Source organism: Nonomuraea sp. NPDC048826 (assembly GCF_043198225.1).
Classification (GTDB): Bacteria; Actinomycetota; Actinomycetes; order Streptosporangiales; family Streptosporangiaceae; genus Nonomuraea.
On the sequence record NZ_JBICUQ010000004.1, the window covers coordinates 57,439 to 283,125 of the forward strand.

General features: G+C 72.2%; 206 protein-coding genes, 1 tRNA gene, 1 pseudogene and 1 riboswitch (1 of these 209 only partly in view). Of the genes and pseudogenes, 109 read left to right on the forward strand and 99 right to left on the reverse strand.

Annotated elements, in window-relative coordinates; all coding sequences use genetic code 11:
* The first annotated feature begins 124 nt into the window (after positions 1 to 124).
* Both ACGFI7_RS14770 and ACGFI7_RS14775 read left to right on the forward strand, forming a co-directional pair.
* Positions 125 to 628, forward strand: a complete 504-nt coding sequence (locus ACGFI7_RS14770) for a SigE family RNA polymerase sigma factor (protein ID WP_393404048.1) — start codon at positions 125 to 127, stop codon at positions 626 to 628.
* Positions 625 to 1,890 (forward strand): hypothetical protein, encoded by a 1,266-nt coding sequence (locus ACGFI7_RS14775; protein ID WP_393404051.1) that lies wholly within the window; start codon positions 625 to 627, stop codon positions 1,888 to 1,890. The genes ACGFI7_RS14770 and ACGFI7_RS14775 overlap by 4 nt, the downstream gene beginning before the upstream one ends.
* On the opposite strand, the gene ACGFI7_RS14780 is transcribed toward ACGFI7_RS14775, so the two are convergent.
* The 3 genes from ACGFI7_RS14780 to ACGFI7_RS14790 form a co-directional block, all read right to left on the reverse strand.
* Positions 1,883 to 2,716, reverse strand: coding sequence for a siderophore-interacting protein (locus tag ACGFI7_RS14780; protein WP_393404054.1), 834 nt, complete (start codon positions 2,714 to 2,716; stop codon positions 1,883 to 1,885). The two genes, ACGFI7_RS14775 and ACGFI7_RS14780, sit on opposite strands and share 8 nt — an antisense overlap.
* Before the next feature lie 137 nt (positions 2,717 to 2,853).
* Complete coding sequence (locus tag ACGFI7_RS14785) at positions 2,854 to 3,828, reverse strand: alpha/beta hydrolase (protein ID WP_393404057.1); 975 nt, start codon at positions 3,826 to 3,828, stop codon at positions 2,854 to 2,856.
* Between the two features lie 247 nt (positions 3,829 to 4,075).
* Positions 4,076 to 4,534 (reverse strand): hypothetical protein, encoded by a 459-nt coding sequence (locus ACGFI7_RS14790; RefSeq protein WP_393404060.1) that lies wholly within the window; start codon positions 4,532 to 4,534, stop codon positions 4,076 to 4,078.
* A 145-nt stretch (positions 4,535 to 4,679) separates the two neighbouring features.
* Between ACGFI7_RS14790 and ACGFI7_RS14795 the strand changes: the two genes are divergently transcribed.
* Positions 4,680 to 5,228, forward strand: a complete 549-nt coding sequence (locus ACGFI7_RS14795) for an MFS transporter (RefSeq protein WP_393404063.1) — start codon at positions 4,680 to 4,682, stop codon at positions 5,226 to 5,228.
* Positions 5,229 to 5,272: 44 nt separating this feature from the next.
* Positions 5,273 to 5,977: a YcnI family protein gene (locus tag ACGFI7_RS14800; RefSeq protein WP_393404066.1), complete on the forward strand. Its 705-nt coding sequence runs from the start codon at positions 5,273 to 5,275 to the stop codon at positions 5,975 to 5,977.
* Between the two features lie 55 nt (positions 5,978 to 6,032).
* Here the strand turns inward: ACGFI7_RS14800 and ACGFI7_RS14805 are convergent, their stop codons facing one another.
* From ACGFI7_RS14805 to ACGFI7_RS14815, 3 genes are read right to left on the reverse strand one after another with little or no spacing between them, the layout of a single operon-like run.
* Positions 6,033 to 6,995, reverse strand: coding sequence for an ABC transporter permease (locus ACGFI7_RS14805; protein WP_393404069.1), 963 nt, complete (start codon positions 6,993 to 6,995; stop codon positions 6,033 to 6,035).
* Entirely contained in the window at positions 6,982 to 7,953 is a 972-nt protein-coding gene (locus ACGFI7_RS14810; protein ID WP_393404072.1) for an ATP-binding cassette domain-containing protein, read from the reverse strand. The genes ACGFI7_RS14805 and ACGFI7_RS14810 overlap by 14 nt, the downstream gene beginning before the upstream one ends.
* 8 nt (positions 7,954 to 7,961) lie before the next feature.
* Positions 7,962 to 9,122, reverse strand: a complete 1,161-nt coding sequence (locus ACGFI7_RS14815; protein WP_393404075.1) for an outer membrane lipoprotein carrier protein LolA — start codon at positions 9,120 to 9,122, stop codon at positions 7,962 to 7,964.
* A 127-nt stretch (positions 9,123 to 9,249) separates the two neighbouring features.
* Between ACGFI7_RS14815 and ACGFI7_RS14820 the strand changes: the two genes are divergently transcribed.
* A complete protein-coding gene (locus ACGFI7_RS14820; RefSeq protein ID WP_393404078.1) occupies positions 9,250 to 9,924 on the forward strand; it encodes a response regulator transcription factor in 675 nt (224 codons plus the stop codon).
* Between the two features lie 52 nt (positions 9,925 to 9,976).
* Positions 9,977 to 11,317 (forward strand): sensor histidine kinase, encoded by a 1,341-nt coding sequence (locus tag ACGFI7_RS14825; protein ID WP_393404080.1) that lies wholly within the window; start codon positions 9,977 to 9,979, stop codon positions 11,315 to 11,317.
* A 221-nt stretch (positions 11,318 to 11,538) separates the two neighbouring features.
* Here ACGFI7_RS14825 and ACGFI7_RS14830 read toward each other — a convergent pair whose 3' ends face one another.
* Positions 11,539 to 12,408: a LysR family transcriptional regulator gene (locus ACGFI7_RS14830; protein ID WP_393404082.1), complete on the reverse strand. Its 870-nt coding sequence runs from the start codon at positions 12,406 to 12,408 to the stop codon at positions 11,539 to 11,541.
* Between the two features lie 714 nt (positions 12,409 to 13,122).
* On the opposite strand from ACGFI7_RS14830, the gene ACGFI7_RS14835 reads away from it, so the two are divergent.
* Positions 13,123 to 14,142 carry a neutral zinc metallopeptidase gene (locus ACGFI7_RS14835; protein WP_393404084.1) on the forward strand — a complete coding sequence of 340 codons (1,020 nt, stop codon included), beginning with the start codon at positions 13,123 to 13,125 and terminating at the stop codon, positions 14,140 to 14,142.
* A gap of 540 nt (positions 14,143 to 14,682) precedes the next feature.
* Positions 14,683 to 16,080 (forward strand): LCP family protein, encoded by a 1,398-nt coding sequence (locus tag ACGFI7_RS14840; protein WP_393404086.1) that lies wholly within the window; start codon positions 14,683 to 14,685, stop codon positions 16,078 to 16,080.
* 37 nt (positions 16,081 to 16,117) lie between these two features.
* On the opposite strand, the gene ACGFI7_RS14845 is transcribed toward ACGFI7_RS14840, so the two are convergent.
* Both ACGFI7_RS14845 and ACGFI7_RS14850 read right to left on the reverse strand, forming a co-directional pair.
* The gene (locus ACGFI7_RS14845; protein ID WP_393404088.1) at positions 16,118 to 16,810 is read right to left on the reverse strand and encodes a glycoside hydrolase family 25 protein; all 693 of its coding nucleotides are present in this window, start codon (positions 16,808 to 16,810) and stop codon (positions 16,118 to 16,120) included.
* Between the two features lie 215 nt (positions 16,811 to 17,025).
* Positions 17,026 to 19,062: a spermidine synthase gene (locus tag ACGFI7_RS14850; protein ID WP_393404091.1), complete on the reverse strand. Its 2,037-nt coding sequence runs from the start codon at positions 19,060 to 19,062 to the stop codon at positions 17,026 to 17,028.
* 232 nt (positions 19,063 to 19,294) lie between these two features.
* Here ACGFI7_RS14850 and ACGFI7_RS14855 point away from each other — a divergent pair, with 232 nt between their 5' ends.
* On the forward strand, positions 19,295 to 20,602 hold the full coding sequence (locus ACGFI7_RS14855) for a S8 family serine peptidase (RefSeq protein WP_393404093.1): 1,308 nt from the start codon (positions 19,295 to 19,297) through the stop codon (positions 20,600 to 20,602).
* Between the two features lie 6 nt (positions 20,603 to 20,608).
* Here ACGFI7_RS14855 and ACGFI7_RS14860 read toward each other — a convergent pair whose 3' ends face one another.
* Complete coding sequence (locus ACGFI7_RS14860) at positions 20,609 to 21,334, reverse strand: ABC transporter permease (protein ID WP_393404095.1); 726 nt, start codon at positions 21,332 to 21,334, stop codon at positions 20,609 to 20,611.
* The gene (locus ACGFI7_RS14865) at positions 21,334 to 22,071 is read right to left on the reverse strand and encodes an ABC transporter ATP-binding protein (protein WP_393404097.1); all 738 of its coding nucleotides are present in this window, start codon (positions 22,069 to 22,071) and stop codon (positions 21,334 to 21,336) included. Before ACGFI7_RS14865 ends, ACGFI7_RS14860 begins: the two co-directional genes overlap by 1 nt.
* Before the next feature lie 66 nt (positions 22,072 to 22,137).
* On the opposite strand from ACGFI7_RS14865, the gene ACGFI7_RS14870 reads away from it, so the two are divergent.
* A complete protein-coding gene (locus ACGFI7_RS14870; protein ID WP_393404099.1) occupies positions 22,138 to 22,773 on the forward strand; it encodes a TetR/AcrR family transcriptional regulator in 636 nt (211 codons plus the stop codon).
* On the opposite strand, the gene ACGFI7_RS14875 is transcribed toward ACGFI7_RS14870, so the two are convergent.
* The gene (locus ACGFI7_RS14875) at positions 22,770 to 23,078 is read right to left on the reverse strand and encodes a DUF4190 domain-containing protein (RefSeq protein WP_393404101.1); all 309 of its coding nucleotides are present in this window, start codon (positions 23,076 to 23,078) and stop codon (positions 22,770 to 22,772) included. The two genes, ACGFI7_RS14870 and ACGFI7_RS14875, sit on opposite strands and share 4 nt — an antisense overlap.
* An 86-nt stretch (positions 23,079 to 23,164) precedes the next feature.
* Between ACGFI7_RS14875 and ACGFI7_RS14880 the strand changes: the two genes are divergently transcribed.
* Both ACGFI7_RS14880 and ACGFI7_RS14885 read left to right on the forward strand, forming a co-directional pair.
* Positions 23,165 to 23,623, forward strand: coding sequence for a nitroreductase/quinone reductase family protein (locus ACGFI7_RS14880; RefSeq protein WP_393404104.1), 459 nt, complete (start codon positions 23,165 to 23,167; stop codon positions 23,621 to 23,623).
* 57 nt (positions 23,624 to 23,680) lie between these two features.
* Positions 23,681 to 24,499: an ion transporter gene (locus ACGFI7_RS14885; protein ID WP_393404106.1), complete on the forward strand. Its 819-nt coding sequence runs from the start codon at positions 23,681 to 23,683 to the stop codon at positions 24,497 to 24,499.
* Between the two features lie 24 nt (positions 24,500 to 24,523).
* Here the strand turns inward: ACGFI7_RS14885 and rpsD are convergent, their stop codons facing one another.
* Positions 24,524 to 25,138, reverse strand: coding sequence for a 30S ribosomal protein S4 (gene rpsD / locus ACGFI7_RS14890; protein WP_393405659.1), 615 nt, complete (start codon positions 25,136 to 25,138; stop codon positions 24,524 to 24,526).
* Between the two features lie 67 nt (positions 25,139 to 25,205).
* Between rpsD and ACGFI7_RS14895 the strand changes: the two genes are divergently transcribed.
* Complete coding sequence (locus tag ACGFI7_RS14895; RefSeq protein ID WP_393404109.1) at positions 25,206 to 25,940, forward strand: DUF2470 domain-containing protein; 735 nt, start codon at positions 25,206 to 25,208, stop codon at positions 25,938 to 25,940.
* Between the two features lie 57 nt (positions 25,941 to 25,997).
* A complete protein-coding gene (locus ACGFI7_RS14900; protein ID WP_393404112.1) occupies positions 25,998 to 26,564 on the forward strand; it encodes a hypothetical protein in 567 nt (188 codons plus the stop codon).
* 19 nt (positions 26,565 to 26,583) lie between these two features.
* Here ACGFI7_RS14900 and ACGFI7_RS14905 read toward each other — a convergent pair whose 3' ends face one another.
* Positions 26,584 to 27,768 carry an ROK family protein gene (locus ACGFI7_RS14905; protein ID WP_393404115.1) on the reverse strand — a complete coding sequence of 395 codons (1,185 nt, stop codon included), beginning with the start codon at positions 27,766 to 27,768 and terminating at the stop codon, positions 26,584 to 26,586.
* Positions 27,769 to 27,910: 142 nt separating this feature from the next.
* Here ACGFI7_RS14905 and zwf point away from each other — a divergent pair, with 142 nt between their 5' ends.
* From zwf to eda, 4 genes are all read left to right on the forward strand, one after another.
* Entirely contained in the window at positions 27,911 to 29,380 is a 1,470-nt protein-coding gene (gene zwf, locus ACGFI7_RS14910) for a glucose-6-phosphate dehydrogenase (RefSeq protein ID WP_393404118.1), read from the forward strand.
* A 5-nt stretch (positions 29,381 to 29,385) separates the two neighbouring features.
* Positions 29,386 to 31,326, forward strand: a complete 1,941-nt coding sequence (gene edd, locus ACGFI7_RS14915) for a phosphogluconate dehydratase (protein WP_393405661.1) — start codon at positions 29,386 to 29,388, stop codon at positions 31,324 to 31,326.
* Between the two features lie 73 nt (positions 31,327 to 31,399).
* The gene (gene glk / locus ACGFI7_RS14920; protein ID WP_393404120.1) at positions 31,400 to 32,356 is read left to right on the forward strand and encodes a glucokinase; all 957 of its coding nucleotides are present in this window, start codon (positions 31,400 to 31,402) and stop codon (positions 32,354 to 32,356) included.
* Positions 32,357 to 32,536: 180 nt separating this feature from the next.
* Positions 32,537 to 33,148: a bifunctional 4-hydroxy-2-oxoglutarate aldolase/2-dehydro-3-deoxy-phosphogluconate aldolase gene (eda, locus tag ACGFI7_RS14925; protein ID WP_393404122.1), complete on the forward strand. Its 612-nt coding sequence runs from the start codon at positions 32,537 to 32,539 to the stop codon at positions 33,146 to 33,148.
* A gap of 1 nt (position 33,149) precedes the next feature.
* Here the strand turns inward: eda and ACGFI7_RS14930 are convergent, their stop codons facing one another.
* Positions 33,150 to 33,731, reverse strand: coding sequence for a hypothetical protein (locus ACGFI7_RS14930; protein ID WP_393404124.1), 582 nt, complete (start codon positions 33,729 to 33,731; stop codon positions 33,150 to 33,152).
* A 34-nt stretch (positions 33,732 to 33,765) separates the two neighbouring features.
* Between ACGFI7_RS14930 and ACGFI7_RS14935 the strand changes: the two genes are divergently transcribed.
* Both ACGFI7_RS14935 and ACGFI7_RS14940 read left to right on the forward strand, forming a co-directional pair.
* Positions 33,766 to 35,502: a helix-turn-helix domain-containing protein gene (locus ACGFI7_RS14935; RefSeq protein WP_393404127.1), complete on the forward strand. Its 1,737-nt coding sequence runs from the start codon at positions 33,766 to 33,768 to the stop codon at positions 35,500 to 35,502.
* Between the two features lie 204 nt (positions 35,503 to 35,706).
* Positions 35,707 to 36,702 (forward strand): alpha/beta hydrolase, encoded by a 996-nt coding sequence (locus ACGFI7_RS14940; protein ID WP_393404129.1) that lies wholly within the window; start codon positions 35,707 to 35,709, stop codon positions 36,700 to 36,702.
* Positions 36,703 to 36,723: 21 nt separating this feature from the next.
* Here the strand turns inward: ACGFI7_RS14940 and ACGFI7_RS14945 are convergent, their stop codons facing one another.
* Entirely contained in the window at positions 36,724 to 36,945 is a 222-nt protein-coding gene (locus ACGFI7_RS14945) for a DUF5708 family protein (protein WP_393404132.1), read from the reverse strand.
* A 381-nt stretch (positions 36,946 to 37,326) separates the two neighbouring features.
* Between ACGFI7_RS14945 and ACGFI7_RS14950 the strand changes: the two genes are divergently transcribed.
* Positions 37,327 to 37,674, forward strand: coding sequence for a hypothetical protein (locus ACGFI7_RS14950; protein ID WP_393404134.1), 348 nt, complete (start codon positions 37,327 to 37,329; stop codon positions 37,672 to 37,674).
* Between the two features lie 67 nt (positions 37,675 to 37,741).
* On the opposite strand, the gene ACGFI7_RS14955 is transcribed toward ACGFI7_RS14950, so the two are convergent.
* Entirely contained in the window at positions 37,742 to 38,290 is a 549-nt protein-coding gene (locus ACGFI7_RS14955) for a hypothetical protein (RefSeq protein ID WP_393404137.1), read from the reverse strand.
* A 219-nt stretch (positions 38,291 to 38,509) separates the two neighbouring features.
* Here ACGFI7_RS14955 and ACGFI7_RS14960 point away from each other — a divergent pair, with 219 nt between their 5' ends.
* Entirely contained in the window at positions 38,510 to 39,586 is a 1,077-nt protein-coding gene (locus ACGFI7_RS14960; RefSeq protein WP_393404139.1) for a hypothetical protein, read from the forward strand.
* A gap of 42 nt (positions 39,587 to 39,628) precedes the next feature.
* Positions 39,629 to 39,907, forward strand: coding sequence for a hypothetical protein (locus ACGFI7_RS14965; RefSeq protein ID WP_393404142.1), 279 nt, complete (start codon positions 39,629 to 39,631; stop codon positions 39,905 to 39,907).
* A gap of 8 nt (positions 39,908 to 39,915) precedes the next feature.
* On the opposite strand, the gene ACGFI7_RS14970 is transcribed toward ACGFI7_RS14965, so the two are convergent.
* Complete coding sequence (locus tag ACGFI7_RS14970) at positions 39,916 to 41,478, reverse strand: hypothetical protein (protein WP_393404145.1); 1,563 nt, start codon at positions 41,476 to 41,478, stop codon at positions 39,916 to 39,918.
* 84 nt (positions 41,479 to 41,562) lie between these two features.
* On the opposite strand from ACGFI7_RS14970, the gene ACGFI7_RS14975 reads away from it, so the two are divergent.
* From ACGFI7_RS14975 to ACGFI7_RS14995, 5 genes are all read left to right on the forward strand, one after another.
* Complete coding sequence (locus ACGFI7_RS14975; protein ID WP_393404148.1) at positions 41,563 to 42,744, forward strand: cytochrome P450; 1,182 nt, start codon at positions 41,563 to 41,565, stop codon at positions 42,742 to 42,744.
* Complete coding sequence (locus tag ACGFI7_RS14980; protein ID WP_393404151.1) at positions 42,741 to 42,929, forward strand: ferredoxin; 189 nt, start codon at positions 42,741 to 42,743, stop codon at positions 42,927 to 42,929. The genes ACGFI7_RS14975 and ACGFI7_RS14980 overlap by 4 nt, the downstream gene beginning before the upstream one ends.
* A gap of 59 nt (positions 42,930 to 42,988) precedes the next feature.
* Positions 42,989 to 44,116, forward strand: coding sequence for an NAD(P)/FAD-dependent oxidoreductase (locus ACGFI7_RS14985; RefSeq protein WP_393404154.1), 1,128 nt, complete (start codon positions 42,989 to 42,991; stop codon positions 44,114 to 44,116).
* 11 nt (positions 44,117 to 44,127) lie between these two features.
* Positions 44,128 to 45,048 (forward strand): LysR family transcriptional regulator, encoded by a 921-nt coding sequence (locus tag ACGFI7_RS14990; RefSeq protein WP_393404157.1) that lies wholly within the window; start codon positions 44,128 to 44,130, stop codon positions 45,046 to 45,048.
* Positions 45,049 to 45,118: 70 nt separating this feature from the next.
* The gene (locus tag ACGFI7_RS14995; RefSeq protein WP_393404159.1) at positions 45,119 to 45,514 is read left to right on the forward strand and encodes a RidA family protein; all 396 of its coding nucleotides are present in this window, start codon (positions 45,119 to 45,121) and stop codon (positions 45,512 to 45,514) included.
* Here ACGFI7_RS14995 and ACGFI7_RS15000 read toward each other — a convergent pair.
* From ACGFI7_RS15000 to ACGFI7_RS15015, 4 genes are all read right to left on the reverse strand, one after another.
* The gene (locus ACGFI7_RS15000) at positions 45,511 to 46,503 is read right to left on the reverse strand and encodes a DUF5937 family protein (RefSeq protein ID WP_393404161.1); all 993 of its coding nucleotides are present in this window, start codon (positions 46,501 to 46,503) and stop codon (positions 45,511 to 45,513) included. The genes ACGFI7_RS14995 and ACGFI7_RS15000 overlap by 4 nt on opposite strands.
* 33 nt (positions 46,504 to 46,536) lie before the next feature.
* Entirely contained in the window at positions 46,537 to 47,634 is a 1,098-nt protein-coding gene (locus ACGFI7_RS15005; protein ID WP_393404164.1) for an ABC transporter substrate-binding protein, read from the reverse strand.
* Complete coding sequence (locus ACGFI7_RS15010) at positions 47,631 to 48,164, reverse strand: SigE family RNA polymerase sigma factor (RefSeq protein ID WP_393404167.1); 534 nt, start codon at positions 48,162 to 48,164, stop codon at positions 47,631 to 47,633. Before ACGFI7_RS15010 ends, ACGFI7_RS15005 begins: the two co-directional genes overlap by 4 nt.
* A 79-nt stretch (positions 48,165 to 48,243) precedes the next feature.
* Positions 48,244 to 49,152, reverse strand: a complete 909-nt coding sequence (locus ACGFI7_RS15015; protein WP_393404169.1) for a LysR family transcriptional regulator — start codon at positions 49,150 to 49,152, stop codon at positions 48,244 to 48,246.
* Between the two features lie 85 nt (positions 49,153 to 49,237).
* Between ACGFI7_RS15015 and ACGFI7_RS15020 the strand changes: the two genes are divergently transcribed.
* The 5 genes from ACGFI7_RS15020 (at position 49,238) to ACGFI7_RS15040 (ending at position 55,946) form a co-directional block, all read left to right on the forward strand.
* Entirely contained in the window at positions 49,238 to 50,098 is an 861-nt protein-coding gene (locus ACGFI7_RS15020; RefSeq protein WP_393404172.1) for an FAD binding domain-containing protein, read from the forward strand.
* 1 nt (position 50,099) lies between these two features.
* On the forward strand, positions 50,100 to 50,567 hold the full coding sequence (locus tag ACGFI7_RS15025; RefSeq protein ID WP_393404174.1) for a (2Fe-2S)-binding protein: 468 nt from the start codon (positions 50,100 to 50,102) through the stop codon (positions 50,565 to 50,567).
* Entirely contained in the window at positions 50,564 to 52,912 is a 2,349-nt protein-coding gene (locus ACGFI7_RS15030) for an aerobic carbon-monoxide dehydrogenase large subunit (RefSeq protein ID WP_393404176.1), read from the forward strand. Before ACGFI7_RS15025 ends, ACGFI7_RS15030 begins: the two co-directional genes overlap by 4 nt.
* Positions 52,909 to 53,685: an XdhC family protein gene (locus ACGFI7_RS15035; protein WP_393404178.1), complete on the forward strand. Its 777-nt coding sequence runs from the start codon at positions 52,909 to 52,911 to the stop codon at positions 53,683 to 53,685. Before ACGFI7_RS15030 ends, ACGFI7_RS15035 begins: the two co-directional genes overlap by 4 nt.
* A gap of 128 nt (positions 53,686 to 53,813) precedes the next feature.
* A complete protein-coding gene (locus ACGFI7_RS15040; RefSeq protein WP_393404181.1) occupies positions 53,814 to 55,946 on the forward strand; it encodes a protein kinase in 2,133 nt (710 codons plus the stop codon).
* A 27-nt stretch (positions 55,947 to 55,973) separates the two neighbouring features.
* On the opposite strand, the gene ACGFI7_RS15045 is transcribed toward ACGFI7_RS15040, so the two are convergent.
* The 3 genes from ACGFI7_RS15045 to ACGFI7_RS15055 are packed head-to-tail and all read right to left on the reverse strand — an operon-like array spanning position 55,974 to position 59,341.
* Positions 55,974 to 56,840, reverse strand: a complete 867-nt coding sequence (locus tag ACGFI7_RS15045; protein WP_393404184.1) for a carbohydrate kinase family protein — start codon at positions 56,838 to 56,840, stop codon at positions 55,974 to 55,976.
* A 9-nt stretch (positions 56,841 to 56,849) separates the two neighbouring features.
* Entirely contained in the window at positions 56,850 to 57,875 is a 1,026-nt protein-coding gene (locus tag ACGFI7_RS15050) for a LacI family DNA-binding transcriptional regulator (protein WP_393404187.1), read from the reverse strand.
* Positions 57,872 to 59,341: an alpha-amylase family glycosyl hydrolase gene (locus tag ACGFI7_RS15055; RefSeq protein ID WP_393404189.1), complete on the reverse strand. Its 1,470-nt coding sequence runs from the start codon at positions 59,339 to 59,341 to the stop codon at positions 57,872 to 57,874. Before ACGFI7_RS15055 ends, ACGFI7_RS15050 begins: the two co-directional genes overlap by 4 nt.
* Before the next feature lie 231 nt (positions 59,342 to 59,572).
* Between ACGFI7_RS15055 and ACGFI7_RS15060 the strand changes: the two genes are divergently transcribed.
* Complete coding sequence (locus ACGFI7_RS15060) at positions 59,573 to 60,856, forward strand: ABC transporter ATP-binding protein (protein WP_393404192.1); 1,284 nt, start codon at positions 59,573 to 59,575, stop codon at positions 60,854 to 60,856.
* Between the two features lie 100 nt (positions 60,857 to 60,956).
* On the opposite strand, the gene ACGFI7_RS15065 is transcribed toward ACGFI7_RS15060, so the two are convergent.
* From ACGFI7_RS15065 to ACGFI7_RS15080, 4 genes are all read right to left on the reverse strand, one after another.
* Positions 60,957 to 62,171 carry a hypothetical protein gene (locus ACGFI7_RS15065; protein ID WP_393404194.1) on the reverse strand — a complete coding sequence of 405 codons (1,215 nt, stop codon included), beginning with the start codon at positions 62,169 to 62,171 and terminating at the stop codon, positions 60,957 to 60,959.
* A 503-nt stretch (positions 62,172 to 62,674) separates the two neighbouring features.
* Positions 62,675 to 63,889 (reverse strand): acyltransferase family protein, encoded by a 1,215-nt coding sequence (locus ACGFI7_RS15070; RefSeq protein WP_393404195.1) that lies wholly within the window; start codon positions 63,887 to 63,889, stop codon positions 62,675 to 62,677.
* A gap of 209 nt (positions 63,890 to 64,098) precedes the next feature.
* On the reverse strand, positions 64,099 to 65,139 hold the full coding sequence (locus tag ACGFI7_RS15075; protein ID WP_393404198.1) for a cation diffusion facilitator family transporter: 1,041 nt from the start codon (positions 65,137 to 65,139) through the stop codon (positions 64,099 to 64,101).
* A gap of 50 nt (positions 65,140 to 65,189) precedes the next feature.
* Positions 65,190 to 65,792: an amino acid-binding protein gene (locus ACGFI7_RS15080; RefSeq protein ID WP_393404200.1), complete on the reverse strand. Its 603-nt coding sequence runs from the start codon at positions 65,790 to 65,792 to the stop codon at positions 65,190 to 65,192.
* A gap of 349 nt (positions 65,793 to 66,141) precedes the next feature.
* On the opposite strand from ACGFI7_RS15080, the gene ACGFI7_RS15085 reads away from it, so the two are divergent.
* Positions 66,142 to 66,699, forward strand: a complete 558-nt coding sequence (locus ACGFI7_RS15085; protein WP_393404202.1) for a hypothetical protein — start codon at positions 66,142 to 66,144, stop codon at positions 66,697 to 66,699.
* Between the two features lie 5 nt (positions 66,700 to 66,704).
* On the opposite strand, the gene ACGFI7_RS15090 is transcribed toward ACGFI7_RS15085, so the two are convergent.
* From ACGFI7_RS15090 to ACGFI7_RS15110, 5 genes are read right to left on the reverse strand one after another with little or no spacing between them, the layout of a single operon-like run.
* A complete protein-coding gene (locus ACGFI7_RS15090; RefSeq protein WP_393404204.1) occupies positions 66,705 to 67,964 on the reverse strand; it encodes a right-handed parallel beta-helix repeat-containing protein in 1,260 nt (419 codons plus the stop codon).
* 56 nt (positions 67,965 to 68,020) lie between these two features.
* Entirely contained in the window at positions 68,021 to 69,799 is a 1,779-nt protein-coding gene (locus tag ACGFI7_RS15095) for a glycoside hydrolase family 13 protein (RefSeq protein ID WP_393404206.1), read from the reverse strand.
* Positions 69,800 to 69,802: 3 nt separating this feature from the next.
* Positions 69,803 to 70,642 (reverse strand): sugar ABC transporter permease, encoded by an 840-nt coding sequence (locus ACGFI7_RS15100; RefSeq protein WP_393404208.1) that lies wholly within the window; start codon positions 70,640 to 70,642, stop codon positions 69,803 to 69,805.
* Entirely contained in the window at positions 70,639 to 72,207 is a 1,569-nt protein-coding gene (locus tag ACGFI7_RS15105) for an ABC transporter permease subunit (protein ID WP_393404210.1), read from the reverse strand. The genes ACGFI7_RS15100 and ACGFI7_RS15105 overlap by 4 nt, the downstream gene beginning before the upstream one ends.
* 4 nt (positions 72,208 to 72,211) lie before the next feature.
* A complete protein-coding gene (locus tag ACGFI7_RS15110; protein WP_393404213.1) occupies positions 72,212 to 73,471 on the reverse strand; it encodes an extracellular solute-binding protein in 1,260 nt (419 codons plus the stop codon).
* Positions 73,472 to 73,801: 330 nt separating this feature from the next.
* Between ACGFI7_RS15110 and ACGFI7_RS15115 the strand changes: the two genes are divergently transcribed.
* The 4 genes from ACGFI7_RS15115 (at position 73,802) to ACGFI7_RS15130 (ending at position 79,537) form a co-directional block, all read left to right on the forward strand.
* Positions 73,802 to 75,148, forward strand: coding sequence for a sensor histidine kinase (locus tag ACGFI7_RS15115; RefSeq protein WP_393404215.1), 1,347 nt, complete (start codon positions 73,802 to 73,804; stop codon positions 75,146 to 75,148).
* Between the two features lie 98 nt (positions 75,149 to 75,246).
* On the forward strand, positions 75,247 to 77,289 hold the full coding sequence (locus ACGFI7_RS15120; protein ID WP_393404218.1) for an N-acetylneuraminate synthase family protein: 2,043 nt from the start codon (positions 75,247 to 75,249) through the stop codon (positions 77,287 to 77,289).
* Between the two features lie 8 nt (positions 77,290 to 77,297).
* A complete protein-coding gene (locus ACGFI7_RS15125) occupies positions 77,298 to 78,278 on the forward strand; it encodes a glycosyltransferase family 2 protein (protein ID WP_393404220.1) in 981 nt (326 codons plus the stop codon).
* Positions 78,275 to 79,537 carry a polysialyltransferase family glycosyltransferase gene (locus ACGFI7_RS15130; RefSeq protein ID WP_393404222.1) on the forward strand — a complete coding sequence of 421 codons (1,263 nt, stop codon included), beginning with the start codon at positions 78,275 to 78,277 and terminating at the stop codon, positions 79,535 to 79,537. Before ACGFI7_RS15125 ends, ACGFI7_RS15130 begins: the two co-directional genes overlap by 4 nt.
* Positions 79,538 to 79,549: 12 nt before the next feature.
* On the opposite strand, the gene ACGFI7_RS15135 is transcribed toward ACGFI7_RS15130, so the two are convergent.
* Both ACGFI7_RS15135 and ACGFI7_RS15140 read right to left on the reverse strand, forming a co-directional pair.
* Positions 79,550 to 80,710: a DUF6716 putative glycosyltransferase gene (locus ACGFI7_RS15135; RefSeq protein WP_393404224.1), complete on the reverse strand. Its 1,161-nt coding sequence runs from the start codon at positions 80,708 to 80,710 to the stop codon at positions 79,550 to 79,552.
* Entirely contained in the window at positions 80,707 to 81,651 is a 945-nt protein-coding gene (locus ACGFI7_RS15140; RefSeq protein WP_393404227.1) for a hypothetical protein, read from the reverse strand. Before ACGFI7_RS15140 ends, ACGFI7_RS15135 begins: the two co-directional genes overlap by 4 nt.
* A gap of 97 nt (positions 81,652 to 81,748) precedes the next feature.
* Here ACGFI7_RS15140 and ACGFI7_RS15145 point away from each other — a divergent pair, with 97 nt between their 5' ends.
* The 11 genes from ACGFI7_RS15145 to ACGFI7_RS15195 all read left to right on the forward strand — a co-directional run bounded on the left by ACGFI7_RS15145 (position 81,749) and on the right by ACGFI7_RS15195 (position 94,041).
* Entirely contained in the window at positions 81,749 to 82,564 is an 816-nt protein-coding gene (locus ACGFI7_RS15145) for an aldo/keto reductase (protein ID WP_393404229.1), read from the forward strand.
* 47 nt (positions 82,565 to 82,611) lie between these two features.
* The gene (locus ACGFI7_RS15150; protein ID WP_393404231.1) at positions 82,612 to 83,568 is read left to right on the forward strand and encodes a Gfo/Idh/MocA family protein; all 957 of its coding nucleotides are present in this window, start codon (positions 82,612 to 82,614) and stop codon (positions 83,566 to 83,568) included.
* A 114-nt stretch (positions 83,569 to 83,682) separates the two neighbouring features.
* A riboswitch (cyclic di-AMP (ydaO/yuaA leader) is annotated at positions 83,683 to 83,820 on the forward strand.
* A 13-nt stretch (positions 83,821 to 83,833) separates the two neighbouring features.
* On the forward strand, positions 83,834 to 84,670 hold the full coding sequence (locus ACGFI7_RS15155) for a CHAP domain-containing protein (protein ID WP_393404234.1): 837 nt from the start codon (positions 83,834 to 83,836) through the stop codon (positions 84,668 to 84,670).
* An 89-nt stretch (positions 84,671 to 84,759) separates the two neighbouring features.
* Positions 84,760 to 85,200: a YciI family protein gene (locus ACGFI7_RS15160; RefSeq protein WP_393404237.1), complete on the forward strand. Its 441-nt coding sequence runs from the start codon at positions 84,760 to 84,762 to the stop codon at positions 85,198 to 85,200.
* A 651-nt stretch (positions 85,201 to 85,851) separates the two neighbouring features.
* Complete coding sequence (locus ACGFI7_RS15165; protein WP_393404240.1) at positions 85,852 to 87,090, forward strand: RNA polymerase sigma factor; 1,239 nt, start codon at positions 85,852 to 85,854, stop codon at positions 87,088 to 87,090.
* Positions 87,091 to 87,379: 289 nt separating this feature from the next.
* On the forward strand, positions 87,380 to 88,708 hold the full coding sequence (locus tag ACGFI7_RS15170) for an ABC transporter substrate-binding protein (protein WP_393404243.1): 1,329 nt from the start codon (positions 87,380 to 87,382) through the stop codon (positions 88,706 to 88,708).
* 70 nt (positions 88,709 to 88,778) lie between these two features.
* Positions 88,779 to 89,735: a carbohydrate ABC transporter permease gene (locus ACGFI7_RS15175; RefSeq protein ID WP_393404246.1), complete on the forward strand. Its 957-nt coding sequence runs from the start codon at positions 88,779 to 88,781 to the stop codon at positions 89,733 to 89,735.
* Complete coding sequence (locus ACGFI7_RS15180; RefSeq protein ID WP_393404249.1) at positions 89,732 to 90,580, forward strand: carbohydrate ABC transporter permease; 849 nt, start codon at positions 89,732 to 89,734, stop codon at positions 90,578 to 90,580. Before ACGFI7_RS15175 ends, ACGFI7_RS15180 begins: the two co-directional genes overlap by 4 nt.
* Positions 90,577 to 91,986, forward strand: coding sequence for a GH1 family beta-glucosidase (locus tag ACGFI7_RS15185; protein WP_393404252.1), 1,410 nt, complete (start codon positions 90,577 to 90,579; stop codon positions 91,984 to 91,986). Before ACGFI7_RS15180 ends, ACGFI7_RS15185 begins: the two co-directional genes overlap by 4 nt.
* Positions 91,967 to 92,965, forward strand: a complete 999-nt coding sequence (locus ACGFI7_RS15190; RefSeq protein ID WP_393404255.1) for a LacI family DNA-binding transcriptional regulator — start codon at positions 91,967 to 91,969, stop codon at positions 92,963 to 92,965. The genes ACGFI7_RS15185 and ACGFI7_RS15190 overlap by 20 nt, the downstream gene beginning before the upstream one ends.
* A gap of 50 nt (positions 92,966 to 93,015) precedes the next feature.
* Positions 93,016 to 94,041: a phosphotransferase family protein gene (locus ACGFI7_RS15195; RefSeq protein WP_393404258.1), complete on the forward strand. Its 1,026-nt coding sequence runs from the start codon at positions 93,016 to 93,018 to the stop codon at positions 94,039 to 94,041.
* Here the strand turns inward: ACGFI7_RS15195 and ACGFI7_RS15200 are convergent.
* Both ACGFI7_RS15200 and ACGFI7_RS15205 read right to left on the reverse strand, forming a co-directional pair.
* Positions 93,985 to 96,243, reverse strand: a complete 2,259-nt coding sequence (locus tag ACGFI7_RS15200; protein WP_393404261.1) for a M64 family metallopeptidase — start codon at positions 96,241 to 96,243, stop codon at positions 93,985 to 93,987. The genes ACGFI7_RS15195 and ACGFI7_RS15200 overlap by 57 nt on opposite strands.
* A 97-nt stretch (positions 96,244 to 96,340) precedes the next feature.
* Entirely contained in the window at positions 96,341 to 97,372 is a 1,032-nt protein-coding gene (locus ACGFI7_RS15205; protein ID WP_393404264.1) for an anti-sigma factor domain-containing protein, read from the reverse strand.
* A gap of 154 nt (positions 97,373 to 97,526) precedes the next feature.
* Between ACGFI7_RS15205 and ACGFI7_RS15210 the strand changes: the two genes are divergently transcribed.
* Complete coding sequence (locus ACGFI7_RS15210) at positions 97,527 to 98,861, forward strand: class II 3-deoxy-7-phosphoheptulonate synthase (RefSeq protein WP_393405663.1); 1,335 nt, start codon at positions 97,527 to 97,529, stop codon at positions 98,859 to 98,861.
* An 89-nt stretch (positions 98,862 to 98,950) separates the two neighbouring features.
* A complete protein-coding gene (locus ACGFI7_RS15215) occupies positions 98,951 to 99,721 on the forward strand; it encodes an SAM-dependent methyltransferase (RefSeq protein ID WP_393404267.1) in 771 nt (256 codons plus the stop codon).
* Between the two features lie 54 nt (positions 99,722 to 99,775).
* Here the strand turns inward: ACGFI7_RS15215 and trxA are convergent, their stop codons facing one another.
* The gene (gene trxA / locus ACGFI7_RS15220; protein WP_393404270.1) at positions 99,776 to 100,150 is read right to left on the reverse strand and encodes a thioredoxin; all 375 of its coding nucleotides are present in this window, start codon (positions 100,148 to 100,150) and stop codon (positions 99,776 to 99,778) included.
* Positions 100,151 to 100,274: 124 nt separating this feature from the next.
* Positions 100,275 to 101,966 carry an ExeM/NucH family extracellular endonuclease gene (locus ACGFI7_RS15225; RefSeq protein WP_393404272.1) on the reverse strand — a complete coding sequence of 564 codons (1,692 nt, stop codon included), beginning with the start codon at positions 101,964 to 101,966 and terminating at the stop codon, positions 100,275 to 100,277.
* A 106-nt stretch (positions 101,967 to 102,072) separates the two neighbouring features.
* Here ACGFI7_RS15225 and ACGFI7_RS15230 point away from each other — a divergent pair, with 106 nt between their 5' ends.
* On the forward strand, positions 102,073 to 103,122 hold the full coding sequence (locus ACGFI7_RS15230) for a pentapeptide repeat-containing protein (protein ID WP_393404274.1): 1,050 nt from the start codon (positions 102,073 to 102,075) through the stop codon (positions 103,120 to 103,122).
* A 59-nt stretch (positions 103,123 to 103,181) separates the two neighbouring features.
* Complete coding sequence (locus tag ACGFI7_RS15235; RefSeq protein ID WP_393404275.1) at positions 103,182 to 103,841, forward strand: permease prefix domain 1-containing protein; 660 nt, start codon at positions 103,182 to 103,184, stop codon at positions 103,839 to 103,841.
* On the opposite strand, the gene ACGFI7_RS15240 is transcribed toward ACGFI7_RS15235, so the two are convergent.
* Positions 103,825 to 104,169 (reverse strand): PadR family transcriptional regulator, encoded by a 345-nt coding sequence (locus tag ACGFI7_RS15240; protein ID WP_393404278.1) that lies wholly within the window; start codon positions 104,167 to 104,169, stop codon positions 103,825 to 103,827. The two genes, ACGFI7_RS15235 and ACGFI7_RS15240, sit on opposite strands and share 17 nt — an antisense overlap.
* A 103-nt stretch (positions 104,170 to 104,272) precedes the next feature.
* Between ACGFI7_RS15240 and ACGFI7_RS15245 the strand changes: the two genes are divergently transcribed.
* The 8 genes from ACGFI7_RS15245 to ACGFI7_RS15280 all read left to right on the forward strand — a co-directional run bounded on the left by ACGFI7_RS15245 (position 104,273) and on the right by ACGFI7_RS15280 (position 112,299).
* Complete coding sequence (locus tag ACGFI7_RS15245; protein ID WP_393404280.1) at positions 104,273 to 105,439, forward strand: cytochrome ubiquinol oxidase subunit I; 1,167 nt, start codon at positions 104,273 to 104,275, stop codon at positions 105,437 to 105,439.
* Positions 105,440 to 105,449: 10 nt separating this feature from the next.
* Positions 105,450 to 106,214, forward strand: coding sequence for a cytochrome d ubiquinol oxidase subunit II (locus ACGFI7_RS15250; protein ID WP_393404282.1), 765 nt, complete (start codon positions 105,450 to 105,452; stop codon positions 106,212 to 106,214).
* 7 nt (positions 106,215 to 106,221) lie between these two features.
* Entirely contained in the window at positions 106,222 to 107,982 is a 1,761-nt protein-coding gene (cydD, locus tag ACGFI7_RS15255) for a thiol reductant ABC exporter subunit CydD (protein WP_393404285.1), read from the forward strand.
* A gap of 5 nt (positions 107,983 to 107,987) precedes the next feature.
* Positions 107,988 to 109,658 carry a thiol reductant ABC exporter subunit CydC gene (cydC, locus tag ACGFI7_RS15260; protein ID WP_393404287.1) on the forward strand — a complete coding sequence of 557 codons (1,671 nt, stop codon included), beginning with the start codon at positions 107,988 to 107,990 and terminating at the stop codon, positions 109,656 to 109,658.
* 86 nt (positions 109,659 to 109,744) lie between these two features.
* Entirely contained in the window at positions 109,745 to 110,368 is a 624-nt protein-coding gene (locus ACGFI7_RS15265; RefSeq protein WP_393404290.1) for a hypothetical protein, read from the forward strand.
* Complete coding sequence (locus tag ACGFI7_RS15270; RefSeq protein ID WP_393404293.1) at positions 110,365 to 110,685, forward strand: winged helix-turn-helix domain-containing protein; 321 nt, start codon at positions 110,365 to 110,367, stop codon at positions 110,683 to 110,685. Before ACGFI7_RS15265 ends, ACGFI7_RS15270 begins: the two co-directional genes overlap by 4 nt.
* Complete coding sequence (locus tag ACGFI7_RS15275) at positions 110,682 to 111,566, forward strand: ABC transporter ATP-binding protein (RefSeq protein ID WP_393404295.1); 885 nt, start codon at positions 110,682 to 110,684, stop codon at positions 111,564 to 111,566. The genes ACGFI7_RS15270 and ACGFI7_RS15275 overlap by 4 nt, the downstream gene beginning before the upstream one ends.
* Positions 111,559 to 112,299: an ABC transporter permease gene (locus tag ACGFI7_RS15280; protein ID WP_393404298.1), complete on the forward strand. Its 741-nt coding sequence runs from the start codon at positions 111,559 to 111,561 to the stop codon at positions 112,297 to 112,299. The genes ACGFI7_RS15275 and ACGFI7_RS15280 overlap by 8 nt, the downstream gene beginning before the upstream one ends.
* Before the next feature lie 77 nt (positions 112,300 to 112,376).
* On the opposite strand, the gene ACGFI7_RS15285 is transcribed toward ACGFI7_RS15280, so the two are convergent.
* The 8 genes from ACGFI7_RS15285 to lon form a co-directional block, all read right to left on the reverse strand.
* On the reverse strand, positions 112,377 to 113,600 hold the full coding sequence (locus tag ACGFI7_RS15285; protein WP_393404301.1) for a S1C family serine protease: 1,224 nt from the start codon (positions 113,598 to 113,600) through the stop codon (positions 112,377 to 112,379).
* A 140-nt stretch (positions 113,601 to 113,740) separates the two neighbouring features.
* A complete protein-coding gene (locus tag ACGFI7_RS15290) occupies positions 113,741 to 115,267 on the reverse strand; it encodes an AMP-binding protein (protein ID WP_393404304.1) in 1,527 nt (508 codons plus the stop codon).
* A gap of 94 nt (positions 115,268 to 115,361) precedes the next feature.
* Complete coding sequence (locus tag ACGFI7_RS15295; protein ID WP_393404306.1) at positions 115,362 to 115,940, reverse strand: hypothetical protein; 579 nt, start codon at positions 115,938 to 115,940, stop codon at positions 115,362 to 115,364.
* Between the two features lie 116 nt (positions 115,941 to 116,056).
* Positions 116,057 to 116,869: a MetQ/NlpA family ABC transporter substrate-binding protein gene (locus ACGFI7_RS15300; protein ID WP_393404308.1), complete on the reverse strand. Its 813-nt coding sequence runs from the start codon at positions 116,867 to 116,869 to the stop codon at positions 116,057 to 116,059.
* Between the two features lie 11 nt (positions 116,870 to 116,880).
* On the reverse strand, positions 116,881 to 117,537 hold the full coding sequence (locus ACGFI7_RS15305) for a methionine ABC transporter permease (RefSeq protein WP_393404310.1): 657 nt from the start codon (positions 117,535 to 117,537) through the stop codon (positions 116,881 to 116,883).
* Positions 117,534 to 118,484 (reverse strand): methionine ABC transporter ATP-binding protein, encoded by a 951-nt coding sequence (locus ACGFI7_RS15310; RefSeq protein WP_393404313.1) that lies wholly within the window; start codon positions 118,482 to 118,484, stop codon positions 117,534 to 117,536. The genes ACGFI7_RS15305 and ACGFI7_RS15310 overlap by 4 nt, the downstream gene beginning before the upstream one ends.
* Positions 118,485 to 118,770: 286 nt before the next feature.
* Complete coding sequence (locus tag ACGFI7_RS15315) at positions 118,771 to 119,052, reverse strand: hypothetical protein (protein WP_393404316.1); 282 nt, start codon at positions 119,050 to 119,052, stop codon at positions 118,771 to 118,773.
* A 191-nt stretch (positions 119,053 to 119,243) separates the two neighbouring features.
* Positions 119,244 to 121,604, reverse strand: coding sequence for an endopeptidase La (lon, locus tag ACGFI7_RS15320; RefSeq protein ID WP_393404319.1), 2,361 nt, complete (start codon positions 121,602 to 121,604; stop codon positions 119,244 to 119,246).
* A 174-nt stretch (positions 121,605 to 121,778) separates the two neighbouring features.
* On the opposite strand from lon, the gene ACGFI7_RS15325 reads away from it, so the two are divergent.
* The 4 genes from ACGFI7_RS15325 (at position 121,779) to ACGFI7_RS15340 (ending at position 126,439) form a co-directional block, all read left to right on the forward strand.
* Complete coding sequence (locus ACGFI7_RS15325; protein WP_393404322.1) at positions 121,779 to 123,029, forward strand: sensor histidine kinase; 1,251 nt, start codon at positions 121,779 to 121,781, stop codon at positions 123,027 to 123,029.
* Positions 123,026 to 123,682: a response regulator gene (locus tag ACGFI7_RS15330; RefSeq protein WP_393404324.1), complete on the forward strand. Its 657-nt coding sequence runs from the start codon at positions 123,026 to 123,028 to the stop codon at positions 123,680 to 123,682. The genes ACGFI7_RS15325 and ACGFI7_RS15330 overlap by 4 nt, the downstream gene beginning before the upstream one ends.
* A gap of 296 nt (positions 123,683 to 123,978) precedes the next feature.
* Entirely contained in the window at positions 123,979 to 125,337 is a 1,359-nt protein-coding gene (locus ACGFI7_RS15335) for a phenylacetate--CoA ligase family protein (protein ID WP_393404326.1), read from the forward strand.
* A gap of 349 nt (positions 125,338 to 125,686) precedes the next feature.
* Positions 125,687 to 126,439 (forward strand): alpha/beta hydrolase, encoded by a 753-nt coding sequence (locus ACGFI7_RS15340; protein WP_393404329.1) that lies wholly within the window; start codon positions 125,687 to 125,689, stop codon positions 126,437 to 126,439.
* Positions 126,440 to 126,659: 220 nt separating this feature from the next.
* Here ACGFI7_RS15340 and ACGFI7_RS15345 read toward each other — a convergent pair whose 3' ends face one another.
* The 3 genes from ACGFI7_RS15345 to ACGFI7_RS15355 form a co-directional block, all read right to left on the reverse strand.
* Positions 126,660 to 127,808, reverse strand: a complete 1,149-nt coding sequence (locus tag ACGFI7_RS15345) for a hypothetical protein (protein WP_393404331.1) — start codon at positions 127,806 to 127,808, stop codon at positions 126,660 to 126,662.
* A gap of 375 nt (positions 127,809 to 128,183) precedes the next feature.
* Complete coding sequence (locus ACGFI7_RS15350; RefSeq protein ID WP_393404333.1) at positions 128,184 to 128,810, reverse strand: DUF4180 domain-containing protein; 627 nt, start codon at positions 128,808 to 128,810, stop codon at positions 128,184 to 128,186.
* A gap of 365 nt (positions 128,811 to 129,175) precedes the next feature.
* Complete coding sequence (locus ACGFI7_RS15355; RefSeq protein ID WP_393404336.1) at positions 129,176 to 129,577, reverse strand: helix-turn-helix domain-containing protein; 402 nt, start codon at positions 129,575 to 129,577, stop codon at positions 129,176 to 129,178.
* A 374-nt stretch (positions 129,578 to 129,951) separates the two neighbouring features.
* Here ACGFI7_RS15355 and ACGFI7_RS15360 point away from each other — a divergent pair, with 374 nt between their 5' ends.
* On the forward strand, positions 129,952 to 131,349 hold the full coding sequence (locus ACGFI7_RS15360) for an MFS transporter (RefSeq protein ID WP_393404338.1): 1,398 nt from the start codon (positions 129,952 to 129,954) through the stop codon (positions 131,347 to 131,349).
* Here the strand turns inward: ACGFI7_RS15360 and ACGFI7_RS15365 are convergent.
* Complete coding sequence (locus tag ACGFI7_RS15365; protein WP_393404340.1) at positions 131,331 to 132,560, reverse strand: cytochrome P450; 1,230 nt, start codon at positions 132,558 to 132,560, stop codon at positions 131,331 to 131,333. The two genes, ACGFI7_RS15360 and ACGFI7_RS15365, sit on opposite strands and share 19 nt — an antisense overlap.
* A 66-nt stretch (positions 132,561 to 132,626) precedes the next feature.
* Between ACGFI7_RS15365 and ACGFI7_RS15370 the strand changes: the two genes are divergently transcribed.
* Positions 132,627 to 133,979, forward strand: a complete 1,353-nt coding sequence (locus tag ACGFI7_RS15370) for a hypothetical protein (RefSeq protein ID WP_393404343.1) — start codon at positions 132,627 to 132,629, stop codon at positions 133,977 to 133,979.
* A gap of 13 nt (positions 133,980 to 133,992) precedes the next feature.
* On the opposite strand, the gene ACGFI7_RS15375 is transcribed toward ACGFI7_RS15370, so the two are convergent.
* The 7 genes from ACGFI7_RS15375 to ACGFI7_RS15405 all read right to left on the reverse strand — a co-directional run bounded on the left by ACGFI7_RS15375 (position 133,993) and on the right by ACGFI7_RS15405 (position 141,278).
* Positions 133,993 to 135,501 carry an alkaline phosphatase D family protein gene (locus tag ACGFI7_RS15375; RefSeq protein WP_393404345.1) on the reverse strand — a complete coding sequence of 503 codons (1,509 nt, stop codon included), beginning with the start codon at positions 135,499 to 135,501 and terminating at the stop codon, positions 133,993 to 133,995.
* Between the two features lie 124 nt (positions 135,502 to 135,625).
* Positions 135,626 to 137,077, reverse strand: a complete 1,452-nt coding sequence (locus tag ACGFI7_RS15380; RefSeq protein ID WP_393404348.1) for a sensor histidine kinase — start codon at positions 137,075 to 137,077, stop codon at positions 135,626 to 135,628.
* A complete protein-coding gene (locus ACGFI7_RS15385; RefSeq protein ID WP_393404351.1) occupies positions 137,074 to 137,760 on the reverse strand; it encodes a response regulator transcription factor in 687 nt (228 codons plus the stop codon). Before ACGFI7_RS15385 ends, ACGFI7_RS15380 begins: the two co-directional genes overlap by 4 nt.
* Positions 137,757 to 138,221, reverse strand: a complete 465-nt coding sequence (locus ACGFI7_RS15390) for a hypothetical protein (RefSeq protein ID WP_393404354.1) — start codon at positions 138,219 to 138,221, stop codon at positions 137,757 to 137,759. The genes ACGFI7_RS15385 and ACGFI7_RS15390 overlap by 4 nt, the downstream gene beginning before the upstream one ends.
* An 11-nt stretch (positions 138,222 to 138,232) precedes the next feature.
* Complete coding sequence (locus ACGFI7_RS15395; RefSeq protein WP_393404357.1) at positions 138,233 to 139,465, reverse strand: ABC transporter permease; 1,233 nt, start codon at positions 139,463 to 139,465, stop codon at positions 138,233 to 138,235.
* Positions 139,462 to 140,214, reverse strand: a complete 753-nt coding sequence (locus ACGFI7_RS15400; RefSeq protein ID WP_393404359.1) for an ABC transporter ATP-binding protein — start codon at positions 140,212 to 140,214, stop codon at positions 139,462 to 139,464. Before ACGFI7_RS15400 ends, ACGFI7_RS15395 begins: the two co-directional genes overlap by 4 nt.
* The gene (locus ACGFI7_RS15405) at positions 140,211 to 141,278 is read right to left on the reverse strand and encodes an efflux RND transporter periplasmic adaptor subunit (protein WP_393404362.1); all 1,068 of its coding nucleotides are present in this window, start codon (positions 141,276 to 141,278) and stop codon (positions 140,211 to 140,213) included. The genes ACGFI7_RS15400 and ACGFI7_RS15405 overlap by 4 nt, the downstream gene beginning before the upstream one ends.
* 154 nt (positions 141,279 to 141,432) lie before the next feature.
* On the opposite strand from ACGFI7_RS15405, the gene ACGFI7_RS15410 reads away from it, so the two are divergent.
* Positions 141,433 to 142,932 carry an efflux RND transporter periplasmic adaptor subunit gene (locus tag ACGFI7_RS15410; RefSeq protein ID WP_393404365.1) on the forward strand — a complete coding sequence of 500 codons (1,500 nt, stop codon included), beginning with the start codon at positions 141,433 to 141,435 and terminating at the stop codon, positions 142,930 to 142,932.
* A gap of 30 nt (positions 142,933 to 142,962) precedes the next feature.
* Here ACGFI7_RS15410 and ACGFI7_RS15415 read toward each other — a convergent pair whose 3' ends face one another.
* Both ACGFI7_RS15415 and ACGFI7_RS15420 read right to left on the reverse strand, forming a co-directional pair.
* Positions 142,963 to 143,556 carry an HAD family hydrolase gene (locus tag ACGFI7_RS15415; protein ID WP_393404368.1) on the reverse strand — a complete coding sequence of 198 codons (594 nt, stop codon included), beginning with the start codon at positions 143,554 to 143,556 and terminating at the stop codon, positions 142,963 to 142,965.
* Positions 143,553 to 144,368: a hypothetical protein gene (locus tag ACGFI7_RS15420; RefSeq protein ID WP_393404371.1), complete on the reverse strand. Its 816-nt coding sequence runs from the start codon at positions 144,366 to 144,368 to the stop codon at positions 143,553 to 143,555. The genes ACGFI7_RS15415 and ACGFI7_RS15420 overlap by 4 nt, the downstream gene beginning before the upstream one ends.
* 177 nt (positions 144,369 to 144,545) lie before the next feature.
* Here ACGFI7_RS15420 and arfB point away from each other — a divergent pair, with 177 nt between their 5' ends.
* Positions 144,546 to 144,953: an alternative ribosome rescue aminoacyl-tRNA hydrolase ArfB gene (gene arfB, locus ACGFI7_RS15425; RefSeq protein WP_393404374.1), complete on the forward strand. Its 408-nt coding sequence runs from the start codon at positions 144,546 to 144,548 to the stop codon at positions 144,951 to 144,953.
* Positions 144,954 to 144,956: 3 nt separating this feature from the next.
* On the opposite strand, the gene ACGFI7_RS15430 is transcribed toward arfB, so the two are convergent.
* From ACGFI7_RS15430 to ACGFI7_RS15440, 3 genes are all read right to left on the reverse strand, one after another.
* The gene (locus ACGFI7_RS15430; protein WP_393404377.1) at positions 144,957 to 145,490 is read right to left on the reverse strand and encodes an NADPH-dependent FMN reductase; all 534 of its coding nucleotides are present in this window, start codon (positions 145,488 to 145,490) and stop codon (positions 144,957 to 144,959) included.
* Between the two features lie 82 nt (positions 145,491 to 145,572).
* Positions 145,573 to 147,552, reverse strand: coding sequence for an ABC1 kinase family protein (locus tag ACGFI7_RS15435; protein WP_393404380.1), 1,980 nt, complete (start codon positions 147,550 to 147,552; stop codon positions 145,573 to 145,575).
* Between the two features lie 23 nt (positions 147,553 to 147,575).
* Entirely contained in the window at positions 147,576 to 148,499 is a 924-nt protein-coding gene (locus tag ACGFI7_RS15440; protein ID WP_393404383.1) for an acyl-ACP desaturase, read from the reverse strand.
* Between the two features lie 73 nt (positions 148,500 to 148,572).
* On the opposite strand from ACGFI7_RS15440, the gene ACGFI7_RS15445 reads away from it, so the two are divergent.
* Entirely contained in the window at positions 148,573 to 149,040 is a 468-nt protein-coding gene (locus ACGFI7_RS15445; RefSeq protein ID WP_393404386.1) for an NUDIX domain-containing protein, read from the forward strand.
* Here ACGFI7_RS15445 and ACGFI7_RS15450 read toward each other — a convergent pair.
* Both ACGFI7_RS15450 and ACGFI7_RS15455 read right to left on the reverse strand, forming a co-directional pair.
* On the reverse strand, positions 149,003 to 149,626 hold the full coding sequence (locus ACGFI7_RS15450; protein WP_393404389.1) for a hypothetical protein: 624 nt from the start codon (positions 149,624 to 149,626) through the stop codon (positions 149,003 to 149,005). The genes ACGFI7_RS15445 and ACGFI7_RS15450 overlap by 38 nt on opposite strands.
* A gap of 26 nt (positions 149,627 to 149,652) precedes the next feature.
* Complete coding sequence (locus tag ACGFI7_RS15455) at positions 149,653 to 150,408, reverse strand: HAD-IIA family hydrolase (RefSeq protein ID WP_393405665.1); 756 nt, start codon at positions 150,406 to 150,408, stop codon at positions 149,653 to 149,655.
* Positions 150,409 to 150,509: 101 nt separating this feature from the next.
* Here ACGFI7_RS15455 and ACGFI7_RS15460 point away from each other — a divergent pair, with 101 nt between their 5' ends.
* The 8 genes from ACGFI7_RS15460 to ACGFI7_RS15495 all read left to right on the forward strand — a co-directional run bounded on the left by ACGFI7_RS15460 (position 150,510) and on the right by ACGFI7_RS15495 (position 159,485).
* Positions 150,510 to 151,718, forward strand: a complete 1,209-nt coding sequence (locus tag ACGFI7_RS15460) for a M20 family metallopeptidase (RefSeq protein ID WP_393404392.1) — start codon at positions 150,510 to 150,512, stop codon at positions 151,716 to 151,718.
* A 34-nt stretch (positions 151,719 to 151,752) separates the two neighbouring features.
* A complete protein-coding gene (locus ACGFI7_RS15465; protein ID WP_393405667.1) occupies positions 151,753 to 152,676 on the forward strand; it encodes a zinc-binding alcohol dehydrogenase family protein in 924 nt (307 codons plus the stop codon).
* Positions 152,677 to 152,837: 161 nt separating this feature from the next.
* Positions 152,838 to 154,658, forward strand: a complete 1,821-nt coding sequence (locus ACGFI7_RS15470; RefSeq protein ID WP_393404395.1) for an ABC transporter substrate-binding protein — start codon at positions 152,838 to 152,840, stop codon at positions 154,656 to 154,658.
* 2 nt (positions 154,659 to 154,660) lie between these two features.
* A complete protein-coding gene (locus tag ACGFI7_RS15475; protein ID WP_393404396.1) occupies positions 154,661 to 155,671 on the forward strand; it encodes an ABC transporter permease in 1,011 nt (336 codons plus the stop codon).
* A complete protein-coding gene (locus ACGFI7_RS15480) occupies positions 155,668 to 156,570 on the forward strand; it encodes an ABC transporter permease (protein ID WP_393404398.1) in 903 nt (300 codons plus the stop codon). The genes ACGFI7_RS15475 and ACGFI7_RS15480 overlap by 4 nt, the downstream gene beginning before the upstream one ends.
* Positions 156,571 to 156,572: 2 nt before the next feature.
* Positions 156,573 to 157,559, forward strand: coding sequence for an ABC transporter ATP-binding protein (locus ACGFI7_RS15485; protein ID WP_393404401.1), 987 nt, complete (start codon positions 156,573 to 156,575; stop codon positions 157,557 to 157,559).
* Complete coding sequence (locus ACGFI7_RS15490) at positions 157,556 to 158,566, forward strand: ABC transporter ATP-binding protein (RefSeq protein ID WP_393404404.1); 1,011 nt, start codon at positions 157,556 to 157,558, stop codon at positions 158,564 to 158,566. The genes ACGFI7_RS15485 and ACGFI7_RS15490 overlap by 4 nt, the downstream gene beginning before the upstream one ends.
* Position 158,567: 1 nt before the next feature.
* On the forward strand, positions 158,568 to 159,485 hold the full coding sequence (locus ACGFI7_RS15495) for a GNAT family N-acetyltransferase (RefSeq protein WP_393404406.1): 918 nt from the start codon (positions 158,568 to 158,570) through the stop codon (positions 159,483 to 159,485).
* Between the two features lie 2 nt (positions 159,486 to 159,487).
* Here ACGFI7_RS15495 and ACGFI7_RS15500 read toward each other — a convergent pair whose 3' ends face one another.
* On the reverse strand, positions 159,488 to 160,600 hold the full coding sequence (locus ACGFI7_RS15500; protein WP_393404409.1) for an exo-beta-N-acetylmuramidase NamZ domain-containing protein: 1,113 nt from the start codon (positions 160,598 to 160,600) through the stop codon (positions 159,488 to 159,490).
* Positions 160,601 to 160,658: 58 nt separating this feature from the next.
* On the opposite strand from ACGFI7_RS15500, the gene murQ reads away from it, so the two are divergent.
* Both murQ and ACGFI7_RS15510 read left to right on the forward strand, forming a co-directional pair.
* Positions 160,659 to 161,558 carry an N-acetylmuramic acid 6-phosphate etherase gene (gene murQ, locus ACGFI7_RS15505; protein WP_393404411.1) on the forward strand — a complete coding sequence of 300 codons (900 nt, stop codon included), beginning with the start codon at positions 160,659 to 160,661 and terminating at the stop codon, positions 161,556 to 161,558.
* 62 nt (positions 161,559 to 161,620) lie between these two features.
* A complete protein-coding gene (locus tag ACGFI7_RS15510) occupies positions 161,621 to 162,685 on the forward strand; it encodes a serine hydrolase domain-containing protein (protein ID WP_393404414.1) in 1,065 nt (354 codons plus the stop codon).
* Positions 162,686 to 162,694: 9 nt separating this feature from the next.
* Here ACGFI7_RS15510 and ACGFI7_RS15515 read toward each other — a convergent pair whose 3' ends face one another.
* Positions 162,695 to 163,573, reverse strand: coding sequence for a TIGR03619 family F420-dependent LLM class oxidoreductase (locus ACGFI7_RS15515; RefSeq protein WP_393404416.1), 879 nt, complete (start codon positions 163,571 to 163,573; stop codon positions 162,695 to 162,697).
* Positions 163,574 to 163,714: 141 nt separating this feature from the next.
* Between ACGFI7_RS15515 and ACGFI7_RS15520 the strand changes: the two genes are divergently transcribed.
* Complete coding sequence (locus ACGFI7_RS15520; RefSeq protein WP_393404419.1) at positions 163,715 to 164,566, forward strand: phosphotransferase family protein; 852 nt, start codon at positions 163,715 to 163,717, stop codon at positions 164,564 to 164,566.
* Between the two features lie 55 nt (positions 164,567 to 164,621).
* Positions 164,622 to 164,882, forward strand: a complete 261-nt coding sequence (locus ACGFI7_RS15525) for a zf-TFIIB domain-containing protein (protein WP_393404422.1) — start codon at positions 164,622 to 164,624, stop codon at positions 164,880 to 164,882.
* 60 nt (positions 164,883 to 164,942) lie between these two features.
* Here ACGFI7_RS15525 and ACGFI7_RS15530 read toward each other — a convergent pair whose 3' ends face one another.
* Together ACGFI7_RS15530 and ACGFI7_RS15535 are read right to left on the reverse strand one after the other, a co-directional pair.
* Entirely contained in the window at positions 164,943 to 165,920 is a 978-nt protein-coding gene (locus ACGFI7_RS15530) for a hypothetical protein (protein WP_393404424.1), read from the reverse strand.
* A gap of 37 nt (positions 165,921 to 165,957) precedes the next feature.
* Positions 165,958 to 166,488, reverse strand: a complete 531-nt coding sequence (locus tag ACGFI7_RS15535) for a CGNR zinc finger domain-containing protein (protein WP_393404426.1) — start codon at positions 166,486 to 166,488, stop codon at positions 165,958 to 165,960.
* A 247-nt stretch (positions 166,489 to 166,735) separates the two neighbouring features.
* Between ACGFI7_RS15535 and ACGFI7_RS15540 the strand changes: the two genes are divergently transcribed.
* Positions 166,736 to 168,502 (forward strand): AMP-dependent synthetase/ligase, encoded by a 1,767-nt coding sequence (locus ACGFI7_RS15540; RefSeq protein WP_393404429.1) that lies wholly within the window; start codon positions 166,736 to 166,738, stop codon positions 168,500 to 168,502.
* 42 nt (positions 168,503 to 168,544) lie between these two features.
* Here ACGFI7_RS15540 and meaB read toward each other — a convergent pair whose 3' ends face one another.
* The 5 genes from meaB to mtnA form a co-directional block, all read right to left on the reverse strand.
* Positions 168,545 to 169,504: a methylmalonyl Co-A mutase-associated GTPase MeaB gene (meaB, locus tag ACGFI7_RS15545; protein WP_393404431.1), complete on the reverse strand. Its 960-nt coding sequence runs from the start codon at positions 169,502 to 169,504 to the stop codon at positions 168,545 to 168,547.
* A gap of 109 nt (positions 169,505 to 169,613) precedes the next feature.
* Entirely contained in the window at positions 169,614 to 171,758 is a 2,145-nt protein-coding gene (scpA, locus tag ACGFI7_RS15550) for a methylmalonyl-CoA mutase (protein WP_393404434.1), read from the reverse strand.
* Positions 171,755 to 173,488 (reverse strand): methylmalonyl-CoA mutase family protein, encoded by a 1,734-nt coding sequence (locus tag ACGFI7_RS15555; protein WP_393404436.1) that lies wholly within the window; start codon positions 173,486 to 173,488, stop codon positions 171,755 to 171,757. Before ACGFI7_RS15555 ends, scpA begins: the two co-directional genes overlap by 4 nt.
* A 53-nt stretch (positions 173,489 to 173,541) precedes the next feature.
* Positions 173,542 to 175,413: a peptidoglycan-binding protein gene (locus tag ACGFI7_RS15560; RefSeq protein ID WP_393404439.1), complete on the reverse strand. Its 1,872-nt coding sequence runs from the start codon at positions 175,411 to 175,413 to the stop codon at positions 173,542 to 173,544.
* A 78-nt stretch (positions 175,414 to 175,491) separates the two neighbouring features.
* Positions 175,492 to 176,430 (reverse strand): S-methyl-5-thioribose-1-phosphate isomerase, encoded by a 939-nt coding sequence (gene mtnA, locus ACGFI7_RS15565; protein ID WP_393404442.1) that lies wholly within the window; start codon positions 176,428 to 176,430, stop codon positions 175,492 to 175,494.
* A 92-nt stretch (positions 176,431 to 176,522) separates the two neighbouring features.
* Between mtnA and ACGFI7_RS15570 the strand changes: the two genes are divergently transcribed.
* Complete coding sequence (locus tag ACGFI7_RS15570; RefSeq protein ID WP_393404444.1) at positions 176,523 to 178,175, forward strand: serine/threonine-protein kinase; 1,653 nt, start codon at positions 176,523 to 176,525, stop codon at positions 178,173 to 178,175.
* A 41-nt stretch (positions 178,176 to 178,216) separates the two neighbouring features.
* Positions 178,217 to 179,329 (forward strand): DUF5925 domain-containing protein, encoded by a 1,113-nt coding sequence (locus tag ACGFI7_RS15575; RefSeq protein ID WP_393404447.1) that lies wholly within the window; start codon positions 178,217 to 178,219, stop codon positions 179,327 to 179,329.
* A gap of 53 nt (positions 179,330 to 179,382) precedes the next feature.
* Here the strand turns inward: ACGFI7_RS15575 and ACGFI7_RS15580 are convergent, their stop codons facing one another.
* Positions 179,383 to 180,714, reverse strand: a complete 1,332-nt coding sequence (locus tag ACGFI7_RS15580) for an SWIM zinc finger family protein (protein ID WP_393404450.1) — start codon at positions 180,712 to 180,714, stop codon at positions 179,383 to 179,385.
* Between the two features lie 54 nt (positions 180,715 to 180,768).
* Here ACGFI7_RS15580 and ACGFI7_RS15585 point away from each other — a divergent pair, with 54 nt between their 5' ends.
* Genes ACGFI7_RS15585 through ACGFI7_RS15600 form a run of 4 tightly spaced genes read left to right on the forward strand, consistent with a single transcriptional unit; the run spans position 180,769 to position 185,610 of the window.
* Complete coding sequence (locus ACGFI7_RS15585; protein ID WP_393404453.1) at positions 180,769 to 181,839, forward strand: C39 family peptidase; 1,071 nt, start codon at positions 180,769 to 180,771, stop codon at positions 181,837 to 181,839.
* 3 nt (positions 181,840 to 181,842) lie between these two features.
* The gene (locus ACGFI7_RS15590; protein WP_393404456.1) at positions 181,843 to 183,708 is read left to right on the forward strand and encodes a S9 family peptidase; all 1,866 of its coding nucleotides are present in this window, start codon (positions 181,843 to 181,845) and stop codon (positions 183,706 to 183,708) included.
* Entirely contained in the window at positions 183,705 to 184,985 is a 1,281-nt protein-coding gene (locus ACGFI7_RS15595; protein ID WP_393404459.1) for a M20/M25/M40 family metallo-hydrolase, read from the forward strand. The genes ACGFI7_RS15590 and ACGFI7_RS15595 overlap by 4 nt, the downstream gene beginning before the upstream one ends.
* 43 nt (positions 184,986 to 185,028) lie before the next feature.
* The gene (locus tag ACGFI7_RS15600; RefSeq protein ID WP_393404462.1) at positions 185,029 to 185,610 is read left to right on the forward strand and encodes a TIGR03086 family metal-binding protein; all 582 of its coding nucleotides are present in this window, start codon (positions 185,029 to 185,031) and stop codon (positions 185,608 to 185,610) included.
* Positions 185,611 to 185,616: 6 nt separating this feature from the next.
* On the opposite strand, the gene ACGFI7_RS15605 is transcribed toward ACGFI7_RS15600, so the two are convergent.
* From ACGFI7_RS15605 to ACGFI7_RS15630, 6 genes are all read right to left on the reverse strand, one after another.
* Complete coding sequence (locus ACGFI7_RS15605) at positions 185,617 to 186,579, reverse strand: ABC transporter permease (protein ID WP_393404465.1); 963 nt, start codon at positions 186,577 to 186,579, stop codon at positions 185,617 to 185,619.
* Complete coding sequence (locus ACGFI7_RS15610; RefSeq protein ID WP_393404467.1) at positions 186,576 to 187,421, reverse strand: ABC transporter ATP-binding protein; 846 nt, start codon at positions 187,419 to 187,421, stop codon at positions 186,576 to 186,578. The genes ACGFI7_RS15605 and ACGFI7_RS15610 overlap by 4 nt, the downstream gene beginning before the upstream one ends.
* On the reverse strand, positions 187,418 to 187,810 hold the full coding sequence (locus ACGFI7_RS15615) for a GntR family transcriptional regulator (RefSeq protein WP_393404470.1): 393 nt from the start codon (positions 187,808 to 187,810) through the stop codon (positions 187,418 to 187,420). The genes ACGFI7_RS15610 and ACGFI7_RS15615 overlap by 4 nt, the downstream gene beginning before the upstream one ends.
* Positions 187,811 to 187,863: 53 nt before the next feature.
* On the reverse strand, positions 187,864 to 188,604 hold the full coding sequence (locus tag ACGFI7_RS15620; RefSeq protein ID WP_393404472.1) for a DUF427 domain-containing protein: 741 nt from the start codon (positions 188,602 to 188,604) through the stop codon (positions 187,864 to 187,866).
* Between the two features lie 97 nt (positions 188,605 to 188,701).
* Complete coding sequence (locus tag ACGFI7_RS15625) at positions 188,702 to 189,289, reverse strand: hypothetical protein (RefSeq protein WP_393404475.1); 588 nt, start codon at positions 189,287 to 189,289, stop codon at positions 188,702 to 188,704.
* 138 nt (positions 189,290 to 189,427) lie between these two features.
* Positions 189,428 to 189,952 carry an adenylyltransferase/cytidyltransferase family protein gene (locus tag ACGFI7_RS15630; protein WP_393404478.1) on the reverse strand — a complete coding sequence of 175 codons (525 nt, stop codon included), beginning with the start codon at positions 189,950 to 189,952 and terminating at the stop codon, positions 189,428 to 189,430.
* A 101-nt stretch (positions 189,953 to 190,053) separates the two neighbouring features.
* On the opposite strand from ACGFI7_RS15630, the gene ACGFI7_RS15635 reads away from it, so the two are divergent.
* Positions 190,054 to 190,506, forward strand: a complete 453-nt coding sequence (locus ACGFI7_RS15635; protein ID WP_393404481.1) for an ATP-binding protein — start codon at positions 190,054 to 190,056, stop codon at positions 190,504 to 190,506.
* Here the strand turns inward: ACGFI7_RS15635 and ACGFI7_RS15640 are convergent.
* Positions 190,503 to 191,492: a response regulator transcription factor gene (locus ACGFI7_RS15640; protein WP_393404484.1), complete on the reverse strand. Its 990-nt coding sequence runs from the start codon at positions 191,490 to 191,492 to the stop codon at positions 190,503 to 190,505. The genes ACGFI7_RS15635 and ACGFI7_RS15640 overlap by 4 nt on opposite strands.
* Before the next feature lie 167 nt (positions 191,493 to 191,659).
* On the opposite strand from ACGFI7_RS15640, the gene thrS reads away from it, so the two are divergent.
* From thrS to ACGFI7_RS15660, 4 genes and pseudogenes are all read left to right on the forward strand, one after another.
* A complete protein-coding gene (thrS, locus tag ACGFI7_RS15645) occupies positions 191,660 to 192,880 on the forward strand; it encodes a threonine--tRNA ligase (RefSeq protein WP_393405669.1) in 1,221 nt (406 codons plus the stop codon).
* Between the two features lie 65 nt (positions 192,881 to 192,945).
* Positions 192,946 to 195,294: a TRAP transporter fused permease subunit gene (locus ACGFI7_RS15650; protein WP_393404487.1), complete on the forward strand. Its 2,349-nt coding sequence runs from the start codon at positions 192,946 to 192,948 to the stop codon at positions 195,292 to 195,294.
* A complete protein-coding gene (locus ACGFI7_RS15655) occupies positions 195,291 to 196,247 on the forward strand; it encodes a TAXI family TRAP transporter solute-binding subunit (protein WP_393404490.1) in 957 nt (318 codons plus the stop codon). The genes ACGFI7_RS15650 and ACGFI7_RS15655 overlap by 4 nt, the downstream gene beginning before the upstream one ends.
* Before the next feature lie 98 nt (positions 196,248 to 196,345).
* Positions 196,346 to 196,603: pseudogene (locus ACGFI7_RS15660) on the forward strand (DUF1850 domain-containing protein); the annotation flags it as partial.
* Between the two features lie 101 nt (positions 196,604 to 196,704).
* Here ACGFI7_RS15660 and ACGFI7_RS15665 read toward each other — a convergent pair.
* Together ACGFI7_RS15665 and ACGFI7_RS15670 are read right to left on the reverse strand one after the other, a co-directional pair.
* Positions 196,705 to 197,673, reverse strand: a complete 969-nt coding sequence (locus ACGFI7_RS15665) for a magnesium transporter CorA family protein (protein ID WP_393404493.1) — start codon at positions 197,671 to 197,673, stop codon at positions 196,705 to 196,707.
* The gene (locus tag ACGFI7_RS15670) at positions 197,674 to 198,387 is read right to left on the reverse strand and encodes a DUF72 domain-containing protein (protein WP_393404496.1); all 714 of its coding nucleotides are present in this window, start codon (positions 198,385 to 198,387) and stop codon (positions 197,674 to 197,676) included.
* 185 nt (positions 198,388 to 198,572) lie between these two features.
* Between ACGFI7_RS15670 and ACGFI7_RS15675 the strand changes: the two genes are divergently transcribed.
* Positions 198,573 to 199,949: a YibE/F family protein gene (locus ACGFI7_RS15675; RefSeq protein WP_393404499.1), complete on the forward strand. Its 1,377-nt coding sequence runs from the start codon at positions 198,573 to 198,575 to the stop codon at positions 199,947 to 199,949.
* Between the two features lie 12 nt (positions 199,950 to 199,961).
* Here the strand turns inward: ACGFI7_RS15675 and ACGFI7_RS15680 are convergent, their stop codons facing one another.
* Positions 199,962 to 200,552: a TetR/AcrR family transcriptional regulator gene (locus ACGFI7_RS15680; protein WP_393404502.1), complete on the reverse strand. Its 591-nt coding sequence runs from the start codon at positions 200,550 to 200,552 to the stop codon at positions 199,962 to 199,964.
* Positions 200,553 to 200,654: 102 nt separating this feature from the next.
* On the opposite strand from ACGFI7_RS15680, the gene ACGFI7_RS15685 reads away from it, so the two are divergent.
* Positions 200,655 to 201,032: a DUF4267 domain-containing protein gene (locus ACGFI7_RS15685; protein ID WP_393404505.1), complete on the forward strand. Its 378-nt coding sequence runs from the start codon at positions 200,655 to 200,657 to the stop codon at positions 201,030 to 201,032.
* Positions 201,033 to 201,056: 24 nt separating this feature from the next.
* Here ACGFI7_RS15685 and ACGFI7_RS15690 read toward each other — a convergent pair whose 3' ends face one another.
* Complete coding sequence (locus ACGFI7_RS15690; protein WP_393404508.1) at positions 201,057 to 201,917, reverse strand: NAD(+)/NADH kinase; 861 nt, start codon at positions 201,915 to 201,917, stop codon at positions 201,057 to 201,059.
* A 15-nt stretch (positions 201,918 to 201,932) separates the two neighbouring features.
* Positions 201,933 to 204,422 carry a P-loop NTPase fold protein gene (locus ACGFI7_RS15695; RefSeq protein WP_393404511.1) on the reverse strand — a complete coding sequence of 830 codons (2,490 nt, stop codon included), beginning with the start codon at positions 204,420 to 204,422 and terminating at the stop codon, positions 201,933 to 201,935.
* A 177-nt stretch (positions 204,423 to 204,599) separates the two neighbouring features.
* On the opposite strand from ACGFI7_RS15695, the gene ACGFI7_RS15700 reads away from it, so the two are divergent.
* The 5 genes from ACGFI7_RS15700 (at position 204,600) to ACGFI7_RS15720 (ending at position 206,914) form a co-directional block, all read left to right on the forward strand.
* Positions 204,600 to 204,673 (forward strand) — tRNA-Pro (locus ACGFI7_RS15700).
* Positions 204,674 to 204,730: 57 nt separating this feature from the next.
* Positions 204,731 to 205,168 (forward strand): hypothetical protein, encoded by a 438-nt coding sequence (locus ACGFI7_RS15705; RefSeq protein ID WP_393404514.1) that lies wholly within the window; start codon positions 204,731 to 204,733, stop codon positions 205,166 to 205,168.
* 56 nt (positions 205,169 to 205,224) lie between these two features.
* Positions 205,225 to 205,770 (forward strand): hypothetical protein, encoded by a 546-nt coding sequence (locus ACGFI7_RS15710; protein ID WP_393404516.1) that lies wholly within the window; start codon positions 205,225 to 205,227, stop codon positions 205,768 to 205,770.
* A gap of 4 nt (positions 205,771 to 205,774) precedes the next feature.
* A complete protein-coding gene (locus tag ACGFI7_RS15715) occupies positions 205,775 to 206,710 on the forward strand; it encodes a hypothetical protein (RefSeq protein ID WP_393404519.1) in 936 nt (311 codons plus the stop codon).
* A gap of 9 nt (positions 206,711 to 206,719) precedes the next feature.
* On the forward strand, positions 206,720 to 206,914 hold the full coding sequence (locus ACGFI7_RS15720) for a hypothetical protein (RefSeq protein ID WP_148032544.1): 195 nt from the start codon (positions 206,720 to 206,722) through the stop codon (positions 206,912 to 206,914).
* A 4-nt stretch (positions 206,915 to 206,918) separates the two neighbouring features.
* On the opposite strand, the gene ACGFI7_RS15725 is transcribed toward ACGFI7_RS15720, so the two are convergent.
* From ACGFI7_RS15725 to ACGFI7_RS15735, 3 genes are read right to left on the reverse strand one after another with little or no spacing between them, the layout of a single operon-like run.
* Positions 206,919 to 208,226, reverse strand: a complete 1,308-nt coding sequence (locus ACGFI7_RS15725; RefSeq protein WP_393404522.1) for an NAD(P)/FAD-dependent oxidoreductase — start codon at positions 208,224 to 208,226, stop codon at positions 206,919 to 206,921.
* Positions 208,227 to 208,229: 3 nt separating this feature from the next.
* Complete coding sequence (locus ACGFI7_RS15730; RefSeq protein WP_393404525.1) at positions 208,230 to 208,643, reverse strand: ATP-binding protein; 414 nt, start codon at positions 208,641 to 208,643, stop codon at positions 208,230 to 208,232.
* A gap of 17 nt (positions 208,644 to 208,660) precedes the next feature.
* A complete protein-coding gene (locus ACGFI7_RS15735; RefSeq protein WP_393404528.1) occupies positions 208,661 to 209,434 on the reverse strand; it encodes a SigB/SigF/SigG family RNA polymerase sigma factor in 774 nt (257 codons plus the stop codon).
* Positions 209,435 to 209,605: 171 nt separating this feature from the next.
* Here ACGFI7_RS15735 and ACGFI7_RS15740 point away from each other — a divergent pair, with 171 nt between their 5' ends.
* Positions 209,606 to 209,968, forward strand: a complete 363-nt coding sequence (locus ACGFI7_RS15740; protein WP_393404531.1) for an STAS domain-containing protein — start codon at positions 209,606 to 209,608, stop codon at positions 209,966 to 209,968.
* A 15-nt stretch (positions 209,969 to 209,983) separates the two neighbouring features.
* Here ACGFI7_RS15740 and ACGFI7_RS15745 read toward each other — a convergent pair whose 3' ends face one another.
* A complete protein-coding gene (locus ACGFI7_RS15745; protein WP_393404534.1) occupies positions 209,984 to 210,703 on the reverse strand; it encodes an ANTAR domain-containing response regulator in 720 nt (239 codons plus the stop codon).
* A gap of 64 nt (positions 210,704 to 210,767) precedes the next feature.
* Here ACGFI7_RS15745 and ACGFI7_RS15750 point away from each other — a divergent pair, with 64 nt between their 5' ends.
* The 3 genes from ACGFI7_RS15750 to ACGFI7_RS15760 all read left to right on the forward strand — a co-directional run bounded on the left by ACGFI7_RS15750 (position 210,768) and on the right by ACGFI7_RS15760 (position 214,426).
* Positions 210,768 to 212,594, forward strand: coding sequence for a SpoIIE family protein phosphatase (locus tag ACGFI7_RS15750; protein WP_393405671.1), 1,827 nt, complete (start codon positions 210,768 to 210,770; stop codon positions 212,592 to 212,594).
* A 106-nt stretch (positions 212,595 to 212,700) separates the two neighbouring features.
* On the forward strand, positions 212,701 to 213,804 hold the full coding sequence (locus ACGFI7_RS15755; RefSeq protein ID WP_393404537.1) for a glycosyltransferase: 1,104 nt from the start codon (positions 212,701 to 212,703) through the stop codon (positions 213,802 to 213,804).
* A 28-nt stretch (positions 213,805 to 213,832) separates the two neighbouring features.
* A complete protein-coding gene (locus ACGFI7_RS15760; protein ID WP_393404540.1) occupies positions 213,833 to 214,426 on the forward strand; it encodes an FMN-binding negative transcriptional regulator in 594 nt (197 codons plus the stop codon).
* A gap of 9 nt (positions 214,427 to 214,435) precedes the next feature.
* Here the strand turns inward: ACGFI7_RS15760 and ACGFI7_RS15765 are convergent, their stop codons facing one another.
* A complete protein-coding gene (locus ACGFI7_RS15765) occupies positions 214,436 to 215,488 on the reverse strand; it encodes a PucR family transcriptional regulator (RefSeq protein ID WP_393404543.1) in 1,053 nt (350 codons plus the stop codon).
* A 75-nt stretch (positions 215,489 to 215,563) separates the two neighbouring features.
* Between ACGFI7_RS15765 and ACGFI7_RS15770 the strand changes: the two genes are divergently transcribed.
* On the forward strand, positions 215,564 to 216,481 hold the full coding sequence (locus ACGFI7_RS15770) for a proline dehydrogenase family protein (RefSeq protein ID WP_393404546.1): 918 nt from the start codon (positions 215,564 to 215,566) through the stop codon (positions 216,479 to 216,481).
* A 2-nt stretch (positions 216,482 to 216,483) separates the two neighbouring features.
* On the forward strand, positions 216,484 to 218,109 hold the full coding sequence (pruA, locus tag ACGFI7_RS15775; protein WP_393404549.1) for an L-glutamate gamma-semialdehyde dehydrogenase: 1,626 nt from the start codon (positions 216,484 to 216,486) through the stop codon (positions 218,107 to 218,109).
* 45 nt (positions 218,110 to 218,154) lie between these two features.
* Here the strand turns inward: pruA and ACGFI7_RS15780 are convergent, their stop codons facing one another.
* The 5 genes from ACGFI7_RS15780 to ACGFI7_RS15800 all read right to left on the reverse strand — a co-directional run bounded on the left by ACGFI7_RS15780 (position 218,155) and on the right by ACGFI7_RS15800 (position 225,238).
* Positions 218,155 to 219,501 (reverse strand): mannitol dehydrogenase family protein, encoded by a 1,347-nt coding sequence (locus ACGFI7_RS15780; RefSeq protein WP_393404552.1) that lies wholly within the window; start codon positions 219,499 to 219,501, stop codon positions 218,155 to 218,157.
* A gap of 27 nt (positions 219,502 to 219,528) precedes the next feature.
* A complete protein-coding gene (locus ACGFI7_RS15785; RefSeq protein WP_393404555.1) occupies positions 219,529 to 222,756 on the reverse strand; it encodes an HAD-IA family hydrolase in 3,228 nt (1,075 codons plus the stop codon).
* Positions 222,757 to 222,858: 102 nt separating this feature from the next.
* Positions 222,859 to 223,755, reverse strand: coding sequence for a siderophore-interacting protein (locus ACGFI7_RS15790; protein WP_393404558.1), 897 nt, complete (start codon positions 223,753 to 223,755; stop codon positions 222,859 to 222,861).
* A 78-nt stretch (positions 223,756 to 223,833) separates the two neighbouring features.
* On the reverse strand, positions 223,834 to 224,559 hold the full coding sequence (locus ACGFI7_RS15795; RefSeq protein WP_393404561.1) for a DUF4142 domain-containing protein: 726 nt from the start codon (positions 224,557 to 224,559) through the stop codon (positions 223,834 to 223,836).
* A gap of 67 nt (positions 224,560 to 224,626) precedes the next feature.
* Positions 224,627 to 225,238, reverse strand: a complete 612-nt coding sequence (locus ACGFI7_RS15800; protein ID WP_393404563.1) for a winged helix-turn-helix domain-containing protein — start codon at positions 225,236 to 225,238, stop codon at positions 224,627 to 224,629.
* 31 nt (positions 225,239 to 225,269) lie between these two features.
* On the opposite strand from ACGFI7_RS15800, the gene ACGFI7_RS15805 reads away from it, so the two are divergent.
* Positions 225,270 to 225,687, forward strand: partial view of an MFS transporter gene (locus ACGFI7_RS15805; RefSeq protein ID WP_393404566.1) — the 5' end (the start) only. 866 nt of this gene lie beyond the right edge of the window; the window shows 418 of its 1,284 coding nt (coding positions 1-418); the start codon lies at positions 225,270 to 225,272; its stop codon lies beyond the right edge, outside the window.

The window sequence follows — 225,687 nt, forward strand, 5'->3', positions numbered from 1 at the left end:
CGGCGAACGGCCGCGCCAGACCTTCCCCGGCCTGGCGCGGCCGGCCCATGTCCGGGGCCGTGCAACAGATTCCGCGCTCTCCTCCTCTGTGAGGTGAACGGGAAACGACGGAAGGCTGGGGCAGGTGGATGGAGACGCCCGATTCGCGGAGTTCGTGGCCGCGCGGGGTGAGGCGCTGATGCGCTACGGCTACGTGCTCGCGGGCAATCCGCACGACGCCGCCGACCTGGTGCAGGAGGCGCTGCTCAAGGTGCGGGCGGCCTGGCCGAGGCTGCGCTCGAAGGACAATCCCGAGAGCTACGCGCGCACCACGATGGCGCGGCTGCACATCGCGGCCTGGCGGCGCGGCAGGCGCGAGCAGCTGGCGTGGGAGCCGCCCGACCAGGAGCACCACGACGCGCTGCCCAGCGGCGACGAGCAGGACATGTGGCTGGCGCTGGCCGTGCTGCCCCGCAAGCAGCGGGCCGTGCTGGTGCTGCGCTACTACGAGCAGCTCGACGACGCCGAGATCGCCCGGGTGCTCGGCGTCTCCCGCGGCACCGTGCGCAGTCAGGCGTCCCGGGCGCTCGACAAGCTGCGCGCCGCCGTACCCGCCGAGTGGAGCAGGGTCCAGGAGGAAGCACGATGAATCGGACATCCGAGGTGGAGGACGCCCTGCGCCGGACGCTGCGGCACGCCGCGGACCAGGCGCCGGAGCTGCTCTCCGGGGCGGTCTCGTCCCAGGTGGAGCTCCGCTACCGGCGGCGCAGGAACCGCACGCGGGCCCTGCTCGCCGCGGCGGCGGTCCTGGTGATCGCGGGCGGGGCCGCGGGCGGCCTGCGCGCCGCCGGCCAGGTCGCCGACCGGGCCGCGACCGCGCCGGACACGACAGCGGCGGACGCGACGGCGACCGCGCTCACGTCGGCCGAGCCGTCACCCGCGCCCACCTACGCCCCCAGGCCGGGGCCGGTCGAGTCGGTGTGGCCGCAGGCGCTGCGCGAGGTCCCCGCCAAGACACCCGAGGGCCGGGCGATCGAGCCGCTCCTGCTCCTGGACGACCGAACCATGCTGGTGTCCACCTCGGCCTCCTTCGAGAAGGCCGACGCCCTGTACGCCTACGACCTGGACGACCTGAGCCTGCGCAAGATCGCTGACGTGGTGACGCCGGCCGGGACCACGCTGTTCGCCTCCGGCTTCGACGTCGCCGAAGGGCACATCGCCTGGTGGACGCAGCTCGGGGACGGCACCGCGCAGATCTGGGCCGTCCCGCTGGACGGCGGGACGGCCGAGATCATCGGGAGCCTCCGCAGCCGGCCGGACAGCGGCCTGGACAAGGTGGAGATCGTCGGCGACCGGGTCGCATTCTCGGTCAGCACGGGCGGCGTGTACACCGTCCCGCTGAAGGGCGGCGCGGTCGAGGCGGTCGAGGACGGGGCCGGCATGCACCTGCTGTCCTGGCCGTGGATCGGCGCGCCCGGCCCGTACGGGGCCGGGCCGGCGCCCTTCTCCCTGATCCGCGACGTCGAGACCGGCGCGACCGACCAGGCCGTCATCCGGCACGGGGAGGAGCTGACCGCCTGCGGCGTGACCCTCTGCGTCGGCTCGTACGAAGGCGCGGGCTTCTACCGGTCGCGCGACGGGTCGGGCCAGAAGGAACTGCCCGGCGGCGTGGAAAGGCAGCCGCCCGCGGGCGACCGCTTCCATGTGAGCGTGATCCGCTACGGCGAGCGCTCGGTCGGGGTGGTGCTGGTCGACCTGAAGACAGGCGCCTCGGCGGACCTCGGGATCAAGCCGAAGTTCCAGGGCGGGGGCATGAGCATCCAGGGCGCCGGGTTCGACGCGGACGGCCGGGGCGTCATCTACCGGATCGGCGACACGCTGCGCGTGATCGACGTGACGAAGATCACGTGAGGACGGCGGCCTCCTCGGCCTCGACCTGCTTGTTCCAGTCCTTCTTGACCGCGCGCCAGGCCTCGTCGTCCGCCCCGGCCCGCCAGTAGCCGGAGATCGACAGGTGCTCCATCGGGATGCCCAGACCGACCCGCAGGTGGCGGCGGAGCTGCTTGACGAACCCGGCCTCGCCGTGCACGAACGCCTGCACCCGGCCGGCCGGGACGTCGAAGGCGCGCACCGCCTCCACCAGGGCCTCCCCCACCGGGCGGTCGCGCCGGTAGAGCCAGACCACCTCGACGTCGCCGGGCGTGGGCAGCTTGATCTCCTCCTCGGGCCCGGCGACCTCGATGAACGCGAACCCACGCGCCCCTTCGGGCAACGCCTCCAGGGAGGCGGCGATGGCGGGCAGCGCGCTCTCGTCACCGGCGAACAGATGCCAGTCGGCCTCGGGGGCGGGCGCGTAGCCACCGCCGGGGCCGAGCATCAGCAGCTCGTCACCCGGCCGGGCACCGGCCGCCCACGGGCCGGCCAGGCCCTCGTCGCCGTGATAGACGAAGTCGAGGGTCAGCTCGCGGGTGTCGGGGTCCCAGGCGCGCACCGTGTAGGTGCGCAGCCGCGGCCAGTACTCGCGCGGCATGGTCTCCCGGACGTGCTTGACGCTGAAAGGCTCGGGGTAGTCGACCCCCTCGTGCGGGAAGACGAGCTTCACGTAGTGGTCGGTGTAACCGGAGGTGGCGAAGTCCCGGAGCCCGTCGCCCCCGACGATGACGCGGATCATGTGCGGCGCGATGCGCTCGGTGCGCAGCACAACGCCCCGGTGATGATCCCTCGGCTTATCGGACATGCGGACAGCTCCTTGCTTAGGTGTGGCTAACCTACACTCTGCTCCTCATGCGGCGTCAGCGCGATGTGAATGAATCACGTTTGTCCCCTGCCCCCCACCCGGCGGTCGATTCACCCGGGCAGGGCGCCAAGACGGGGTCAGGCCGCGGCCTCGTCCTCCGCCGCCACCACTTCCAGGCCCGCCACGGCCGCCAGGAACGTGGACATGTGCCGGAACGCCAGCCGTGCCTCCGGCAGCACGTCCGCGAGCAACGGGAACACGTGCGGCATCCGCGGCCACTCCTCGTACGTCACGGGGACCCCGTGCTGCCTGGCCCGCTCCGCGACGCGACGGGCCTCGTCCCTGAGCACCTCGGTCGACCCGGTGACGATCATCAGCGGCGGCAGCCCGGTGAAGTCGCCCAGCACCGGCGAGACCAGCGGATCACGCGGATCCAGCCCGTCGGTCCAGCGGCGGGCCAGCCAGCGCACCCGCCCGGCCGGCAACATCGGGTCCTGCCAGCGGTTCGCGCGCCGGGGGAAGTCCGTCAGATCGGTCCACGGCGACAGGCACACGCCCGCCGACGGCAGCGGCAGATCGCGGTCGCGCAGCGCCAGCAGTGTCGCCAGGGTCAGATGCCCGCCTGCCGAGTCGCCCGCGATGATCATATCTTCCGGCTCGTACCCCTGGTCGAGCAGGCACGCGTAGGCGTCCAGGGAGTCGCTCAGCGAGTCGGCCAGCTTGTGCACCGGGCCTTGGCGGTAGTCCAGAGCCAGGACAGGGCGGTTCGCCACCGCGGAAAGACGCCAGGTGATGGGGCGGTGCGTACGCGGGGAGCACGAGAAGTAGCCGCCCCCGTGCAGGTAGAGGACCACCTTGCCCTCGTCCAGGTCCGCGCCCCCGCGCACCCATTCCCCGCCGCACGACGAGAACGCCGTGGGCACCACCGACACGTGGTCCGGCGTCCGCACCGGGAGCAGCCTGACCAGGTCGCCGAGCTGGGAGGCGGCCGACAGGGCCAGGGCATGGCGCAGGAACAGGTGGGAGGCGGGCTTGAAGGTGTGACGCATGAGACCGGTCAGGGCGCGCGCCTGCCAGCTGAGCGGATATTCGGGAGCGACATCCCTGTCCAAGTGCATATCGGGCCCTCCGGCATGTTGATTCCCTGCCAGAACATCGCTCTACCCGTGAGTAAGGATCTCATCGCCTTTACGGACATTTCGGCTGTGTTACCGCAACCACCACCATGCCCGCCGGTCCTCGGGCGTAGTGGCTCCTTTGCCGACAGCGGCCCGCTCGATGGCCGAACCTGGACCTTCGCGGCATCCCGGCCGGACGCCTTTACAAAGTAGATCGCAAAGGCGTCCAGGCCGCCGGACGTCAGTAGTAGCTGCCCTCCTGGGGCTGCTGCTCGTAGTCCTCGTCGTCCTCGTCGTAGCGGCGCGCCCAGCGCGAGGGCATCAGCACCGGGATGAACAGCGCGACCCCGAGCAGCGCGAACACGCCGCTCCCGAGCAGGGTCTTGGCGCCGGCGACGGCATCGCGGACGATCTGGTTCACCGACGGCCCGTCTGGCAGCAGGGTCAGCGCCCGGTTCTTGTCGAGGGCGTACACGACGGTCCAGGCCAGCAGCACCAGCGACGGGATGAACGTCGCGACGGGCGAGATCCTCCCGGCCACCACGAGCCCGACGACGAGTCCGACGGCGGCCATGGAGCCCAGCGCGATCCACAGCGACTGGCCGCCCTGCGGGGCGGCCTGGCTGCTCGCCATCGCCTGCTGCGCGGCCCAGCCCCCACCTCCCAGGATGGCCGCGGTCACCACAAGCCCAATGAGCAAACCACCTAAGTGCCGCAACGTTCTCACCTCATGTCGACGTGGCTGGCACGACCTTAGCGACAAATGCCATGAATGACCTGTCAATGCACGGCTTCCCGCTTGAGGCCTCACAGGTTGTCCTGCCCATGGCACGATGGGCACACGCATGCGAGCACACCTGCCTCTCCGCCTCATCAGGACGACGGCCTTCGCCGCCGTCTGCGTGCTCCTCGCGGCTCTCGCCCACTGGCTGGGCGGCGGGGCGCGGCCCGAGCCGTGGGCCCTGACCGCCGGAGGCGGCGCGGTGTTCGTGCTCGCCGCGGCGCTGGGCGGCCGCGAACGTTCACCGGCTGTGGTCGGCTGCCTGCTGGCCACCGCCCAACTGGGGCTGCACGAGCTGTTCGGCGGCGCCGACACCGGCTACGTCACCGGGTATGTGATGTCGCACCCGCACGGTCAGGGGCTCGGCGAGGCGCTCGGCATGCTGGTGGCCCACCTGACGGCCACGCTTCTCACCGGGTGGTGGCTGGCGCGCGGCGAGGCCGCGCTCTGGGCGCTGCTGCGCCGCCTGGTCCGCCGTCTCCTGCTCCCCCGGCCCGTCCCGCCGCCGCCGGCGGCCCGGCCGCTCGCCCCCGTCGTACGGGCCCGCCGCGTGCCGGCGGACCCGGCCTTCCGTCACAGCCTGGCCAGACGCGGTCCTCCACTTCCCGCCTGACCCGCTGACATCCCATCCCCCCGATCACCAAGTGGAGTTCCGCCATGTCCTTCGTCAGGCGCGCGGCGACCGTGCTCGCCGCCACCACCGCAGTCACCGCCGCACTCACCGCCGCGCTGGCCCTGCCCGCGCTGGCCCACGTCACCGTCAACCCCGGCACCGCCGAGGCGGGCGGGTTCACCAAGGTCGCCTTCCGGGTGCCCAACGAGCGCGACGACGCCAAGACCACCAAGGTCGAGGTGACCTTCCCCACGGACCACCCGCTGGCCTTCGTCTCGGTCAAGCCGGTGCCCGGCTGGACCGTCAAGGTCACCGAGGGCAAACTGCCCAAGCCCGTCACCACCGAGTTCGGCGAGCTCACCGAGGCCGTCACCACCGTCGTCTGGTCGGGCGGCGAGATCGGCCGCGGCCAGTTCCAGGAGTTCGAGGTGTCGATGGGACGGCTGCCCGAGGGAGTCGACCGGCTGGTGTTCCCGACCAGGCAGACCTACTCCAGCGGCGAGGTCGTCTCGTGGTCGGACGCCCCGGCGGCCGGCGGCGCCGAGCCCGAGCACCCGGCCCCGGTGCTCAAGCTGACCCCTGCGGCCGGCGCCACCCCGTCGGCCTCCCCCGTCGCGGCCTCGGCCGGGCCGGTCTCCGGGGCGACCGCCCCGTCCGACGGCACCGCCCGCCTGCTGGGCGTGACCGGCCTGGCCGTCGGCGCGCTCGGCGTGGTGATCGCCGTCCTGGCGCTCCGCCGCTCCTCCTGACAACCGTCCGCGCCCCGTACGAGTCGTACGGGGCGCGAGCCGGACCCGGCGGGGGCTAGGACGTGATGTCCTTGCCGGAGAAGCGGGCCCAGGCGATCGTGAGGGCCATCGCGATGTAGCCGCCGAACGTCAGCACGCCCTCCATCAGCGCCCCCGTGTCGATCGGGCTGCGCAGCACCGCGTCGAAGCCGGCGAACCTGGTCGGCAGCAGGTAGGGAGCGATCGCGTCGAGCGCGGGGATCGCCCGCAGCACCTGGCAGGCGATGACCAGCACCACCGTGCCCGCGATCGCGCCGATGGGCGCCTCGGTGAACGCCGAGACCGCCAGCGCCACCGCCGACAGCGCCGCCATGCCCAGACCGACGTAGCCGACGGCGATGGCCATGCGCAGCAGCCCCTCGGCCATGGAGATGGTGGTGCCCGACAGCAGCGTCACGTCCCCCAGGGGGAACAACACCAGCCCGGTCACCAGCGCCGACAGCGCCACGACCGCGGTGGCGGCGTACGCGTACACGACCGCGTTCAGGAACTTGACGGCCAGCAGCCGGGTGCGTCCGGCGGGCGCGGCGAGCAGATAGCGCAGCGTGCCGCCGGACGCCTCGCCCGCGAGCGCGTCGCCGGCCACGACGCTGACCGTGATCGGCAACATCAGCACCACCAGCGCCGACAGGGCGACGAAGGTCAGCATGAGGCTGTTGCCGGTCACCGAGGCGATCATGCCGCCGAGTTCCTCGTCCCCCGTGAACAGGCGCAGGGACACGCCGATGACGACGGGCACCACCGCGACCACGGCCAGCATGGCCAGGTTGCGCGGCCGGCGGAAGGTGAGGCCCAGCTCGGAGGCGAGCAGCCGCCAGAACGCCCCTGCCCGGCGGCCGGCCGCCGGCGCGGCCTCGGCGGGCGGCGCGGCCTCGGCGGGCGGCGCGGACGGAAGGCGTTCGGTCGTGCTCAGGGTCTCGGTCACGGACACCAGCCCGGGCGTGCGACGGGGGTGCGTGCCGGTGTCAGCCGTCGACATCGAATCCCTCTCCTGTCAGTCCGACGAACACGTCCTCCAGGCTCGGCCGCAGGACGGCGAGCCCGCGCACGGCCACGCCCTCGCCCACCAGGGCGGCGTTGACCCGCTCGGGAGCGTGCCCGCCGAGTTCGGCGGTCACGGCGCCGGCGGCGGCGCGCACGTCGGCCAGCCCCAGCTCGGTGAGCACCCGCGCCGCGTCGGCGACGTCGGGCGTCTCGACGCTGACGCGGACGGCCCGGCCGCCGCTCAGCGAGGCGATCGTGCCGTCGGCGACGAGGCGGCCGGTGCGCATGATGGCGGCGTGCGTGCACATCTGCTCGACCTCGGCCAGCAGGTGGGAGGAGACGAACACGGTGGTGCCGCCGGCGGCGATCTCCTTGACCAGCGCGCGCACCTCGCGGGTGCCCTGCGGGTCGAGCCCGTTGGTGGGCTCGTCGAGGACGAGCAGCTCACGCGGCCCGAGCAGGGCGGCGGCGATGGCCAGCCGCTGGCGCATGCCGAGCGAGTAGTTGCGGTAGCGCTTGCCCGCGGCGGCGGTGAGCCCGACGCGTTCCAGCGCCTCGGCCGCCCGCCGCCGGGCCGTCGCCCCCGAGGCGGTGGGATCGGCGGCGTCGAACCGGCGCAGGTTGGCCTCCCCCGTCAGGTACGGGTAGAAGGCCGGGCCCTCGACCAGCGCGCCCACCTTCGGCAGGGCCTGCGCGAGCGGCAGGCCGAGCAGGGAGCAGTTGCCGTCGGTGGGCGTGATCAGCCCGAGCAGCATCCGGATCGTGGTGGTCTTGCCGGAGCCGTTCGGCCCCAGGAACCCGTAGACGGACCCGCGCGGGACGGTCAGATCGAGGCCGTCGACGGCCACCTGGCCGCCGCGGAAGCGCTTGGTCAGCCTGGACGTGACGATGGCGGCGTCGGTGCGGGGGCCGGCGGGCGGGGCCGCCCCGATGGACGACCCCGCTTGCCGCATGGCGGTCGTCACTGGACGCCCGCCGCCTTCACGATCTCCTCCGGCGTGACCGCGCCGATCAGCAGACGGCCGTCGTCGGTCAGCAGCACGGTGACGAGCTTCGTCTTGATCAGCTTGCCGGAGCCCCAGGCGCCGCTGACCGGCGTGGCGGACTTCAGCACGCTGTCGAGGAGCGCCCGCGTCCCGGCGTCGTCACCGGCGTCACCGGCGTCACCGGCGTCACCGGCGTCGCCCTTGCCGGCCTCGGCCTGCCCGGTCAGGCTGTCGGCGGGCAGCACCGCGACCGCGGTCCAGCCCTCGCCGCGCACCTTGACGTCCGCGGCGGTCTGCTCGGCCCCGTCGACGGGCTCCCGGTTCACGTCGGACGGCCCGAACGTCTTCTCCTCCACCTTGGCCCCGGGGGGCGGGGTGAAGACGAAGTTCTCCTCGGCCGGCGCGCTGAGGGTCAGCTGGGTGAACCCGACCTGGAAGGCCGGCTCGGCCGAGCCCTTGGCGAACACCTGGACCTGCAGCGGCATGAAGAGCTCGCCGTCGAGCGCCACCCGCACCTCCTGGACCAGGGACGCCGGGTCCTTGGGAGAGAGCACGAGCTGGTAGGCCGGGCGGCCCGCGACCTCGGCGGTGTTGCTCACCGAGATCGTGGTCGACTCGTCCACCTGCTCCAGGAACCGCTGCGCCACCTGGTCCGGGGTCATGACGGACGGGGTGGGCGTGGGCAGCTCCTCGCGGGGGTGATCGCCGCCCTCGTGCTTGATGCTGATGGCCGCGTTGTCGTCGCTGTTCCAGTACCAGACCTGGTCGCCGTTGACGATGACGTTGGTCTCGTTGAACTGGGTGGGCAGGGCCAGCCGCATCTTGTTCTCGTCGCCGTACCAGAGCTTCACCTCGTGGGAGCCGGACAGCAGGGACAGCGGCGAGCCCTCGCCCCCGCTGGGCAGGGCCGGCAGGCCGAGGGACGCCGTCTGCTGGACGGTGCCCGACATGGGTGGCATGCCCTCGCTCTTCTCGGTGGCCCGGGTGGCGTCGGCCAGGAGTTGCTGGGCCGACCGCTCGGGCAGCACGGGATCGCCGCTCACCGCCGCGATGACCGGTCCGGCGCCGATAGCCCCGCCGATGACCGCCGCCGCCGCGATCGGCACTCCCCATCTCACGAACGTGCCTCTACGCATGTCACTCCTTAACGGTATGTCGATACACGCAGCCTGCGTGATGCATCCTTAGGCGAACCTGAGACGGGCTGAGATCTCTCTCAGCGTTCTCAGCGGGCTCTCAGCACGAAGACGGGAGAATCGGCCCATGCGGGTACTGGTCGTCGAGGACGAGCGCCGGATGGCGGCCGCGCTCCAGCGCGGGCTGCAGGCGGAGGGGTTCGCCGTCGACCTCGCCCACGACGGTGAGGAGGGGCTGCACCAAGCCAGGCACGGCGACTACGACGTGGTCGTGCTCGACATCATGCTGCCCAGGCTGTCCGGCTACAACGTGTGCAAGCAGTTGCGCGCCGAGGAGAACTGGGTGCCGATCCTCATGCTGTCGGCCAAGGACGGCGAGTACGACATGGCCGACGGCCTCGATCTGGGCGCCGACGACTACTTGACCAAGCCGTTCTCGTACGTGGTGCTGGTGGCCAGGCTGCGGGCGCTGCTGCGGCGCGACGCCGGCAGGCGGCCCGCCGTGCTGGCGGCCGGCGACCTGTCGCTGGACCCGGCGCGGCGGCGGGTGCGGCGCGGCGAGACCGACGTCGAGCTGACGCCGCGTGAGTTCGCGCTGCTGGAGTACCTGTTGCGCAGGCGCGACGAGGTGGTGTCCAAGTCGGAGATCCTGGAGCACGTGTGGGACACCTTCGACACCGACCCGAACGTGGTCGAGGTGTACGTGGGCTATCTGCGGCGCAAGGTCGACGCCCCCTTCGGCAGGAACGCCCTGCAGACCGTGCGCGGCGCGGGTTACCGGCTGGCCGGCGACGGTGGCTGAGTCCCCGCCCCCGTCCGCGTCCCCCTCCGCGTCCCCCTCCGCGTCCCCCTCCGTGCGCCCGTCCGCCTGGTGGCGGCGTCAGGGGCTGCGGTTCCGGCTGACGGTGGTGGCCGTGGCGGTGCTCGCGGTGGCGCTGGCGTTCTCGGCGTCGGTGCTGCTCTCGGTGCTGGACCGGACGCTGCTCGACACCGTCGACGAGTCGGTGATGCGGCAGGCGCACACCGTGCGGGTGCAAGCCGACACGCGCACCCTGACCACTCCGATCACCACCCACGACGGCACGATCGTGCAGGTCATCGACGCCGAAGGGCGGATCACGCACGTCACCTACGGCGCCGACCGGCTGGTGCCGCTGCTCGACGCGCGGGCCCGGGCGCGGGCCCTGGAGCTGGGGGAGGCCACGTCGCTCGACGGTCAGCCGTACGCGATCCCGGCGCAGCTGCGGGTGGTGGTGCTGAGCGCCGACCGCGGGCAGACGGTGATCGCGGCCCGGTCGGTGTCGGAGATCCAGACGAGCGTCCGCACGGCCGGGCGGGTGCTGTGGGTGGGCACGCCGCTCCTGGTCCTGCTGCTCGCCGGCGCCAGCTGGATGATCATCGGGCGTACGCTCCGGCCCATCACGGCGCTGCGCCGGGGCGCGGCCGAGATCACGCACACCGCCCGGTCGCGCCGGCTGCCGGTGCCGGAGTCGCGCGACGAGGTGCACTCGCTGGCCACCACGCTCAACGACATGCTGGCCCGGCTGGAGGAGGCCGAGAAGCGGCAGCGGGCGCTGGTCTCCGACGCGGCGCACGAGCTGCGCAGCCCGCTCGCCAGCATCCGGCTCCAGCTGGAGGTGGCGCTCGGGCACCCCGAGGGGCAGGACTGGCCGGAGACGGCCGAGGGCGTGCTGGAGGACACCCTGCGGCTGTCCCGGCTGGCCGAGGACCTGCTGGCGCTGGCCCGGCTGGACGAGCGCGGCGGCGTCCCGGCCCGGCGCGAGCCCGTCGACCTGGACGAGGTCGTGCGGCGCACGGCCGATCGGTACGCCGAGGTGCGGCTGACCGCCTGCGACCCGGTGGAGGTGCGCGGCGACGCCATGGACCTGAGCCGGGTGCTGACCAACCTGATCGACAACGCGGTACGGCACACCGCGTCGAAGGTCGAGGTCGCGCTGACCGCCGACGGGATCCTCACCGTCACCGACGACGGCCCGGGCATCCCGGAGGCGGATAGGGAGCGGGTGTTCAACCGGTTCACCCGGCTCGACTCCGGCCGCAGCCGCGACGAAGGCGGTGCGGGGCTGGGGCTGGCCATCGTCAGGGAGACGGTCCGCGCCCATGGCGGGACCGTCCATCTGGAAGACGCCTCCCCCGGCCTCCGCGCCGTGGTGTCCCTGCCGCCGTCCCCGTGACGCGCGCACGGCGTCGCCACGGGTTCACCCCCAAAGGTGTTCCGGCCCGGAAGCCGGAGGATCGCCGCCCGTCGGTGCGCCGTCGGGCGCATGGCTCAGCGCCTGGCGGGCTTGTCGGCCGACCGGTGTGGCGGTGGGACTGAACGGCGCCCGCGACGTGTCCGCCAAGAACCAAGAACACGCCTGCCGGCACCGGCGAGGTGGTGAGAGATCCGACCGCGCTAGGCGGTGGTGCCCCTCTCGGCGGTCGCCAGGAAGTCCTGGGCGATCAGCGGGAGGCGGCGGCGCGTGTGCACGACGGCGATCACACGCCTGACCGCGGGCTCCAGCGAACGGACCACGAGGCCCGCCCTGGCGGCCTGTTCGGCCATCCCGCGGTACCACAACAGCGACGCCTGACCGGCGCGGACCGCGTTCAGCCAGCCGTTGCGCTCGTCGGTTTCGAGGACGACGACGGGGCTGACCGCGAACTTGCCGAACATCGCGTCGAGCTCCCTGCGCCGGACGCTGCCGCGCGCGGGAAGGGCCAGGCGCATGCCGTGGAGCCTGGCCATCGGAACGGGGTTGGGGAGTTCGAGCCCGGGCGGGGAGATCAGCACGATCTCCTGGCGCTCGAGCGGGTGGGTTATCAGGTCGCCGGGGACGGGCAGATCGGTCAGACCGAGGTCGGCCCGCTGGTCCCGGATGGCGCTGACGACGGCCTCGCGGCCCTCGCAGCGGACGATGTGCACGCGGACGCCCGGGTGCTCGGAGGCGTAGGCGGGCAACAGCCGCCCCGCCAGACCGGGCTCCAGGCTGGGGGTGGAGGCGATGCGGAGTTCCGCTTCACCGGCGCCGCCGTGGTTGGCGAGGCCTTCTATCTCGCGGACGGCGTCGAGCGCCTCCCGAGCCAGCTTCACCACGCGGCGACCCTGCGAGGTCACCACTACCCCCCGCCCCGAGCGCGCGAAGAGCGTCATTCCGAGCTCTCGTTCCAGATCGCGGATCGCACGCGAAAGCGCAGGCTGTGCGATGTAAAGCGATCTTGCCGCGTCAGTCATGGTGCGGTGCTCCGCAGTCGCGACCACATAGCGGAGCTGCTGGAGGTTCATGGCAAAGAACGCTAGGACAACGGCACGTTCGGGGTCCGGAACATGACTGAGATCACCTCGAATGATTTCGGACCGTAACCGAGTACGGCTACATCCGTGACGGGTGGGAAATCAGTATGCTTCTGCCCCATATTCGGCAAAGGCACGATGTGTGACAGGAGAGGTCACGCATCTCGGACAACCGAGTAAAGGGGCGACACGGTGACAGGGAACGGGCAGTATCCTCCCCCGCCACAGGGGCCAGGACAGCCCCAGAGGCCACCCTCGCTACCGTGGCCGCCGCCCGGCCACCGCCGGCCACAGCCTCAGGGCTCCCCATACCCGGGTCAAGGCGGCCCCAACCCTGGCGGACCGTATCCGGGCCAGAATGTACCTCCGCCCGGCCAAGGCCCGTACCCGGGGCAGGGCCCGTACCCGGGTCAAGGACCACCCCCGGGTCAGGGTCCGTACCCGGGGCAAGGTCCGTTACCGGGGCAGGGGCCGTATCCCGGCCAGGGGCCTCATCCCGGGCAGGGCGGCGGCTATCCGCAGGGACCGTATCCCCCGCCCGGCGGGCAGTACCCGCCGCCCGGCGGCTCGTATCCCCCGCCCGGTGGTCCGCCTCCCGGCGGTCCGCCGCCTGGTGGTCCGTGGCCGCCCCAGCCGCCTCAGCCGCCTCAGCCGCCCTTCCCGCCGCACGGGCAGTGGCACCACCGGCCGCGCCGCAAGTCCGGGATGGGTGTGGCCGGCGTGCTCGGGCTGGTGTTCGGGTCGATCGCGGCGCTGTTCGTGCTGGTGGTGGTCGGGGCGGCGGTCATCGGCGGGTCGTCAGGCCGGGACACCTCGACGCCGCTGGCGTACTCGACGCCCTCGCCGTACTCCGAGCCGACCCGGTCGCGGGCCGACGAGTCGGACCCGCCCACCCCCGACGACACGCCGACCGTGAACCCCAGCCCGCGGCCCACCGAGGACGACGAGCCGGACGACGAGCCGGATGTCGACCCGCCCGAGCAGGTCACGGTCAACCGCAGCCTGAAGAACAACTCCGTCTACCGGGCCGGCGCCCTGCCGAGGTACACCTGCCGGGCCGGCAACGTGAACCTCCGCAGCCACAGTCAGGTCAAGTCGCTGATCCTCAAGACCGGCAAGTGCATGGACCGGGCCTGGGGCGAGATCCTGCGCAAGCAGAACATCCCGTTCACCCCGCCCGACTACGCCATCGTGGCCACCAAGGGCAGGGGCGTCTGCGGCGACTATCCCCCGGCGGGGAGCAACGTGCCGTACTACTGCCCGCGCAACCGGACGATCTACGTCTCCACCTCCGGCGTGGCCGTCGGCAACAGCAGCTCCGCCGGGTACGGCCAGATCATCAACTGGCACGGCGGGGTGACCAGCGCGATGGCCCACGAGTACGGGCACCACGTGCAGAACCTGACCGGGCTGATCGACTCCTGGTGGGAGCGGACGCTGGAGACGTCGAGCCAGAGCTCCAAGCTGGGGCTGAGCCGGCGCATGGAGTTGCAGGCGACCTGTTTCGCCGGGATGTGGATGCGCTCGGTCGCGGCGTCCTACCCGGTGAGCACGAGCAACAGGCAGCGGCTGTTCTGGCTCTGGAGCAACCTGGGCGACCATCCCGGGCGGGTGCGCGACCACGGGTCGCCGGCGAACAACCACCGGTGGTTCCGCCAGGGCTGGGAGAAGAACCAGGCCTACCAGTGCAACACCTGGGTGGTGCCGGCCTCGGCCACCTCTTAAGACAGATGGGGTTCATCTCAAGTTGGGCAATGTCTTTGATGTCCATATATGGCGACTAGAATCCTGGCAATCTTGTGCCATCGGGGGGCAAACCCAGCGGGTTATGCCTGGTAGCCGTGTGAAGGAGCCGGAGTGACCAGACGCGATGGGGTGGATGCCGCGCCCGGAGGCAGGAAGCGGCGCCCCTCTCGCCGACCTCGGCCCTCGTCCGCGAACCCGTCCGACCCCCCGGCCGAAACCGCCGCACCGCGTCCGAAACCGGGCGCGGACGGCGGCGACCCCAGGGGCGCCGGCCCGCGAGCAAGCCAGGCGCGCGGGGGGAGGCGTTCCGGGGGCGGCGAACAGGCGGCCCGGCCGGGCGCGCAAGCCCCGCGCGGGGGCGGGATCCCGGGGCAGCCAGGGGGCGGAAACGCGGGGAAGCCCGGAGGCGGCGGGTTCGCGGCGAAGCTCTCCAGGATCGGCGGCGGGAACGCCGCACCGCGCTTCGCGCGCCCTCTCACGCTCGCGTCCCTCCTCGGCTGGACCCTGCTGTCGATCTTCGTGCCGGGCGCCGCGCACCTGCGGGCCGGGCACCGCCGCACCGGCTTCATCCTCGTCGGCATCTTCGCCGCGACGCTGCTCGGCGTGCTGGCGTTCGTGCTGGCCAACCTGGGCAACGTGGGGATCTTCACCCGCGACAGCGTGATGATGACGGTGGTCGTCATGGCCTCGCTGGGCGCGCTGAGCTGGTTCGCGCTCGCGGTCTCCTCGTACGTCACCCTCGGCCCGAACCGGCTCGACCACCAGGGCCAGATCATCTCCGGCATCGTGGTGGGCCTGCTGTGCGTGGTGGTGATGGCGCCGTTCGCGTTCTCGGCCACGTCCGTCTACGCGCTGTGGGACGCCAAGAACCACGTCTTCCAGCGCGCGGAGGACAACCCCGAGGTGGCGCCGATCAAGGAGGAGGACCCGTGGAACGGCAAGGAACGGGTCAACTTCCTGCTGATCGGCGGTGACGCCGCGGGCAACCGCACCGGTGTCCGCACCGACAGCATGAACGTGGCCAGCGTGCACATCCCGACCGGCACCACGGTGCTGTTCAGCCTGCCGCGCAACCTCCAGCACGTGCGCTTCCCGCCGTCGTCCCCGCTGCGCAAGCACTTCCCGAACGGCTTCATGGCCGAGCTGGCCAACGGCGGCCTGCTGAACGAGGTGTGGCAGTACGCCAACGACCACCCGGAGCAGGCCGGCGGCAAGAACAAGGGCCCGCGCGCGCTGATGGACGCGATCAGCTACACGCTCAACCTCGACATCGACTACTACGTGCTGATGAACATGTACGGCTTCGCCGACCTGGTGGACGCGATCGGCGGGCTGACCATCCACGTCGAGCGGGACATCAAGTGGGGCGGCCTGTACGGCACCGCGGGGACGATCAGGGCGGGCACCAGGAGGCTCTCGGGCGAGGAGGCGCTCTGGTACGGCCGGTCCCGGGTGGGCAGCGACGACTTCTCCCGGATGGGCCGTCAGCGCTGCGTCATCGGGGCGTTCGCGCAGCAGGCGACCCCGCAGAAGATCCTGGCGAACTTCAACAGCATCACCTCGGCGACCAAGCGGCTGGCGCACACGAACATCCCGCAGGAGCTGGTGGAGCCGCTGGTGGAGCTGGCGCTCAAGGTCAAGGACGCCAAGATCAGCAGTCTGCAGTTCGTGCCGCCGAAGTTCTGGCCGGGCAGCCCCGACTGGGTGAAGATCCGGCGGGCGTCGGCCAAGGCGATCCAGGACTCGCTCAAGCCGCGCCGGGCGACGGCCGCCACCCAGGCCGCGCCGACGGGATCCGGGGCGCCGACGGCGTCCGCGTCACCGACCCGGGTGCGGGCGGCCAAGCCGACCGAGACGCCGACGCGGAACACGCAGGGGAACGACAGCGCCCAGTCACTCGAGGAGCTGTGCGGCTGATCCTCGGGGGACCGGGCGCGTCCGTCGCCTGGCGTCGTCAGCGGCGGCCGAGGGCGCGCAGCTGGTCGACGCTCAGCGCGGAGACGTTCTGGTCGACCGGCGAGTCGGAGTACTGGTGGATGGCCCAGCTCTTCCAGTCGGCCGGCGGGGTGACCTGACCCTTGGGCTTGTCGTAGTGGGCGACCCAGAGCGGGTACTCGCTCAGGCCCTTGCCGTACTGGTCGGCGAAGGCGTAGCCGCTGTAGAAGATCGGCGTGACGCCGGTCTTGGCCTTGACCCGCTCCATGAACGTCCTGGCCCACTTGTTGACGTGCTCGGCCGACTGGCCGTCGTCGGTCTCCAGGTCGAGGGCGAGCAGGTCGCCCTTCTTGGCGGGCTGGCCGCCGACCACCGACAGGAAGAAGTCGGCCTCGGCGACGGGGTCGTTCTTCGGGTGCCCGAAGTGGTAGGCGCCGCGCACGACCTTGTGCTTGTCCAGTTCCTTCCAGTGGCGGGCGAAGGTCTGGTCCTTGAAGTCGACGCCTTCGGTGGCCTTGACGATGCCGAAGTCGGCGCCGCTGGCAGCCCAGTCGTGCGTGGGCTGGTAGTTGGAGACGTCCTGGCCGTACGGGAGCTCGGCGGGCTTGGCGGCGGCCTGGGCCGGGGCGGCGAAGGCGGGAGCCGCCACCGTGGTGGCGACGGCCAGCGCGGCGGTCGCGCCGAACTTACGCAGGGTGCGGGACATCGACATGGGTGTTCCTCCAGAGTGCGCGCACGTCAAGTGATCATGCGTGCGCGTAGAGCTACATCGGAGCACCTCTGCGGACTGGACACGCTGCGGGGCGAGGTGCGCTGGGAATGGAGCGGCCGTGATGCTGCGCGCTCAGATGTCTGTTACAACGGCGTGACTTTCCCAGGCATTCCAAAACCGCAGGTAAAGCCTCATATCGCCGGGCAAACAGGGGCTCACGCGAGCGCCCGTCGGGGCAACAGCACCAGCGCCCCGAGGTAAAGGACGCCCGCGACGACGAGCAGACCCTGGTAGCCGATGACCAGCGCCAGATACTCCAGGCACCCGCCGACCATGGCGCCCAGCAGGTTGGCGCCGAAGGAGGTGGTGGCGTCGGCGGTGTCGGCGAACCGCTTGGCGAACACCACGTTCGCGGCGAAGATCGGCAGGAAGGCCACGGTGACGGCGGCCACCGCGCGCAGCGGCACCGGCAGCGACAGCAGCCACGCGTTCGGCACCAGCCAGGCCAGCAGCAGCCCGGCGAAGAGCACCCCGTACATGACCGGCAGCGGCGGGGTGCGGAACCGGCGGGTCACCTCGACGGCGAGCAGCACGGCGACGAGCACCCCGGCGAACACGATCGCGTTGACCACCCAGGTGGTGCCGAACAGCAGCGCGAACCCGGTCACGCTCTTGGTCTCCAGCAGCAGGAACGCCACCCCGAGCAGGAACAGGTCGGCGTACGGGCGCATCCTGCGGTACGGGCCGGCCACGAGGCGCACGGCGAGCAGGCTGACCAGGAGGATCAGCCCGAGCGTGATGAGGTAGAGCGACGGGATGGTCCGGTCCTTGAGGTAGAGGAACGGCCGGTCGTCGTCGGCGGGCGGCGGGGTGCCCGCGGCGGCGCCCGCCCAGGGCGTGCCGCAGCGCTGCGCCTGCGGGGTGGTCCCGGCGGTGATGACGGCCTGGTGGCCGGTCGTGCTCACCACGTCCACGCACGGGGCGTGGCCGAAGGCGCTCTGGGCGGTGGAGGCCAGCCGGTCCACCAGCCAGCTCTCGCGGTAGTAGTTGTACATGGCGAACGCGCCGCCGGGCTTGAGGCGCTCGCGGGCCGCCCGCATGGCCTCCTCGGTGAACAGGTAGCTCTCCAGCCGCAGCGAGCTGGCCCCCGACACGAGCGTGAGCGAGTCGGGCAGCGCGAACAGGATCAAGTCGTACGTGCGATCGGTCTGTTCCAGGAAGGCGCGGCCGTCGGTGACGTGCGTGGTCACCCGGGGGTCGTCGTACGGCTTGTCGGGATGGGTGGATCCGCCTAGCTCGCGCAGCTTGGGGTCGATCTCGACGGCGTCCACGTGGCGGGCGCCCTTGGACAGCGCGATGGCGACGTCGGTGCCGCTGCCGGCACCGACGATGAGCACGTCGTCGGGCTTGGCCGCGGCCCGCTCGTAGGGCAGCCCGTACTGGGCCTCCCACTGCAGCCGGGCGTAGGCGGGCACGGCCTGCTGGTGCGGGATGCCGTTCACGGAGATGTCGGTCACCGGCACGCCGAGCTGCTCGAACTGGCGGTGGGTGACCTTGTAGTAGGGCGACCAGAGCGCCCCTGCGGTGAGCGTCTCGGCGAGCAGCAGGCCCACCACCGCGAGCGAGGGGACGGTCACCAGCCCCAGGTAGGCGGCGCGGGGGCGGGGCACGAGCAGCATCCCGTAGGCGACCGCGGCGATGACGCCCCAGAAGACCGGCGGCGCGCTGAGGAACGACAGCGCGGTGAACAGCGCGATGCCGCTCAGGCTGCCGATGAGGTCGTAGCGGTAGGCCTCCAGCCGGGGCAGTTCGGGGAAGCAGCGCCCGACGAGCTCGGCGGGGCCCATCAGGACGAGCGCCGCGGCGCAGAAGACGACGGGCAGGCTGATCCAGGCGGGCGGCCCGACGGTGGACAGGCTCGTCCAGTAGAGGACGCCCTCGGTGTCGCGGTCGACCGTCACCGGGAACACCAGCACGACCATGACCAGGGCGAACAGCACGACCGGCGAGTAGTAGGGCTGGGCGGTGGTCCGGCCGACCCGCAGGAACCCGAGCCCGATGCCGAGGAACGAGCCGAGCAGCACGAAGTTGGTGAAGTAGCTCAGGTGCACGATGTTGGAGCCGGTCCAGCGGATCAGCGCCAGCTCCAGGAAGAGCATGAACCCGCTGGCGAGGATCAGCCGGGGCCGCACCGCCAGCCAGTGTCCGCTGGAATCACCGCTGTCGACCGGCTTCTGCGCCTGGAGCGTCATGGTGTCACAACCTAGTGAACGGAGCGGGAACACGGAAGCCTCACGCTTACGCCAGGATGTCGTCCTGTTCGGCCCCTTTTGCGGCGTTTTCGCAGGTCACAGGCTTGGTAAAGCGCTGGACGGGGGCGGCATGATGACGCACGGTAAGGGAGTCGCTCCATTCCCACACGCTCGGTGGTGATACATGCGGGTCCTCATTCAGCTCCGCCCTTCCCCTGATCTCGTATCGGCCGTGGCCGACCCCGGCCGCGCCGTGACCACGGCCGACGTCGCCGACGGCCTGCCCGGCGTCGAGCTCGACACCGGCTTCACGCCCGTGGCGCTGCCGCGCCCGGTCCCCGCGACGGGCGGCGACCCGCTCTCGCTCAACCAGCCGCTGCGGTTCTCGCTGGCCGCCGAGGACGCCTCGGTGCTGGTGCGCGGCACGATCTCGGACGACGAGGTGGCCACCAGGGTCGCCATGCTGCCGGGGCTGCGCCCTGACGTGGTGGGCGTGTTCTCCGACCCCGTGATCGAGACCTCGCCGACGTGCGGCGGCGACGCCCCGGTCGGGAGCTGGCGGGACGTGGCGCGGCTGCTGGACGTGCCGCGGCTGACCGCCGAGGGCCTCGACGGCTCCGGAGTGGCGGTGGCCGTGGTCGACACCGGCGTCAACGTCGACCACCTGACGAGCAAGCTGGGGCGCGACGTGCCGCTGGACGCCGCGCGGAGCTGGCTGCCGGCGACCGTGCCGGGCAGGCCGGGCGAGTTCCCGGTCGACCACGGCACGATGTGTGCGTTCGACGCGCTCATCGGCGCTCCGGCGGCGACCCTGCTCGACCTGCCGCTGCTGCGCTCCACCCGGCCGGGCGGCTCGGTGATGGACGGGCTGCTGTCCGACGCGGTGGCCGCGTTCGCCCACCTGCGCGACGTGCTCGCCGCCCAGCCGGAGGCGTCGCGGGCGCTGGTGGTGAACAACTCGTGGGGGTCGTTCTCCCCCGAGTGGGACTTCCCCGTGGGACATCCGGGCAACTACTCCGACAACGGCGCCCACCCGTTCAACCTGATGGTGGCGAGCCTCGACCAGGCGGGCGCCGACATCCTGTTCGCGGCGGGCAACTGCGGGCGCGACTGCCCCGACGGCCGGTGCGCCTTCACCGAGCGGCCGATCACCGGCGCCAACTCCCACCCGCGGGCGCTGTCGATCGGCGGCGTCGACGTGCGCGGCGAGCGGGTCGGCTACTCCTCGCAGGGGCCCGGGCGGCTGACCGAGCGCAAGCCGGACGTGTGCGCGTACACGCACTTCGCCGGGTCGGGCGCGTACGGCGACGAGCCGGACTCCGGCACGTCGGCGGCGGCGCCGGTCGCGGCCGGGCTGGTGGCGGCGGTGCGCACCCGGTGGCCGGCCTCGCGGCTGTCCCCGGCGCAGCTGCGGGCCCTGCTGCGCCGCACCGCCGAGGACCGCAGCACGGTGGGGTTCGACTACGACTACGGCTACGGCATCGTCGACCCGGCCGGGATCCTGGCCGCGCTGCGGCGGCGCGCCAGGAGCGCGGCCTGAGGCGTCCTACGCCGCCTGGCGGTTGAACACGCGGGTGCCGACCGCCAGGCCGGCGGCGGCGATGAGCGCCGTCACCACCACCCCGGCCAGCACCGTGCCCGTCAGGTAGCGGCCGGCGAACAGCTCGCGCAGCGCCTCCACCACATACCTGAACGGGCTGAGCCGCGAGAGCGCGTCCAGCCAGCCGGGGGCCATCGACATCGGCAGGAACGCCCCCGACAGCAGCGCCAGCGGGATCACCGCGGTGCTCATCACGGGCGCGAACAACTGCTGGTCCAGGGTGAGCGCGATCGCGTACGAGATCGCGGCCAGGCTGGTGCCGAGCACGACGATCAGCGCCAGCCCGGCCAGCACCCCCGCCGCCGGGGATCGCAGGCCGAACGCGTACCCGACCGCCACCAGCAGCACGACCTGGACGACCAGCGTGACCACGTTGGTGAGCACCCGGCCGAGCAGCAGCGCCAGGCGACCGGCCGGGGTGACCCGCATCCGCTCCAGCACGCCGGTCTGCCTCTCGAAGACCACCCCGAACCCGGCCATGCCGGTGCTCAGCAGGCTGAGCTGGATGATCAGGCCGGGGACCAGCACCTCCCAGGTGCCGAAGGTGGCGAAGATGGGCCCGAACAGCACGAGGAAGAAGAGCGGCTGGATCACGCCGAAGACGATCCCGACCTTCTGCCGCAGGGTGATCCGCAGGCCGTACCGGAACAGCACCCAGGTGTCGCGTGCCATCAGACGCCCGCCTCCTCGCGCAGCGACCTGCCGGTGATGTCGAGGAACGCCTGGTCCAGGGTGCGCCCGGCCTTGAGCTCGGCCGGGGTCCCGGCGGCGGCGATCTCACCGTGGTCGATGATCAGCAGCCGGTCGCAGAGCGCGTCGGCCTCGTCCAGGTAGTGGGTGCTGAGGAAGACCGTCACCCCGTGCTCGTCGCGCAGCGCCCGGATGTGGTCCCACAGGCGGGCCCGGGTCTGCGGGTCGAGCCCGGTCGTGGGCTCGTCCAGGAAGATCAGCTCCGGCCGGTGCACCAGGGCGAACGCGATGTCGGCGCGGCGCCGCTGCCCGCCCGACAGGGCGCCGCCCGGCCTGCCTTCCAGCCCGTCGAGCTCCAGCATGGCCAGCACCTCGGCGGTGCGGGCCCGGGCCTCCGCGCGGGAGAGCCCGTACAGCATGCCCTGCAGTTCCAGCTGGTCGCCGATCGGGACGGACGGGTCCGTCCAGCCGGACTGGGACACGTAGCCGATGCGGCGCCGCACCTCTTTCGGGCCGGCCGCCAGGTCGCGGCCGGCCACGGTCGCGGTGCCGGCGGTGATCGGCAGCAGCGTGGTCAGCATGCGCATGGTCGTCGTCTTGCCCGCGCCGTTCGGGCCGAGGAAGCCGACGATCTCGCCGGGCCCCACGGACATGGTCACGTTCCTGACGGCCTGGACGCCGCCTTTGAACGTCTTGCTGAGACCTGATGTGTTGATCATTTGATCGCCTCCAAAATTAGAGTAGCCATAATTTTGGAGTGACTGCAATATTGATACGATGAAGGCATGGAAGAGGGGCTGCGGGAGCGGAAGAAGCGCGAGACCCGGCAGCGCATCGCCGACATGGCGATGGGACTGTTCATGGCGCGCGGGTTCGACAACGTGACCGTGGCCGAGGTGGCACGGGCCGCCGACGTGTCGGTGAACACGGTGTTCAACTACTTCCGCACGAAGGAGGACCTGTTCGCCGACCGGCAGGAGTTCGTCGAGTCCATGCCGGTGGAGGTGCTGCGCGGGCGCGAGGCCGGAGAGAGCGCGGTGCGGGCGTTCCGCCGCGACTTCCTGTCGGCGGTCGAGGCCCGCGACTGGCGCTACGGCCTGCAGGACGGGGCCGACCTGTTCGCGAAGATGGTGGGCGAGAGCCCGTCACTGGTCGCCCGGATGCGCGACATCCATCAGCGGCGCGAGGACGCGCTGGCCGAGGCGCTGGCCGACGAGCTCGACGCCGACGCCGACGACCTGGCGCCGAGGCTGGTGGCCGCCCAGATCCTCACCACGACCCGGCTGCTGTCGGCCTACGCCGTGCGGCGCACGATCGCCGGTGAGCCGTGGGAGACGATAGCGCCCGACCTCCGCGAGCAGGCCGGGGCGGCTTTCGACCTGCTGGAGTCGGGCATCGGGGCATACTGCGTGCGGTCTTAGGCGCTGCTGGCCGCCATGATGACGGCGAACAGGATGATGACGCCGTAGATGGCGATGATCGCGCCCATGATGCAGGTGCTGATGATGCCGCAGATGCGGCCGGCCTGCACCATGCCGCGGTTCTCGTACACATAGCCGCTGGCGTCGATCTCACGCAGCGCCTTGGTGCCCATGTTCCAGGCGAAGGGCCCGAGGATCTGGCAGATGACCAGGCTGAGGATGCCCAGCACGAGGATGGTCGTGCCGTTGGGGTGCGTCTGCGGGGGCGGGCCGTAGTAGCCGGGGCCGTACTCGGGATAGGACATGGGTGGGGTGACCCCTCGGGTGTCGGTGAATCAGGTGGGTTTTATACCACAGCAAGGTGATTGCCAGCGGCTTATATGCTGCTTGAATGATCAAGGCCGGGTTCCAGTGGCTGGCGGGCACCGAGTGGTTCATGCGCACCGGCCCGCGCGTGTTGTCCAAGGTCGAGCGGGTGCTCGACCGGGTGTCCCGGGGCAGGCCGCCCAGCGGCGAGCGCTCGCTCGTCCTGCTCACCACCGGGGCCCGCACCGGCACGCCGCGGCGCACCCGGCTGGCGTGCGTCACCGAGCCCGGCGGGTCGCTCCTGGTCGTGGGGAGCAACTTCGGCGCCGAGCGCCATCCCGGCTGGACCGCCAACCTGCTGGCGCGGCCGGACGCGGCCGTGCAGCATCACGGGCGCGAGTTCCCGGTGCGGGCGCGGCTGCTGACCGGCGACGAGCGAGCCGAGGTCTGGCCCGCGCTGGTGGCCGGCTCGCCGTTCTACGAGCGCTACACGGCCAGGTCAGGACGGGAGTTACGGGTGTTCCGGTTGACACCCAGCCAGTGATCGTTTTACGGCAAAATAGCAGGGCAATCCACCCCTTTCGCGGAGGAGCCCTCCCCTGTGCGCGAACGCACCAGCGCCGTCCTGGCACACCGGAACTTCCAGCGGTTCATCGTCGGCGTCATCCTCGTCAACGCCGCCGCCCTCGGGCTGGAGACCGTGCCCAGCGTCGCCACCCGCTACGGCGACCTGCTGACCCTGCTGGACCACCTCGCGCTGGCGATCTTCGTGGTGGAGCTGACGGCCAAGGTGTACGTGGAGCGGTCGCGGTTCCCGCGTGACCCGTGGAACGTCTTCGACACCGTGATCGTCGCCATCGCCCTGGCGCCCGCCACCGCCGGCGGCCTGTCGGTGCTGCGCTCGCTGCGCATCCTGCGCGCGCTGCGGCTGCTGTCGGTGGTGCCGAGCCTGCGCAAGGTGGTCTCGGCCCTGCTGCGCGCGCTGCCGGGGATGAGCTCGATCGTGGTGCTGCTGTCGCTGGTGCTCTACGTGGCCGCGGTGCTGGCCACCAAGCTGTACGGGCAGACGGCGCCGGAGCGGTTCGGCAGCCTGCCGACCTCCCTGTTCACGCTGTTCCAGACCATGACGGGCGACGACTGGGGCAACATCGCGCGTGAGGTGATGACCGTCCACCCGTCGGCCTGGATCTTCTTCACGATCTTCATCCTGCTGTGCACGTTCGTGGTGCTCAACCTGTTCATGGCGGTGGTGGTGAGCGCCATGGACGAGGAGGCGGCCGAGGAGCGGGCCGAGCTGGAGGGCATGTCGGCGGCCTCGACGCAGCGCATCCTGGACGAGCTGGCCGAGCTGCGCAAGGAAGTGGCCGCGCTGCGCCGCACGGCCCCCGCCCCGCGGCCCAAGAAGCGCTCCAGCGCCTGACGGGCCGCGGGGGCGGGGACGGGGTCAGCGGGAGTAGAACTCGACCACGAGCAGCTCGTCCACCGGCACCGGCACCTGCTCCCGCAGCGGGGCGGCCAGCAGGGTGAAGGTGAGCCCGGGCAGGTCGACGCTCAGGTACGGGGCGACGCGTTCGTCCGCGTGGATCCCCTCGGCGGCGGCCACGAACGGCTGCATCCGGCGCGACCGCTCCCGCACCGAGACCACCTGGCCGGGCTTGACCAGATAGCTGGGGATGTCCACCTTGCGGCCGTCGACCGCGATGTGCCCGTGCGCCACGTACTGGCGGGCCGCGTAGATCGACGAGGCCAGCCCGGAGCGCATCACCAGCGAGGCCAGCCGCGACTCCAGGATGGAGATCAGCTCCGCGCCGGAGGCGCCCGGCCGGCGGACGGCCAGGTCCCAGTAGCGGCGCAGCTGCCGTTCCGACACGTCGTAGTACCAGCGCAGCTTCTGCTTCTCCATCAGGCGCAGGCCGTAGTCGCCGGCGGTGCGGCGGTTGGTCTTGCGGCCGTGCTCGCCCGGCGGGTACGGGCGCTGCTCGAAGTAGCGGACGGCTTTCCTGGTCAGCGGCACTCCCGCGCGGCGCGACAGGCGCACCTTGGGACCGGTGTAGCGCACGTTCACCTCATTGTGCTTAGGTAAGACTTACTTAGGTAAGGCTAACCTATAGACAAGGGAGGCGCCCATGCTGCCGATCCCGCAGCGGATCCGTACTCTCGCCGCGGCCGCCACGGTGGCGAGGCTGACCGTCGACGGCGTGCCGTCCCGCGCCCGGGGCGGCGTCGACGAGCACGGCAGGCCGGTGCTGCTGGTACTGCCCGGCGAACCGCTGCACGCGCTGCACCGCCTGCACGAGGACGCCGTCGTGGCGGTGAACCTGGCGGCCATGCGCAGGCTCGGCGACGACGAGCACCCGCGCGGGCTGATGGAGGTGCAGGGCTGGGCGCAGCCGGTGCCGGCGGGCGAGGCGCGGGCGGCGGCGATCACGGTGGCGGCCAAGGAGCCGAACGAGGCGCTCTTCGAGGCCCTGGAGCGCTACGGCCGGGCCGACGCGCCCCGGCTGCTGCGGGTGGACGTGGCCCAGGTCGTGTACCTGACCGGTCAGGAATCCGGGGTGCTGGACGCCGAGGAGTATCTGGACGCCCTGCCCGACCCGCTCGCCGAATCGGCCGAGCGGGTGCTGGCGCACGTCAACGCCGCACACCGGGCGCAGCTCACCAAGGGCGTGTCCCGCCATCTGGGCCGGGAGGCCGGCGAGGTGTGGCTGTGGGAGCTGGACAGCCGAGGCGTCACGGTGCGGGCGGACGGCTCGCTCGTCCGCTTTCTGTGGCCCGAGCCGACGAGCAACGGCACCGATCTGGAGGAGGCGCTGAAGGGACTCCTGTGCACCTGCGGCCACCATCCGGCCACACCTGCTTGATCACGATTCTCCGCTTCGCCGTTCGAGCACCCTCAGGGCTGACTATCATCTGCCCCTGTGAGAGTTACCGAACGCCGCGGGCGGATCCTGCAGATCGCCGGCGCGCTGACCGGCACCCTCATGCTCGTTCTCGCGGGCGTCCTCGCCGCCGCCGGGCTGCCCGGCGCGTCGCTCTCCCCCGCGAGCATGCCCCAGCCCGGTGTGCAGGGCCCGGCCCAGCGCCACGGCTCGATCGAGTCGGCGCCGGCCCGCCTCCGGGCGGCGGACCAGCCGGAGGTGGCGTCGCGCGCCACGAACACGCCGAGCCGGCCCACCGGGAGCTCGCCGTCCTCGTCGAGCGCGCCGCCGTCGTCCGTCCCGTCGGACGCGCCGACCTCGGTTCCCTCTTCAGTGCCGTCCTCCGTGCCGTCGTCTATGCCGTCGTCCGTGCCGCCGTCGTCCGCCAAGAGTCCGAAGCGGGGCTCCGGTACGAGCGAGGCCGGCCGGGCGGGCGCCCTCACCCCCACGGGGCCCACGGGCGCCAGGCCGCGCGCCGGGCTGGGCGACCGGTCCGCCGCGACCACCAGCCGGACCCCGGCGGCGCGGCGGACCGCCCGGCCCGGCACCGTTTCCGGGCACGAGTAGCCCTCCGGGCGAGCCCGCGTCAGCGGGCGGGGCGGGCGGCGAAGGACTCGTCGACCGCCTCCGGTGAGAGCACGTGGTCGAGCACCATGACCGCGCAGCCGCTGATGCCGGCGCCCGGCCCCAGCCGGCTCGGCTCGATCCGCAGCCGCCGGGTGGCCAGCGCGGTGGAGCGCCGGTAGACGACCTCGCGGATGCTCGACACCAGCGGCCCGAAGGCCTCGGCCATGTCGCCGCCGAGCACCACGACCGACGGGTTGAGGATGTTGACCGCCCCGGCCACCACCTCGCCGATCCTGCGGCCCGCCTCGCGCACGGTCGCCATCACCTCGGCGTCGCCGGCCCGCACCAGGCGCGTCACGTCGGCGATGTTCTTGACGTCCTTGCCGGCCGCGCGCAGGTCGCGCAGGAGCGCGGTGCCGCTGGCGACGGAGTCGACGCAGTCGACGTTGCCGCACCGGCACAGCACTCCCCCGCCGTCGCGTACCGGGATGTGCCCGATCTCGCCGGCCGCGCCGAGCGCGCCGCGCAGGATGCCGCCGCCGGCGATGATCCCGGCGCCGATGCGGGTGGAGACCTTGATGAACATGAGGTCGTCCAGCTCGGGGTAGGCGCCCCGATGCTCGCCGATGGCCAGCACGTTCACGTCGTTGTCGACCAGCACGGGCACCGGGAAGCGGGCCCGGACCAGCGGCGGGATCACCACGCCCGTCCATGAGGCCATCACCCGGGCGCTCTCGGTGCGGCCCTCGGCGAACTCGACCGTGGCCGGCATGCCCATCCCGACGCCCCGGACCGCCGAGCGCGGCCGGTCGCCGAGCAGCTCCTCCCAGGTGTCCATGACCAGGGGCAGCACGACGTCGGGGCCCTGCTCGACGTCGATCGCGAAGTCCTGCCCGGCAAGCTCGCGCGCGGCCAGGTCGCAGATGGCCACCCGGGTGCGGCTCGCGCCCAGCGCCGCCACCAGCACGACGCCGCCGGCCGCGTTGAACTCCAGCCGCACCGGCGGGCGGCCGCCGGTGGACGGCGCGTCCGCGCGCTCCACGACCAGGCCGCGGTCGAGCAGCTCGTCGACTCGCAGCTGGACCGCGGGGCGGGACAGGCCGGTGACCCGGCCGATGTCAGCGCGTGTCACGGCCTCGCCGGTGCGGATCAGCTGCAGCACGTCGCCACTGGTGGCGAGGGTCGCCGCGGTACGTCGAGACATCGGCTAAGTGAATCACACCCAGTTGTGTCATGAAAAGTCACGACTTTTTCATCTCAAATAGCAAAACTCTGCTTGTGTACGACCGTAACTCTGACTAGTGTCCGTTCTGTCCTTACATTGGTAGATCATCGGAGTTCCGTTCGTGTCCCCGCTCTCGTCCTCCCCGGCCGCCCACACCGCCGACCTGGTGGTCTTCGGCGGCACCGGCGACCTGTCCATGCGCAAGCTGCTGCCCGCGCTGTACCACAGCGACCGGGACGGCCGGCTCTCGCCGGAGACGCGCATCATCGCCCTGTCCAGGGGCGGGCTGACGGACGCGGACTTCCGCGGCAAGGTGGACGCCCAGGTACGCGACCAGGTGCCGGTCGACGACCACGCGATATGGCAGCGCTTCCTGGGCCGCCTGCGCCATCTGACGGTGGACGTGGGCGGCGACGACCGCACCGGCTGGGACGCGCTCCGTACGCTGCTGACCGAGGACCGCGACCGCGTGTTCTACCTCGCGAGCCCGCCCCGCACGTTCGGCCCGTTCTGCCGCGAGGTGCAGCGGGCGGGCCTGGTGACGCCGCGCTCGCGGGTGGTGCTGGAGAAGCCGCTCGGCCACGACCTGCCCAGCGCGCAGCGGATCAACGACGAGGTCGGCGCCATCTTCGACGAGCGGCAGATCTTCCGCATCGACCACTACCTGGGCAAGGAGACGGTGCAGAACCTGCTCGTGCTCCGCTTCGCCAACGCTTTCCTGGAGCCGATCTGGAACTCGCTCTGGATCGACCACGTGCAGATCACCGCCGCCGAGACCGTCGGCACGCCCGGCCGGCGCGATTACTACGACCACGCGGGCGCGCTCCGCGACATGGTGCAGAACCACCTGCTGCAGCTGCTGACGCTGACCGCGATGGAGCCGCCCGCGCGCAACGACCGCGAGGCGATCCGCGACGAGAAGGTGAAGGTGCTGCAGGCGCTGCGCCCCATCACCGGCGGCGAGGTCGACCGCTTCACCGTGCGCGGCCAGTACACCGCGGCCGACGGCATGGCCGGCTATCTGGACGAGCCGGGCTCGACGCCGCCGACCGAGTCGTCGGAGCGGGTGGAGACGTTCACCGCGATCCGCGCCGAGATCCGCAACTGGCGCTGGGCCGGGGTGCCGTTCTACCTGCGCACCGGCAAGCGGCTGCCGAACCGGCGCTCGGAGATCGTGGTGCAGTTCAAGGACGTGCCGCACTCCATCTTCCCCGGCGGCTCGCCGAACCGCCTGGTGCTGCGGCTGCAGCCCGAGGAAGGCATCGAGCTGCACATCATGGCCAAGGAGCCGGGGGCCGGCGAAGTCTCGCTCAAGCCGGTCCCGCTCAGCCTGAACTTCGGCAAGACGTTCCCCGCCCGTGTCCCCGAGGCGTACGAACGGCTGCTGAGCGACGTGCTGGCCGGCAACCCGACGCTTTTCATGCGGCGTGACGAGGTGGAGGCCGCCTGGCGGTGGATCGACCCGATCCTGGACGCCTGGCGCTCCTCACCCGCTCTGCCCGAACCGTACCCCGCCGGCACGACCGGCCCCGCAGGCGCGCACGAGCTCCTCGGCCGCAGTGGCCGCGCCTGGCACGAGGAGGAGGCGTGACTTCCATGCACCCCGTCATCCAGCGGATCACCGACCGCATCGCCGAGCGGAGCGCCGCCAGCCGGGCCGCCTACCTGGCCAGGATCCGCCGCGACGCCGCTGCCGCCCGCGCCAAGGGCCCGGCCCGCGCGCACCTGGGCTGCGCGAACCTGGCGCACGGCTTCGCCGCCGCGCCGGACTCCGACAAGCCCGCCCTGCGCGGCACGGCGAAGCCGGGCGTGGCCATCGTCACCAGCTACAACGACATGCTCTCCGCCCATCAGCCGTACGAGACGTACCCGCCGGAGCTGAAGGCGGCGGTGCGCGCGGCGGGCGGCGTGGCGCAGGTGGCGGGCGGCGTGCCCGCCATGTGCGACGGCATCACGCAGGGCCGGGCCGGCATGGAGCTGTCCCTCTACAGCCGTGACGTGATCGCGATGGCGACGGCGATCGCGCTGTCGCACGACATGTTCGACGCGAGCCTGCTGCTGGGCGTCTGCGACAAGATCGTGCCGGGCCTGCTGATCGGCGCGCTGCACTTCGGCCACCTGCCCGCGATCTTCGTCCCGGCCGGGCCGATGACGTCGGGGCTGCCGAACAAGGTCAAGGCCCGGACCCGCCAGCTCTTCGCCGAGGGCAAGGTCGGCAGGGACGAGCTGCTGGACGCCGAGGCGAAGTCCTACCACTCCCCCGGCACCTGCACCTTCTACGGCACCGCCAACTCCAACCAGGCGCTGATGGAGGTCATGGGCCTGCACCTGCCGGGCTCGACGTTCGTCAACCCGCACACCGAGCTGCGGCACGCGCTCACCGCCGCGGCCGGGCGCCGCGCGGTCGAGATCACCGCGCACGGCGCCGCGTACACGCCGATCGGCGAGCTGGTCGACGAGAAGGCGATCGTGAACGCCTGCGTGGCCCTGCTGGCCACCGGTGGCTCCACCAACCACACGCTGCACCTGGTGGCCATGGCGGCCGCCGCAGGGATCGTACTGACCTGGGATGATCTGTCGCACCTGTCCAAGGTGGTGCCGTCGCTGACCAGGATCTACCCGAACGGCCAGGCGGACGTGAACCACTTCCGCGACGCCGGCGGCATGCAGGTGCTGATCGGCGAGCTGCTGGACGCGGGCCTGCTGCACGCCGACGTGATGACCGTGGCCGGCCCCGGGCTGGACCGCTACCGGTCGGCGCCGGAGCTGCGTGACGGCGAGCTGGTGTGGGAGCCGATCACCGTCGGCAGCGCCGACCTGGACGTGCTGCGCCCGGTGGCGGACCCGTTCGCCGCCGACGGCGGCATCCACGTGCTCTCCGGCAACCTGGGCACGGCCGTCAGCAAGGTGTCGGCGGTCAAGCCCGAGCACCTGGTGATCGAGGCGCCGGCGAAGGTGTTCGACGACCAGCTCGACCTGCTGCGCGCCTTCGAGGCCGGCGAGCTGGACGGGCAGGATTTCGTCGCGGTCATCCGCTACCAGGGGCCGAGCGCCAACGGCATGCCGGAGCTGCACAAGCTGACGCCGCCGCTGGCGGTGTTGCTGGACCGGGGGCAGCGGGTGGCGATCGTCACCGACGGCCGCATGTCGGGCGCTTCCGGCAAGGTCCCCGCCGCCATCCACCTGTCGCCCGAGGCGGCGGACGGCGGCCCGATCGCGCTGGTCCGCGACGGTGACGTGATCCGTCTGGACTCGGCCGCGAGCACCCTGGAACTGCTGGTGCCTGCCGAGGAACTGGACCGGCGCACCCCGGCGGGCCGGCCGCTCAGCGACGCCGAGTGGGTCGGCACCGGACGCGAGCTGTTCGCCGCCTTCCGCCGGATGGCGGGGCACGCCGAGCAGGGCGCCGGCATCTTCGGCGTTAGCGGCGCCGAGTCGCCGCAGCACGGCCCCGGCCTGGCGTTCCCCGCCGAGTCGGGCGCCTCCCACCTGGAGACGGGCCGTCCGCTGCCCGCCCCCGCCGGAGTCCCCCGGTGACTCCTCCCTGGTCTCCCTCCGAGGGCGCGCCCGCCCACAGGCCCTCGGAGGGAATCTTCACCGGAAGGCGGCGATGAGCGTGTTCGAGCTGCCGTGGCTGGTGGCCGACATCGGCGGCACCAACGCCCGGTTCGGTCTCGTCACCGCCCCCGGGGCCGCGCCGTCGCATGTGGCGGTGCTGTCCGGGGCGGAGTACCCGACGCTTCCCGACGCGGTGGCCGCCTATCTGGCGCGGCACGCGGGCGGGGCGCGGCCGGGCGCGGCGTGCCTGGCCGTGGCCGGGCCGATCGACGGGGACCGCTACCGGCTGACGAACTCGCCCTGGTCCGGGTCCGCGCGTGACCTGGACGTCCCGTACACGAAACTGCTCAACGACTTCGAGGCGCTGGCCGTTTCGCTGCCCCACCTGGGCGGGGACGAATTGGTGCCGCTGGGCGATCCCGGGCTCTCGTACGGGGTGAAGGCGGTGCTCGGCCCCGGCACCGGGCTCGGCGTCGGCGGGCTGGTGCCGACGGATCACGGCTGGGTGCCGCTCCCCGGCGAGGGCGGGCACGTCACGGTGCCGGCGGCCGACGACAGGGAGCTGGAGGTCGTCCGCGCGCTCCGCGAGGAGGGCCTGGGCCAGGTGGTGGCCGAGCACGTGCTGTCCGGGCCCGGCCTGAGGCGCCTGTATCGGGCGCTGGCCCGGGTCAACGGGGTCGCGGCGCCGTCGCTGAGCGCCTCGGAGATCGTGGCCCGGCTGGACGACCCGCTGTGCGCGGAGACGGTGGAGGTCTTCTGCGGGATGCTGGGGAGCTTCGCCGGCAACGTCGCCCTGACTCTCGGCGCGCGAGGCGGTGTCTACCTGGGCGGAGGCATCCTTCCCCGTATCGTGGAACGCGTGTGCGCCAGCAACTTCCGCGCCCGGTTCGCCACCAATCCCGACATGTCTGACTATCTCGCCGGGATCGGCACCGCGCTCATCGTCGCGCCCCAGCCCGCCCTGACCGGCGCCGCCGCCTGGCTCGCCCAGCACGCGGCGGCCCGATGACCGCGCGTGCCGCCCGTCGTGCCGCCCGTCGTGCCGTCTGTCGTGCCGCCCCTCGTGGCGTCTGTCGTGCCGCCCGTCGTGGCGAGCGCGCCTGTCACCCGGCGCGGCACGCCCCGATCGACCACCATGCGCCGGGCGCCTCGCCGCGTCCCGAGCGTTCCCGTACCTGAGGAGTTCCCGATGAGCCTGCTCGACCTCGCCCCCGTGATCCCCGTCGTGGTGATCGACGACATGGAGACCGCGGTGCCGATGGCCCGCGCGCTGGTGGCCGGCGGCCTGCCCGTGATCGAGGTGACGCTGCGCACGGCTCCCGCCCTGGAGGCCATCGCCCGGATCGCCGCCGAGGTCCCCGAGGCCAAGGTGGGCGCCGGCACGATCCGCCGCTCCGAGGACATCGCGGCCGCCCTGGAGGCCGGTGCGGGCTTCCTCGTCTCCCCCGGCACGACGCTCTCCCTGGTCGAGGCGATGGACGCCAGCGGCCTGCCCTACCTGCCCGGCGCCGCCACCGCCTCCGAGGCCATGGCGCTGGCCGAGCGGGGGGTCAAGGAGCTGAAGTTCTTCCCGGCCGAGGCCGCGGGCGGCGTCGCGTACCTGAAGTCGTTGCAGGGGCCGCTCCCGGACGTCCGGTTCTGCCCGACGGGCGGCATCGCCCTCGCCACCGCCCCCGCCTACCTGGCGCTGCCCAACGTCGGCTGCGTCGGCGGTAGCTGGCTCACCCCGGCCGACGCCCTGGCCTCGGGCGACTGGGCCCGAGTCGAGAAGCTCGCCTCGGAGGCCGCCGCCCTGCGCTGACTCACCACCCGTCCCAGCCGCGGTGGCCGTACCAGTGGCTCACGACGTGGCGGTATACGTCGTCGCCGAAATCCTGTGGGACGGCTCCGGGATGCCAGGTGAAGCCGGTGTTGCTGTAGACGGCCCATTCCGTCGTCGAGAAGCCGGCGCTGCCGGGGATCAGCACGCCGTCCAGGTTTCCGCGCTCGACATCTCCACCGCACACCCGATACAGGCCCGCCCACTCGCAGGAGCTGTAGTCGATCTGGCCTCGTTCCACGATCTTCCCGGCATAGGCGCCCAGAGCCTGCGCCGACACCGCGAACCGCAGGGTGAACGGAACATCGTTGACCAGCGCCACCACGGTGGTCGCCGTGATGAACCAAGGCGCCAGGCAGCGTCCGACCCGGCCGGCGACACCGCCCCTGTCGGCAGCCAGGGCGTACCGCAGCGCCCAATAGCCCATCAGCGGAAAGCCCACCAGGACGACCGTCAGAAACATCTCGGCCCCATACCAGTGAGGCACGCTCGCCCAGTACATGATCACGAGGGCGATCGCGGACCAAACGATCACGAATGGCCACCCGGGCGGCTTGGCGATCATCGACCGCACCCTAGCGCACCCTTAGGCTGAGGGGATGAGGGAGCTGGTGGGCCGGGTGTCGGCACTCGATACCGAGGCCGGGGCCGCGGTCCGGGTCATCGCCTACTTCGACCGTCTCGTGCAGGCCCACGCCGGCCTGGAGGCGATCGTGCGCGGGGCGGCCATGCTGGCCGGATGTCCCGTCCTCCTGTCCGACCCCGACCGCCGGCTGCGGATCCGCGTGCGGGCCGACGGCGTACGAGGAGACGCCCCGTCCGCGCCCGACCCGGGCTGGCCCATGCACCTGACCGGCAGCGGAGCCGCGGCGCTGTGGCTGGAGCGAGACGGGCGGCCGGGGCCCGTCGACGCGATCGTGCTCGAACGGGCCGCCGCCGCGGCGCGTGACGTGCTCGACCGCACCTGGGGCCGCGGCCCCGCCCGGCCGCCGCGAGAGGATCCCGCCCTGATCGAGCTCCTGCTCGACGCCGCCGCCCCGCCGCAGGCCCGGCTGATCGCCGCCCGGCGACTGGACCTGGCGGGCGAGGTACGGGTCCGCGCCGTCGCGGAGGAAGGCGGCCACGCCCGCATCGAGCCCGACCCCGCGGTGACCCCAGGCCGGACCCGGGACACCGGACGCACCCCGCGCACCACCGTCCAGATCCGAGGCGCCACCCCGACAACCACCGACCGGACGCGGCACATCGACCCCGCCCCGGAACGCTCCAAGCACACCCGAGATGCCGAGCCCACCCCGGAAGCCGCGGGCCGAATCCGAGGTGTCGAGCCCACCCCCGAAACGATGGGCCGGACCCGACACGCCGAACCCGATCCGGTGAGCGCCACCCCAACCCGAGGCACTGGCCCCACCCCGAAAACCACCGGGCCGACCTCAGACACCGGGCCCACCCCCGGAACCACCGGCCGGACCCGAGACGCCGGGCCCGAACCGGCAAGCTCCGCCCGGACCCGAGGCGCTGGACCCACCCCGGAAACCAGGGGCCGGACCCAAGGCGATGGGGCCGCCGAGGCCGCAGGTCGACGGCGGGGTGGGGCTGTTGGGGAGGTTGACCCCTCCACCACGCCGGGGAAACGACACGGGGCCGGGTCCGGCGGGGCCGCAGGTCGGCGGAGGGGCGGGACCGGAGGGGAGGTTGACCCCTCCACCACGCCGGGGAAACGACACGGGGCCGGCTCCGGCGGGGCCGCAGGTCGGCGGAGGGGCGGGACCGGAGGGGAGGTTGACCCCTCCACCACGCCGGGGGAACGGCATGGGGCCGGGTCCGGCGGGGCCGAGGAAAAGCGCCGGGGAGCCGGGTCCGGCGGGGCCGTGGGGAGGCGTCGCGGGGTCGGGCCCGCCGTGCCCGTGCTGGAGTTGCCCGAGTCGTGGCGGCTGGCCAGGGTGGCGTTGCGGCTGGCGGCCGAGGGGTCGCCGCAGGATCCGGGGCCCCGGGAGGTGTTCGCGGACGAGCTGGGCGGTCTGCTGGTGCTCGCCGCCGCGGCCGGTCCTGACAGCGCCGCCGTCCCGGACGTGCTCGCGCTGGAGCGCGCCGGTTCGGCGGCGCCCTCGATGCTGGTCACCCTGTACGCCATCGCCCACGCCCCGAGCCTGCGCGCGGCCGCCGCCGAGCTGACCGTGCACCACTCCACCCTGCAGGAGCGGGTGGCCCACGCCGAGCACCTGCTGGGCTGGGACGTACGCACCCCGCAGGGCCGCCTCCGTCTGCAGCTGGCGTTCGTCCTGAGGCGCCTGGCACGCCACCCTGAACAGGACAGCCCGCCGGTTGGCGGGTGACGCCACCCCAGCTCAGAGGGACCGCCAGATGGCGGGTAGCTCAAGCGAGGACCAGACGCCCGCCACCTGGCGGGATCTCCCGGGTCACCGCAACCCGCCAACTGGCGGGTAAAGCCCGCCGCATGGCGGTCGATCCGCTGGGCAGGCCCTGGTCACCATGGTCCTGGGCGGCAGTCAGCCGCGACGTCCGAGCGAAAGGCTCCCATGAGCATCGACGAGTCTCCTACCCGCCCGGCAGCGCCGGTGCCGTTCGACCCCGAACTCGGCGCTGCCCTCTCCCTGATCCAGCAGCACATGCCCCCGCTCACCTCCCTGGACGAGGTCCCCGCGCTCCGCGCCAACTCGGCCCTGATGCCGGTCCCCACCGCCGAGCAGCTGAGCCGCGACGGGGCGTTCTCCGTGGAGGAACGCGAGGTGCCCGGCCCGGCCGGCGCCCCCGACGTCACCCTGCTCATCTGCCGTCCCGCCGACGCCACCACTCCGCTGGCGGCCATCTACAACATCCACGGCGGCGGCATGATCGGCGGCAACCGGCTCGTCGGCCTGGACTCCCTGCTGGACCTGGCCGAGGAACTGAACCTGGTGCTCGTCTCGGTCGAGTACCGGCTCGCGCCCGAGCACCCGCACCCGGCCCCGGTGGAAGACTGCTACGCGGGCCTGGTGTGGACCGCCGAGCACGCCGCCGAGCTGGGCATCGACCCGGCCCGCATCCTGGTGACGGGCGGCAGCGCGGGCGGCGGGCTCGCGGCTGCCGTGGCGCTGATGGCCCGCGACAGGAACGGCCCGGCGCTGGTGGGGCAGATGCTGATGTGCCCGATGCTGGACGACCGCAACGACACCCCCTCGTCCCTGCAGATGGCCGGACTCGGCATCTGGGACCACCAGGCCAACCACGTCGGCTGGAGCGCCCTGCTCGGGGATCGGCGCGGCGGCCCCGACGTCTCCCCCTACGCCGCCCCGGCCCGCGCCACCGACCTGTCGGGGCTGCCCCCGGCGTTCATCGACGTCGGCTCGGCCGAGACCTTCCGCGACGAGGACGTCACCTACGCCACCCGCATCTGGCAGGCCGGCGGCCAGGCCGAGCTGCACGTCTGGCCGGGCGGGTTCCACGGCTTCGAGGGCATCGTCCCGCACGCCTCGATCTCCCAGGACGCCGGGGAAGCGCGCAAGCGCTGGCTCCGCCGCCTCCTCGCCCCCTGAACCCCGCCGCCCGGGGCAGGCTCACCCCTGACGGGCCTTCCCCGGGCGTTGCCCGGCCCCGTCGTCGGTCATGACCCGGTACACCCCGTACAGCGCCTCGATCGCGCCGAGCACCATGAGCACCACGCCGATCTTCGATGGCGTGAATACGACGATCTCCACGTCCAGCCCGAACAGCCACAACGCCGTGCCGCCCACGAAAACCGCCAGACCGGTGATGATCGTCTTGTAGCCGTGAGGCATCCAGATCTCTTTTCCGTACGAGAAGCGTTGACCTGCCAACGCTAGCCGTGGGACGTGCCGGGCCGCTTCCTGCGCGGTACGGAGATCGGCGTACATCCTTCGACTGATCCGCCCCGAGATCAACGTTTCTCCCGCGCCCCACCTGGCGTCAGGGCGCCGGGGACGGCGGGCGCGCCGTTGTGAATAAACCTCGGCGTCACTCAAGGTAAAGTGTTCGTCACCACAAGTGTCGGCGGCGGCCGCTCGACAAGACCAGAGGCGTGACGATCCGCGTCTCGCCGTCTCTCTGTCGCCGGCCCGGCACCGACTAACCTTGACGACAGGCGGGACCTGACTGCGGTCATCAGCCAGGTCCCTCCCCCCACGGTAAGGGAGATCAACTTGAGCACCAAGAGCACGGAGGAGCGTGTCAGCGCCTTGGAATCTTGGGCGTTCCAGACCGGCCGGGACCTCGCCGAGATCAAGGCGGCTCAGGCGGAACACACGAATCGGCTCGCAGCCATGGACGCACGACTTACTGGCATGGACACTCGACTGTCCGGCATGGACACTCGACTGTCCGGCATGGACGAGCGGATGACCGGCATGGACGAGCGGATGGCCGGCATGGACGAGCGGATGACCGGCATGGAAACACAACTGACCGGCGTGAAAGAGCGGATGATCCGTCTCGAACACGGCGTGGGTCTGCTGCTCGACCACTACGGCATCCAACGCCTTCAGCCATAGCCGGAGAACGACGAATGCCCCCGGCAGGGATGTCGGGGGCATTTCCGCGTACGGACGGCAGAGCAGGTCAGGTGGAGCCGCACAGGCGTCGGAGGTCGGCGGAGTCGGCGTTGATGTCTGCGATCACCTGGTTGGGGTCCCCGCCCGTCATGCCGGTCAGCCGGAAGTTCAGCTCCTGGAATTCGCGTGCCAACCGGCTGATCGTCGCTCCCACCGCTCCTTCCGCGCGGAGGCCGGCGCCCATCAGGTCCTGGTATGCCTGGTGGGCCGCGGCTGCCTGGCCGGCGCGGGTGGTCCCGGCGTCCCGGCGGTAGGTGGCCAGCGCCGTCTCCGTCTCGTCGCAGCCGGCGGGCGGGATCGCTGGCAGCGTCTCGGCGGAAGTCTCGGCCACCGGGGCGGAAGTCTGCGCCGGCGGCTCGGAGGTGCTGGACTCCGGGGTGTCGGACTCGGGCGGCGGGCTGGAGATCGGCGGTGGGGGCGAGGTGGTTTCCGGTTCCGGTGGGGGCTGGGTGGCCGTGGGGGTGGGCTGCGCGGGGGGCGCGGGCTGCGGACTTTGCGGCATCAGGTAGGCGATCAGCGCGATCACGGCGGCGGCCGCGGTCGCCATGGCGCTCACGGCCGTCCAGTCCAGGCGGGAACCCGCTTTCGGTGTTGATCGTTTCTCCGCCATGGGCTCATCCTCGCCGAGCCGCCGGGGCCGGGTCCAGGACACCGTGCACCTTGGGCACCGGTTCGCCGCGGGCGAGAAGCGTGGAAAGCGGAATCCCCCGCTCCCGCCGGTCACTGCCGCGAATCGCTACGATTCCCCTCCCAGCGATCTTGAGGACCGGCCGTCGTGTACCTGATCTACCGCTCGTGGGACCAGGGTGTTCTCGGCAAGCGCGGGTGGCGGATGCCCCAGCCGACGGTGCTGGAGTGGGTCCACGACATCTGGGAGTACGCCACCGCCGGGGACCCGTACGAGTGGTTCGAGCGCGAGCTGGGCACGGGGATCTGGGAACTCGCGTCCCTCTTCCAAGGCGGCGCACCGCCACGGGACATGGCGGAACTGCGCACCCTGGCCCGGCTGATGAACCTGGAGCAGTGCAACGTCGACGCCCACAGCGTTCGGGTGCTCGCCGATTCCACCCGCTACGAGGTGGCGTACTACCTCGTCGACGACTCCGCCGTGGCGGCCGCCCCACATCTCTGGTCCTATGCCGTGCACGACGGGCCGCTGCCCGGGACGGTGAACACCCACGTCGACGGGTTCACACCACCGGTGAGGACTATCGACCTGACCGGGCACTCCGGGACGGGAACCGTCTACGCGGTCCTGCTCACCTGCAAGGCGACTCACCACAGCATCGGACGGGACGACACCTACGCCTTCCGCGGCATCAGGCTCCCCGAGTTCGCCGCCACACTCCGCGCCACCGACGAGGCCACCGACGAGGCCACCGACGCGTGGCCGCCGGAGCTGACGGTGTTACGGTCGATGGTGGCACCGGGCGAGGACGACCTCGTGGCGGCCCTGGAGCGCTGCAACCGCTGGCCCAGCTATCTCGAGCCGCCGCACGGACACCTTGCCGGCCTCGACCCCCACGAGGCGGCGGTCGAGCTGATCCGGACCGCCCCGGGCCGCGAGGGCACCGTCCTCCGCGCGGACGAGCACCTGGTCCAACTGCTGATCGAGGAACGCGACGAGACCCATGAGCAGTGGTTCTTCTTCGACGACCAGTGGGCCGGCAGCCATCCCGAGCTTGCCGCGTCGCTGATGTGGTTCGCCTGCCACTGGGATCCTCTCTGCTCGCGCCACCATCTGAGGGAGACGCCGTGCTCCGACAACCGCGTGCTGTACGTCGCCGTGATGGAAGAGGACGGCCGGGTGCGGGTGCGCGAGGCGGGTCCGCTGGACGACGCGCAGTTCTGAGAGTTCTTCCGTTGGGCCTACGCCAGGCGACCGCCCGGTGAGGTGACCGCCGGCGAGATGCTCGGCGCCGTGGAGGTCCGGTTCCAGCAGCCGGCGCCCGGCACGTGCGGGTTCACCGAGTTCCAGATCACCCGGACGAGCCATGGCCCGGCCGTCGCCGCGATGCTCGCGGAGCGTGTCCGGCAGGACCTCCTGGAGGCGGGCATCACAAGGTCGGACGGCTGGCTGCCCACCCGCCGTCCGCACGGACGTCGCTTCTTCCGCGCTCTCGGCCGGCTGCGCCGATCCGTCGACGGGCCCGACGTGCTCGTCATCTCCTGACCAGAGGCTCAGGCGGGGACGGAGAAGGGGCGGAAGGTGTGGCCCACCGCGTGGTGCCAGGGTGGGCACGAGGGTAGCGGGCGGTGGTCGAGGAAGCGGGTGAGTGATCGCTGGAACTCCGCCGAGTAGGGCAGGTTCGGGTGGGTCACCGGGATCGGGCAGAGGTCGTCGGCCCAGGGCAGGGCGGGTCCGGCGGGCATCAGCGGGGTGTCGAAGACGCTGGGGACGCTCAGCACGCGGAGGTCGCCGGGCGGGCGGCGGGCCAGCGTGTTCGCTATCGCGGTGGGGTGGGCGAGCCACTCGCGGCCCAGGGGCGAGTCGGGGGTGAACGACGATACGCCGTTCGCGCGTACCAAGTCCGAGACGAGCCGGGTGACGTCGGCGGCGAGGATGCTCACTCCCTGTTCGCCTCGGGGCGGGTAGGGCACCGGGTTGTCCGGGAACGGGCCGATGAGGACGAGCGTGGCGACGTTCGGGAGCCGGTGCCGGAGGGCGGCCGTCCAGGTGATCCAGACTCCTTGCGAGTGGGTGACCAGCACGACGGGCGCCGGCAGGCCGGCGAGTTGCGCTTCGAGTGCGTCGGCCAGGTCGGCGGTGGGACGCATGGTGTCGTCCTTCCGGTACGGGGCACCGGTCGTGCTGGGGCACCGGGCCGCGCCGCGGGGCTGGCCGCGCCCGGGTCCCGCGTACGAGAAGTAGTACGTCTGCCCGCAGGTGTAGCCGAGCCGGTGCGGGTCGATCTCCAGGACGGCGCCGTCCCCGGACGAGGAGTCCACGCCGGACATCAGCATGAGCGAGCCGGGGCGCGGGCTGCGCGGTTCCGCCGCGCGGGGCGGGCCGGTCGGGGCGGTGAGCATGACGGTGACCAGGGCCGCGGTGAGGGCCGCGCCGACGGCGGCGACCGCCCTCCTGGCCGGGCGGAGGACGGTGATCGCGGGCACCGCGCGGAGGAGCCGGGCGGCGGTCAGGGTCAGCAGGGCGGAGACGGGTACGAGCGCCACCGCTCCCACCGGCCCGGTCAGGTCGGCCAGGGTGCCGAGCGCGGCCAGTGAGAGCAGGTACGCGCCGACGGTGCCGAGGCGGAGTCCGTGACGGAGGAGATAGGGGAATCCCCGGTCCGGCCGCCACGCGGCGGCCGCGGTGATCGCGACGACGACGAGGGCGGTGATCGTTCCCGTCCAGAAGAGCCCGGCGTACAGCATCGCCCCTGCGCCGAGCAGCTGGGCGGCGGCGAGCAGGGCGGGCGGCAGCACGAGGAGGTAGAAGCGGGCCGCATGCCGGAGCCGACGACGGTCGAGGCCGCCCAGCAGAGCGGCGAGTACGGTGATGCGCACCGCGAGCGAGACCGCGAGACCGGCGAGGAACACGGGGTAGCTGGGCGCGACCGCCATCAGCACCCGGAGGTCGGCGACCAGGTCGAGCGGGGGCAGCGCGACCAGGTGGATGAGCCCTGACCAGCGCGGCAGCACGCCAATGGCGGCGAGGACGACCACGACGGCCGTCACCGCCACGAGCGCCGCCGGCCGGAGCGGCAGGTACCACCGCCGGGCAGGGTCATGCACGAGATTCATGCCGAGTCATGGGAAACATGTGTTTGCCTGATGTGGGTGCGGTCGCTTCACTGGGTTACCGATGGCCTACCCCGAGGTGAAGCGATGACCGACTCTGCTGCTCCCGTTTCCGACCTGGACCTGTTCGACGACGCGGTGCTCGTCGATCCGTACCCGGCCTACACCGCGCTGCGCGCGCTCGGCGGCGTCGTGCGGCTTCCGGCCAACGACGTGTACGCGCTCACCCGGTACGACGTGATCCGCCGCGCCCTGGGCGACTGGGAGACCTTCTCCTCCGAGGGCGCCATCGGCTTCAACCCGGCAGTCAACGAGGCGCTGGCCGGCACGTCCCTCGCCTCCGATCCCCCGGTGCACACCCGGCTCCGGGCGGCGTTGACCGCCAACCTGTCGCCGCGGGCGCTGCGCGGGCTCAAGGACACCATCGACGCCAAGGCGGACGCGCTCGTCGGGAAGCTGGTCGCCGAGGGGTCGTTCGAGGCCATCGACGCGCTGGGCCGCGCGCTCCCGCTGGAGGTCGTCGCGGACCTCATCGGGTTCACCGGCCACGTCCGCGCCAACATGCTGCGCTGGGGCCAGGCGGCGATGCAGGTCATCGGGCCGATGAACCAGCGGACGGCGGAGAGCTTCCCGATCGCGGGCGAGCTGTACGCCTGGTGCTCCGGAGTCACGGCCGACGACCTGGCGCCCGGCTCGGTGGGACGCGGGATCTTCGAGGCCGAGGCCCGCGGCGACATTCCGCCGGGCACGGCCGGTCACATCATTCACCAGTATCTCGGCGCGGGCGTCGACACCACGATCGCCTCCATCGGCAACGTCGTGGCCCTCCTCGCCGCGCACCCCGACCAGCTCGCGCTCGTCCGGCAGGACCCGTCGCTGGCGCCCGCCACGTTCAACGAGGTGCTCCGCTACTGGGCCCCGGTGCACGCCTGGGGACGCCGCGCGACCCGGGACGTGGAGGTCGACGGCGTGGTGATCCCGGCGGGCGCGAAGGTCGCCATCTTGTTCGGCGCCGGCAACCGGGACGAGCGCCACTACGACGACCCCGACGCGTTCCTGGTCGGGCGGAACCCGATCGACCACCTGTCGTTCGGCTACGGCCCGCACGGCTGCGCGGGCCAGGGCCTGGCCCGGCTGGAGGGACAGGCGGTCATCAAGGCCCTGGCGAGCCGTGTCGAGCGGCTCGTCGTCGGCCCCGAGGTCCGGGTGCCGAGCAACGTGACCCGGAGCATCGAAGAGCTCCCCGTCCTGGAGGTGATCCGCGCATGAAGATCATTCTTGACCGGCCCCGCTGTGAGGGGCACGGCCTCTGCGAGGAGGCCGCGCCGGAGCTGATGCATCTCGACGACGACGGCGAGCTCGTCCTCGACCGCGAGGAGATCGGCGACGCCGAGGCCCCGCTCGCCGACGCCGCTGTCCGCGTCTGCCCGGTCGCGGCCCTGCGCGTCGCGTGAACGGGCCGACCAAGCACGTGAACGGGCCGATCAGGCGAGTGAGCGGGCCGATCAGGCGAGTGAGCGGGCCGATCAGGCGAGTGGTCGTCGCCGGGCATGGCATCGCCGGGCTCACCGCGGCGCACGCGCTGCGGGAGAGCGGGTTCGACGGGGAGCTGACCATCGTCGGCGACGAGCCGCACGCGGCCTACAGCCGTCCGGCGCTGTCGAAGGCGCTGCTGCTCGACGGGCGGGACCCGGCGTCCCACGAGCTGCCGAAGGCCACGCACGGGGCGCGCGAGCTGCTCGGCGTCCGGGTGACGGGGCTCGACGTGGAGCGTCGCCTGGTGACCCTCGACGACGGCGCCGCGCTCCCGTACGACCGGCTGGTGATCGCCACCGGCGCCCGCGCGCGGCGGCTGTCCGGCCTGCCCGAGGAGCTCACCTTGCGCGGCCTCGACGACGCGCTGGTGTTGCGCGACCGGCTCGCCGGGAGCCCGTCGGTCGTCGTGGCCGGCGGCGGGCCGCTCGGCATGGAGATCGCCTCGGCGTGCCTGGCGGCGGGCTGCCGGGTCACGCTCGTCTCCCAGGGCGCCCCGCTGATCGGGCACCTGGGACCGTACCTGGCCGGCGTGTTCGGCGCGGCCGCGCGCGAGCGCGGGCTCACCGTCGTGGAGACCGGCGCGGCGCGGATCGAGCGGGGCACGGCGGGCGTCCGGGTGGTCCTGGAGGACGGCGCGGTCGTCGAGGCCGACCTGGTGGTGGCCGCCGCCGGGGACGTCCCCAACACGGAGTGGCTCGCGGGGACGGGCCTCGCGGCGGACGGGGTCGTCCGGGTCGACGCGCGCGGGCTGGTCCGCCCCGGCATCGCGGCGGTCGGCGACCTGGCGGCGTTCCCGACGCCGTACGGGCCGCGCCGCGTCCCGTTGTGGAACAGCGCGATCGAGCAGGCGAAGGTGGCCGCGGCCGCCCTCGTGCGCGGGGACGAGGCGCCGCCGCTCCGGTTCCAGCCGTACTTCTGGACCGAGCAGTTCGGGCTCAGCCTCAAGGCCGTGGGTCACCTGCCGGTGCGCGGCGAGCCGGAGTACGTCGAGGGGGAACCCGGCGGGCCGGGCCTGATGCGCTGGGCCCGCGACGACGGCTCCGGCACGGCGGTGGCGCTCAACCACCGCGTCCCGATCCCCCGGTTGCGCCGGGCCGCCGCGTAGAGTTCGTCGCGATGAGCGACGAGGACACGGGCACCGCGGGTTCCGGGCTGGATCGGCTGGCGTCGGTCAACCTCAACCTGCTGGTGCCGCTCCTGGCGATGCTGGAGGAGCGCTCGGTGACCAGGGCCGCCGAGCGGGTCGGTCTCTCGCAGTCCGCGATGAGCCACGCCCTGGGCCGGCTGCGCCGCCTGCTCGGCGACAACCTCCTCGTCCGTCAGGGCAACGCCGTCGCGCTGACCCCGCGCGCCGTTCAGCTGATCGCGCCGGTGCGCGCGACGCTCCAGCAGGCCGCCGACCTGGTCAGCCTGCCCGTGTTCGATCCGGCGACGGATCGCCGGGTCATCACCGTCGCGATGACCACCAGCACGGCCTTCGTCCTCGGCGCGCGGCTCGGGCGGCTGGTCGCCGAGCGGGCCCCGCACGCGACGCTCCGGCTGCGCACGATCACCGTGCCGGCCGAGTCCACCTTCACCGAGCACGGCGTCGACGTGGTGCTGATCTCCGAGGGGTTCGCCTCGCCGCACCCGCGCGAGCGCCTGTACGACGACCGGATCGTGGTGGTGGCCGCGGCGGACACGCCGCCGGAGATGAGCGCGCTCGACCTGCTGACCACGCAGCCGCACGTCGTCGTGGACGCCGAGCGGCGGGTCTTCCCGTATCCGGTGCTCGACGAGCGGGGCGTCGCCTACCGGGTCGGCCTTCGGGTCTCCGACTTCCTGCTCGTCCCGTACCTGGTCGGACGGGCCGGCGGGGTCGCACTCCTGCGTTACCGGGTGGCCGCGGAGATGCGGGCGCTCGTCGGCCTGCGGATCGAGGAGTTCCCGTTCCCGCTCCCTGGGCTGGGCATCGACATGGTGTGGAACCCGCATCTGGGCGACCACCCCTTCATGGCCTGGCTGCGTCAGCTCCTGTTCGACGCGGCCCGGCCCTGAGCGGCGTCTCGATTCGACGGATCGGCGAAGGGTTTGCGGCTCGCGCGGGCGGGTTCCTAGGGTCGCCGCCATGGACGATCTTCTGGTACGACCCATCGACCCCGTCTCGCTCCCGGAGCCGACGGGCAACTACACGCACGGCGCCGTGGTGACCGGTGCCCGGCGGACCGTGTTCGTCAGCGGCCAGGTCCCCTGGGGCGGGGCAGACGGCCTGCCGGAGGACTTCGACTCCCAGTGCCGCCTGACCTGGAAGAACGTGCTCACCGTGCTGGCCGAGGCGGGCCTGGGGGTGCGCAACCTTGTCAAGGTCACGACGTATCTCTCCGACCGCGGGTATCGCGAGGCGAACAGCCGCATCCGCGAGGAGGTGCTCGGCGACCACCGGCCCGCGATCACCATCGTCATCACCGACATCTACACCGAGGATTGGCTGCTGGAGATCGAGGCGATCGCCGTCGAGGCCTAACCGACGTTCAGGTCCAGCAGGTCCCAGCCCAGCGGGGTCAGCTCGTGCCGGGCCGTGCGCGCCACCCGGGTGGTGACGACCAGCCCGGCGCGCCGCAGGTTGGCCACGTGCGCCGAGGCGGTCGCCGGGGTGACCCCCAGGGCCGCGGCGAGGTCGGCGGTGCCGCGGCCGGAGCGGCGGGCGAGCGCCCGCAGGACGGCCGCCCGGCGCTCGCCGACCGCCCCCGCCAGGCGTCCGTCCGGCCAGTCGCGTTTTCCGCTGTCGCGCCAGAACGCCCCGACGGTCCGCGCCGGGTAGAAGAGCATCGGCTGCTGCCGGTCGTTGAGCTGCCGGTGCACCCCGTCGGTCAGGAACATGCTCGGCACCAGGATCAGCCCCCGGCCGCCGAGTGCGAAGTCGGGCGCGACCGGTCCGGTGAACTCCAGGTACGGATGCTCCCAGCGCACGTGGGGAGGGCAGAGCGTGGCGAGCATGGCCTCCACCCCGTGCCGCGCCGCGAGCCGGGCACGATAGGCGACGTCCGCCGCGAGCTGGGCGCGCAGCCGCGGCCAGTCGGCGGCCAGCACCGCCCGGTGGAACGCCACGAAGGCGTCCCGCAGCCCGCGCCGGGCGCGGGTGGGATGGTGGAGCAGGGTGCCGACCACGGCGGGGACGGTCTCCAGCACCCCGGCGAACGCCGCGGTGTCCTGCCGCACCGGCGCGGCGGGGTCGTCGAGCGCCGCGTGGAGCTCGTCCTCGAACGTCATCGGGCCGGCGGCGGGCTGCGGCGTCAGGAAGTCGGGCAGATGCGTGGGGTGCGCCCCGCACAGGGCCACCACCGGCCGGGCCGCCGCGGGCAGCGCCGCCCGGCCGGTGTGCCGCCAGGCGGCCAGGCCCGGCGGCGGCGCCGGCAAACCGAGGCCGCGCGCCGCCTTCAGCGTCTCCTGGAAGGGCAGGACGGCGAAGCGGACCCGGCCGAGGTCGGAGTCGGAGAACACCAGGCGCGGCATGCGCCCGAGGCTAGCCTCCTCCGGCGCCCGGGATCACGGCTTCAGCGCCAGCAGGAGGCCGTCCGAGCCGTCCAACCACCCGAAGGCCTCGCCCAGGTCGGCCACCCGCTGCAGCTCGTTCGGGTCGATCTCGGCCGGATAGGAGCCGAACGTCAGGGTGTCCGTCGTCTTGGCGGAGATCTTCGTGTAGGTGGGCACCACCTTGCGCACCTGCCCGGGATCGCTCGCGATCAGGCGCTTCGCCTTGGCCAGCGCACGCTTGAAGGCCGCCAGCGTGCGTGGGTTCTCCCGGGCCCACTCGTGGGTGGTCGCGAGGCCCGCGGTGTGCAGGGCCGCGAACTCCTTCGGGATCGCGTCCGCCAAGATCCGCACGCGTCCGCTCTGGCGCCCCACGGAGAGGTACGGCTCCGGGAGCACGGCGGCGTCGGCCTGCCCTTTGTGCAGCACGTGGACCATCTCGGGATAGGGCTTCTCTGCGATCAGGACGTCCCGCGGCTTGAGGCCGGCCCGTTTCAGTGCGGCTGTCAGGGTCAGGTGATCGAACGTCCGGAGGTTGGGGGTCGTGATCACCTTGCCCTTGAGATCGCGCACTGTCCTGATCTTCGATCGCGGGTTCACGACGACCGCGACATCCCCCGGCACCGCCAGGTACAGGCTGGCAACGATCTTGAAGTCCTTGCCCCTCTCATTCGCCTGGAACAGGGTGAGGTAGTCGGTGTAGGTCAGGTCCAGTCGCCCGTTCTGGGTCGGGGGCAGCGCGGCCGCCCCGCCGGTGATGACCATCGGCTCCACCGTGAGTCCCTCCTCCTGGAAGTAGCCCTCGGCGATGGCCACGAACACGGAGGCCGTCTCCACCGTCGGCAGCAGCCCGACCTTGATGACCGGCAGTTCCAGCGGGGCGGACGGGCGGGCGGACGGGTGGACGGACGGGCGGGCGGCGGCGCGCGGCTCACTGGGCACCGCCCGCACCGCGACGGTGACCGCGATCATGGTGACGACGACCACCGCGGCGGCGGTGAACGCCAGGAGGTTGCGCCGCCTGCGCTGATGGACGGCGATCGCCCTGGTGGCCAGGTCGCGTTCCGGCATGTCGTCCGCGATGCGGCTGAGTTGATCTCCGAGCCAGGTCATCGGCGTGCCCCCTCACTTCGGGCCGGGTCGTCCAGATCGGGCAGTCGGGGCGCCAGTTCGGGCGCCAGCGCGCGCAGGCGGGCCAGGGCGTGGTGCGCCTGGCTCTTCACCGTGCCGACGGAGCAGCCCAGCAGCTCGGCGACGTCACGTTCGGTACGGTCCTCGTAGAAGCGCAGGACGAGCACCGCGCGCTGCTTGGGGGTCAGCCGCATGAGCGCCTGGCGCAGCACGATCCGCAGGACGGCGGATTCCTCGCTGGTGTAGGCGCGGTCGGGCGGGTCGGCGCTCGGCACCTCTCCCGAGCCGCGACGCCGCCGCCACGAGATGTACTGGTTCAGCATGGCCTTGCGGGCGTACGCGTCGAGGTTGTCGACGTGGCGTAACTTCGGCCACCGCCCGATCATGCGGACCAGCACGCTCTGCCAGAGGTCCTCCGCGAGGTGGACCTCTCCGGTGAGCAGGTAGGCCAGGCGCATCAACGGGCGTTGGTGTGCGTCCACGAACGCCCGGAAACCGGCATCGCGATCCAACGTCTCTCCTCATGTGTCGATACCCTCCAGACGCTGTGGCCTCAGGGAAAGGTTGGCGCTTCTGAGGAGTGGGTGACGGTCAGCTCCAGATCGACACGTGGACCGGCGGGCGGAAACGGGCGCGCGGGATGCCCTCGTCCGGGGAGCGCATCACCTGGGTGGCCGCCGGGGTGGTGAGGAAGTCCAGGAAGGCGCCCGCGGCGGCCGGCCGGGACTCCGGTTCGAGCACGGTCGCGTACCAGGAGACCGGCATCGGGGTGGCCGCGGTCTCCACCGCCGTCAGTTCCCCGCGCCGCAGCTGGGAGGCCACCAGGTGGGCGACGGCGGGGGCGATCCCGGCGCCTTCGGCCGCCGCCTTCCAGGCCGCGGTCTGGTTGGCGAAGACGCGTACGTGGGACTCGGGGACGCGTAACAGCCGCAGCAGCCGCCCGCTGTCGCCGGCCGGGTCGGTGCCTGAGGGGCCAACGAGCCAGTGGTCGCGGCGGCCGTGCGGGGCGGCGACGGCGATCAGGCGGCAGCGCAGCACCGGCCGGCTGACGAGCCCGGGTCCGGGGAGCTGCGGGCCGAGCGCGACGTCGGCGAGCCTGCTGGTCAGCAGCAGCGGCATCTCGGCGGTGGCGGCGACGCCGGTGCTGGCGTCCATGGATTTGCGCTGGTTGAACAGGCACACCAGCGGCCCGGCGACGTGCTCGGCGAGGACGCCGTCCATGACGACGTGCAGCCGGGCCGGGCCGCCGGGCTGGACGGCGGCGACGGCCTCGGCGCCGAGCGCGACGATCTGGGAGGCGATGCCGAGCAGCCGCCGGCCGCCTTCGGTGAGGACCATGCCGTCGGCGGAGCGGACGAGGAGCGGATCGCCGAGGTGGCGGCGGAGCTGGGCGAGCGACTGGGAGACGGCGGGCTCGCTGACGCCGAGGGCGCGGGCCGCGGCTTTGACGGAACCGAGGCGGGCCACGAAGACGAAGGCGCCGAGCTGGCTCAGGGTCACCCTCTCTTCATAGATTCCCGGCCCGCATTAAGGAATCCCTTATTTCTGGATTGTCCGGACGAATGGCTGACAGCACTGTGCTGGCATGCAGGTTCCCGCGACGTTCGCGTACGAAAGAGCGGGCAGCGTCCCGCACGCGCTCGAGCTGCTGGACAGGTACGGCCCGGACGCCCGGGTCGTGGCTGGTGGCCACAGCCTGATCCCGATGATGAAGCTGCGCCTGGCGCAACCCGAGGCGCTGATCGACATCAACGGACTGACCGAGCTGGCCCAGCTCACGGTCGAGGACGGTGAGCTGGTGATCGGCTCGATGGTGCGGCACGCCGAGCTGCTGGCCGACACCACCGCCACCGGCCTGTTCCCGATCTTCGAGGACGCGGAGCGGGTGATCGCCGACCCGATCGTCCGCAACCGGGGGACCGTGGGCGGCTCGCTCTGCCAGGGCGACCCGTCGGAGGACCTCGCGGCGGTGTTCGCGGCCCTCCGCGCCACCGCCGTCATCCAGGGCCCGTCGGGTGTCAGGAAGGTCCCGGTCAGGGAGTTCCACGAAGGACCGTACGAGACCGCGGTCGGCGACGGCGAGCTGCTGATCGCGCTCCGGGTGCCGGTCCTGGACGGGACCGGGAGCGCGTACGAGAAGGTGGAGCGGCGCGTCGGCGACTGGCCGGTGGCGGCGGCCGGGGCGGTGCTCCGGGTGGACGGCGGGGTGATCGCGCAGGCCGGGATCGGGCTGACCGCGGTGGGCGCCGAGCACTTCTGCGCCCCCGAGGCGGAGGCGCACCTGATCGGGAAGCCGCCGGGCGCGGACGTGTTCGCGGAGGCCGGCCGGATCGCCGCCGAGCACTGCGACCCGCACTCCGACCAGCGGGGTCCCGCCGACTACAAGCGCCACCTGGCCGCCGAGCTGACCCGGCGGGCGCTGACCAGGGCCGCGGAGAGGATCTGACATGCGGATCACGGTGACGGTGAACGGGCAGCCGTACGAGCGCGACGTGGAGCCGCGCCTGCTGCTGACCCACTTCCTGCGCGACGAGCTGAACCTGACGGGCACCCACTGGGGCTGCGACACCTCCAACTGCGGCGTGTGCACGGTCCAGCTCGACGGCGTGCCGGTCAAGTCGTGCACGGTGCTGGCGGTGATGGCCGACGGGCACGAGGTGACGACCGTCGAGGGGCTGGAGAAGGACGGCGAGCTGGACGCCGTGCAGAAGGGGTTCGTGGAGTGCCACGGGCTGCAGTGCGGGTTCTGCACGCCGGGCATGCTGCTGACGGCGCGGTGGCTGCTGGACAACAAGCCCGACCCGGACGAGGGCGAGATCCGCGAGGCGATCTCCGGCCAGCTCTGCCGGTGCACGGGTTACGAGAACATCGTCCGCTCGATCAGGTGGGCCGCGGAAGCGGAGGCGAAGTCATGAGTTTCGGACGGATGCACCGCAAGGAGGACGCCCGGTTCATCAGGGGACGGGGCAACTACGTCGACGACCTCAAGCTGCCCGGCATGCTGCACGGCGCGGTCCTGCGCAGCCCGTACGCGCACGCGCGGATCGTGTCCATCGACACCTCGGCGGCCGAGGCGCACCCGAAGGTCAAGGCCGTCATCACCGGCGCCACCCTCGGCGGGCTGAACCTGGCCTGGATGCCCACCCTGTCCAACGACGTGCAGGCGGTGCTCGCCACGGACAAGGTGCGCTTCCAGGGCCAGGAGGTCGCGTTCGTGGTGGCCGAGGACCGCTACGCGGCGCGCGACGCGCTGGAGCTCATCGAGGTCGAGTACGAGCCGCTGGACGCGGTCATCGACGCCAGGACCGCGCTCGCCGAGGGCGCCCCGGTGATCAGGGACGATCTGGAGGGCAAGGCCGACAACCACATCTTCGACTGGCAGGCGGGCGACCAGGCCAGGACGGACGAGCTGTTCGAGCAGGCCGAGGTGACGGTCGCGCAGGACATGATCTACCCGCGGGTGCACCCGGCGCCGCTGGAGACGTGCGGCGCGGTCGCCGACTTCGACAAGGTGACCGGGAAGCTGACCGTGTGGTGCGGCACGCAGGCGCCGCACGCCCACCGGACGCTGTACGCGATGGTGGCCGGCCTGCCGGAGCACAAGATCCGGGTGATCTCGCCCGACATCGGCGGCGGGTTCGGCGGCAAGGTCGGCATCTACCCCGGGTACGTGTGCGCGATCGTCGGCTCGATCGTCACCGGCCGCCCGGTCAAGTGGATGGAGGACCGCTCGGAGAACCTGATGAGCACCTCCTTCGCCCGCGACTACCACATGCACGGCGAGATCGCCGCCGACCGCGACGGCCGGATCACCGCGATCCGGGTGAAGGTGCTGGCCGACCACGGCGCGTTCAACGGCACGGCGCAGCCGACGAAGTTCCCCGCCGGGTTCTTCCACGTCTTCACCGGCTCGTACGACATCGAGGCCGCGCACTGCGAGGTCACCGGCGTCTACACGAACAAGGCGCCCGGCGGCGTCGCCTACGCCTGCTCGTTCCGCGTCACCGAGGCCGTCTACCTGGTGGAGCGGCTGGTGGACGTGCTCGCCGCCGAGCTGGGCGTGGACCCGGCCGAGCTGCGCATGCGCAACCTGCTCAAACCCGACCAGTTCCCCTACACCTCCCCCACCGGCTGGGAGTACGACTCCGGCGACTACCCCAAGGCGCTGCGGCTGGCGCTGGACATGGCCGGCTACGACAAGCTCCGCGCCGAGCAGGCCGACAAGCGGGCCAGGGGCGAGCTGATGGGCATCGGGATCAGCTTCTTCACCGAGGCGGTGGGCGCCGGGCCGCGCAAGCACATGGACATCCTCGGCCTCGGCATGGCCGACGGCGCCGAACTGCGCGTGCACCCGACGGGCAAGGCGGTGCTGCGGGTGTCGTGCCAGTCGCAGGGCCAGGGGCACGAGACCACGTTCGCCCAGATCGTCGGGCAGGAGCTGGGCATCCCGGCCGACGACGTGGAGGTGGTGCACGGCGACACCGACCAGACGCCGTTCGGGCTCGGCACGTACGGGTCGCGCTCGACGCCGGTGTCGGGCGCGGCGACGGCGGTGGTGGCCAGGAAGGTGCGCGACCGGGCCAAGCTGGTGGCCGCGGCCATGCTGGAGGCCAGCCCGGACGACCTGGAGTGGCAGGAGGGCAAGTGGTCGGTGGTCGGCGACCCGTCGACGGGCAAGTCGCTCGCCGAGATCGCGCTGGCCGCGCACTCCAACCTGGAGCTGCCCGAGGGCGTCGAGGGCCACCTGGACGCGGTGACCGTCTACAACCCGCCGAACCTGACCTACCCGTTCGGCGCGTACGTCTGCGTGGTCGACGTCGACCCCGGCACCGGGCAGGTCAAGGTGCGCCGGTTCGTGGCGGTGGACGACTGCGGGGTGCGCATCAACCCGATGATCGTCGAGGGGCAGGTGCACGGCGGCCTGGCCGACGGCGTGGGCATGGCGCTCATGCAGGTGATGGCGTTCGACGAGGACGGCAACCACCTGGGCGCGTCCTTCATGGACTACCTGCTGCCGACGTCCATGGAGTGCCCGTCGTGGGAACTGGGCGAGACGGTCAGCCCGTCGCCGTTCCACCCGATCGGGGCCAAGGGCGTCGGCGAGTCGGCCACCGTCGGCTCCCCCGCCGCCGTGGTCAACGCCGTGGTGGACGCGCTCGCGCCGTACGGGATCCGGCACGCGGACATGCCGCTGACCCCGGCGAACGTGTGGCGGACCATCGACGGGCGGCCGTTCAGGACGGACCTGGCGATCTCATGAGCGAGTTCCTCGGCATGCCGGCGCCCCGCCCCCGTGACCGTACGGGCGGGGCGCCCGCCGCGCCGCGTGACGTGCGGGAGCGGGCCGCCCAGCTGCGGTCGGGGCGGGAGCCGTACGTGCTGGCCACGGTCGTGCGCGCGCAGCGGCCGACCAGCGCGAAGGCGGGCGACCGGGCGCTGGTGCTGGCCGACGGGACCGTCGAGGGCTTCGTCGGCGGGCACTGCGCGCTCGACACGGTACGGGCCCAGGGGCTCAAGCTGCTCCAGCCGCGGCGGGCCGGGCAGACGACGCTGCTGCGCATCACGCCCGAGGAGGGCGAGCCGCGCGAGGAGGAGGGGCTGGTCGCCGTCGGCCAGCCCTGCCTGTCGGGCGGCACGCTGGAGATCTTCCTGGAGGCGGTGCTCCCGCCGGTGCTGGTCCACGTGTACGGGGAGAGCCCGATCGCCAGGGCGTTCGCCGAGGTCGGACGGGCCCTGGGTCACCAGGTGGAGCCGTCGGCCGACCCGTGGGCCGCGATCGCCGCCGACACCGCCGCGGTGCTGGTCGCCTCGCACGGGGTGTCGGAGGAGCCGGTGCTGCGGGCGGCGCTGGCGGCCGGCGTCCCGTACGTCGGGCTCATCGCCAGCCGCAGGCGGGGAGCCGGTGTGCTGGCCGCGGTGGACGGCGGCGAACGGGTGCGGGTGCCGGCCGGGCTGGACATCGGCGCGCGGACGCCGGGAGAGGTGGCCGTATCGGTCTACGCGGAGATCATCCAGCTCGGGGTGCGCCCCTAGCGAAGGCTCTCGCCGCGCCAGCGGGCAGGCCCTTACTCCGTTAGAGTCTGGGATGCAGAAAGGCATGCCGGGCGGAGGAAACGGTCGGTTTGAGTCCACGGGACGACGACGGCGAGAGGACAGCGACGTTGGGGCAGCAGGGTCGCTCCGCTGGCACTCCGCTGACGCCAGAGGATCCGCCCACCATCGGGCCGTACGAGCTGCTCAGCAGGCTCGGTTCCGGTGGCATGGGCACCGTCTATCTGGCCAAGGGGCCGGACGGCGCGATGGTGGCGCTCAAGGCGATCCGCCGTGACTTCACCGCCGATCCCGTCTACCGGGCGCGCTTCCACGAAGAGGTGTCCAACGCGCGCAAGGTCGCGTCCTTCTGCACCGCCCGGGTGCTCGACCACGGCGAGCACGACGGCGTCCTCTACCTCGTCACCGAGTACATCGACGGCGTCTCGCTGGAGGACCACCTCATCGAGCACGGCCGGCTGTCGCCGTCGATGCTCCACGCGGCGGCCGTCGGCGTGGCCGCCGCGCTGACCGCCATCCACGCGGCCGGGCTGGTCCACCGCGACCTCAAGCCGGCCAACGTGATGCTGACGCTGGCCGGGCCCCGGGTGATCGACTTCGGGCTGGCCAGGTCCACGCACGGCGACTCGCGCCACACGAACGCCGGCATGGTCATGGGCACACCCGGGTGGATCGCTCCCGAGCAGGTCTTCCAGGGGCGCACCAGCCCGGCGGGCGACGTGTTCGCCTGGGGGTCGCTGATCGCGTACGCGGGGCTGGGCGGGCATCCGTTCGGCGAGGGCGACGCCTACGTGATGGCGGCCCGGGCCCGCACCGCCCCGCCCGACCTGCGCGGGCTGCCCGCGCCGCTCGACCGGCTGGTGGCCGCGGCCATCCACCCCGACCCGGCGCGCCGGCCGACGGCCAAGCAGCTGCTGCTGGAGCTGGTGAGCGCCACCGACGAGCCGGCGGCCCAGCTCGCGGCCACCCGCCATCTCACGGACTCGTGGAACCCCGCCGAGTTCCCGCCGCTGGCGCACCGTCCCGGCCCGCATCCCGGCCAGGGCCGCTCCGCCCATCGCGGCCCGCAGGCCCCTCAGGGCGGCCCGCCGCCCGCCGACACCTCCGGCCGCTTCCCCATGCCGGGTCCCTCCCGTACGGGCGCGCCACGAGGGGCCGAGCCCGGTCCCCCGCCCGCCGACCCGTCCTTCCAGGGCCACGCCCCCGCCGGCCCCGCCGCCGCCCCGCCCCAGGCCCCGCCGGCCGAGATCTCCGGCAACGTGCCCCGGCCCGGCCCCCACGGGGCGCCGCCCGCCGAGACGTCCGGCAACGTGCCCAGGCCGGGGCCGCACGGGGTCCCTCCTGCCGACGCGTCCGGCAACGTGCCCTACGGGGTCCCCCTGGCCGAGACCTCCGGCAACGTGCCCAGGCCAGGGCCGCACGGGATGCCACCCGCCGAGACGTCCGGCAACCGGCCCGGCCCGCACGGGGTGCCGCCTGCAGAGACGTCCGGCAACGTGCCCAGGCCAGGGCCGCACGGGATGCCACCCGCCGAGACGTCCGGCAACGTGCCGAGGCCCGGTCAGGCAGGGCCGCGTCAGGCGCCGCCGGCCGACGGGCGGGGCGGCTTCCGGGGGCCGCGGCGGGCCGCGCCCGTGCCGCCCGCCGAGACGTCCGGGCGCTTCCCGAGGCCGGGGCGCGGACAGCCTCAGCTCCATCCGCACCAGACGACCGGGCAGGGCCCGCTGCCCGGCCGCGGCCCGATGCCGCCGGGCACCCGCCCGGCCAAGCCGCGCCGCAACCTGCTCACCGGCTGCCTGGCCGCCCTGGTGATCACGCTGGTGCTGCTCGCGCTGCTGGTCGCCGCGCTGTTGTGGACGTCCCGCGGCCCGGCCGTGGGCGAGTCCGGCGGCCCGGTCCACGACGGCAAGCTCAGCTTCACCGTCAGCGCCACCAAGTGCGCCAAGCCGGCCGCGGCCAAGGAGTCACGCACCTGCCGGGTCGCGCTCAAGGTCGGCAACATCGGCCAGGAGGCCCGCGTCCTCTACCCCGCCCAGCAGCACCTGGTCGACGACGACGACACCGCGCACGGCGCGACGAAGCTCCTCGACAAGGCGGGCAAGGAGATCACCCCGATCTCCATCGGCCCCGGCGACTCGTTCACCGGCACGCTGCTGTTCGAGCTCCCCCGCGACGCCGAGCCTGCCGAGCTCGAACTGCACGACTCGGCCCTGAGCGCGGGCGTCCGCCTGGTGCTCGACTGAGCCCCGCCCGCCCGCACGCCGCCCGGGTCAGGCGCGGCTGAGGAGCGTCTCCTCGGTGATCGGCGACTCGTGGGTGCCCGGCACCGTGCAGGCGTGCGCCCCGGCCACCGCCCCGAGGGCGACGCACCGTTCCAGCGGCAGGCCCTTGAGCGTGCCGTACAGGAAGCCGGAGACGAAGGCGTCGCCCGCGCCGTTGCTGTCGGCGACCGGCGCGGGCAGCGGGGCGGCGGGGAAGGCGCGCACGCCGCCGCCCCGGGTCAGGACGAGGCAGCCGTCGGCGCCGCGGGTGCAGACGACGGTGCGGGCGCGGCCGCGGGCCAGGATGCCGCGCATCACCGCCTCCGGGTCGTCCAGCGCGGCTGCGGACAGGAACACCAGGTCGGAGCGGTACGCGAAGTCGGCGTGGAAGTCGTGCACCCCGTCCCAGTCGTGCAGGTCCGTGGAGACGGGCACGCCGTGGAGGTCGTCGAAGACGTCGCGGCAGATGTCGGAGAGCGACACGTGCACGTGCCGGGCGCGGACGCCGGCGTAGAGGTCGCGGGGCAGGCGCTCGCCGGGGGTGGCCCTGGCGTCGAAGAACGAGGTGCGGCGGCCGTCGGGGGCGACGAGCAGCACGCTGCGCCGGGTCCCTCCGGCGGCGGCGCCCCACGCGCAGCTGAGGTGCCGGAGCGCGTCCCGGACGATCGCGCCCTGCGGATCGTCGCCGATCAGGTCGGCGAAGGCGACGTCCAGCCCGAGGGCGGCGCAGCCCAGGCTGACCCCGGACCCGGTGTTGCCGATGCGGTCCCGGACCGGCGGCACCGGGTAGGTGTCGCGGTAGGGCAGCGGCAGCCCCGGCACGTACACCGTGGTGTCGACCCCGGCCCCGCCCAGCACCAGCACGTCACAGGCCATGCCGCGGGATCACCGGTTGACCAGCGGGCCGGAGCCGGTGGAGCCGCGGACCACCAGCTCGGGCTGGAAGATCAGCTCGACGTGCTTGGCGGGCGTGCCGCCGACCTCTTCCAGGAGCGTCTGCACGGCGGCGGTGGCCATCGGCCCGATCGGCTTGCGCACGGTCGTCAGCGGCGGGTCGGTGAAGGCGATGAGCGGCGAGTCGTCGAAGCCGACCACCGACACCTCGCCCGGCACGGCGAGCCCGCGCTGGCGGCAGGCGCGGATCGCGCCCAGGGCCATCAGGTCGCTGGCGCAGACGATGCCGGTGCAGCCGCGGTCGAGCAGCTGGGAGGCGGCGGCCTGGCCGCCCTCGACGGAGAACAGCGAGTGGGTGATGAGGTCGTCGACGTCGTCGGCGCCGAGCAGCCTGCTCATGGCCTGCCGGTAGCCCTCGATCTTGCGGATGACGGGCACGAACCGGCGCGGCCCGAGCGCCAGCCCGATGCGCTCGTGGCCGAGGTCGGCCAGGTGCTGCACGGCCAGGCGGGTGGCCATGCGGTCGTCGGCGGAGATGAACGGGGCGTCGATGTGCTCGTTGTAGCCGTCGACCAGCACGATCGGCAGGCCCCGGTCGACGAGCCGGTTGTAGCGGTCCATCCGGGCGGTGGTGTCGGCGTGCAGGCCGGACACGAACACGATGCCGCTCACCCCGCGGTCGACGAGCTGCTCGGTGAACTCGTCCTCGGGGGCGCCGCCGGGCAGCTGGGTGCAGAGCACGGGCGTGTAGCCGTGCTGTGTCAGCGCCTTCTCGATGGCCTGCGCGAACGCGGGGAAGATCGGGTTGTCCAGCTCGGGGGTGACCAGCCCGATGAGGCCGTTGCTCCGCTGGCGCAGCCGGGGCGGCCGCTCGTAGCCCATCAGGTCGAGCGCGGTCATCACCGCCTGACGGGTGGTCGCGGAGACGCCCGGCTTGCCGTTGAGCACGCGGCTGACCGTGGCCTCGCTCACCCCGGCCTGGGCGGCGATGTCGGCAAGGCGGGCGGATCCATTCATGCCGGATACTTTACTTTCCACCAGGCCGTCGAATCGGGCGAGCCGGGCACGTCCGAGGCCAGCAGCAGGTCACCGGCGACGCCGAAGTCGACGGGCTCCCCCGTCAGGTTGACGGTGCACAGCAGGTCGCCGCGGGACAGCACGAGTGTCCCTGCCGGGGAGTCGTGCCAGGTCAGGTCGCCGCCGAAGGCGCGGCGCAGCCGGAGCGCCTCCCGGTAGAGCTCCAGGGTGGAGCCGGGCACGCCCTGCTGGGCCTCCACGCTGAGCTCGGCCCAGGCGGCGGGGATGGGCAGCCACGGGTCGCGCCAGCCCAGGTCGCGGGTCCAGGGCAGGGGCACCCGGCAGCCGTCGCGGCCGCTGTCGGGGTCGCGCAGCCGCTGCGGGTCGCACAGCACCTCATCGGGCAGGTCGAGCACCTCGGGCAGGCCCAGCTCGTCGCCCTGGTAGATGTAGGCGGAGCCGGGCAGCGCCAGCATGAGCAGGGCGGCGGCGCGGGCCCTGGCCAGGCTGCCGTAGCGGGTCACGTGCCGCTTGACGTCGTGGTTCGACAGCACCCAGGTGGTGGGCGCGCCGACCGAGCCGGCGGTGGCCAGCGAGCTGTCGATCGCGTCGCGGAGTGCCTCCGCCTCCCAGGGGGCGAACAGGTAGTGGAAGTTGAACGCCTGGTGGAGCTCGTCGGGCCGGACGTAGAGTGCCAGCCGTTCGGGGGTGGGCGCCCAGGCCTCGGCCACGCCGATCCGCTCCCCCGGGTACGAGTCGAGGATGCGCCGCCACGACCGGTGGATCTCGTGCACGCCGTCGTTGTCGAAGTAGGGCACGACGTCGTTGCCGATGAGCCGGGTCTGCCCGGAGTGGCCGATGTCGGGCAGGCCGGCCGGCTTGACCATGCCGTGCGCGACGTCGATCCGGAAGCCGTCGACGCCCAGGTCGAGCCAGAAGCGCAGGATCGACTCGAACTCGGCCCGCACCTCGGGGTGCTCCCAGTTGAGGTCGGGCTGGGCGGGGTCGAACAGGTGGAGGTACCACTGCCCGTCGGCGGTCCGGGTCCAGGCCGGGCCGCCGAAGATGGACTCCCAGTCGTTGGGCCGGTCGCGGAAGATGTAGCGGTCGCGGTTGACGCCGCGCAGGGCCTCCTGGAACCAGGGGTGCTGGTCGGAGGTGTGGTTGGGCACGATGTCGACGATCACCCGCAGGCCGAGCCCGTGGGCCTCGTCGATCAGCGCCTTGGCGTCGCCGAGCGTGCCGAACAGCGGGTCGACGTCGCGGTAGTCGGCGACGTCGTAGCCGAAATCGGCCATCGGCGACGGGTAGAACGGTGTCAGCCAGATGGCGTCCACGCCCAGCGCGGCGATGTAGGGCAGGCGATCGCGTACGCCTATCAGGTCGCCGATCCCGTCGCCGTCGCCGTCGGCGAAGCTGCGCACGTACACCTGGTAGATCGCGGCGTCGCGCCACCACGTTGCCATAGGTCACCCCCGGGAAGTCTCGACCATTGAAAGGCCTTACCGCAAGCTTGCGCAAGTCCTTCCACGTGTCACATTCCGGAAATAACGGTGTACGGCCCCCCAAAACCCCTGACCGAAATGGCGGCGGGCGAGAAGTTTTATGTCAAGGGTGGACATGTGGTGTTAAGGCGCGATGTACTACCTCTTCAATCCGTCCCCGTCACTGGTGACACGCGCGCAAGGTGTGGGCCCATGAGCTCAGTCGTTCTCGACGAAGTGACCAAGGTGTATCCAGGTGACTACCTGGCGGTCGACAAGCTGAGTCTTAAGGCCGAGGACGGCGAGTTCCTCGTCCTCCTTGGCCCTTCCGGCTGCGGCAAGTCCACCCTGCTTCGCATGATCGCCGGACTCGAGGACATCACCGAGGGCGAGCTCTGGCTCGACGGCGAACTCGCCAACCACGTGGCCCCGCGCGACCGCGACGTGGCGATGGTGTTCCAGAGCGGCGCCCTCTACCCGCACCGGACCGTACGCGGGAACATCGCCTTCCCGCTGGAGATCGCCAAGGCGGACCCGCAGCTGGTGCGCGACCGCGTCACCGAGCTGTCGAAGGCCCTGCACATCGACGAGACCCTGGACCGCCGGCCCGGCACGCTCTCCGGCGGCCAGCGTCAGCGGGTGGCCATGGGCCGCGCCATCGTCCGCCAGCCGAAGCTGTTCCTCATGGACGAGCCGCTGTCCAACCTGGACGCCGGCATGCGCACCGAGCTGCGGATGGAGATCTCCGCGCTGGTCCGGTCGCTGGGCATCACCACCATCTACGTGACGCACGACCAGGTGGAGGCGCTCACCCTGGCCGACAGGATCGCCATCCTGAACCGCGGCGTCCTGCAGGACGTCGGCACTCCGGCCCAGATTTACAACGATCCAGCAACCGCCTTCGTCGCCGCGTTCCTCAACTCGCAGCAGCTCAACCTGCTCTCGGCCAACGTGCACACGCCGCAGAACCAGTACGTCATGCTGGACTTCGGCCCGCACCGGCTCTCCATCCCCTGGAGCGATCCGCGCGCGTACGCGATCTCGCAGCACACCGGCGGGCAGGTGCTGGTCGGCATGCGCCCGGACGGGCTGGCCCCGGTGCCGGAGTCGTACGACGGGCCGGCCTTCTTCGGCCGGGTGCGCACGCTGGAGTATCACGGCCACGAGTGGCTGGCCTACATCGAGTGCGGCGTGCCCGCCGTGCCGGTGCCCGAGCCGCCGGACCCGCGCCAGGGGCGCAACGGCCACCACGCCGCGCCGGGCGGGATCGGCGCGTTGGTGCGCCGCATGTTCCCGCAGCGCGAGGAGCCGCAGCAGGACCAGGAGCAGGTCGGCCAGAACGTCGGCAACGGCGTGCACCGCCGCGCCGACCTGACGGTCCGCCTCGGCAACCGCCCGGTGTGGCGTACGGGCGACGCGGCGAAGGTGGGCATCGACATGAGCAGGCTGATGATCTTCACCCCGGACGGCGCCCGCATCGACAAACCCCGCCGCTAGACCCGGCCCGCGGGATCCTCACGGGGCACGCGAAGGGGACACGGTCGATCACGGGTCTTTCCACGAGCGCGTGACGGCGGCGCCACCGGCCACGGAGCTCTCACCGGACGCGTGACGGCGGCGCGACCGACCAGCGGGGGCCGTCGGGGGTGTCTTCCACCAGCACGCCGCCCTCCAGCAACGCCTCGCGCAGCGCGTCGGCCACCGCGTAGCCGCCCTGGGCGCGCAGCTCGCCGCGGAGCGCCAGCAGCGGGCCGATGACGGTGTGCACGCCCGCCGTCGCCGCCTGCTCGCCGAGCCGGGCGATCAGCAGCCGCATCAGCTCTCTGGCCTGCTCGACCCCGCCCGCGTCTTCCTCGGTGTCGGCCGCCCAGGACACGATCTCGGCCTCCAGCTCCAGCACCACGCGGGCCGCCGCCGCCAGGTCGGGGGCGGCCACCGCCTCGGCGAAGGCGCGCTCGCTGGCGTGGATGGTCTCCTCCAGCGTCACCCCGGCCTGCGGCGCCGCCGCGGGCGTGGACGACATCGGGGCTCCGCCCGCCCCGGCGCCGCCCTCGGCCAGGTGGCGCAGCTCGGCGAGCCCGGTGCGGGTGCCCGCGGGCAGCACCGTGGCCGAGCCGGGCAGCCGGACCGTGACGCCGCCGCGGCCCGCCACCTCGACGGCCTCGGTCACCAGGTCGATCACGAGCGCGGTGTGCTCGTCGACGCCGAGCACGGCGGTGCCCGGCGGCAGCTCGCGCTCCATCCGCGACAGCCGCCGCTCCCCCAGGTAGCAGTAGCGCGTGTCGTGGGTGCCGCCCTCGGCGTTGTCGAAGTGGGGGATCAGCACGGCCCGCAGCCCGAGCGGCTCCAGCAGGTCGATGCCCTCGCGCCAGTGGGGCTCGGCGCCGACCTTGTAGATCTCGTACACCGGGACCGTCGCCAGGCCCGCGGTGCAGGCGGCGGCGGAGGCGAGCACGGTCACCCCGGACCGCGCCCGCACCCGGGCGCGCAGGTCGCCGGAGACGCCGGAGCGGGCCCAGCGGTCGAGCGCGTAGGTGGGGCTGCCCGGCCCGGAGAACACCCAGTCGGCGCCCGCGACGCGCGCCTCCGCGTCGGGCGCCACGTCGACGTCCAGGCCGACGCTGCGGGCGAAGTAACGGCGGGCGCGCGCGGAGATGTCGGCCGCGTTCTCCTGGAAGGCGTACGGCGTGTCGAGCAGCACGGCCCGCGCCCCCGGCCGCAGCCTGCGGGCGGCGGCGCGATGCACCTCCACCATGGTGGGGCTGGTCTCCCCCGACCCCATCAGCACGAGCAGTCCGGGCGCTTCGGGCATGGCCCCTCCCCCTTCTTCCGTTCCGCTCTCGACTACAGCCACGCGCGGCCCGCTCTTCAAGCGAAGCGACACTCATGCGGGAGGCACGTTGTTGCGCACTATGTGCAGTAAGCTGCCTGCGATGACGGGAAGACACGTGGTCCGGGTCGAGACGCTCATGCTACGGGCGGAGGCCGACAGTTCGTGGGCCTACCGGCGCGCCGAGGCGCTCCCGGAGCCGGGCGAGAGCCCGGACGAGGCCGCGCGCCGCGCCTGCGGCATCTCGGCCGACGACCCGCTCACCGTCGTCCACTCCACGAGCTGGCGCCACCTGCCGGGCGGCGAGCTCGTGCTCACCTACGCCGTCTGCCCCGATCCCGAGCCGTGGCTGCCCGCCGTCGCGTTGCCCTGGCTGGAGCCCGCCCGGGGCGCCGCCCCCGCCCGGCCCTCGCCGGAGCGGGTGGAGGTGGCCCACGTGGCCTCCCACGCGATCCGCCACCTGGCGTTCCTGCTGGCGGAGGACCCTATCGTCCGGCGGACGTTGCTTCGGCATCCAGGGCTTGCCCCGGCGCTGGAGACCTGGGCCGCGAACGCGCGATCCGCCGCCCCAGCTCCTGCATGGGCCGCTCCACGAAGCGGTACGTGAGCGCGCTCACCGCCACCACCAGCGTCACCACCAGCGCCGTCATGACCAGCTGGTACGGCAGCGGCTCGGCGCGCAGGTCACCGGAGACGCGGGTGAAGTACTTCAGCAGCGGATGGTGCACCAGATAGAGCGAGTAGCTGACGAGCCCGAGCCAGACGAGCACCCGGGGCACCCGCCGCCCGCGCAGCGCCATGCCCGCCGCGAAGGTGGCCGCCGTGAGCGCGATCGTGGAGATCCACACGCTCGGCTGCACCCACCACCAACCGGCGGTGATCGCCCAGAACGGCACACACGCCACCACCGCCAGCGTGGCCGCCACCGGCCACAGCCGGCCCTCGCCCCGCTCCCACCGGTAGAGCGCGGTGCCGGCGAACATCAGCGCCAGGATCGCCACGCCCACCCACGGCACCCGGCTGCCCAGCACCAGCAGCGCCAGCGCCATGACGCCCAGCACGATCGCCGCCGTCCGGCGGAACCGCCCGGTGATCAGGCAGACGAGCCCGCCGGCGAACACCGCGCACGACACGTAAGCGACCCAGCCGCCGCCGAGCGCGGACCGGCTCATCAGCACCCCGGTCGCCACCGCCCCGGCCGCGAACACCAGCGCCAGCAGCCCGCTGCGCTCGTGCAGCCGCCCCAGGAACAGCGCGGTCACCAGCAGATAGAAGACCATCTCGTACGAGAGCGTCCACATGGTGTCGGCGACCCCGGCCACGCCCACGACGTCGAGCAGCATGGTGGCGTGCCCGGCGACGGCGGCCCAGTCGCGTGAGACGGCCGGGCGGATCGGCGACCACCAGTGCAGCGCCAGCGCCAGCGCGCCGACGGCGAGGAAGAGCGGGTAGAGGCGGAACACCCGGCTGAGCCAGAACGCGCGCACGTCGCCGTGCCGCTCCAGCGACGCCGGGATGATGTAGCCGCTGACCAGGAAGAACACGAAGATCCCGTACACCCCGAGACTGAACCAGGTCGGGCGCGCGGAGGGAAGGAACCACGGGATCGTGTGCTCGGCCACCACGGCCATCGCCCCGATGCCACGCAGCGCGTCGAGCCACGCCAGGCGCGGCTGGGCGGGAGCGGACGCAACAGACACCCGCCCAAACCTACCCCGACCGGACGGGGTAATGCCCAGTGATCAAGATTAAGCCCGGGGCCCGCCCCGGCATCCGCCGTGTCTGACCTGCGGCTCCGTTCAGGCGCGAAGTCGATCAGCGGTGCAACGTTCAGCGATCAGGCCGGCCCCGCCGCGTGGGCGGTGACAGGCGGTGGGGAAGGAAGCGCGGCGGGCCGCCGTGACCCTGGTCAGCGGTGGGTGGAGAGGGTGGCGTGGTGGTCGGTGTCGGAAGGACCGTCGGGGTCGGTGTGGACGGTGGCGGCGCGCAGCCGGGGCAGCGCGTGCATCAGGCGGTGCTCGGCCTCCACCGCCACTTCGTGCGCCGCCACCACCGTCAGATGGTGCGGCACGCAGATCTCCACCTCGGCGTGGAGCGCGTGGCCGATCCAGCGCATCCGCACCGAGCCGACCCGAGCCACGCCCGGGACCTCGCGCAGGATCTGCTCGGCCCGGTCGATGAGGCCGGGGTCGACGGCGTCCATGAGCCGGTGGTAGATCTCCCTGGCCGCGTCGCGCAGCACGAACAGGATCGCCACCGTGATGATCAACCCCACGATCGGGTCGGCGATCGGGTAGCCGAGCGCCGCCCCGCCCGCCCCGAGGAGCACGGCGAGCGAGGTGAAGCCGTCGGTCCTGGCGTGCAGGCCGTCGGCGACCAGGGCGGCGGAGCCGATCTCACGCCCGACCTTGATCCGGTAGCGGGCCACCCACTCGTTGCCCAGGAACCCGACCACGCCGGCGGCCGCGACGGCTCCCACCGCCCGGATGTCACGCGGGTCCAGCAGCCGCTCGACGGCCTCGTACCCGGCCACGGCGGCGGAGGCCGCGATGAGCAGCACGATGACGATGCCGGCCAGGTCCTCGGCGCGGCCGTAGCCGTAGGTGAAACGCCGGGTGGCGGCCCGCCGGCCCACGGAGAAGGCGATGGCCAGCGGCACGGCGGTCAGGGCGTCGGCCAGGTTGTGCAGCGTGTCGCCGAGCAGCGCCACCGACCCCGACAGCACCACGATGACCGCCTGCACCGCGGCGGTGGCCATGAGCACCGCGAACGAGATCGCCAGCACCCGCATGCCCCGGCTGCTGCTCTCCAGGGCGGCGTCGACCTTGTCGCCGCTGTCGTGGCTGTGCGGGGCCAGCAGGTGGCGAAGCCTGGACCGCCGTCGGGACCCGTGCCCGTGCCCGTGACCGTGACCGTGATGACCGTGATCGTGTTCAGGCTCGCCCGACATGACGCTCCTCGCGACCGACCGATCACCCCAGCATAGGCAACCGGCCCTGGTCAGGAACGGGCGGCCAGGGCGGAGACGACGTCCACGATGCGCACGGCGCGTTCCAGTTCCGCGCGGTGGAAGCCGGGCCCCTCCGCGCGGGCGACGAGCAGGTGCAGCTTGTGCGCCGTCACCGGCAGCAGCATGAGACGGACCTTCTCGCCGTCCAGCGTGGCGGCGCGCGGCGGCGGCTCGGGCAGGTCGACGAGGACGGGCGCGGCGACGGAGCTGTGCAGGACGGCGCCGTCGGCGTAGGCGATGGACCATTCCGCGCCGCACAGCCCGGGCAGCGCGTCCACCAGCGTGGCCAGGCCGCGCGACGGCTCGGCGGCGACGTGCATGAGCAGGTCGTAGTCGGGGGCGGAGCCGGGGACCTCGCGGGTCGGCCAGACGCCCTCCACGCGCACTCCCGGGACGGCGGAGAACCGGTCCCGCACCTCGTCGTGGCTCGCCGCGCCGGGCCACGACACGACGAAGTCGTCGACCGCCCGGCCCATCTCGCGTTCGAGCACCGTGACCTGGAGGATGTCAGCGCCCAGCATGCCCAGCACCTTGGCGACCTGACCGAGCCCTCCCGGCCGGTCCGCCAGCGACACCCTCAGTCGCAGCAGCATTGCCCCTCCCTTTCCCGAGGCCTTCACAGTGCCGTGGGAAGGTTTCCGGCATGTTCCACGGATATGTCACGCATGCTGCGCTTAATCCCAGCATGCAGCTTTCTATCCGGTTACACCGCCATGGGCAGGGCAAGGCTGCCTGCGCTTTCCCTCAAACCGGCAGGCGCGCTCCGGCGGCCTCCCGACCCCGGCCGACACGTCGGACGGAATGCGCCCGGATCGACACCACCGACGCCTCTCGAATAGGTAATCATTGATCTCATCGGCCACGAGGGTGGCCGGAGAACGTCGCAGAGAGCGCGGTGCGGTGAGGCGCAGCAGAGGATGGCCCGGATGGCTCCATGTCGGCGTGCTGGAGCACAGGCTGACACGGATGTGGGAGCCGGGGACTCTCCCTCCGCCGGAGTCGCTCGTGGCCGTCATGACGCTCGCGGCGGTGCCGAGGGCGCTGGGCGCCCGCCTGGCCGACCATCTCGACGGCGGCCTGGTGGTGGGCCCCGGGTCCGTGCCCGACCTGCCCGCCTTCGAGAAGCTGCGCGCCATCCCGCTGCCGCAGCAGGAGGGCACGTGGGAGCGTAGCGCGGGCGTCTACGACCCGGTCCTGCGCCGCATCGCGGTGGGCAGCGTGCCCTCGCCGTCGGTGAACGTCTGCGGCCACGAGCTGGGCCACGCCATCGACCACTCCGACGGCCGGCCGTCGGCCGACCGCTGGTGGACGTTCCTGCACGCGCTGCGCCGGCCGCGGCTGGAGTCGCCGTACCGGCAGGACGCGTCGGAGCTGTTCGCGGAGAGCTTCGCCTGCGTGCTGACCCGCCGCACGGGCCGGCTGATCACCCTGCTGGGCGGCGACGAGCCCGCCGCCCGCCAGGTGTACGGCTGGATGTCGAACCGCTACGGCATCGGCTGATCGCGTTACTGGTAGGCGCCCGCGTGGCGGGTGGAGGAGGGCAGCGGCTTGCCGGTGAAGTCCTTGGCCAGCGCGGCGCCGCCGAACCAGGAGGCGCCCAGCCGGACCGCGCGGCCGCGGGCCGGCGAGGAGGACGCCAGGCGCAGGTCGGAGCGCGAGACGAAGCGCGGGTCGGTCATGACGGACCGGGGGCCGAGCTTGAACTGGGCCTTGCTCGCCCGGTAGACGCTGGCCGCCTCGTCGGCTCCCTTGCCGTCCTCGTAGCCGGCCGTGCCGCCCACCACGATGACGTTGTTGCGCAGCTTGAGGATCGACGGGGAGCAGCCGTCGTGGCAGGACCAGCCGATGGTGTGGCGGGCCGGCATGTAGACGGAGTTGTGCACCGCCGTGGTGCCCTTGACCGGGCCGACGACGTGGCCGGGGCCACGGGTGACCAGGAAGGAGCCGGTCTTCAGCGTGGAGGTGACGACGTTGAAGGCGTACAGGTTGCCGGTGGCGGTGTCGCCCTTCTTGGCGCCCAGCTCGCTGAAGGTGTTGTTGTTGTGGCTGCGGTTGTGCGTGATCCGGTTGCGGTTGCCGCTGAAGACCTCGATGGCGGCGCCGTCGACGCCGTAGTCGTGGCTCTTGGCGTGGCTGCCGGTGATGGTGTTGCCGGTGACGAGGTTGTCGTCGCCGTTGATCAGGATGCCGAAGGCGCCGGAGTCGTTGTCGCCGCCCTCGTCGTTGACGCTCATCCGGTTGTTGTCGGCGAACGTGCTGTTCTTGATCGTGTTGCGCGCTCCGCTGGGGGTGATGGTGACGCCGGCCACGTTGCGGTCGGCCCGCACCCCGGACAGCACGTTGGCGTCGCCCCTGATCTCGAACCCGGCCCACTGGCAGTTGGAGGCGCGCAGCCCGCTGATGCGCCAGTGGTTGCCGCTGACGACGACGCAGTTGGAGTCCCGGCCGCTGATCTTGGGCTGGGCGCCCTTGCCGTAGGTCTTGACGGTGATGGGCGAGCGGGCGGTGCCCTTGGCGCTGAGCGTGAGCGGGCCGGTGAAGCTGCTGCCGCGCTTGACGGCGACGGTGTCGCCGGGCTTGAGGTCGGCGGCGTTGACCACGTCGAGGGACCGCCACGCCCGGTCAGGGCTGGTGCCGTCGGCCGCGTCGTCTCCCGCCTTGGAGTCCACGTAGTAGATGGTGCCGGCGGACACGGCCGTCGCCTGGGCCGGGAGCGGCAGGGTGGACAGGAGCGGGGCCAGGACGGCCGCGGACAGTAACCTCATCGGGCACACCACTAACTCGTTGAACGTTCGACCGGGGGTGACCCACCGTAGCGTGATCAGGTGGCGAGCCGCCACACGGACAGCGACGGTCCGTCACCTGTGAGCGCATGCGCACCACCGTGGACGGGTTCGGCCCCGGCAGGCAGGGGAAGCGGGGCTCCGGGGGCGCGCCGGGCGCACACGAGCAGTGTCTCCTCGTACGTCTCGCGGGCGAAGACGAGGCAGTCGGGGTCGGCGTGCAGCCAGCGCAGCCCGCCGTGGCGCAGCGCGGGCTCGCGGCGGCGCAGGCCGAGCAGGTCGCGGTAGCCGGCGAGGGTGGCCATGTCCTGGTCGGCGGGCCGGTTCCAGGGCATCGGGGTGCGGGAGTGCTCGCCGTTGACGCCGGTGAGGCCGAACTCGCTGCCGGCGAAGACCATCGGCGTGCCGGGCAGGGTCGCCTGCAGGCCGAGCGCGACGAGGTGGCGCTCGCGCGAGCCGGTGACGGTGCGGATCCGCGGCGTGTCGTGCGAGTCCAGCAGCTGCCAGGAGTGCACGCGCGAGCGCCACGACACGTGGGAGGCGAAGGACCGCAGCGTGGCGAGGGTGGCGTGGCCGTCGCGGCGGGGCACGCCACCCGGCACGCCGAGGAAGTGGTCCAGGTCCACGGTGTCGCCGCGTAGCCAGGCCCAGACGGGCCGGGTGAACCCGGCGTAGTCCATGGTGCCGTGCCAGCCGTCGCGGTCCAGGTCGGCCGAGGCGTCGTGGTTGTGCTCGGCGACGAACGCGGCGCCGGGCGGCAGGGCCCGGCGCAGCAGGGCCGCCGCCTCGTGGGCGTGGTCGTCGGCGCCGGACCTGCCGGTCATGTTGGCCACGTCCACCCGCCAGCCGTCGAACGGGCCGGTCCAGCGGGCGAGCACCTCGGGCAGGCGGGCGCGGACGAGCGGGCTGCCCCAGTTGAGCTTGGGCAGCGTCTTGTACCCCCACCAGGACTCGTAGTCGCCGGTGTCGGGGTCGAAGTAGTACATGTCCCGTTCGGGGGCGTGGACGTCGGAGACGGCGGCGGTGAACCACTCGTGGGTGTCGCCGGTGTGGTTGGCGGTGATGTCGCCGAGCAGCCGCATGCCGCGGCCGTGCAGGGCGTCCGCCAGCCGGCGCAGCGCGTAGTCGCCGCCGAGCAGCGGGTCGACGTGGTCGAAGGAGGCGGCGTCGTAGCGGTGGTTGGAGCGGGCGGGGAAGACCGGGGTCAGGTAGACGGTGTCGGCGCCGAGGCCCTGGACGTGGTCGAGGTGGCGCACGACGCCGTCCAGGTCGCCGCCGTAGAACTGCCGGGAGGCGCCGGGCCCGCTGGGGATGACGGGGTCGCGGTCCCAGTCGCGGGGCAGCGCCCATTCCGGCGGGTCCGGCATCGGGCCCGAGCGGGCGAACCGGTCGGGGAAGATCTGGTAGACGATCGAGTCCGCCATCCAGGCCGGCGGCGGGTCGTGGCAGACCAGGCGGAAGTCGCCGGAGTCGGGCACGTCGTGCCCGAACAGGCCGGCGGCGGTGAGCCACGCCTGCCCGCCCGCCGTCTCCAGCAGGAAGCGGTAGCGGGTGACCGGGTTGACCGGGATGATCTCGGCCCGCCACCAGTCGTCGTCCGCCCAGTACCCGCCGACGGGGCGGCCGGTCCTGGCCGGGTCGGGCGCGGCGCGGGCGTAGCGCGGCTCGCCGTCGTGGACGGCGCGCACGTGCGCGGCGGTGACGCCGGCCGCGCGCGGGGCGCGCAGCCAGAGCGTCACCGGCGCGCCGGGCTCGGGCGCACGGGTGGAGACGTACAACGCGGAGCCGTCGTGATGCGGCTGGTCCAGCAGGCGCACGGGCTACCCCTTCACGGCCCCGGAGGTGAGGCCGGAGACGATGTACTTCTGCAGCCAGAGGAAGACGCTGACGGTCGGGATCGCGGTGAGCAGCGTGGCGGCGGCGAACATGCCGAAGTTCTCGTTGCGCCGGTCGCCGGCGATCATCCCGTACATGCCCACGGCGAGCGTCTTGCTCTCCGGGTCGCGCAGGAACACGTTGGCCATGAGGAACTCGCTCATCGTGGTGATGAACGCCAGCAGCGCGGTGACCGCGAGAATGGGCGTCACCAGCGGCATGATGACCTTCCAGAAGATCTGTGCGTGCGTGGCCCCGTCCACCGTGGCCGCCTCGTCCAGCTCCTTCGGCACGGTGTCCAGGAAGCCCTTCATCAGCCAGGTGTTCACGCCCAGCGCGCCGCCCAGGTAGAGCAGCATCAGCCCCCACACGGTGTCGAAGCCGAACGCCGGGTACAGCTCGGTCACCCTGGTGAAGATGATGAAGATCGTCACGATGGCGAGGAACTGCGGGAACATCTGGATGAGCAGCAGCGCCAGCAGCCCGGCCCGGCGCCCGGCGAAGCGCATCCGGCTGAAGGCGTAGGCGGCGAACATCGACAGCAGCAGGCTGGCGAACGACGCCAGCAGCGCGATGAACACCGAGTTGAAGAACCACCGGCCGAACGGGTAGACGTCCGAGGTCAGCAGGTCGCCGAAGTTGGCCGCGCTGGCGCCGGTGGGCAGCAGCTCGGTGGAGGCGAGGGTGCCCAGCGGGTTGAACGCCGCGGAGACGACGAACAGGATCGGGAAGATCGCGAACGCGCACACGGCGAGCACGAACGCGTGCCTGAGTGCGAGCTTCACGCGTACACCTCCTCCTGCTTACGGGTGCGGCGGAAGGCCACGGCCGAGACGATCGCCACGATGGCGAAGATGAACACCGAGATGGCGGCCGCGAACCCGAACTGCGCCCCACCGGTGCCGAAGGCCAGCCTGAACGTGTAGGTGATGAGCAGGTCGGTCGCCCCCACCTGCGGGTTCTCCGCCGGGAACGGCCCGCCTTCGGTGGTGAGCTGGATGGCGTTGAAGTTGTTGAAGTTGAACGCGAACGAGGAGATGAGCAGCGGCGTCAGCGCCACCAGCAGCAGCGGCAGCGTGACCCGGCGGAACGCCTTCCACGGGGTGGCCCCGTCGATGGCGGCGGCCTCGGTCAGCTCGCGCGGGATGGCCTGCAGCGCCCCGGTCGTGACCAGGAACATGTACGGGAAGCCGAGCCAGAGGTTGACCAGGATGACCGAGAGCCGGGCGGTGACCGGCTCGCCGAACCAGTCGACGTTCAGTCCGAGCATCTGGTTGACCAGCCCGAAGTCGCGGTTGAACATGTCGCGCCAGACCAGCAGCATCGCGAACGACGGCATCGCGTACGGCAGGATGACGGCGATCCGGTAGGCCTTGGTGCCGCGCATGCGCGGATGGTGCAGGGCAAGCGCGACGGCCATGCCGAGGGCGAACGTGCCCGCGACGGAGGCGAGGGCGAAGACCGCGTTCCAGCCGAAGACGCCGACGAAATAGCCGGAGATGGTGGGGTTGGTCAGAACCTTGGCGAAGTTGTCGAAGCCGACGCCGACCTGCCAGCCCTGGGCCAGATGCGCACCGGAGGCGTCGACGAAGTAGCCCTGCGACTCGTCGGCCCGCCACGGCCCGCCCTCGCCGCGCACGCAGTCGCAGCCGGCGTCGTAGACGAGCGCCGCCTTGCCCTCCACGGCGCGGCTGAGCCCGTTGGCCTTGATGGCCCCGCCGGGCGTGGGCACGGTGAGCGCGGCGATCTCGTCGCCGCGGGCGGCGGCCTGGGGCGCGGTCAGCACGGTGACGCCGGGCGCGCGCAGCACCCGGCCGCTCACCCCGACCTCGGCGCCGGGCAGCGGCGTGAGCCCGTCCGCGGCGCCGAGCCGGACCTGCTTGGTGGCCGGGTCGACGAGCAGGAACACCAGCTCGCCGCCGCGCACCGCGGTGGTGAGCTGGTACTCGGGCGAGCCGGGAGCCTGCCGTACGGAGCCGCGCTCGATGGCGGTGATCGCCGCCGCCTTGTCGCCGCGATGCCCGTCGCCGAAGTTGGTGAAGGCGGTGCTGACCGTGTAGAGCACCGGGAACACCTGGAAGGCGATGAGGAAGACGGTGCCGGGGATCAGATACTTCGCCGGGATGAACCGCCGGGTCAGGTAGAGGTATCCGATGACGGCGGTGGCCCCGAGCAGCACGCCCAGCCCGATCCAGGACCCGGTGGCGAGCAGCGGCGGCGCGGCGTAGAGCAGGATCGCGGCGGCGACGGCGAGCACCGCGATCCTGCTCACCACGAAGGCGGTGGTGATGTTGCGGCGGGGCCGCGGAGGCTGCGACGTCTCCGCGGTCTCGCGCACGTCGAGCGCCATGGGGTCAGTTCTTGAGCGAGCTGTCGATGGCCTTCTGCGCGGCCGCGGCCGCCTTGCCCGGGTCGCCGCCCTTGACCGCCGCGGCCTCGGCGATGCCGAACGGCTCCCACACGGCCTGCATCTCGGGGATGGCGGGCATCGGCATGCCTTCCTTGCCGGCGTCCATGAACTTGCCGGCGTCGGCGTCGTTCACCTTGACCTCCTCGAGCGCGGTGGTCAGCGCCGGGGGCCGGGGGTCGGCGTCGTACAGCGCCTTGGCGACGTCCTTGTTGGTCACGTAGTTGGTGACGAACTCCTGGGCGAGCGTCTTGTTCTGGCCCTTGGCGGCGACGAAGAACGACTGGACGCCGACGAACGGGGTGGCCGGCTCGCCGCCCTCGAACGTCGGGACGGGCGTGATGTCGTAGCCGAAGCCGCCCTTCTTGACGTCGCCCATCGCCCACGGGCCGGAGATCAGATAGGCGCACTTCTTGGCCACGAAGCTGGGGATGTAGTTCTCGTTCGTGATCGAGGTCTTGAGCGCGCCGTCGCCCTTCTCCCCCAGGTCGCGCAGCTTGCCGAAGGCCTTGACCGAGCCCTCGGAGCCGACCAGCACCTGCTTGGGGTCGGGGTCGCCGGACGGGGTGGCGCCGAACAGCTTGCCGCCGCCGGCGGCGAACAGCGGGTAGACGTGGAAGGCGTCGCCCTTCTGGGCCACGGGCAGGCAGAGGATCTCCTGGACCTTGCCGTCGTCCTTGAGCTTCTTGCCGGTGGCCACCATCTCCTCGATGCTGGCGGGGGCGTCGGGGGCCAGGTCGGTGTTGCGGATCAGCGCGATGTTCTCGACCGCGTACGGGGCGCCGTAGATCTGGCCGTCGAAGGTGACCGCCTTGATCGCGATGTCGGAGAACGCCGCCTTCTGCTCCTCGGTCAGGTTGACCGGCTCGATGGCGCCGTTCTGCACCAGGTTGCCGATCCAGTCGTGCGCGCCGACCATGACGTCGGGGCCGCTGCCCTGCTGGGAGGCGGTCAGGAAGGTCTGCTGGTTGTCCTTGCTGATCTCCTTCACCTCGACGGTCACGCCGTTCTCGGTGCCGAACTGATCGGCGAAGGGCTTGAGCGCCTTGACCCGGTTGGGGTCGGCCCAGATGACGAGCTTGCCCGAGGCGGGAGCGGCGGAGGCGGACCCGCTCGGGGCCGCGGAGGGGGTTGCGGGGTCGGAGCCGCCGCAGGCGGTGAGAGCCAGCGTCGCGAGAGCGGCCACACCCAGAGCTCGCCTGCTCATGAGACCTCCCGAAAGATCGGTTTTCGACCGCTATACGCGGCTTTGTTTCCGGGACGTTAGCCGTTCTTTGCAAAATTTGGAAGATCTTGCAAGAGAGCGTTACCCGATCCTCATCCAGCGCCTTCCGTGGACACCTCGACACCCAGCACAAATGCGGTATGCAACTTGCGGCAAGCTTGCACCGCCCACGGCGGCCGTCACCGTGGGCTCGCCCGATTTTCCCGCCGTTGCGCGGTTCCGTCATCAGCTCCCAGGGTGAGACCGGAGCATTGACCTTTCTTTCCCCGCGCACGGCAGTCCGGCGGGAGTGCGGTCGGTAGCGTCGATGAGGTGCGCCTGTGGGTCCGCTCCCTGCGAGGACGCGTCACCATCATCGCCACGGTCGTCGCCGCTCTCGTGCTCACTCCCGTGGTGATCGCGGGTGTGCTCGTCAGCCGGCACATGCTCGCGGAGTCGATGTGGGACACCACCGGGGAGACGGTCGCCCGCATCTCCACCCGGGTGCGCACGGGCGAGTGGCAGCCCGGCAGCCCGCTGCCCGTGGTCGACAGCGACGTGGACCTGATCCAGCTGATGTCCGACGACGGGAAACTCCTGGGGACGAGCGACGCGGCCAGGAGACTGCCGCGGCTGAGCGACGTGGAGCCGCGGCCGGGCGGCAAACCCGTCGACGTCACCAACTGCCTGCCCGGCATGTGCCTGTACGTCACCGCGACGCGGGCCGGCACGGCCGACGAGGCGCCGATCGTCTACGCGGGCCGGCGCCCCCCGCCGCTGCTCTCCACCCGGATGATGGAGACCACCGCCGTCGCCCAGCTCGTCGCGATCCTCGGGCTCACCGCCTGGGCGACCTGGGCCGTGACCGGCTCGGCCCTGCGCCCGGTGGCGCGGATGCGCCGCGAGCTGGACGAGATCACCGCCCGTGACGTGCGCAAACGGGTCACGCAGCCGCCGGGCGACGACGAGGTGGCGCAGCTCGCCCGCGCGGTCAACGGCACCCTGGCCCGCCTGGAACGTGCGGGCGCGCAGCAGCGCCAGTTCGCCGCCGATGCCTCCCACGAGGTGCGCACGCCGATCGCCGGGCTCCGCGCCCAGCTGGAGAGCGCCCAGCTCTACCCGGACGAGACCGACGTGCGGACGCTGGTGAAGTCCGCGCTGCGCGACACCGACCGGCTGGAGGCGATCATCACCGACCTGCTGCTGCTGGCCAGGATCGGCGCCGACGTGGACGCCGCCAGGGAGCGGGTGGACCTGGCCGGGCTGGTCCGCCAGGAGCTCTCCACCCGCAAGGACAGAATCCCGGTACGGACCGAGCTCGCCGGGGACGTCACCGTGAACGGGGTCCAGTTCCAGCTGGCCAGGCTGCTGGCCAACCTGCTCGACAACGCCCAGCGGCACGCCGAGAGCCGGGTGACCATCGAGGTGTTCCGGCAGGGCGGCCAGGCGGTGCTGGCCGTGGAGAACGACGGCGCGCGGATCGCCGTGGGCGACCGCGAGCGCATCTTCGAGCGGTTCACCCGGCTGGACGCGGCCCGCAGCCGGGACGCGGGCGGCACCGGGCTCGGCCTGGCGATCGCGAACGACGTCGCGCAGGCGCACGGCGGGCGGATCCAGGTGGAGGACAGCCTGCGGGGAGCCCGCTTCGTGCTGCGCCTGCCCGCGGTCGCGCCCGAGTGACGCCACCCGATCTGCCCGGAGAGTTCAGGGCAGGGACGCTGCCCGTTCAACCGGCGCCCTTAGCTTTCGGGTGCATCCCGGAGGATTGAGGAGACACGTTGCGAGTCCTGGCCGTAGTCCCCGCCCGTGGAGGTTCGGCGGGCGTACCACTGAAGAACCTGGCCCAGGTCGGAGGCGTCCCGCTCGTGGCCCGCGCGGTGCGCGCGTGCCTGGGCGCCGAACTGGTGGACGAGGTGGTGGTGAGCACCGATCACGCCTGCATCGCCGAGGCCGCCGCGCGGGCGGGCGCGCGCGTGGTCGAGCGGCCGGCCGAGCTGAGCGGCGCCACGGTCTCCAGCGAGTCGGCCGTGCTGCACGCGCTCGGCACGCCGGCGGCGGACCCGGAAGTCGTCGTGCTGGTGCAGTGCACGAGCGCGTTCATCGACCCCGCCGACCTGTCGGCGGCCGTGCGCCGGGTGCTCGATGGCGAGGCCGACGTGGTCTTCTCCGGTACGCCGACGCACGAGTTCCTGTGGACCCCGGCCGGCGCGGGCGTCAACCACGACCCGGCGTCCCGGCCGCGCAGGCAGGACAGAGAGCCGCAGTTCCGCGAGACGGGCGCCTTCTACGTGATGCGCGCCGCGGGATTCCGCGAGCACGGGCACCGCTTCTTCGGCGACGTCGCCGTGCAGGCGGTGCCCGCCCGGCACGCCGTGGAGGTGGACACGCCCGAGGACCTGGAGATCGTCCGGGCGCTGGCCCCGTTCGTGGACGCGCCGGAGCCGATCGACGTGGACGCGGTCATCACCGACTTCGACGGCGTGCACACCGACGACCGCGCCTACGTGGACTCCGATGGCCGCGAGATGGTGCTGGTCAGCCGGTCGGACGGGATGGGCGTGTCGCTGTTGCGCCGGGCCGGGGTGAAGGTGCTGGTCATGTCGACCGAGCAGAACCCGGTGGTGGCCGCCAGGGCGCGCAAGCTGGGGGTGCCGGTGCTGCAGGGCCTGGCCGAGAAGCGGACGGTGCTGCGCGACTGGCTGGCCATCGAGAACCTCGACCCGGCCCGGGTGGCCTACGTGGGCAACGACGTCAACGACCTGGGCCCGATGGCCGAGGTGGGCTGGCCGATCGCGGTGCCGGACGCGCACCCCCGGGTCCGGGCCGCGGCCCGGGTCGTGCTGACCAGGCCGGGTGGTGACGGGGCGGTGCGCGAACTGTGCGACCGGGTGGTCGCGGCGCGGCCGGCGCCCGCGGAGCCGGCGCCCGCGACGCCGCAGAGGCTGAGGTTCCGGCCGGTGCGCATCGCGGACGTGCCGGTCGGCGACGGGGAGCCGGTGTACGTGATCGGCGAGATCGGCATCAACCACAACGGCGAACTCGACCTCGCCCGCCGGCTCATCGACGTGGCCGCCGACGCCGGCTGCCAGGCGGTGAAGTTCCAGAAGCGCACTCCGGCCATTTGCGTGCCCGCGGAGCAGAGGGGGCAGATCCGGCAGACGCCGTGGGGCGAGATGATGTACCTGGAGTACAAGGAACGCACCGAGTTCGGCCACGAGGAGTACCGGCGGATCGCCGAGCACTGCGCCGAGCGGGGCCTGCACTGGTTCGCCTCGCCGTGGGACGTGCCGTCGGTGGAGTTCCTGGAGGAGATGGACGTCGTCGCCCACAAGGTGGCCTCGGCCGGCGTGGCCGACCACGAGCTGCTGCGTGCGCTGGCCGGCACCGGCAAGCCGGTCATCCTGTCGACCGGGATGTCCGCGCTGCACGAGATCGACCGGGCAGTGGAGATCCTCGGCACCGACAACCTGATCATGATGCACGCGACGTCCACGTACCCGCTGCCTCCCGAGGAGGCCAACCTGCGCACGATCACCACGCTGAAGGAGCGGTACGGGGTGCCGGTCGGCTACTCGGGGCACGAGCGGGGGCTGCAGATCTCGCTGGCCGCGGTGACGCTCGGCGCGGTCTGCGTGGAGCGGCACATCACGCTCGACCGCACCATGTGGGGCTCCGACCACGCCGCCTCGCTGGAGCCGGCCGGGCTGGAGCACCTGGTGCGCGACATCAGGATCATCGAGCAGGCCATGGGCGACGGCGTCAAGCGGGTCTTCCCCGGCGAGGAAGCGCCCAAGGCGCGCCTGCGCCGCGTGACCGTCTGATCTCGGCGGTGGTCACGCTCTCGGTGATCGTGCCGGTCCGCGACGGCGAGCGCCACATCGGCGACGCGCTCGCCTCGCTGGCCCGCAACTACCGCCCCGGCTTCGAGTTCATCGTGGTCGACGACGGCTCGGTGGACGACACCGCCGCCGTCGTCGACGACTTCCGCGCCTGCCTGCCCGGGCTGGAGGTGATCCGCCACCCCGAGCCGCTGGGGCTGGCGGACGCCCGCAACGCCGGGCTCTCGGCCGCCTCCGGCCGGTACGTCACCTTTCTCGACGGCGACGACTGGCTGGCTCCCGGCTATCTGGCTCGGCTGACCGCGGTCGTCGACGGGCTCGGCTGCGACTTCGTCCGCACCGATCACGTCCAGGTCGAGGGCCGCAAGCGGGTCGTGCACCGGGCGCCCGCGGCGCGGCGGGGCGTGGTGCTCGACCCGCGCGAGGCGATCCTGCCCGTGGGGGTGCGCACCATGGTCGACTACCCGTACGCGTGGGCGGGGATCTACCGCCGGTCGCTGGGCGACCTGCTGTGCTTCCCATCCGGGCTGCACACCGCCGAGGACCGGCCGTGGATCTGGCGGCTGCACCGGGAGGCGGCGACGTTCGCCGCGGTGCCGCTGGCGGGCGTGTTCTACCGGCGGCAGGTGGCCGGCTCGCTCACCCAGGTGGGCGACGAGCGGCAGTTGCACTTCTTCGACGCGTTCGAGCTGGTCTTCCAGGGGCTTGAGGAGAAGTACCTGCCGAAGGCGGTGCGGACCTTCTGCGCCCTGCTCGGCCACCACCTGGAGATCGCCGGCCGGTTCCCGCCGGAGCTGCGGGCCCGGTTCACCCGGTGCGGCGCGCGGATGGCGGGCACGCTGCCGCTGGACCTCGTGGCCGCGGCAGTGGCGGCGATGACGGGCGAGCGCGCCGCCCTGCTGCGCGAGCTCCTGCCCTGGCTGCCTGCCCCGACCGGCGGGCCGAGGGGTCCGCATGCGGAGGATCCATGACCACGGTCTTCTACGCCTCGACGCTGTTCGGCGCGATGTCCCTGGCCGCGGGCATCGACGCCGGCCTGTTCGGCGGCGGCCGCCGGATGCTGCTGGTGTCGTGCAACGCGGCGATCCCCGAGATCGGCACGCCGCTGGAGGCCACCCCCGGCTTCGCCGCCCTCGCCTCCCGCTTCGACGAGGTCCACTCCTGGAACGACCTGATCGCCCCGCTGCATCCGGCGGAGTGGCGGGCCAGGGTCGTCGAGGTGCCGATGCTGGAGCGGCTGATCCGCTCCCACCTGCGCCTGGACGCGCTCGACGAGCTGGTGCTGGAGTCGATCGCGGTCCCGCCCGCCCGGACGATCGCCGGGCTGGTTCGCGACTGCCCGATCACCGTCTACTCCGACGGGCTGATGAGCTACGGGCCGACCCGCGACCCGCTGCCCGCCGAGATCTTCCGCCGCGTCACCCGCCTGCTCCACCTGGACCTGGTGCCGGGGCTGACCCCGTTGCTGCTCAGCGAGTACGGAGTGCCGGCCGCGACGCTGCCGCAGGAGCCGTTCCTGTCGGTCGTGCGCGAGGTGGGCGCGACCGCCCCGCCGGTCGCGGGCGGCCAGGCGATGATCCTCGGCCAATACCTGTCGGCGCTCGGCATCCTCACTCCTGAGGAGGAGGCCGGTCTGCACGCCTCGACGCTCCGCGCGCTGGCCGCCCGCGGCTACACGTCCGTACTCTTCAAACCGCACCCGGCCGCGGGGCGCGGGCACGCCCGGCTGCTGCGCGCCGCCGCCGCCCCGCTCGGCGTCGAGCTGACGGTGGCCGGTGAGAACGTTCCCGCCGAGGTCTGTTTCGCCACCCTGCGGCCCGAGCTGGTGGCGGGCTGCTTCTCCACCGCTCTGGTGACCGCCCGGCGCCATTACGGGCTGCGCGCCGTCTCCCACGGCACTGGCCTGGTGCTGGAGCGGCTGACCCCGTACGAGAACAGCAACCGGATTCCGGTCACCATCGTGGACGCGCTGCTCCCCCGGCTGTCGGAGGACGGCTTCATCGACGAACCGCCCGCGACCGACCTGCCGGCGCTGGTGCGCGCGGTCGGCTACTGCATGCGGGCCGAGGCGCACCCTGACCTGCGGCCGGCGGGGTTCGCGTTCGACCCCCGCTACTTCAGGCGCCGGCGGCTGGAGGCGCTGGGCCTGGCGGCGCCGCCGGCCCAGAAGCGGCGGGCGGCTCAGGGCCCGCTGGACCGCCTGCGCAGGAAGCTGCGTGCCGCCCGATAGCGGGCACTCACGTCACACCTTGAGGTAGCGCCGGACCCGGCGCCGGGCCCGATAGCCGGCCCGCAGCACGGTCGGCGGCACCTCGACCCGCAGGCGGGCGCGGCGCCGGGCGGCCGCGTACCCGGGACCGTCCATCAAGGACGTGGCCCGTCCTCGCGGCCGGGAGATCACCAGCGAGGTCAGCAGCCGGGTCCAGTCGTCGCGCTCGTCCGGGTGGAAGTAGTTGGCCGCGCACCAGCGGGGGTCGGCCCGGCGGAAGTCGCCCACGGCCAGGTCGTCCAGCGTGCCCAGCAGGCCGGAGCCCTCGAACACCAGGTTGATCATTTCCGCGTTCACCCCGAAGTCGCTCAGCACCAGCGACGGCACGTCCATGGCGACCGCCTCCAGCGCCGCGGTCGAGCTGACGGTGACGAACCCGGACGCCCGCGAGAGCTGCTCCCGCATGGACCCGGCGGCGAACCGCAACCGGCCCGGCTCGCCGAGCTGGTGCCAGAGCTTCTGGTAGGGGTGACGCTCGCGGTGGGTCTGCCGCTCGCCCTCCACCGCGCGCAGCTTCACCACCACGTCCAGCCCGGGGCGGCGGTCGGCCAGCCGGGCCAGCGCCCGCAGGATCCGCTCGCGCTCCTCGCGGGCCCTCGGCACCTTGGCCTGGGTGGCGAACACCACCCGGTCGCCCGCGGCCCGCTCCTGCCGCGGCCGCAGGAACGGCAGCCTGGCCAGGCCGACCGCCCCTCCCCCGCCGAGCCGGTCCGCGATGGCCGAGAACTCGGCCACCTCGCGCTCGCTGTGCACCACGAACAGGTCACAGCCGCTGCGGAACAGCCACGCCTTCTCCGTCGCGGGCACCGAGATGCCGGGCAGCCCGGTGGCGAACACCGGCCGCGGGCTCAGCCCGTCCAGCACGCCGGACACCAGCACGTCCACGACCGGGCCGGTGCAGGACACCAGGATCACGTCGGGCCGGGACCGTTCCGCCAGGCGGCGCAGCGCGCGGGCGCTCAGCACCGGCGGCGCGGGCCGGTCGCCCACGGCGGCGGCGATCTGCCCGGCCGACGGCGCGATCGGGGTGCGGACCACCACCAGCTCGGTATCCCAGCCTTCCGGCAGGTCCTGGAGCAGGCAGGCCGCCCACTTCAGGTACGAGTCGGAGTCGGCCACCGCCAGCACCTTCACCCGGTCACTCCTGTCAGATGCGAGCGCAGGGCGGGACCCGCCCTGTGCGTCCACCACTCGTCCGGCACCCGCACCGGCTCCACGGCCACTCCGCGCGGGCCGAGCAGCACCCGCAGCGAGGAGATCGCGGTCGACGGCAGGCTGATCACCCGCTGGCCCGGGTCCAGGGCGCGCAGCGTCAGCTCGGCGGGGGCGCCGCCGTCGTGCACGGTGACGCCTGGCCGTTCGCGGATGATCGCCACGTCGGCCGGATCCTCGCGACGGTGCGGGAAGTACGCGAGCGGCTCCTCGGCCGCCAGATCGGTCAGCCAGCGCAGGTAGCGGTCACGGCGCACCAGGCCGTTGCGCACCAGCGAGGTGCCCAGCACGACCGTCCGCTCGGCCGGGCCGGGCACGGTCGGCGGCTGGCCGCGCAGCCAGGGAAACTCGTGCCGTACCAGCTCGACCCCCGCCCCGCGGACGGCGCCGGCGAGGTCGGGCGCGACGGGCAGCGCGGTGAAGACCGTCACCCCGCTCGCGTGCAGCCGGATGGCGGCGGCCAGCCCGAGCGCCGCGCGTGCCATGCCCGGCCGGGCTCGGGCCCGCAGCAGCGGCCGGTACCGGCGCGCGGCGAGCAGCTCCAGCAGCCGGATCGTGGCCATCCCGTCGTCCACCACGACGATCCTGCCGGGGAAGGCGGTCAGCCAGCGCAGCTGCACCCGGCCGGAGAAGGCGTCGCCGACCGCGGCCGGCCGGAGCGGCATGTGCTCGCTCGGCTCGGCCAGCTCCAGGCCGGCGGGCAGGTCGAGGCCGCGCAGCTCGCGCCGGGTCGCCTTGAGCGAGCGCTGCCCCGCCCTCGGCACGATGACGCTGGACGGCCCCAGCAGCCCGGCGTGATGGGCCTCGACGGCGCAGAGCATCTGGAGCGGAGATTCCACCCAGGCCGACGCCCGCTTCACCACGTTTGTTCTCCCAGCCAGGTGATGGCCCGTTCACGACCGCTTCAAGCTAGCCCCGGCGGCTTAAGCCGGGCGGAACCAGACGTGAACAATGGGAGGTATGAACTCGCTACGGCTATATCGAGACGGCGTCGAGATCCCGCAGCTCGGCCTGGGCGTCTGGCAGGTGCCCGACGACGAGGCGGAGCGGGCCGTGCGCACCGCGCTCGAGGTCGGTTACCGGCATATCGACACGGCCACGCTCTACGGCAACGAGGAGGGCGTCGGCCGGGCCGTGCGCGCCTCCGGCGTCCCGCGGGAGAAGGTCTTCGTCACCACCAAACTGTGGAACAGCGACCACGACCGGGTGGAGCAGGCCTTCGGCGAGAGCCTGAGCCGGCTCGGCCTGGACTACGTCGATCTCTACCTGATCCACTGGCCGGCGCCGCGGCGCGACCAGTACGTCCAGGCCTGGCGCGGCCTGGAGAAGATCTACCGCGACGGCCGGGCCAGGGCGATCGGCGTGTCCAACTTCACGGTCGGCACGCTCACCCGGCTCATGGACGAGACCGACATCATCCCCTGCATCAACCAGATCGAGCTGCACCCGTACTTCCAGCAGCGGGAGATGCGCGAGTTCCACGACAAGAACGGCATCCTCACCGAGGCGTGGAGCCCGCTCGGCTCCGGCCGGGGCCTGCTGGACGACCCGGCGCTGGGGGTGCTGTCGGAGAAGCACGGCCGCACGCCGGCCCAGATCGTGCTGCGCTGGCACATCCAGATCGGCAACGTGGTGATCCCGAAGTCGGTCACCCCGGCGCGGATCAAGGAGAACATCCAGGTGTTCGACTTCATCCTGGACCACGAGGACATGGCCGCGATCGGGGCGATGAACGCCGGCCGCCGCCTGGGCGCAGATCCCGCGACAACAGGGTGAAACTGCACACATATCGCTTTCTCGTATAAATCTGTACGATCTCCCGCGTGCGAGATCTAGCGTGGGGAATCGCGGCGACCGGCGGCATCGCCAGGACCGTAGGGGCCGTCATCGCCGCCGAGCCGGGCATGCGGGTGGCCGCCGTCGGCTCCCGCGATCTGGGCAGGGCCAAGGCGCTGGCCGCGACGCTGGGCGCCGAGTCCGCCCACGGCTCCTACGCCGAGCTCTGCGCCGACCCGGCCGTGGACGCCGTCTACGTCGCCACCCCGCACGCCCAGCACCTGGAGGTGGCCGAGGCGGCCATCGCGGCGGGCAAGGCCGTGCTGTGCGAGAAGCCGCTCGCGGCCACCATGGCCGACGCCGAGCGGATGGTCCGGCTGGCCCGCGAGGTCGGAATCTTCCTGATGGAGGCCATGTGGATGCGGTTCAATCCGCTGATCCGCAGGCTCACCGAGGACGAGCGGTTCGGCGAGATCCGCTCGGTGCGCGCCTCGTTCGGCTTCACGCTCCCGTACGATCCCGCGCACCGGCTCTGGGCCCCCGAGCTGGGCGGCGGCGCCCTGCTCGACCTGGGCATCTATCCGATGGGGCTGGCCCAGCTGTTCCTCGGCCAACCCGAGAGCACGCACATCACCGGCTCGCTGGCGCCCAGCGGCGTCGACGCCGAGGCGGGCGGGCTGATGCGCTATCCGGACGGCAGGCGGGCGCTGGTGGAGTGCTCGCTGCTCGGCACCTACGCCAACGACGCCTCCATCGTCGGCACCGGGATGCGGGCCGACCTCGACGCCCCGTTCTGGGCTCCGCGGCGGGTCGTGCTCAGCGGGCCGGGCATGGAGCCGGAGGAGCACCTGCTCGCCGATCCGGCCGACAACGGGTACGCGCACGAGCTGCGCGAGGTCAGGGACTGCCTGGCGGAGAACCGTACCGAGAGCGCGATCATGCCTCTTGACGAAAGCCTTGCCATCATGCGGGTGCTGGCCGACGCGCAGGCGCAGCTTCGCTAGCTGCGGCTTTGCTGGGCTTGTCAGTTTCTTGCCTTTGTATTACCTTGTTCCGCGTTCAGGGCTTTCGTCCGATTTGTCCGTTCGTTGCTCTGAGCGCGATCGTCTCGCAGGACAGCCCTGCGACCGCTGAATCCGCCTTGCGCGGAACCGGGGACCCACTTCCCTCGGGGTGAATCGGCGCCGCGCGCGCCGTAGGGCAGCTTCCACGCCCGAACCCGTCAGCTAACCCGGTAAGCGGCATGGAAGCAAGGAGTACATCCCCTCGATGGTCACGCATCGTCTCGCCCGTGCCCCCAAGCCGAAGCCGCACCACCTACGCGCCCTCCTGGGCGCCGGCATCGTCACCTGCGCCCTGAGCTTCGCCCTCCCGGCTCACGCCGACCCGGGGCACGACGACCTCCGGCTGACGGCACAGTCCGGGACCGAGCAGACCGAGCGAACCGACGAGACCGAGCAGACCGACGAGGCCGCGCAAAGCGACCAGGCCGAGCACGCCGAGCAGGCGGAGCAAGCCGAGCAGGCCGGGGGGAGCGAGCAGGCCGGGGAGAGCGAGCAGGCCGGGGAGGCCGCGTCCCAGCAGGCGAAGCCCGCCGAGAAGGACAAGATCAACGTCACCGCCGCCGAGGTGCTCGCCCTGGCCAGGGCCCAGATCGGGGTGCGGGAGAACGCGCAGGGCGGCGGCACCAAGTTCCAGGAGTGGTACGCGAACTCGCAGCGCGCCCTGGAGACCATCGCCCGCGACGGCGGCCACCCCGCCGCCTACCTGAACGCCCCCTGGTGCGCCATGTTCGTCTCCTGGGTCGGCGAGCAGACCGGCGCCCGCCCCCAGGTCGGCTGGGACGCCTACACGGTGACGCACGCCAAGTGGTTCGCGGCCAACAACCGCTGGGGCACCGAGGCCAGGCCGGGCGCCGTGGTCTTCTTCGCCTGGAACGGCAGCAAGAGCATCGAAGCCATCCAGCACGTCGGCTTCGTGGTCCAGGACAACAACGACGGCACCATCTCCACGATCGAGGGCAACACCGGCAACGGGCTGGTCGAGGAGCGCATCCGTCCCAAGTACCAGGTTGTCGGATACGGCTACCCGGAGTACGCCTCCTGAGTTCTCCGGAAGAATCCCGCTTGAGGTGTCGATGCGGGCGTCGCTCGTTCGACGCGTCCATGAGAGCGGGATGCTGAGGAGAACGCGCCATGAAATTCATGATCATCGGTAAGGGCAGCGTCGAGACCGAAGCGGGCGTCATGCCGAGCCGGCAGCTCGTCGACGACATGACGGCCTACAACGAATCGCTGGTCAGGGCCGGGGTGCTGCTGGCGGCGGAAGGGCTGCACCCCAGCTCCCGCGCCGCCCGGATCGTCTACGGCCCCGGCAAGCCCAAGGTCGTCGACGGTCCCTTCGCGGAGACCAAGGAGATCATCGCCGGCTTCTGGCTGATCCAGGTCAAATCCCGCGAGGAAGCCGTCGAATGGGCCCTGCGCTGCCCCGTCCCCGAGGACGGCGAGGGCGTCGGCCTGGAGCTCTGGGAGGTCTTCGGCACGGCCGACATGCCGGAGTCCTCCCTCAGCCCCGAAACCGCCCAGCGCAGCGCGGCCCTTCGCGAATCCCTGGGCGCCGAACACCCGGACGCCTGACGTCCCTGCTGTCCAAGCAACGGGGCCGCCCCCCGGCCGGTTCCCCCGGACGAGGCGAAGGTGGTCCCCTCCAGCCAGGCGGGACCACCCCACCCCGACACCCCAAACCCCGGACCGCGACGTCACCCCACCACAACGCCTCACAGACCCCGAGCCACACGTCCCACCCCACGACGACGACTCACAGACTCCGGCCACGACGCCATCACCCCACAACAACGGCTCGCGACCTCGGGCTCGCGGGCGTCAGCCTCGCGGGCGTCAGCCTCGCGGACCTCGGACTCGCGGACCTCGGACTCGCGGACCTCGGACTCGCGGGCGTCGGCCTCACGGACCTCGGGCTCACAGGCGTTGGGCTCGCACGGCCTCGGGTCGTGGCCGCCACCCCGCCAGACGACTCCTAGATCCCGGGTCTCGACGTCATCACCCGGCAGACCTCCCCGGACTGCGGCGGGTCGGCCAGCCGGACTCGAGCGGGACATCCTGACGCGGGGCAGTTCGTCCGGACGTGGGCGGGCGTACAGACCCCGCGCGGGCCGCCCGCTGGACCAGGCGTGACGGGCTCCCACATGGTGCAACCCAGAAGACGGGCCGGTGGGAGACCCCCAGGTTGAGGTTGCGGGCTGTTGAAGGGGCTGTTTGCATGGCTCCGTGACCGCTGTGGAGACGAACCGGGCCATCGAGGCCGTCTGGCGCATCGAGGCGGCGCGGTTGATCGCCGGGCTGGCCAGGGTGGTGCGCGACGTCGGCCTGGCGGAGGAGCTGGCGCAGGACGCGCTGGTCGCGGCGCTGGAGCAGTGGCCGCAGGAGGGCGTGCCGCGCAACCCTGGCGCCTGGCTGATGACCGTCGCCAAGCGCCGCGGCGTCGACCTGATCCGCCGTCAGGAGCGGTACGAGCGCAAGCTGGCCGAGATCGGCCGGAGCCTGGAGCAGGAGGAGGAGCCGCCGGGCGTCGAGGAGATCGGGGACGACCTGCTGCGGCTGGTGTTCACCGCGTGCCATCCGGTGCTGTCCACCGAGGCGCGGGTGGCGCTGACGCTGCGGGTGCTGGGCGGGCTGTCCACGGACGAGATCGCGCGGGCCTTCCTGGTGCCCGAGGCGACGATGGCGCAGCGGATCGTGCGCGCCAAGCGGACGCTGTCCGCGCGGCAGGTGCCGTTCGAGGTCCCTTCCGGCGACGAGCTGACCGAACGGCTGCCGCCCGTGCTGGAGGTCATCTACCTGATCTTCAACGAGGGCTATTCCGCGACCGCGGGCGACGACTGGATGCGTCCGGCGCTCTGCGAGGACGCGCTGCGCCTGGGCCGGGTGCTGGCCGGGCTGATGCCGAAGGAGCCCGAGGTGTTCGGCCTGGTGGCGCTGATGGAGATCCAGGCGTCCCGCGCGGCCGCCCGGGTCGGCCCGTCGGGTGAGCCGATCCTGCTGTTGGAGCAGAACCGCGCCCGGTGGGACCGGTTGCTCATCCGCCGTGGCCTGGCCGCGCTGGAGCGGGCCGAGGAGCTGGGCGACGCGCCGGGCCCGTACACCTTGCAGGCCGCGATCGCGGCCTGTCACGCACGCGCGCTGGCGCCGGAGGAGACCGACTGGGTGCGCATCGCCGACCTGTACGCGCGGTTGGCGGCGCTGTCGGGCTCGCCGGTGGTGGAGCTCAACCGCGCGGTGGCCCTGGCCATGGCGTACGGGCCGGAGACGGGCCTGGAGCTGGTCGACCAGATCGCCGGCGAGCCGGCCATGAAGGACTACCACCTGCTGCCGGGCGTCCGCGGTGACCTGCTGTTCAAGCTGGGCCGGCACGACGAGGCCCGCGCCGAGTTCGAGCGCTCCGCCTCGCTGACCCAGAACGAGCGCGAACGCGCCGTCATGCGGCAACGTGCCGCTTCGTGTGGGTGATCTCAGATCAGCCACCTCAGCATCTCTGCCGGTAGTGAGCGCGTTTGTGCCGGTGTGCGGGAGAAACGGTACGCGTGAGATGGGAGCGCTCCCAAGTAGCACTTTGGGCGATACATCCCCGTACGAGCACTTCGTGGGTTGCAAAATGCCCCAGAGGTAACGTTTGAGTTTCGGGACGTTGACGCCTGACCGCACTGCGGGCACTCTTTGTGGGAGCGCTCCCAAGGACCTCCTATCGCGGGATTGTCGCGATGCACCTCCCAAGATCCACACCCAAGAGGGGTACGGTATGACGAACCACAAGCGCTTTGCAGTAACCGGTGTCCTGGTCACCGCGCTGGCCGCGGTGACCGCCGCCTGTGGTGGCGGAGAGACCCCGGCCCCGTCGGCCGGTGCGAGCGCGCCGGCCGAGCCCGTCACCATCAACGTGCATACCTTCGGTGGCGGCGAGAACTTCGGCTACGACGAAGCCGTCAAGAAGTGGAACGCCGAGCACCCGAACATCCAGGTCAAGTACTCGAACCTGACCGACAGGTTCGAAGACGTCTATCTGCCGCAGCTGCTCCAGCGCCTCCAGGCGGGCAGCGGCGCCGGCGACATCGTCGGCATCGACGAGGGCGCGATGGGCCTGATGGCGGCCCGCCCGCAGTTCTTCACCGACCTCGGCGAGTACGGCCTGCAGGACCGCAAGGCCGACTTCCCCGCGGCGAAGTGGGAGGCGGGCGTCAACGCCGACGGCAAGCTGTTCGCCCTGGGCACCGACATCGGCGGCATGACCATGTGCTACCGCAAGGACCTGTTCGAGAAGGCCGGGCTGCCGACCGACCGCGAGGAGGTCGCCAAGCTCTGGCCGACCTGGGACGCCTACCTTGAGACGGGCAAGAAGTTCACCGCCGCCGACACGGGCGCGAAGTGGATGGACGGCCCGAACACCATCTACAACGTGATCCTCTCGCAGGAAGCCCCGAAGAACGGCAACATCTCGTACTTCGACAAGGGGAACCAGCTCGTCCTGGAGACGAACCCGGCCGTCAAGACCTCCTTCGACTGGGTGAAGAAGTTCAGCCAGGAGGGCCTGACCGCCAAGCTCCAGGCGTTCAGCCCGCCGTGGAACAAGGCCATCAAGGGCGGCGACTTCGCCACCATGGGCTGCCCGTCGTGGATGCTCGGCGTGATCTCCGGCGCGGCCGGCGAGGAGAACAAGGGCAACTGGGACGTCGCGGCGGTGCCGGGCGGCTCGGGCAACTGGGGCGGCTCCTGGCTGGCCGTTCCCAAGCAGAGCAAGCACCCGAAGGAAGCCGCCGAGGTGCTCAACTACCTGACGGGCAAGGACGGCCACGTCGCGGCCTTCAAGGAGGCGGGCGCCTTCCCGAGCTCCATCCCCGCTCAGCAGGACCCCGAGGTCGCGGGCCTCAAGAACGAGTACTTCAACGACGTGCCGACCGGCGAGATCTTCGCTGCCTCGGTCAAGGACCTGCAGCCGGTCTTCCTGGGTGAGAAGCACGCCCAGGTGAAGACCTCGGTGGAGAAGGTGCTCGAGGGCATGGACCAGGGCGCGGTGGGCTACGACGAGGCCTGGACGAAGTTCGTCGAGGCGGGCGTCAAGGCAGCGGGCTGACGCTCTCACTGGACCGGGTGGCGCCCTCCCCAGGGCGGGCGCCACTCCCGATCTGGCTCGAAAGGCTTCCATGACTCTCCAACTCGCGCCGCCGCCCCGGCACGCGTCGCCCCGGCGGGCCAGGCCGGGCAGGCGGGCCGGGCGATTCGACCTGAAGGGGATGCCCTATCTCCTGGTCTCGCCCTACTTCCTGCTCTTCGCCATCTTCGGCGTCTTCCCTCTGCTCTACACGTTCTGGCTCTCGCTCTACGACGCGGAGCTGGCGGGCAAGCGAGAGTTCGCCGGTCTTGAGAACTACACCAAGCTGATCGCCGACGCCGAGTTCTGGAACGCGGTGTTCAACACCGTCGGCATGTTCGTGCTGGCCACCGTGCCGCAGCTGGTCCTGGCCCTGCTGCTCGCCAACGCGCTCAACAAGCGCCTGCGCGGCCGGCTGCTGCTGCGCCTGGGCGTGCTGCTGCCGATGATCACCTCGGTGGTCGCGGTGGCGGTCGTCTTCAGCCAGCTCTACAGCCGGGACTACGGTCTGTTCAACTGGATACTCGGGCTCGCCGGAATCGACCCGATCGCCTGGCAGAACGACAAGTGGTCCGCCTGGATCGCCATCGCCACGATGGTCGACTGGCGCTGGACCGGCTACAACGCGATCATCCTGCTCGCCGCCATGCAGACCATCCCCAAGGACCTGTACGAGGCCGCGGCCATCGACGGCGCCTCCCCGCGCCGGCAGTTCTGGCAGATCACGCTGCCGATGCTCCGGCCGACCATCGTGTTCGTCGTCTTCATCTCCACCATCGGCGGCCTGACGCTGTTCACCGAGCCGGTGATGTTCGAGGGCGAGCAGATGATGACCGGCGGGACCACCGGCCAGTACCAGACGGTGGCGATGTTCATCGTCGAACAGGCCTTCCGCGGCGGCTTCAAGATCGGATACGCCTCGGCCGCGGCCTGGCTGCTGTTCGTGCTGATCCTCGTCGGCACCATGATCAACTACTGGTTCACGCGCCGCATCGGGGGTGCACGATGACCAAGCAACCGGTCAACCGGCTGTGGGACGCGGGGGCTCTCACTAAGGTCGTGCTCGCCCTGGCGCTGCTGCTGTCGGCCTATCCCATCTACTACATGTTCATCATGGCGACGCGGACGAACGACGACGCGCTCAACAACCCGCCGCCCTTCCTGCCGGGCGGCCACCTGGGCGAGAACGTCGAGCGGCTGCTCACCACCGAGGACGCCTACTTCCTCACCGGGCTGATCAACTCGGCGATCGTGGCCACGACCGTGACCGTGTCGGTGGTGATCATCTCCACCCTGGCCGGCTTCGCCTTCTCCAAGCTGCGCTTCCGCGGCTCGAAGATCCTGCTCGGGCTGATCCTGATCACGATGATGGTGCCGCTGCAGCAGATGGGCATCGTGCCGTTGTACGAGCTCATGGTGACGCTCGGCTGGACCGGACAGCTGCAGGCGGTGATCCTGCCGTTCCTGGTCAACGGGTTCGGCGTGTTCATGATGACGCAGTACGCCTCGCAGGCGGTGCCGGACGAGCTGGTCGAGGCCGCCAGGGTCGACGGGGCGTCCACGCTGGGCATCTACCGCCGGGTGATCCTGCCCGCGCTCCGGCCCGGCATGGCGGTGCTCGCCCTGCTGGTGTTCATGCAGACGTGGAACGAGTTCATGTGGCCGCTCATCGTGCTGCTGCCGGAGAACCCGGTGGTGCAGACCTCGATCGCGGCGCTGAACCAGGCCCACGGCACCGACTACGTGATGCTGTTCACCGGCACCGCCGCCTCGGTACTCCCTCTGTTCATTGTTTTCGTCCTGTTCGGCCGCCAGATCGTCGGCGGCCTGATGGAAGGTGCGGTCAAGGCGTGACGACTCAGGAGGAACAGACCCGCTCCGAGCTGCGATTCCCTACCGGGTTCGCGTGGGGTGCGGCCACCTCGGCCTACCAGATCGAAGGCGCGGTGACGGCCGACGGCCGCGGCACCTCGATCTGGGACACCTTCACCAAGACGCCGGGCCGGGTGGTGGGCGGCGAGCACGCGGACGTCGCCATCGACCACTACAACCGCTACCGCGACGACGTACGGATCATGGCGGAGCTGGGGCTGAGCGCCTACCGCTTCTCGGTGTCCTGGCCCCGCGTGCAGCCGGACGGATCCGGAGCCGTCAACCAGAAGGGGCTTGACTTCTACAAGCGCCTGATCGACGAGCTGCTGTCACACGGGATCGACCCGTGGCTGACGCTCTACCACTGGGACCTGCCGCAGGCCCTGGAGGACAGAGGCGGCTGGCCGGCCAGGGACACGGCGCTGCGTTTCGCCGACTACGCGGCGATCGTGCACGAAGCGCTGAAGGATCGGGTGCACACGTGGAGCACCGTCAATGAGCCGTGGTGCGCGGCCTTCCTCGGATACGCCTCGGGCGAGCACGCTCCGGGACGCCGCGAGCCCGAGAACGCCATCCGGGCCGCGCACCACTTGAACCTCGCCCACGGCCTGGCGGTCCAGTCCATGGGCGCACGCCGGGTGGGCGGTTGCGTCAACCTGTACGCGATCACCCCGGCCACGGCCAGCGAGGCCGACCAGGACGCGGCCCGCCGCATCGACGGGCTGCAGAACCGGTTCTTCCTCGACGCGCTGCTGACCGGCCGCTATCCCCAGGACGTCCTCGACGACCTGGGGATGGACCTGGCCTTCATCGAGGACGGCGACCTCAAGACCATCAACGCGCCGATCGACCTGCTGCTGGTCAACTACTACAGCCGGTTCACGGTGTCCGGAGCTCCGGGCGGCCGGGCCTCGGCGGCGGCGGCGCCGACCGACACGGCCTCGCCCTGGGTGGGCAGCGAGAACGTCTCGTTCGTGAACGGCGGCCGCCCGGTCACCGCGATGGGCTGGGAGATCGACGAGGACGGCCTGGTGGAGGTGCTCACCAGGGTGGCGCGCGACTACCCGCGGACCCCGCTGGTGGTCTCGGAGAACGGCGCCGCGTTCGACGACGTCCTGGTGGACGGCCGGGTGCGCGACGAGGAGCGGCGGGCCTACTTCGAGGCCCACCTGCGCGCCTGCCGCGAGGCCATCGACGCCGGGGTCCCGCTGGAGGGCTACTTCGCCTGGTCGCTCATGGACAACTTCGAGTGGGCCTGGGGCTACGGCAAGCGCTTCGGCATCGTCCGGGTCGACTACGAGACGCTGGAGCGGCTGCCGAAGGAAAGCGCGAACTGGTACGCCGAGATCATCCGGCAGAATAGGCACCATGAACCGACCGACTCTTGAGGCAGTCGCCGCCCGGGCCGGGGTCGGCCGAGGCACGGTGTCGAGAGTCATCAACGGCTCCCCCAATGTGAGCCAGAAGGCGCGCGATGCGGTGCAGGCGGCGATCCAGGAGCTGGGTTACGTCCCCAACAGGGCGGCCCGCACCTTGGTGACCCGCCGCACCGACACCGTCGCGCTGGTCGTTTCCGAGTCGGAGGGCCGGCTCTTCGACGAGCCCTACTTCGCGGGCACCATCCGCGGCATCGGCTCGGCGTTGTCGGAGACCGGCCTGCAGCTCCTGCTGGCCATGGCGCGCACCCCCGAGGAGCACGCCAGGCTGCAGCACTACCTGACGGGGCAGCACGTCGACGGCGTGCTGCTGCTGTCGCTGCACGGCGCCGACCCGCTGCCGGGCAGGCTGGAGGCGATGGGCGTGCCGACCGTGCTGGGCGGCCGCCCCGTCGGCCTGTCTCCCTACAGCTACGTCGACATGGACAACCGGGCCGGGGCCAGGCAGGCGGTCAAGCACCTGCTGGGCCTCGGCCGCACCCGCATCGCCGCCATCGCCGGTTCGCAGGACATGGGCGTGGGCGTCGACCGTCTGGCGGGCTACCGCGACGCGCTGCTGCCTTCCGGCCTGCCGGAGCTGGTCGCGTACGGCGACTTCTCCGAGGAGAGCGGGGCGGCGGCGATGACCGAGCTGCTGACCGCGCACCCCGACCTCGACGCGGTGTTCGCCGCCTCCGACCCGATGGCGCTGGGCGCCGTCCGGGTGCTGAAGGCGGCGGGCCGGGCGATCCCCGACGACGTGGCGGTGATCGGGTTCGACGACTCGAAGGCCGCCCTGCACGCCGACCCGCCGCTGACCACCGTCCACCAGCCGACGGAGGCGATGGGCCGGCAGATGGCGCTGCTGCTGGTGGCCCGCATCAACGGCGAGGCGCTGCGCCAGCCGGTCGTGATCCTCGACACCCATCTGGTGCGGCGCGCCTCGGCGTAGCCGCCCGACAGCGAGCCGCCGACCCGCGGGCGCGGCCTGAGGAGGACGCCGTGGACAGCAGGACCAAACGCCGGTTGTCCCGGCAGGAGCTCGACGGGCTGGCCAGGCGGGCGCTCGGCGCCGGCGTGGCGGAGCAGGCCGAGCTGACCGACGGCTTCGCCAACGCGGTGTGGCGGCTGCGCCTGGACGACGGCCGCGACGTGGTCTGCAAGCTCTCGCCGCCGCCCGAGCTCGACCAGCTGAGCTACGAGCGCAACCTGCTGCGGATGGAGGCGGCGGCCTGCGAGCTCGCCACGGCGGCGGGCGTGCCGGTCGCGGCGCTGTTACGGGCCGGGTTCGACGACCCGGTGCTGGGCGGCGACTACCTCATGCTGGCCGCGCTCGACGGCGTCCCCTGGAACCACGTCTCCCGCGGCGGTGCCGCCGTTCCGGCCGTCACGCCCGAGTGCGAGGCGGAGCTCCGCATGGAGCTGGGCCGCCACCTGGCGCGGCTGAACGCCGTCACGGGCCCGGTGTTCGGCTACCCGCACGCCGGGATCACCGGCTCGACCTGGCGCGAGGCCTTCCTCGCCATGGTCGACGCGCTGCTCGGCGACACGGTGCGCTACCCGACGCCGCTGCCCGCGCCGGTGCCGCGCATCCGCGAGTTGCTGGCGGCGGCCGCGCCCGCGCTCGACGAGGTGACCACGCCGCGCCTGGTCCACTTCGACATCTGGCCGGGCAACGTGTTCCTGGACCTGTCGGGGCGTCCCCGGATCCAGGCGATCATCGACCACGAGCGGGCGTTCTGGGGCGACCCGCTGGCCGAGTTCATCACCCCGACGATCTTCGCCGAGCTGCGTGAGGACGACCCGCTGGTGATCGGCTACCGCGAGGTGACGCCGTTCGAGCTCACCCCGGCGGCGCGGGTGCGGCTCGACCTGTATCGCGCGTACCTCTATCTGATCCTCCTGGTGGAGAACGGCCCCCGGCAGTATCCGGAGGCCGAGTACGCCCGGGTTCGGGATCTCTCCACGGCCTCACTCTCCGGCGTGCTGGACCGCCTCGTACCTCTGGCCCAGGGGACCGTCGCGTAGCTCGCCGCACTGCCCGGCGCCGGCGCCGCGCAGCGTGTTGGGCACGCCCAGGTCGGCGGGGGCGGGCGTGTTGCCCGAGCAGGCGAGCGCGCCCTTGACCGTGCTGCCCGACAGGATCGGCGCGTCGTTGCGGGTGAGCAGGACGGCGCCGCGCAGGTCGGCGGAGACGATCTGCAGCGAGCCGGTCCTGTCGGCGCCGGCCGCACCGTCCAGGCGTGTGCCGAGCAGGTGCACGGCGGCGGCCCGCGACGCGGTGAGCGTGCCGGTGATGCGCCCGCCGGTGACCACGAGGGACGCGCCGGGGGCCACGACCACCGGGCCGGTCACCCGGGCACCGTCGAGGCAGGTGACGCCGCCGGTGACGGTCAGCGGGCCGCGGTGCTCGCCGGTGATCGTGCGGGTGCAGGCGGGCGGCGGGGCGATCGTGGTGACGGTGAACTCCCCCGGCTCGCCGTAGTTGCCAGCGGCGTCGATCGAGCGGTACTCGACCGTGTGCCGGCCGCGCGGCAGCTTGCCGAAGACGAGGTGGTCGATGACGGTGCCGTCCTCGCTGAACGTCCACGGCAGCTCGGACGAGGTGGGCCAGCCGAAGTAGTTGAACCAGCCGTCGCCGTCCACCCGCGACTCCGACACCAGGTAGCCGTCCTGGTCGTCGTCGCCGGTGAGCCGCATGGTGAACGGGCCGTTGTAGACGTAGGTGTGGCCGGACCTGGCCAGCGGCGGCGACAGTTCGTAGCCGGTGGTGGGCGGGGTGGCGTCGACGGTCCAGGTGAGGGTGTCGGCGCCGACCGTGGCGGTCAGCCGGTGGGCGCCGGTCGCGAGGTCGAGCGCGCCCAGGTCGAGTTCGGCGCCGGAGCCGCCGACCCGCTCGCCGTCGAGCCGCCAGGCGACCTCGGGCACGGCGGCGGCCGGGTGGGTGGTCTCCACGTACACGACCTCGTCGCGGCCGACCGGCCGGTTCGTCGGCGTGGAGGAGACGAGGCCCGGCTCGATCCCGTCCGGCGGGGTGGTGAGCGCGGTGTCCACGGTCCAGGTACGGGTGCGGGTCATGGCGTCGCGGACGGCGGGGTCGCGGACGAAGTCCGTCGGGTCGGTGACCGTGGCGGTGACGGTGTGCGTGCCGGGGGTCAGGTCCAGGGCGCGCAGGTCGAGGGCGTCGCGGTCGCCGTCCAGTGCGCGGCCGTCGACGGTCCAGGTGGTGACGAGGCCGTGGCCGGCGGGACGCATCGGCTCGACCCAGAGCACCCGGTCGGCGCCGACCGGGGCGCCGGTGGGGGCGGAGTCGTGGATGACCATGGTCTTGGCGGTGATCCGCTGGGTCATGACCTCGCGGCCGACCTGGTCGAAGGAGTAGCCGAGGCTCTTCATGATCGAGTGGGCGCTGGGCCGCCACACGCCGGTGCCCGCGTAGAGTCCGCCCTGGTAGCGGCCGATCGGGCCGCCCGACTCGCTGGGCTCGCCCAGCCAGCGCCACCACTTCCTGCGCTGGTCGCGCATCTCCTGCTCGGTGAGCAGCGTGTGGTGCGCCGAGTCCGGCTCAGGACCGGTGTACGGGCCGCCGGGGACGCCGCGCTGGTAGTAGTCGTACTCGTCCTGCAGCCCGCCGAGCGAGTGGCCCAGCTCGTGCGGGCTGATCAGGGCGGACATGGCGTTGCTGCCGGAGGCGGTGGCGTAGGAGCCGCCCGCTCCCCCGTACGTGCCGCTGTTGGCCAGGGCGAGGATCTGGCGGTTGGCGGAGGCGGTGCCGGTGACCAGGTTCGCGTAGCGGGTGGCGGCCGCGTTGTCCATGGTGATCAGCCGTTGCACGCTTGCGGGGTTGCACCGGCCCCAGAAGCCCATGCTGAGCGGCGTGCTCCTGCGGGGCGAGGTCAGGTCCGGGTCGCAGCTGACGCCGGACTCGCCGGAGACGATGTCGATCCGGTAGACGTTCAGGTAGTCGCGGTACGACTTGAACGGCTCGATCGACCACAGGACGTTGAGGTGGCGGTCGGCGTCCTGGCGGAACTCGTCCTGTTCCGCCGCGGTGTATCCGTCGCCCATCACGATGAGGTTGAACCGCTTCTCCGGCGGGCCGGTCACCTGGACGGGGGTCACGGTCGCCGCGCCGGGCTCCGCCACGTGGCCGAGGGTCGCCGCGGCCGGGGGCGCGCCCAGGACGGCGGCTGCGGCGAGCGTCGTCATCAGCACCGCTGATCTTCGCATGCCCAGCACTATCCGTCAGAACGGGCCGCCCGTCTTCACCCTTTATGGTCACAATTCCGACTATCAGGGTGTCCCGCGGCCTGGGCGACGGTCCGGCTCAGGCCGCGGGCAGCTCGGCGAACAGGATCGGCCGGGTGGTCGGCCGGCCGGAGCCGCCCGCGGGCTCGACCGTGAGGCCGAGATGACCGTCGCCCCGCAGGTCGGCGAGCACGGGCCTGGTGAGGCCGTCCGCGCCGCGGTCGAGCACCCCGGCGGGGCGGACGCCGTCCGGTCCCATCAGCCACAGAGCGTAGACCTTGGACGGCGGCAACTCCGGCATGCCCGACGAGGTGAAGAGCACGCGTCCCCGCAGGCGGGAGACGACGGCCACGCCGGTCCCGCCGGAGGCGACGCGGTGCCGTACCGTACGGGCGTCCGGGGCGGCCAGGACGGCGGCCACCTCCGTCGCGAGCGCGCTGTCCCCGGCCCGCAGCTCGCCCAGGTCACGGCGGGCGTCGAAAGCGACCACGCCGAGCGCGACGGCGGCGGCCGTGGACACCGCCGCGAGCCCCGCCGCCGCCTTCCCCAGCCACCGCCGCCGCGGCACCACGTGCGCGACCGGCCCGGCGGCCTCCCACAGCGTCCGGTCCCCGGCGGGGGGCGCGCCCGGCCGGGTGTCCGCTTCGGGCGCCCGGCGCGGGATGAGGACGACGGTCTCGGCGAGGTCCTCGCCGGAGGCGTACGACGCCGGCGCGTCGCCGTTGGGCCCCCGGCGCGCGGAACCCGGAGCCTCGGGGCCGGGGAGGTCGCGGCGGTACGGGCTCGGGGCCTCAGAAGGGGGGCCCGGGGTGAGGAGGTCACGGCGGTACGGGCCCGGGGTCACGGAAGGGGGGCCCGGAGTGAGGAGGTCGCGTGGGAGGCGGAGGGTGGCGTGTCGCGCGTGGGCGGTGGCGAGGACGCGGGGGCGCAGGGAGGCGGGGGGCGGGGTGGCGACGGCGAGCGCCAGGCGGGCGGCCGCCTCGCGCAGGCGGCGTACCTCTGACGGGCACGTGCGGCAGCTCGACAGGTGCGCCTCGAAGGGCGCGACGTCGGCCGGCGGCAGCGCGTGCACCGCGTAGGCGCCCGACAGGGTGTGGAGTTCGTCGTCCATGCCCACTCCCGTGGTGGTGAGAGGCGGCTCACTACCCGTGATTCGGCAGCTCGGCGTCCGTGGATGCTGTCAAGCTGGAACGGCCTTCTCACAACGTGGACATTGCGGTCGGCCAGGTGGGGCCGGTGGAATACCCTCGTATGTCGTGAGCGCACTGAGCAATTCGCTGAACCTCGATTCCTGGCGAGCCCTGCCCGCGGCCCAGCAGCCCGACTGGCCTGACCGCGGCGAGCTCGACAAGGTCGTCGCCGAGCTCGGCGGCCTGCCCCCGCTGGTCTTCGCCGGAGAGTGTGACCAGCTCAAGGAAGACCTGGCCGCCGTCACCCGGGGCGAGGCGTTCGTCCTGCAGGGCGGCGACTGCGCGGAGACGTTCGCCGGCGCGACGGCCGACAACGTGCGCAACAAGCTCAAGACCCTGCTGCAGATGGCGATCGTGCTCACCTATGCCGGCAAGGTGCCGGTGGTCAAGATCGGCCGCCTGGCCGGCCAGTTCGCCAAGCCGCGGTCCAAGGGCACCGAGGTGCGCGACGGCCTGGAGCTGCCCGCCTACCGGGGCGACATGGTCAACGGCTTCGACTTCACGCCCGAGACGCGCCGCCCCGACCCGTGGCGGCTGCTCAAGGCCTACCACTCCTCGGCGGTCACGCTCAACCTCGCCCGCGCGTTCACCAAGGGCGGCTACGCCGACCTGCGCCAGGTGCACGCCTGGAACCAGGACTTCGTGGCCGAGTCCCCGGCCGGCCGGCGCTACGAGCGGCTGGCCCGCGAGATCGACCAGGCGCTGGCCTTCATGCGGGCGTGCGGGGCCGAGCCGGAGGAGTTCCACTCGGTGGAGTTCTACTCCTCGCACGAGGCGCTGATCCTCGACTACGACCAGGCGCTCACCCGCATCGACTCGCGCACGGGTCTTCCGTACGACGTGTCGGCGCACATGGTCTGGATCGGCGAGCGCACCCGCCAGCTCGACGGGGCGCACGTGGAGTTCTTCTCCCGGATCCGCAACCCGATCGGCGTCAAGCTGGGCCCGACCACCTCCCCCGAGGAGGCGCTGGCGCTGGTGGAGAAGCTCAACCCGGACAACGTGCCGGGGCGGCTCACCTTCGTCACCCGGATGGGCGCGTCCAAGATCCGCGAGCACCTGCCGCCGCTGGTCAAGGAGGTCACGGCCGCCGGGGCGCAGGTGGCCTGGGTGTGCGACCCGATGCACGGCAACACGTTCGAGGCGCCGAGCGGTCACAAGACCCGCCGGTTCGACAACGTGCTCGACGAGGTGGCCGGGTTCTTCGAGGTGCACCGCGCGCTCGGCACCCACCCGGGCGGCATCCACATCGAGTTCACCGGCGACGACGTGACCGAGTGCGTCGGCGGCGGTCACGAGATCGCCGAGGACGACCTGGCGACCCGCTACGAGACGGCCTGCGACCCGCGGCTCAACCGGAGCCAGTCGCTCGATCTCGCCTTCCGGGTGGCCGAGCTGTACCGGGGCTGAGCACGTCTCACTTTCCGGGCCGTCGTCACCCGGCGGCCCGGGACATCTTCTATGATCAACGGCACAAGCCGGAAATTTTGGGAGATGTGGTGGACAGAGCTCCGGATGGCGTCGATCCGAACGTGCCCAACGTCGCGAGGATGTACGACTTCTACCTCGACGGCAAGGACAACTTCGCGGCGGATCGGGAGGCGGCCGAGCGCATTCTGCAGCTGTTCCCCAACACCAAACAGCATGCCCAGGAGAACCGCGGCTTCCTGCGCAGGGCCGTGCGCCTGGTGACCGCCAACGGCGTCGACCAGATCGTGGACCTGGGTGCGGGGTTGCCGACCCAGGGCAACACCCACGAGATCGCGGTGGGCTCCCGGGTGGTGTACGTCGACAACGACCCGGTGGTGTGCACGCACGGCCGGGCGCTGCTGGCCCGCGGCGAGAACGTCGACTTCTTGCAGGGCGACGCGCGCAAGCCCGAGGAACTGCTGGAGCAGCTCCGGCCGCTGATCGACTTCGACCGGCCGGTCGCGTTCATGATGCTGGCCATCCTCCACTTCCTGACGGACGAGGAGGCGTACGGGCTCATCGGGAAGCTGCGTGAGGTGAGCGTGCCCGGCAGCCATCTGGTGCTCAGCCACGCCATCGACGACAAGCCCGATCTCACGCCGCAGGCGCTGGAGGTCTACAAGCAGTCGACGGCGGCGCTGCACCTGCGCACGCACGAGGAGATCCTGCGCTTCTTCGAGGGTTACGAGGTGCTGGAGCCGGGCCTGGTGGACCCGAAGGACTGGCGTCCCGAGGAGGAGCAGGCGTCCGGCTCCGGGCGGCGCAGCCCCGGTTACGCGGCGGTCGGACGCAGGCTGTAACGCCTCCGGACAGCACGGCGGCCCCGCCCGGAGGCGGGGCCGTGCCGGAGTGGGTCAGTTCTTCTGGGCGTTCTTGAGCTCCTTGTCGAGCTCCGCCCTGATCTCGTCCATGTCGAGCGCGCGCACCTGACGGATGAGGTCGTCGAGAGCCGGGGCGGGGATGGCGCCGGGCTGGGCGAAGACCACGATGCCGTCGCGGATGGCCATCAGGGTCGGGATGGACCGGATCTCGAAGCCCTGGGCGAGCGCCTGCTCCTGGTCCGTGTCGATCTTGCCGAACGTGATGTCCGCGTGCTGCTCCGAGGCCTTCTCGAAGATCGGGCCGAACATCTTGCAAGGACCGCACCACTCCGCCCAGAAGTCGAGCAGGACGATCCCCTTGTCGGCGATGTCGTTGAAGTTCTTCTCGGTTACTTCGATGGTCGCCACAAGTGGCTCCTCTGACGTCGGTCCGCTTCCGGTGATTGTCTCCGTGACAACCACGTACCCCCCACCAGCATTCCATGCCGAGGCCCGGGCCGCGCGCACGCGGCCCGGGCGGTGATCGGCGGGGTCAGTGGCCCGGGAGGGTGAGGCCGATGACCAGCGGGTCGTGGTCGGAGGAGCGGAAGGCGTCGGGCCGGTAGAGATCAGGCGGGTTGAACTCGGTGTTGTAGTCACGGATGCGCGGCTCGTCCGCGTTGGCGTGCCAGATCGTGGCGGTGGTGACGCGCTTGAGCAGCTGCTTGCTCGCCATCATGTGGTCGAGCTCGCCGGCCAGCCCGTCGAAGAGGTAGCTGTAGCGCAGCGGGGCGGGCACGTACCGCTTGGTGAGGCTGGTGAGACCGCCGGCTTCGAGGGTCTTGATCGGGTCCTCCTCGCCGTAGGCGTTGAGGTCGCCGAGCACGAGCGGCGCCGGCAGGTCGCCGATGAGACCGAGCAGCGCCTGCGCCTGCCGCACCCGGGTCGGGTTCCAGCAGCCCTGGCCGTCGCCCTGGTCGGCGTCGGGCCCGCTGTCGGGGCAGGAGCCCTTGGACTTGAGGTGGTTGACGACCATGGTGAACGGCTGGCCGCCGCGCTTGCGGCGGAAGGTCTGCACCAGCGGCGGGCGGCTGAACACCGGGTCCTCCGAGGAACGGGCCTGGCCCACCGGCGTCAGCTTGCCCGGCTTGTAGATGAGGCCGACCTGGATCGCGTCGGTGCCCGGGAAGGGATGGGTGAGCGCCGCGTACGTGCCCGCGCCCATCTCGGCGTTGACCGCGTCGACCAGCGCCTGCAGGGCGGTCTGGCCGTTGTTCTCGACCTCCATGAGGCCGATGGCGTCGGCGTCGATGCCCTTGACGGCGGCGACGAGCTTGGTGAGCTGGCGCTGCTGCTCCTCGGCGGTGCTCGCGCCGCGCGAGCCGATCGTGGTGAACCAGTTGAGCGTGTTGAACGAGGCCACCTTGACGTTGCCGAGCACCGGGAACGGCCGGGGCAGGCGCGGGTTGGTGTTCTGGTAGCGGATGGGCCGGGTGGGCTGCAGCCGGTAGCGGTCGAAGCCGTAGCCGAGGACGCCGGTGATGCCGGTGGCGCTGTCGCCGGCGCGCACGATGGGCGGCAGCGTGGCCGGGTTCTGCTGGTTGGAGGCGTCGTCGACGAGCAGCGAGCGGCGGGCGTTCTCGGCGGCGTCCACGCCGGGCCGGTCCGTCGGCTGGAAGAGCCTGCCGCCGGAGGAGAGCGTGACCTCGCCGAAGCGGCCCAGGTTGTACGTGTCGTTGACGGTGAGCCGCTGGCCGAAGGTGAGCAGCATGTTCTCCACCGGCTCCAGGTCGGCGCTGGGCAGCCGATAGCGCTGGGGCGCGATGGTCCCGGTGCCGCACACGTCCACGGCGGTCACCGGCGACAGCTCGGTCCAGCCGTTGAACTCGACGGCGCGGCCGGTGACGAGCACGCGGTCGCCGACCTTGACGTCCTTGAAGGAGTCGCGGGCGAAGGCGAACAGCGCGTCGGAGGTGGCCGGGTCGGCGTCCGGCGTGGGGTCCTGCAGGAAGAAGCCGCTCAGCTGGTCGGTGCGCTGGAAGTCGGCGGTGACCACGCCCTCGACCCGGACGGTCTGCCCGGCGAGCGGGGTGGCGGCGCCGCTGCCCTGGACCTCGGCGATCTCCCGGTCGGGCGGGGTGTCGCAGGGGCCCGCGGGGGTCGCGGATGCGGGTGCCGACAGGAGGCCGGCGGCGAGCGCGGCCGCGGTGAGCGCGGCACAGGATGCCCGGGATAAAGCTTGCATACGCGGCACTCTAGGCCCAGGCTCCGTGACAGGTGTCTACATAGATCTGGCCTCAAGCTTCCATTGCCGAACCTTGACAGGGCGGCCCACCGGGTATGACCAGTGCATGGACTGGGTCACCTGCGCGCAATCGGCGGCCTGCACCGGGATCGCCCGCCGGCCCTACGGCCTCTGTCTCGCCCATCTCCCCCAGGATCAGGTCTCGGTGGTGCTGGCCGGGATGGCGCCCGGGCTGCTGCTGGATCTGCGCGGCACGACGCTCAGCGGCGACCTGCTGCGCCGGGTCGTGGAGGCCACCCGGAGCAGACCCGGCCGCGCCCGGCTGGACCGCGTCCGCTTCACCGGGGACGTGCGGCTGGCCGGGGTGACGTTCGCGGGCGACGTGTCGCTCGACGGCGCCCGGTTCGACCGGCTCGCGTCGTTCTTCGGCGCCCGGTTCGAGGGCAACGTGTCCCTGGCGAGCGCCCGGTTCGCCAGGGAGCTGTCGTTCCACGGGGTGCCGGTGCGCGGGCACGTCTCGCTCGACGGGGCGGTGATGAGCAGGGACGCGCTGTTCAGCCAGGTGGTGTTCGGGCACGGGCTGTCCTGCGAGTCCGCCAGGTTCGAGGGGTACGCGACGTTCGACGGCGCCTCGCTGGGCGAGGCGGCGAGCTTCCGGGGCGCCCGGTTCGGCCGCACGCTCTCGTTCCGCAAGGTGAGCGGCAGCGCCGGGTTCGACGCGGCGCGGTTCGCCGCCGACGCCTACCTGTCGGCCACCGGCCGGTTCTCGGCCACGCGGGCCCGCGCCGACGGGGCGCTGGACCTGGCCGTGCGCGGCTGCGGGGTCGACCTGCGGCGGCTGGTGGTGGCGGGGGCCACGACGGTGCGGCTGACCGACTCGCAGGCCGACCTGGAGGGCGCGGTGCTGCACGGGCCGGCGACGGTGACCGGGCGCGGCGCGTCCACGCTGACGTCGCTGCGCGAGGTGGAGGCGGCCAGCCTGGCGCTGTCGGGGCTCGACCTGTCGGCCTGCCGGTTCGCCGGGCTGGCGCACCCGGCGGGGGTGCGCCTGAAGGAGTGCACGTTCGCGCTCACCGGGCGGGGCATGCGGGTGAGCATGAACCTGCCGATGCTGCGCTGGTTCTCCCGCCGCCGCGCCCCCGCGCACCACCGTTAGGGTCTCCTCAGGGAGATCCCCGATGGGGTACTGCGCGCCCGCTCCGTAGACTGGAGACCATGCTCATCGACGCCTACGCGGCCGAGCTTCAGCGGACGCTGTCGGGGCCGCACGGCCCCAAGCACGACCTGGTCGTCGAAGCGCGTGACAGCCTGATCGACTGCGCCGACGCCTACGAGGCCGAGGGCCTGCGCCGGGCGGAGGCGGAGCGGCGGGCGGTCGAGGAGTTCGGCCCGATCAGCGCCGTGGCGCCCGGCTACCAGGAGGAGCTGACCGCCACGGCGGGGCGCAGGCTGGGATGGCTGCTGCTGGTGAGCGTGCCCGCGACGGTGCTGGTGTGGGGCCTGATCTGGACCCTCCACCCCGGCGACGCCGAGCTGTGGCAGAACCGTCCGGAGTGGTTCATGCCGGTCTCCCGGCTGCTCGACGTGCTCCAGCTCGCGGTCGGTCTGTACGGCGGCCTCGCGCTGCTGGCCCTGGGGCGGGGCGCCCGCCTGCTCCCGCGGACGCGGCTGGTGACGCGCTCGCTCGGCCTGGCGGTCTGGGTGATGCTGCCGCTGACCTCGCTGCTCGGCCTGCTGCTGTCGAAGGGCTCGGTCATGCCCGCCGACCTGGCGACCTTCCCGCCGGTCATGCTGGCCAGCCTGGTGACCTACGCCCTGGCCGGGATGCAGCTCTACTGCGGCACCCGGTGCGTCATGCTCACCCGGAAGGCCTGACCTCCGGGGTCTCCGGCCGCAGCACGCTCCCGATGGCGCTGGTGAACGCCTGCCAGGCCGTCCGCTCACCCGCGAGCTGCTTGCGGCCGGCGTCGGTGAGCCGGTAGGTGCGCCGCTTGCGCCCGCCCACCGTGGCCCACTCGCTCACCAGGAGGCCGGTGCGCTCCAGCCTGCGCAGCGCCGGGTAGACCGTGCCGGTGGGCACCGTGAGCGCGCCTCCGCTGCGCTCCTGCAGGGCCTCGATGATGGCGTAGCCGTGCAGTGGCTCCCGTTCGAGCACGGAGAGCAGCAAGGCGTCCATGTGGCCGCGGAGCGCGTCGGGGTTCATGCCCGAAATCCTAAGCACCTCTCTCGCATGTAGCCAGCCTACATGTAGTCTGTCTATATGTAGACTCCCTACAGGTACACAGATGTGACGACGGAGAGGACAGATGGAAGCACTCGACCTGGCCCGCTTACAGTTCGCCGTGACGGGGAGCCTGCACTTCCTGTTCGTCGTGCTCACGCTCGGGCTGGCGCCGCTGGTGGCGATCATGAACACCCGGTGGGCGCGCACCGGCAAGCCGTTGTACGAGCGGATGACCCGGTTCTGGGGGCAGATCTACGTCATCAACTACGCCCTGGGCATCGTCACCGGCCTGGTGATGGAGTTCCAGTTCGGGCTGTCGTGGAGCGGGCTCACCCATTACGCGGGAGACGTGTTCGGCGCGCCGCTGGCCATGGAGACGCTGGTGGCGTTCTTCCTGGAGTCGACGTTCCTGGGATTGTGGATCTTCGGGTGGGGACGGCTGCCGAAGTGGGCGCACGTGGCCTGCATCTGGCTGGTCACCGCGACCGCGTTCGCCAGCGCGTTCTTCATCATGGCGGCCAACGCCTTCCTGCAGAACCCGGCCGGGGCGGTGGTCCAGGGCGACCGGATGGCGCTGGTCGACGCCGTGGCGCTGTTCACCAACAAGACGCTGGTGTTCGCGCTGCCGCACGTCCTGGGCGCCGGGCTGCTGACCGGGGGGATGGTGCTCATCGGCGCCAGCGCCTACCACCTGCGGCGGCGCACCCAGGAGGTGGAGTTCTTCTCCACGTCCATGCGGACCGGGATCGTGGTGGCGGCGATCGGCATCACGCTCACCGTGAGCTTCGGCTACGCCCAGTTCGGCGGGATGCAGGAGGGCAAGTTCGACGACAACCCCGCGGCCGCCGTGCCCCTGGCGCTGATGATGGAGGCCGGCAACCTGCTGTTCATGGGGATCCTGCTGTTCCTGCTGCCGGCGATGGCGGCGCTGCCCCGGTGGCGGTGGCCGCACCCGCTGCTGATGGCGCTGACGCCGCTGCCGTTCGTGCTGGCCATCTTCGGCTGGCTGGCCAGGGAGCTGGGCCGGCAGCCGTGGATGGTCTGGGAGCGGCTGACCGTCGCCGACGCCATGACCCCGGGGCTGACGCCCGGCATGGTCACCGCCTCCTTCACCGGCTTCGCGGCCGTGCTCGGGCTGCTGGCCGTCGTCGACTACGTGCTCATCGCCAGGGTGGTCCGGCGCGGCCCGCACGACCTCGCCCTCGGCGCCACCGCCCCCGAGCAGCGCTCGCCCGCGCTGAGCCTCTAGGAGTGCCCCGATGGAGCTGATCTGGTTCGCCGTCTTCGTCGTTCTGCTGGCAGGCTACTTCGCGCTGGAGGGCTTCGACCTGGGGGTCGGCCTGCTGCTGCCGGTCCTCGGCAGGAGCCGCGACGACCGTGACCGCATGGTCGCCGCGATCGCGCCGTACGTGCTCGCGAACGAGGTGTGGCTGGTGGCCGTCGCCGGGACCCTGGTCGGCGTCTACCCGCTGCTGGAGGGCGAGGCGCTGCCCGCGCTCTACCCGCTGGTGGTGGCCATGCTGCTGGCCTGGATCCTGCGGGACGCCGGGCTGTGGTTCCGGCGCAGGATCGACGGGCCCCGGTGGCGGGGGTTCTGGGACGCGATGATCGTGCTGGGCTCGCTCTGGCTGTCGATCGGCTGGGGGCTGGTGCTGTACGCCGCGGCCACCGGGTTCGCCGGGCCGCTCATGCACCCCCTGGGCCTGCTGTTCGGCGCGGCGCTGACGCTGCTGTTCGCCTGGCACGGCCGGGTCTTCCTCGGCTGGCGGCTGCCGGGGTTCGCCGGACCGGCGCGTACCGGGCGGGCGCTGGCGATGTCGGGGGCGCTGGCCGCGCTGCCGGCGCTCGCCCTGCTCGGCGGCGGGATGTCCTATCTGCTGGAGCACAGCGCCCCGGACGCGACGCTGAATGTGCTCAGTCTCATGGTCCTGCCGTTCGCGCCCATCATGGTCGGCGCGCAACTATGGATATGGCGCACTTTCCGTCCGGGAAAGGACGCCGACCGAAACCCTTCGTTCTTCTGAGGCGCTCGTGCACAAGGATCTCCTCCGCCTGATCCGGAGTGAACAACCGGTCCTGCGTCACCTGGCGGTCACCTTCGCGGCGGCGATGGCCGCGGGGCTGCTGGTGCTCGTCCAGGCGGAGTTGCTGGCGGGGGTGTTGTCCGGGAGGTTCACCGCGGTCGCGCTCACGGCCGTGGCCGGCGTGGTGGCGCTGCGCGCGCTGCTGGCCTGGACGCAGGGCGTGTTCGCCGGGCGCACCGCCACCGGCGTCAAGTCGGCGCTGCGCCGCCGCCTGCTGGCCAGGTTCGGGGAGCTCGGCCCCGTCCGGCTCGCCGGCCACCGCTCGGGCGAGCTGGTGACGCTCACCGGGCGCGGGCTGGACGGCCTCGACGACTACCTGACCGGCTACCTGCCCTCGATCGCGGTGGCCGCCGTGGTGCCGCTGGCGGTGCTGGTGCGGCTGCTCACCGCCGACCTGGCCAGCGCGATCATCGTCCTGGTCACGCTGCCGCTGATCCCGATCTTCGGCGCGCTGGTGGGCATGACCACCAAGGCCGTCACCGAGCGGCAGTACCGTGCGCTGACCCGGCTCGGCGGCCACTTCCTTGACGTGGTGCGCGGCCTGCCCACGTTGCGCGCCTTCGGCCGGGCCCGCTACCAGGCGACGGTGATCCGGCAGGTGGCCGACGCGCACCGCTCGGCCACCATGCGCACCCTCCGGGTGGCCTTCCTGTCGTCGCTGGTGCTGGAGCTGTGCGCGTCGCTGTCGCTGGCCCTGGTGGCGGTGCCGATCGGGCTGCGGCTGCTCGGCGGCACGCTCGACCTGTCCACGGCGCTGCTGGTGCTGCTGCTGGCGCCGGAGGCCTACCTGCCGCTGCGCGCCATGGGCACCCGGTTCCACGCCTCGATGGAGGGGGTGGCCGCCGCCGACGCCGCCTTCTCCGTACTGGATCGGTCGGACGACCCCGCCGAGCCCGGCCGGGAGGAGCGTCCCGCGGCCCTTCCCGCGTCCGGGCAGCCGCGCATCGAGCTGGAGAACGTCACCGTGCGCTATCCCGGGCGCGACGACCCGGCGCTCGACGGGGTCACGCTGACCATCGAGCCGGGCGAGCGGGTGGCGCTGGTGGGCGAGAGCGGCAGCGGCAAGAGCACGCTGCTCAACGTGCTGCTCGGCTTCGTGCCGCCGTCGGCGGGGCGGGTGCTGGTCGACGGCGTCGACCTGCGCGCGCTGGACCTGGACGCGTGGCGGGCGCGGCTGGCGTTCGTGCCGCAGCGGGCGCACCTGTTCACCACCTCGGTGGCGGACAACATCCGGCTCGGCACGCCCACGGCCGGCCTGGACGAGGTGCGGCGGGCCGCGCGCGCCGCGTACGCCGACGAGTTCGTCGGCGAGCTGCCCGACGGCTACGAGACCCGGGTCGGCGAGCGGGGCGCCAACCTGTCCGCCGGCCAGCGCCAGCGCATCGCCCTGGCCCGCGCCTTCTGCCGCCCGGCGACGTCGGTCCTGCTGCTGGACGAGCCGACGGCCCGGCTGGACGGCCGGAGCGAGGCCGCCGTGGTCGCGGCGACCGCCGAGCTGAGCAAGGGCCGCACCGCCGTCATCGTGGCCCACCGCCCTGCCATGATCGAGCTCGCGGACCGCGTCATCCGGGTCCACGACGGCCGCGTCGTCTCCGACACCACCCGGCTCGCGACCGTCCCGCCCCTGGCGGAGCCCCCTGACCCGCCTGTGCTCGCGAAGGGGCCTGGGACGTCACCGAAGGCCGGCGAGGAGAGGCCGGAGCGGTGAAGGGCATGTCGAGGACGCGACTGGTGTACGCGGTGCTGGCCGGGGCCGCGGCCGACCTGGCGGGGCTCGGGCTGATCGCCGCCGCCGCCTGGCTGATCACGCGGGCGGCCGAGCAGCCGCCGCTCGCGGCGCTCAGCGTGGCGATCGTGGCCACCAGGGCGTTCGCCACCGGCCGCGGCGTGTTCCGGTACGCCGAGCGGCTGACCGGGCACGACGTGGCGCTGCGGGCCCAGGCGGGCACGCGGGAGCGGCTGTACGAGGCGCTGATCCCGCCGCAGCGGCCCCGGGTCGGCGGCGCCGACCTGCTCAGCCGCATGGTCGACGACACCGACGCGGTGCAGGACCTGCTGGTGCGCTGCCTGCTGCCCGCCGCGGCGGCCGCCATCGCGGGTCTCACGGCGGTGGTGATCGGGCTGACGATCCTGCCCGTCACGGCGCTCGTCCTGCTCGCCGGGCTGCTGCTGGCCGGGGCGCTGCTGCCGGCGGGCACCGCGGCGGCGGCGCGCCGGTGGTCGGCGCGGCTGGCCCCGGCCCGGGCCGAGCTGGCCGGCCGGGTGGCCGACCTTGTGCACGGCGCGGCCGACCTGTCCGCGTACGGGGCCGGCGGCCGGGCGCTGCGGGACGCCGAGGAGGCAGGCGACGCGCTCGGCCGGCTGGAGCGGCGCCAGGCCAGGGTGCACGCCACGGCCCTGGCCGGCGGCACGCTGGTGCAGGTGCTGACCGTGGTCGCGATCGTGCTGGTCGCCCAGGCGAACGCCGTGGGCACGGTCGGCACGGCCGTGCTCGCGCTCACGGCGCTGGTGGCGTTCGAGCCGGTGCTGCCGCTGGCCGCCGCCGGTGAGCGGTACGCGGGCATCGCGGCGGCGCTGCGCCGCCTGCGCGAGGTCCGCTCCGCCGAGCCGGCCGTCACGGAGCCGGACACGCCGGCCGCTCCCCCGCCGGGGCCGCTGACGGTCGAGGTCGAGGACCTCGTGGTACGGCATGTGCCCGGCGGCAGGCCGGCCGTGGACGGGGTGTCGCTCACGCTGGCCCCGGGCCGTCGGGTGGCGCTGGTGGGCCCGAGCGGCGCGGGCAAGAGCACGATCCTGGCGGCGCTCATGCGGCTCGCCGACCCCGAGTCCGGGGCGGTCCGGGTCAACGGCGTGGACATCCGCGAGCTGGACTCCGACGACGTGCGGGCCATGATGACCGGGCTCACGCAGGACCCGTACCTCTTCCGTACCTCGCTCCGCGACAACCTGCGCCTGGCCGGGCCGGAGGCGGACGACGAGCGGCTGGCGCGGGCCGTGCGGGACGCGCGGCTGGAGCACTGGGTGGAGCGCACCGGCTGGGACGCCGAGCTGGGCGAGGACGGCAGCACCGTGTCCGGCGGCCAGCTCCAGCGGCTGGCGCTGGCCAGGGCGCTGCTGTACGACCCGCCCGTGCTGCTGCTGGACGAGCCGGCCGAGGCGCTGGACGAGGAGACGGCCGACGAGCTGATGGCCGACCTGCTCGACGTCACGCACGACCGGACCACGCTGCTGGTCACCCACCGCCTGAAGGGGCTGGAGCGGGTGGACGAGATCGTGGTGCTGGAGGACGGCCGCGTGACGCAGCGCGGCACCCACGACGACCTGGTTTCCCGGCCCGGTTACTACCGGGATCTGTGGGAGTCGGAGGTACTCACCCGCCGCTGAGGGAACTCCCCGGGCTCGCCGCCCGTTGGACGGGCATGGCAAGCTGGTTTACGACACAAACCAGTTTGATGTTCCGAGGAGTTGAGATGGCAGACGACGGCGAGCACGTGGCTTCTCCCGAGGAGACGCTCCGGCTCATCGACCAGCAGCGCGCCGCCGCGGTCAAGGCGCTGCGCGGCGACCCGCTGCTGCTCTACACCCCGTGGGGCGTCGCCTGGCTGCTCGGCTTCGGCACGCTCTTCCTGCGGTACGGGCTCGACGGCGTCCCCTACGTGCCGATCAGCCCGGGAGCCGCGCTGACCGTCCACCTCTCGCTGCACGTGGTCGCGGGCGCGTTCGTGGCGATCGGGATCGTCCGGATGAACGGCCAGGTCCGGGGCGAGAGCTCCGCCAAGGGCATGATGTACGGCTACGCCTGGTTCGTCGGCATGATGCTCATGTCCGTGATCAGCAGCCGCTTCAGCCCGGCGCTCGACCCGATCGAGGCCGGCCTGATGTGGGGCGCCGTGGCGCTGCTCGTGGTGGCGATCCTCTACATGGCCGGCGGCGCGCTCTACGGCCAGTGGTCGATGTTCTTCATGGGGGTGTGGATCGCCGCCGTCGACGCGGTGGGCGTCATGCTCGGCGCCGGCTGGCACGCGCTGCTCGCGGCGGTGTTGCTGGGAGGTGGCCAGATCGCCGCCGGCATCCTGCTGCGGTCGCGGGCATGACCGGCGAGGCCGCGCCGGAGCTCGACCCGGTCATCCACGCCCAGGCCAGGCTGCGCGTGATGGTCACGCTCAGCACGCTCTGCGACGGCGACGAGATCGCCTTCCCCTCGCTCAAGGATCTGCTCGGCATGACCGCGGGCAACCTGTCCGTCCACCTGACCAAGCTGGAGGAGGCCGGATACGTGCACATCACCAAGACCCACAAGGGCCGTACCCCTGTCACCTACGTCTCGATGACCACGCGAGGGCGGCTCGCGCTCGAGGACTACACCAAGGCCATTCGTTCCCTATTGGACTCCGCAGGAGGCAATCCATGACCATCCTCGCCAGAACGGTCGAGGTCACCCGGCGCTACGGCGACGTGTTAGCGCTCGACCGGGTCTCCGTCGACATCCGGGCCGGTGAGCTGGTGGGCCTGCTCGGCCCCAACGGCGCCGGCAAGTCGACCCTGATCAACCTGTTCGTCGGGCTGCGCCGGCCCAGCTCCGGCACGGTCGAGCTGCTCGGCGGCTCGCCGTCCGACCCCGCCGTGCGGCGCGGCATCGGCGTCACGCCGCAGGAGACCGGGTTGCCCGAGGCGCTGCGGGTCGGCGAGATCGTGGATTTCGTCTCCGCGCACTTCCCCGGACGGGCGGCCAAGACCGAGCTGCTGGACCGGTTCGGCCTCGGCGACCTGGCCAAGCGGCAGATCGGCGGCCTGTCGGGCGGCCAGAAGCGGCGGCTGGCCGTGGCGCTGGCGTTCGCCGGCCGCCCCCGGCTGGTGTTCCTGGACGAGCCGACCACCGGGCTGGACGTCGAGGCCAGGCGGGCGCTGTGGGACGGCATCAAGGCCTTCCACGAGGACGGCGGCACCGTCCTGCTGACCAGCCACTACCTGGAGGAGATCGAGGCGCTGGCGGAGCGGGTGGTGGTCGTCGGCCACGGCCGCGTGCTCGCCGACGACACCATGCGGGCGGTGCGTGACGTGGTGGGCGTGCGGCGGGTCTCGCTCGACGCGGGCGAGCTGCCCGAACTGCCCGGCGTGGCCGCCGTCCAGCGCGAGGGCGACCGGGTCCACCTGATGACCGCCGACCCGGACCGGCTCGTGGTCGAGCTGGTGCGCAGCGGCACCCCGTTCTCGGGCCTGGAGATCAGGCCCACCTCCCTGGAGGAGGCCTTCCTCACCATCACGGCCGCGAAGGAGCCCGCCCATGTCTAGTCTCATCCTGGCGCACACCCGCTATCAGGCCATCGAGCAGATCCGGGTGCCGATCGGGCTGCTGGCCGGCGGGCTGTTCCCGGCCATCGCGATGCTGGCGTTCGCGGCCCCGTTCGTCGGCGACGACCCGGTGGCCTCGACGCGGTCGCTGGGCTCGATGATGATGATCGGCGCCATGTCGTCGGCGCTCATCGCGCTGGCGATCAACGTGGCGCAGGACCGCGAGCAGCCGTGGAACCCCTACCTGCGCACGCTCCCCGCGGGGCCGCTCCCCCACTTCGCCGGGCGGCTCCTCAGCTCGATGGCGCTCATGGTGATCTCGACCATCCCGGTCACGGTGGTGGCGGGGCTCTTCACGGAGGCGGACCTCTCGCCGGGACGGCTGGCGGTGATGGTGGCCGCGGTGCTGGTGGGCTCGCTGCCGTTCATGCTGATGGGGCTCTTCGTCGGGCTGGTGATGCCGTCGAAGGGGGCGATCGCGGTGTCGCAGGTGCTGTTCTTCCCGTTCGCGATCGTGGGCGGGCTGATGCTGCCGCCGCAGGCGATGCCCGACTTCCTGAACGTGATCTCCCCGTACATGCCCAGCAGGGGCGGCGGCGAGCTGGTGTGGTGGGCGGCTGACGGGAGCGCGCCCAGCACCCTGGCGCTGGTGGCGCTGGCCGGCTGGACCGTGGCCGCGGGAGTGGCCGCCGCCTGGGCCTACCGGCGCGACGAGGGACGCAGGTTCGCCTGACGTCCAGGGGATGGAGGGGGTGTGCCGCCGAGTCCGCAGCGATCTCAACGGCACACCCGTCCGTGTGGGGGTCCTGGTTATTGCATCTCAGCGAGGGTGGCGTTGACGGTCTTCTCCACGCCGTCCCTCATATATGTGATCTGAACCTGTTGGCCCGGTTTGAAACCTCTGATCTGCCCGACGACGTCATCTCCGCTGTCCACGGCTTTGCCGTTGATCTTGGTGATGAGGTCGGCCGACCGCAGCCCGGCCTTCTCCGCGGGGCTTCCCGCCGTGATCTGGCGGACCAGCGCGCCGGGCACGTCGCCGGTGGCGTTGGTGACGCTCACGCCCAGGAACGCGTGGGTCACCTTGCCGGTGCTGATGAGCTGGTCGGACACGTGCTTGGCGGTGTTGATCGGGATGGCGAAGCCGAGGCCGATGCTGCCGCTGCTGCCCGCCGTGGCGATCGCCGTGTTGATGCCCACGACCTGCCCGGCGGCGTTGACCAGCGCGCCACCCGAGTTGCCCGGGTTGATCGCGGCGTCGGTCTGGATGGCGCCGCCTATCGTGGTCGCGCCACCGCCCCCTCCCTGGCGGGGCCAGCCGGGCGGCGCCTGCTCCTGCTCGCCGCCGACGTTGAGCGTGCGGTCGAGCGCGCTGACGATGCCCAGGGTGACCGACCCCTGGAGGCCGAGCGGGCTGCCGAGGGCGAGCACGGAGTCGCCCACCTTGAGCTGGTCGCTGTCGCCCAGCGCGGCCGGGGACAGCCCCGACACGTCCTCGGCCCTGATCACGGCCAGGTCGGTGGCCGGGTCGGTGCCGATCACGGAGGCGGTGGCGGACTTGCCGTCGCTGAACTTCACCGTCATCCTGCCGCCCTGGGCGGCGCCCTCCACCACGTGGTTGTTGGTGAGGATGAGCCCGTCGGCGCTGAGGACGACGCCGGAGCCCTCGCCCGACGAGCCCTGGATCATCACCACCGAGGGCTGCACCTTCTCCGCCACCTGCGACACGGTGAGCGAGGTCGACGCCTGGCTGAACGTCGGGTTCGGAGCGCTGACAGTCGTCACGACCGGATCCTGGAACGCGGTGGCGACGGTGGCGCCCACCGCGCCGCCGCCGACGGCCATGGCCGCCAGGGCCAGACCGGCGACCGCCTTGCGCCCGAAGCCCGGCTTGGCGGGCGGGGGCGGCGGCGGTGGCACCGGCCGGCCCATGACCATGGTCTCCCTCCGGGGAAAGCCCCCGGCGGAGGGCGGCGTGTCGCCGAACTGGCTCCAGCCGCCGGCGCCCTGCTCGCGAGGCTCGTTCGCGTTCATCGTCATCTCCCTCGAGTTCCTCTGACTCAAGGGTGCCAAAGCCAGCGTAAGCGCTGGTTAAGCCGATGATCGACGGCGGCCGAACACCTGAACGGCGGCTTTATCGTCCCTGCTCGAAGCCCGTCGCCCGACCGGAAAAATCACTTCCAGTATTCGTCCTTGAGCAGCCGCTTGTAGAGCTTGCCCGTGGGATGCCTGGGCAGCTCCGCCCGGAAGTCGACCGACTTGGGACACTTGTAGTGCGCCAGCTGGGAGCGGCAGTACTCGATCAGCTCCTTCTCCAGGGCGGGTCCCGCCTCGTCCATCGACACCGGCTGCACCACGGCCTTGACCTGCTCGCCCATCTCCTCGTCCGGCACCCCCAGCACGGCCACGTCGGCGACCTTGGGGTGCACGCACAGGACGTTCTCCGCCTCCTGCGGGTAGATGTTCACCCCGCCGGAGATGATCATGTACGAGCGCCGGTCGGTGAGATAGAGGAAGCCGTCGGCGTCCAGGTAGCCGATGTCGCCGAGGGTGGTCCAGCCCCGGCCCTGCGGGTCCTGCACCGAGCGGGTCTTGTCGGGGTCGCCGTGGTACTCGAAGGAGGCGGCGCTCTCGAAGAAGATCGTGCCGTGCTCGCCCGGCGGCAGCACGTTGCCGTCCTCGTCGCACACGTGCACGGGGCCCAGCAGGGACCGGCCGACCGTGCCCTTGTGCTCCAGCCAGTCGGCCGAGCCGACGTACAGGAAGCCGTTGCCCTCGGTGCCGGCGTAGTACTCGTGGATGATCGGGCCCCACCACTCGATCATCTTCTCCTTGACCGGGATCGGGCAGGGCGCGGCCGCGTGGATGGCCGCCCGAAGCGACGACAGGTCGTACTTCGCCCGGGTGTCCTCCGGCAGCTTGAGCATCTTGATGAACATGGTGGGCACCAGCTGCGAGTGCGTCACCTGGTACTTCTCGACCAGCCGCAGGTACTCCTCGGGGTCGAACCTTTCCATGATCACGAGGGTGGCGCCGAGGCGCTGGAACGTCATGCAGTAGCGCAGCGGGGCCGCGTGGTAGAGCGGGGCGGGCGACAGGTAGACGCTGTCGGCCGACGGCGCGAACAGGAACGAGATGAGCTTGAACAACGCGCCCGGCTCGGTCAGCGGATCCAGCGCCAGGGCGGGCTTGACGCCCTTGGGCCTGCCGGTGGTGCCGGACGAGTAGAGCATGTCGGTGCCCTGCACCTCGTCGTCGATCGGGGTGGCCGGGTGGGCCGCGACCGCTTCCTCGTACGACTGGAAGCCCTCGGCGGTGCCGTCGAGCATCAGCCTCAGCTCCACGCGTGGCGTGGCGTCGGTGATGGAGGTGGCGACGTCGGCGAGATGCGCGCTCGAGATGAACACCCGGGCCTCGCAGTTGTCGACGATGTAGGCCAGCTCGTCACGCTGCAGGCGCGAGCTGATCGCCGTGTAGTAGAGCCCGGACCGGTGCGCGGCCCAGGCGACGGCCAGGAAGAGCGGATGGTTGGGCAGCATGAAGGCGACGTGGTCGCCAGGCCGCAGGCCCGCGGCGCGGAAGAGGTGAGCCAGCCGGTTCGATTCCTCGTCCAGCTGACGGTAGGTGACGACTTGACCGGAGCCCGCCATGATCACAGCGGGCTTGTCGGGGGTGACTGCTGCGATGGCTCCCGGGTACATGACCGAACAGTATTCTGTTTCCCGCGGGAAACGCCAGCCCCCAAGCACGGCGAAGCCGCGACCTCGTCATCGAGGTCGCGGCTCGCGTGATCGATCAGACGGCGTGGTAGACGTCCTGCCAGCCGGAGTGCCAGCCCTTCGGGTTCCAGTGGTTGCCGCGGCTCACGTTCACGTAGATGTGAGCGGCGTCCTCACCGGAGAACGAGAAGTGCTTCGGGTGCTTCCAGCAGTTCTTGAACCGCTCGAAGTGGGTGTCGCCGTCAGTGGTGACGACCTTGAAGGTCGCCCACGCGCACTTGTTCTTGCCCCACCACTTGTCGTTGTAGAGCTTGCCGTGGACGTCGAAGCGGTAGACGTGCTTCCACTCCCACACGCGCTTCTTGACTTCCTTCTTCACCCACCAGCACTTCTTCTCGCCGTCGTGCCACTTGCAGACCTTCTTGGGGACCACGACGGTCTTCCAGGTCCAGTGCTTGTAGGACTTCTTCTCGACCTCCACGTAGCCCTTGGCCTTGGCCTTGTGGTCGCTGGAGAAGTACGGGCCCCAGCTGTCGGAGTAGGTGCCGGACGAGGTCGCGGCGGTGGTCGTCGTCGCGCTCGCGGCGGTGGCGGGGGCGACCGCCATCGCGGCGGCGGCCGCCACGCCGATCAGGATTCGAGTTGCGAATCGCACTTGAGGGCTCCTCGGGATGAGGTTGGTTCTGCTGTCGGGTCATTGATAAGCCGAACCGATTGCCCGCGGCTTGCAACCCGCTTTAACCCCGCCTTATCCCGGGGCTCACGCGGCGCCTATTCGGCGGGAATCACGGAGCCCTCGTACTTCCGCGCGATGAAGTCCTTCACCTTCTGGTCCTGCAGCAGTTCGCCCAGGGCGACCAGATCCGCGTCCTGCTCCTTACCGGTCGCCACGACCAGGCCGTTCACGTACGGGTTGGCCTCGGTCTTCTCCAGGACCAGCGCCTCGGACGCGGGCTTGAGCCCGGCCTCGATCGCGTAGTTGCCGTTGATCACGGCCGCGTCCACGTCGTCCAGCGAACGCGGGAGCTGCGCGGCCTCCAGCGGTTCGAACGTCAGGTTCTTCGGGTTGCCGGTGACGTCGCGCTCGGTGGCGGCGGTGCCCGCGCCCTCCTTCAGCGTGATCACGCCGTTGTCGGCGAGCAGCTTCAGCGCGCGGCCGAGGTTGGTGGCGTCGTTCGGCACGGCCACGGTGGCGCCGCCGGGCAGGCCGCCGAGCTCGGTCACCTTCTTGGAGTACAGGCCGAGCGGTTCCAGGTGGACCGGGGCGAGGAAGGTCAGCCGGGTGCCCTTGGAGGAGTTGAAGTCGTCCAGGTACGGCTTGTGCTGGAAGAAGTTGGCGTCCAGCTTGCCCTCGTCGAGCTGGACGTTCGGCTGCACGTAGTCGGTGAACTCGACGATCTCCAGGTCGAGGCCGGCGCTCTCGGCGAGGTTCTCGTCGACGTACTTGATGATCTCACCGTGCGGCACCGGGCTGACGCCGATCTTGAGCGCGCCGTCGGGCTCGTTCGTGGCGGACTGTGACGTACCGCACGCGGCGAGCGACAGAGCCAGCGCAGCGACACCTGCTATGCGACGAAATATCATGATCTTTCCTTCTATTTGTGTGAAAGACGCCGGGCGGTGAAGTCGCCCAGGCTCTGCATGACTTGCACGATCACGACGAGCAGCACGACCGTCGCGACCATCACGCCGGTCTCGAACCGCTGGTAGCCGTACCGGATGGCCAGGTCGCCGAGCCCGCCCCCGCCGATGGTCCCGGCCATGGCCGTGTAGCCGATGAGCGCGACGACCGTCACCGTCACCCCGGCGACGATCCCCGGCAGCGCCTCGGGCAGCAGCACCTTGGCCACGACCGTGACGCGGCCCGCGCCCATCGCCCGCGCGGCCTGGATCACGTCCCGGTCCACCTCGCGCAGCGCGGTCTCCACCAACCGGGCGAAGAACGGCACGGCGCCGACCGTGAGCGGCACCACCACGGCGGCGGTGCCGATCGTGGTGCCGACGACCAGCCGGGTGAACGGGATGATCGCGATCATCAGCACGATGAACGGCAGCGACCGCCCCACGTTGACGATCAGCCCGAGCGCCGACTTGACCGCGGGCAGCGGGCGCAGCCCGCCCCGGTCGAACACCACCAGCGCCACGCCAAGCGGCAGCCCCAGCAGCACGGTCAGCAGCGCCGACCAGCCGACCATGATCGCGGTCTCGACGGTGGCGTCCACCAGCAGCGGCGCCATCTCTTCCCAGCTCATGACACCTCCACCAGCAGCCCGCGGGAACGCAGGAAGTCGAGCGCGGCCGGGGCCTCGTCGCCGGTGAGCGCGACCCGCAGCCGACCGGCCGAGCCGCCGCCGATCTCCTCGATCGCGCCGCCCAGGATGCTCACGTCCACGTCGAACTTGCGCACCACCTCCGACACCAGCGGCCGGTGCGGGTCGCCGGTGAAGGTGAGCGTCACCGAACCGGCCGGGGCCGGGCCGGGCAGCGGGAAGATCTCCCGGGTGAGCCGCGAACCGGGGGTCCTGATCAGGCCGGCGATGGCGCCCGACTCCTCGACCCGCCCGCCGGACATGATGGCGGCCGAGTCGCAGACGTTCTTGATGACGTCCATCTCGTGGGTGATGAGCAGGATCGTCAGGCCCAGCTCCGCGTTGAGCCGCTTGAGCAGGTCCAGGATCGACTGGGTGGTGGCGGGGTCGAGCGCCGAGGTGGCCTCGTCCGACAGCAGCACGGCGGGCTCCCCCGCGAGCGCCCTGGCGATGCCGACCCGCTGCTTCTGCCCGCCGGAGAGCTGGTGCGGGTGGTCACGCTCGCGCCCGGCCAGCCCCACCAGTTCCAGCAGCTCGCCCACCCGGCGGCGGCGCTCCGCCCTGGGCACGCCCATGACCTCCAGCGGGAAGGCCACGTTGCCGGCGACGGTGCGCGAGGAGAGCAGCGCGAAATGCTGATGGATCATGCCGATGCGGCGGCGGGCCAGGTTGAGGTCACGGTCCCCCAGCCCGGTCAGCTCCTGACCGGCCACCCGCACCGTTCCGGAGTCGGGCCGTTCCAGCAGGTTGACGCAGCGCAGCAGGGTGCTCTTGCCGGCGCCGCTGCGGCCGACCACCCCGTAGATCTCGCCTTCGCGCACGCTCAGGTCGACGCCGTCCAGGGCGACGGTGCGGCCGTACGCCTTGCGCAGGCCGGAAACCTCGATCACGACTCATCCCCATGGCTGAGAGGCGGCACGCGGCCGCCAGGCTGAACAATCCGGTACGAGAGCCGGAGGGCCTATCGGGAGCCGGGGTGGAACGGCAGGTGGCTGAGCCTGCGCAGCACGAAATGCGGCATGATCATGGGGAAACCTTCGAGGGAGAGAACGGTCAGCGGGCCTGGCGGGCGGTCATGCGCCCCATGCGCAGGCGACAACACCGGCCGGATCGGTGAAACGCGTGTCCCTCGGTCATGCTCATGCCAACGACGCCCGGCGCCGGACCTATTCCGCGCTACACCGTGATGTCGATCACCTTGTACGGGTCGCGCAGCGGCCGCACCCGGCCCGCGAAGTCCGCCTTGATCGCCCGCATGAGCGGCCCGGGCTCGTAGAAGCGCCCCTTGGTCTCCCCGTACGGCTGGAGCCAGCCCTTGGCGGCCAGGTCACGCAGGTCACGGGCGGCCTGACCCTGGCTGAGCCTTTCGTCGGCCTGGCAGCGGCTGCGGCGCAGCCGGCGGTTGACGAACACCTCGTAGAGAGCGGAGACGGTCAGGGTGTTGAGGCCGTCGTCCACGACCCGGCCGTGGCGGTGCGGCGGGCCCGGGACCTCATCCCCGGGGTGGGGCCGAGCTGTGGCCGGAGGCGACCCACTCGATCGCGGGCCAGTTCGCCCCCGAGGTCGGCGAGCGGGTGCTGGAGTTCACCGCCTCGCTCCCGTGACGCAGTCGGACGCCCCGCCGTGGCGGGGCGTCCGACTGTGCGGGGTCAGGCGGCCACGCCGCCGGCCACCCGGGCCGGGGTGAGCGCGATCTCCAGGACCTCGCGCACGTCGCTGACCGGGTGGATGGTCAGCTCGTCGCGGACCTCCTGGGGCACGTCGTCCAGGTCCGGCTCGTTGCGGGCCGGGATGAGCACCGTGGAGATGCCCGCCCGGTGCGCCGCCAGCAGCTTCTGCTTGACGCCGCCGATCGGCAGCACCCGGCCGGTGAGCGAGATCTCGCCGGTCATCGCCACGTCGCCGCGGACCTGCCGGCCCGACAGCAGCGAGGCCAGCGCCGTCGTCAGCGTCACGCCCGCCGACGGGCCGTCCTTGGGCACGGCGCCCGCCGGGAAGTGGATGTGCACCGAGCGGTCCTTCAGCGCGGTGACCGGCAGCTCCAGCTCCGCGCCGTGGGACCGGAGGTAGGACACCGCGATCCTGGCCGACTCCTTCATGACGTCGCCGAGCTGCCCGGTCAGGGTCAGGCCGGTCTCGCCGGTCTCCGGGTCGGCCAGCGACGCCTCCACGTACAGCACGTCGCCCCCGGCCCCGGTGACCGCCAGGCCGGTGGCCACGCCCGGCACCGAGGTGCGCTGGGCGTTCTCCGGCAGCGATGACTCCGGCACGAACCTGGGCCGGCCCAGGTAGGTCGTCAGGTCGTCCGCGCCGACCGCGATCGGCAGCTCGTCGCCGGCCGCGATCTTGCGCAGCACGCGGGCGATCGAGCGCTCCAGCGACCGGACCCCGGCCTCGCGGGTGTACTCGGTGGCCAGCCGGCGCAGCGCCGCGTCCTCGACCGTGACCTCCCCGGCCGTCAGCCCGGCCAGCTCCAGCTGGCGGGGCGTCAGGTGGTCGCGGGCGATGGCGACCTTCTCGTCCTCGGTGTAACCGTCGAGCGTGACGACCTCCATCCGGTCCAGCAGCGGGCCGGGGATGGCCTCCAGCACGTTGGCCGTGGCCAGGAAGAGCACGTCGCTCAGGTCGAGCTCGACCTCCAGGTAGTGATCGCGGAACGTGTGGTTCTGCGCCGGGTCGAGCACCTCCAGCAGCGCGGCCGTGGGGTCGCCGCGGTAGTCGGCGCCGACCTTGTCGATCTCGTCGAGCAGCACGACCGGGTTCATCGAGCCGGCCTCGCGGATGGCGCGGACGACGCGGCCGGGCAGCGCGCCCACGTAGGTGCGCCGGTGGCCGCGGATCTCCGCCTCGTCGCGGACGCCGCCGAGCGCGACGCGGACGAACTTGCGGCCCATCGCGCGGGCGACCGACTCGCCGAGCGAGGTCTTGCCGACGCCGGGAGGGCCCGCCAGGGCGAGCACGGCGCCGCTGCGGCGGCCGCCCACCACGCCCAGCCCCCTGTCCTGGCGGCGCTTGCGCACGGCCAGGTGCTCGATGATGCGGTCCTTCACGTCGGACAGGCCCGTGTGGTCGGCGTCCAGCACCTCGCGGGCGCCGGTGATGTCGTAGTTGTCCTCGGTACGCACGTTCCATGGCAGGTCGAGGACCGTGTCGAGCCAGGTGCGGATCCAGCCGGTCTCCGGCGACTGCTCGGAGGTCCGCTCCAGCTTGTCGACCTCCTTGAGCGCGGCCTCGCGCACCTTCTCGGGCAGATCGGCCGCCTCGACGCGGGCGCGGTAGTCCTCCTCCTCGGTCTCGGCCGAGTCGCCGTTGAGCTCCTTCAGCTCCTTGCGCACGGCGGCGAGCTGCTGGCGCAGCAGGAACTCGCGCTGCTGCTTCTCCATGCCCTCCTGGACGTCCTTGCGGATCGTCTCGGCGACGTCCAGCTCGGCCAGGTGCTCGCGGGACCATTCGATCAGCTTGCCCAGCCGGTCGGCGGGGTCGGCGGCCTCCAGCAGCTCGACCTTCTGGGCGGTGGACAGCCACGGCGTGTAGCCGGAGCTGTCGGCCAGCAGCGCGGGGTCGTCGATCTGGTTGACCTGGTCGACCACCTGCCAGGCGCCGCGCTTCTGCAGGATCGTGGTGGCCAGGGCCTTGTACTCCTTGGCCAGCTCGTGGGCGCGCTCGCCCGCGGCCACCGGGTCGACCGTCGCCGCCTCCACCCACAGGGCCGCGCCGGGGCCGGTGGTGCCGGCGCCCACGCGCATCCGGTCGACGCCGCGGACCACCGCGGCGGGCTCGCCACCGGGGAGTCGCCCGACCTGCTCGACGACCGCCCGCACGCCGACCGCGCCGTAGCGGCCGTCGATGCGGGGAACGAGGAGCACCTGCGGCTTGTTGCCACCGGATGCCTGGGCCGCGTCGATCGCGGCGCGCACCTCGGAGTCGGACAGGTCCAGCGGAACCACCATGCCCGGAAGCACGACGGCGTCGTCCAGCGGCAGAACCGGCAGGATCAAGCTCTCACTCATGCGAACTCCAAAGGGTTGAGTTATACCGACTCAATTCATTGGAGCCACGTAATGTTCCCTTGCTTGCCGATGTTCGCTCAGAGCGAGCGTAATGATGTAAGCCGTACCTGAGGGTGAGGGCGGATCAGACCTTGGTCCGACGCGTGGCGGGCGCCCCGCTCGTAGGCTTTGACCGTGTTCTCGGCAGTGCTGGACTCCATCCCCCTGGCGCTCTACCGGGGCGCGGCCGACCCGCCCGCACGCCGGTCCCGCTGGCTGGCCATGCGGATGCCGCGCTGGCTCGGGCTGCTGCCGTTCCGCACGATCGACCTGGTCCGCGTCGCCGACACGCTGCTGGCCCTGATCCTGTTCCTGACCACCTACGACCGCACCGTCAATACAGGCGTCCCGATGGCCCTGGTCTACGTCTCGGCGCTGGGGGTCGCGGTCCCGCTGGTGCTGCGCGACCGGCGGCCGCTGGCGGCCTGGCGCTCCTCGCTGGTGCTGCTCCCCGCGGGGGTCTGGGTCTCGTTCGAGACGGGGGTCCGGTACGAGAGCAATCCCTACACGCCCGAGATGGTGATCTCCTACCTGCTCGTGGCCTACGCGCTGGCGGTGCGCTGCGACCGGCGGATCACCGGCACGGCGTGGGCGGTCAGCGTGCTGGCCACCTGGATCATCTTCCCCAACAGCGTCCCGCTGGGGTCGATCATGGTCGGCGCCGTCATGCTGTTCGGCTACAACGTGCGGCTGCGGCGCAGCGCCACCGAGCGGCTCGTCCTGGAGGAGCGGCGCAGTCAGGAGGCGATGGGCGCCCAGGCCGTGCTGGAGGAGCGCGCCCGCATCGCCCGCGAGCTGCACGACGTGGTGGCCCACCACATGTCGGTGATCGCCATCCAGGCGGAGGCGGTGCCGCTCAAGGCCGCGGGCGACCCCGCCCAGCTGGAGGAGGGTCTGGCGGGCATCCGGGCGCTGTCGCTGGAGGCGATCGCCCAGCTCCGCCAGGTGCTCGGCGTGCTGCGCGACGAGGAGGGCCGCACCGACACCGCCCCGCAGCCCGGCCTGGCCCAGGTCGAGGACCTGATCGCCAACGCGCGGGCGGCCGGGCTGTCCGTGCTGGTCAAACGGCCCGAGTCGCTGGAGGGGGTGCCCCAGGCGGTGGGGATGTCCGCCTACCGGATCGTCCAGGAGTCGCTGAGCAACGCCATGCGCCACGCCCCCGGCGCGACCGTGGTGCTCGACATCGGCCGCGACGACCACGGCGTGCGCCTCCACATCACCAACGGCCCCGGCTCCTCCCCCGCCCGCTCGCCCGGCGCCGGCCACGGGCTCGTCGGCATGCGCGAGCGGGCGGCGCTGCTCGGTGGCACGCTGGAGGCGGGGCCGGTCCCGGTGGGAGGCTTCCAGGTGACCGCGGTGCTGCCGATCGGACGGGGTTCAGCGTGATACGGGTTCTCATCGCCGACGACCAGGGCATGGTCCGCACCGGGTTCACCGTGTTCCTGAGCGGCCAGCCCGACATCGTGGTCGTGGGCGAGGCGGCCGACGGCCTGGAGGCGATCCAGCGGGCCGCCGAGCTGGAGCCCGACGTGGTGCTGATGGACGTGCGGATGCCGGTGATGGACGGGCTGCAGGCCACCCGGCGGCTGCTGTCGTCCGGCTCGGCGTCCAAGGTGCTCATCCTGACCACGTTCGACCTCGACGACTACGTCTACGAGGCGTTACGGGCCGGCGCCAGCGGGTTCCTGCTCAAGGACGCCTCGGCCGTCCAGCTCGCCGAGGCCGTCCGGGTGGTGGCGGCCGGCGACGCGCTCATCTCGCCGGGCGTCACCAAACGGCTCATCCGCGAGTTCGCCCGGCTCGGGCCGCGCCCGGCCCCCGCGGCCGCCCGGCTGAGCGAGCTGACCGAACGGGAGAGCGAGGTGCTCACCCTGGTCGCCCAGGCGCTGTCCAACCAGGAGATCGCCCAGAAGCTCGTGGTGGCCGAGCAGACGGTCAAGACCCACGTGGGGCGGGTGCTGATGAAGCTGGGGCTGCGCGACCGGGCCCAGGCGATCGTCTACGCGTACGAGACGGGGCTGGTGCGACCGGGCGAGTGAGGGGGGTGATGGCTCCGATCCTGGATGCCTCTGGCGTCCGCCCGGTGCCGTGTGTCTTCGGGCGTCGGCCGGTTCGCGCAACCCCTGACCACCGTTCCACGTGTCACCCACGTACCCCCTGAACATCCGCAGATCCCGCATGCTCCCTGGCCTTGGCGGGGTCCGCGTAAGACCAGGCGTCCGCTGTCCCGCCTCCCCCGTGGGCGCCCGTCGTTCCCGCGTTGTCCGGGGCATCCACTGGTCTCGCTGGGTTCTGGACGGGTGACGGGGGGCGGTCGTGGTCGTACAGTCGGCTGATGGACCTGGTCAAGCTGTTCCATGACGTCGTGGAGACGGTGCCCGCGTACCGGGCGTTCCTGGCGGAGCACGGCGTTGACCCCGCCCAGATCCGGACATTTCAAGATTTCGTACGTCTGCCGATGACCAGCAAGGACACGTACACGCGGCGCCATCCCCTGCCCGACCTGTGCCGTCATGGGGTGATCGGTGACATCGTCGCGGTGTCGTCCGGGTCGACCGGTGAGCCGGCGTTCTGGCCGCGTACCGCCGCCGACGAGCACGTCATCGCGGCCCGCTTCGAGGAGGTGTTCCGCGACTCCTTCGCCGCCCGCGAACGACGCACGCTGGCCGTGGTCTGCTTCGCGCTCGGCACCTGGGTGGGCGGGCTGTTCACGGTCGCCTGCTGCCGCCGCCTTGCCGAACTCGGCTACCCGGTGACGGTGGTCGCGCCGGGCAGCGACAGGCGGGAGATCCTGCGGGTGGTGCCGGAGCTGGCGCCGCACTTCGACCAGGTGGTGCTGCTCGGCTACCCGCCCTTCCTGAAGGACGTGATCGACGCCGGGCTGCCCTGGTCCCGCTGGAACGTCAAGCTGGTCACCGCCGGCGAGGTGTTCAGCGAGGAGTGGCGCACACTGGTGGCGTCCCGCGCGGGCATCGCCGACCCGGTGCGCGGCATCGCCTCCCTGTACGGCACGGCCGACGCAGGGGTGCTGGGCAACGAGACGCCGCTGTCGGTGGAGCTCCGCCGCTTCCTCGCGGAGCGGCCGTCCGCCGCGCGGGAGCTGTTCGGCGAGTCGCGACTGCCCACGCTGGTGCAGTACGACCCGGAGGTGCGCTTCTTCGAGGAGCACGACGGCACCCTGCTGTTCACCGGCGACAACGGCATCCCGCTGATCCGCTACCACATCGCCGACGACGGCGGCCTCATCCCGTACGAGCGGCTGCTGTCCTTCGCCCGCGACCACGGGCTGGAGCCGTCGGCGCCCGGCCCCGAACGGCCCTTCGCGTACGTCTTCGGGCGGAGCCGGTTCACCGTGTCGTACTACGGGGCGAACGTCTACCCGGAGAACATCTCCGTGGGGCTGGAGCAGCCGGAGGTGGCGGGGCTGGTGACGGGCAAGTTCGTGATGGAGGTGGCGGAGGACGAGCACCGCGACCGGCAGCTGACGGTCACCGTGGAACTGGCCCCCGGCGAGAAACCCACGGACAGCACGGCAGCGGCGGTGGGCGTGTCCATCCTGGCCCAGCTGCGGCGGCTCAACAGCGAGTTCGCCCACTACGTGCCCGAGGCCCGCCAGACTCCGGTGATCCACCTACGCGAAACCGGCGACCCGGACTACTTCCCTCCCGGAGCCAAACACCGCTACACCCGCTGAAGCCCTCGCTCCAGTTGCCCGGCACATCCGCTGAGACGCTGCCCTGGGAACCAGGCACATCTGCCGACCGCCTCGCCTCACATGTTCGGCACACCCACCGATCCCCGCCGGTCGCCGTCGCCGGTCGCCGGTCGCCGGTCGCCGGTCGCCGGTCGCCGGTCCACGATGACCTCCCGGGCTGCCCACCGCAACGCTCCCGCGCCGGGCAGCCCTCGGGTGGACCGCCCCACCCCCCGCCCGGGGGTCCGCAGGTCATCCTCGCCCCGCTGACATCCCTCCCCAGTACTACGTGGAAGATCCGCCCGTGCGGTGACGCGGAACCAGGGGCCGGCTCCGTAGCTTCGACGTCATGCGATTCAGGCACGGGATCCTCGGCATGGTCGCGCTCGGCGCGCTGCTCGTCCCACCCACCCAGTCCAGCGGCCGGCTGGTCCGGGTCTACGGTGATGTGGCCACGGCCGACCGGGTAGCGGTCATCGTGCCGGGTGCCGACATCACCGTGGAGACCTTCGACACCGGCAGCCACCGCCCGGGCGGTTCGGCCCGCGCTCTCCTGGCGGAGGCGTCCAGCCAGTCCCCCGGCACCCGCCTGGCGGTCGTGGCCTGGCTGGGCTACGAGTCGCCGCCCACCTGGAGCCTCGACGTCGTGACGGACTTCGCGGCCGACGAGGGGGCAGGGGCTCTTCGTCGTACGGTCACCGACCTGCGCCGCCAGACCACGGCCCCCATCGCGCTCCTGTGCCACAGCTACGGCTCGGTGGTCTGCGCCAAGGCCACCGCCACCGGCCTCCCGATCGCCGACCTGGCCCTCGTGGCCAGCCCCGGCCTGGAGTTCGACGCCGCCACCTTCACCCCCGCGCGGGTGTGGGCGGGCCTGGGCTCGAACGACTGGATGAGGTTCGTCCCGAAGACCAAGCTGGGCCCCCTCGGCTTCGGCCAGGACCCGATGGCCCCCGCCTTCGGCGCCCGCCTCTTCGACGCGGGCGAGAGCGGCCACAGCGACTACTTCCGCCCCGGCACCACGTCCCTGCGCAACCTCACGCGAATCGCGTTAGGCCACCCCGACGAGGTCACCCAGCGCCCCGAGCCTGGGCATGCATGACCCGTCCGCACCTTGCCATCCGTGGGATTTCTCCACGCCGTCCAGTGAGCTCCCGCACCGTCCAGTGCGCCTCCACCGGCACCATTCCTAGCTTCCGCCGCACGGTCCGGTGGGGCCTCCACCGGCACCATCCCGTGAGCTTCCCCACACCGTCCGGTGGGCTTGCTTTCGTGCCGTCCGGTGAATCCGCCTTCCGGCTCAGGTTGTGGGCGTATTCAGGTCAGCCCACCTCACCCGTCCCGCCAGCCGCCTCGGCGGCGGCTTCGGCAGTCGAGCGGCCTGGTGCTTCCAGCGCCGTTTCGGACGTGCGGGTCAAGGCCTGGACGATCAGCAGTCGCGCGGCGTCTCGTGCCGACTCGGGCATGGATTCGATGACCCTCTCCGCGGCGAGGATCCTCTCTACCTCGAGAGGATGCGAGAAGAACGCGAGGACTTCACGAGACGACGTCTCGGAGTTCTTCAGGACGGCCTGAGCGATGAAACCAGCCACCGCCGCCCCTGCGGCAGAGACGACAGAGACGGCCACGGCGGAGGCCACATTGTCGGCGAACAACGAAAACGCACCGGCCGCGACCAAGAAGGAGAATCCCACCAACAGAGTGGCCAGCGTCGTCTGACGCGTCGAGCTCGCGTAATTCAATACCAACTTGTGATACAGCTGGAGCTGATCCCTATTGTCACGCCATAAAGCACGCAGGGTCAGTGAGTCGTCGACCGGCAGGTCCCGTTCCCTGATGTCTTTGAGGACTTGCTGATTCTCAAAGGTGCGCCGCTTCTCATTCCGTACGTACCAGAAGAGCAGGGCTGCAGCGAAAATCAGTGCGACGGCGAAGCCGCTGCGCAGCAGAAGGTCGTTGGTCGCCTCGTCGACCGCTCGGCCTGCTGCGACCTCCTGTTGCCAGGTCGCCTCACGCCGCGTATCCCTGGTCCGCATCTGCTCAGCGGCGTTCTGAGCTTCCGCCCGTGCACGGTCGAGTTGAACCGTCAACCGTTCTATGAGGTCGGTGGTGCCCTTCGATCCACGGGCTTCGTTCGCGAGGGTAGCCTGCGCTACCTGAACCTCCGCCCGAGCTTCCTCCTCAGACGCCCGGGATTCGGCGAATTTGGCGAAAGCATCAGCCGCGATACCCCTGGCATGGTCGTACGCCTGCAAGGCGGCGTACCGCTGATTGAACGCGGGCCAGACAATCAGCGCGACCAAGGCTATGACGCAGACCCCCAGGAGCGTTCCTATCTTCCTGGTGGCAGAAAATTCCGAGGAGCGCCGCCATACCTGCAGCCGGCCTTCGGCGATCCTGTCGGATGAAGCGTCCGCCCCCTCCGGACCGACGGGATGTCCCGCATCCTTCTCCAGCCTGGCGTCACTCATCGAACCTCGGACATTCCACAAGAACGAAGCGCCGGTAGGTAGCCGCGCAGGGCCGCGAGAAGGCCGACAACGAGATGCCCTCCGCAAGGTCTCACAACCCCGTTGCTGGATCATTCTGTCAGTGATCGACAGCGCTGAGACAGGGGGTGGGAGTTGATCGTCCTTCGCGGTGTAGATGACGCGCTCCGCACCTCGGGTCCGGCCCGAGGGAAATGCAAGCTTCATGGTCGTGATGCTGCCGGGGGGCAGTCTCTCGCAGAACGGCCGCATCCGCTGCGGTGAGCGCTCGGATCGCGTCATGTCGCCCCCGCGAGATCGCTCCCCTTCGCTGCGGCCCCTGCCAGAGGCCTCCGCGATTCGGGCCTCGTTCTGGCATCAAGCGCCCGCAACGGGTTCGTCGGAAGGATGCTCCTCGTCCGAAAGGCGGTCCTCGCCGGGGAGGCGGTCGCGGAGGGCTTGCAGGTCGGGGAGGAACCAGAGCTCGTCGCCGCGGTTGGCTTCCCGTATCCAGTCCCGCAAGGCCGTGCTGGAGGAGATGTGCTGGGAGATGTCGCCTATGACGGCGACCTTGATGCGGTAGTTGGCGAACTTCTGGATGACCTCGCCGGCGACGCGGGTGCTGAGACGCCAGAAGTCCTCGTGCAGCCTTTCGACGGGGATGGCCACCAGATGGGCGCGCTGATACCAGGCGTCACCGATCAGGTCGAGGGCGTCGCGCTCGGTCCGTACCGTCGGCCCGTCCGCCTCGCACATCATTACGCCGGGCATCGGGGCGGTGGCGGCGGGGTGGTCGGACTCGTGGGTGTGGGTGGCGGAATGGTCAGGGCTCGAAAGGACAGGTGCGGGACCTCCGGACATCGGAGCAGTAGCGGCGGGGTGGTCGGGCTCAGGGGTGTGGGTGGCGGAATGGCCGGGGCTCGAAAAACCAGGTCCGGGATCGCCGGGCGTCGGGGTGGTGCGGGCGGGGTGGTCGAGGTTCGCAAGGGCGGGGCGGTCGGGCATGCGGGCCTCCAAGGGTGGGATCTCCATCGGTTATGAGCTGACGGGTCCGGTTATGGGTTGGCGGGTCATACGTCTCGCGGGTCGAGCAAGGCATGCCGCCGGCAGGTCAATTTGCAGGTGAGGCAGGGCCAGCGGGCGACGGGCAGGGCGAGCGGGTTGAGGAAGGCAGGGGCCGTCGGCTGGGCGGGCGGGCTTCGGTAAAGCAGGGACGGGCGGTGGGCTGGGGTGGTCGTGCAAGCGGGCAGGGGCGGTCGGCGGGCTGGGTGAGCGGGTTGCGGAAGGGCAGGGGCGGGCGACGGGCCGGGATGGTCGTGCGAGCGGAATGGGACGTGCAGGCTGGGCTTCGAGGTGAGCGGCGGGGCGGGTTACTGCTTGATCAGGCGGTCTATAAGGCGGAGTGCTTGGGCGGTGGCTTCCAGGTCGCCCAGGATGATGACCTTCAGGCGGCCGCGTTCCTCGTCGTACACGACCTCCGCGCGAACCCCGGTGGGCTGGCTTCCGAGGGAGGCCAGGAGCATGGTGCTGACCCGGTCCATGCCGGCCCGGTCGATGCCGTCGACGTGGACGACGGTCGACGCCTCGGCGTGGCGCTGCGTGCGGGGTGGGGCGAGCGACAGGCCGGTGAACGCCTCGAGGTCGTCGCGGGCGATCCGGTACTGCTTGCCGATCTTCACGGCCTTCAACCGGCCGTCGCGGACGTAGGCGCGGACGGTCTTGACGTGCAGGCTGAGCAAGGTTGCCGCCTGATCGACAGTGTAATGTTCCATATCACTCCCTAAATTACCTTATAGAAGGGAGTAACAGAGAATTTTGCGCCGTCGATGACGCTCCGTTCGACTGTCGGAGGCGGGGCGTACGTTGGCCCGTATGGACTTGATCGAGCATGACGCCTCGGCGCCACCTCCCCGCTCCACCACCCAGCGCGACATCGCGGGATCGGGGAAGAACGTCGAAAGCGTCATCCGCTCCTTTCGCGGCCGGGTGGTCGTCATGGCCGGTTCCGTGGGCGACCCTCGTGCGCGGCCCTCATGCGCGGCCCTCATGGTGCGTCGGGCCGACGAGCCGATGGCGTGTCAGGTGACCGCTGACCTGCGGGGAATGACAACGGTCATGGTCTGTGCTGCTGCGTGGGGAGGTGCGTATGGACAACGGCCACATCGAGCTCCGGTCGGCGCGCGGCCGGTGGGTGCTGGCGGCGACCGTGCTGGGGTCGGGGCTGGCGATGCTCGACAGCACGGTCGTGAACGTCGCGCTGCCGTTCCTCGGCACCGAGCTGGAGGCCGGCATGTCGGGCCTGCAGTGGACGGTGAACGCCTACACGCTCACGCTGGCGGGCCTGATCCTGCTGGGCGGCTCGCTGGGTGACCGGTTCGGCAGGCGCCGGGTGTTCCTGATCGGCACGGTGTGGTTCGCGCTGGCGTCGGCGCTGTGCGGGGCGGCGCCGTCGATCGAGTTCCTGATCGCGGCTCGGGCGCTGCAGGGGGTGGGCGGGGCGCTGCTCACGCCGGGCTCGCTGGCGATCATCCAGGCGTCGTTCGCGAAGGCCGACCGGCCGCGGGCCATCGGCGCCTGGTCGGGGCTGGGCGGGGTGGCGAGCGCGGTTGGGCCGCTGCTGGGCGGGGCGATGGTGCAGACGATCGGCTGGCGGTGGGCGTTCCTGATCAACCTGCCGTTCGCGGCGCTGGTGCTGCTGGTGGCGGCCCGGCACGTCCCGGAGAGCCGGGACGAGCAGGCGGCGGGCCGCTTCGACGTCCTGGGGTCGGCGCTGGCCGCGCTGTCGCTGGCCGGGATCACGTACGGGCTGATCGAGCTGGACGCGCCGGTGCCGCTGATCGTGGGCGTGCTGCTGGGTGCGGCGTTCGTGGCGCTGGAGTGGCGCAGGTCGCCGGACGCGCTGGTGCCGGTGGGCCTGTTCGCCGATCGGGTGTTCACGGCGGTGAACGTGGTGACGCTCGTCATGTACGGGGCGATGGGCGTGGTGTTCTTCCTGCTGGCCGTGCAGTTGCAGGTGGTGTCGGGGTTCTCGCCGGTGGCGGCGGCGTCGGCGATGCTGCCGGTCACGGTGCTGATGCTGCTGCTGTCGCCGCGGGCGGGCGAGCTGGCCAAGCGCTACGGGCCGCGCTGGCCGATGACGGGCGGGATCCTGCTGGCGGGCGCGGGGTTCCTGCTCATGAGCACGATCGGGCCGGACGCCTCGTACGGGTGGCACGTGCTGCCGGCGGTCACCGTGTTCGGGCTGGGGCTCTCGGCGGCGGTGGCGCCTCTGACGGCGACGGTGCTGGCGACCGCCGACGACCGCTACGCGGGCACGGCGAGCGGGGTGAACAACGCGGTGGCGCGCACCGGCGGGCTGTTCGCGGTGGCGGCGGTGCCGCCGCTGGTGGGGCTGGTCGGCGACGCGTTCCAGGACCCGGGCGTGTTCGACGCGGGGTTCCGGACGGCGATGCTGGCCAGCGCGGTGATGATGGCGGTGTCGGCGCTGATCACCGCCGCCACCATCAGGGAGAACGTGCTCGACCCTCAGCAGGTGAAGGCCTGACTCCGGACGCTGTTGTCGAAGTTGGACACGAGCAGCTCGGGCTCGCCGACGGTGCGGATGTCGGGGAGCCTGGTCAGCAGCTCCTTGTACATGGTGCGCAGCTCCTGGCGGGCCAGGTTGGCGCCGAGGCAGAAGTGGGGGCCGGGGCCGCCGAAGCCGACGTGCGCCTTGGTCTCGCGGGTGATGTCGAACCGGTCGGGGTCGGGGAAGACGGACTCGTCGCGGTTGGCGGAGCCGTAGAAGAGCACCACCTTGTCGCCCTTCTTCAGCTCCAGCCCGCGCAGCGAGTAGTCCTGCGTGACCGTGCGCCTGAACTGCATGATCGGCGAGACGTAGCGGACCATCTCCTCGATGGCGTTGCCGATGTGCGCGTCGAAGTCGCTCATGAGCAGCTCGCGCTGGGCGGGGTTGTCGGTGAGCAGCTTGAGGCCGTGGGCCATGGTGTTGCGCGCGGTCTCGTTGCCGGCGACCAGCAGCAGCGCGAAGAACGAGCCGAGCTCGCGGTAGGTGAGCTTCTCGCCGTCGGGGTTGGCGGTGACCAGGAGCGAGACCAGGTCGCCCTTGGGGTCGGCGGCGCGTTCGTGGCCCAGCTTGATCACCATGCGCTGGAGGGCGAGCAGGGCCAGCATGTTCTGCCCGGCCATCTGGACGGTGCGGGCCAGGCTGGGCCGGATGCCGGTGTAGGCGGTGGAGATGTCGACGTGCTTGTGGACCCGTTCGCGCCACTCCTGCGGGATGTCGAGCATGTCGCAGATGACGTGGATGGGGAGCCGGGCGGCGACCTGGTCGACGAAGTCGCGCGGCCCCCGGTCGATGACGTCGTCGACGATGCCCCGGCAGGCGTCCTCGATGCCGGACTGCAGCCCGGCGAGCATCTTGGGGCTGAACGAGCGGGTCACGATGCGGCGCAGCCGGGCGTGCCGCGGGTCGTCCATGTTGACCATGGACTCGCCGAACACCTGCTTGACCCAGCCGGGCGGCTCGGGGTTGGTGACGGCCGGCTCGCTGGAGAAGACCTTGGCGTTGCGGCTGGCCTCGACCACGTCGGCGTGTCGTACCAGCGCGTAGAAGCCGGCGCCGGAGCGCAGGAACGGCACCTTCTTCTCGGGGAAGAACACCGGGTGCTCCAGCTGCCGGAGCCGGGCGAACGCCTCGTGCCGCTCCTTGAGCGGCCTGCGCCAGAAGTCGAGATCAGCGAGGTCGATGTCCACGAGCTCATCCTGGCACGTTCCCGTGGCGTTCAATCCCGGTTCGGATCTCCAGGACATCACTGATGTGTGAATGTTCTGCTCACCGCCTGCCTGGTCCTTCCCCTCGCCGCCGGTACGGGCGCGACAGCGGCCGCGGCGTGTTCCGGATCTCCTTCCGACTTCGACGGCGACGGGCGCCCCGACCTCGCGGTGGGCGCCCCGTACGACGACAGGCGGGCCGGTTCGGTGACCGTGCTGTACGGGTCGGGCCGGGAGCAGCGGCTGGTCCAGGACGACCCGGAGCCGGGTGACGCGTTCGGGGCGGCGCTCGCCGTGGGCCACTTCGACGGTGACCGGTGCGCCGACCTGGCGGTGGGGGTGCCGGACGAGTTCGTGGGCGAGCGGGTGCCGGGCGCGGACGGGAACGGGGTGGTGCTGCTCTACCACGGATCCCGCGGCGGGCTGCGGCCGGGACAAAAACTGTCGCTCGCCGGCCCGTCGAGCGACCGGTTCGGGGCGGCGCTGGCCGCGGGTGACCTCGACGGGGACGGCAGGGACGAGCTGGCCGTGGGCGCGCCGGGTCTCGGCCGTGGCGGCGGGGTCACGGTGTACTGGATGAAGGGTCGCGAACCGTACCGGATCACTCAGCGCTCCGGCTGGGTGCGGCAGGCGGCGCGGGCCACCGACGGGTGGGGCGAGACCCTGGCCACCGGCGACTTCGACGGCGACGGACGCGACGAGCTGGTGGTGGGCGCGCCCGCGGACACCGTCACCAAGGACGGGCAGGGCTCGGTGACCGTGCTCGACCCGCGCCGGCGGCGGGCGGTGCGGGTCACCCAGAGCTCGCCGGGCGTCACGGGCGCGGCGGAGAAATGGGACGCGTTCGGCGCGGCGCTGGCCACCGGCGACTTCGACGGAGACGGCCGGGACGACCTGGCGATCGGGGTGCCCGGCGAGGGGCTGACGGCCGGGCAGCGGGCGATGGACTACGGCGACGGCGCCCTGCACGTGCTGCACGGGACGCGGAACGGGCTGCGCGGCGCCCGGTCGGAGATGTGGACGCAGCGGCTGCTGAAAGGCGAGCCGCGGTACTACGACCGGTTCGGGACGTCGCTGGCCGCAGGGGACTTCGACGGCGACGGGAACGACGACCTGGCGGTCGGGGTGCCGGGCGAGAACTCCGTGCAGGTGATGCCGGGCTCGCCGCGGGGCGGGCTGTCGCGGTACGGGGACGTGCGGGTGATGAGGAAGGGCGGCACGGTGTCGGCGCTCCCGGCGGCCGGCGGCCGACCGGCCACGCTGGTGATCGCCGCGCCGGCCGACGGAGTGGTCACGTACGTGCGGGGGGTGCGCGGGGGCGGGAAGGCACTGCGCTTCGGCAAGCCACGCGAGCGGGGCTCAGGAGATGGGCTGTTCGGCTGGGCGCTGGCGGCCCGCTGACGCCGCAACGGGCTCAGGCCCCCTGGACTGCCTCGATGGTCGTGCGGTGGGAGGTGCGGGCCGGGGCGCCCCGGCGGCTGACATGGTCAAGGGTGCGGAAGTCGACGGACAGCTCGTCACCCGTCAGCCGGGCCATGAGGTAGCCGCGCCGCTGGTCGATGTAGGAGATGTGCGGGTTCTCCGCGAGGGAGTCGGCGATCCAGGCACGGTCGCGGTAGCCGTCGCCGTCGCTGGCGATCGAGGTGGCGACCAGCTCGCGGGCGACCACGGGCGAGTCCGGGTCGTCGAAATCGATCTTCAGGTCGGCCAGGTGGTGCATGTGGGCGTCGCCGGTGAGGACGACCGGGTTGGCCGTGCGCGACATGGCGTCCAGGAGGCGGACGCGCTCGGGGGCGTAGCCGTCCCAGGAGTCCAGGTTCACGTCCCGGCCGGGGCCGGCGCGGTAGTCGCGGTGGGTCATCAGGATCTGCTGGCCGAGCAGGTTCCAGCGGGTGCCGGAGCTCTGGAGCCCGTCTTCCAGCCAGCGCCACTGGCCGTCGCCGAGCAGGGTGCGGCCGGGCGACAGGCGCTCGTCGCATCCGGAGCGCACGCCGTCGGAACAGGCCTGGTCGTCGCGGAACTGCCGGGTGTCGAGCAGGTGGAAGCGGGCGAGTGAGCCCCAGGAGACGCGCCGGTTCACCCGGATGGCGGCGCCGCGCAGGCTGTCCCGGCGCAACGGCATGTTCTCGTAGTAGGCACGGAAGGCGGCTGCCTTGCGCCGGTCGAAGCCGGGGGCGCCGGTGCTGGACACGGGGCCGGCCCAGTTGTTCTCCACCTCGTGGTCGTCGAAGGCCACCAGCCACGGCGCGACGGCGTGCGCGGCCTGCAGGTCGCGGTCGCTCTTGTACTGGGCGTGCCGCGTCCGGTAGTCGGCCAGGGTGGCGCACTTGCCGGGCGAGTGGCTGCGGACCCGTTTCCCGGACAGCGCGGTGTAGCCGTTCGGCGCGTACTCGTACAGGTAGTCGCCGAGGAACACCACCAGGTCGGGCTCCTGCTCGGCCAGGCGGCGGTAGGCGGTGTAGTAGCCGTGCTCGAAGTGGGCGCAGGCGGCGACGGCGAACGCCAGCGGCGTCTCCAGGTGGGCGGCCGGGGTGGTCCTGGTGCGGCCCTCGGGAGAGAGCCGGCCCTCGGCGCGGAAGCGGTAGAAGTACTCCCGGCCCGGTTCCAGGCCTTCCAGTTCGACGTGCACGCTGTGGGCGTCGCGGGCGCGGGCGGTGACCGTACCGGAGGCGACGATCCTGGAGAAGCGCTCGTCGGCGGCGACCTGCCAGCCGACGTCCACGTCGCGGGAGGGCATGCCACCGAGCCCGGCCCCGCCGAGGGGGTCGGTGGCCAGCCGGGTCCAGAGCACGAACCCGCCGGTGGACGGGTCCCCGGAGGCGACGCCGAGGGTGAAAGGGTCGGATCTGAGCGTTCTGGACGGCATGCCGGTCTGCGGGACGAGGAGGCCGGCGGCCGTCGCGAGGAAGGATCTGCGGTCCACATCTCAGGTATGTCCGCGCCCGCCGACCAGGTCGTGACGGCGAGGTCAAAGCCGGATGAACAGCGCAGGTCGGCCACCTCTCCGGTGCCGCATCCAGAAGGGCGGCCGGGGTCCGGGCGCGTGCCTACGGGTCGGCCAGCGGCAGGGTGACCGTGAAGGTGGCGCCCTTGCCGGATTCGCCGTCGGCGGCGATGGTGCCGCCGTGCGCCTCGACGAGGGTGGCGGCGATGGCCAGGCCGAGGCCGGAGCCGCCGCTGCTGCGCGCCGGGTCGGCCCGGTAGAACCGTTCGAACACCCGCTCCGCCACCTCCCGGCCGAACCCGGGCCCTTCGTCGGCGACCTCCAGCACCGCGTCCTGCCCGCGCACCCCCACGCCGACGCGGAAGGGCGTGCCGGGCGGGGTGTGGGTGAGGGCGTTGGAGACGAGGTTGCCGATGACCTGGCCGAGCCGTGACTCGTCGCCGGTGACGACCACGGGCCCGTCGCCGTCGCTCAGCCTGACCAGCTCGATCCGCCGGTCCGGGGCGAGCGTCTGGGCGTCGATGACGGCGGTCGCGGCCAGGCTGAGCAGGTCGACGGGCCGCAGGTCGAGGCCGCGCCGCTGGTCGAGCCTGGCGAGCAGCAGCATGTCCTCCACCAGCAGCCCCATCCTGGCGGCCTGGCCCTCGATCCGGTGGAGCAGCCGCATCGCCTCGTCCAGGTCCTGGTGATCGGACAGGCGGTGCAGTTCGGCGAATCCCCTGATGGAGGTGAGCGGCGTGCGCAGCTCGTGGGAGGCGTCGGCCATGAAGCGCCGCATCAGCTCCTCGGAGCGCTGCGCGGCCGTGGCGGAGCGGCGGGCCGACTCGGCGGCGGCCTCGCGCTCGCGCGCCGCCTTCTCGATCTGGCCGAGCATGCCGTTGAGCGCCCGGCCGAGCTTGCCGACCTCGGTCGTGCCGGCCCACTGCGGCACCCGGCGCGACAGGTCGCCGCCCGCGATGTGGCGGGCGGTCCGCTCGATCTCGCCGAGCGGGCGCAGGCTGCGCCGGACCAGCCAGAAGCACACGACGCCCACCACGACGAGCGTGCCGCCGCCGGCCACGGCGACGATGAGGACGAGCTGGTTCACGGTGCCTTCGACGTCGCTCATGCTGATGGCGACGATCCGGCTGTGGCCGTCGCGGCGCGGCACGGCCACCACCCGCCAGCTCGGGCCGGCCGGGTCGACCGAGCCGACGGTGAACGCCCTGCCGTCCCGCTTCTCGACCCTGTGCAGGGGCAGCGGCGGCAGGTCGGGCAGGTGCGGGTCGGTGGACTCGGAGAACGTCCTGACGACGGTGCCGCCCGCGTCGACGAGCACCATGTGGAACAGCCCGTAGTAGCGCTGCGGCCCGGCGTTCGGCTGGGGGTCGACCGGCGGCGGCATCCGCCACGGCCCGCTGGCGGCGCGCAGCTGCTGGTCGACGCGGGCGACCAGATAGCCGTTGAGCAGCCGGACAGCGAACAGCCCCGTCACGGTGATGGCCAGCGTGACCAGGAGCAGCGTGACGGAGGTCAGGCGCAGCCAGAGCGGCGTGCGCGCGAGGTGTTTCCTCATTCTCTCGGTGGGCGCAGGATGTAGCCGACTCCGCGGAGGGTGTGGAGATAGCGGGGCTCGTCCGTGTCGATCTTACGGCGCAGGTAGGACACGTACGACTCGACCAGTCCGACGTCGGTGCGCCAGGCGCCGTTCCAGACGTGGTCGAGGATCTGCGTCTTCGACATCACCCGGCCCGCGTTGAGCATGAAGTAGCGCAGCAGCCGGAACTCCGTGGGCGACAGCCGCACCAGGACGCCGTCGCGCCACACCTCGTGGGTCTCCTCGTCCAGCTCCAGCTCGCCGACGCGCAGCCGGTTCGGCTCGGGGGCGCCGCGGCGGGTGCGGCGCAGCACCGCCCGGATGCGGGCGATGACCTCCTCCAGGCTGAACGGCTTGGTGACGTAGTCCTCGCCGAGACTGAGCCCGGCGAGGGTGTCCTCGGGGCTGTCCTTCGCGGTCACGAACAGCACCGGCACCCGGCGGCCACGCGACCGCAGCCTGCCCGCCACGGCCAGCCCGTCGACGTCGGGCAGCATGATGTCGAGCATCACCAGGTCGGGCGCGGCCTCCTCGGCGATCCTGAGCGCCTCCTGGCCGTCGGCGGCGGTGAGCACCTCGAACCCCGCCATCCGCAGGCTGGCCGAGAACAACTCCCGGATGTTGGGCTCGTCGTCCACCACGAGGAGCCTGGCCTCGCTCACCGGCGTCCCCCGGTCCGGGTGATCGTGTCGGCGGTGACGGCGCCGTCGTCGCCGCGCTCGCCCCGGACGGAGACGACGGCTCCCGGCTTCAGGTCGGACAGGGAGCCGGGCGTGGTGACCTGGACCGTGGTGGAGTCGCCGGTGGTGACCGTGACCGTGGAGCCGTCCATGGTCTTCAGGTATACCGTGCCGCCTTCCACCTTCCGCACGGTCCCCACCGTCTCACCGCCCGGCTGCCTGCCGCCGAAGCCCTGCCGGTTCTGGCCCGGTTCCGGCCGCTGAGGAGCGGCGGCGGTGGCGGCGGGTGTGCCGAACGCCTTCTGCGCCTGGATCCCGGTGAGGATCCCCGCCACCAGCACGACGCCGGTGAGCAGGGCGAGCGTCAGCTTGGAAGCCCGCCGGGGCGGCCCGGCCGGTTCCGCACGCAGGTCGTCCTGGAAGGGGGAGGTGTCGAGCGTCACGTGCGTCTCCTTCATTCGTGGCGCAACGCCTGGATGGGCCGGAGCTTGGCGGCCCGGTTGGCGGGATAGCCGCCGAAGAACAGCCCGATCGCCACCGAGACGCCCAGCGCGAGCGCCACCGACGAGGGGACGAGCACGGGCTGGATGCCGGCGATGGCGAACCGGGTGCCGGCGACCGCCACCAGGACCCCCGCCAGCCCTCCGGCCAGGCTGAGCAGCGTGGCCTCCATGAGGAACTGGCCGAGCACCGCGCTCCTGGGCGCGCCGACGGCCTTGCGGATGCCGATCTCCCTGGTCCGCTCGGTGACGGTGACCAGCATGATGTTGGTGATGCCGATGCCGCCGACCAGCAGGGAGATGGCCGCCACTGCGGCGAGCAGGACGGTGAACGTGCCGGTCGCCTCGCTGACGCTCTCCTGCAGGCCGGCCTGGTTCAGCACGCGGTAGTCGGCGCTGCCCCCGGCCGTGATGCCGTGCCGCTGGTTGAGCAGGGCGGTGACCTCGGCCTGGGCGGCGGCCGTGGTGTCGGAGCCGGTGGCCTGGACGACGATGGAGCCGAGCGAGCCGAACCCGGTCAGGCTCTGCTGCACGGCGGGCAGCGGCGCGATCGCCACGTCGTCGGCGTCCTGGCCGCCGCCGCCCGCGCCCGACTGCTTGAGCACGCCGACCACGGTGAACGGCACCCCGGACAGGTTGACCTGCCGCCCGATCGGGTCGGCGGAGCCGAACAGCGCCTCGGCGACGGTACGGCCGAGCACCACGACCTTCCTGGCCGCCAGGACGTCGTCGTTGAAGAAGTACGTGCCGGTCTCGACGGGCCGGTTGACCGCCTCGAAGTAGCTGGGGTGGGTGCCGACGAGCTGGGAGACGGTGTGCCCGGCCGCCTCGTGCGTGGCGGTGGTCGAGTTCGCGGTCACCACGGGCGAGACGCTCCTGACGGACGGCGCGGCGGCCCGGTCGGTGAGCGCTTCGGCGTCGGCCAGCGTGAGCGGCCTGGCCTGGGTGCGCGGGCCGCCGGACGGCCCGCCCCGGCTGCCGCCGGCGAACGAGGGGGAGATCGTCAGCGTGTTGGCGCCGAGCCGCTGGATGTTCTCCTGGATGCTGCGCGAGGACCCCTCGCCGACGGCCACGAGCATGATGACGGCGGCGACGCCGATGAGGATGCCGAGCATGGTGAGCGCGCTGCGCGTCTTGTTGGCGAGCAGGCCGCGCAGCGCGAAGCGGACGATGTCGAGCCGGTTCACCGGGCGGCCTCCGCGATCCACCGGGCGGCCTCCGCGATCCGGGGCGGTGGTGCCGCGACCGGCGCCTGCCGGATGTCCTCGACGATCCGGCCGTCCACCAGCCGGATGACGCGCTTGGCGTGCGCGGCCACGTCGTCCTCGTGGGTGATGAGCACGATGGTGCGCCCGCTCCGGCTGAGCTCGTCCAGGATGGCGAGGACGTCGCGGGTGGAGGCGGTGTCGAGGTTCCCGGTCGGCTCGTCGGCCAGCAGCAGGGCGGGCGCGGTGACGATCGCCCTGGCGAGCGCCACGCGCTGCTGCTGGCCGCCGGAGAGCTGGTTCGGCTGGTGGTGCACGCGGTCGGCGAGCCCGACCCGCTCCAGCGCGGCCAGCGCCCGGGTGCGCCGCTCTGCCGGGCGGACGCCGCCGTAGACGAGCGGCAGCTCCACGTTGTCCAGCGCGGACATGCGGGGGATCAGGTTGAACGACTGGAACACGAACCCGACGCGCCGGTTGCGCAGCAGCGCCAGCCGGGTCTCGTCCAGTCCGGCGATGTCGGTGCCGCCGATCGCGTACGTGCCCGAGGTGGGGACGTCGAGACAGCCGAGGATGTTCATGAGGGTGGACTTGCCGGAGCCGGAGGCGCCCATGACGGCCACGTAGTCGCCGCTCTCCACGTCGAGGTCGACGCCGCGCAGGGCGCGGATCCTCGCCTCGCCGTCCCCGTACTCCTTGACCAGGCCGCGCACGCGCAGCACGGGCGCGGTCATCGCCCGCCTCCGGGCGGGCCGCCGCCGGGCCGTTCCCCGCCGAAGCCGTTGAAACCGCCCCGCCGCTGGTCGTCGGTCCCTGTGCCGGTCGTGGCGGGGGGCACGATCAGGTCGCCCTCGCGCACGCCGGAGACGATCTCCGCGGTGGCGGCGCCCCGGACGCCGACCTCGACCCGTACGCGGGTCTGCCGGCCGTCCTTGAGCACGGTGACGGTGTCCTGGCCGCCGACGGCCGAGATCGCGGTGGTGGGCACGGTCACCACGTCCTCGGCGCGGCCCACCTCGATCTGGACGGTGGCGGTCTGGCCGAGCCTGACCTGTTCCGGGACCTGGCCGAAGGAGATCGTGACGGGGTACTGGACGACGTTCTCGGTGGTGGCGGCGACCGGCTGGATCTGGGTGACCTCGCCGGTGGCGGTGACGCCGGGCAGCGCGGCGAACGTGACCACGGCCTCCTGCCCGGTCTTCAGCCGCCCGACGTCGGACTCGGTGAACGAGCCGACGACCCGCAGCCTGCCGGTGTCGGCCAGCTCGATGAACCCGGAGCCGCCCTGCCCCTGGCCGGAGCTGCCGCCGGCGGATCCGTTCACGGCGGTGACGGTCCCGCTGAACGGGGCCTTGAGCACCGTGCCCGCGACCGCGCGGGCGGCCTCGCGGTAGGCGTTGCGCGCCTTGACGTAGGCGGCGTTGAGCCTGGCGGTCGCGGTGCCGTCCGCGCGGGCGCTCTGGTACGAGGCCAGAGCCGCGGCGAGGTCCTCCTGGGCCGCGTCGTCGTCCAGCTTGGCCAGGAGCTGCCCCTTCTTCACCTCGTCCCCGGGCTTGACGTAGACGTGTTCGACGGTCCCGCTCATCCCGAACGAGAGAGACCTGCTCTTGGCGCTCTCCACCGAGCCGGACGCGGAGACGGCGGCGACCACCGTGCCGCGGCCGGCCCGCACCGTGCGCGCCCCGGACTCGCCCGCGGCCTCTTCAGGACCGAGCTGGACGTAGGCGAGCACGACGCCGCCCAGCAGGAGCGCGGCCAGCGCCGTGTTGGTCACCAGCGTCCCGCGCCTGATCGACACCCTCACAATCGCATGACCCTGGCACACCAGCCTCCGGCACAACCGGGAGCTTGCTGAAGGTTCGCTGACAGCTCGGGCGCCTGTGGAGGGTCCTCGGCGAACCCGGAGGACGCTCGCAGCGGCCTGCCAACCTGACCCGGCAGGATGGGCGGCCATGAGACGGACTTTCTCCCCGAAAGCCCTCACCGTGGGCGGTCTGGCCGTGGTCGTCATCGCGGCGGGCGGCGTGCTGGCCGCTCTGCGTGACGACGCGCCGGCCTCCGTCGAGGTACGGCTCGCGTCCGCTCAGCGGGGCACCGTGACGGCGTCGGTCACGGCGGCGGGCCGCACCGTGGACGGCTCACGGCGTGACCTGGCGTTCGGCGTCGCGGGCAGGGTGACCCGGGTCCTGGTCGAGCCCGGCGACCGGGTGACGAAGGGCCAGGTCCTGGCCCGGGTGGACGGCCGCGCCGCGCGCGACGCGTACGAGGCCGCGCGGGCCGACCTGGCCGCCGCCGAGGAGACCCTGGCGGAGGCCGCCTCCTGCACGACCACGACGGCGGGGGTGGCGCTGCCGGGGAACACCCGGGTCACCGGCGTCATGGCACCGGCCGGCGGTGGGGCGGTGGACGGGGATCGAGGAGGGACCGGGGCGCCGAGCGCCTCCCCCAGTCCCAGCCCGTCCCCGAGCCTGTCCCAGACCCAGACCTTGACCCCGACGCCGAGCCCGACCTTGAGCCCCACCCGCGACCCGCGCCCCACGGAGCCGCGGGCGACGGTGACCGTCACCGTGACGGCGACGGTCACCGTCGTCGTCACCCCGGAGGGCGCGGATCCCCGGCCCACGGCGGACGTGCCCGTCACCACGGCCGCCCCGGAGGCGTCCGGGCGGCCGACGCCGAGGCCGTCGGCCACCGCGCCGGCGCGCACCGCCGCCCCCCGGCGGTCGCCGTCGGGCGGGCCCACCCGTTCGGAGCGGAAGTCCGGCCAGAGCCCGCGCACCGGCCGTGACGCCTGTCCCGACCAGGAGCAGGCGTCCGCGGCGGCCGACCGCGCGCGGGCCGCGGTGGAGCGGGCCGCCGAGACCGTGCGCGGCACCCGGATCGTGGCCCCCGCCGCCGGGACCGTCCTGTCGGTGGCCGGCGCGGCGGGCGACACGGCGGGCACCGACGCCTTCGTCAGCCTCGGCGACCTGGACGAACTGCTGGTCGAGGCCATGGTGACGGAGTCGGACGCGCACCGGCTCCAGCTGGGGCAGCAGGCCGGCGTCACCCTCGCCACCCGTCCGGGCGAGCGTCACCCGGCCGTCGTCACCCACCTCGCCCCCACCCCCGAGTCGGACGGGAACCTGGTCCGCTACCCGGTGACGCTCGCCTTCGACGAGCCGCCGTCCGGGCTGATGCTCGGCCAGTCGGCGTCCGTGACCGTCACGACGGAGGCGGTCGAGGACGCGCTGTACATCCCGGCCGGGGCTGTCGGCTCCCGCGCCGACGGCACCGAGGTGGTCACCGTGCGCCGGGACGGGCAGGACCGGGCGGTGACGGTGACCACGGGCGTCAGGGGCGACCAGTACGTCGAGATCCGCACGGGTCTGCGGGAGTGGGACCAGGTCCTGTTGTCCTCCACCGGTGCGGCGGCGTTCCCCGACGCGGTCTGGCCCAGCTCCGCCCGTTGAGCGGATCCGTAGCGTTGTCCCAGGTTGCGTTCAGGATCCCAGGACGGCCTCGACGGCCCCGCGCAGGGCCGTGGCGTCGGTGTAGCGGACCGCGCGCATGCCGGCGGCTCGGGCGCCCTCCACGTTGTCGGCGCGGTCGTCGATGAAGAGCACGTCGCCGGGGTCGGCGGCCAGTTCGGCGGCGACGTGCGCGTAGATCTTCTGATCGGGTTTGACCAGCCCGAGCCGGGCGCTGTAGAAGCGGTGCGGGATGGCGGCGATCCACGGCAGCTCGTCCAGGCCGTCGGCGATGCAGGCGGGCGCGTTCGACAGCAGGGCGACCCCGTGGCCGGAGTCCCGCAGCTCGCGCAGGATCGCCAGGGAGCCCTCGTCGGGGTGTGACCAGCTCGCCAGGTCCATGGCGATCAGCCGGTCGAGCTCGGTGTCTGACAGGGGGCGACCGGCGGCCTCGGTCCAGTAGGCGGCCGGGGTCAGCGTTCCCCGGTCGAACTCCAGCCGATGCTCCCAGTAGGCGCGATGGAACGCGGCCGGGTCGGCGCCGACGGCGTGGGCCATGGCCTCGGTCGCGCCGGCCGGCTGGGCGAGGGACAGGACGTTTCCGTAGTCGAAGAGGATCCAAGTCACCCGAGGAATGGTCGCAGATGCGGGCCGAGCGCCGGGCAGCCGAGGTACTTCTCGGCCGTGTGGAAGTCGATCCAGTCGAGGTCGACCAGTTCCTCGGCGTCGACGCCGGTGAAGCAGCCGGCCAGCGCGGGCGGGATGGCGGCGACGTCGTGCCGGTCGGCGATGTTGACCCAGCGCCGCACGCCCTTGGGCCGCTCGCCGCGGCCGTTGATCGGGGCGGGCAGCAGGCGCTCGAAGACCACGTCGCGCATGCCGAGCGGGCTGCCCAGCGTGATGAGCAGGTCGGTCTCCAGGTCGGGATGCGCCCAGAAGGTCTCGTACGTGACGACGCTGCCGAGTGAGTGGGCGATGACCACCTTGGGGCGGTTGCGGCGGATCGTGTCGGCGACCGCCTGCCTGACCCGCTCGCGTTTGCCGTGGTCGGTGAGGTAGGCGGCGACCTCGGGGGCGAACAGCTCGGCGAACGCGGCCGAGCGGCTGTCGAGCCGGGACATCAGCCACGCGGTGAACGACTTGAGCGCGCCGGTGAGGTGTTCGCCGACGCCGAGGTTCCTGGCCCAGCCCGCGAGCACGTCGTGGCGCGCCGCCTCCAGCGCGGCCGCCCGCGCCGCGCCGGGCTCGGGGTCGCGCAGCAGGTGGGAGAAGTACGCGACCTCGCTGAAGTAGGTCCTGGCGGGGCCGCCGAGCGAGGTGTTCAGGTAGCGGTCCCACTTCCGGCGCATGGCGGTGGCCGCCCCTGCCGCCGATCTGCCCGCCTTGACGTAGTAGTCGTACTTGCCGATGCCGTGCACGCCGACGATGCCCGCGGTCATGACTCCCCCATCCGTGGATACGCGATAGTGGCATACGCCGCTTGCGGGCCGCCGTCAACCGGCTGCGGGTGGAATCACCCCCGTACCGGGAAGTGTTCACCATGGTGGGAAATGTCGTTGCCCGGCGTCCCCGCCGCTCTATACGTTGATCGTGGTCGAAGCGAAGGAAGGACCGTCATGCCCGCCGCCCTGGTCGTCAACGACTCGGTCGTCATCCCCGACGCCGAGCTCGTCTGGCGTTTCTCCCGGTCCTCCGGTCCGGGCGGTCAGGGGGTCAACACCACCGACAGCCGGGTGGAGCTGACCTTCGACGTGGCGGCCTCCACGGCGCTCTCCCCCGCACTGAAGGCGCGGGCCCTGGGACGGCTCGGGTCGCCGACGATCACCATCGCCGCCTCGGAGTACCGTTCCCAGCTCCGCAACCGGGAGGCCGCGCAGCAGCGGCTGGCCCAGCGCGTCCGCGAGGCCATCGCGCCGCCGCCCAAGCGCAGGCGCCCGACCAAGCCGACCCGCGGCTCCGTCGAGCGGCGCCTGGCGGGCAAGAAGCAACGCTCCGAGGTGAAACGACTGCGCCGGGAACTCTGAGGCTCAGACCGACAGCATCGGCTCGCGCAGGTGGGCCTGGCACAGCTGCCCGACCATCTCGCAGACCTGGGCGCGCAGGTCGCGGGCCCAGAGCCGGCCGTCCTCGTCGAAGTGCGGGCAGACCGGCGAGATCACCAGCTCCGAGCCGACGGCCACCGCCCCGGCCCCCATCAGCTCCTTGTACAGCTCGGCCTGCGCCCACATGGCGCCGCAGGCCCGAGCGCTGGCGCACATGACGGCCACGTGCTTGCCGTCGAGCCCGCCGGCCCGCGTCATCCAGTCCAGCGCGTACTCCAGCTCCACCGGCAGCAGGCTGTGCTCGGGCGCGGTGAGCACCAGCGCGTCCGCCTCGTCCACCCGCGTGAGCAGCTCGCGGACCACCTGCGGAGCGGGTCCGGGCGCGTACGGCGGGATCTCGGCGAGCCGGGGCCACGCCTCGAAGTCGACGCCCGGCGGCAGCTCGCCACGGATGGCGTCGAGGAGCCGGTTGATGTACGAACCCGCGTGGAGGCTGGCGGCGATCCCGATGACTTTCACCCACTGCTCCCGAGGAGTCTTGTATTACGGCCCGTGGCCAGAAACCTGCCCGATGCCGTGGATGTCCAAGACCATCCCTAAGTCAAGAGGATGCACTTTTCGGTGAGCTGTCCCGCGGCCTGCGGAAGATCAGCACGAGTACCCGGAGCACCAGGACGGCGCTGATCACCAGCAGGTTGTAGCCGATGAGCTGGAACAGCGACATGCCCAGCGCCTCGCTGGCCACCGGCCCGCCGTCGATGCCCAGCAGGATGACGGCCATCAGCCCGGCGGTCGCGCCCAGCACGGTGAGCAGCACCTGGTGCAGCAGTCCGGTCACGAAGCCGCGGTCGCGCTCGTCTGCCAGCAGCCTGACGTTGACCGAGAGGCGGCCGTGCTCGGCTGCGCCCGCGATGCGCTCCAGCCGCCGGGGCAGGCGGCGCAGCATCGGCAGCAGGGCGGCCAGCTCCTGCGTGGCCGCCTCCTTCAGGCTGCCGCCGTCGAGCTGCTCGGCCAGGTGGCGCTCGGCGAAGGCGCGGGCCTCGCCGATCAGGTCGAAGCCCGGCGACAGCCGCACCAGCGTGCCCTCCAGAGTCGCCAGCGCCCGGAAGACGGCGGCCACCTCGGGCGGGATCGAGAGCCCGTACGCGGAGACGATCCTGAACAGGTCGGTGAACAGCTGGACGCTGTCGAGGCCGGGCCCGAGGTGCCTGGCCATGAACTGGCCGAGCGCCCGCTCCAGGCCGGGCTCGTCGATCTCCTCCGGCCTGGGCACCACCTCCAGCAGGGCGTCGGTGACCCCGAGCGGGTCCTGCCGGTTCATGGCGAGCAGGAAGCGCTGCAGCGCCGAGCGGACGGAGGCGTCGAGGCGGCCGACGGAGCCGAAGTCGAGCAGGCCCAGCGAGCCGTCGTCGAGCAGCATGAGGTTGCCGGGGTGCGGGTCGGCGTGGAAGACGCCCTCGACGAGGATCTGCCTCAGCAGGCAGCCGAGCAGGTCGCGGGCCAGGCGCGGCCCCTGCGCCGGGGTGGCGGTGGTGACCGGCCTGCCGGACAGGCGCTGCATGACCAGCACACGCTCGGTGCAGAGCGCGCTCACGGGCGCGGGGTAGGTGACGCCCCCGCCGTCGGAGGCTGCGACGGCGGCCATGTTGGCCGCCTCGACGCGGAAGTCCAGCTCTTCCCTGATCGCCACCGCGAACCCTTCGGCCAGGTCGCGCACGCCGAGCGTGCGGCCCCACCGGGTGCGCGTCTCCAGGGTCGCGGCCAGGCGGCGGACGATGTCGAGGTCCCTGGCCACGGTACGGCCGAGTCCGGGCCGCTGCACCTTGACCACGACGTCCTCGCCGGTGCGCAGCCGGGCGGTGTAGGCCTGCGCGATCGAGGCGGCGGCCAGCGGGACGCGGTCGAAGGCGGCGAACACCTCGTCGACCGGCCCGCCCAGCTCGGCGCGGAGCACGGGCTCGATCAGCTCCCACGGCTCGGCCGCCACCTGGTCCTGCAGGCGCCCCAGCTCCTCGATGAACTCGGGCGGCAGCAGGTCGCGCCGGGTCGACAGCACCTGCCCCAGCTTGACGAAGGTGACGCCGCCGTCGTCGAGCGCGAGCCGGAGCGAGCGGGCCAGCCGCACCGTGCCGGTGCGGTCCTCGGGCCGGTCGCCGCGCCCGCGCAGGTACGGGCCGAGCCCGTGCCGGACGGCGATCCTGGTGATCTCGGAGTAGCGTCTGGCCCGCGAGATCCGGCCGCGCAGCGACCGGGCCAGCTCCAGCGGGCCGGGGATCGACCCCGTCGGCACCAGCGCCTCGGCGACCACGAGGATGACCATCGGGATGAGCACCACGCACATCACGACCAGGATCAGCACCCACAGCGGGCCGACGCCGACGTCCTGGGCGCCACCGGCCTTCTGGAAGGCGTCGAGGATCGGCGTGGTGAGCGGCCCGGCCAGCGACAGCGCCAGCAGCGCCGCCAGGAACGTGCGGACCACGCCGAACCGGACGCCCAGCAGGCGTTGGGCGGCGGCGGCCAGCACGATCACCATGACGATCGTGGCGACCGCGACGACCAGCGTGACGGGGAGATCCATGGGGACGAATCATCCCATGACGCTCAGCCCCTGGCGCGCGCCTTGCGCTCCTCCCGGCGGGCGACGAACCGGGCGGCCGTCTCGTCGGTCCTGCTCAAGAACGCCGACAGCTCCTCGCGGGCCTTCTCGCCCTCGGGGCCGAGGCCCGTCTTGTCGAAGACGGCCCACTGCCGCAGCACCGGCATGAGCACGTCGTCGAGGTGCAGGCGCAGGTCGTAGATGCCCTCGTGGGCGATGGTCATCGCCATCCGGGAGAAGCCGGCGATGTTGGAGCCGGGCATCTGGAAGGTGGTCACCACGTCGGTGACGGCCCGCATGGTCTGGTCGGGGTCCAGCTCGAAGGCCGCCTTGAGCAGGTTGCGGTAGAAGAGCATGTGGAGGTTCTCGTCGGCGGCGATGCGGGCGAGCAGCCGCTCGCAGCCCTCGTCGCCGGAGGCCATGCCGGTGTTGCGGTGCGCGATGCGGGTCGCCAGCTCCTGGAAGGAGACGTAGGCGAGCTGCTGCAGCATCGTGCCGTAGTCGGTCATGAAGCCGCTCTGCATGTGGGCCATGCGGGCCCGCTCCAGCTTGACCGGGTCGACGGCGCGGGTGACGGTCAGGTAGTCGCGGATCGCGGTGCCGTGGCGATCCTCCTCGGCGGTCCAGCGGTGCACCCACGTGCCCCAGGCGCCGTCACGGCCGAAGGTCGTGGCGATCTCGTGGTGGTAGCTCGGGAGGTTGTCCTCGGTCAGCAGGTTGACGATGAGCGACACGCGCGCCGGCTCGGGCAGCTTCGAATCGCTCTCCTGCCACGCCTCCCCGCCGTAGGGGCCGTCGAAGTCGCGCCCCTCGCTCCACGGGACGTACTCGTGCGGGAACCACTCCTTCGCCATCTTCTCGTGACGGTCGAGCTCCCCGGTCACGACCGGCTCGAGCTCGTGGAGCAGCTGCGTCTGCGTCATCGCCATATAGGGGTCCTCCTTAGTTACGGCACCGTAGGTTAGGGTACCCCAGGCCGGCCCGCTCGAATAAGCTGACTCCATGCGTCCCAGCGTCCGGGGTCTGCTCCTCGACGACGACGAGTGCCTGGTGATCTTCCGCCGCACCGTCCCCGGCCGTGCGGTCTACTGGTCGGTGCCGGGCGGCCACGTCGAGCCCGGCGACGCCACGCTCGAACACACTCTCCGCCGCGAGCTGCTGGAGGAGCTGGGCGCGACCGTCTCGGCCGTGACGCCGCTGACGACGGTCAGCTACCCGTGGGAGGGCGGGGTGAAGACCCAGCACGTCTACGGGTGCCGCCTGGTCGCGATGGACCCCGCGCTGCGCCACGGGCCCGAGCTGGACGACCCGGCGCGCGGTGTCTACGAGGTGGAGCGGGTGCCGCTGGAGAGGTCGCAGATCACCTCGCGCCACGTGGTGCCGGAGGCGGTGGCGGGCTACCTGTCCGACCACATCACCGCGCTGCCGCGGCTCATCGCCGGTCCTCGATCTCCCACAGATGGTCGATGACGTGCCAGACGATCCGGCGGCGGGCGTAGGCGGGCGGCCAGGCGGTCTCCAGCGGCGGCCGCCACGGCCGGCCGAGCACCTCGGCCAGTTCGGCGCGGAGCGCGTCCACGCCCGCGCGTGAGGTGAAGGGCCGGTGCCTGACCCCGACCTGCCGGGCGTAGGCGCGCTCGGCCTCCTGGACGTGGTTCACCATCTTCGTCAGGTCGCGTCCGCCGCCGCGCGGCCCCTTGCGCAGCTCCTCCGGCGACTCCCCCGCGACCTCGTCGAAGAGCTCCCAGGCGGCCCGCATCAGGGCCACCTCGCGCCGGGCGGCGTCCGCGCCGACCGGCTCCAGGTCCTGCCCGGGGATCGCCTCGGGCGCGCCGAAGTCGGTCGTCGTGCCGCCGGGCACCCGGGCGACCACCTCGGGGTCGCCTGGGTCGAACGTGAGCGCGGCGCGCTCGGCGATGACGCGGTAGCGCGGGACGTACTCCATCAGCCGGTCGATCGCGGCCTCCTCGCCCTTGGCGACGCGGCACCAGCCGGGCCAGTCGAGCGAGCAGGCGAAGACCTTCTTCGGGCCGAGTTCCAGGTAGACGCGGTTCATGACGGCAAGACTGCCATCCGTACCTGTCAGTCTCCGGCAGGTTCGATCAGGTCCACGAGGTCGGCCACGGAGTCGACGACCAGCGACGGGCGGTAGGGGAAGCGGTCGACCTCGTGCCGCTGGGTGACGCCGGTCAGCACGAGGATGGTGAACAGGCCGGCTTCCATGCCGCACACGATGTCGGTGTCCATCCGGTCGCCGATCATCGCGGTGGTCTCGCTGTGGCCGCCGATGTCGTTGAGCGCGCTGCGCATCATGCGGGGGTTGGGCTTGCCCACGAAGTACGGCTGGACCCCGGTGGCACGGGTGATCATGGCGGCGACGGCGCCGCAGGCGGGCAGCGACCCCTCGGTCGACGGGCCGATCGGGTCGGGGTTGGTGGCGATGAACCGGGCGCCGCCCTCGATGAGCCGGATGGCCCGGGTGATCTGGGTGAAGCTGTAGGTGCGGGTCTCGCCCAGCACGACGTAGTCGGGGTCGAGGTCGGTGAGCACGTAGCCGGCCTCGTGCAGGGCGGTGGTCAGCCCGGCCTCGCCGATGACGTAGGCGGAGCCGCCGGGCCGCTGGTCGTCGAGGAACTGGGCGGTGGCCAGCGCCGAGGTGTAGATCGACCCTGGGGGCACGTCGAGGCCGGACGCGGCCAGCCGCACCGACAGGTCGCGCTGGGTGTAGATCGAGTTGTTGGTCAGCACCCGGAACCGCTTGCCCGACTCGCCGAGCCGTTCGATGAAGGCGCCGGCCCCGGGCACGGGCCGCCCCTCGTGGACGAGGACCCCGTCCATGTCGGACAGCCAGAAGTCGATCCGCTTACGCTCGGTCACCCGGATCATCCTAGTCAGCGCGTCCTATCGACTTCCCAACCGGGACATGAAGAATGTCTTTCATGTCGTTCACCGAAGCCGCGCAGGACATGCGGGACGAGCTCGTCAGGCTGCGCCACTCGCTGCACACCACGCCGGAGATCGGGCTCACGCTGCCGCGCACGCAGGAGAAGGTGCTGGCGGCACTCGACGGACTCCCGCTGGAGATCACCCTGGGCAAGGCGCTCAGCTCGGTGACCGCCGTGCTGCGGGGCGGCCGGCCGGGACCCGCGGTGCTGCTGCGCGGCGACATGGACGCGCTGCCCGTCGCCGAGCGCAACGATCTGCCGTACATCTCGCGGATCGAGGGCCAGATGCACGCGTGCGGGCACGACCTGCACACGACCATGCTGGCCGGCGCGGCGCACCTGCTGAGCGCCCGGCGCGAGGAGCTGGCCGGTGACGTGATCTTCATGTTCCAGCCGGGCGAGGAGGGGCAGCACGGCGCCCGGCACATGATCGAGGAGGGCGTGCTGGACGCGGCCGGAGAGCGGCCGGTGGCCGCGTACGGCATGCATGTGGTCTCCTCGCTCCTGCCGACGGGCCTGTTCGCCTCGCGGCCCGGGCCGATCATGTCGGCGGCGGACGTGTTCGCCGCGACGGTGAAGGGGCGCGGCGGGCACGGCTCCACCCCGCACCTGGCGCGCGACCCGATCCAGGCCGGGTGCGAGATGGTGACGGCGATGCAGACCATGGTCACCCGGACGTTCGACGCGTTCGACCCGGTGGTGGTGTCCGTCGGCAGCTTCCACGGCGGGTCGACCGACAACGTCATCCCGGACGAGGCAAGATTCGAGGCGACGGTCCGGACGTTCAGCGCGGGCAACCGGGCCCTGGTCAAGCGGCGCCTGACCCAGGTGGTGGAGGCCGTCGCGGCGGCGCACGATCTGAAGGTGGAGGCGTCGATCCGCATGGGCTACCCGGTGACGGTCAACGACGCCGCCGAGACGGCGTTCACGGCCGGCGTCGTGGGCGACCTGTTCGAGGGCCGCTACATCACCGCGCCCAATCCGATCATGGGGTCGGAAGACTTCTCGTACGTGCTGGAGCAGGTGCCGGGGGCGTTCGTGTTCCTGGGCGCCTGCCCGCCCGGCCGCGACCTGGCGACCGCGCCCTACAACCACTCCCCCGAGGCGCTCTTCGACGACTCCGTGCTGCCCGACGGGGCGGCGCTGTACGCGTCGCTGGCGCACCGGCGGCTGGCCGCGGCGGATGCGGGCCTGGGCGGTTGACCGGCCGGGGCCGATGGCGTCCCGGCCGCTGGTCATGGTGGAGCGGCCCGTGCCCGAGCCCGGGCCCGGCGAGGTGCTGGTGCGGGTGGAGGCGTGCGGCGCCTGCCGCACCGACCTCCACCTGGCCGAGGGCGACCTGCCGCCGCGCGCCCCGCTGACCACGCCCGGCCACCAGGCGGTCGGGCGGGTGGTGCGGCCCGACGGGAGCGACGGCGAGCGGGTCGGGGTGGCCTGGCTGCGCTCGACCTGCGGGCGCTGCCGTTACTGCCGGCGCGGCCTGGAGAACCTCTGCCCGGAGTCCGCGTACACGGGCTGGGACGCGCACGGCGGGTTCGCCCCCTATCTGACGGCGCCGCGCGACTACGTCTACCCGCTGCCCGCCGACGTCCCGGCCGAGCGGCTGGCGCCGCTGCTGTGCGCGGGCATCATCGGCTATCGCGCGCTGAGCCGCTGCGACCTGCCCGAGGGCGGGCGGCTGGGCATCTACGGGTTCGGCGCGTCGGCCCACCTGACCGCGCAGGCGGCCATCGCCATGGGCGCTGTCGTGCACGTGGTCACCCGCGCCGCCCGGCACCGGGAGCTGGCCCTGGAGCTGGGCGCGGCCTCGGCGGGCGACCGGCCGCCTGAGCCGCTGGACGCGGCCATCCTGTTCGCGCCGGTCGGCGACCTGGTGCCGCCAGCGCTGGAGGCGCTCGACCGGGGCGGCACGCTCGCCGTCGCCGGGATCCACTTGAGCGACATCCCGTCGCTGAGCTACGACCGCCATCTGTTCCAGGAGCGGACGCTGCGCAGCGTCACGGCGAACACGCGGGCCGACGGCCGCGCGTACCTGGATCTGGTGCGTGCTCACCCGCCGCAGGTCAGCAGCGTCGTGTACGCGTTCGACGATGCCGACAGGGCGTTGTCAGACATAGCGAACGACCATGTCAAAGGCGCTGCCGTCGTTGCCATAAGCTGAATGTCCGGTTAGTGGAGACGAGCGTCACCCCACCCCCTGATGAAGGAAAGTTACATTAGCCTCACAGTCACTGGAGATTATTGACGCGTCTCCCGGGTGACCGTAGGGTCCGGTCAATCCCACAGATCCTCATCAGGTCCGAACTTTCCCCGGAGCGGTACATGAGACGACTAGCAGCTGTAGTGGCGTTGCTGGGCCTGACCGCCGTCACAGCATGCAGTGGCGGCGGCACCACCAATCAGTCCACTTCGGGCGGCGGTGGCGGCGGCGGGCTCTTCACCACGATCGACGTGAACAGGCCGGGCATCGACGCGAGCGCCCCCGCGAACCCGTACAACCCGAAGGGCAACTCCTTCCTCGGGTACAACGCGATGAAGCTCGCGTGGGTCAAGAACCACCTGACCGACCCGAACCAGTTCTACCCCGGCATCGCCGAGAGCTGGGAGGTCGCCGAGGACAACTCCGCGATCACCATCAAGCTGCATGCGAACAACAAGTGGTCGGACGGCAAGCCGGTGACGGCCGAGGACGTCCGCCTGTCGATCGGCATCGCCTACACCCAGGGCAGCACCGCCTTCGCGATCACCCCCGGCGCGGCGGGCGCGGCGGCCGACGTCGAGGTCGTCGACGACAAGACGGTCAAGGTCACCCAGGACATGACCAACCCCAGCAGCAAGTTCGCCCGCGGCGTGCTCGACACCTTCGTGGCGCCCGCGCACATCTGGGGCAGCGTGCTGCCGACCGACTTCTGGGACAAGCTGAAGACCTCGCGCGGCGAGGGCGCGGACGCCGAGAAGGCCCGCGAGGAGATCACCGCGCTGGGCGAGAAGATCATCACCTTCGCCCCGGAGAAGGACGTCTCCGCCGGCCCCTTCATCCTCGAGCGGGTCAACCCCGGCGAGGCGCTGCTGGTCAAGAACAAGAACTTCTACAACGCCGCCAACGTCGCCCCGGACCAGGTGAAGTTCCTCAACTACACCGGTAACGAGCAGATCTGGAACTACCTCATCTCCGGCAAGCTGGACCACGCCGGCTTCACCGCCGCCCCGGCCGACGTGATGAACCGGATCAAGCAGGCGCCCGGCACCAACATCATCAAGGGCTTCTCGCCGGTGGCCGTCGGCATGGCGTTCAACCAGTCCAAGAAGCCGTACGACAACGTGCACGTGCGCCGCGGCCTGGCCTACCTGATCGACCGCGCCGAGGTCACCAAGGTCGCCTCGCCCGAGGGCGGCACCCCCGCGGTGACCACCTCCGGCATCCACCAGAAGCCGGCCCAGGAGTGGCTCGGCGCCGAGCTGAACAGCCTGGAGCCGTACAACCCCGACCCGGCCAAGGCCGAGGAGGAGTTCAAGGCGGCCGGGCTGCAGAAGAAGGACGGCAAGTGGGCGCTGGCCGACGGCAGCCCATGGAAGGTCACCATGACCGCCCCGTCCGGCTTCTCCGACTGGATCTCCGCGCAGGAGAACATCAAGGGCCAGCTGGTCGAGGCCGGCGTGGACGCCGAGGTCGTCACCGTCGCCGACTACCCGCTCTACCTTGAGGAGATCGCGGCCGGCAAGTACGACGTCGGCTTCTGGCTGATCGCGCTCGGCCCCGCGCCGTACGACATCTACCAGCGTCTCTACGGCGCCTCCAACGGCTGGACCAACGTGGCCGGCAAGATCCAGCACGCCGCGCCCGGCAAGAGCGGCAACTGGATGGGCGGCGCCGAGAAGGTCGAGGTCGACGGCACCGAGATCAACCCGGGTGAGCTCACCGGCAAGCTGAACTCGGTCAGCGCCGAGGAGGCCAAGCCGATCATGCTCCAGCTCGCCAAGGCCGCCAACCAGGACCTGCCGGTCATCCAGATGTGGGACTACGTGAACACCCAGTTCACGAACACGAGCCGGTTCACCGGCTGGCCCGAGCAGGACAGCGACCTGCTGCGCCTGACCGCCGGTGTCTGGATCCAGCTCGGCATGGTCAAGAAGACTCAGTAGGCATGACGGTTATCGCACGACGTCTCGCGGGCCACCTGGCCCGCGGGATCGTCATGGTTCTCGTGGTCGCCACGATCAGCTTCTTCATCGTCCGCAACATCCCCGGCGACCCCGTCGCGGCGCGGTACCAGAAGCTGCTGGAGCAGGGCATGTCGCCCGAGGCGGCCGAACGCGCCACGGCCGTGATGTACGGGTTCCTGCCCGAGGGCACGCTCTGGGAGCAGTACGTCGACTACATGACGGGCCTGTTCCGGTTCGACCTCGGCGTGTCGGTCACCCACCCGGGCTCCCCGGTGACCTCGGTGCTCGGCGAGGCGGCCAAGTGGACCGTTCTACCGGTGCTGGCCGGGACCCTGCTGAGCTTCCTGGTGGGCGTGATCATGGGCGTGTACGCGGCCATCAAGCGCTCCGGGAAGCTCGGCGACTTCCTGGCCATCTCCGGCTCCCTGCTGCACGGGGTGCCGCAGTACGTGCTGGCGCTGCTGATGGGCGCGATCTTCACGACGCTGATCCCGATCCTGCCGCAGGGCGGCACCGCCGACATCCTGTTCGAGCCCGGGTTCAACGCCGGCTACATCGGCTCGCTGATCGAGCACGCCACGCTGCCGGTCGTCACGTACGCGCTGGCCAGCTACGGCGGCTGGATCCTGGCCATGAAGTCGAGCGTCGTCACCGTGCTCGGCGACGACTTCATCCTGGCGGCCGAGCTGCGCGGGATGAAGAGGAGCATCGTCTTCCGTTACGTCGCGCGCAACGCGATCCTGCCGCTCTTCACGATCCTGGCGCTCTCGCTGGGCCTGCTGTTCGGCGGCGCGATCTTCATCGAGAAGATCTTCAACTACCCGGGGCTCGGCTTCCTGCTCATCGACAGCGTGGTCAACCGCGACTACGCGCTGATGGGCGGCGCGTTCCTGCTCATCACGGCGGCGATCATCGTGGCCAACATCCTGGCCGACCTGTTCTACACGGTCATCGATCCCCGGGTCCGCTCCGGTGAGGAGGCGTCGGCGTGAGCACCGCGATCCTGGAGACCACCAGCACGGCGGCGACCATGCGCCGCAACTTCTGGCGCGGCGTGTGGCGGGTGATGAAGCGCAAGCCCAGCCGCCTGCTCGGCGCCGTCATCGTGCTCGGCTTCGCGTTCATGGGCGTGTTCGGGCCGATGTTCTACCCCGACGTGCTGCCGCGCGACACCAGTCAGTTGTACGCGCCGATGAGCGCCGAGCACTGGTTCGGCACCGACGGGCAGGGCCGCGACGTGCTCGCCCAGGTCATCACCGGCTCCCGGTACGTGCTGCTGAGCGCGCTGGTCACCGCGGTGATCACGGTGGTGCTCGGCACCGCGATCGGACTGTTCTCGGGCTTCAAGCGGGGCCGCTGGGACACCGTCCTGATGCGGCTCACCGACATGAAGCTGACCATCCCCGGCCTCCCGTTGCTGCTGGTGCTGTCCACCGTGTGGTCGTTCGGCAGCGCGGTCGAGATGGGGCTGCTGCTGGGGCTGCTCGGCTGGGGCGGCGTGGCGCGCGCGGTGCGCTCGCAGACGCTGTCGCTGCGCGAGCGCGGCTTCATCGAGGCGGCCCGCGGGCTGGGCCTGTCCACCACCCACATCGTGGGCAAGGAGCTGCTGCCCAGCATGGCCCCGTACATCGCGATGAACATGCTCATCGCGGTCACCGGCGCCGTGTACGCGCAGGTGGGCCTGTTCTTCCTGGGCGTGCTCCCGTACGAGGCGGACAACTGGGGCGTCATGCTCAACCTGTCCGTGTTCGGCGGCGGGGCCCTGACCACGACCGCGGCGCTGCCGTACATGCTGGCGCCGCTGCTGGCGATCCTGCTGCTGACGCTCGGCATCGTGCTCGTGGTGGACGCCATGGACGAGATCTTCAACCCCCGGCTGCGTGAGGAGTAGGAGTGCCAGGACAAGCGCCGGGAGTGCGCATCGACGGTCTGACCGTCGTCTACAAGACGCCGGCGGGCGAGTTGCCCGCCGTGCGGGACGTCAGCCTGCTGCTGGAGCCCGGCTCGATCACCGGCATCGTCGGCGAGTCCGGCTCGGGCAAGTCGACGCTCGCGCTGTCGCTGCTGAACGCGGTGCAGCCGCCGGGCCGCATCTCCGCGGGCAGCGTGCGGATCGACGGGCTCGGCGACGTGGTCGGGCTGCGCGGCGAGGAGCTGCGCAAGGCGCGCGGCAAGCACGTCGGGTACGTCTTCCAAGCCGCTCAGAACTCACTCAACCCGCTCAAGACGGTCGGCAAGCAGGTGCTCGACCTGGGCCGCTCGCACGGCGTGGAGGACCTGCGCGGGCTGGTCCGCGACGCCAAGGAGCTGCTCGGCCGGATGGGCCTGGACGGGGCGCGGGTGCTCGACTCGCACCAGCACGAGCTGTCGGGCGGCATGCGCCAGCGGGTCGGCATCATGCTGGCCCTGGTGCTCAACGCCCATCTGGTGGTGCTGGACGAGCCCACGACCGCGCTCGACATGATCACCCAGGCGAACATCCTGAAGATCGTCCGCGAGGTGCACGCCGAGCGCGGCCTCACCACGCTGGTGATCACGCACGACATCGGGGTGGTGGCCGAGGTCGCCGACCGGCTCGCCGTCATGTACGGCGGCAGGCTGGTCGAGCAGGGGCCGACCAGGCAGGTGCTCGGCGACCCCCGCCACCCCTACACCAAGGGGCTGATCAGGGCCATCCCCAGGCTGACCGGCGACATCTCCGAGGCGCGGGCGCTGCCCGGCCGCCCGCCCACGCTGGCGACCGTGCCCGAGCGGGGATGCGTGTTCAGGGACCGGTGCGAGCTGCGGATGGACGTCTGCGAGACCGACGACCCCGCGGCCGTCCCGCACGGCGATCGGATCGTGGCCTGCCACGCGGTGAAGGTGAGGGAGCACGCGTGATCACCGGAGAAGGCATCGTCAAGACCTTTAAGCAGCGGGGCAACGTGCTCGGCGCGCGCGAGGTGCGGGCGCTGCGCGGAGTCGACTTCGCCATCCCCAAGGGCGGCGCGGCCTCGTTCATCGGCGAGTCCGGCTGCGGCAAGACGACGCTGGGGCGGATCATCGCCGGCCTGGAGACCTACGACTCTGGCGAGCTGACGCTCGACGGCGTCGCCATGTCGTCGCTGAAGCCCAAGCAGCGCCAGCCGCACTTCCGCAAGATCCAGCTGATCCACCAGGACCCGTACTCGGCCCTGAACCCGACCCGCACCGTCCACCAGACGCTGAACGCCCCGCTGACCCTGCGCGCCAAGCAGACCGGGCGCTCCAAGGCGTGGATCGAGGAGCGGGCGGCCGAGGTGCTGTCGCTGGTCGGGCTGGACCCGGGCAGCGTGCTGGCCCGCTACCCGCACCAGTTGTCGGGCGGCATGCGCCAGCGCGTGGTCATCGCGCGGGCGCTGACCGTGGACCCGGAGATGCTGGTCGCCGACGAGGCCGTGTCGATGATCGACGTGTCGCTCCGGCTGGGCATCCTGGCGCTGCTGAAGGACCTGCGCGAGCGGCTCGGGGTGGCGGTGCTGTTCATCACGCACGACGTGGCCACCTCGCGCTACATCGGCGACGACGGCGAGCTGTACGTGATCTACCGGGGCCAGGTCGTGGAGCGGGGCCCGGTGGACACGGTGATCGCCGACCCGGTCCATCCGTACACGCAGTCGCTGCTGTCGGCGATCCCGGTGCTGCACGGCCTGGAGCGGCCGGGTGAGCAGCCGGTGGAGCCGGTGGAGCCGATGGAGGGCGGGCAGGACGAGTCCGGCTGCCTGTTCGCGCCGCGCTGCCCGTTCCGCGGCGAGCGCTGCGCGGACGAGCGACCCCTGCTGCAGGTGACGGAGGGCATCCCGCAGGAGCACGCGTGCTTCTACCCGGAGCGGCGCAGCGTCGTGGCCCGGCCGATGAGCGAGGTGTGACGTGAGCACCCGTCCCCGCCCCGAAGCCGCGCTGCCCGTGCCGGAGTCCGGCGGGCCGGTCCGCGTGCTGCGGAAGCTGCGCGGCGCCGATCTGGCGCGGGCCGCCGAGGTGGCGCGCGCGGCACTGACGCATGACGAGGCCGAGGCCGAGGCGCTGGTGGAGCGGCTGGCCGCGCCGCCCGCCAACCGCCGCTGGGCCGCGCTGGTGACCGGCGGTGGCCTCGCCATGGCGTCGATGTCCACCGCCGACCCGGCCGTCGGGCACGTCGACCTGCTCGCCGTGCACCCCGGGCATCAGGGCCGGGGGCAGGGCAGGGAGCTGCTGCGCGCGGCCGAGGGCTGGCTGCGCGGGGAGGGCGCCCGCCGGGTCCGCCTGGCCGGGAACCCGCCCTGCTACGCCTGGCCCGGCGTCGACGTGCGTTACACGCCCGCCGCCTGCCTGGCCGAGAGCCTCGGCTACGAGCGCGACCACATCGCCTGGAACATGACGGCGGACCTGGACACCGACCTGGACGTGCGGGCCGACGTGGAGCGCCTGGCCGGGCTCGGCATCGAGGTCCGCGCCGCCGGGGATGACCGGCGGCGGGTGGCCGAGTTCGTCCGCGAGCACTGGAACGACTCCTGGGCCTGGGAGACGACCAACGCCGCCGGGCTGCACCACGCCGAGCGTGACGGCCGGGTGCTGGCCTTCGCCGCCTGGGGCGCCCGCCCGTCGTGGTTCGGGCCGATGGGTACCGCGCCCGAGGCCCGCGGCACCGGCCTGGGCCGGGTGCTGCTCCGGCTGTGCCTGGCCGACATGCGGGCGGCCGGGCAGCGGACCGCCCAGATCGGCTGGGTCGGCCCGCTGCGGTTCTACTCACGCGCCGTCGGCGCCCGCGCCGAGCGCGTCTTCTGGCAGTACGGGCGCGAACTGGCGTGAACTCAGCCGTAGAGGAGAGGTCCATCGGGGGGAGCGGGCTCGGCGCACAGGTCGCGCGGATCCTCCCCGGCGTCCAGGCGGCGGGTCAGGCTGTCGGACCCCCACAGGTGGTCCATGAACAGCTCGGGCCCCCGCCACTCCAGGTGCTCCGGGTAGAGGGTGCGCGCCACGTGCAGCATGCTCACCCCGGTCAGCACCGGGCGGAACGCCTCCGGGTCGTGCACGTGCAGCTGCACTCCCCGTACCGGGACGCCGGCGTGCTTGTGGAAGGTGGGCGTGAACCACGTCTCCCTGAACCGCACGCCGGGCAGGCCCAGCGCGGCCAGCGCGGGCGCGAACCGCTCGTCCGCGTACGGGGCGCCGACCAGCTCGAAGGGCCGGGTGGTGCCGCGGCCCTCGGAGAAGTTCGTGCCCTCGAACAGCCCGGTGCCCGGGTAGACGAGCGCGGTGTCCGGGGTGGGCATGTTGACCGACGGCATGATCCAGGGCAGCCCGGTGGCGGCGAACGTCAGGTCGCGCCGCCAGCCGTCCATGGTGATCACGTGCAGGTCGGCGTCGAAGCCGAACAGCGTGGCCAGCTCCCCCACGGTCCTGCCGTGCCGCAGCGGCACCGGGAAGCGGCCGACGAAGCTGGCGAACGCCGGGTCGAGCGGCGGGCCCTCGGTGACGGCGCCGCCGAGCGGGTTCGGCCGGTCCAGCACCACGAACCGCAGCCCCAGCCGGGCGGCCGAGGCCAGCAGGTCGTACATGGTCCACACGTAGGTGTAGAAGCGCGCGCCCACGTCCGCGATGTCGAACACCAGCGTGTCCACCCCGGAGCGGTCCAGCAGCGCGTCCAGCGCCTCGCCGTCGGTCTTGTGCGTGTCGTGGACCGGCAGGCCCGTCCTGGCGTCCACCGCGTCGCCCTCGCTGAAGCCGGCCTGCGCGGTGCCGCGGATGCCGTGCTCGGGGCCGAACAGCGCGGTCAGCGGCACCTCGGCCGCCAGCAGCGCGTCGGCGGTGGGGGTCAGGTCGGGGAGGACCCCGGTGGGGTTGGTGATCAGACCCAGGCGCGTCCCGCCCGCCAGCGAAGGATCCGCGGCCAGCCGTTCTGCTCCGGTGCGTACGTATGACATGAACCCCAGTGTCTGAAAGATATTTACAAGAGGGAAGTAGAAGGTGGAAATTAGCGTCATGATTGATCCGCTACCCGAGCTGTCCACCGAGCAGAGCGATCCGCGCTACAGCCAGATCGACCGGCTGCCCACACTGCAGATCGCCCGATTGATGAACCAGGCCGACGCCGCGGTGCCGGCCGCCGTGGCCATCGCCATCCCGGCCATCTCCGACGCGATCGACGCGATCGCCGAGCGGATGGGCAAGGGCGGCAGGCTGCTGTATGTCGGCGCGGGCACGTCGGGCCGGCTGGCCGTGCTGGACGCCTCCGAGTGCCCGCCGACCTTCGGCACCGACCCGGAGCTGGTGCAGGGGATCATCGCGGGCGGCCACGAGGCGCTCACCCGCTCGGTCGAGGGCGCCGAGGACGACGCCGAGGCGGGCGCCGCCGCCCTGGCGGACCTGGAGGTGGGCCCGCTCGACTCGGTGGTGGGCGTCTCGGCCAGCGGGCGCGCCCCTTTCGTGCTGGGGGCGCTGGCGGAGGCGGCCCGCCGGGAGGCGCTGACCGTGAGCCTGTCGTGCAACGAGGACTCGCCGCTGTCGGCGGCCGCCGAGCACCCCATCGAGGTGGTGGTCGGGCCCGAGGTGGTGACGGGCTCGACCCGGCTCAAGGCCGGCACCGCCCAGAAGCTGGTGCTCAACATGATCTCGACGATCTCGATGGTCCGGCTGGGCCGCACGTACGGGAACGAGATGATCGAGATGTCGGCGATGAACAGCAAGCTGGCCACCCGCGCGGTGCGGATGGTCAGTGAGATCACCGGCGTGGGCCACGACGAGGCCCGCCTGGCGCTGGACGCGGCCGGCGGGCAGGCGAAGGTGGCCGTGCTCATGATCAGGCACGGCCTGGACGCGGAGGGCGCCCGCGCGCTGCTGCGTTCCCACGGGGAACGGCTCAGCGACGCGCTGAGCGGCTGACGGGGTTCCCGGCGCCTGGGCGGCGTCTTACGGGATGATTTCGACGTACGGGGGAGCTGAGGATGTCCGACCGGCTGGACGCGATCCTGGCGGAGGCCGTGCCTGAGGTGTGCCCGGCGGCTGTCGCGCTGATCGCCGTGGACGGCGCCGTCGTGGCGGCCTCGGCCGCCGGCGAGCTGGTGCGCTACCACGACGCCGGCTTCACGCTCGCAAAGCACCGGCCGCCCGCGAGCCGCGAGGCCGTCTTCGACCTGGCCTCGATCAGCAAGCTGTTCACCACGGCCGCCATCCTGTCGCTGGCCGAGGAGGGCACGCTGGCCCTGGACGAGCCGGTGGCGGCCTGGCTGCCGGGGCGCGACCCCCGGATCACCCTGCGCCGCCTGCTGACGCACACGGCGGGTTTCCAGCCCACCCGCCGCATCGACCTGGAGCTGCCGGACGCCGATCCGGCCGCGCGCATGGCGGCCATGCTCGACACCCCGGTGACGGGCCCGGTGGGCGGTCCTTACGTGTACTCCGACGTGGGGCTGGTGATGGCGGGCCGGGTGGCGGAGACGGCCTCGGGCACGCCGCTGGACGAACTGGTCCGCGCCCGCGTGACCGGCCCGCTGGGGCTGGCCGGCACCGGCTACCGGCCGGTCCCGCGCGACCCGGCCGACGGGCTCTCGCGCGTCGCCGCCACCGAGTGGAAGCCCGAGCGGCCGTGGCCCGGCTGCGTGCGGGGCGAGGTGCACGACGAGACCGCCTACGCGCTCGGCGGGGTCGCCGGGCACGCCGGGGTCTTCGGCCCCGCGGACGACGTGCTGGCGCTCGGCGAGGCGCTCCGGCTGGGCGGCGGCGCGGCGCTGCGCCCGGACACCGTGGCCGAGATGCTGCGCGACCAGGGCGTGGCGGACGCGCCGTTCGGGCACGGGCTGGGCGTCCGCCTCGGCGACCCGGGCATCGTCGGCCCGCTGCACGACGCGTTCGGCCATTCCGGCTTCACCGGCACCTCGCTGGTCGTCTCGCCGTCGCGCCGGCTGACGGTCGTGCTGCTGACCAACGCCGTCCACCCGGTGCGGGGCCGCCCCGGGATCCGCGAGCTGCGCACGGCGGTCGCCGCCGAGGCCCTGCGCCTGGCGTCCTAGCGACCGTCGTCAGGCGGACGGGGCGAGGGCCTCCAGGAGCTCGCCGGCGTGGCGCAGCGCCTCGCCGGGGTCGGCGGTGACGACGTGCGGGTCGAAGTTGAGGTCGTGGAACAGGTCGGTCACGCCCTGCTCGGCCAGCCACGCGACGTCCCCCCTGATCTCGTCCAGGGTGCCCGTCAGCGGGCGCCGCTCCCCCGGCTCGGAACGCACCCGGGTGACGCCACGGCAGACGAACCGCAGCGCCTCAGGGTCGCGCCCGGCCGCCTCGGCCGCCGCCTTCACCAGGGCGATGCGGGCCGCGATGCCCGACAGGTCTTCGCGGCTGGAGCTCACCCACCCGTCGGCCAGCCGTCCGGCGCGGCGCAGCGCCACCTCGGCCGTGCCGCCCAGCAGGATCGGCGGCGGCGCCGGGGACGGCTTCGGGTCGGCGTACGACGGCGAGATCCGGTAGAACTCGCCCTGGTGCTCCACCACCTCGGCGCCCCACATCTTGCGCAGCACCTCGACGAACTCCTCGCCCCTGCGCCCGCGCCGTGCCTGGTCTACCCCGGCCGCCTCGAACTCCTCGGGCACCCACCCGAGCCCCAGCCCGGCCGTCAGCCGGCCGCCGGAGACGGTCTGCAGGGTGGCGAGCTGCTTGGCCAGCGGCACCGGCTGCACGAACGCGTTGACCACCGCGACGCCGAGCCGGATCCGCTCGGTGACGCCGGCCAGGTAGGCCAGGGTGATCAGCGGGTCGTGCACGCTGCGGTAGGTCGGCCCCATGGGATGCCCGACGGGATAGAGCACCCGCTGGAAGGTCCACAGCTCGTGGTAGCCGAGCCGCTCGGCCCGGTGGGCGATGGCGCGCATGGCCTCAGGCGTGGCCCATGCCCCCGCCTGGGGCACGGCGAATCCGATTCTCGTGACTCCTCCGCTCCCGGGAAACGCTCCCGCCCGCCTCGGTGAGGCGGGCGACAGGCGAGCCGATTCGATCACAGGAAATCTATCAGGGGCGTCGGCCGTATCCGATCGCTCTAGTCTGTACGCGTGGGTCTTGAGGCGGAGCTGGCCGGGGTCGCCGGCACGTACGGCGGCGGCGGCGATCCGGTGCGTCACCCGACGCGCTCCGACTCGGTGGTGGTGCGGCGCGGCGAGGTGGTGGTGAAGGCGCACGCCGTCCGCGAGGACGTGCCCGGCCTGCGCGCCCGGTTACGCGCCTGCGCGTCCGCCGCGCTGGCCGGGGTGATGCTCGCGCCGCTGGTGCCCGAGGTGCTGACGGTGGCGGGCCGGGCCGTGACGGTGTGGCCGGCGGGCCGGCCGATCCGGCAGGAGGAGGCGGAGGACGCCCCCTGGGAGGAGGGCGCCCGGCTGCTGGCCCGGCTGCACGCGGTGCCTCTCACGCTGCTGCCGCGGATGCCCGCGTCGGGCGGCCCGGAGAGGGCGGCCAGGGCGGTGCGCCGGCTGGAGGCCGACGGCCCGGCGGAGCGGCTGGTCCGGCGGACGTTCGACGAGCTGCCGGAGCCGGACACGGGCCCCGCGCTGCTCACCCACGGAGACTGGCACCTGGGCCAGCTCGTGTTCCGCGACCGCTGGCTGCTCATCGACGCCGACGACCTCGGGGTGGGCGACCCGGCGTGGGACCTCGCCAGGCCGGCCGCGTGGTACGCGGCGGGGCTGCTGGAGGAGGAGGTCTGGGACCGGTTCCTGGGCGCCTATCTGGCGGCGGGCGGCCCCGCGCTGGGCGGCGGCGACCCGTGGCGCCGCCTCGACCTGCCCGCCAGGGCGGTCACCGCGCAGCTCGCCGCCGTGGCCCTGGGCCACGCCCGCAAGGAAGGCCGGGAACTGGACGAGGTCGAGCAATCGTTGGTCGAGGCGTGCAGCAGAATCGTCAGAACGTGACGGCGCCGCGCACGATAGGTTTCAGCCAGGACCACGAGGCCAAGGAGTGCGTGAGATGCAGTGCCCGAAGTGCCGCGGCAACATGCGGACATATGAGCGCAACGGTATCCACATCGAGCAGTGTGACAACTGCCGGGGGATCTTCCTCGACTACGGGGAGCTCGAGACGCTGACCCAGATGGAGGCGGCCTACCACGCCGCTCCCCCGCCCCCCGCTCCCGGCGGCCCGGCCTGGGGCGCTCCCCGCCATGGCGGCCACTACGGGAACAAGCACCACCGCCAGCGCAGCTGGGTGGGCATGCTCTTCTCCAGCTGAGTCACCGGGAAGGGGGCCGGCGGGGCCCCCTTCCGTCTTGCTCGGCACGGGAAGTCCTGCTCAGGACGGGAAGTCGTCCGGGTCGACCTTCGAGGTGCGGGCGTTGCCGCCGGCGATGGCGTGCAGCGTGATCCGCCAGTCGTGCCAGCGGATCTGCGTCGCGGTGTAGGTGGTCTTGAACCGCACCGACTTCTGGAAGCGCTCGAAGCTGCACTCCCGGGTGAACGATCGGCTCTTGCCGTCCCAGTCGACGCCGTGCGTGAAGTAGACGCGGTAGTTGCCGTCGCCGACGTTATTGATCTTGAACTTGCCCTTCTTGCGCACGTACACGCTGTAGACCTTGGACTTGCCGCGCATCAGGCTGACCACCGCGTCGCGGGTGCCGCCGTTGTGGATCTGCAGCGAGCTGCGGCCGCCGGAGCCGCCCTTGCGCAGGAACTGGCCGGTGCGCAGCCGCCTGTTCTTCTTGCTCGACGCCTTCACCGACACGATGTCGGCCTCGTAGTCGCCGGCGTCCTCCAGTGCCTTGCCCGCCCGGTCGAGGGCGGTGAGCGAGTCGTCGAGGTCGGTGAAGACCGCCCCGGGGGTGCACAGGCTGCGGCCGCCCACCTTGGTCGCCGACGTGCCGAGCTGGAGCGCCACCTCGCGCAGGCTCTCCACGTACGCCTGGTGCTGGGTCTGGACCTCGGGGGGCGGGGTGAGCGCGGCCAGCTCGTCGGCGGCGCTCTGCAGGCTCTCCTGGGCCTTGACCACCCGCTGGTCGAGCGCCTTCAGCGAGCGCGCGTCGGCCAGGGACTTCATGGCCTTGTTCATGGCGTCGTACCGGCCGTCGAGCTCGCTCTTGTAGGCCTCAGCCGTTAAGGCGGCGGGCGCGGGGGTGGTGGAAGTCGTCGGGTCCGCGGCGGCCGGCACACCGTCGCCGGCCACCCCGCCGGCGCGGGGCTCACCACCGGTGACGGGGGGAGCCGAGCTGCAGGCGGTGCCGGCTGTGAGCACCGCCAGGGCGAGCATGCTGGTGAAGATCCGAGGGGCAACCACCTGCCACACTATTGCCCGCTTCATCCCCCCACGTCAATCACGTTCCAGCCAGTCCTCTCTGCCGGTTCCGGTGCGCCGCCACGTTGACCCGGTTGGCACAGGCGAGCGAGCAGAAGCGCCTGCGCCCGTTGCGTGAGGTGTCCACGTACACGGTGCCGCACCCCTCCCGGTCGCAGCGGCCCAGCCGGCGCCCGTCGGAGAAGCAGATGGCCATCGCCAGCCCGCCCGCGGTGGTGTCCTTGGTCCTGGCCACGACGTCCGCCTCGACGGAGGAGAAGTGCAGATGGGGCTCCTTGCCGTCGTGCGCGCTCACGAACGGCCGGACCGCGGTGATCTCCAGCAGGTCGTTGACCAGGGAGATCTGCTTGTCGACCACGGGCTCGCCGAAGACCGGGTCAAGCCTGCGGGCCCACGCGCGCAGCTCCGCCGCCTGGTCCTGGGTCATCGCGGTGCGCAGCATCTCGTGCCCGGCCAGCAGCACGGCCATCGGGCCGGGCCGGAAGTCGGCGGCGTTGACCAGTGCCGCCGCGAGCGCCGCCCCGTTGCCCCCGTAAGTGTTGAAATGCATAAGGCCATTACATCAGGCTGGAAGCATGGATTCCAGGCACTTCCACGATCCGCTCGCGATGACCCTCGTCTCCACCCACCCGACCTCCGACGGTGTGGTGTCGTACCTCCGGTGCGCCTGCGGCGCCTGGGAAGTGCGCACCTCCTGCCTGGTGGGCACGGCCTCGGGGGGCCGCGGGCCGCACCCGTCGACTAGGGGCGCGCACTCGTCCTAGAGTCTCCTGCAACACCCCCACAGGAGGTCAGGCATGTCCAGCATCCCCGCCCTGCTCCGCGACCGGATCGCGGCCACCCCCGACGCCGAGGCGTACCGCACGCCGTCAGGTGAAGGCTGGACGTCGTTGTCGTGGCGCGCCGCCGGGGATCGCGTCCGCGAGCTGGCGCTGGGCCTGGCCGCCCTCGGCGCCGGGCCGGGCCGCCGGGTCTCGATCCTGTGCTCCACCCGGCTGGAATGGGTCCTGTGCGACCTGGCGGTGCTGTCGACCGGAGCCGCGACGACCACCATCTACCCGTCCAACACCGCGGCCGAGTGCGCGTTCGTCGTCAACGACTCCGGCACCTCGATCGTCATCGCGGAGAACGACGACCAGGTGGCCAAGCTGCGCTCGGTGCAGAAGGAGATGCCGGACGTCGCCCACGTGATCGTGATCGACGGCACGCCGAGCGACGACGGCTGGGTGATCCGGCTCGACGACGTGCCGGGCAAGGCCGCCGCCGAGGCCGACTACGACGCGCTGGTCGACGCCATCGGCCAGGACGACCTGGCCACCCTCATCTACACCTCCGGCACCACGGGCCGGCCCAAAGGCGTCGAGCTCACGCACGACAACTGGCTGTACGCGGCGAGCGCGGTCCGCGAGATCAACCTGATCACCCCCTCCGACCTCCATTTCCTGTGGCTGCCGCTGTCGCACTCGTTCGGCAAGCTGCTGGAGGTCGTGATGATCGACATCGGCGTGCCGACGGCGATCGACGGGCGGCTCGACCGCATCGCCGACAACCTCGGGGCGCTGCAGCCGTCGTTCATGGCCGCCGCCCCGCGCATCTTCGAGAAGATCCACAACACGGTGGCCGCCACCCAGCAGCGCGAGGGCGGCGTCAAGCTGAAGATCTTCAACTGGGCGCGCAAGACCGGCGTCCAGGTGGTCCGGGCGCGTCAGCGCGGCGCCTCGATCCCGGTGACGACCAAGATCGAGTTCGCGCTCGCCGACAAACTGGTGTTCAGCAAGCTCCGCGCCCGCTTCGGCGGCCGGATCCGCTACTTCATCTCCGGGGCGGCCCCGCTCTCGCGTGACATCGCCGAGTTCTTCGACGCGGCCGGGCTGACGATCCTGGAGGGCTACGGGCTGACCGAGTCGTCGGCGGGCAGCTTCCTCAACCGCCCGGAGAACGTGAAGTTCGGCTCGGTGGGCCAGCCGCTCCCCGGCACGCAGGTGCGCATCGCCGACGACGGCGAGATCCTCATCGGCGGGCGCGGCATCATGCGCGGCTACCACGGCCTGCCGGACGAGACGGCGGAGGCCCTGGAGGACGGCTGGCTGCACACCGGCGACATCGGCGAGCTCGACGACCAGGGCCGGCTCATCATCACCGACCGCAAGAAGGAGCTGATCAAGACCTCCGGCGGCAAGTACGTCGCCCCGACCCACCTGGAGGGCCGGGTCAAGGCCGCGTGCCCGTTCCTGTCGCACGTGTTCGTGCACGGCGACCGCCGCAACTACTGCACGGCGCTGGTGACGCTCGACATGGACGTCGCCAGGCCGTGGGCCGAGGCCGAGGGCCTGCCGACGGACCCGGAGGAGCTGCGCGGGCACCCGCGGATGCGCGAGGAGGTCCAGAAGGCGGTCGACCAGGTCAACGCCGACCAGGCCAGCTACGCCACGATCAAGAAGTTCGAGATCCTGTCGCAGGACTTCACCGTCGAGACCGGCGAGCTCACGCCGAGCCTGAAGGTCAAGCGCAAGGCCGTCGAGGAGCGCTACGGCGAGACCCTCGACTCCTTCTACGACGCGTGACCCTCCGCGCCGTGAGGCGCCGTGACCAGCGGCGCCTCCCGGTCAGGGGCGCTTGAAGACGGACAGGAGACGGTCGGCGGCGAGCGCCGGGGTCAGGGTGCCCGCGAGCACCTCCCGCTCGACCTCGGCGCGGATCGCCGACACGCGCGGGTCGTCGCGGAGCTCGGCCAGCAGCCGGTCGCGCACCATCGTCCACGTCCACTGCACCTGCTGACGGCGGCGTTTGGCCGCCAGGTCCAGCCCCTCCTGGTGGGCCAGCACCTGCCGCCACAGCTCGTCCAGCCCGTCGCCGGTCATGCCGCTGCAGGTGAGGACGGGCGGCGGCGTGCTGTCGGAGCGGAGCATGCGCAGCGCCCCCGCCAGCTCACGCGCCGCCTTGCGCGCCGCGAGCGCGTACTCGCCGTCGGCCTTGTTCACCGCGATGACGTCCGCCAGCTCCAGCACGCCCTTCTTGATGCCCTGCAGCTGGTCGCCGGTACGGGCGAGCGTGAGCAGCAGGAACGTGTCGACCATGTCGGCGACCGCGGTCTCCGACTGGCCGACGCCGACGGTCTCCACCAGCACCACGTCGAACCCGGCCGCCTCCACCACGACCATCGCCTCCCTTGTGGCCTTGGCCACGCCGCCGAGCGTGCCGGAGGTGGGCGAGGGCCTGATGAACGCGGCCGGGTCGACGGACAGCCGGGACATCCGGGTCTTGTCGCCGAGGATGCTGCCCCCGGTCCTGGTGGAGGACGGGTCGACGGCCAGCACCGCGACCTGGTGGCCCTGGCCGGTGAGCATGGTGCCGAGCCCGTCGATGAACGTCGACTTGCCCACGCCCGGCACGCCCGAGATGCCCACCCGGCGCGCCTTCCCGGCCAGCGGGGTCAGCGCGACGAGCAGCTCCTGGGCCATCGCCCTGTGGTCCGCCCGGGTGGACTCCACGAGCGTGATGGCGCGGGCGACCCAGGCCCGCGCCCCCGCCTTGACGCCCTGTACGTAGTCCTCCAGCGAGCGCACCCGACGCCCCTCCCGTTCACGAGTCCGGCTCCAGCCTCACATCTTCGCCCACGCCGCAACGGGACCGCCCCGGCACCTCCGATGCCGGGGCGGTCTCACGCGGGATGCGCTAGGAACGCCCGCGCAGCTCCTCCAGCAGTTCCAGGGCGGCGGTGGCGATCACCGTGCCGGGCGGGAAGATCGCGGAGGCCCCGGCGGCGCGCAGCTCGTCGAAGTCGTCCGGTGGGATGACCCCACCGGCCACGATCATGACGTCCTCGGCGCCGAGATCGGCGAGCGCCTTCTTCAGCGCGGGCACCAGCGTGAGATGACCGGCGGCGAGCGTGGAGACGCCGACGATGTGCACGTCGGCCTCGACCGCCTGCCTGGCCACCTCCTCCGGCGTCTGGAACAGCGGGCCGACGTCGACGTCGAAGCCCAGGTCGGCGAAGGCGGTGGCGATCACCTTCTGGCCGCGGTCGTGGCCGTCCTGGCCCATCTTGGCGACCAGGATGCGTGGCCTGCGGCCCTCCGCGCGCTCGAACTCGGCGCACGCCGCGCGGGCGCGCTCGATGTCGTCGGCCTGGCCGGCCTCGTCGCGGTACACACCCGAAATGGTACGGACCTGCTCGGCGTGCCGGCCGAACACCTTCTCCAGCGCGTCGGAGATCTCGCCCACGGTGGCCTTCGCGCGGGCGGCGTCGACCGACAGCTTGAGCAGGTTGGCGTCCAGGCCGGGGGCGGGATGGGCGGCGGCGTGGGTGAGCGCGTCGAGCGCCCGCCGGACCGCGTCCTCGTCCCGCTCGGCCCGGAGCCTGCGCAGCTTCTCCAGCTGCTGGGCGCGGACCGCGCTGTTGTCGACCTTGAGCACCTCGATCGGCTCGTCCGCCTGCGGCCGGTACTTGTTGACGCCGATGACCGGCTGGCGGCCGGAGTCGATGCGGGCCTGCGTGCGGGCCGCGGCCTCCTCGATGCGGAGCTTGGGCAGCCCGGCCTCGATCGCCTTGGCCATGCCGCCGGCCGCCTCCACCTCCTGGATGTGCTCCCAGGCCCGCTCGGCCAGGTCGTGGGTGAGCCGCTCGACGTAGTAGGAGCCGCCCCACGGGTCGATCACCTGCGTGGTGCCCGACTCCTGCTGGAGCAGGATCTGGGTGTTGCGGGCGATCCTGGCCGAGAAGTCGGTGGGCAGTGCGAGCGCCTCGTCCAGGGCGTTGGTGTGCAGCGACTGGGTGTGCCCCTGGGTCGCGGCCATGGCCTCGACGCACGTGCGCGCCACGTTGTTGAACACGTCCTGCGCGGTCAGCGACCAGCCCGACGTCTGCGAGTGCGTGCGCAGGCTCAGCGACTTGGGGTTCTTCGCGCCGAACCCGTCGACCAGCTTGGCCCAGAGCAGCCGGGCCGCCCGCAGCTTGGCGACCTCCATGAAGAAGTTCATGCCGATGCACCAGAAGAACGACAGCCGCGGCGCGAACCGGTCCACGTCCATCCCGGCCGCCACCCCGGCCCGCAGGTACTCGACCCCGTCGGCCAGGGTGTAGGCGAGCTCCAGGTCGCAGGTGGCCCCGGCTTCCTGGATGTGGTAGCCGGAGATGCTGATGGAGTTGAACTTCGGCATCTTCTCGCTGGTGTACGCGAAGATGTCGGAGATGATCCGCATGGACGGCGCGGGCGGATAGATGTACGTGTTCCGCACCATGAACTCTTTGAGGATGTCGTTCTGGATGGTGCCGGCCAGTTGCTCCGGCTCCACCCCCTGCTCCTCGGCCGCCACGATGTAGAGCGCCAGGATCGGCAGCACGGCGCCGTTCATGGTCATCGACACCGACATGCGGTCCAGCGGGATGCCGTCGAAGAGCTGCCGCATGTCGTAGATCGAGTCGATCGCCACCCCGGCCATGCCGACGTCCCCGGCGACGCGCGGGTGGTCGGAGTCGTAGCCCCGGTGGGTGGCCAGGTCGAAGGCCACCGACAGGCCCTTCTGCCCGGCGGCCAGGTTGCGGCGGTAGAAGGCGTTGGAGTCCTCGGCCGTGGAGAAGCCCGCGTACTGGCGGATGGTCCACGGCTGGTTGACGTACATGGTCGGGTACGGCCCGCGCAGGTAGGGCGCGGCGCCCGGATAGGTGCCCAGGAAGTCCAGCCCGTCGAGGTCGCGGGCGGTGTAGAGCGGCTTGACCGCGATGCCTTCCGGCGTCTCCCAGACCGGGGCGTCCGGCTCCTGGCCGTCGCTCCCGGACGGCCGGGCGTTCAGCGGGACGGTCGTGAAGTCGGGGATCATCGGGTCACCTCCAGGTCGCGGAAGGTCGTGCGCAGGACGTCGAGCGCGTCGCAGTCGGTGTGGACGCAGCCGTCGACGCCGGCATAGTCCCCCTTCCCCGCCAGCCAGACCGTGCGCGCGCCGGCCCGTCTCAGCGCGGCGGCGACCTCCTCGGCGTGCTGGGCGTAGAGCTTGTCGCTGGAGCACAGGCAGGCCACGGTCGCGCCGCTGACGGCGAAGGCGGTGGCGATCTGCTCGGGGTCGGCGCCGGGGCCCGCGGTCTCGGTGGCCAGGCCGCCGGCCCGGAAGAGGTTGGCGGCGAACGCGGCCCGCGGCGTGTGCACGGCGACCGGCCCGATCGTGGCGAGGAACACCTTGGGCCGCTCGGCCTGCGCGTCGGCCAGGTCACGCAGCTCCTCGTACTCCTGCGCGTACCGGATCTTCGGCAGCCCGGCGGCGAGCGCCGCGGGTGAGTGCGAGGCCAGGAACGGTCCATCCGGGGAGGCCCCGGCCAGCGGCTTCTCCTCCAGGTCCGGGAACTCGCTGACGCCGGTGAGCGGCAGGCGGCGGTGCGCGAGGTCGTCGGCGCGGCGCTCGCGGGTGGCGGCGATCCGGCCGGCCACCAGCTCTGCGGCGGCCTCGGCTCCGCCGGCCGCCTCGATCTCCTGGAACCAGGCCCAGGCCCGCTCGGCGAGCTCCTCCGTGCGGCGCTCGACGTACCAGGAGCCGCCGGACGGGTCGATCACCCGCCCGACGCCGGCCTCCTCCAGCAGCAGCGACTGGGTGTTGCGGGCGATCCTGCGGGAGAACGCGTCCGGCCGCCGGACCACCGCGTCGAAGGGCTGCACGGTCACCGCGTCGGCGCCGCCGACCCCGGCGGCGAAGCAGGCGACGGTGGTGCGGAGCATGTTCACCCACGGGTCGCGGGCGGTCATCATGGCCGAGCTCGTCACCGCGTGCTGGCGCTGCGGACCTGAGGCGCCGGTCACCTCCGTCACCCGGTCCCACAGCCGCCTGGCGGCCCGGAGCTTGGCGATGGTGGCGAACTGGTCGTCGGTGGCGGCGTAGCGGAACTCGAGCTGGTCGCACGCCTGCTGGACGGTGAGCCCGGCGGCGGTGAGCGCGCGCAGCCCTGCCACGGCGAGCGCGAGCGCGCAGCCGAGCTCCTCGGCGTCGCCGCCGCCCGCGTCGTGGTAAGGGGTGGCGTCCACCATGACGGCCCGCAGTCCCGGATGCCCGGTGGCGCACCGCGCCGCCAGCTCGGGAGCCTGCGGGCTGAGCGGCGAGGCGCCCAGGTTGCCGTGGACCGGCGTGTCAGCGGCGAGGGCGAGCAGGGCCTCGGCGGCCTCGCCGGTCCGCTCGCCCGCCTCGAGGACGACCGGCGCGAGGTCGAGCAGCACGCCCTTCAGCACCCGGGGCAGCTCAGCCACCGGGATCGCGCCGTCGCCGACGACCAGCCAGAGCGAGGTCACCCCGTTCTCCAGGTCGGCCAGCACCGCCTCGGGGTCGGGCAGCGCGTGCCGCTGCCGGACGTCCCAGCCGCCTGGCGCCCTCGACGCGCGCGCGAACGGCGCCGCCCCGGGCAGATCGGCGGCGTCGTACAGCGGTGCGACGGCCAGCCCGTCGTAGGTCGAGTGGGACAGCGCCTCTTCGGGCGTCTCCGCGTCGACGCCCGACTTGCGCAGCACCGCTATGGCCAACGCCCGCCAGTCGTCACGCGAGGTGGAAGGGAACCCCGCAGCCAGATCCATGGTCGGATAGTACGCATAGGCTGATTTGCGAGGTAACAGGGGTGGTCGGAGTTTTACGTCACAGGGGCTTCCCAGGTGAGCCGCCACGTGACGGGACCGACGACGCCGTCGTCGTCGATCTCCTGCTGCCGCTGGAACGCCCGGCACACCTCGCGCGAGCGCGGCCCGTACGCGCCGTCGACGTCGAGATCCCAGTCCCGGTCGGCCATCTTGGCCTGCCAGGTGCGCACGTCGTCGCCGCGCATCACCGGCGGGTACTTCAGCAGCCGGCCGGGGAACGGCGGCGCGGCCGGCGGCTCAGGATCGGCCGGGCCCTCACTCTGGCCGGGCCGCGGCGCGCCCTTGCGCACCCACGCGTAGAGCGGCTCGCCGGGGCAGTCGGTGGCGTAGCCGTCGCGGTGCCCCTTGATCTCCTTGCCCGCCCGGCCGTTCTGCCGGGCGTGCTCGATCGCGTCCAGGATCGCGTGCAGCATCCCGTCGGGCGGCTGCACCAGCCCCGCGTTGCCCACCAGGCCGAGCACCGCGTAGTGGCCCTGGTTGAGCCCCGACCCGTTGGCCGCCGGCAGCCGGTTGAGACCGCGGCCCTCGAAGACCTTCTGATGCGGACAGGCGACGAACGTGTTCCCAGTGAAATAGACGCTACCTGCACGACGGGCGAGCCACGACTGATTGGCAGTGCGTGGACACCAGATCTCGCCTCGATACGTCTCCAGGCTGATCTGGAAACTGCTTTGTCGTTGCGCTGCCGCCACAGGATGGAGGAATTGCTGGCGCCTGATGTTGACCAGCCACATGTCCGTTTTACAGGTGGTCGTGGGCGGCCTCCTTCTGATGGATACCGACTTACCTGCCAGGATGACCGCGAACATGAACGCCTCCGCGGCCGCCCTGTCTTTCTGCGCAAGTTTGTCGACTCCTGCATTGTCCGCCGCCAGCGACGTTTCGATGAACAGGGAAAGCTGCGCTCTGGTGAGGGTGAGCAGGAATTCGAACGAAGGCACCCGCCCTGGTGCGGCTTCGAGCAGCCGTCGACCCGCATCGGCGGACAGGTGGAACTCGACGAGGTGCCGGTTCGTCGTCTCACGCCAGCGGGGAACACCGTCAGTCCGGCGACCGGACCTGGGGAAACCGTCGCAGGCCGGCCCGAACACCGATGTGAGCGCCGCGCGTATCCTAGACACGTGGGCCGAATTCTTCAGTGACTGATAAAGAGCGACGCTCGTCGCGGCCGTGCCGTTTCTGAGGGTCATGATGTGTCCCTCGGTCCAGAACCACGCTGTCAACTCGACGAAGGCGTCACTCCACTTGGGCTCGGGCGGGAGGTCCACGCAAGGAGCCGCGAGCGGGATCCGGTCCCAGTAGCCCATCGTCTCGGTCGTGGCCCATCCACGGTCGAAGGACGTGACCGTCCGTGGCGACTTCCCTGTGGGCGCCCACCGCCCTTTGGCGTCCTTCTGCCTTACCGTGCCGGTACGCCGACGGCGACGCTCTACCGGCCAACGGTGCTGCGGCGTGGTGAGTGACGAGTGGGCCACGCCTTGCATGAGCACCAATTCTCGCGGCCGGGCAGGAAAGACGCACACCTCGAGAACCGGCTGCCATTCCGACACGCCGAGTTCATGGTTCAACGTGAGGACGGGGTCTCCGACCTTCAGATCTACATAGCTTTTCCAACCCTGCTGGGTGAGTATTTCGGTCTCTTCGTCGACGCAGTACCCGATGTCGATCCAGCCGTTGCCGTCCATGTGACTGCGTTGGATGGATCGGACCAGTTCCGCGCAGCGGGCATGTTCGTCGACGATCCTGGGATCAACCCGCCCGCCGGTGTAGTGGACCTTTACTCCTCGAGTGGAATCGAGCCGGGTGTACCCGCTACGTGGACGCCTGGCGCCCCACTCGTCCCTGCCGATCAGATCGATGGCCATCGCATCTCCCAGGGTCGACGATCAGACACTCAGCGTAACGCGACATCTACGAATTGGTCATGCGATCTGCTCTTTTCTTTACGGTCGGATTACCCGTCGTTCGGTCACGATCGCCGTGATCAGGTCATGGGGCGTCACGTCGAACGCCGGGTTGAGCGCGCCGGTGCCCTCGGGAGCCACGCGGGCGCCGCGGAACGCCACGACCTCGTCGGCCCCCCGGTCCTCGATCTCGATGTGCTCGCCGGACGGGGTCGCCGGGTCGATCGTGCTCTCGGGGGCCACCACGATGAACGGCACCCCGGCGCGGGCGGCGCCGAGCGCGAGCGCGTACGAGCCGATCTTGTTGGCGGTGTCGCCGTTGGCGGCGATCCGGTCGGCGCCGATCAGCACCGCGTCGACCCCTCCCCTGGCCAGCAGGTACGGGCCCGCGCCGTCGGTGACCAGGCGGTGCGGCGCGCCCATCCTGGCCAGCTCCCAGGCGGTGAGCCGGGCGCCCTGCAGCAGCGGGCGGGTCTCCAGGGCGAGGACCTCGGCGAGCCTGCCCCGCTCGTGCAGGGTCTGCGCGACGCCGAGCGCGGTGCACCGCTCGACGCAGGCCAGCCCGCCGGTGTTGCACACGGTCATGAGGCGCAGCCGGTCGCCTTCGAGCAGGTCGGCGCCGCGCTCGCCCATGGCGTGGCAGGCCGCGATGTCGTCGTCCCTGATCCGCAGCGCCGTCTCCAGCACCGCCTCGGGGCCCTCCGGGATGCGGGCGGCGGCCCGGTCGACGCCCCAGGCCAGGTTGACGGCGGTGGGCCGGGCGGCGCGCAGCCGGGCGACGGCGTCAAGGTCGCCCCGGGCCAGCACCACGCCGAGCGCCCCGGCCACGCCGAGCGCGGGAGCGCCGCGCACGGAGAGCCTGCGGATGGCGGCGATCAGCTCGTCCACGGTGTCGACGCGCAGGGTCACGCACGCGTCGGGCAGCCGGGTCTGGTCGATCAGCTCGACGGCGCCTTCGACCCAGTCGATGGTCCTCACCCGTCGAACGCTAGCGCAGGCGGCGAACCACCCCAGCACGGAAATTCGATCACCATACCGACGGACCGGGGCGACGGGTAACGTAACCACCCATGGCACGCCCCCTGACGCCTGACGACCCGGCCGAGCTCGGCGGTTTCCGGCTGACCGGGCGGCTCGGCGAGGGCGGGCAGGGCGTGGTCTACCTGGCGCACTCCCCGGCCGGCGAGCCGGTCGCGATCAAGCTGCTGAGCACGGGTGACCGCGAGACGCGGACGCGGCTGGCCCGCGAGCTGGAAGCCCTGGAGAGCATCGCCTCGTTCTGCACCGCGCGGGTGCTGCACGCCTCGACCGACGGGCCCCGCCCGTACGTGATCAGCGAGTTCATCGACGGGCCCTCCCTTGCGGAGCGGGTCGTGAGCCGGGGTCCGCTGGCGGGCGGCAACCTGGAGCGGGTGGCTGTCGGCACGGCCACCGCGCTGGCGGCGATCCACGCGGCCGGGGTCGTGCACCGTGACTTCAAGCCGGCCAACGTGCTGCTGGGGCCCGACGGGCCGCGGGTGGTGGACTTCGGGATCGCCAGGGCCGAGGGCGCGGCGACGATGACGTCGGGGCTGATCGGCACGCCCGCCTACCTGGCGCCGGAACAGATCGGCGGCACCCCGGCGTCCCCGGCCTCCGACGTGTTCGCGTGGGCGGCGACGGTGCTGTTCGCGGCGACCGGGGTGAGCCCGTTCGGCGCGGACACGGTCCCCGCGGTGCTCCACCGGGTCCTGCACGCCGAGCCCGACCTGCGGCCGCTGCCGCCCCGGCTGCGCGGCCCGATCGCGGCCGCCCTGGCCAAGGACCCGTCCCGGCGGCCCACCGCGCAGTCGCTCATGGTCCGCCTGGTCAACCCCGACGCGGCCGCCCCGTACGAGCAAGTGACGGACGGGCACCCGGCCCGCCCGGACGGACCGCGGGACCCCGGCGGATCCGGTCCGTCGCCCGGCGGGTCGTGGGACCCGGGCCGATCCGGTCCGGGGCCTGGGGCGCCGTGGGATCCGGGCCGGGATGCGGAACGGGGCGGATCAGGCGGGCCGGGCCGTACCGGGCCGGGGGCGCCCGCTCTCACCACCGGGCCGGGGCGGCGGCGTTCGGGGGCGGTGCTGGCCGGGGTGCTGGCCGTGGTGGTGGCGCTGGCCGCCGGCGGGGCGGCGCTGCTGTGGACGAACCGCGCCCCGATCCTCGGCGCACTGGGCGCCGACGGCACCGCCACGCCCGGCGCCGTCACCACCGCGTCCACCACGCCCACCGGGTCCCCGGAGCCCCGGACCGGCGAGCCCGGCCAGACCGGCGAGTCCACTCCGGCGGGCGAGCCCACGGAGGCCGGGGAACCCACGCCTGAGGCGTCGGCCGGCGACGGGAACGCGCGGATCCCCGCCGCGTTCGCGGGCACCTGGAAGGGCACCGCCGACAGCGAGATGATGGGCAAGAAGTTCGACGACGAACCCGTCACCATCACCCTCAAGCAGGGCGAGAACACCGGCACCTGGCACTCCCCCGGTGAGAGCGCGGGTTGCCAGACCGGCACGCTCCAGCTGACGCAGGTCTCCGGCTCGACGCTGACGTTCCGGCTCGGCGGGCTGGGCGACGTCTGCGCGGTGTTCGAGAGCGCCGGCGGCCTGGGCGTGACGCTGGAGCGCACCCACGAGGACCGCGCGGATTACGAGCTGACCATGCCGCTCGGCGGGAAAAGCGAGGGCGAACTGAGGCGTACGCGTTAAAGTTTTCGACACGCCCATACGAGGATGTGATCATAGACCCCATGTCAGTCATCAGGGAGGTGCCGTTCCCCAGCCAGGAAGACGCCGAGCTCCCCATGAACATCTGGCTCGACGACTCCGACTCCGCCGTCGACGTGATCGACGCGCTGGCGCTGTCGCCGTTCGCGACCGGTCATCAGCCGTGGTCGCGGGTGGCCAACCTGGAGCGGGTCCGCACCGACGCGCCGCTGCGCCCGGCCGAGGGCCGCGTGGTGCGCACCGCCATGGTCGAGGACGGCATGGAGTCGCGGCTGATCTGCGGTGACGGCTGGACGTTGCGGGTGGTCAGGCACCGCAACCGCTCGGCCACCCTGAGCGTGAGCGCGATCAGCGAGGAGCTGGCCCGCACCGTGCTCAAGGAGAGCGTCGCCGACGCGGAGGAACCCGCCCCCGAGACCGACCACGTGGAGATGGGCTTCTGGTGGCGCGGCTCGCACGGCGGCAACCGTTCGGAGCGGCCGATCACGGCCCAGCCGTGGTACCAGATCGCCGCCAACTACACCGAGCGGGTGCGCGGCCCGCTGGGCGACCTGATGACGATCACCCCCGGTGACGTCAACGGCCGCCTCCTGCTGCTGCACGGCCCGCCGGGCACCGGCAAGACCACGCTGCTGCGCACGCTGGCCAAGCAGTGGCACGACTGGTGCCAGGTCGACTGCGTGCTCGACCCCGAGCGGCTGTTCGACGACCCCGGCTACCTGATGGAGGTGGCCGTCGGCTACGACAACGACGAGGATGAGAAGCAGCGCTGGCGGCTGCTCGTGCTGGAGGACTGCGACGAGCTGATCAGCGCGTCGGCCAAGTCGCAGGCGGGCCAGGGCCTGTCGCGGCTGCTCAACCTGACCGACGGCCTGCTCGGCCAGGGCCGTGACGTGCTGGTGGCGATCACCACCAACGAGGATCTCACCCGCCTGCATCCCGCCGTCGTGCGTCCCGGCCGCTGCCTGGCGCAGCTGGAGGTCGGCCCGCTGTCGCGCGAGGAGGCGGTCGCCTGGCTGGGCGCCTCCGACGGCGTCGGGCCCTCGGGCGCGACCCTCGCGGAGTTGTACGCGCTCCGCTCGGGCCGCACCTTCACCCCGGCGACCTCCGGGGAGAGCACGGGCCTGTACCTCTGACCCCCGCGCTCACACCCGGGTGTCCGCGAGGCCGCGGACGGCCATCCCGGTGCTCACGCCGGGGTCTCCACGAGGGCGCGGGCGGCGATCCTGGCGGCCAGCACGTGCTTGCACGGGCCCCGGGAGCCCTGGTGGTCGAACCACCACGGGCAGGTGCACGACCCGGCCTCGATCCGCACCTGGCGGACGCCGCCCGCCGTGGTCACCCGCGCGTGGTCGCCGTCGAGCCGGACGGCTCCCGACTCCACCAGGGCGCGGGCCGCGGTGAGGCGCGGGTTGAGCTGCGCCACCTGCTCGCGGTCGTACGGGAGCTCGCGGTGGAAGTGGGACGCCTCGTGCAGGTCGTACCCGACGCGGCCGGCGGTGCCGAGCTGGGTGAGCGCGGCGCGCACCCGGGACGGCGGGAGGCCGGAGCGGTCGGCGAGCAGGCCGATCTCCACGGCGGGCTCGAAGTTGAGCAGCATGCCGATCAGGTCGGCGTCGCCGGCCGCCTCGTCGGTGGCGAGGTCCTCCAGCACCTGGCCTTCGCCGGAGAAGCCGCGCCACGGCTGGGGCGAGAGCGCCAGCGTGTAGCGCATCCCGGGCAGCTCCAGCTCCCACGCGCCGGCCTGGTGCCGGGCGTCGCCCGACGGGCCGTACACGCGCAGCGCCTTGGCGAACCTGAGCAGCGGCATGAGCGTGGCGATCCGCCCGAGCCCGGACAGGCAGACCGCGCCGCGGCCGGGGCCGGCGGCCAGGCGCAGGTCGCGCCCGGCGGGCACGGCCCAGACGGTGCCGCCGGCCTTGCGCGGCAGCGAGCGCAGGAACCGCACCGCCTGCGGCCCGTTGAGCTCGGCCCGCAGGTCGAACCCCGCGGCGATCACCTGCACCTCGGCGAAGCCGCGCAGCCACCGGGTGGGCAGCGGCACCTTCTTCTCCACCACGGCGCCGTCGAGCGTGGTGACGGTCAGCTCGTCGGGGCCGACGCCCAGGTGGAGCGGGTCGCGTCCGCCGACCCGGCGCAGCGACTCGCGCAACGGGCCGTTGACGTCGACGTTGGTGGTGCCGCGGTCGAGCACCTCGCCGTCGAGCGCGGTCACGTCGAGCCGGGCGTAGACGCCGCCGCAGGCGGAGAACGACTCGAACCTGAGCCGGTCGCCGTCGCAGGTCACCACCGGGTCGCGGGTCCAGCCGGGGCGCGGCTGGTGGTAGCGGGCCATCGCCACGTCGGCCACGGCCAGCAGGGCCGCCGCGGCCGGCGCGGCCTCGGTGAGCAGGCCGCTGAAGAACCTGGGGTGCGTGTGGGGCCCGGACAGCGCCGTGCCGCCGGAGGTCGACAGGCCGAGCCTGCCGTCGGCGAGGGCGGAGGGCCCGGCGTAGGCGTACGCCTGCACTGCTTGAGTCATGGCCCGGACGATAGAGATCACGACCGACAATCGGGCCAGTACGTAAAACCTCCGATGCGTGACCTGCGGCGCGGCTCCACAATGTGGCTGGTGCTCATCGTCGACCGGGCCCGCGTCGCCCTCACCCGCTTCACCGTGCCTTCGGTCTCCGGTGACGGCTGGACCAGTGACGAGCACCCGATCGGCTTCCCCGCGACGCAGCTGGTGCCGTCGTGGACCGCGCGCACCCCGCCGGGCTCCTGGATCGAGGTCGAGTTGCAGGCGGTCACCGCCGGTGGCCGCCGCACCCGGTGGTACGTGATGGGCCGCTGGTCGGAGCACGGCGAGCCGCGCACGTCGGTGGCCGGTCAGGGCGACGGCGACGGCGACGTGGCGGTCGACACGTTCGTGGCGCGGCAGCCGGTCAGCGCCTACCGGGTGCGGGTCCGGGCGTGCGGGCCGGGCGCGCGCGTCGAAGAGCTCGCGGTGCTGGCCTCGGCGCTGCCCGCGCCCCCGCCTGAGGGCTCGCCGCCGTCCGGCCTGGAGCCGGTGGAGCTGGACGTGCCCGCGCTCTGGCAGCACGCGCACGCCGGCCACCATCCGGAGTACGACGGCGGCGGCGCCAACTGGTGCGGCCCGGCGGCGACCGCCATGGTGCTGGCCTACTGGGAGCGCGGCCCGGAGGACCTGGCGTGGGTGGGCGCCGGCTGCCCGGCCCCGGCCGTCGACCACGCCGCCCGCGGCACCTATGACAGCAGCTACCTGGGCACCGGCAACTGGCCGTTCAACGTCGCCTACGCGGGCACGTACGGGTTGCGCGGGTTCGTGACCCGGTTGAGGTCGGCGGCCGAGCTGGAGCGGCTGACGGCGGCCGGGATCCCGGTGGTGGCGTCGCTGTCGTTCAAGGAGCGGGAGCTGCCCGGGGCCGGTTACTCCACGAGCGGCAACCTGATCGTGGTGACCGGCTTCACCGCCGGGGGCGACGTGCGGGTCAACGATCCCGCCGCGCCCGACGGCCGGGTGCGCCGGGTCTATCCGCGGGCCGCGTTCGAGCACGTGTGGTTGCGGAGTTCCGGCAGCGGCGGCATCGCGTACGTCCTGCATCCCCCCGAGTTGTCCCTGCCCGAGTCCGATGGCAATTGGTGAGACATGACGATCGAAGCGATTGATGTGGCCCGCGTGGACGGCGGCCCGCAGTGGGTCGAGGCCGTGGAGACGCCCGCGGGCGTCGAGGTGTGGTGGGACGAGCCGCGCCCGCACGAGGGCGGCAGGCGGTGCGTGGTGCGCCGGCTGCCGGACGGCGGCCTCGCCGACGCGCTGCCCGAGGGCTGGAACGCGCGCAACCGCGTGGTCGAGTACGGGGGCCGCTCCTGGCGGCCGCTGCCCGGCGGCGGCCTGGTCTTCACGAACTGGGCCGACCAGCGGGTCTACCGCGCCGGCGACGGCGACCCGGTGCCGCTGACGCCGGAGGGCCCGTCCCGCTACGCCGACCTGTACCTGCCGCCGGGGCGGGACGAGGTGTGGGCGGTGCGGGAGACCGACGACGTGCGCGACCTGGTGGCGATCCCCCTCTCCGGCCCCCTCTCCGGCGGGGCCGTCCGGGTGATCGCGCGGGCGCAGCACTTCCTGATGAACCCGCGCCTGTCCCCCGGCGGCGGCCATGTCAGCTGGATCGGCTGGGACCACCCGGACATGCCATGGGACGGCACCCGGCTCTGCGTCGCCCCGCTGGGCGCCGATGGCGTGGCGGGCCCGTACGCGGTGGTGGCCGGCGGCCCCGAGGAGTCGGTCGTGCAGGCCGAGTGGCGCGACGACGACATGCTCTACGCGATCACGGACCCGACCGGCTGGTGGAACGTGCACGAGATCGGCCGCGACGGCGTCCGGGGCCGCAACCTCACCCCGATGGAGCTGGAGTTCGGCAACGCCGCGTGGAAGCCGGGCATGACCTGGCTGGCGCTCGCCGGCGACCGTCTGGTGCTGGTGTACGGGACGGCCGACCGGCGGCGGCTGGGCGTGCTCGACCCGGCCACCGGCGAGCTGCGCGAGATCGGCGGCGAGGCCACCCATTGGGCCTCGACCGTGTCGGCGGCGGGCGGCAAGGCCGCGGCGGTGCCCGCGACCCCCTTCTCTCCGCTGGAGGTGGCCCTGGTCGACCTCGGCACCGGTGGCAGGGAGACTGTGTCGGCGCCGAAGCCGGTGCCCGACCGCGCGCTGCTGCCCGAGCCGGAGCCGATGACGATCGACGGGGTGCACGCGCACGTGTACCCGCCGCTCGGCGTGCGCGGCCCCGCCCCGTACGTGATCTTCGTGCACGGCGGGCCGACCGGCAGCAGCCCGGTCATGCTGGACCTGGAGGTCGCCTACTTCACCAGCCGCGGGCTGGGCGTGGCCGAGGTCAACTACGGCGGCTCCGCCGGATACGGGCGGGCCTACCGGGAGCGGCTGCGTCACCAGTGGGGCGTGGTCGACGTGCACGACTGCGCCAAGGTGGCGCGCGGGCTGGTGGAGCTGGGGCGGGCCGACGCGGCCAAGATCGCGATCCGGGGCGGCAGCGCCGGCGGCTGGACGACGGTGGCGGCGCTGGTGCACAGCGACGTGTTCGCGGGCGGCGTCGCGCAGTACGCGATCACCGATCCGGAGAGCTGGGCGGCCGAGACGCACGACTTCGAGTCGCGCTACCTCGACGGGCTGATCGGGCCGCTGCCGGAGACGCGGCAGCGCTACACCGAACGCTCGCCGCTGCTGCACGCGCGCCAGGCGTCCGGCCCGTGCCTGATGCTGCACGGGCTGGAGGACGCGATCGTGGACGTCGGCCAGGCCGAGAGGTTCGTCGCCGAGCTGGACCGGCACGGCAAGAAGTGGGCGTTGCTCACCTTCCCCGGCGAGCAGCACGGCTGGCGCAGGGAAGAGACCATCGTCGCGGCGCTGGAGGCCGAGCTGGCCTTCTACGGACTGCTGTTCGGGTTCGAGACCCCGGGGGTCGCGCCGCTGAAGCTGGAGGGCGGCAAGTGAAGGACGTCGCGGAGATCTGCTCCGACCTGATCAGGTTCGACACCACCAACCCCGGATCCGGAGAGCGCCCGGCGGCCGAGTACGTGGCCACGCTGCTGGCCGACGCCGGGCTGGAGCCGGAGGTGTTCGAGTCGGCGCCGCGGCGCACGACCGTGGTGGCCAGGATGGCCGGCGACTCCCCCGACGCGCTGCTCGTGCACGGGCACCTCGACGTGGTGCCCGCCGACCCGGCCGAGTGGCGGACGCATCCGTTCTCCGGCGAGGTCGACGACGGCTGCGTGCACGGCCGGGGCGCGGTCGACATGAAGGGGTCGTGCGCGATGACGCTGGCCACCGTGCTCGGCATGCGGGCGCGCGGGCAGCGGCCGAAGCGCGACGTGGTGCTGGCTTTCCTGGCGGACGAGGAGGCGACCGGCGACTACGGCTCGCGGTACGCGGTGACCGAGCGCCGGGAGCTGTTCGACGGGGTGACGGAGGCGATCAGCGAGTCGGGCGGGTTCAGCGTCGAGGCCGGCGCTCACCGGGTCTACCCGGTGGCGGTGGGCGAGCGCGGCACCGCCTGGATGAGGCTGACCGCGCACGGCGTGGCCGGTCACGGCTCCAAGCCCGCGGCCGACAACCCGGTGGCCACGCTGGCGCACGCGCTGTCGCGGGTGGCCGCGCACCAGTGGCCGGTACGGCTGACGCCGTCGGTCGCGGCGCTGATCCGCGAGCTGTCGGAGATCACCGGTCAGCCGGTGGACCTGGACCGGCTGGACGCCGAGGCGGCCCGGCTCGGCCCCCTGGGGCAGCTGTTCAAGGGCCAGATCCGCAACTCGGCCAATCCGACGATGCTGTCCGCCGGTTACAAGGTGAACGTGATCCCGTCGTCCGCCGAGGCGCACGTCGACGGCCGCTACCTGCCGGGTCTGCGGGAGGAGTTCCTGGAGACGCTCGACGGGCTGCTCGGCCCCAAGATCACGCGGGAGTTCGTCAACCTGGAGGACGCCCCGTCGGCGCCCTATCCGTCGTCGTTCTTCGACGAGCTGGCCGGCTCGCTGGTGGCCGAGGACCCGCTGGCCAGGCCGGTGCCGTACGTGATGAGCGGCGGCACGGACGCCAAGTCGTTCGCCAGGATCGGCATCCGGGGGTACGGGTTCGCGCCGCTCATGCTGCGCCCCGACCTGGACTACTTCGGCATGTTCCACGGCAAGGACGAGCGGGTTCCGGTGGCCGGGCTGGAGTTCGGGGTGCGGGTGCTGACGCGGCTTCTCGCCCAGGAGAAAACAGTGGAATGAAGCATTCCGTTCTGCTATGCTTGAGGCAACGAAAGGACACGCCATGAACTCAGGTTGGACCCTCCTCGACGCCTCGCACGACGCCCTCCGCACCGCCGTGGCAGGCGTCCCCGCCGACGCCTGGGAGCTGCCGACGCCCTGCGCGCAGTGGAACGTCACCCAGGTTCTCCAGCACGCCGCGGGCGACCAGATCGGCTACGCCGCCTTCCTGACCGGCGAGCCGGGGCCGGACGAGAACCCGTTCGACCCCTCGGGCAACCTGCCCGGCGACCCGGTCGCCCACCTGGAGGCTGCGCTGGAGCGCTCGGCCCGCGCCTGGGCCGGCGTCGACCGGTCCGCGGTGGAGGTCGCGGTGCCGATCCCGCCCAACAAGGTCTCCCTTGAGCTGGGCGTCGCCGCCTGCGCCCTGGACGCCGCGGTGCACGCCTGGGACATCGCGGTGGCGACGGGCCGTCCCTCCCCGCTCACCCCGGCCATGGCCGCCGAGCTGCTCCCGGCGGCCAAGCAGCTGGTCGAGCCGCTGCGCGGCTTCGCCTTCGCCGCCCCGCTGGACGAGCAGCCGGGCGACGACGACGCCGCGACGCTCCTGCGCTACCTGGGCCGCGACCCGCACTGGGCGGCCTGACGGCGATCACCGCGTGCGGCGCCCCACGCGGTGCACGGTGAGCGCGCCCAGCAGGGCGGAGGCGGCCAGCAGCAGGCCCGCCTCCGTCCACTGGAAGCGCCAGAAACGCTCCGGCGGATGGTAGGTGACGGCGTAGCCGTACCCCCGGGCGAACAGGCAGTCGTGCCAGGTCTCGGCCTTACGGCTGCTCCGCCCGGTGTCGACGCCGCGCTCGCAGCCCGACGGCGCGTCCACCTCACGTCCCGACGGGTCCACCCAGGTGGCGGACACCAGGCGGGCGTCGGGGTCGTCGAGCACGACCGTGTCCGTCAGCACGACCCGCTCCGCGGGGGCGTAGTGGTCGCTCAGCGCGAACAGCCCGAACATGGTCACCGCCACCCCCGCCACGACCAGCGCCATGGCCGGCAACGTGCGCCTGAACAGCGCCCCGGCGAAGACGCCGAGCGCGAACGCGTACAGCCACCAGGCGGCCGGCGCCACCCCGGTCATGTTGAACACCCCGAGGTTGCCGAACCCCGTGTCGATCCCCTCCCGGAACACCGGACGCCACAGGCTGACCATGAGCGACAGCAGCAGCCCGCCGGCCACCACCGCGCCGCCCAGGACGCCGAGCTTGACCGCCAGCCACCGCCGGGCCGGCACCGACTGGGTCCAGGCCAGCCGATGGGTGCCGCGCTCGTACTCCCTGCCGAGCAGCGGCGCGCCCCAGAACGCGCCGATCAGCGCGGGCAGCACCAGCGGCATCCAGCCGAACAACGTGTAGACGTCGTCGTACCGTTCGCCCAGCCCGGCCGCCACCTCGGCCGACCCGCAGAAGGCGGAGCCCGCGGGGCATCCGTCCGGGAAGAAGCGGGACACGTACCCCCGGGCCTCGGCCGCGGAGCCGAGCAGCAGCAGCCCCAGGACGGCCAGGAAGCCGGCGGTGGTCAGGAGTTGCGCCCGATGCTGGCGCCAGGTCACCCAGATCACCGTGCCACCTCCACCGGACGGGGCAGCGCGGACGCCCGGGGGCTGCGCAGATATCCCATGACCAGCTCGTCCAGGGTGGGGTGACGGGCGCTCCAGCGGGGGCCGGGCGGGTGATCGGCGCGGACGAGCAGGGTGACGTGCCTGCCGGTGCCGGTCACGCAGACGGCCTCCAGCCCGGCGGCGGCCTCCGCCGGGCCGGACAGCACGAGATGGCCGGCGAGCAGGTCGTCGATGGCGCCGCTGACCTGGAGCCGCCCCTCGTTGAGCACGACCAGCCAGTCGCAGGTCTCCTCCAGTTCGGCGACCACGTGCGAGGACAGCAGCACGGTGAGGCCGCGCTCGGCGACCTCGCCCATGAGCGTCCGCATGACGTCGTGCCGGGCCAGCGGGTCGAGGTTGGCCAGCGGCTCGTCCAGCACGAGCAGGTCGGGGGTCCGGGCCAGCGCGAGGGTGATCGCGACCTGGGCCTGCTGGCCGCCGGACAACCGGCCCGTCCTGCGGCCGAGGGGGACGCCCAGCGCCTCCAGCCGGGCCCGCGCGCCCGCGCCGTCCCAGCGGGCGTTCGTCCGCCGCCCGAACTCCAGCATCTCGGCGACCGTGAACGACTCGTACAGCGGCTTGTCCTGCGCGACGAACGCGGCGGTCCCCCGTACGGTGACACTCCCCCGCGTGGGCGCGAGCAGGCCGACGGCGGCGAGCATGAGCGTGGTCTTGCCGGCCCCGTTGGGGCCGACCAGCGCGGCCACCCGCCCGGCCGGCACCGCCAGGGAGCAGTCGCGCAGCGCCCAGCCGCGCCGGTGCCGCACGCCGAGGCCGGTCGCCTCCAGGATCGGCGGGCTCATGCCACGCCCTCACGCGCGGCGTCGGAGAGCACGGCGGCGAACAGCGCCCGCAGGTCCTCCTCGTCCAGCCCGGCGTCCCTGGCCTCGCGCACCCAGGCGGCCAGCCCGCGCCGCAGCCGGGTGTGCTCGGCCAGCCCGGCCCCGCCGACCGCGCGTTCCACGAACGTGCCCAGGCCCGGCCGACCGGCCACGAGCCCCTCGCGCTCCAGCTCACGGTAGGCCTTGAGCACGGTGTTGGGGTTGATCGCCAGCTTCTCGACGACCTCGCGCGCGGTGGGCAACTGGTCGCCGGGACGCAACGTGCCCAGCCGCAGCGCCTGCTTGACCTGGTGGACGAGCTGGAGGTACGTCGCGACCCCCGACCCGCGGTCCAACTGGAACTCGATCATAACACCCTTTCACTAATCAAGTAGTGAAAGGGTGTTGGATCAGCTCCCGGTTGTCAACTGAACGGGGTCTTCGGGCGCTCCTGGAGCACGCCGTCGACGTAGGTGTCGACCTTCTCGTCGTAGAACGCGACCAGACCGGCGATCCGCTCGCTCTCCGGCAGCGGAGTGGGGTACGACCAGGCCAGGTCCCGCTCGCCGTTGACCGACCAGTATTCGGCGGTGCCCTTGTACGGGCAGCGCGTCACGGTGCCGGTGCGCTCCAGCAGGTCCAGCCGGACGTCCGTCTTGGGCAGGTAGTAGCGGGGCGGCAGGCCGGTCTCGAACAGGATGCGGGCGTGCCGTGAGTCCGCCACCGTCGCGCCCGCCACCTCCACCCTGATGTGGCGGGAACTGGGGAGGATGTCGACCCGGGTGTACGGGCTGCGCGCGTGCACGTACACCTGCTCGTCCTCCTCGAACCAGGCGTCCATGGCGTCCCAGGCGAAGCGGACGTGGCCCCTGATCGGCTCCAGCGGCGAGTCCGGATAGGTGACGGCGGCGTCCACCGCCTCGCCGCCGCCCGACGTCACCGTGTGGACGAGGCCGTCGCCCCGGCTCGGCGAGCGCTCCACGGCGCCCGTCGGCTTGAGGTCGGCCGCGACGTCCTCCAGCGGGATGTAGTACGTCGGGTAGTACGGCACTTCCCACACCAGCAGGGCGCGGGTGGTGTCGGCGGCGGGTCGGCCGCCCAGATAGGTCCTGACACGCTTGGCCGAGCGTTCGACACGGACCCGGCCACGGCTCACGGCATCCATGCCCACCGCAACCGCCGCCCCCGTGGGGCTATTCCACGATATTTCGGGTTATCTCTGGATTTCGGGTTATCTCTGGCGATTACGCGCTATGCACGCGCTAGTGCACGCCGAACGCCGAGAGCGTCGCCCACGTGACGAGCGCGCCCACGGCCGTGCCCGCGGCCACCTGCGCCGGGGTGTGGTGCGCCAGCCGGACCCTGGCCCAGCACACCAGCGCCACCACCGCCGCCCCGGCCAGCAGCACCGGCACGGCGGGCAGCACGTACGCCAGGACCACGATCGTGCCCGCGCACACGGCGGCGTGGAAGGAGATCTTCCAGCGGAGCGTCACCGGGACGGTCACGGCCAGCGCGGCGAGCATCGCGGTCACGGCCGCCAGCAGCAGCCGCGGCGCGCCCAGCCAGGCCAGCAGCACCAGCGCGGCCAGCACCCCGGCGACGGCGGCGAGCAGCGGCCCCGCCCGGCGCGAACGGTCCACGATGTGATGGGAGTCCAAGCGGCCCGAACGGACCCCTGCGGCGATCACCGCCGCGGGCACGCCCCCGCACAGCGCCGACGCCACCAGCCCCCACACGGCCCCCGCCCAGCCCTGGGCGAGCAACCCCACGGCCGGCGGCACCGCGATCACCAGCACCTGCGGCGCCAGCAGGTCGGTGACCCCCCGCGCGACCCGATCGGCCATCATGCGTCGAAAGATTACGCGATCATGCCCGCCCCACCCGGCCGGCACCATCCCCCCGTACAGAACCTTTCCGTACGCGTCGACCCGGAGCGCTGTCACTCCGTCCGGGTAGCCCTTCCACGGCCCTGGGGCCGCGGGAGGTCACCCCTTGCCGGCCGCGTTGACGATGCGGGTGGTGGAGCGGTCGGGGATGGCCTCCATCTCCCAGCACTCCGCCCCCAGCAGCGCCGCCGCCGCCCGGCGGCCGCCCGCGTGCGGGTCGCCGGCCGTGTGGGCGAGCGCGCCCGGCCGCATCGGCGCCAGCAGGTCGATGTAGTCCTCCGGCCCGTGCGCCTCCGGTGGGCCGGTGACGATGAACACGCCGGTCACCGCGCGCAGCGCCGCGAGCACCTCGGCCCGCTCCGCCGCCGGGTTGAAGGGCCGTGACGGCCCTTTCCACGCGCGTACGCGCGGATCGTCCTCCACGCCGACCACCAGAGGGGACCCCCGGTCGGCCACCGCGCCGAGATAGCGCACGTGGCCCACGTGCAGGATGTCGAAGACTCCGGTCACGACCGTTGCCCCCGGGTGGTCGTACCGCTGCACCCAGACGGCCTCCAGGCTGCTCACGCAGGCACTCCTCCTAGTCGACTCGTCGATCGCAGCGTACAAGGTCCGGGGCGGCATCCCGACAGGCGAGGGCCGGAAAGGCGATTCCTACCTTTTCGCGATAATCCGCCGGGGTGGGTTCGCGCGTCGAACAACGTCGCCGAAACTGGGGGGTCAGCGTGACAGGACCGGACTTCCGTCAGCCCGAGCACGACCTCGAGATCCGCTTCCCAGGTGACCCGGCGGCGGTGGCCAGGGTGCGGAACCTGGTCACGGAGACCCTCGGCCGCGACCATCCGCTGCACGACGACTGCGCCCTGCTGACCAGCGAGCTGGCCACGAACGCGATCCTGCACACCCGCTCGGCGGGCGGCACGTTCACGGTCCGGCTGCGGGCGAGCGGGGACCCCTGCATGGGGGCCATGGTGCTGGTGTGCGTGGAGGACGCGGGCTCCGACGGCCCGCCGTGCGTGTGCCGCGCCGACCTGGGGGCGACGAGCGGGCGCGGGCTGCCGATGCTGGAGGCGCTCAGCCACCGCTGGGGGTACACCCGGGGCGACGGGACGACGACGGTCTGGTTCGAGCTGCTGCTGGTGACGGTCCCGGCCGGCTGGGCGGCGGAACGGGTCTAGACGTCGAGCCGGCACAGGCCCTCCGCCAGCGCCTTGGTGGTCAGCCGGGTGCGGCTGTCGCAGGCCAGCTTGGCGAAGATGTGTTCCAGGTGGGTGGTCACGGTGCGGACGCTGAGCACCAGCGCGGCGGCGATCTGCGGGTTGGAGTCGCCCGCCGCGACCCGGGTGAGCACGTCGACCTCGCGCCCGGTCAGGTCGTACGGGAGCGCGCAGGGACGCTCGGCCACCACCGCGCCCTGCAGCGAGCCCTGGTAGCCGACGCCGGCCCGCAGCAGCCGGGTCTCGTGCCACTGCCCGTGGCGGTCGAGCCAGAGGCCGTGCCGGCCGAGCTCGCGCGAGTCGATGAAGGCGCGTGCGTAGGCGGGTATCGCCGGATCGTCGCGCAACGCCTCGGAGACCGGCCGTCCGGGCACCTCGCGTGAGGTGCCGGCCCGGTCGAAGGCGACCGCGCGGAACCCCGGCGGCAGCCCCACCGGGTCGATCACGCACCGGGTGAGGTCGGTGACGTGCGCCAGCATCGGGCTCACGGCCGCCACCAGCGGGCCGGTCAGCGCGGGGAACGCGTCGCGGGCGGCCAGGTGGAGCAGGCCCGTGTAGCGGCCCTCGGCCAGGAACAGCGGCGCGGTCAGCCCGGCCCGCCACCCGTAAGGCTCCAGGTGGCGGCGGAAGTAGCGCTCGGAGCCCGGCTCCGGCATGGCCACCGGCCGGCGGGTGGCCATCGCCCTGCGGTAGACCTCCAGCGCGGTGTATTCCTCGGCGGCGTCGCCGTCGACGCGGCGGTGACCGTCGGACACGACGCTCCGGTGACGGCCGGTGGCGGGGTCGAAGGCGACGAACTCGTAGGCGTCGACCGGCACCACCTCGCGCAGCGCCGCCATCGCGCCGTGGGCGCCCTGCGGGCCGTGGCCGCCGGTCCCCGCGGCCACCTGGTAGCCGACCTCGGCGAACGCCCTCAGCTGGCGGACGTTCAGGGTGATCTCGGCCACGGTTCTTTATACCACTGCGTACTTTTCCGCAGGCGACGCCGGGAGTAAGGCTGCTATCGTCGGGCTCATGCAGCGCGCTCACGTCACGACGACGCCGGACCTCGTCCCGGCGCGCTGATTCCTGCTCCCCGGGCGAACGCCCGGGGGATCGGTCGTTCGCCCTTTCCATCCGAAGGACGATCATGAACGACCATCGCAGACTCGGCCGCGAGCTCGGCGTCTTCGACACCGACCCGCTGATCGGCTCCGGCCTCCCCTTCTGGCTCCCCGCGGGCGCCGCCGTCCGCAAGGCCGTCGAGGACTACGTGTACGAGCTGGAGCGCCGCGACGGCTACCAGCACGTCAACTCGCCCGTGCTCGGCAAACGCGAGCTGTACGAGCGGTCGGGGCACTGGGCGCACTACGCCGAGGACATGTTCCCGCCCATGCGGGTGGGCGGGGAGGAGTTCGTGCTGCGGCCGAGCCTGTGCCCGCACCACGCGCTCATCTACCGCTCCCGCCAGCGCAGCCACCGTGACCTGCCGCTGCGGGTGGCCGAGCTGGGCGGCATGTACCGCTCGGAGCTGTCGGGCGTGCTCGGCGGGCTGACCAGGGTACGGGCCATCCAGCTCAACGACGGGCACGTGTTCTGCCGGCCCGAGCAGGCGGCCGGGGAGGTGTCGGCCGCGCTCGACCTGATCGAGGCGGCGCACGCCCAGCTGGGCGTCGAGGCTGTCCGCTACCGGCTGTCGCTGCGCGGCGAGGGCGCCAAGTTCGTCGACGACCCGGAGATGTGGGACCGCTCGGAGTCGGTCCTGCGCGAGGCGCTCCGCGGCCGCGGGCGGGCCTTCGACGAGGAGCGCGGCGAGGGCGCCTTCTACGGCCCGAAGATCGACATCCAGATCGCCGACCCGGCGGGGCGCGAGTCGACCCTGTCGACCGTGCAGGTGGACTACTTCCAGCCGGAGCGCTTCGACCTGCGGTACGCGGGCGGCGACCGGCCGGTGATGGTGCACCGGAGCGTGGTGGGCGGGCTGGAGCGGCTGGTGGCGCACCTGATCGAGGTGCACGGCGGCGCGTTCCCCGCCTGGATGGCGCCGGTGCAGGCGGTCGTGCTGCCCCTGTCGGACGCCGAGCTGCCCGCGGCCCGGGACCTGGTGCGGCGCTGCGTGGCGGAGGGGATGCGGGCCGAGCTCGTCGACCCCGGCCGGGGCACCCTCGGCGCGCGCATCAGAGCGAACCGGCTCGTGCCCTTCCAGCTCGTGGTGGGGCCGCGCGAGGCGGCCGACGGCGGCGCGTCGGTACGGCTGCGCGACGGCAGTCAGGCGGGAATGATTCCCATCGGCGAATTGGCGGCTCGGTGCAAGCCCCGCTTTTCTTGCCAAGCCGTTACCTCAAGTGAGTGTTAACTACTCTTCCCCTGGCTGTAAACGGCTCATAAATTGCCTGCAAACGCCCCGTGGGAGGAGCTGTTTTGGAACCAAGCGACCGCGAGGCCGCACCGGTCGCGGCCCGCGAACAAGAACGCCCGGCCCGGCGGTTGGCCGGCCCGCTGCGCATCGGCGCGTGGGTCGTCGGCGGACTGCTGTCGGCCTACTCCATTGCCGTCGTTTTCTGGCCGGTGGAGGCGTTGCAGCATCGGATGACCTTCCTGGCGGTGGCACTGCCGCTGGTCTTCCTCTGTTACCGGTCGGGGCTGGGGCCTCCGCTGCGCCGCCTCACCCGGCGTTTCTCCCGTCCTGACGGGCCGCCCGCCGGGGCGGAGGCGCATCCGGACGCCCAGGCGCTCGCCGTGGGCTCGGCCCCGACGTTGCGCGAGGTCCCCGCCCCCTCGGCGGTCCTTCCGGACGCGCCGACCGTGCGCGAGGTCCCCGCGCGCGCGGAGGCGGGGGTCAGGGCGGAAGCGGCGGCCGGCGCCGACACGCTGGGCACCGCGGACACCGTGGTCATCGGCGACCCGCCGGACCGCGCCGCCGGTGCGGGCGACACCCTCACCCTGGAGGACCCGGCCCCGAAGGCCGCCGAGCCGGTCGGCCAGAAGGCCGCGGAGACGCCTACGGTCGAGACGGCCCCGGCCGTCCGGGCCGCCGGTGACGAGGGCGGCGCGTTCGCGGACGGCGAGGAGGCCGACGGGGGCAAGGGCGAGTGGCCGACGATCGGCGACTGGCTGCTGGCCCTGGCCTCGCTGGTGGTGCTGGTGTATCCGCTGGCGGACATCGAGGCGTTCCGCGACCGCGGGTCGGGGGCCGCGCTGACCCAGCTGGACGTGATCGCCGGCATCGCGCTGACCCTCCTCCTGCTGGAGGCGGTACGCCGTACGGTCGGCTCTATCCTGTCCATCATTTGTGCCATATTTCTGGCGTACGCCTATTTCGGGTCCTATTTGCCGATTGACTGGACGATCGGTCATCGAGGATTCGACCTCGACCAGATCGTGTCGCAGCTCTATACGGGCACAGAAGGATTTTTCGGCGTCCCTCTCCAGGTGGCGGCGAGTTACATCATCCTTTTCACCATCTACGGCGCGGTTCTTGATTTCTCCGGCGCCAGCCGGTTCTTCATCGACCTGAGCTTCGCCGCCTTCCGCAGGTCGCGCTCCGCCCCCGGCCGCACCGTCACGACGGCGGGCTTCCTGCTCGGCACCGTGTCCGGGTCGGGTGTGGCGACCACGGTGAGTCTAGGCAGCGTGGCCTGGCCGGTGCTGCGCCGGGCGGGCTACCCGAAAGAGCCCGCCGGCGGGATCCTCGCGGCCGGCGGCATCGGGGCCATCCTGTCGCCGCCGACGCTGGGGGCGGCGGCGTTCATCATCGCCGAGGTGATGCGGGTCAGCTACCTGCAGGTGCTGATCTACGCCACCATCCCCACGATCCTGTACTACCTGGGCATCTTCCTGGCCATCGAGATCGACTCGCGCCGGTTCAGGACGCACGCGGTGCAGGTGGACACCCCCAGGATCGGCCGGCTGCTGCTGCGCTTCGGCTACCACTTCAGCTCGCTCATCCTGATCGTGGTGCTGATGGCACTGGACCGCTCGGCGTTCCAGGCGGTGGTGATCGCCACCGCGATCGCGTTCGCCCTGTCGTTCCTGGACCCCGAGCACCGGATGGGCCCCAAGCGGACCGGCCTGGCCCTGGCCAAGGGCACGCTGGAGGTGCTCCCGGTGACCGCGGTGTGCGCGGCGGCCGGCATCATCGTCGGCGTCATCACCCAGACCGGGCTCGGCCTGAACCTGAGCACGATCATCGTGGACCTGGCCGCCGGCAACCTCGTCCTCACCACCGTCATGGCGGCCCTGGCGGTCATGCTGCTCGGCCTGGCGGTGCCGGTGACGGCCAGCTTCATCATCGCGGCGGTGATCATCGCCCCGGCCCTGATGTCGCTCGGCGTGGCCCAGGCCGAGGCGTACATGTTCATCTTCTACTACGCGGTGCTGTCCGAGGTGAGCCCGCCGACCGCGCTGTCCGCGGTGGCGGCCGCCGCCATCACCGGCGGCAACACGTACAAGACGATGATGATGACCTGGCGCTACACGTTGCCGGCCTTCCTGGTGCCGTTCGCGTTCGTGCTCACGCCGAACGGCCAGGCGCTGCTCGGGCAGGGCCCGCTCGGCATCGTGCTGGTCATGACGGCCGTGTCGGCCGTCGCGGTCGCGGCGCTGGCCGTGGCCACCGGCGGTCTGGTGGGCACGCCCGAGCGGCTGCTGGCCGCGGTGGCCGCCGTCCTGCTGTTGTTCCTCGAACCCGTCCCGATCGTCGCAGGCCTGTCCGTGCTGGCCGTCGCGGCAGCGGTCTATCTCATCCGAAGAAGGAGCGTCCCAGCGTGAAGCGGATACTTGCGATGCTCGCCGTGGCCGGCCTGGTCGCGGGCTGTGGCGGCGGATCCGGTGGCGGATCCGGCGGCGGCTCGGGCAACCGGCTGTCGATCGCCACCGGCGGCACCACCGGCGTCTACTACGTCTACGGCGGCGGCCTGGCCAAGCAGCTGTCGGCCAACATCGAGAACACCCAGGCCACCGCCTCGGTCACCTCGGCCTCGATCGAGAACATCAAGCTGCTGGCCTCCGGCAAGGCCGACATCGGCTTCTCCCAGGCCGACACGGCCGCCGACGCGGTGAACGGCGTCGGCTCGTTCACCGCGAAGCAGCCGATCAAGGCGCTGGCCCGGATCTACGACAACTACGCGCACGTGGTGGTGGCCCCGGGCGTCCAGGCCGAGAAGGTGGCCGACCTGAAGGGCAAGACGGTCTCGCTCGGTCCCCCGAACTCCGGCACGCAGGTCGTGGCCAGGCGCATGCTGGAGGCGGCCGGGCTCAACCCCGACAGCGACATCAGCAAGCAGCAGCTGTCGATCAACGAGTCGGTGCAGGCCGTCAAGGACGGCACCGTCGACGCGTTCTTCTGGGTCGGCGGCCTGCCCACGGCCGGCGTCGTGGACCTGGCCACGAGCAAGCCCGACATGAAGATCCTCGACACCTCCGACGTGCTGGTGGAGATGCAGCGCGAGTACGGCGAGCAGTACGTCGGGCTCGACATCGACATGGACACCTACAAGCTCGGCGGCAAGGTGCAGACGGTCGGCATCGCCAACGTGCTGCTGGTGCCCGACACCATGGACGAGCAGCTCGCGTACGACATCACGCGGACGCTGTTCGAGAAGAAGCAGGAGCTGATCGCGGTCCACCCGGAGGCGGAGAAGCTTGACCCGGCGCTCGCCCAGCAGGTGAAGCCGGTCTCCCTGCACGCCGGCGCGGCCCGGTACTTCCAGGAGAAGGGCTGACCAGACTCGCCCTCGCGCTCGTCGCGGTGCTGGCGCTCGGTTCCGGCTGCGGAGCCGGGCGCCCGGCCGTCAACGGGCTGGCGCTGCCCAGCTCCGGCGTGTTCGCGCTCGCGTACGTCCACTCGATCTACCGGGCGCCCTCGGCGGAGCTGTTCACCGTCGAGGGCGGCCGTTTCACCATGCGCGCCGTGGTCTCCTCCAACGGCGGCGTGCTCGACTACTACGCGGTGGAGGGGGCCCGGTCACGCACCCCCGAGGGGGCGTGGCTGCTGCGGCTGGACGCGCCCGCCTCGTACGAGGAACTGCCGCTGATCGCCACCCCGATCGGGCGCAGGACGCTCATCGCCGGGGGCCGCTGCCTGCCGTTGTTCCCGCGCGACGGCGCGCGTGAGGTGACCGTGCGGATCGGCCTGGCCGGTCCGGCCGGGGAGGATCGCGGCGTGCCCTGTCCGCCGCCCTACAACCAGTCGTTCCTCCTGAACACCGCGTACAGCGCCACCGACGTGACCGACACCAGCACCAGCGACGCCCAGAAGCCCCACGACTCGCCAGATCCCGGGAAGGGCACGTTCTGGCCGTAGAAGCCGGTGATGGCGGTGGGCACCGCGATGATGGCCGCCCAGCCGGTGAGCCGCTTCATGATCTGGTTGAGCCGGAAGCCCTGCTGGGCCAGGCGCGTCTCGCGGATGTTGGCCAGCAGGTCGCGCAGCGACTCCAGCAGTTCGGCGGTGCGCAGCACGTGGTCGTACACGTCCTGGTAGTAGGGCGCCATCTCGGAGCCGTGCAGGACGCCCCGGTCGCGGTGGAGCAGGGTGCCGAAGAGCTCCCGCATCGGCAGCGCGATCTTCCGGAAGCGGGCGGTGGTCTTGCGCAGCTCGTACATCCTCCGCTGCGTCTCCTTGGCGTTCGCCGGCCGCTCCTCGAACAGCTCGTCCTCCAGCTCCTCGGCCCGCGCGTCCAGGTCGAGCACCAGCTGCAGCTGGCCGTCCACCACCCAGTCGAGCAGGCCGTGCAGCAGGAACAGCACCCCGTTCGCGGCCAGGTGCGGCGCGCCGTCCCAGCGCCTGATCACCTCGGCCAGGTCGAGCGCCGGGTCCATCCTGACCGTGACCAGGGCGGTGTCGGTGACGAAGACGTCGATCTCGGCCGGGACGAACCGGTCGCCGTCGTGGCGCACCGCGTACACGGTGACGAACAGGTGGTTGTCGTAGACGTCGATCTTGGGGCGCTGGTGGTCGCCGAGCACGTCCTCGACAGCGAGCTCGTGCAGGTCGAGCTCGTCGCCGAGCGCCGCCAGGTCCGCGGGCGTCGGCCGGCACAGGTCGATCCAGACCGCGTTGCGCCGGTCGGTCACGTAACCGGAGATCTCCGTCGCGGGGAAGTTCTCCTTCTCCAGGCGGCCGTCCCGGTACAGGCGGGTACGCATCTACGTCAGTGTGGCGAACCGGGCGGCGTTCCGCACCGCCGCGCCGCCGGGATCGTTGTTGAAGTACACGTACGCGTCCTGCCAGCCCGCCTCGCGCACCCGCCGGGCCCAGGTCTTCAGCGACGCGTCCCCGTACGAGGGTCCAGGGGAGGCGCGCCCCTCGTGCAGCCGCACGTACCCCCACGGGGCGGTCCGCCAGAACGGGTTCTGCGGCCGGTTGCGGCGGTCGGCCCAGCACAGCGCGGCCTGGCGGGCCGCCAGGATCTCGCGGGTCGCGTCGGTCCACCAGGAGTCGTGCCGGAACTCCACGGCCAGCCGGACGTCGTCGGGGAAGCACCCCAGGCAGCGCTCCAGCTTGCCGTGGTCGGCCCGGAGCGTGGGCGGGAGCTGCAGCAGGATCGGGCCGAGCGCGCCGCCGAGCCCCGCCACGGCCGCCATCAGCCGGGCCACGGGCTCCTCCGGCTCGTCCAGGCGCTTGATGTGGGTGAGGTACCGGCTGGCCTTGACCGCCATCACGAAGCCCTCGGGCGTGCGCTCGCGCCAGGCGGCGAACGTCTCACGCTTGGGCAGCCGGTAGAACGCGTTGTTGCTCTCGACGGTGACGAAGTTCTCCGCGTACGTCTCCAGCCAGCGCCGTTGCGGCACGCCCTCGGGGTAGAGGACGCCGCGCCAGTCCGCGTACTGCCATCCGGAGGTGCCCACCAGCGTCGCCATGCCGATGGCCTACCCGCCCTGTTCAGGTGCAGTACTGTCGCAGTCGCCGACCGGACGAGGAGGCCTGATCGGGGATGGGCGCCAACCACGCGCACGGTGGGGGACACAGCGGGGGACACGGCGGGGGACACGGTGCGGGTCACGACACCGCGCATGCCGCCGTTCCGGCTTCGCGGCGGGCCGTCGTGGCCACGCTGGCCGTTCTGCTGCCGCTGGCGGTCGTCACGCTGGCGGCGCTGGTGTGGCTGTGGCCCGACGCGCGGCGGGAAGCGGCTCCGGAGCAGGCGGGATTCCAGCGGGTGGGCGGCACGATCACCGCGATCACGCTGACGCCGTGCGGGGAGACGGAGCCGGGCGCGCCCAAGCCGCACCCGGCGACCTGCGGCGAGGCCACCATCACCGTCGGCGAGGGCCGCGACCTGGGCAGCGAGGTCACCGTGCCGCTGCCGAGCGGTCCCGGCTCCCAGCGCTTCGCCGCGGGCGACGACGTGGTGCTGCTGCACAACCCTGAGGCGGAGGAGGGCATGCCCGCCTACCAGCTCTCCGACCACGACAGGTCGGCGCCGCTGCTGCTGCTCGGGGCGGCGTTCGCGCTGGCGGTGATCGCGTTCGGGCGCTGGCGGGGCGTCACGGCACTGGCGGGGCTGGCCATCACGTTCGTGCTGCTGCTGACGTTCGTGATCCCCGGCATCCTGGCGGGCGAGCCGCCGATGCTGGTCGCCATCGTGGGCGCCTCGGCCATCATGCTGTCGGTGCTGTTTCTGACGCACGGGTTCACGCTGGCGACGTCCATGGCGGTGCTCGGCACGCTCGCCAGCCTCGCCGTGACCGGCGTCCTCTCGTACGCGGTGATCGGGATCGCCGAGCTGAGCGGGATCACCGACGACAGCTCGTTCACCCTCGACATGAGCATGTCCATCGACACCCAGGGGCTGCTGCTGGCCAGCATCATGATCGGCGCGCTGGGGGTGCTGGACGACGTCACGGTCACCCAGTCGGTGACGGTGTCGGAGCTGGCGGCGGCCAACCCGTCGTACGGGTTCCGCCGCCTCTACCGGGCGGGCAGCCGCATCGGGCGGGCGCACATCGCCTCGGTCATCAACACGATCATCCTGGCCTACGCGGGGGCGTCGCTGCCGTTGCTGCTGCTGTTCAGCATCGGCGAGCAGCCGCTGGGCGAGGTGCTGACGACGCCCGTCATCGCGCAGGAGGTGGCGCGCAGCGTGGTGGGCACGTTGGGCCTCATCTCCGCCGTGCCGATCACCACGGCCCTCGCCGCCCTGGTCACCTCACGCCACGCGCCCCCGTCCGCCCCGTCCGCCGGTGACCCCGAACCCGGGCCCGCGCCCCGGGCGTCGGGTGAGTCCTTCTTCACCGACGCCCCCGGGGAGCCCCGGACTCCCGGGTCCGGACCGTACGGCGATCTCTACCGGCCGAGCCACCATGACCCTTCCCGCCCGGGTGGCCCGTACGGCGACCCGCACCGGCCGGGCGTCCCGGACGGCGACCGGCCGCTCCCCCGTCGTGCCCGTCACCGTCGCGACGCCGGATCTTCGCCGTAGGCCGCCGGCTCCTCAGGGCGTCGCCGGGCCCGTCAGGGGTGCCGTGATCCGGGTGACGAGGAGGTCGAGCCGTTCTTCCTGGCCTTCAGGGGGGATGCGGCCGGTGTCCGACAGCACGGCCATGCCGTGCAGCGCGCTCCAGACGACCTCGGCGAACAGCTCGCGCCGCTCGTTGTCCTCCGGGAGGCAGCTGACGAACTCCCAGAAAGCGGTCCGCAGCGGGGGCGGCGTCTCGGCGCTGGCGAACTTCAGGTCGGTGGGCAGCACGAACATGGCCTGGTACAGGGCGGGGCGTTCGGCCGCGAACTCCAGGTAGGCCCGGCAGACGGCGCGCAGGCCCTCCCCCGGCCCCGCGGCCAGCCGCGCGCGGCGCAGATGGCCGCCGAGCTCGCCGAACCCGTCGACGGCGACGGCGCTCACGATGGCGTTCTTGCCGTCGAAGTGGCTGTAGAGCACGGGCTGGCTGTATTCGACGCGCTCGGCCAGCCGTCGCGTCGTCACCGCCTCCCAGCCCTCGGCCTCGGCGAGTTCACGTGCGGCCGTGATGATCAGCTGATGACGGTGGGCGCGTTCACGTTCACGGCGCTCGGAGATGGCGGACATACCCGAAATTCTAGCACCGCTAGACTCCATGTCGCCGATAGATATATCGTCGCTATCAGACCTAGCGTCGCTAGAATCTTTGTGTCGAGAAGGGACCGACCCGTGCTCACCACCGTCGCCATCGTGCTCGCCGGACTGATCGGAGCAGGCATCATCGTCATCGGCGCGCGCGCCTTCTGGGCGCCGCAGGCCGCCGTCGGCTTCGGCATTCCCGACACGCCGACCGAGGACCCGGCCTTCCGCGCGTGGCTGTCCGTCAAGGCCGTGCGCGACATCGCCTCCGGCCTGTTCGTCTTCGTCCTGCTCGCCGGCGCGACGCCCCGCCTGCTGGGGTGGTTCATGCTGGCCGCCGCCGCCATCCCTCTCGGCGACGCGCTGATCGTGCTGCGCAGCAAGGGGCCGAAGGCCGCCGTCTACGGCATCCACGGCGCCACCGCCCTGGTCATGCTGGTGGTCAGCGTGCTCCTGCTCGTCGCGTGACCACGGTCTCCAGGGACGCGGCCGTCAAGTGATCTCGGCGCTGCCGTCCACCCGGAGCTTGCGGCGGGCGCGCTCGTAGAAGGTGGTGCCGAGCCGGACCACCTTGGCCGCGCCCGGACTGGCGGTCACCGTGATCCGGTCGCCGGGGCGGACGTGGCCCACCACCGCGCCGTCGAGCTCGACGGCCAGCCGACCGCTGGCCGGCAGGAGCTCCAGCGTGACCTCCTCGTCGGCCGGCAGCACCAGCGCCCGGTTGAACGCCGAGTGGGCCGCCGCCGGGACCACCAGCACCGCCTCCACGCGCGGCGACACCACCGGCCCGCCGGCGGAGAAGCTGTAGGCGGTCGAACCGGTGGAGGTGGCCACGATCACCGCGTCGGCCGCGTAGTTGACGAACGGGTGCCCGGCCGGGGTGACGGTCACAGCGGCCAGCCCCTCGCCGGGGATGCGCACCAGCGCGATGTCGTTGAACGCGGTCAGCTCCCCCTGCCCGTCGAGACGGGTGCGCACCGCCATCCGCGGCTCCACGGTGTGGCGGTGCCGGTCGATGGCCGACAGCGCCCCGGACAGCTCGGCCACGTCGATCTCGGCGAGGAACCCCAGCCGGCCCAGGTTCACCCCGAGCACCGGCGTGCCGCGCCCGGCGATCAGCCGCATCGTGCGCAGCATGGTGCCGTCACCGCCCAGGCTCACCAGCAGGTCGGCCCGCTCCACCAGGGTCTCGGCGTCGACCGCCACCGCGCTGCAGTCGATCCGCCCCACCTCGTCGGGCAGGCCGAGCACCGTGACCCCGCGCGCGGCGGCCCAGCCGAGGATGGCGTCGATCGCCTCTTTGGAGTCGCGCTGGGGGTGCAGCACCAGCCCGACCGTTCCGACCATGCCCATGCGGACACTCTAGGGTCAGCTGATCGCCTGCCCGGAACAGGCACGGATGCGCCGCTCGTCCAGCGGCCCGTCGGGATGGTTCATGACCGCCCGCAGCCCGTCCGGCGGGTCGGTGAACAGCGGCACCAGCTCCTCCGGCACTGAAGGCGGCATCCGCTCGGCCGGGACGCTGAACAGGCGCACCGCCTCCGGCCACGTCTGCAGATAGTCGGCCAGCAGCGGCCAGCGGGTCAGCAGGACGGTCCAGAGCGCCAGCGGCCCCGGGCCGACGACGTTCCCCTCGGCCAGGCGCACGGCCCTGAGCATGCTGTAGGCCATCACGAACCGCTTCATCGACCGGGGCGTGCGGTCCAGCAGCCCGGCGTACGGCTGCAGGATGTGCTCCGTCTCCAGGACGGCGTCGTCGGCCGTCACCATCCGGGCGATCGCCACCTCGGCCGCCTCGATGCGGTCCGCGACGGGCGCGCCGGCGAGGATGCCGAGCACCTCATGGGGTTCGGCCGCGCCCAGCCGGTCCTTCAGGTCGGTCGGTCCCGCGGGCCGCCGATCCGCCTCGGAGAGCAGGTTGGCCAGGTAACTGAGCTGCAGCTCGGCGGGCAGGCGCGGCACGGGCACGGTGAGCTGGAACAGCTTCTCCAGGAACAGCGAGCCGACCGTGGCGCCCGGCCGGTCGACGGACCTGGACAGGGACGCGTACGCCTGGTCGTACCCGGCGCGCACCCAGCGCCCGTCGGCGGCCACGACCACCATCAGGCTGTGCGAGCCCTCGGTCGCCATGCGGTCGCGCATCAGCTTCTGGACGGCGTCCAGCAGGGCGACGACGAACTCCCCCTCGCACCGGTCGAGGTCGTCCACCAGGAGGAGCACCGGCCGCCCGGCGCGGCGCAGCAGCCAGTCGAAGTGCTCGGCCAGGTCCTCCATCGGATCGGCGCGGGTCTCCACGAACGTGCGGGCCGAGCGCCGCGAGTCGAGCGAGAAGAACCGGCCGGCGGCCTTGGCCAGCAGCCACAGCCCGCCCACCGCGGGCACCAGGCCGCCGAGGATCTTCGCCAGGTCGCCCCAGGTGGCCAGGGTGGGCCGGCCCTCCGCCAGCATTGCGCCGGTCGTGACCGCCACGACGACGGCGGCCGTCACCGCGACGGCCGGCCACAGCCAGCGATCGACCAGCCGGGCCCGCTCGCACACCAGGAACCACCAGCGGGCGGGCCCCCGCCGGGCGCCCCGCAGCGCCGCGCGGAAGGCCTGCAGCAGGGTGAGCCAGGGTGGCCCGCCCCGGCTCTGCCGCCACGCGTCGTACTCCACGATCAGCCAGGGGTCCGGCTTGGCCGCGACGGACTCGCGCAGGAACCGCAGCAGCGTGCTCTTGCCGGCGCCCCACGGCCCGTCGAGGTGGACCAGGAAGGACCGGCCGGGGAAGTCCTCCAGCACGGATCTGAGCTGTTCCTCCAGCGCGGTCGCCACCCCGTGCCGGCGCAGCTCGTCGTGCTCGGTCCCGACGGGTTCGTCGGTCAGCCAGCGCACGTGCTCGCGGCGGCGCGGTTCCGGGGCGCGCGGGGCCACTTCGATCTCGGCGTCCAGCCGCTTGACGGCCGCCTCTCCGACGGCCTGGCGCAGCGCGGGGTCGAGCTCGATCAGCGCACGCAGGACGAGCCGGCTGTCGATCACCTGATGGCGGCTCCTGGCCACCTCACGCGCCGGGTAGCAGGACTCGACGGCGGCCAGCCACTCCACGGGGGTCCGGCTCGCGCCTTCGTCGGGCAGGCGGGTGAGGAGGCCGCCCGCGTACTCCGGGTGCTGCCTGCGGATGGCCTCCGCCAGTGCTCCGGAGGTGACCGGCGCGTCGGGGGTCAGCGCGTCCATGACCGCGCGCACCGACCGGGAGAACGAGGACCTCCGGGGCGGGTTCCGCCCGATCGAGCGGGTGATCCCCGCGGTCCCGTACGCCTGCCGCATCGCCTTCTGCTCGGCCCCGGTGAGCTCGTCGTCCAGGGTGACGACGGGGATGCCCAGCGCCGCGAACTCCTTGGTCTTCGGCAGGTCCGGCTGGCTGGGCCGCCACGTCGCGACCACGTACCGGTGCGGGGAGACCAGCCACTCTTCCAGCACGTCGAGCAGACGGTCGCCCAGGACGCCCCAGTGGGCGCCGATGTTCTTGATCCACAGCACGCCGGGACCGTCCCCGTGGAGGTCCGGCAGGCCCTTCGGGTCGAACTCGCCCGGCCGCCCCGCCACGAGCAGCGGCAGGTGGGGAAGCACGCGCTTGAGCGACTCGTACACCGTGCGCGTCGCGCCCGCGCCCAGCGGCGCGGTCACCACGAACGCCCGGTCGCGCCGCAGGCAGGCGTCGAGCTCGGCGTCGACGTCCCTGGCGACATAGGGGTTGACCATGTCCTTCGCGCCTCGGATGCCGAAGCGCGCCGGCGACACGTGCAGGACCGTGGGCGGCGGCCAGACCGCGAGCACGCCGGGGGCGGGTCCGAAGTCTCCGGACATGGGGACGGACATGGGCGCCTCGCTCGGCAGCGGGTACGGGGGCCTCACCGTAGATCGGGCCGGGCCGTCGGCGAATCGGGGGACGACCCAGGGATGACCCCAATCAGGCGCCGGAAAGGTGGCGCGGAGGGGTCCGTGGCGCATGGTAATGTTTTCCCCGCGGAGCCGAGCGAGAGCTCGGGAATGCAACGGGACGTAGCGCAGCTTGGTAGCGCACCTGACTGGGGGTCAGGGGGTCGCAGGTTCAAATCCTGTCGTCCCGACACGATATGTCGGCCCGATCATCGTCACGATGGTCGGGTTTCTGTCGGAGGGGCCACATGGGGCGCAGGCCGACCATCGACCGCGACGAGCTCGCCAGACTGGTGGCCCGAGGGCTGACCGTTCAGGAGCTCGCCGCCCATTTCGGGGTGAGCGAGTCCGGGGTGCTCCAGGCCAAACGCGCCGCGGGGCTGGCCAAGCCGCTGCTCGACCACAGCCGCGCGCTGCCGTGGAAGCTGGAGCGCGCGCACGCCCAGTCGGGTCCCGCCACCAACCTGCGCAACCTCTCGGCGGCGGCGCAGGGCAGGCCGCCCGCCCGTGAGCGGCTCAACACCGCGCTGCGATGGGCGACCCGGCTGGCCGACGCCGGGCTCGACGTCGGCTACGACCCGGCGACCGGCTTCGTGGAGATCCCTGCAGCCCCTGGCGGCTCCCACGTCGCAGCCCTGCTCGAAGCGGCCAGAAAAGGGCTCGAAGAGCACCAGCGCAGCGTTTGATCAGTGCTTCACAGGGCAGTGCGCGGTCTCAGGTAAAGAGACCGGAGGCGAAAAATATGGACACCTTGATCTGGGTGGCCCTCGTCGTGGTCGCGCTCGTGGCAATCGCCGCCGTGGCGTACGTGGTCGTGCAGCAGCAACGCCGCTCCCGGCTGCGCAGCCGCTTCGGCCCCGAGTACGAGCGCACGATGGCCGAGCACGACAACAAGCGCGAAGCTGAGCAGGAGCTGATCGCCCGCGAGCAGCGCCACGCCGAGCTGGACATCAAGCCGCTTTCCGAAGAGTCGCGCGGCGCCTACGCCGCCAGGTGGACCGAGGTGCAGGAGCGCTTCGTGGACACCCCCGCGGCCGCCGTGACGGAGGCCGACCGGCTGGTGACCGAGGTCATGGCCGAGCGCGGCTACCCGACGGAGGACTTCCGCCAGCGGATCGCCGACCTGTCGGTGGGGCACGCCGAGACGCTGACCCACTACCGGAAGGCACACGACATCAGCGAGCGCGCCGCCCGCGACGAGGCCTCTACCGAGGACCTGCGTCAGGCGATGGTGCACTACCGCGAGCTCTTCGAAGACTTGCTGCACGCGACCACCCGAGGACGGTGACAGCATGAACGGTGACGACGTGAACGTGCCGCCGCAGCGTACCGACCAGCAGGTGCGGGACTCCCGCGACGACGAGCACGCGAGCTATCAGGACACGGGTCAGGGCGTCCACCGCGACCCCTACGGCAGGAATGACGACATCCTGGTGGCCTCCCACCGGACGGGCACCGCCGGCGACACCGGCCCCCACCCGGCTCCCGGCGACCCCGACGACGCGCGTCACGACACGTACGACGGAACGCCTCACGACCCCGACAGCACGCACCACGACCTGGACACCCCGCGCGACGAGCACGACGTGGACGCCACGCGGACGGACGACGACCTGAGGGACGGCAACGACGTGCGCCCCGGTACCGACCTGCGCGACGACGGCTCGCGCGCTGACCACGACCTGCGGACCGACAACGATCTGCAGGATAACGACCTGCGCGACGACCACCTGCGGGACAACGATCTGCAGGACAACGATCTGCGGACCGACGACGACCTGCGGGACGGGACGGTCGATCCGGCGCACGGCCCCGGCGACGTGCGGCAGGACTCGGTGACGCCCGTCGAGCCGGTGACCGGCGTCGAGTCCGCCCCGCCCGTCGAGGAGACCCCCTCCCACGCCGCTCCCCCGGTCTTCACCCTGTTCGACAGGGACCCGGCCGAGGTGCAGTCGCGCTGGCGCGACGTGCAGGCCTCGTTCGTCGACGACCCGTCGGAGGCCGTGCAGCGCGCCGACGGGCTCGTGGGCGAGATCGTCGAGTCCATCACGAGCACGCTGCAGTCCCGTACGGACGAGCTGCGCGACAGCTGGAAGAGCGACGGCGGCAGCGACACCGAGCGGCTCCGCCAGGCGCTGCGCGAGTACCGGAGCGTCCTGGAAGGACTGCTCACCCTGTCGGGCCCGGCTTCCCACCAGCCGGCGTCCGGTACGCACGAGACGAAGTAGGAGGGTGACATGCTCGCGATTGTCGCGGCGATCGTCTTCGGTCTGGGCTTCCTCCTGGACCTGCTGGACACGCAGATCGCCGGAAGCATCTCCGGCACCACGTTCATGCTGCTCGGCCTGACGCTGCTGGCGCTCCACCAGGCCGGCATCGGCACGGCCAGCGTCAAGAGCTACGGCGGCTGGCGCGGCCGTTCGCGGCGATAGGTTCTCAGGAAGAAGAGCGGCCGCGCGCGGCGTACTCGAACTCCCTCCGGGGATCGCTGAGTGCGCCGAGCGCGGCTATTTCACGTGGGAAGAAGAGCGCCAGCGTCCAGTCGATGAGCACCCGGACCTTCCTGTTGAAGGTCGGGATCCTGGACAGGTGGTAGCTGCGGTGCACGAACCACGCGAGCGGCCCGCGCAGCTTGACGCCGTAGATCTGGGCGACGCCCTTGTGCAGGCCGAGGCTGGCGACCGAGCCGGCGTAGGCGTGCTTGTACGGGGTGAGGGGGCGGCCGCGCAGGGTGGCCACGACGTTGTCGGCGAGGACCTTGGCCTGGCGGACGGCGTGCTGGGCGTTGGGCGCGGTGAACTCGCCGGGGCGGGTGAGGTCCGGCACGGCGGCGCTGTCGCCGGCGCAGAACACGTCCTCGCGGCCTTCGACGGTGAGTTCGGCGGTGGTCTTGACGCGGCCCTTGTCGTCGAGGGGCAGGTCGCCGGAGCCGACGACGGGGTGCGGCTTGACCCCGGCCGTCCAGACGAGGGTGGCGGCCTCGAAGGAGGTGCCGTCGTCGAGTTCGACGAGGCCGTTCTTGGCGGAGTTCAGCCGGGTGTTCAGCCGTACGTCGATGCCGCGGGCGCGGAGCTGCTCCAGGGTCCAGCGGCCCATCTCGGGGCCGACCTCGGGCAGGATCCGGCCGGTGGCCTCGATGAGGAACCACGACATGTCGGAGCGTTCGATGGAGGGGAAGTAGCGGCAGGCGTCCCTGGCCATGTCCTCCAGCTCGGCGAGCGCCTCGACGCCGGCGAAGCCCGCGCCGACGAAGGCGAAGGTGAGCGCCCGGCGGCGGGCCTGCGGGTCGTCGGTCGAGGCGGCGAGGTCGAGCTGGGCCAGCACCTGGTTGCGCAGGTGGATGGCCTCTTCGACGGTCTTGAACCCGATGCCGCACTCGGCCAGGCCGGGGATGGGCAGGGTGCGCGAGATGGAGCCGACCGCCACCACGAGGATGTCGTACTCAAGGCTCCGGGCCTCCCCCTGGCGGGGCTCGAACGCGACGCTGCGGGAGGCGGTGTCGATCTTGGTGACCCAGCCGTTGAGTATGCGGCAGCGGCGCAGCACCCGGCGCAGCGGGACGATCACGTGGCGGGGTTCGAGGTTGCCGGCCGCGGCCTCGGGGAGGAACGGCTGGTAGGTCATGTACGAGTCGGAGTCGATGACCGTGATCTGGGCCTCGTCACGGCCCAGCGCGCGTTGCAGGCGCAGGGCCGTGTACATGCCGACGTAGCCGCCGCCAACAATGAGTATGCGTTTGGTCATACATCAGCTTTTGCCCGGAAATCTCATGATTACCGTGCTTCCGTCGCCACCGACGCGAAGCGTCAGGTCGGACGACAGCAGGCGGGCCACCCACAGGCCCATCCCGCCCACCGAACCCGGCAGCGGGCCCGGCTTCCAGGTACCCCCGTCGTACACCTCGATCACGATGTCCCCCGACTCGGACCACAGGCGCACCCGTGCGGCGTCGTCGCCGTGCGTGACCGCGTTGGTGGCCACTTCGTTGACGGCGATGACGAAGTCCTCGACGGCTTCCCTCCGCATGCCGAGCTCCCTGGCCCCGCACGCCACGAACTCCCGGACCCGCGGCAGGTCCGGGAGTCTGAAGTGAAGCCTGCGCACGTGCGCGCCGGGCGGCGGGCCGTCATGGCCCGCCCGAGGCTCTATCTCCCCCGTCATCACCCGGCGATCCCCCCTCAACCGACCGTGAGCTCTGCGCGCAGCTGGTCGAGCACCTTGCGGAGGATCCTGGACACGTGCATCTGCGAGATGCCGAACTCCGCGGCGATCTCGGCCTGGGTCATGTTGCCGAAGAAGCGCAGCAACAGGATGTGCTTCTCCCGCGAGGGGAGGGCGTCGATGAGAGGCTTGACGGCCTCGCGGTCGACCATGGTGCTGAGCGTGTCGTCGTCCTCCGGGATGACGTCGCCCAGGGAGGCGGCGTCGTCGTCGGTGCCGAGCGGCGCGTCCAGCGAGAGCGTGCTGTAGGCGGCGGAGGCGTCCAGCGTGAGCAGGACGTCCTCCTCGGAGATGTTCATCTTGGCGGCCAGCTCGGCGACGGTCGGCGAGCGGCCGAGGTCCTGGCTGAGGTCGGCGACGAGCCGGTTCAGCTCGGAGCGGCGCTCCTGGTAGAGGCGGGGCACCCGGATGGCCCAGGTGCGGTCACGGAAGTGACGCTTGACCTCGCCGGTCATGGTGACGACGGCGTAGCCTCTGAAGGCATGACCGAGCGTGGGGTCGAAGCCGTTGATCGCCTTCATGAGCCCGACGTATGCCGCCTGCAGGAGGTCCTCCAGCGGCTCACCGCGGTAGCGGTAGCGACGGGCGATCTCCATGGCGAGCGGGCGGTGCATCTCCACGATGCGCTCGCGGAGCCGTTCCCTGAGACTGTCGGGGGTGCCCTCCCTGACCATCTCGGCCAGGAGCTCTTCGGCGGTCATCTCTTCGAGGACGAGTTCCTGCACAGCCATCGCTGCTCCTCATATGGGATAGCAGGCGGCCTCTGTAAACAGGAAAAGCCCATACAGAGGCACGCCTCGCTCTACGTTCGAGACGAAAGCCCTCTGCTGGACTTCGGACACCAGTATGCCCCACACCCGAAGAAGTATTCCTCTCTTCTTGAGTAACAGTAAGGTTGCCCCGTGACAGTGCCCGAGAACGGCGACGGGTCCGCGGCGGCCCTGAGCCTGACGTCGTCCACCGTGGACGAGATCGCAGTGATCAAGGTCGACGGCGTGCTTGACGCCACGACGCGCGAACAGTTCGCCGACTACCTTTCCCTGGCCGGACCCGACCTGATCCTCGATCTGGCCGGGGTGACGTTCATGGACTCTCGCGCGCTGGGCTTGATCGTCCATCACTGGCAGACCAGCCTCAGCTCCGGGGCGAAGTTCGCCCTCATCGGCGTCGAGTACGCCAAGTCGAAAGTGATGTGGATCACAGGGCTGGCGCAGCGGCTGCCGATCTACGACACGCTCGACGACGCGCTGGCCGCCATCGGTTAGCGGCGGCCGGCGACGTCAGCGGCGGCGGTTCTTGCGCTGGTGCTCCTCGACCAGGAGCCTGGCCAGGTCCGCCACCTTGACCTGGTGGTGCTGGGAGATCCTGCGCAGTTCCTCGAAGGCGGCCTCGGCGGTGCAGCCGCTGGTCTGCATGATGATGCCCTTGGCCTGGTCGATGAGCGCCCGGCCGGCCAGCGCCTCCTGGAGCTGGGCCGCGTCGGTGCGCACCTCGTCGAAGTCCCACATGTTGGCCATGGCCACGCCGACCTGCTCGGTCAGCATCTCGGCCAGCGACTGCGCGCCCTGGGGCGAGAACGCGTCGCGGCGCACCGAGTAGAGGCCGACGATCAGCAGCGCGGGCGGCACCTTGATGGGCACGGTGAGCACCGAGCGGACGCCGCAGCGGGTGGCCAGCGCGGCGTAGCGGGGCCAGCGGCTGTCGGTGAGTACGTCGGCGACGGACACCCGGGCGCCGGTCTGCCGGGCCTCGACGGAGGGGCCCTCCCCGATCTCACGCTCGCCCTCGACGAGGGTGATCAGCTCGCTGTGCGAGCCGGAGGTGAGGACACGCCGGTCGCGCCAGTGTTCGGCCGACCCGCCCGAGCAGCCGGGCACGCCCGCCGCGAGCGCGGTCGTCAGCCCGCGGAGCACGGTCTCGGTGGAGAGGTCCTCCCCCAGTCTGCCCAGTGTCGCGAGGTCGCGGGCGAGCCCAGGGGTGATCATCGAGGTGGATTCCATAACAACAAGCATCTACCCCTTATGGCTACCATTATCCCGGGTGGCGTAGCGTCGGAGGGTGACCATGCCGGACCTCGAACTCGCCCTGGACGCGCTGACCGGGCGCGTCTCGTCATTGCGTGAGGCGAGGGCTGCCTATCCCTCCGACCTCGCACCGACCCTGGACGCCGCGCTGGCGGAGCTCGACACCGCCGTGGAGCTGCTGGCCGAGGCGCGCGAGCAGCTCAGCAAGGGGCCCAAGCGGCAGCCGGGCAAGAAGGACGGCTCCCAGCGCGAGCTGAAGCTGCTGCGGCAGGTGTTCCGGGCGTTCCCGGTGCCGGTCATCGTGCTCGACGGCGGCGGCATGGTCAGGCGGATCAACCCGGAGACCTCCCGGCTGCTCGGCAGCCCCGACGGCTATCTCGTGGGCCGGTCCTTCCCGCTGCTGGTGGACGTGTCGCGGCGGGCGGCGTTCCGGTCCCATCTGACCTCGGTGCTGAGCACCGGCCAGGCGGCGGCGTTCGAGACCAGGCTGGCGCACCAGGGCCGCGCGCACGTCGTCCAGCTCGCCATGGCGCGGCTGACGATGCCGGGCGAGCCGCAGCAGATGGTGGCGCTGGTGGCGCTGCCGATCGAGGTGCAGCTGCCGGAGCCGGGCGAGCGGCGGCCGGAGGAGGCCGACGGCGCGGCGCTGCTGGAGGCGGCCCGGCGGCAGGACCTGCTGTCCAGGATGGCCGCCCTGCTGCTCGACGAGGAGGCGCTGCGCCAGCCGGTGGCGCTGCCGCGCGCCACCCGCCTGCTGGCGGCCGAGTGGGCCGACTGGGTGGTGGCCGACGTCGTGCGCGACGGGCTGCCGAGGCGCTCGATCGTGATGGGGCCGAAGAACCTCCCGGTGAGCGAGGTGATCCGGCAGGTGGAGGCGAGCGACCCGGCCGGCGCCCAGGTGGTCGCCCAGGTGCTGGAGCGCGGCTCCGGCGTGGTGCACGAGATGGTCGACGACGAGTCGCTGCTGGGGTTCTCCTCCGACGGTCCGGTGCTGACGGCGATGGGCGCGGGCTCGCTGCTGTGCGTGCCGATCGGCCGCGGCGACGGGGTGCTGACGCTGGTGCGCGGCCATGACCGCCAGCCGTTCGCGCTGGCCGACCTGAGCGTCATGCAGGAGGTCGGGCTGCAGCTCGGGATGGCCGTACGGGCCCAGAACAGCTTCCGCAGCCGCTCGCGGGCGGCCGACGCGCTGACGGCCAGCGTGGTCCCGCGCAGCCTGCCCGACGTGCCCGGCTACGAGGCGGCGGCGGTCTACCACCCGGGCTCGTCGGTGGGCGCGGAGTTCTACGACGTGTTCCCGCTGCCCGGCGGCTGGGGATTCGCGCTGGGCGGCGCGGCCGGCAAGGGCGAGGAGGCCGCCTCGGTCAGCGCCATGGTGCGCGGCGGGCTGCGGGTGCTGAGCGTCTGGGAGAGCGAACCGGACCCGGTGGTGCGCAAGGTCAACGAGGCGCTGGTCAAGCAGAGCACCGGCCTGTTCGTCATGGCCGTGGCCGGGTTCGTGGCGGGCCGGAAGATCCGCATGTCGTCGGCCGGCCACCATCCGGCCGCGCTGGTGCAGCCCGACGGCTACGTGCGCTTCACGGCGGGCGGCGGGGTGCCGCTGGGCATCGCGGCCGAGGCCGAGACCTGCACCGAGGAGATCACGCTCGGGGTGGGCGAGACGATGGTGCTCTACTCCGAGGGGCTCATCTCGTCGCGGAACGACCGGGGCGAGCCGTACGGGGAGGAGCGGCTGGCCGACGTGCTGAGCAGATGCGCAGGTCAGGCGCCGTCCGCCGTGGTCAAGGCGATCGAGGCCGACCGCAACGCGTTCTCCGGCGGGCAGGTGTGGGACGAGATCGTGGTGCTCGCTCTCCGGGGTGTCTGATTGGCATGGGTTTGCGAATGCCGGGAATATGGGTATTGTCGCCTTAGACACAGACGTGCCTAAGACGCAGGCACACCTTGAAGGCTTTTCCACGCTGAGGTGTGCCATGAATATCGCGATCGTCGCATCTGGTTCCGGCAACAAGCGCCACCACATTCTCTCTGTAGCCCGCGAACTCGGGCGTGACCACCACGTCACCATCTACTCCCGCCGTAACAGTGCCGAGGGCAAGCCCAAGACGCGGGTGGCCCCGGGTGTCACGGTGGAGCACATCGACGTGGGCCCGGCCCGCGACCTGAGCCCGAACGAAGTGGCGCCGTACCTGAACCACGTGGGCGAGTACCTGATGAAGCGGTGGCGGCAGGACCGCCCCGATGTCATACACGCGCACTCCTGGACCGGCGGCCTGGCCGCGGTGGCGGGTGCGAAGGACCTGGACGTTCCGGTGGCGCACACCTTCCACACCGTGGACCCCGCGCGCCTGAGCCTGGAACGGGCTCTCGGCCGCCGCGCCAGGGCAGTGATCGCCGGCTCGGGTGACGAGGAGTCGGCGCTGATCCGGATCGGCGTGCCGCGCAACCATATCGCCGTGGTGCCGTACGGGGTGGACACCGAGCGCTTCCACCGCCAGGGTGTGACCACCTCGCGCGGCACCACCAAGCGGCTGGTGCACGTGGGCCCGCTCACCCCGGACCGCGGCGCGCAGACCATCATCCGGGCCCTGCAGGGCCTGCCCGAGGTGGAGCTGGTGCTCGCCGGCGGCCCCGCTCCCGAGCAGCTCGACGACGACCAGGACGCGCGGCGGCTGCGCGCTCTGGCCGAGCAGCTCGGCGTGGCGTCCCGGGTGACGCTTCTGGGCCAGGTCAAGCGGGCTGCGGTGCCCAAGCTCATGCGCGGCGCCGACGCGGTCGTGACCGTGCCCCGCGAGGCGCCCACGGGCATCGTCGCCCTGGAGGCGATGGCCTGCGGCGTCCCCGTGATCGCCTCGGCCGTCGGCGCCCACCTCGACTCCGTCATCGACGGCGTCACCGGCCTGCTGGTGCCGCCGGACCGCCCGTCGCGCACCGCCCGGCTGGCCCGCGAGCTGATGACCGACCCCACGCTCCGCACCGCGCTCGGCTACGCCGGCGCCGACCGGGCCCGCTCCCGCTACTCGTGGGAGCGTGTCAGCCAGGAGCTGGTCCGGGTGTACGAGGCCGCCTGCGCCTAGCCCGGAGCGCGTCGCCTATGGTCGTGCCATGCTGATCCACCCCTGGGACGCGGGCACCACCGAGCAGTCCCTCGCCTATCTCAAGGACAACGCGTTCGGGCACCTGATCGCCGCCGGCCGTGGCCGTGACGTACCGGTCGTGGTGCCCACCCAGTTCCTGCTGAGAGACGAACGGACGATCTGGCTGCACCTCGCGCGGCCGAACCCCATCTGGCCCGCCATCGAGGAGAACCCCGCGGTCCTCCTTTCGGTGGCGGGCCCTTGGACGTACGTCCCCGGGAAGTGGCGGGCCGAGGGCGGCTCCGACCCGTCGCTCGGGGTGCCCACCACGTACTACTCCTCGGTCCAGGTCGTCTGCCACGCCGAGCTCGTCGACGACGCCGACGAGAAGCTGGAGATCCTGCGGGCCCAGCTCGACGACCAGGAGCCGGGACACGGCGACCCGGCGCGGATGCCGCGGCTGCTCGCGGGGCTGCGCGGGCTGCGGCTGTCGGTGACGGAGATCCGCGGCAAGTTCAAGTACGACGGGCACAAGGACGCCGATCACCGCGAGCGGGTCGCCGAGGGGCTGGCCGCGCGCCGCGGCCCCGGCGACGAGGCGGCGCTGCGCCACCTGGCGTGACGGGCCCGGTCAGCGCAGCCGGGCCGCCTTCAGGCCGAGGTGGACGGTGAGCCGGTCGTCGCCGTCGGACAGGTCGCGGCCCGTCAGCCGTTCGGCCTTGCCCAGCCGGTAGTAGAGCGTCTGCCGGTGGATGCCGAGCTCGGCGGCGGCCTTCTGGGCGTGGCCGCCGAGATCGAGGTAGACCTCCACGGTGCCGGCCAGTTCCGGGTCGAGCGCCGCCACCTCCTGCGCCAGCTCGCGCAGGTCGCCGCCGCCGAGCCGGGCCAGCAGCCGGTGCGCGCCCAGCTCCGCCCAGCGGGCGACGGGCGCGTGGCGGGGGAAGCTCTCGGCCACACGCAGCGCCTGGCGCGCCTCCCGCCAGCTCAGCCAGGCGTCCGCCGGATCGGACCGGGGGTCGCCGATGCCCGCCGCGGTGCCGTACGCGGCCTGGACGGTCCGCGCGACCTCGGCGGCCAGGTGGGCGGGGGCGAGCAGGGCGACCGGCGAGCCGGCCCGGGCGAGCACCCCGCGCGGCAGCGTCCACAGGGCGGCGGCCCGCTCCTCCGACTCGCGCACCGCCACGGCCGCCACCGGGCCCGAGATCTCCAGCGCGGCGACGGCCCGCTCCTCCGGGTCGGGCGACAGCAGCGCGTCGAGGCGGCGGCCGAGGTCGTGCCTGCTCCTGGCCTCGTGGGCGAGCGCGGCGGCGGCCCGGGCCACGAGCGGCGCGACGCGGCGCAGCCGCACGTCGGTGAGGCTGCCCGAGTCGAGCAGCCACAGGTAGCCGTAGGTCACCTCGGCGTGGCGCAGCGGCCAGCAGATCCTGGCCAGCACCTTGAGCCGCTCGTCGGCGGGGATCCGGACGGGGCCGGGCGCCCGCGCGATGCCGTAGCGCTCGAAGTAGTCGCGCACCTCCTGGGAGGCGCTCCGGCGCAGGATCGACTCCTGGCGGACGGTGTCGATGTCGCCGTGCTGCGCGCCGTACGCGAGCAGCCGGAACGAGCGGTCCTCCAGCGTCGCCGAGGCGCCGAGCAGGCCCGCGATCTCGTCGACGATCTCCTGCAGATCAGCGGTGTTGTGCATGTGTATGACAGCCTGCCACACCTGGCGTTACTCGCGTCCATAGCCCTCTCTGACCTGCGGTTTTAGGCTGAAGACATGTTGGGACATGTGCTGCTCGCCGCGTCGGGGAGCCGGCTGGTGCGCCGGTCCGTGTCGGCCTTCCCGCTCACCCGCAAGGTCGTCGACCGGTTCGTCGCCGGCGAGACCGTGCCCCAGGCCCGCGACGCGATCCTCAGGCTGCGCGACGCCGGGCTGTCCGTGACCGTGGACCATCTCGGCGAGGAGACCCGCGACGCGGGCGACGCCGCGGCCATCGCGAAGGCGTACGTCACGCTGCTGGAGGAGCTGCGCCCGCTGGAGCTGGGCGGCGCCGCCGAGGTGTCGGTGAAGCTGTCGGCCGTCGGGCAGGCGCTCGACGAGGACCTGGCGCTGGAGAACGCGCGGGCCATCAGCGCCGCCGCCGCGTCGGCGGGCGCCACCGTCACGCTCGACATGGAGGACCACACCACGGTCGACTCCACGCTCAGGATCCTGCGCGAGCTGCGCCGCGACCACCCGTCGACGGGCGTGGCCGTCCAGGCGTACCTGTTCCGCAGCGAGGACGACTGCCGCGCCCTCGCCCACGAGGGGTCGCGGGTGCGGCTGGTCAAGGGCGCCTACCGGGAGCCCGCCTCCGTCGCCCACCAGGGCAAGGCGGCCGTGGACAAGGCGTACGTGCGATGCCTGCGCGTCCTCATGGCGGGGAAGGGTTACCCCATGGTGGCGACCCACGACGACCGGCTGATCTCCATCACGGAGCTGCTCGCCGACCGCTACGGCCGCTCCCGGGGCGACTACGAGTACCAGATGCTGTACGGGATCCGCACGGACCGGCAGGAGGCCCTGGCCGGAGCCGGTCACACGGTCCGCGTCTACGTGCCCTACGGCGACGACTGGTACGGCTACTTCATGCGCCGCCTGGCGGAGCGCCCGGCCAACGTCGCCTTCTTCCTTCGTGCCCTTGGAGGCAAGTGATCATGGATGCCATCAGCAACGTTCCGGCCCCGGCCAACGAGCGGGTTCTCGGGTACGCGCCCGGCAGCGCCGAACGGGCCGCCCTGGAGGCCAGGATCAAGGAGTTGTCCGGCGCCTCGCTCGATCTGACCATGACCATCGGCGGGGAGCAGCGGCCCGGCGCCGGCGCCCCCATCGACGTGGTGCAGCCGCACAACAAGAGCGCCGTGCTCGGCCGTACCCGCGAGGCGGGCGCGCAGGACGTGCGGGCGGCGATCGACGCGGCCCTGGCCGCCGCGCCGGCCTGGCGCGCGCTGCCGTTCGACGAGCGGGCGGCGATCTTCCTGAAGGCCGCCGACCTGCTGGCCGGGCCGTGGCGGGCGACGCTCAACGCGGCCACCGTGCTCGGCCAGTCGAAGTCCGCCCAGCAGGCGGAGATCGACGCGGCGTGCGAGCTGATCGACTTCCTGCGGTTCAACGTGGCCTACGCCCGGCAGATCTACGCCGACCAGCCGATCTCCTCCCCCGGCGTGTGGAACCGGATGGAGTACCGCCCGCTCGAGGGGTTCGTGCTGGCCATCACGCCGTTCAACTTCACCGCGATCGCCGGCAACCTGCCGACCTCGGCCGCGCTGATGGGCAACGTCGTGGTGTGGAAGCCGTCGCCGACGCAGCAGTTCGCGGCGCACTTCACCATGCGGCTGCTGGAGGAGGCCGGGCTGCCGCCGGGCGTCATCAACCTGGTGACCGGCTTCGGCGAGGCCGTCTCCGAGGTCGCGCTCCCCCACCCCGACCTGGCGGGCGTCCACTTCACCGGGTCGACCGCGACGTTCCAGCACCTGTGGCGGACCGTCGGCGAGAACATCGCCTCCTACCGCGGCTACCCCCGCCTGGTGGGCGAGACCGGCGGCAAGGACTTCGTGCTGGCCCACCCGTCGGCCGACCCGGCGGTGCTGTCCACGGCGCTGATCAGGGGCGCGTTCGAGTACCAGGGCCAGAAGTGCTCGGCGGCGTCGCGGGCGTACGTGCCGCGCTCGGTGTGGAACCGGATGCGCGACGACTTCGTGGCCGTGGCCGAGTCGCTGACCGTGGGCGACGTGGCGTCGGACCTGTCGACGTTCATGGGCGCGGTGATCGACGACCGGGCCTTCGCCAAGCACAAGGCCGCGATCGACCGGGCGCGCGCGTCCTCGGCCATCGACGTGCTGACCGGCTCGTACGACGACTCCACCGGCTACTTCGTGAAGCCGACCGTCCTGGAGTGCGCCGACCCGACGGACGAGATCTTCGTCAAGGAGTACTTCGGGCCGATCCTGGGCGTGCACGTCTACGACGACGGCGACTTCGACACCGTGCTCGACCAGATGGAGGGCGTCAGCCCGTACGCGCTCACCGGCGCGTTCATCGCGCGCGACCGCTACGCGATCAAGTCGGCGTCGGAGCGGCTCCGCTTCGCGGCGGGCAACTTCTACGTCAACGACAAGCCGACCGGGGCCGTCGTGGGCCAGCAGCCGTTCGGCGGCGGCCGCGCGTCGGGCACCAACGACAAGGCCGGCTCGATGTACAACCTGGTCCGCTGGGTCAGCGCCCGCGCGATCAAGGAGTCGTTCGACCCGCCGACCGACCACCGCTACCCGCACATGGGCTGACGGCCCGGCGCCCCCGGCTCCTCCTGGAGCCGGGGGCGCGTCGCGTCAGGGCACCCGCACCCGGTCGAAGCGGGTGGCCGCGTCGCACACCGCCGCCACCAGGGCCTCGTCGGCGGCGAGCTCCGGGTCGAGCGCGTCCAGGGCCCGGTGCACCCCGTCGGGCAGCGGCCCGGCCGCGAGTACGGTCAGCTCGGCCGCGCGCGGGTCGCTGACGGGGGCGCCGTGGCCGCGCAGGTGGCAGACCCAGGCGGCCAGGATGAGCGCCGCCCCTTCCGGCACGCGGCCGTCGGCGCGTTCGGCGCGCACCACGGGCAGCACGCGCTCGGGCAGCTTGCGGGAGCCGTCCGCGGCCAGCCGGGCGAGCCGGTGCCGGACACGCGGGTTGGCGAGCCGATCCAGCAGCGCCTGGCAGTACGCGTCCAGCCCGGTCGCGGCCCGGCCGAGCCGCGGCCCGGCCTCCGACCACCACTGCGACAGCCAGCCGAGGCAGGCGTCGTCGCCGATCGCCTCCGCCGCCGTGGCGTGCTCGCGGATGGATCCGGCGTAGGCGAGCAGCGAGCAGGAGCCGTTGGCCAGCCACTGCTTGCGACGCTCGTACGGAGCGAGGTCGTCGGTCAGCAGCGCCCCGGCGTCCTCCCAGCGCGGCCGGCCGGCCGGGAACGCGCCGCTGAGCACCCATTCGGCGTACGGCTCGGCGACGACGGGGGCCCGGTCCTCGCGGCCGGTGGCCTCGGCCACGGCCCGCGCGTCGGACGGCCCGGTGCGCGGGGTGACCCGGTCGGCGACGGTGCTGACCACGGACACGTTCTCCGCCAGCCAGCCGGTCAGCTCGCGGTCCACCCGCTCGCCCAGCTCGCGCAGGAGGTCGGAGACCACGGCGCCGTTGCCGCTCGTGTGGTCGCACGCCACCAGCGCGATCGGGCCGGCGTCGGCGCGGTGGCGTGCGGCGAGCCCGGCGATCAGCCGGCCGCCGGTGGTGCGGACCGGGGCGGCAGGGCCGTTCCGCAGGGCCTCCAGGTCCGCGAGGAGGTCGGGATGGTCGCGGGCGCCGACCTCGGTGAGGGTGACGGCGGCCACCTCGGGCGCGCCGAACAGGCGCGGCAGGGCATCGCGGTCGGTGCCGGGGCACGCCTGCGACAGGGTGGCGACCACCTCGTACCGGTCGCCGGACGCGGACCTGGTGACGAGCGTGTAGAGGCCCTGCTGGGCCGTGAGCAGAGCGGGCAGCTCGCCGTCGCCGAAGGCGGCGAACCCCCACTCCTCGCCGTCGGGCGCGTGCTCGGTGTACCAGGCCTGGTGGGCGCGGAAGAAGTCGCCGAGCCCGAGATGGATCAGCCGGACGGGCGCCGCCGGCCGGGCCGCGCCGGCGCGCCGGGACAGTTCGCTGCTCATGGGTGCGACCTTTCGTGAACGGGTCGGTCAGGCGGGCCGCCGGTCGAGCCGGTGCGCGGCCAGGGCGCCCAGGTCCACCTCGTCGAGGCTGGTGACGACGAGGTCGGCGTGCGCCTCGGCGAGCATCCGCTCGTCGTCCGCCCGGGCCACGCCCAGCCCCGCCATCCCGCCGGCCTTGGCGGCCTGGACGCCGCTGACGGCGTCCTCGACCACGAAGCAGTCCTCCGGCGGCACGTGCAGTTCGGCGGCGGCGGTGACGAAGATCTCCGGGTCGGGTTTGCCGTGCGCGAAGTCGCGCCCGGACAGGTCGGCGGCGAAGAAGTCGGCCAGGGTCAGGCCCGGCCGGATGAAGTCGTAGGACAGACCCTGCTCGGCCGCGAACGTGTCGAGCCGGATCTGCCCCAGGAACAGGCCGGCGTTCTTGGACGAGGACGCCACCGCCATCGGGATGCCCGCCTCGCGGACCGCCAGCGCGAACCGGAGCGCGTCGGGATAGGCGGTGAACTCCCCCGCTTCGATGAGCCGGATCACCAGCCGCTGCTTGTGCTCCGCGTACGCCTCGGCCCGCTGCTCGGCGTCCGGGACGTCGAAGTACTGCAGGGCGGCCAGCGCGCCGCTCATCCGCGGCTTGCCGGAGATGACCCGCTGGTAGACCTCGGCCGTGAACCGGTCGTCCGACCAGGTGGAGCGGTCGCGGAGGTGGGCCCACTGGCCCTCCATCAGCTCGCGCAGCGCCGCCTTCCAGGCCCGCTGGTGCGGCGAGTCGACGAGCACGCCGTCGACGTCGAAGATCGCTCCTTTGAATCCCTCGGCGGGCATGACGCGCCCCCTCTCCCGGTTCGCTGATCGTCCGGTGGCGGCTTCGGGGATCGTGAAGACGAAGGTGCCGCCGGGGGTGAGGGCGCGGATGTCGTCGCCCACCCCCGCGTACAGCGGCCCGCGGAACCCCTCCGCCTGGGCCGACAGGACGAGCTTGGCTCCCTCGATGGCCAGCCGGAGTGTGGTGCCGCGGAAGCGCATGGAGAACGTGACGCCGTCGAGCCGGTCGGTCAGCCGGGGCTCCAGCCGGAGCACGTCGCCGGTGATGCCGGTGCCGACGTAGCGGCGCTGCAGCAGGTCGAGGGTCCCGGACATGACGCCCATGTGGATGCCCTCCTTGGTGGTGCCTCCCTGCGCGTCGTTGACGTCGCTCTCCAGCGCCGTCAGGTAGCGCTCCCACGAGCTCTCCGGGTCGATGCCGGCCAGCACCCCCGCGTAGGTGACGAAGCTGAGCGTGGAGCCGTGGGTGGTGCGCCGGTCGTAGTACTCGATCGTCCGCCTGGCCAGGTCGAGGTCGTAGTCGTAGCCCAGCCGGTCGAACAGCTCCTCCAGCTCCTTCTCCTCGAAGAGGAAGAACAGCATGACCGCGTCGGCCTGCTTGGACATCTTGTACCGGTTCGGGTCGTCGCCCTCGGCCCTGAGGATCCGGTCCATCCGCTGGACGTTGGGGTAGCGGGCGCGGTAGCCGTGCCAGTCGAGCTCCTCCAGGTCGGCGTAGCCCTCGAACTGGCTGATGACGCCGTCGTGGAACGGGACGTACATCCGGCGGCTCATGTCGTCCCAGGTGGCCAGCTCCTCGTCGGTGACCTGGAGATGGCGGCGGATCATCGCGGCCCGGCTGCTGGGCAGCAGGTCGAGCACCTTGGGAGCGGTGTGGGTGATCCAGGCGACCATGGCGTTGGTGTAGGCGTTGTTGCGCAGCCCGGGTTCCTCGGCGCCCGGGTAGCGCTCGTGGAACTCGTCGGGGCCCATCACGCCGTGGATCTCGTACCGTCCCCTCTCGGGGTCGAAGTGCGCGATCGACGCCCAGAAGCGGGCGATCTCCAGCATCAGCTCGGCGCCGTAGTCGCGCAGGAACTCCAGGTCGTCGGTGGCCTGGAAGTATCGCCACACGTTGTAGAAGATCGCCGCGTTGACGTGCCGCTGGCGGTGGCTGAGGTCCGGGTCCCACTGGCCGGACAGCGGGTTGAGGTGCACCCGCTGGGTCTCCTCGGTGCCGTCGCTGCCGCTCTGCCAGGGGAACATGGCGCCCCGGTAGCCGGCCTCGGCCGCGGCGGCGCGGGCCTCCGTCAGCCGCCGGTGCCGATACAGCAGCAACGACCGGGTGATCTCGGGGAGGCGGAGGTTGAGGAACGGGTAGACGTACATCTCGTCCCAGAACACGTGCCCTCGGTAGGCCTCGCCGTTGAGCCCGCGGGCGGGCACCCCGGCGTCGTGCCGGGCGGTGTGCCGGGAGCAGACCTGCAGCACGTGCGCGATGTGCAGGCGCAGCAGCAACTGGGCGCGCGGCTCGCGGGGCAGGCGCACGTCGCAGCTGTCCCACAGCTCCGTCCAGGCCGACTCGTGCTTCTCCAGGGCCCCGGCGAAGTCGGGGTAGCGCAGCACGTGCCGGCCGGCGGCGGCCAGCGGCTCGGTGATGGCGTTGTCATGGGAGGTGAACATCGACATGAGCTTCTCGACCCGGCTCGGGCGGCCCTCCTCGACGTCGAAGGAGAGCACCTGCTGGATGTAGTCCTCCATCTGGTGCAGCCGCCGCTCCGTCTCGGCGGGCCGGTCGCCGTGGAAGGCCCGGGTGCGGGCGGCCTGGGCGATGAAGATGTTGGACTGGCGGGTCCGCACCTTGAGCGCGATCACCTCGGGGCCGAACGTACGCGGCGAGACCGGGTCCAGGTGGCGGCCTTCCAGCTCGCGGTAGCGGGCCACGATCTGGTTGGTCACCCGGCCGTCCAGCGCCGTGACCACCTCGACCCGGCCCGACCAGTTCTCCGGCGTGAGCGTCCACTCGATCGCGGCCTGGTGGCTGTGCGCCATGCTGACGAACCGGCGGCTGCGCAGGCTGGTCACGCGCCCGGCCTCGTCGCGGAAGCGCAGGAACCGCTGGACCATGGCGAGGCGGATGTCGTAGGTGTGCCGGTAGTCGAGCACCTCCACGTTGCCGAACCGGACCGCCGCCTCCCCCTCGATGCGCAGCTTCAGCGGCAGCCAGTTCGGCAGGTTGACCAGGTCCTCGTTGAGCACCGGGTGGCCGTCGAAGATGGTGGTCTCGCGGTTGTATCCGCCGTGGGTGTACGTGCCGGGGTAGTGGACGTCGCCGAAGTCCTCCCATTCGGCCGTGCCCCGGGTGCAGAAGTAGCCGTTCCCGGTGGAGGTGATCGCCTCGCGCAGTTGCTCGGCCTCGGGATCGAAATGGTCATAGCTGAGTGTGAAGCCTTCCATGGCGCCCCCCGCGCTGCCCTGGTACCGGTCCGGCTACCCCGCCATCGAGCAGGCAACCCTGCTGTTCGGCGGGGGGACGCGGAGACGCGCGGGGGACGTGGGTCAGGCCGCCCAGTCCTCGGAGCGGCCCAGGCGCCAGTAGCCCATGAAGGCCACCGCGCGCCGGTCCATGCCGCGCTCGGCCACCAGGTGCCGCCGCAGCGTCTTGATGACCGCCGACTCTCCCGCCAGCCACGCGTACAGCGGGCCGGACGGCGCCTCGGGCACCTCCCACAGCTCGCCGGCGTCGACGTCGACGTCCTGGAAGTCCGCGGGCACGGGCACGGGCTGCGCGGGGAGCAGCCGCTGGGCCGCCTCCCGGACCGCGGGGATGAGGTGGGAGCCGTGCGGCGCGCCGTCCCGGGCCAGCCAGGTGATCTTGACCGCGCTGCCGGTCTCCACGGGCAGGAAGTCTCCCCGGGTGGCGACCTCCAGCAACGCCTCGCCATGGACGCCGGCGGGCAGCCGTTCCAGGATGGAGCAGATGGCGGGCGCCGCGGTCTCATCACCCGCGATCAGCACCGCGCCGGTGCCCTCCGGGGGCCGGAACTCCAGGCCCGACGGCGGGCCCTCGTAGCGCCCGTCCGGTCCGAGCACCACGACCTCGTCGCCCACCTCGGCCGCGCCGGCCCAGCGGGACATCGGGCCGGTGTCGCCGTGCAGCACCATGTCCACCTCCAGCTCCCGGGCCTCGGGGCGGGCCCGGCGGACGGTGTAGGTGCGCATCGGGTTGCGGTCCTCGTCGGCCATCGCCCGCCACCGCCCGTACCAGTCGGATCCCTGGGGCAGCTTGCTCAGGCCGTGCGAAGGCACCGGCAGGATGAGCTTGATGCGCTGGTCATAGCCGTTGTCGGCGAAATACCGCAGGTCGTCGCCGGTGAACGTGACGCGCAGGAACGACGGGCTCAGCCGGTCCAGCTTGCCGACGCGGACGCCGAACATGCGGAAGGGCTCGGTCATGGGCGGCTCTCCTCAAGTATGTCAGGTTAGGCAAACCTAACCTGACATATCATGATTCGAAACCCAGAGCCGCGCAAATCACACCTCGGGCGGGTCCGGGAACGCCTCCGGTCCGGCCAGGCCCGTGCTCTCCAGCAGCCGCTGATGGTTCAGCACCGCCGCGTTGCACTGCTCCGCGAACTTGCGCACCAGCGTGTTCTGCGTGCTGCCGCGCACCTGCCCGATGAGGCCGAAGATGCCGCCGTGCGCCAGCCGCAGCCACTTCACGTACGTCACGTCGTAGTCGCGGCCCGATCTGCTGGAGATGTCGGCCATCCACTTCTGCTGGTCCTCGGTGGGCCGCACGGGGAGCCGCACGTCCAGCTTCCTGGCCAGGTCCAGAGCCTGCTTGTCGAGCTCGTGGTGCTGCTCGGAGATCTCGCGGCTGATCTCCCGTACGCGTGAGCTGTTTCCTCGCTGTATCGCCTCCTGCGCGATCGTCATCTCCCACAGCGTGGCGAGACGAACCTTCTTGATCAGATCCCGGTCGGCCGCCGACAACGGCCCCCATTTCGTCGGCCGAGTGCTGCCGTCGTCGCCGTTCCCCTCCGCCGCCGTGCCAGGGTCCGCGCCCCCTTCCCTGGTCAGGCTCGTGGCGGGCGGCGCCATCAGCTCTTCCGGAATCTCCGTCGGCACCGCGTCCGCCACCCGCGCCGTGTCGGTCGCCTGCGGTACGGCGGGAGCCGTGCAGGCGGTGCCGGCGGCGACGAGGGCGAGGCAGGCCGCGGTGAGAGCGAGACGGCGGGGTCCCTGTCGAGATCGCACGTGCCGTCATCCCCTTCCGGGTCCTCGGACTGGTCACCTTGAGGTACGCGGCGCACCCCGGAGGTGTTCACCCGTCTCGCGGTTCCGGGTCCCGGCGCACTCCCACCGGGAAGACGTCGAAGTGGACCACGACGTGACCGAGCGCCGAGCCCTCGGCCGTTTCGGGGAGGCGGGCGTCCGACAGGGCTCGGTAGCGCTCCAGCACCTCGAAGACGGCGTCCCGCATCGCCGACGTCTCGCCGGGCGTCAGCCGCAGCGCGCGGCGGCCGAAGCCGCTGGCCCGCACCCACTCCTCCGGCGTGGCCTTCTCCTCCTCGCGCCACCGGGCCAGCTCCGCCCCGCGCTGCCGGATCAGGTCGTCCAGCAGGAACTCCAGCGCCTCGGCCGCCTCCGGCTCCGCCGGCGTCTCCCCGTAGGAGTAGCCGCCCGGGGTGACCCGCCAGTACTTCTCCTTGCCCCGCCCCATCCCCTCCACGATCTCGATCATCCGGTGTCGGGCCAGCTCGCGCAGGTGGTAGCTGGTGGCGCCGGTGTTCTCCCCCACCAGGCCGGCGAGCTGGGTCGCGGTGGCGGGGCCGCGCTCCTCCAGCAGCTCGTACAGGCGCAGGCGCAGGGGGTGGGCGAACGACTTGAGCGCGCCCGTGTCGAGGGTCCTGGCGGAAAAGCTCTTGCGCTCCACAGTGTGCAAACCTATCTTTGCAAAGGAATCCATGCACAGTTCTCCTTACACACTAGTGGAGCAGTTCGCCTTGGCCCGTCTCGGCCGATCCTTCGGCTTCCTGTTGTCGTCCACCGCGCTGTCCAACCTCGCCGACGGCGTGCTCAAGGTCGGCGCGCCGCTGATGGCGGTCTCGTTCACCCGCTCCCCCGCCCTGGTGGCGCTGACCGGGGCGGCGGCCACGCTGCCGTGGCTGCTGCTGGCGCTGCCCGCCGGCGCGCTCGTCGACCGGCTGGACCGCCGGCGCATCATGGTCGCCGCGAACGCCGCCCGCGCCGCGGTGCTGGCCGTGGCGACCGCGCTGGCCGCGCTCGGCCTGATGAACCTGTGGGTGCTGCTGGCCGTCGTGACCCTCGCGTGCGTGTCGGAGGTGTTCGCCGACACCTCCGCCCAGGCGGCGCTGCCCATGG

Excerpts from the sequence above, each read along its gene's own strand:
- ACGFI7_RS14775 (WP_393404051.1), top strand. The coding sequence starts at position 625 with ATGAATCGGACATCCGAGGTGGAGGACGCCCTGCGCCGGACGCTGCGG.
- ACGFI7_RS14780 (WP_393404054.1), bottom strand. The coding sequence starts at position 2,716 with ATGTCCGATAAGCCGAGGGATCATCACCGGGGCGTTGTGCTGCGCACC.
- ACGFI7_RS14795 (WP_393404063.1), top strand. The coding sequence starts at position 4,680 with ATGCGAGCACACCTGCCTCTCCGCCTCATCAGGACGACGGCCTTCGCC.
- ACGFI7_RS14800 (WP_393404066.1), top strand. The coding sequence starts at position 5,273 with ATGTCCTTCGTCAGGCGCGCGGCGACCGTGCTCGCCGCCACCACCGCA.
- ACGFI7_RS14805 (WP_393404069.1), bottom strand. The coding sequence starts at position 6,995 with ATGTCGACGGCTGACACCGGCACGCACCCCCGTCGCACGCCCGGGCTG.
- ACGFI7_RS14810 (WP_393404072.1), bottom strand. The coding sequence starts at position 7,953 with ATGCGGCAAGCGGGGTCGTCCATCGGGGCGGCCCCGCCCGCCGGCCCC.
- ACGFI7_RS14815 (WP_393404075.1), bottom strand. The coding sequence starts at position 9,122 with ATGCGTAGAGGCACGTTCGTGAGATGGGGAGTGCCGATCGCGGCGGCG.
- ACGFI7_RS14820 (WP_393404078.1), top strand. The coding sequence starts at position 9,250 with ATGCGGGTACTGGTCGTCGAGGACGAGCGCCGGATGGCGGCCGCGCTC.
- ACGFI7_RS14830 (WP_393404082.1), bottom strand. The coding sequence starts at position 12,408 with ATGAACCTCCAGCAGCTCCGCTATGTGGTCGCGACTGCGGAGCACCGC.
- ACGFI7_RS14835 (WP_393404084.1), top strand. The coding sequence starts at position 13,123 with ATGGGTGTGGCCGGCGTGCTCGGGCTGGTGTTCGGGTCGATCGCGGCG.
- ACGFI7_RS14845 (WP_393404088.1), bottom strand. The coding sequence starts at position 16,810 with ATGTCGATGTCCCGCACCCTGCGTAAGTTCGGCGCGACCGCCGCGCTG.
- ACGFI7_RS14850 (WP_393404091.1), bottom strand. The coding sequence starts at position 19,062 with ATGACGCTCCAGGCGCAGAAGCCGGTCGACAGCGGTGATTCCAGCGGA.
- ACGFI7_RS14860 (WP_393404095.1), bottom strand. The coding sequence starts at position 21,334 with ATGGCACGCGACACCTGGGTGCTGTTCCGGTACGGCCTGCGGATCACC.
- ACGFI7_RS14865 (WP_393404097.1), bottom strand. The coding sequence starts at position 22,071 with ATGATCAACACATCAGGTCTCAGCAAGACGTTCAAAGGCGGCGTCCAG.
- ACGFI7_RS14870 (WP_393404099.1), top strand. The coding sequence starts at position 22,138 with ATGGAAGAGGGGCTGCGGGAGCGGAAGAAGCGCGAGACCCGGCAGCGC.
- ACGFI7_RS14875 (WP_393404101.1), bottom strand. The coding sequence starts at position 23,078 with ATGTCCTATCCCGAGTACGGCCCCGGCTACTACGGCCCGCCCCCGCAG.
- ACGFI7_RS14880 (WP_393404104.1), top strand. The coding sequence starts at position 23,165 with ATGATCAAGGCCGGGTTCCAGTGGCTGGCGGGCACCGAGTGGTTCATG.
- ACGFI7_RS14895 (WP_393404109.1), top strand. The coding sequence starts at position 25,206 with ATGCTGCCGATCCCGCAGCGGATCCGTACTCTCGCCGCGGCCGCCACG.
- ACGFI7_RS14905 (WP_393404115.1), bottom strand. The coding sequence starts at position 27,768 with ATGTCTCGACGTACCGCGGCGACCCTCGCCACCAGTGGCGACGTGCTG.
- edd (WP_393405661.1), top strand. The coding sequence starts at position 29,386 with ATGCACCCCGTCATCCAGCGGATCACCGACCGCATCGCCGAGCGGAGC.
- glk (WP_393404120.1), top strand. The coding sequence starts at position 31,400 with ATGAGCGTGTTCGAGCTGCCGTGGCTGGTGGCCGACATCGGCGGCACC.
- eda (WP_393404122.1), top strand. The coding sequence starts at position 32,537 with ATGAGCCTGCTCGACCTCGCCCCCGTGATCCCCGTCGTGGTGATCGAC.
- ACGFI7_RS14930 (WP_393404124.1), bottom strand. The coding sequence starts at position 33,731 with ATGATCGCCAAGCCGCCCGGGTGGCCATTCGTGATCGTTTGGTCCGCG.
- ACGFI7_RS14935 (WP_393404127.1), top strand. The coding sequence starts at position 33,766 with ATGAGGGAGCTGGTGGGCCGGGTGTCGGCACTCGATACCGAGGCCGGG.
- ACGFI7_RS14940 (WP_393404129.1), top strand. The coding sequence starts at position 35,707 with ATGAGCATCGACGAGTCTCCTACCCGCCCGGCAGCGCCGGTGCCGTTC.
- ACGFI7_RS14945 (WP_393404132.1), bottom strand. The coding sequence starts at position 36,945 with ATGCCTCACGGCTACAAGACGATCATCACCGGTCTGGCGGTTTTCGTG.
- ACGFI7_RS14970 (WP_393404145.1), bottom strand. The coding sequence starts at position 41,478 with ATGAATCTCGTGCATGACCCTGCCCGGCGGTGGTACCTGCCGCTCCGG.
- ACGFI7_RS14975 (WP_393404148.1), top strand. The coding sequence starts at position 41,563 with ATGACCGACTCTGCTGCTCCCGTTTCCGACCTGGACCTGTTCGACGAC.
- ACGFI7_RS14980 (WP_393404151.1), top strand. The coding sequence starts at position 42,741 with ATGAAGATCATTCTTGACCGGCCCCGCTGTGAGGGGCACGGCCTCTGC.
- ACGFI7_RS14990 (WP_393404157.1), top strand. The coding sequence starts at position 44,128 with ATGAGCGACGAGGACACGGGCACCGCGGGTTCCGGGCTGGATCGGCTG.
- ACGFI7_RS14995 (WP_393404159.1), top strand. The coding sequence starts at position 45,119 with ATGGACGATCTTCTGGTACGACCCATCGACCCCGTCTCGCTCCCGGAG.
- ACGFI7_RS15000 (WP_393404161.1), bottom strand. The coding sequence starts at position 46,503 with ATGCCGCGCCTGGTGTTCTCCGACTCCGACCTCGGCCGGGTCCGCTTC.
- ACGFI7_RS15005 (WP_393404164.1), bottom strand. The coding sequence starts at position 47,634 with ATGACCTGGCTCGGAGATCAACTCAGCCGCATCGCGGACGACATGCCG.
- ACGFI7_RS15020 (WP_393404172.1), top strand. The coding sequence starts at position 49,238 with ATGCAGGTTCCCGCGACGTTCGCGTACGAAAGAGCGGGCAGCGTCCCG.
- ACGFI7_RS15025 (WP_393404174.1), top strand. The coding sequence starts at position 50,100 with ATGCGGATCACGGTGACGGTGAACGGGCAGCCGTACGAGCGCGACGTG.
- ACGFI7_RS15030 (WP_393404176.1), top strand. The coding sequence starts at position 50,564 with ATGAGTTTCGGACGGATGCACCGCAAGGAGGACGCCCGGTTCATCAGG.
- ACGFI7_RS15035 (WP_393404178.1), top strand. The coding sequence starts at position 52,909 with ATGAGCGAGTTCCTCGGCATGCCGGCGCCCCGCCCCCGTGACCGTACG.
- ACGFI7_RS15045 (WP_393404184.1), bottom strand. The coding sequence starts at position 56,840 with ATGGCCTGTGACGTGCTGGTGCTGGGCGGGGCCGGGGTCGACACCACG.
- ACGFI7_RS15050 (WP_393404187.1), bottom strand. The coding sequence starts at position 57,875 with ATGAATGGATCCGCCCGCCTTGCCGACATCGCCGCCCAGGCCGGGGTG.
- ACGFI7_RS15055 (WP_393404189.1), bottom strand. The coding sequence starts at position 59,341 with ATGGCAACGTGGTGGCGCGACGCCGCGATCTACCAGGTGTACGTGCGC.
- ACGFI7_RS15060 (WP_393404192.1), top strand. The coding sequence starts at position 59,573 with ATGAGCTCAGTCGTTCTCGACGAAGTGACCAAGGTGTATCCAGGTGAC.
- ACGFI7_RS15065 (WP_393404194.1), bottom strand. The coding sequence starts at position 62,171 with ATGCCCGAAGCGCCCGGACTGCTCGTGCTGATGGGGTCGGGGGAGACC.
- ACGFI7_RS15075 (WP_393404198.1), bottom strand. The coding sequence starts at position 65,139 with ATGTCGGGCGAGCCTGAACACGATCACGGTCATCACGGTCACGGTCAC.
- ACGFI7_RS15080 (WP_393404200.1), bottom strand. The coding sequence starts at position 65,792 with ATGCTGCTGCGACTGAGGGTGTCGCTGGCGGACCGGCCGGGAGGGCTC.
- ACGFI7_RS15090 (WP_393404204.1), bottom strand. The coding sequence starts at position 67,964 with ATGAGGTTACTGTCCGCGGCCGTCCTGGCCCCGCTCCTGTCCACCCTG.
- ACGFI7_RS15105 (WP_393404210.1), bottom strand. The coding sequence starts at position 72,207 with ATGGCGCTCGACGTGCGCGAGACCGCGGAGACGTCGCAGCCTCCGCGG.
- ACGFI7_RS15110 (WP_393404213.1), bottom strand. The coding sequence starts at position 73,471 with ATGAGCAGGCGAGCTCTGGGTGTGGCCGCTCTCGCGACGCTGGCTCTC.
- ACGFI7_RS15130 (WP_393404222.1), top strand. The coding sequence starts at position 78,275 with ATGACCACGGTCTTCTACGCCTCGACGCTGTTCGGCGCGATGTCCCTG.
- ACGFI7_RS15145 (WP_393404229.1), top strand. The coding sequence starts at position 81,749 with ATGAACTCGCTACGGCTATATCGAGACGGCGTCGAGATCCCGCAGCTC.
- ACGFI7_RS15155 (WP_393404234.1), top strand. The coding sequence starts at position 83,834 with ATGGTCACGCATCGTCTCGCCCGTGCCCCCAAGCCGAAGCCGCACCAC.
- ACGFI7_RS15160 (WP_393404237.1), top strand. The coding sequence starts at position 84,760 with ATGAAATTCATGATCATCGGTAAGGGCAGCGTCGAGACCGAAGCGGGC.
- ACGFI7_RS15170 (WP_393404243.1), top strand. The coding sequence starts at position 87,380 with ATGACGAACCACAAGCGCTTTGCAGTAACCGGTGTCCTGGTCACCGCG.
- ACGFI7_RS15175 (WP_393404246.1), top strand. The coding sequence starts at position 88,779 with ATGACTCTCCAACTCGCGCCGCCGCCCCGGCACGCGTCGCCCCGGCGG.
- ACGFI7_RS15180 (WP_393404249.1), top strand. The coding sequence starts at position 89,732 with ATGACCAAGCAACCGGTCAACCGGCTGTGGGACGCGGGGGCTCTCACT.
- ACGFI7_RS15190 (WP_393404255.1), top strand. The coding sequence starts at position 91,967 with ATGAACCGACCGACTCTTGAGGCAGTCGCCGCCCGGGCCGGGGTCGGC.
- ACGFI7_RS15200 (WP_393404261.1), bottom strand. The coding sequence starts at position 96,243 with ATGCGAAGATCAGCGGTGCTGATGACGACGCTCGCCGCAGCCGCCGTC.
- ACGFI7_RS15205 (WP_393404264.1), bottom strand. The coding sequence starts at position 97,372 with ATGGACGACGAACTCCACACCCTGTCGGGCGCCTACGCGGTGCACGCG.
- ACGFI7_RS15225 (WP_393404272.1), bottom strand. The coding sequence starts at position 101,966 with ATGCAAGCTTTATCCCGGGCATCCTGTGCCGCGCTCACCGCGGCCGCG.
- ACGFI7_RS15230 (WP_393404274.1), top strand. The coding sequence starts at position 102,073 with ATGGACTGGGTCACCTGCGCGCAATCGGCGGCCTGCACCGGGATCGCC.
- ACGFI7_RS15235 (WP_393404275.1), top strand. The coding sequence starts at position 103,182 with ATGCTCATCGACGCCTACGCGGCCGAGCTTCAGCGGACGCTGTCGGGG.
- ACGFI7_RS15240 (WP_393404278.1), bottom strand. The coding sequence starts at position 104,169 with ATGAACCCCGACGCGCTCCGCGGCCACATGGACGCCTTGCTGCTCTCC.
- ACGFI7_RS15245 (WP_393404280.1), top strand. The coding sequence starts at position 104,273 with ATGGAAGCACTCGACCTGGCCCGCTTACAGTTCGCCGTGACGGGGAGC.
- ACGFI7_RS15250 (WP_393404282.1), top strand. The coding sequence starts at position 105,450 with ATGGAGCTGATCTGGTTCGCCGTCTTCGTCGTTCTGCTGGCAGGCTAC.
- cydC (WP_393404287.1), top strand. The coding sequence starts at position 107,988 with ATGTCGAGGACGCGACTGGTGTACGCGGTGCTGGCCGGGGCCGCGGCC.
- ACGFI7_RS15265 (WP_393404290.1), top strand. The coding sequence starts at position 109,745 with ATGGCAGACGACGGCGAGCACGTGGCTTCTCCCGAGGAGACGCTCCGG.
- ACGFI7_RS15270 (WP_393404293.1), top strand. The coding sequence starts at position 110,365 with ATGACCGGCGAGGCCGCGCCGGAGCTCGACCCGGTCATCCACGCCCAG.
- ACGFI7_RS15275 (WP_393404295.1), top strand. The coding sequence starts at position 110,682 with ATGACCATCCTCGCCAGAACGGTCGAGGTCACCCGGCGCTACGGCGAC.
- ACGFI7_RS15280 (WP_393404298.1), top strand. The coding sequence starts at position 111,559 with ATGTCTAGTCTCATCCTGGCGCACACCCGCTATCAGGCCATCGAGCAG.
- ACGFI7_RS15285 (WP_393404301.1), bottom strand. The coding sequence starts at position 113,600 with ATGAACGCGAACGAGCCTCGCGAGCAGGGCGCCGGCGGCTGGAGCCAG.
- ACGFI7_RS15290 (WP_393404304.1), bottom strand. The coding sequence starts at position 115,267 with ATGTACCCGGGAGCCATCGCAGCAGTCACCCCCGACAAGCCCGCTGTG.
- ACGFI7_RS15300 (WP_393404308.1), bottom strand. The coding sequence starts at position 116,869 with ATGATATTTCGTCGCATAGCAGGTGTCGCTGCGCTGGCTCTGTCGCTC.
- ACGFI7_RS15305 (WP_393404310.1), bottom strand. The coding sequence starts at position 117,537 with ATGAGCTGGGAAGAGATGGCGCCGCTGCTGGTGGACGCCACCGTCGAG.
- lon (WP_393404319.1), bottom strand. The coding sequence starts at position 121,604 with ATGAGTGAGAGCTTGATCCTGCCGGTTCTGCCGCTGGACGACGCCGTC.
- ACGFI7_RS15335 (WP_393404326.1), top strand. The coding sequence starts at position 123,979 with ATGGACCTGGTCAAGCTGTTCCATGACGTCGTGGAGACGGTGCCCGCG.
- ACGFI7_RS15340 (WP_393404329.1), top strand. The coding sequence starts at position 125,687 with ATGCGATTCAGGCACGGGATCCTCGGCATGGTCGCGCTCGGCGCGCTG.
- ACGFI7_RS15345 (WP_393404331.1), bottom strand. The coding sequence starts at position 127,808 with ATGAGTGACGCCAGGCTGGAGAAGGATGCGGGACATCCCGTCGGTCCG.
- ACGFI7_RS15350 (WP_393404333.1), bottom strand. The coding sequence starts at position 128,810 with ATGCCCGACCGCCCCGCCCTTGCGAACCTCGACCACCCCGCCCGCACC.
- ACGFI7_RS15355 (WP_393404336.1), bottom strand. The coding sequence starts at position 129,577 with ATGGAACATTACACTGTCGATCAGGCGGCAACCTTGCTCAGCCTGCAC.
- ACGFI7_RS15360 (WP_393404338.1), top strand. The coding sequence starts at position 129,952 with ATGGACAACGGCCACATCGAGCTCCGGTCGGCGCGCGGCCGGTGGGTG.
- ACGFI7_RS15380 (WP_393404348.1), bottom strand. The coding sequence starts at position 137,077 with ATGAGGAAACACCTCGCGCGCACGCCGCTCTGGCTGCGCCTGACCTCC.
- ACGFI7_RS15400 (WP_393404359.1), bottom strand. The coding sequence starts at position 140,214 with ATGACCGCGCCCGTGCTGCGCGTGCGCGGCCTGGTCAAGGAGTACGGG.
- ACGFI7_RS15410 (WP_393404365.1), top strand. The coding sequence starts at position 141,433 with ATGAGACGGACTTTCTCCCCGAAAGCCCTCACCGTGGGCGGTCTGGCC.
- ACGFI7_RS15420 (WP_393404371.1), bottom strand. The coding sequence starts at position 144,368 with ATGACCGCGGGCATCGTCGGCGTGCACGGCATCGGCAAGTACGACTAC.
- arfB (WP_393404374.1), top strand. The coding sequence starts at position 144,546 with ATGCCCGCCGCCCTGGTCGTCAACGACTCGGTCGTCATCCCCGACGCC.
- ACGFI7_RS15435 (WP_393404380.1), bottom strand. The coding sequence starts at position 147,552 with ATGGATCTCCCCGTCACGCTGGTCGTCGCGGTCGCCACGATCGTCATG.
- ACGFI7_RS15440 (WP_393404383.1), bottom strand. The coding sequence starts at position 148,499 with ATGGCGATGACGCAGACGCAGCTGCTCCACGAGCTCGAGCCGGTCGTG.
- ACGFI7_RS15445 (WP_393404386.1), top strand. The coding sequence starts at position 148,573 with ATGCGTCCCAGCGTCCGGGGTCTGCTCCTCGACGACGACGAGTGCCTG.
- ACGFI7_RS15450 (WP_393404389.1), bottom strand. The coding sequence starts at position 149,626 with ATGAACCGCGTCTACCTGGAACTCGGCCCGAAGAAGGTCTTCGCCTGC.
- ACGFI7_RS15455 (WP_393405665.1), bottom strand. The coding sequence starts at position 150,408 with ATGGACGGGGTCCTCGTCCACGAGGGGCGGCCCGTGCCCGGGGCCGGC.
- ACGFI7_RS15460 (WP_393404392.1), top strand. The coding sequence starts at position 150,510 with ATGTCGTTCACCGAAGCCGCGCAGGACATGCGGGACGAGCTCGTCAGG.
- ACGFI7_RS15465 (WP_393405667.1), top strand. The coding sequence starts at position 151,753 with ATGGTGGAGCGGCCCGTGCCCGAGCCCGGGCCCGGCGAGGTGCTGGTG.
- ACGFI7_RS15470 (WP_393404395.1), top strand. The coding sequence starts at position 152,838 with ATGAGACGACTAGCAGCTGTAGTGGCGTTGCTGGGCCTGACCGCCGTC.
- ACGFI7_RS15475 (WP_393404396.1), top strand. The coding sequence starts at position 154,661 with ATGACGGTTATCGCACGACGTCTCGCGGGCCACCTGGCCCGCGGGATC.
- ACGFI7_RS15500 (WP_393404409.1), bottom strand. The coding sequence starts at position 160,600 with ATGTCATACGTACGCACCGGAGCAGAACGGCTGGCCGCGGATCCTTCG.
- murQ (WP_393404411.1), top strand. The coding sequence starts at position 160,659 with ATGATTGATCCGCTACCCGAGCTGTCCACCGAGCAGAGCGATCCGCGC.
- ACGFI7_RS15510 (WP_393404414.1), top strand. The coding sequence starts at position 161,621 with ATGTCCGACCGGCTGGACGCGATCCTGGCGGAGGCCGTGCCTGAGGTG.
- ACGFI7_RS15525 (WP_393404422.1), top strand. The coding sequence starts at position 164,622 with ATGCAGTGCCCGAAGTGCCGCGGCAACATGCGGACATATGAGCGCAAC.
- ACGFI7_RS15535 (WP_393404426.1), bottom strand. The coding sequence starts at position 166,488 with ATGCATTTCAACACTTACGGGGGCAACGGGGCGGCGCTCGCGGCGGCA.
- ACGFI7_RS15540 (WP_393404429.1), top strand. The coding sequence starts at position 166,736 with ATGTCCAGCATCCCCGCCCTGCTCCGCGACCGGATCGCGGCCACCCCC.
- scpA (WP_393404434.1), bottom strand. The coding sequence starts at position 171,758 with ATGATCCCCGACTTCACGACCGTCCCGCTGAACGCCCGGCCGTCCGGG.
- ACGFI7_RS15555 (WP_393404436.1), bottom strand. The coding sequence starts at position 173,488 with ATGGATCTGGCTGCGGGGTTCCCTTCCACCTCGCGTGACGACTGGCGG.
- ACGFI7_RS15560 (WP_393404439.1), bottom strand. The coding sequence starts at position 175,413 with ATGGCCATCGATCTGATCGGCAGGGACGAGTGGGGCGCCAGGCGTCCA.
- ACGFI7_RS15570 (WP_393404444.1), top strand. The coding sequence starts at position 176,523 with ATGGCACGCCCCCTGACGCCTGACGACCCGGCCGAGCTCGGCGGTTTC.
- ACGFI7_RS15575 (WP_393404447.1), top strand. The coding sequence starts at position 178,217 with ATGTCAGTCATCAGGGAGGTGCCGTTCCCCAGCCAGGAAGACGCCGAG.
- ACGFI7_RS15580 (WP_393404450.1), bottom strand. The coding sequence starts at position 180,714 with ATGACTCAAGCAGTGCAGGCGTACGCCTACGCCGGGCCCTCCGCCCTC.
- ACGFI7_RS15585 (WP_393404453.1), top strand. The coding sequence starts at position 180,769 with ATGCGTGACCTGCGGCGCGGCTCCACAATGTGGCTGGTGCTCATCGTC.
- ACGFI7_RS15590 (WP_393404456.1), top strand. The coding sequence starts at position 181,843 with ATGACGATCGAAGCGATTGATGTGGCCCGCGTGGACGGCGGCCCGCAG.
- ACGFI7_RS15600 (WP_393404462.1), top strand. The coding sequence starts at position 185,029 with ATGAACTCAGGTTGGACCCTCCTCGACGCCTCGCACGACGCCCTCCGC.
- ACGFI7_RS15610 (WP_393404467.1), bottom strand. The coding sequence starts at position 187,421 with ATGAGCCCGCCGATCCTGGAGGCGACCGGCCTCGGCGTGCGGCACCGG.
- ACGFI7_RS15615 (WP_393404470.1), bottom strand. The coding sequence starts at position 187,810 with ATGATCGAGTTCCAGTTGGACCGCGGGTCGGGGGTCGCGACGTACCTC.
- ACGFI7_RS15620 (WP_393404472.1), bottom strand. The coding sequence starts at position 188,604 with ATGGATGCCGTGAGCCGTGGCCGGGTCCGTGTCGAACGCTCGGCCAAG.
- ACGFI7_RS15625 (WP_393404475.1), bottom strand. The coding sequence starts at position 189,289 with ATGATGGCCGATCGGGTCGCGCGGGGGGTCACCGACCTGCTGGCGCCG.
- ACGFI7_RS15630 (WP_393404478.1), bottom strand. The coding sequence starts at position 189,952 with ATGCCGCCCCGGACCTTGTACGCTGCGATCGACGAGTCGACTAGGAGG.
- ACGFI7_RS15665 (WP_393404493.1), bottom strand. The coding sequence starts at position 197,673 with ATGCGTACCCGCCTGTACCGGGACGGCCGCCTGGAGAAGGAGAACTTC.
- ACGFI7_RS15670 (WP_393404496.1), bottom strand. The coding sequence starts at position 198,387 with ATGGCGACGCTGGTGGGCACCTCCGGATGGCAGTACGCGGACTGGCGC.
- ACGFI7_RS15680 (WP_393404502.1), bottom strand. The coding sequence starts at position 200,552 with ATGTCCGCCATCTCCGAGCGCCGTGAACGTGAACGCGCCCACCGTCAT.
- ACGFI7_RS15690 (WP_393404508.1), bottom strand. The coding sequence starts at position 201,917 with ATGGGCATGGTCGGAACGGTCGGGCTGGTGCTGCACCCCCAGCGCGAC.
- ACGFI7_RS15695 (WP_393404511.1), bottom strand. The coding sequence starts at position 204,422 with ATGTCCGTCCCCATGTCCGGAGACTTCGGACCCGCCCCCGGCGTGCTC.
- ACGFI7_RS15705 (WP_393404514.1), top strand. The coding sequence starts at position 204,731 with ATGGGGCGCAGGCCGACCATCGACCGCGACGAGCTCGCCAGACTGGTG.
- ACGFI7_RS15710 (WP_393404516.1), top strand. The coding sequence starts at position 205,225 with ATGGACACCTTGATCTGGGTGGCCCTCGTCGTGGTCGCGCTCGTGGCA.
- ACGFI7_RS15715 (WP_393404519.1), top strand. The coding sequence starts at position 205,775 with ATGAACGGTGACGACGTGAACGTGCCGCCGCAGCGTACCGACCAGCAG.
- ACGFI7_RS15720 (WP_148032544.1), top strand. The coding sequence starts at position 206,720 with ATGCTCGCGATTGTCGCGGCGATCGTCTTCGGTCTGGGCTTCCTCCTG.
- ACGFI7_RS15725 (WP_393404522.1), bottom strand. The coding sequence starts at position 208,226 with ATGACCAAACGCATACTCATTGTTGGCGGCGGCTACGTCGGCATGTAC.
- ACGFI7_RS15730 (WP_393404525.1), bottom strand. The coding sequence starts at position 208,643 with ATGACGGGGGAGATAGAGCCTCGGGCGGGCCATGACGGCCCGCCGCCC.
- ACGFI7_RS15735 (WP_393404528.1), bottom strand. The coding sequence starts at position 209,434 with ATGGCTGTGCAGGAACTCGTCCTCGAAGAGATGACCGCCGAAGAGCTC.
- ACGFI7_RS15745 (WP_393404534.1), bottom strand. The coding sequence starts at position 210,703 with ATGGAATCCACCTCGATGATCACCCCTGGGCTCGCCCGCGACCTCGCG.
- ACGFI7_RS15750 (WP_393405671.1), top strand. The coding sequence starts at position 210,768 with ATGCCGGACCTCGAACTCGCCCTGGACGCGCTGACCGGGCGCGTCTCG.
- ACGFI7_RS15755 (WP_393404537.1), top strand. The coding sequence starts at position 212,701 with ATGAATATCGCGATCGTCGCATCTGGTTCCGGCAACAAGCGCCACCAC.
- ACGFI7_RS15760 (WP_393404540.1), top strand. The coding sequence starts at position 213,833 with ATGCTGATCCACCCCTGGGACGCGGGCACCACCGAGCAGTCCCTCGCC.
- ACGFI7_RS15765 (WP_393404543.1), bottom strand. The coding sequence starts at position 215,488 with ATGCACAACACCGCTGATCTGCAGGAGATCGTCGACGAGATCGCGGGC.
- ACGFI7_RS15770 (WP_393404546.1), top strand. The coding sequence starts at position 215,564 with ATGTTGGGACATGTGCTGCTCGCCGCGTCGGGGAGCCGGCTGGTGCGC.
- pruA (WP_393404549.1), top strand. The coding sequence starts at position 216,484 with ATGGATGCCATCAGCAACGTTCCGGCCCCGGCCAACGAGCGGGTTCTC.
- ACGFI7_RS15780 (WP_393404552.1), bottom strand. The coding sequence starts at position 219,501 with ATGAGCAGCGAACTGTCCCGGCGCGCCGGCGCGGCCCGGCCGGCGGCG.
- ACGFI7_RS15785 (WP_393404555.1), bottom strand. The coding sequence starts at position 222,756 with ATGGAAGGCTTCACACTCAGCTATGACCATTTCGATCCCGAGGCCGAG.
- ACGFI7_RS15790 (WP_393404558.1), bottom strand. The coding sequence starts at position 223,755 with ATGACCGAGCCCTTCCGCATGTTCGGCGTCCGCGTCGGCAAGCTGGAC.